Annotated in this window: 179 protein-coding genes and 1 pseudogene (1 of these 180 cut by a window edge); 113 read left to right on the top strand and 67 right to left on the bottom strand. The window is 64.8% G+C overall.

Annotation, left to right across the window (positions count from 1 at the left end; genetic code table 11):
* The 10 genes from gyrB to ABB29_RS00860 form a co-directional block, all read left to right on the top strand.
* Positions 1–252: the 3' end of a DNA topoisomerase (ATP-hydrolyzing) subunit B gene (gene gyrB, locus ABB29_RS00905; protein WP_057656720.1), read on the top strand. The gene continues 2,187 nt to the left of window position 1, outside the view; the window shows 252 of its 2,439 coding nt (coding positions 2,188–2,439); the start codon falls outside the window, past its left edge; the stop codon is at positions 250–252.
* 13 nt (positions 253–265) lie between these two features.
* Positions 266–577 carry a cupin domain-containing protein gene (locus ABB29_RS00900; protein WP_057656719.1) on the top strand — a complete coding sequence of 104 codons (312 nt, stop codon included), beginning with the start codon at positions 266–268 and terminating at the stop codon, positions 575–577.
* Between the two features lie 107 nt (positions 578–684).
* A complete protein-coding gene (locus ABB29_RS00895) occupies positions 685–1,512 on the top strand; it encodes a CPBP family intramembrane glutamic endopeptidase (RefSeq protein WP_057656718.1) in 828 nt (275 codons plus the stop codon).
* Positions 1,513–1,588: 76 nt separating this feature from the next.
* Positions 1,589–2,398 (top strand): M48 family metallopeptidase, encoded by an 810-nt coding sequence (locus ABB29_RS00890; protein WP_057656717.1) that lies wholly within the window; start codon positions 1,589–1,591, stop codon positions 2,396–2,398.
* A gap of 128 nt (positions 2,399–2,526) precedes the next feature.
* Positions 2,527–3,717: a tetratricopeptide repeat protein gene (locus ABB29_RS00885; protein ID WP_057656716.1), complete on the top strand. Its 1,191-nt coding sequence runs from the start codon at positions 2,527–2,529 to the stop codon at positions 3,715–3,717.
* Between the two features lie 153 nt (positions 3,718–3,870).
* Positions 3,871–4,545 (top strand): energy transducer TonB, encoded by a 675-nt coding sequence (locus tag ABB29_RS00880; RefSeq protein WP_057656715.1) that lies wholly within the window; start codon positions 3,871–3,873, stop codon positions 4,543–4,545.
* 88 nt (positions 4,546–4,633) lie between these two features.
* Complete coding sequence (gene exbB / locus ABB29_RS00875; protein ID WP_057656714.1) at positions 4,634–5,398, top strand: TonB-system energizer ExbB; 765 nt, start codon at positions 4,634–4,636, stop codon at positions 5,396–5,398.
* A gap of 47 nt (positions 5,399–5,445) precedes the next feature.
* Entirely contained in the window at positions 5,446–5,874 is a 429-nt protein-coding gene (locus tag ABB29_RS00870; protein ID WP_057656713.1) for an ExbD/TolR family protein, read from the top strand.
* Positions 5,875–5,877: 3 nt separating this feature from the next.
* On the top strand, positions 5,878–6,288 hold the full coding sequence (locus ABB29_RS00865) for an ExbD/TolR family protein (RefSeq protein ID WP_057656712.1): 411 nt from the start codon (positions 5,878–5,880) through the stop codon (positions 6,286–6,288).
* Between the two features lie 168 nt (positions 6,289–6,456).
* The gene (locus ABB29_RS00860; protein ID WP_057656711.1) at positions 6,457–6,855 is read left to right on the top strand and encodes an ExbD/TolR family protein; all 399 of its coding nucleotides are present in this window, start codon (positions 6,457–6,459) and stop codon (positions 6,853–6,855) included.
* 153 nt (positions 6,856–7,008) lie between these two features.
* On the opposite strand, the gene ABB29_RS00855 is transcribed toward ABB29_RS00860, so the two are convergent.
* The 3 genes from ABB29_RS00855 to cls form a co-directional block, all read right to left on the bottom strand.
* Positions 7,009–7,761, bottom strand: coding sequence for a pyridoxine 5'-phosphate synthase (locus tag ABB29_RS00855; RefSeq protein WP_057656710.1), 753 nt, complete (start codon positions 7,759–7,761; stop codon positions 7,009–7,011).
* A gap of 15 nt (positions 7,762–7,776) precedes the next feature.
* Positions 7,777–8,034, bottom strand: coding sequence for a hypothetical protein (locus tag ABB29_RS00850; protein WP_057656709.1), 258 nt, complete (start codon positions 8,032–8,034; stop codon positions 7,777–7,779).
* Positions 8,035–8,103: 69 nt separating this feature from the next.
* A complete protein-coding gene (cls, locus tag ABB29_RS00845; protein ID WP_057656708.1) occupies positions 8,104–9,555 on the bottom strand; it encodes a cardiolipin synthase in 1,452 nt (483 codons plus the stop codon).
* A gap of 58 nt (positions 9,556–9,613) precedes the next feature.
* On the opposite strand from cls, the gene ABB29_RS00840 reads away from it, so the two are divergent.
* Positions 9,614–10,690, top strand: a complete 1,077-nt coding sequence (locus tag ABB29_RS00840; RefSeq protein ID WP_057656801.1) for a PA0069 family radical SAM protein — start codon at positions 9,614–9,616, stop codon at positions 10,688–10,690.
* Positions 10,691–10,719: 29 nt separating this feature from the next.
* Here ABB29_RS00840 and ABB29_RS00835 read toward each other — a convergent pair whose 3' ends face one another.
* The 5 genes from ABB29_RS00835 to phhA all read right to left on the bottom strand — a co-directional run bounded on the left by ABB29_RS00835 (position 10,720) and on the right by phhA (position 15,674).
* The gene (locus tag ABB29_RS00835) at positions 10,720–11,172 is read right to left on the bottom strand and encodes a hypothetical protein (protein ID WP_157062427.1); all 453 of its coding nucleotides are present in this window, start codon (positions 11,170–11,172) and stop codon (positions 10,720–10,722) included.
* A 64-nt stretch (positions 11,173–11,236) separates the two neighbouring features.
* Positions 11,237–11,938 carry a 2OG-Fe(II) oxygenase gene (locus tag ABB29_RS00830; protein ID WP_211260657.1) on the bottom strand — a complete coding sequence of 234 codons (702 nt, stop codon included), beginning with the start codon at positions 11,936–11,938 and terminating at the stop codon, positions 11,237–11,239.
* Positions 11,938–12,972, bottom strand: a complete 1,035-nt coding sequence (locus ABB29_RS00825) for a class 1 fructose-bisphosphatase (RefSeq protein ID WP_057656705.1) — start codon at positions 12,970–12,972, stop codon at positions 11,938–11,940. Before ABB29_RS00825 ends, ABB29_RS00830 begins: the two co-directional genes overlap by 1 nt.
* A 91-nt stretch (positions 12,973–13,063) precedes the next feature.
* Positions 13,064–14,647: a TIGR00341 family protein gene (locus ABB29_RS00820; RefSeq protein ID WP_057656704.1), complete on the bottom strand. Its 1,584-nt coding sequence runs from the start codon at positions 14,645–14,647 to the stop codon at positions 13,064–13,066.
* Positions 14,648–14,786: 139 nt separating this feature from the next.
* On the bottom strand, positions 14,787–15,674 hold the full coding sequence (gene phhA, locus ABB29_RS00815) for a phenylalanine 4-monooxygenase (protein ID WP_057656703.1): 888 nt from the start codon (positions 15,672–15,674) through the stop codon (positions 14,787–14,789).
* Between the two features lie 131 nt (positions 15,675–15,805).
* Here phhA and ABB29_RS00810 point away from each other — a divergent pair, with 131 nt between their 5' ends.
* Positions 15,806–16,282, top strand: coding sequence for an Lrp/AsnC family transcriptional regulator (locus ABB29_RS00810; protein WP_057656702.1), 477 nt, complete (start codon positions 15,806–15,808; stop codon positions 16,280–16,282).
* 106 nt (positions 16,283–16,388) lie between these two features.
* A complete protein-coding gene (locus tag ABB29_RS00805; RefSeq protein ID WP_057656701.1) occupies positions 16,389–17,000 on the top strand; it encodes an HD domain-containing protein in 612 nt (203 codons plus the stop codon).
* A 27-nt stretch (positions 17,001–17,027) separates the two neighbouring features.
* Here ABB29_RS00805 and ABB29_RS00800 read toward each other — a convergent pair whose 3' ends face one another.
* The 7 genes from ABB29_RS00800 to ABB29_RS00770 form a co-directional block, all read right to left on the bottom strand.
* A complete protein-coding gene (locus ABB29_RS00800; RefSeq protein ID WP_057656700.1) occupies positions 17,028–17,483 on the bottom strand; it encodes an MgtC/SapB family protein in 456 nt (151 codons plus the stop codon).
* Positions 17,483–18,484 (bottom strand): L-histidine N(alpha)-methyltransferase, encoded by a 1,002-nt coding sequence (egtD, locus tag ABB29_RS00795; protein WP_425414710.1) that lies wholly within the window; start codon positions 18,482–18,484, stop codon positions 17,483–17,485. Before egtD ends, ABB29_RS00800 begins: the two co-directional genes overlap by 1 nt.
* Positions 18,485–18,489: 5 nt before the next feature.
* A complete protein-coding gene (gene egtB / locus ABB29_RS00790; protein ID WP_083487319.1) occupies positions 18,490–19,782 on the bottom strand; it encodes an ergothioneine biosynthesis protein EgtB in 1,293 nt (430 codons plus the stop codon).
* A gap of 55 nt (positions 19,783–19,837) precedes the next feature.
* Entirely contained in the window at positions 19,838–21,286 is a 1,449-nt protein-coding gene (locus tag ABB29_RS00785) for an ABC transporter permease/substrate-binding protein (protein WP_425414709.1), read from the bottom strand.
* A 68-nt stretch (positions 21,287–21,354) separates the two neighbouring features.
* The gene (locus ABB29_RS00780) at positions 21,355–22,092 is read right to left on the bottom strand and encodes an ATP-binding cassette domain-containing protein (protein ID WP_057656698.1); all 738 of its coding nucleotides are present in this window, start codon (positions 22,090–22,092) and stop codon (positions 21,355–21,357) included.
* A gap of 66 nt (positions 22,093–22,158) precedes the next feature.
* Positions 22,159–22,764: a DUF938 domain-containing protein gene (locus ABB29_RS00775; protein ID WP_057656697.1), complete on the bottom strand. Its 606-nt coding sequence runs from the start codon at positions 22,762–22,764 to the stop codon at positions 22,159–22,161.
* Entirely contained in the window at positions 22,764–23,630 is an 867-nt protein-coding gene (locus ABB29_RS00770) for an NYN domain-containing protein (RefSeq protein WP_057656696.1), read from the bottom strand. The genes ABB29_RS00775 and ABB29_RS00770 overlap by 1 nt, the downstream gene beginning before the upstream one ends.
* A gap of 166 nt (positions 23,631–23,796) precedes the next feature.
* Between ABB29_RS00770 and ABB29_RS00765 the strand changes: the two genes are divergently transcribed.
* From ABB29_RS00765 to ABB29_RS00725, 9 genes are all read left to right on the top strand, one after another.
* Positions 23,797–25,425: a TldD/PmbA family protein gene (locus tag ABB29_RS00765; protein ID WP_057656695.1), complete on the top strand. Its 1,629-nt coding sequence runs from the start codon at positions 23,797–23,799 to the stop codon at positions 25,423–25,425.
* Positions 25,426–25,633: 208 nt separating this feature from the next.
* Complete coding sequence (locus ABB29_RS00760) at positions 25,634–27,268, top strand: TldD/PmbA family protein (protein ID WP_057656694.1); 1,635 nt, start codon at positions 25,634–25,636, stop codon at positions 27,266–27,268.
* A gap of 91 nt (positions 27,269–27,359) precedes the next feature.
* Entirely contained in the window at positions 27,360–28,694 is a 1,335-nt protein-coding gene (locus ABB29_RS00755) for a TldD/PmbA family protein (protein ID WP_057656693.1), read from the top strand.
* Between the two features lie 172 nt (positions 28,695–28,866).
* Positions 28,867–29,577, top strand: coding sequence for a DUF4159 domain-containing protein (locus tag ABB29_RS00750; protein ID WP_057656692.1), 711 nt, complete (start codon positions 28,867–28,869; stop codon positions 29,575–29,577).
* A gap of 40 nt (positions 29,578–29,617) precedes the next feature.
* Positions 29,618–30,607, top strand: coding sequence for an AAA family ATPase (locus ABB29_RS00745; protein WP_057656691.1), 990 nt, complete (start codon positions 29,618–29,620; stop codon positions 30,605–30,607).
* Positions 30,608–30,615: 8 nt separating this feature from the next.
* Positions 30,616–31,509, top strand: a complete 894-nt coding sequence (locus tag ABB29_RS00740; RefSeq protein WP_057656690.1) for a DUF58 domain-containing protein — start codon at positions 30,616–30,618, stop codon at positions 31,507–31,509.
* Positions 31,506–32,747, top strand: a complete 1,242-nt coding sequence (locus ABB29_RS00735) for a BatA domain-containing protein (RefSeq protein ID WP_083487318.1) — start codon at positions 31,506–31,508, stop codon at positions 32,745–32,747. The genes ABB29_RS00740 and ABB29_RS00735 overlap by 4 nt, the downstream gene beginning before the upstream one ends.
* Positions 32,744–35,014, top strand: coding sequence for a hypothetical protein (locus ABB29_RS00730; RefSeq protein WP_245622498.1), 2,271 nt, complete (start codon positions 32,744–32,746; stop codon positions 35,012–35,014). The genes ABB29_RS00735 and ABB29_RS00730 overlap by 4 nt, the downstream gene beginning before the upstream one ends.
* Positions 35,011–36,834: a hypothetical protein gene (locus ABB29_RS00725; protein ID WP_057656688.1), complete on the top strand. Its 1,824-nt coding sequence runs from the start codon at positions 35,011–35,013 to the stop codon at positions 36,832–36,834. Before ABB29_RS00730 ends, ABB29_RS00725 begins: the two co-directional genes overlap by 4 nt.
* Positions 36,835–36,919: 85 nt before the next feature.
* On the opposite strand, the gene ABB29_RS00720 is transcribed toward ABB29_RS00725, so the two are convergent.
* Positions 36,920–39,550, bottom strand: coding sequence for a hypothetical protein (locus ABB29_RS00720; RefSeq protein ID WP_057656687.1), 2,631 nt, complete (start codon positions 39,548–39,550; stop codon positions 36,920–36,922).
* A gap of 435 nt (positions 39,551–39,985) precedes the next feature.
* On the opposite strand from ABB29_RS00720, the gene ABB29_RS00715 reads away from it, so the two are divergent.
* From ABB29_RS00715 to ABB29_RS00700, 4 genes are all read left to right on the top strand, one after another.
* Positions 39,986–43,189: a YadA-like family protein gene (locus ABB29_RS00715; RefSeq protein ID WP_170185830.1), complete on the top strand. Its 3,204-nt coding sequence runs from the start codon at positions 39,986–39,988 to the stop codon at positions 43,187–43,189.
* 72 nt (positions 43,190–43,261) lie between these two features.
* Positions 43,262–45,037, top strand: coding sequence for a S8 family peptidase (locus ABB29_RS00710; RefSeq protein ID WP_057656685.1), 1,776 nt, complete (start codon positions 43,262–43,264; stop codon positions 45,035–45,037).
* 114 nt (positions 45,038–45,151) lie between these two features.
* Positions 45,152–45,568 (top strand): protease inhibitor I42 family protein, encoded by a 417-nt coding sequence (locus tag ABB29_RS00705; RefSeq protein WP_170185829.1) that lies wholly within the window; start codon positions 45,152–45,154, stop codon positions 45,566–45,568.
* Positions 45,569–45,682: 114 nt separating this feature from the next.
* Entirely contained in the window at positions 45,683–48,097 is a 2,415-nt protein-coding gene (locus ABB29_RS00700) for a winged helix-turn-helix domain-containing protein (protein ID WP_057656683.1), read from the top strand.
* 221 nt (positions 48,098–48,318) lie between these two features.
* Here ABB29_RS00700 and ABB29_RS00695 read toward each other — a convergent pair whose 3' ends face one another.
* Positions 48,319–48,798 (bottom strand): winged helix-turn-helix transcriptional regulator, encoded by a 480-nt coding sequence (locus ABB29_RS00695; RefSeq protein WP_057656682.1) that lies wholly within the window; start codon positions 48,796–48,798, stop codon positions 48,319–48,321.
* 146 nt (positions 48,799–48,944) lie between these two features.
* Here ABB29_RS00695 and ABB29_RS00690 point away from each other — a divergent pair, with 146 nt between their 5' ends.
* From ABB29_RS00690 to ABB29_RS00680, 3 genes are all read left to right on the top strand, one after another.
* A complete protein-coding gene (locus ABB29_RS00690) occupies positions 48,945–50,255 on the top strand; it encodes a D-amino acid dehydrogenase (protein ID WP_057656797.1) in 1,311 nt (436 codons plus the stop codon).
* The gene (alr, locus tag ABB29_RS00685) at positions 50,234–51,337 is read left to right on the top strand and encodes an alanine racemase (protein WP_057656681.1); all 1,104 of its coding nucleotides are present in this window, start codon (positions 50,234–50,236) and stop codon (positions 51,335–51,337) included. The genes ABB29_RS00690 and alr overlap by 22 nt, the downstream gene beginning before the upstream one ends.
* A 328-nt stretch (positions 51,338–51,665) precedes the next feature.
* Positions 51,666–52,007 carry an I78 family peptidase inhibitor gene (locus tag ABB29_RS00680; protein WP_057656680.1) on the top strand — a complete coding sequence of 114 codons (342 nt, stop codon included), beginning with the start codon at positions 51,666–51,668 and terminating at the stop codon, positions 52,005–52,007.
* A 114-nt stretch (positions 52,008–52,121) separates the two neighbouring features.
* On the opposite strand, the gene ABB29_RS00675 is transcribed toward ABB29_RS00680, so the two are convergent.
* A complete protein-coding gene (locus tag ABB29_RS00675; protein WP_245622497.1) occupies positions 52,122–53,222 on the bottom strand; it encodes a DNA topoisomerase IB in 1,101 nt (366 codons plus the stop codon).
* Positions 53,223–53,313: 91 nt separating this feature from the next.
* Here ABB29_RS00675 and ABB29_RS00670 point away from each other — a divergent pair, with 91 nt between their 5' ends.
* The 7 genes from ABB29_RS00670 (at position 53,314) to ABB29_RS00640 (ending at position 63,286) form a co-directional block, all read left to right on the top strand.
* Positions 53,314–53,679: an I78 family peptidase inhibitor gene (locus ABB29_RS00670; RefSeq protein ID WP_057656678.1), complete on the top strand. Its 366-nt coding sequence runs from the start codon at positions 53,314–53,316 to the stop codon at positions 53,677–53,679.
* Between the two features lie 67 nt (positions 53,680–53,746).
* On the top strand, positions 53,747–54,082 hold the full coding sequence (locus ABB29_RS00665) for a hypothetical protein (protein ID WP_057656677.1): 336 nt from the start codon (positions 53,747–53,749) through the stop codon (positions 54,080–54,082).
* A gap of 350 nt (positions 54,083–54,432) precedes the next feature.
* The gene (gene gltB, locus ABB29_RS00660; protein ID WP_057656676.1) at positions 54,433–58,914 is read left to right on the top strand and encodes a glutamate synthase large subunit; all 4,482 of its coding nucleotides are present in this window, start codon (positions 54,433–54,435) and stop codon (positions 58,912–58,914) included.
* Positions 58,915–59,176: 262 nt separating this feature from the next.
* Positions 59,177–60,637: an FAD-dependent oxidoreductase gene (locus tag ABB29_RS00655; protein ID WP_057656675.1), complete on the top strand. Its 1,461-nt coding sequence runs from the start codon at positions 59,177–59,179 to the stop codon at positions 60,635–60,637.
* 100 nt (positions 60,638–60,737) lie between these two features.
* Positions 60,738–61,619, top strand: coding sequence for a methylglyoxal synthase (locus tag ABB29_RS00650; protein WP_057656674.1), 882 nt, complete (start codon positions 60,738–60,740; stop codon positions 61,617–61,619).
* 86 nt (positions 61,620–61,705) lie between these two features.
* Positions 61,706–62,059: a hypothetical protein gene (locus ABB29_RS00645; protein WP_157062424.1), complete on the top strand. Its 354-nt coding sequence runs from the start codon at positions 61,706–61,708 to the stop codon at positions 62,057–62,059.
* Between the two features lie 36 nt (positions 62,060–62,095).
* On the top strand, positions 62,096–63,286 hold the full coding sequence (locus tag ABB29_RS00640) for a benzoate/H(+) symporter BenE family transporter (RefSeq protein WP_057656672.1): 1,191 nt from the start codon (positions 62,096–62,098) through the stop codon (positions 63,284–63,286).
* Positions 63,287–63,357: 71 nt separating this feature from the next.
* Here ABB29_RS00640 and ABB29_RS00635 read toward each other — a convergent pair whose 3' ends face one another.
* Positions 63,358–64,860, bottom strand: coding sequence for an AAA family ATPase (locus ABB29_RS00635; RefSeq protein WP_057656671.1), 1,503 nt, complete (start codon positions 64,858–64,860; stop codon positions 63,358–63,360).
* Between the two features lie 172 nt (positions 64,861–65,032).
* Between ABB29_RS00635 and ABB29_RS00630 the strand changes: the two genes are divergently transcribed.
* The 15 genes from ABB29_RS00630 (at position 65,033) to ABB29_RS00560 (ending at position 83,896) form a co-directional block, all read left to right on the top strand.
* Entirely contained in the window at positions 65,033–66,397 is a 1,365-nt protein-coding gene (locus tag ABB29_RS00630) for a Plug domain-containing protein (protein WP_157062423.1), read from the top strand.
* A 99-nt stretch (positions 66,398–66,496) separates the two neighbouring features.
* On the top strand, positions 66,497–67,129 hold the full coding sequence (locus ABB29_RS00625; RefSeq protein WP_057656669.1) for a ParA family protein: 633 nt from the start codon (positions 66,497–66,499) through the stop codon (positions 67,127–67,129).
* Between the two features lie 21 nt (positions 67,130–67,150).
* Positions 67,151–67,627, top strand: coding sequence for a SixA phosphatase family protein (locus tag ABB29_RS00620; RefSeq protein ID WP_057656668.1), 477 nt, complete (start codon positions 67,151–67,153; stop codon positions 67,625–67,627).
* Between the two features lie 4 nt (positions 67,628–67,631).
* On the top strand, positions 67,632–68,222 hold the full coding sequence (locus ABB29_RS00615; RefSeq protein ID WP_057656667.1) for a YceI family protein: 591 nt from the start codon (positions 67,632–67,634) through the stop codon (positions 68,220–68,222).
* Positions 68,222–70,243 (top strand): phospholipase D family protein, encoded by a 2,022-nt coding sequence (locus ABB29_RS00610; RefSeq protein WP_057656666.1) that lies wholly within the window; start codon positions 68,222–68,224, stop codon positions 70,241–70,243. The genes ABB29_RS00615 and ABB29_RS00610 overlap by 1 nt, the downstream gene beginning before the upstream one ends.
* 66 nt (positions 70,244–70,309) lie before the next feature.
* Positions 70,310–70,738, top strand: coding sequence for a hotdog fold thioesterase (locus ABB29_RS00605; protein ID WP_057656665.1), 429 nt, complete (start codon positions 70,310–70,312; stop codon positions 70,736–70,738).
* 82 nt (positions 70,739–70,820) lie between these two features.
* Positions 70,821–71,618, top strand: coding sequence for a lysophospholipid acyltransferase family protein (locus ABB29_RS00600; protein ID WP_157062422.1), 798 nt, complete (start codon positions 70,821–70,823; stop codon positions 71,616–71,618).
* A gap of 127 nt (positions 71,619–71,745) precedes the next feature.
* A complete protein-coding gene (locus ABB29_RS00595; RefSeq protein WP_057656663.1) occupies positions 71,746–72,747 on the top strand; it encodes a YheT family hydrolase in 1,002 nt (333 codons plus the stop codon).
* Positions 72,748–72,798: 51 nt separating this feature from the next.
* Positions 72,799–74,874, top strand: a complete 2,076-nt coding sequence (locus ABB29_RS00590; RefSeq protein ID WP_057656662.1) for a tetratricopeptide repeat protein — start codon at positions 72,799–72,801, stop codon at positions 74,872–74,874.
* A gap of 304 nt (positions 74,875–75,178) precedes the next feature.
* Positions 75,179–75,793, top strand: a complete 615-nt coding sequence (locus ABB29_RS00585; protein ID WP_057656796.1) for a YbhB/YbcL family Raf kinase inhibitor-like protein — start codon at positions 75,179–75,181, stop codon at positions 75,791–75,793.
* Positions 75,794–76,116: 323 nt separating this feature from the next.
* Positions 76,117–77,823, top strand: coding sequence for a potassium-transporting ATPase subunit KdpA (gene kdpA, locus ABB29_RS00580; protein ID WP_057656661.1), 1,707 nt, complete (start codon positions 76,117–76,119; stop codon positions 77,821–77,823).
* Positions 77,824–77,831: 8 nt separating this feature from the next.
* Positions 77,832–79,886, top strand: a complete 2,055-nt coding sequence (kdpB, locus tag ABB29_RS00575) for a potassium-transporting ATPase subunit KdpB (protein ID WP_057656660.1) — start codon at positions 77,832–77,834, stop codon at positions 79,884–79,886.
* Between the two features lie 9 nt (positions 79,887–79,895).
* The gene (gene kdpC, locus ABB29_RS00570) at positions 79,896–80,528 is read left to right on the top strand and encodes a potassium-transporting ATPase subunit KdpC (protein WP_057656659.1); all 633 of its coding nucleotides are present in this window, start codon (positions 79,896–79,898) and stop codon (positions 80,526–80,528) included.
* 4 nt (positions 80,529–80,532) lie between these two features.
* Positions 80,533–83,190 carry a sensor histidine kinase gene (locus tag ABB29_RS00565; protein WP_057656658.1) on the top strand — a complete coding sequence of 886 codons (2,658 nt, stop codon included), beginning with the start codon at positions 80,533–80,535 and terminating at the stop codon, positions 83,188–83,190.
* Positions 83,180–83,896 carry a response regulator transcription factor gene (locus ABB29_RS00560; protein ID WP_057656657.1) on the top strand — a complete coding sequence of 239 codons (717 nt, stop codon included), beginning with the start codon at positions 83,180–83,182 and terminating at the stop codon, positions 83,894–83,896. Before ABB29_RS00565 ends, ABB29_RS00560 begins: the two co-directional genes overlap by 11 nt.
* Here the strand turns inward: ABB29_RS00560 and ABB29_RS00555 are convergent.
* Complete coding sequence (locus ABB29_RS00555; RefSeq protein WP_083487315.1) at positions 83,874–84,785, bottom strand: META and DUF4377 domain-containing protein; 912 nt, start codon at positions 84,783–84,785, stop codon at positions 83,874–83,876. The two genes, ABB29_RS00560 and ABB29_RS00555, sit on opposite strands and share 23 nt — an antisense overlap.
* A gap of 73 nt (positions 84,786–84,858) precedes the next feature.
* Positions 84,859–85,701 carry an undecaprenyl-diphosphate phosphatase gene (locus tag ABB29_RS00550; RefSeq protein ID WP_057656656.1) on the bottom strand — a complete coding sequence of 281 codons (843 nt, stop codon included), beginning with the start codon at positions 85,699–85,701 and terminating at the stop codon, positions 84,859–84,861.
* Between the two features lie 208 nt (positions 85,702–85,909).
* Between ABB29_RS00550 and glnA the strand changes: the two genes are divergently transcribed.
* The 6 genes from glnA (at position 85,910) to ABB29_RS00520 (ending at position 92,696) form a co-directional block, all read left to right on the top strand.
* A complete protein-coding gene (gene glnA, locus ABB29_RS00545) occupies positions 85,910–87,319 on the top strand; it encodes a type I glutamate--ammonia ligase (RefSeq protein ID WP_057656655.1) in 1,410 nt (469 codons plus the stop codon).
* Between the two features lie 373 nt (positions 87,320–87,692).
* Entirely contained in the window at positions 87,693–88,031 is a 339-nt protein-coding gene (locus ABB29_RS00540) for a P-II family nitrogen regulator (protein WP_057656795.1), read from the top strand.
* A gap of 19 nt (positions 88,032–88,050) precedes the next feature.
* Positions 88,051–89,496, top strand: coding sequence for an ammonium transporter (locus ABB29_RS00535; protein ID WP_057656794.1), 1,446 nt, complete (start codon positions 88,051–88,053; stop codon positions 89,494–89,496).
* Positions 89,497–89,556: 60 nt separating this feature from the next.
* Positions 89,557–90,609, top strand: a complete 1,053-nt coding sequence (locus ABB29_RS00530) for a two-component system sensor histidine kinase NtrB (RefSeq protein ID WP_057656654.1) — start codon at positions 89,557–89,559, stop codon at positions 90,607–90,609.
* The gene (gene ntrC / locus ABB29_RS00525; RefSeq protein WP_425414705.1) at positions 90,575–92,044 is read left to right on the top strand and encodes a nitrogen regulation protein NR(I); all 1,470 of its coding nucleotides are present in this window, start codon (positions 90,575–90,577) and stop codon (positions 92,042–92,044) included. Before ABB29_RS00530 ends, ntrC begins: the two co-directional genes overlap by 35 nt.
* Positions 92,045–92,135: 91 nt before the next feature.
* Positions 92,136–92,696: a superoxide dismutase family protein gene (locus tag ABB29_RS00520; RefSeq protein WP_057656652.1), complete on the top strand. Its 561-nt coding sequence runs from the start codon at positions 92,136–92,138 to the stop codon at positions 92,694–92,696.
* 287 nt (positions 92,697–92,983) lie between these two features.
* Here the strand turns inward: ABB29_RS00520 and ABB29_RS00515 are convergent, their stop codons facing one another.
* Positions 92,984–93,871 (bottom strand): hypothetical protein, encoded by an 888-nt coding sequence (locus ABB29_RS00515; protein ID WP_057656651.1) that lies wholly within the window; start codon positions 93,869–93,871, stop codon positions 92,984–92,986.
* A gap of 114 nt (positions 93,872–93,985) precedes the next feature.
* Here ABB29_RS00515 and ABB29_RS00510 point away from each other — a divergent pair, with 114 nt between their 5' ends.
* Complete coding sequence (locus tag ABB29_RS00510; protein WP_057656650.1) at positions 93,986–95,266, top strand: acetyl-CoA C-acetyltransferase; 1,281 nt, start codon at positions 93,986–93,988, stop codon at positions 95,264–95,266.
* A gap of 88 nt (positions 95,267–95,354) precedes the next feature.
* Here ABB29_RS00510 and ABB29_RS00505 read toward each other — a convergent pair whose 3' ends face one another.
* Genes ABB29_RS00505 through ABB29_RS00495 form a run of 3 tightly spaced genes read right to left on the bottom strand, consistent with a single transcriptional unit; the run spans position 95,355 to position 98,474 of the window.
* A complete protein-coding gene (locus tag ABB29_RS00505) occupies positions 95,355–96,617 on the bottom strand; it encodes a heme biosynthesis HemY N-terminal domain-containing protein (RefSeq protein ID WP_057656649.1) in 1,263 nt (420 codons plus the stop codon).
* The gene (locus ABB29_RS00500) at positions 96,614–97,660 is read right to left on the bottom strand and encodes a uroporphyrinogen-III C-methyltransferase (RefSeq protein WP_083487314.1); all 1,047 of its coding nucleotides are present in this window, start codon (positions 97,658–97,660) and stop codon (positions 96,614–96,616) included. The genes ABB29_RS00505 and ABB29_RS00500 overlap by 4 nt, the downstream gene beginning before the upstream one ends.
* A 46-nt stretch (positions 97,661–97,706) precedes the next feature.
* On the bottom strand, positions 97,707–98,474 hold the full coding sequence (locus tag ABB29_RS00495; protein WP_057656648.1) for a uroporphyrinogen-III synthase: 768 nt from the start codon (positions 98,472–98,474) through the stop codon (positions 97,707–97,709).
* Between ABB29_RS00495 and ABB29_RS00490 the strand changes: the two genes are divergently transcribed.
* From ABB29_RS00490 to ABB29_RS00470, 5 genes are all read left to right on the top strand, one after another.
* A complete protein-coding gene (locus tag ABB29_RS00490; protein WP_057656647.1) occupies positions 98,473–98,949 on the top strand; it encodes a YiiD C-terminal domain-containing protein in 477 nt (158 codons plus the stop codon). The two genes, ABB29_RS00495 and ABB29_RS00490, sit on opposite strands and share 2 nt — an antisense overlap.
* A gap of 27 nt (positions 98,950–98,976) precedes the next feature.
* On the top strand, positions 98,977–99,402 hold the full coding sequence (locus ABB29_RS00485) for a hypothetical protein (protein WP_057656646.1): 426 nt from the start codon (positions 98,977–98,979) through the stop codon (positions 99,400–99,402).
* 76 nt (positions 99,403–99,478) lie between these two features.
* Positions 99,479–99,913 (top strand): rhodanese-like domain-containing protein, encoded by a 435-nt coding sequence (locus ABB29_RS00480; RefSeq protein ID WP_057656645.1) that lies wholly within the window; start codon positions 99,479–99,481, stop codon positions 99,911–99,913.
* Positions 99,914–100,031: 118 nt separating this feature from the next.
* Complete coding sequence (gene secB, locus ABB29_RS00475) at positions 100,032–100,550, top strand: protein-export chaperone SecB (RefSeq protein WP_057656644.1); 519 nt, start codon at positions 100,032–100,034, stop codon at positions 100,548–100,550.
* Between the two features lie 50 nt (positions 100,551–100,600).
* Positions 100,601–101,623 (top strand): NAD(P)H-dependent glycerol-3-phosphate dehydrogenase, encoded by a 1,023-nt coding sequence (locus ABB29_RS00470; protein WP_057656643.1) that lies wholly within the window; start codon positions 100,601–100,603, stop codon positions 101,621–101,623.
* 115 nt (positions 101,624–101,738) lie between these two features.
* On the opposite strand, the gene ABB29_RS00465 is transcribed toward ABB29_RS00470, so the two are convergent.
* Positions 101,739–102,413 carry an outer membrane beta-barrel protein gene (locus tag ABB29_RS00465; protein WP_170185828.1) on the bottom strand — a complete coding sequence of 225 codons (675 nt, stop codon included), beginning with the start codon at positions 102,411–102,413 and terminating at the stop codon, positions 101,739–101,741.
* A gap of 255 nt (positions 102,414–102,668) precedes the next feature.
* Positions 102,669–103,220: an OmpO family porin gene (locus ABB29_RS00460; protein ID WP_057656641.1), complete on the bottom strand. Its 552-nt coding sequence runs from the start codon at positions 103,218–103,220 to the stop codon at positions 102,669–102,671.
* A gap of 600 nt (positions 103,221–103,820) precedes the next feature.
* On the opposite strand from ABB29_RS00460, the gene ABB29_RS00455 reads away from it, so the two are divergent.
* A complete protein-coding gene (locus ABB29_RS00455) occupies positions 103,821–104,237 on the top strand; it encodes a transposase (RefSeq protein WP_057656640.1) in 417 nt (138 codons plus the stop codon).
* A 143-nt stretch (positions 104,238–104,380) separates the two neighbouring features.
* Here the strand turns inward: ABB29_RS00455 and ABB29_RS00450 are convergent, their stop codons facing one another.
* Together ABB29_RS00450 and ABB29_RS00445 are read right to left on the bottom strand one after the other, a co-directional pair.
* Complete coding sequence (locus ABB29_RS00450; protein ID WP_057656639.1) at positions 104,381–107,266, bottom strand: serine/threonine-protein kinase; 2,886 nt, start codon at positions 107,264–107,266, stop codon at positions 104,381–104,383.
* A complete protein-coding gene (locus ABB29_RS00445) occupies positions 107,253–107,921 on the bottom strand; it encodes an ECF-type sigma factor (RefSeq protein ID WP_083487311.1) in 669 nt (222 codons plus the stop codon). The genes ABB29_RS00450 and ABB29_RS00445 overlap by 14 nt, the downstream gene beginning before the upstream one ends.
* An 821-nt stretch (positions 107,922–108,742) precedes the next feature.
* On the opposite strand from ABB29_RS00445, the gene ABB29_RS16225 reads away from it, so the two are divergent.
* Both ABB29_RS16225 and ABB29_RS00435 read left to right on the top strand, forming a co-directional pair.
* Positions 108,743–120,208, top strand: coding sequence for a DUF7507 domain-containing protein (locus ABB29_RS16225; protein WP_057656637.1), 11,466 nt, complete (start codon positions 108,743–108,745; stop codon positions 120,206–120,208).
* A 3-nt stretch (positions 120,209–120,211) separates the two neighbouring features.
* Entirely contained in the window at positions 120,212–124,054 is a 3,843-nt protein-coding gene (locus tag ABB29_RS00435; protein ID WP_083487310.1) for a hypothetical protein, read from the top strand.
* Positions 124,055–124,175: 121 nt separating this feature from the next.
* On the opposite strand, the gene ABB29_RS00430 is transcribed toward ABB29_RS00435, so the two are convergent.
* The 5 genes from ABB29_RS00430 to ABB29_RS00410 form a co-directional block, all read right to left on the bottom strand.
* Positions 124,176–125,480 carry an APC family permease gene (locus ABB29_RS00430; protein WP_057656636.1) on the bottom strand — a complete coding sequence of 435 codons (1,305 nt, stop codon included), beginning with the start codon at positions 125,478–125,480 and terminating at the stop codon, positions 124,176–124,178.
* The gene (locus tag ABB29_RS00425) at positions 125,477–126,229 is read right to left on the bottom strand and encodes a L,D-transpeptidase family protein (RefSeq protein WP_057656793.1); all 753 of its coding nucleotides are present in this window, start codon (positions 126,227–126,229) and stop codon (positions 125,477–125,479) included. The genes ABB29_RS00430 and ABB29_RS00425 overlap by 4 nt, the downstream gene beginning before the upstream one ends.
* A 97-nt stretch (positions 126,230–126,326) precedes the next feature.
* Positions 126,327–127,175 (bottom strand): MurR/RpiR family transcriptional regulator, encoded by an 849-nt coding sequence (locus ABB29_RS00420; protein WP_057656635.1) that lies wholly within the window; start codon positions 127,173–127,175, stop codon positions 126,327–126,329.
* Positions 127,176–127,213: 38 nt separating this feature from the next.
* On the bottom strand, positions 127,214–128,317 hold the full coding sequence (locus tag ABB29_RS00415) for a dipeptide epimerase (RefSeq protein ID WP_057656634.1): 1,104 nt from the start codon (positions 128,315–128,317) through the stop codon (positions 127,214–127,216).
* 8 nt (positions 128,318–128,325) lie between these two features.
* A complete protein-coding gene (locus ABB29_RS00410) occupies positions 128,326–129,726 on the bottom strand; it encodes a C40 family peptidase (RefSeq protein ID WP_057656633.1) in 1,401 nt (466 codons plus the stop codon).
* Positions 129,727–130,036: 310 nt separating this feature from the next.
* On the opposite strand from ABB29_RS00410, the gene ABB29_RS00405 reads away from it, so the two are divergent.
* From ABB29_RS00405 to ABB29_RS00390, 4 genes are all read left to right on the top strand, one after another.
* Positions 130,037–131,521 (top strand): transglutaminase-like domain-containing protein, encoded by a 1,485-nt coding sequence (locus tag ABB29_RS00405; RefSeq protein WP_057656632.1) that lies wholly within the window; start codon positions 130,037–130,039, stop codon positions 131,519–131,521.
* A 69-nt stretch (positions 131,522–131,590) separates the two neighbouring features.
* Complete coding sequence (locus ABB29_RS00400; RefSeq protein ID WP_057656631.1) at positions 131,591–134,578, top strand: TonB-dependent receptor; 2,988 nt, start codon at positions 131,591–131,593, stop codon at positions 134,576–134,578.
* A 66-nt stretch (positions 134,579–134,644) separates the two neighbouring features.
* A complete protein-coding gene (locus ABB29_RS00395; protein ID WP_057656630.1) occupies positions 134,645–136,237 on the top strand; it encodes a serine hydrolase in 1,593 nt (530 codons plus the stop codon).
* Positions 136,222–136,974: a M15 family metallopeptidase gene (locus ABB29_RS00390; RefSeq protein ID WP_083487309.1), complete on the top strand. Its 753-nt coding sequence runs from the start codon at positions 136,222–136,224 to the stop codon at positions 136,972–136,974. The genes ABB29_RS00395 and ABB29_RS00390 overlap by 16 nt, the downstream gene beginning before the upstream one ends.
* A gap of 11 nt (positions 136,975–136,985) precedes the next feature.
* Here the strand turns inward: ABB29_RS00390 and trmL are convergent, their stop codons facing one another.
* The 3 genes from trmL to ABB29_RS00375 form a co-directional block, all read right to left on the bottom strand.
* Positions 136,986–137,480, bottom strand: a complete 495-nt coding sequence (gene trmL / locus ABB29_RS00385; protein WP_057656628.1) for a tRNA (uridine(34)/cytosine(34)/5-carboxymethylaminomethyluridine(34)-2'-O)-methyltransferase TrmL — start codon at positions 137,478–137,480, stop codon at positions 136,986–136,988.
* A 78-nt stretch (positions 137,481–137,558) separates the two neighbouring features.
* Positions 137,559–137,948, bottom strand: a complete 390-nt coding sequence (locus ABB29_RS00380; RefSeq protein ID WP_057656627.1) for a hypothetical protein — start codon at positions 137,946–137,948, stop codon at positions 137,559–137,561.
* Positions 137,949–138,516: 568 nt separating this feature from the next.
* Complete coding sequence (locus ABB29_RS00375) at positions 138,517–139,221, bottom strand: SDR family oxidoreductase (RefSeq protein WP_057656626.1); 705 nt, start codon at positions 139,219–139,221, stop codon at positions 138,517–138,519.
* Positions 139,222–139,330: 109 nt separating this feature from the next.
* Between ABB29_RS00375 and ABB29_RS00370 the strand changes: the two genes are divergently transcribed.
* From ABB29_RS00370 to ABB29_RS00355, 4 genes are all read left to right on the top strand, one after another.
* Complete coding sequence (locus ABB29_RS00370; protein WP_057656625.1) at positions 139,331–142,186, top strand: M16 family metallopeptidase; 2,856 nt, start codon at positions 139,331–139,333, stop codon at positions 142,184–142,186.
* 154 nt (positions 142,187–142,340) lie between these two features.
* On the top strand, positions 142,341–142,661 hold the full coding sequence (locus tag ABB29_RS00365; protein ID WP_057656624.1) for a DUF4156 domain-containing protein: 321 nt from the start codon (positions 142,341–142,343) through the stop codon (positions 142,659–142,661).
* Between the two features lie 140 nt (positions 142,662–142,801).
* Positions 142,802–143,818: a 3-oxoacyl-ACP synthase III gene (locus ABB29_RS00360; protein ID WP_057656623.1), complete on the top strand. Its 1,017-nt coding sequence runs from the start codon at positions 142,802–142,804 to the stop codon at positions 143,816–143,818.
* A 61-nt stretch (positions 143,819–143,879) separates the two neighbouring features.
* Positions 143,880–144,815 carry an alpha/beta fold hydrolase gene (locus tag ABB29_RS00355; protein ID WP_057656792.1) on the top strand — a complete coding sequence of 312 codons (936 nt, stop codon included), beginning with the start codon at positions 143,880–143,882 and terminating at the stop codon, positions 144,813–144,815.
* A gap of 94 nt (positions 144,816–144,909) precedes the next feature.
* On the opposite strand, the pseudogene ABB29_RS16615 reads toward ABB29_RS00355, so the two are convergent.
* Positions 144,910–145,332, bottom strand: a pseudogene (locus ABB29_RS16615) (YkgJ family cysteine cluster protein); the annotation flags it as partial.
* 194 nt (positions 145,333–145,526) lie between these two features.
* On the opposite strand from ABB29_RS16615, the gene ABB29_RS00340 reads away from it, so the two are divergent.
* The 7 genes from ABB29_RS00340 (at position 145,527) to ABB29_RS00310 (ending at position 154,185) form a co-directional block, all read left to right on the top strand.
* Positions 145,527–147,959 (top strand): arylsulfatase, encoded by a 2,433-nt coding sequence (locus ABB29_RS00340; protein WP_083487307.1) that lies wholly within the window; start codon positions 145,527–145,529, stop codon positions 147,957–147,959.
* Between the two features lie 153 nt (positions 147,960–148,112).
* Positions 148,113–149,780: an olefin beta-lactone synthetase gene (gene oleC / locus ABB29_RS00335; protein WP_057656620.1), complete on the top strand. Its 1,668-nt coding sequence runs from the start codon at positions 148,113–148,115 to the stop codon at positions 149,778–149,780.
* Positions 149,777–150,784, top strand: coding sequence for a 2-alkyl-3-oxoalkanoate reductase (oleD, locus tag ABB29_RS00330; protein WP_057656619.1), 1,008 nt, complete (start codon positions 149,777–149,779; stop codon positions 150,782–150,784). Before oleC ends, oleD begins: the two co-directional genes overlap by 4 nt.
* A 65-nt stretch (positions 150,785–150,849) precedes the next feature.
* Positions 150,850–151,008, top strand: a complete 159-nt coding sequence (locus ABB29_RS00325; RefSeq protein ID WP_083487329.1) for a DUF1328 domain-containing protein — start codon at positions 150,850–150,852, stop codon at positions 151,006–151,008.
* Positions 151,009–151,117: 109 nt separating this feature from the next.
* Positions 151,118–151,762 carry a ubiquinone biosynthesis accessory factor UbiJ gene (locus ABB29_RS00320; protein WP_057656617.1) on the top strand — a complete coding sequence of 215 codons (645 nt, stop codon included), beginning with the start codon at positions 151,118–151,120 and terminating at the stop codon, positions 151,760–151,762.
* Positions 151,759–153,417 carry a ubiquinone biosynthesis regulatory protein kinase UbiB gene (gene ubiB, locus ABB29_RS00315; protein ID WP_057656616.1) on the top strand — a complete coding sequence of 553 codons (1,659 nt, stop codon included), beginning with the start codon at positions 151,759–151,761 and terminating at the stop codon, positions 153,415–153,417. The genes ABB29_RS00320 and ubiB overlap by 4 nt, the downstream gene beginning before the upstream one ends.
* A 30-nt stretch (positions 153,418–153,447) precedes the next feature.
* Positions 153,448–154,185, top strand: coding sequence for an N-acetylmuramoyl-L-alanine amidase (locus tag ABB29_RS00310; RefSeq protein WP_245622508.1), 738 nt, complete (start codon positions 153,448–153,450; stop codon positions 154,183–154,185).
* 70 nt (positions 154,186–154,255) lie between these two features.
* On the opposite strand, the gene ABB29_RS00305 is transcribed toward ABB29_RS00310, so the two are convergent.
* Both ABB29_RS00305 and ABB29_RS00300 read right to left on the bottom strand, forming a co-directional pair.
* Positions 154,256–156,322 (bottom strand): TonB-dependent copper receptor, encoded by a 2,067-nt coding sequence (locus ABB29_RS00305; RefSeq protein WP_057656614.1) that lies wholly within the window; start codon positions 156,320–156,322, stop codon positions 154,256–154,258.
* Between the two features lie 173 nt (positions 156,323–156,495).
* On the bottom strand, positions 156,496–159,258 hold the full coding sequence (locus ABB29_RS00300; protein WP_057656613.1) for a M16 family metallopeptidase: 2,763 nt from the start codon (positions 159,256–159,258) through the stop codon (positions 156,496–156,498).
* Between the two features lie 85 nt (positions 159,259–159,343).
* Between ABB29_RS00300 and ABB29_RS00295 the strand changes: the two genes are divergently transcribed.
* On the top strand, positions 159,344–160,066 hold the full coding sequence (locus tag ABB29_RS00295; RefSeq protein ID WP_057656612.1) for a pseudouridine synthase: 723 nt from the start codon (positions 159,344–159,346) through the stop codon (positions 160,064–160,066).
* Positions 160,067–160,170: 104 nt separating this feature from the next.
* On the opposite strand, the gene ABB29_RS00290 is transcribed toward ABB29_RS00295, so the two are convergent.
* Both ABB29_RS00290 and ABB29_RS00285 read right to left on the bottom strand, forming a co-directional pair.
* Entirely contained in the window at positions 160,171–162,426 is a 2,256-nt protein-coding gene (locus tag ABB29_RS00290; protein ID WP_083487306.1) for a S9 family peptidase, read from the bottom strand.
* Positions 162,423–163,151 (bottom strand): glutathione binding-like protein, encoded by a 729-nt coding sequence (locus ABB29_RS00285; protein WP_057656611.1) that lies wholly within the window; start codon positions 163,149–163,151, stop codon positions 162,423–162,425. Before ABB29_RS00285 ends, ABB29_RS00290 begins: the two co-directional genes overlap by 4 nt.
* A gap of 177 nt (positions 163,152–163,328) precedes the next feature.
* Here ABB29_RS00285 and ABB29_RS00280 point away from each other — a divergent pair, with 177 nt between their 5' ends.
* Both ABB29_RS00280 and uvrD read left to right on the top strand, forming a co-directional pair.
* Positions 163,329–163,883 carry a TIGR00645 family protein gene (locus tag ABB29_RS00280; protein ID WP_057656789.1) on the top strand — a complete coding sequence of 185 codons (555 nt, stop codon included), beginning with the start codon at positions 163,329–163,331 and terminating at the stop codon, positions 163,881–163,883.
* Positions 163,884–163,933: 50 nt separating this feature from the next.
* Complete coding sequence (uvrD, locus tag ABB29_RS00275; RefSeq protein WP_057656610.1) at positions 163,934–166,129, top strand: DNA helicase II; 2,196 nt, start codon at positions 163,934–163,936, stop codon at positions 166,127–166,129.
* 27 nt (positions 166,130–166,156) lie between these two features.
* Here the strand turns inward: uvrD and ABB29_RS00270 are convergent, their stop codons facing one another.
* Positions 166,157–166,459, bottom strand: coding sequence for a DUF2782 domain-containing protein (locus tag ABB29_RS00270; RefSeq protein WP_057656609.1), 303 nt, complete (start codon positions 166,457–166,459; stop codon positions 166,157–166,159).
* 93 nt (positions 166,460–166,552) lie between these two features.
* Here ABB29_RS00270 and polA point away from each other — a divergent pair, with 93 nt between their 5' ends.
* The 3 genes from polA to ABB29_RS00255 all read left to right on the top strand — a co-directional run bounded on the left by polA (position 166,553) and on the right by ABB29_RS00255 (position 172,546).
* On the top strand, positions 166,553–169,282 hold the full coding sequence (gene polA / locus ABB29_RS00265; RefSeq protein WP_057656608.1) for a DNA polymerase I: 2,730 nt from the start codon (positions 166,553–166,555) through the stop codon (positions 169,280–169,282).
* Positions 169,283–169,815: 533 nt separating this feature from the next.
* The gene (locus ABB29_RS00260; protein WP_057656607.1) at positions 169,816–171,561 is read left to right on the top strand and encodes a DUF3300 domain-containing protein; all 1,746 of its coding nucleotides are present in this window, start codon (positions 169,816–169,818) and stop codon (positions 171,559–171,561) included.
* Positions 171,562–171,637: 76 nt separating this feature from the next.
* Positions 171,638–172,546, top strand: coding sequence for a DUF2950 domain-containing protein (locus ABB29_RS00255; RefSeq protein WP_057656606.1), 909 nt, complete (start codon positions 171,638–171,640; stop codon positions 172,544–172,546).
* A gap of 209 nt (positions 172,547–172,755) precedes the next feature.
* Here ABB29_RS00255 and hemF read toward each other — a convergent pair whose 3' ends face one another.
* The 3 genes from hemF to ABB29_RS00240 form a co-directional block, all read right to left on the bottom strand.
* Positions 172,756–173,661 carry an oxygen-dependent coproporphyrinogen oxidase gene (hemF, locus tag ABB29_RS00250; RefSeq protein ID WP_057656605.1) on the bottom strand — a complete coding sequence of 302 codons (906 nt, stop codon included), beginning with the start codon at positions 173,659–173,661 and terminating at the stop codon, positions 172,756–172,758.
* Between the two features lie 133 nt (positions 173,662–173,794).
* Positions 173,795–174,355 (bottom strand): hypothetical protein, encoded by a 561-nt coding sequence (locus tag ABB29_RS00245; protein ID WP_057656604.1) that lies wholly within the window; start codon positions 174,353–174,355, stop codon positions 173,795–173,797.
* A 5-nt stretch (positions 174,356–174,360) separates the two neighbouring features.
* The gene (locus ABB29_RS00240) at positions 174,361–176,721 is read right to left on the bottom strand and encodes an alpha/beta hydrolase family protein (protein ID WP_425414708.1); all 2,361 of its coding nucleotides are present in this window, start codon (positions 176,719–176,721) and stop codon (positions 174,361–174,363) included.
* Positions 176,722–176,923: 202 nt separating this feature from the next.
* Between ABB29_RS00240 and ABB29_RS00235 the strand changes: the two genes are divergently transcribed.
* Both ABB29_RS00235 and ABB29_RS00230 read left to right on the top strand, forming a co-directional pair.
* A complete protein-coding gene (locus ABB29_RS00235; RefSeq protein ID WP_057656602.1) occupies positions 176,924–177,181 on the top strand; it encodes a YcgL domain-containing protein in 258 nt (85 codons plus the stop codon).
* Positions 177,174–180,482, top strand: coding sequence for an ankyrin repeat domain-containing protein (locus ABB29_RS00230; protein WP_057656601.1), 3,309 nt, complete (start codon positions 177,174–177,176; stop codon positions 180,480–180,482). The genes ABB29_RS00235 and ABB29_RS00230 overlap by 8 nt, the downstream gene beginning before the upstream one ends.
* Before the next feature lie 102 nt (positions 180,483–180,584).
* Here ABB29_RS00230 and ABB29_RS00225 read toward each other — a convergent pair whose 3' ends face one another.
* Complete coding sequence (locus tag ABB29_RS00225) at positions 180,585–182,411, bottom strand: monovalent cation:proton antiporter-2 (CPA2) family protein (RefSeq protein WP_057656600.1); 1,827 nt, start codon at positions 182,409–182,411, stop codon at positions 180,585–180,587.
* Positions 182,412–182,580: 169 nt separating this feature from the next.
* Between ABB29_RS00225 and ABB29_RS00220 the strand changes: the two genes are divergently transcribed.
* Positions 182,581–183,411, top strand: a complete 831-nt coding sequence (locus ABB29_RS00220; protein ID WP_157062420.1) for an energy transducer TonB — start codon at positions 182,581–182,583, stop codon at positions 183,409–183,411.
* 501 nt (positions 183,412–183,912) lie between these two features.
* Complete coding sequence (locus ABB29_RS00215) at positions 183,913–184,794, top strand: energy transducer TonB (protein ID WP_057656598.1); 882 nt, start codon at positions 183,913–183,915, stop codon at positions 184,792–184,794.
* A 219-nt stretch (positions 184,795–185,013) separates the two neighbouring features.
* Here ABB29_RS00215 and ABB29_RS00210 read toward each other — a convergent pair whose 3' ends face one another.
* Entirely contained in the window at positions 185,014–185,880 is an 867-nt protein-coding gene (locus tag ABB29_RS00210; protein WP_057656597.1) for a DUF2306 domain-containing protein, read from the bottom strand.
* A 195-nt stretch (positions 185,881–186,075) separates the two neighbouring features.
* Between ABB29_RS00210 and ABB29_RS00205 the strand changes: the two genes are divergently transcribed.
* Positions 186,076–188,094 (top strand): winged helix-turn-helix domain-containing protein, encoded by a 2,019-nt coding sequence (locus ABB29_RS00205; protein ID WP_170185827.1) that lies wholly within the window; start codon positions 186,076–186,078, stop codon positions 188,092–188,094.
* Between the two features lie 91 nt (positions 188,095–188,185).
* On the opposite strand, the gene rho is transcribed toward ABB29_RS00205, so the two are convergent.
* Together rho and trxA are read right to left on the bottom strand one after the other, a co-directional pair.
* Positions 188,186–189,952 (bottom strand): transcription termination factor Rho, encoded by a 1,767-nt coding sequence (gene rho / locus ABB29_RS00200; RefSeq protein WP_057656595.1) that lies wholly within the window; start codon positions 189,950–189,952, stop codon positions 188,186–188,188.
* Positions 189,953–190,146: 194 nt separating this feature from the next.
* Positions 190,147–190,488, bottom strand: coding sequence for a thioredoxin TrxA (gene trxA, locus ABB29_RS00195; RefSeq protein WP_057656788.1), 342 nt, complete (start codon positions 190,486–190,488; stop codon positions 190,147–190,149).
* Between the two features lie 219 nt (positions 190,489–190,707).
* On the opposite strand from trxA, the gene rhlB reads away from it, so the two are divergent.
* From rhlB to ung, 6 genes are all read left to right on the top strand, one after another.
* Positions 190,708–192,420 carry an ATP-dependent RNA helicase RhlB gene (gene rhlB, locus ABB29_RS00190; protein WP_057656787.1) on the top strand — a complete coding sequence of 571 codons (1,713 nt, stop codon included), beginning with the start codon at positions 190,708–190,710 and terminating at the stop codon, positions 192,418–192,420.
* 132 nt (positions 192,421–192,552) lie between these two features.
* The gene (gene ftsE, locus ABB29_RS00185) at positions 192,553–193,239 is read left to right on the top strand and encodes a cell division ATP-binding protein FtsE (protein ID WP_057656594.1); all 687 of its coding nucleotides are present in this window, start codon (positions 192,553–192,555) and stop codon (positions 193,237–193,239) included.
* On the top strand, positions 193,236–194,183 hold the full coding sequence (gene ftsX / locus ABB29_RS00180; RefSeq protein WP_057656593.1) for a permease-like cell division protein FtsX: 948 nt from the start codon (positions 193,236–193,238) through the stop codon (positions 194,181–194,183). The genes ftsE and ftsX overlap by 4 nt, the downstream gene beginning before the upstream one ends.
* Before the next feature lie 23 nt (positions 194,184–194,206).
* Complete coding sequence (locus tag ABB29_RS00175; protein ID WP_057656592.1) at positions 194,207–195,097, top strand: response regulator; 891 nt, start codon at positions 194,207–194,209, stop codon at positions 195,095–195,097.
* Between the two features lie 8 nt (positions 195,098–195,105).
* Positions 195,106–195,528 carry a VOC family protein gene (locus ABB29_RS00170; RefSeq protein ID WP_057656786.1) on the top strand — a complete coding sequence of 141 codons (423 nt, stop codon included), beginning with the start codon at positions 195,106–195,108 and terminating at the stop codon, positions 195,526–195,528.
* An 83-nt stretch (positions 195,529–195,611) separates the two neighbouring features.
* Entirely contained in the window at positions 195,612–196,307 is a 696-nt protein-coding gene (ung, locus tag ABB29_RS00165; RefSeq protein ID WP_057656591.1) for a uracil-DNA glycosylase, read from the top strand.
* Between the two features lie 78 nt (positions 196,308–196,385).
* On the opposite strand, the gene ABB29_RS00160 is transcribed toward ung, so the two are convergent.
* Positions 196,386–196,934: a DUF2059 domain-containing protein gene (locus ABB29_RS00160; protein ID WP_057656785.1), complete on the bottom strand. Its 549-nt coding sequence runs from the start codon at positions 196,932–196,934 to the stop codon at positions 196,386–196,388.
* 122 nt (positions 196,935–197,056) lie between these two features.
* Between ABB29_RS00160 and arfB the strand changes: the two genes are divergently transcribed.
* From arfB to dcp, 4 genes are all read left to right on the top strand, one after another.
* Positions 197,057–197,491, top strand: a complete 435-nt coding sequence (gene arfB / locus ABB29_RS00155) for an alternative ribosome rescue aminoacyl-tRNA hydrolase ArfB (RefSeq protein ID WP_057656590.1) — start codon at positions 197,057–197,059, stop codon at positions 197,489–197,491.
* Between the two features lie 2 nt (positions 197,492–197,493).
* On the top strand, positions 197,494–198,096 hold the full coding sequence (locus ABB29_RS00150) for a lysophospholipid acyltransferase family protein (protein ID WP_057656589.1): 603 nt from the start codon (positions 197,494–197,496) through the stop codon (positions 198,094–198,096).
* Between the two features lie 24 nt (positions 198,097–198,120).
* Positions 198,121–199,140 carry an isoaspartyl peptidase/L-asparaginase family protein gene (locus tag ABB29_RS00145; RefSeq protein WP_057656588.1) on the top strand — a complete coding sequence of 340 codons (1,020 nt, stop codon included), beginning with the start codon at positions 198,121–198,123 and terminating at the stop codon, positions 199,138–199,140.
* Positions 199,141–199,216: 76 nt separating this feature from the next.
* A complete protein-coding gene (dcp, locus tag ABB29_RS00140) occupies positions 199,217–201,388 on the top strand; it encodes a peptidyl-dipeptidase Dcp (RefSeq protein ID WP_057656587.1) in 2,172 nt (723 codons plus the stop codon).
* A gap of 102 nt (positions 201,389–201,490) precedes the next feature.
* On the opposite strand, the gene ABB29_RS00135 is transcribed toward dcp, so the two are convergent.
* Complete coding sequence (locus ABB29_RS00135; RefSeq protein WP_057656586.1) at positions 201,491–202,459, bottom strand: LysR family transcriptional regulator; 969 nt, start codon at positions 202,457–202,459, stop codon at positions 201,491–201,493.
* 107 nt (positions 202,460–202,566) lie between these two features.
* Between ABB29_RS00135 and aceB the strand changes: the two genes are divergently transcribed.
* Together aceB and aceA are read left to right on the top strand one after the other, a co-directional pair.
* Positions 202,567–204,207 (top strand): malate synthase A, encoded by a 1,641-nt coding sequence (gene aceB / locus ABB29_RS00130; protein WP_057656585.1) that lies wholly within the window; start codon positions 202,567–202,569, stop codon positions 204,205–204,207.
* A gap of 45 nt (positions 204,208–204,252) precedes the next feature.
* Positions 204,253–205,542, top strand: coding sequence for an isocitrate lyase (aceA, locus tag ABB29_RS00125; RefSeq protein ID WP_057656584.1), 1,290 nt, complete (start codon positions 204,253–204,255; stop codon positions 205,540–205,542).
* Positions 205,543–205,893: 351 nt separating this feature from the next.
* On the opposite strand, the gene ABB29_RS00120 is transcribed toward aceA, so the two are convergent.
* Positions 205,894–207,396: a YifB family Mg chelatase-like AAA ATPase gene (locus ABB29_RS00120; RefSeq protein WP_057656583.1), complete on the bottom strand. Its 1,503-nt coding sequence runs from the start codon at positions 207,394–207,396 to the stop codon at positions 205,894–205,896.
* A 12-nt stretch (positions 207,397–207,408) separates the two neighbouring features.
* Entirely contained in the window at positions 207,409–207,675 is a 267-nt protein-coding gene (gene ubiK, locus ABB29_RS00115) for a ubiquinone biosynthesis accessory factor UbiK (protein WP_057656582.1), read from the bottom strand.
* Positions 207,676–207,850: 175 nt separating this feature from the next.
* Between ubiK and ABB29_RS00110 the strand changes: the two genes are divergently transcribed.
* On the top strand, positions 207,851–208,189 hold the full coding sequence (locus ABB29_RS00110; RefSeq protein ID WP_057656581.1) for a P-II family nitrogen regulator: 339 nt from the start codon (positions 207,851–207,853) through the stop codon (positions 208,187–208,189).
* A 3-nt stretch (positions 208,190–208,192) separates the two neighbouring features.
* Here the strand turns inward: ABB29_RS00110 and ABB29_RS00105 are convergent, their stop codons facing one another.
* Together ABB29_RS00105 and speE are read right to left on the bottom strand one after the other, a co-directional pair.
* Positions 208,193–208,852 carry a kinase gene (locus ABB29_RS00105; RefSeq protein ID WP_057656580.1) on the bottom strand — a complete coding sequence of 220 codons (660 nt, stop codon included), beginning with the start codon at positions 208,850–208,852 and terminating at the stop codon, positions 208,193–208,195.
* Positions 208,853–209,098: 246 nt separating this feature from the next.
* A complete protein-coding gene (gene speE, locus ABB29_RS00100) occupies positions 209,099–209,962 on the bottom strand; it encodes a polyamine aminopropyltransferase (RefSeq protein WP_057656579.1) in 864 nt (287 codons plus the stop codon).
* Between the two features lie 168 nt (positions 209,963–210,130).
* Between speE and speA the strand changes: the two genes are divergently transcribed.
* Together speA and ABB29_RS00090 are read left to right on the top strand one after the other, a co-directional pair.
* Complete coding sequence (speA, locus tag ABB29_RS00095; protein WP_057656578.1) at positions 210,131–212,020, top strand: arginine decarboxylase; 1,890 nt, start codon at positions 210,131–210,133, stop codon at positions 212,018–212,020.
* A gap of 152 nt (positions 212,021–212,172) precedes the next feature.
* Positions 212,173–213,306: an acyltransferase family protein gene (locus ABB29_RS00090; protein WP_057656577.1), complete on the top strand. Its 1,134-nt coding sequence runs from the start codon at positions 212,173–212,175 to the stop codon at positions 213,304–213,306.
* Positions 213,307–213,334: 28 nt separating this feature from the next.
* Here ABB29_RS00090 and ABB29_RS00085 read toward each other — a convergent pair whose 3' ends face one another.
* From ABB29_RS00085 to radC, 5 genes are all read right to left on the bottom strand, one after another.
* Positions 213,335–214,081, bottom strand: a complete 747-nt coding sequence (locus ABB29_RS00085; protein WP_057656576.1) for an SDR family NAD(P)-dependent oxidoreductase — start codon at positions 214,079–214,081, stop codon at positions 213,335–213,337.
* Positions 214,082–214,115: 34 nt separating this feature from the next.
* Positions 214,116–214,544: a hypothetical protein gene (locus tag ABB29_RS00080; RefSeq protein ID WP_057656575.1), complete on the bottom strand. Its 429-nt coding sequence runs from the start codon at positions 214,542–214,544 to the stop codon at positions 214,116–214,118.
* Between the two features lie 33 nt (positions 214,545–214,577).
* Complete coding sequence (locus ABB29_RS00075) at positions 214,578–215,363, bottom strand: SPOR domain-containing protein (protein WP_057656574.1); 786 nt, start codon at positions 215,361–215,363, stop codon at positions 214,578–214,580.
* 15 nt (positions 215,364–215,378) lie between these two features.
* Entirely contained in the window at positions 215,379–217,067 is a 1,689-nt protein-coding gene (argS, locus tag ABB29_RS00070; protein ID WP_057656573.1) for an arginine--tRNA ligase, read from the bottom strand.
* A gap of 117 nt (positions 217,068–217,184) precedes the next feature.
* On the bottom strand, positions 217,185–217,859 hold the full coding sequence (gene radC / locus ABB29_RS00065; RefSeq protein ID WP_057656572.1) for a RadC family protein: 675 nt from the start codon (positions 217,857–217,859) through the stop codon (positions 217,185–217,187).
* Positions 217,860–218,150: 291 nt separating this feature from the next.
* Here radC and coaBC point away from each other — a divergent pair, with 291 nt between their 5' ends.
* The 3 genes from coaBC to ABB29_RS00050 are packed head-to-tail and all read left to right on the top strand — an operon-like array spanning position 218,151 to position 222,189.
* On the top strand, positions 218,151–219,386 hold the full coding sequence (gene coaBC / locus ABB29_RS00060) for a bifunctional phosphopantothenoylcysteine decarboxylase/phosphopantothenate--cysteine ligase CoaBC (protein WP_057656571.1): 1,236 nt from the start codon (positions 218,151–218,153) through the stop codon (positions 219,384–219,386).
* Positions 219,383–219,850: a dUTP diphosphatase gene (dut, locus tag ABB29_RS00055; RefSeq protein ID WP_057656570.1), complete on the top strand. Its 468-nt coding sequence runs from the start codon at positions 219,383–219,385 to the stop codon at positions 219,848–219,850. The genes coaBC and dut overlap by 4 nt, the downstream gene beginning before the upstream one ends.
* A gap of 56 nt (positions 219,851–219,906) precedes the next feature.
* Positions 219,907–222,189, top strand: a complete 2,283-nt coding sequence (locus ABB29_RS00050) for a phosphomannomutase/phosphoglucomutase (RefSeq protein ID WP_057656784.1) — start codon at positions 219,907–219,909, stop codon at positions 222,187–222,189.
* A gap of 105 nt (positions 222,190–222,294) precedes the next feature.
* Here the strand turns inward: ABB29_RS00050 and ABB29_RS00045 are convergent, their stop codons facing one another.
* Positions 222,295–222,942 carry a hypothetical protein gene (locus ABB29_RS00045; RefSeq protein ID WP_157062418.1) on the bottom strand — a complete coding sequence of 216 codons (648 nt, stop codon included), beginning with the start codon at positions 222,940–222,942 and terminating at the stop codon, positions 222,295–222,297.
* A gap of 44 nt (positions 222,943–222,986) precedes the next feature.
* On the bottom strand, positions 222,987–223,673 hold the full coding sequence (pyrE, locus tag ABB29_RS00040; RefSeq protein ID WP_057656568.1) for an orotate phosphoribosyltransferase: 687 nt from the start codon (positions 223,671–223,673) through the stop codon (positions 222,987–222,989).
* 145 nt (positions 223,674–223,818) lie between these two features.
* Between pyrE and ABB29_RS00035 the strand changes: the two genes are divergently transcribed.
* Complete coding sequence (locus tag ABB29_RS00035; RefSeq protein WP_057656567.1) at positions 223,819–224,607, top strand: exodeoxyribonuclease III; 789 nt, start codon at positions 223,819–223,821, stop codon at positions 224,605–224,607.
* A gap of 24 nt (positions 224,608–224,631) precedes the next feature.
* On the opposite strand, the gene ABB29_RS00030 is transcribed toward ABB29_RS00035, so the two are convergent.
* Positions 224,632–225,954, bottom strand: a complete 1,323-nt coding sequence (locus tag ABB29_RS00030; protein ID WP_057656566.1) for an AmpG family muropeptide MFS transporter — start codon at positions 225,952–225,954, stop codon at positions 224,632–224,634.
* Positions 225,955–226,046: 92 nt separating this feature from the next.
* On the opposite strand from ABB29_RS00030, the gene ABB29_RS00025 reads away from it, so the two are divergent.
* Positions 226,047–226,277 (top strand): hypothetical protein, encoded by a 231-nt coding sequence (locus ABB29_RS00025; RefSeq protein ID WP_057656565.1) that lies wholly within the window; start codon positions 226,047–226,049, stop codon positions 226,275–226,277.
* A gap of 45 nt (positions 226,278–226,322) precedes the next feature.
* Here ABB29_RS00025 and ABB29_RS00020 read toward each other — a convergent pair whose 3' ends face one another.
* Complete coding sequence (locus tag ABB29_RS00020; RefSeq protein WP_057656564.1) at positions 226,323–227,456, bottom strand: anhydro-N-acetylmuramic acid kinase; 1,134 nt, start codon at positions 227,454–227,456, stop codon at positions 226,323–226,325.
* A gap of 99 nt (positions 227,457–227,555) precedes the next feature.
* Positions 227,556–229,007: a M23 family metallopeptidase gene (locus ABB29_RS00015; protein WP_057656563.1), complete on the bottom strand. Its 1,452-nt coding sequence runs from the start codon at positions 229,005–229,007 to the stop codon at positions 227,556–227,558.
* 185 nt (positions 229,008–229,192) lie between these two features.
* Between ABB29_RS00015 and tyrS the strand changes: the two genes are divergently transcribed.
* Positions 229,193–230,401, top strand: a complete 1,209-nt coding sequence (gene tyrS / locus ABB29_RS00010; RefSeq protein ID WP_057656562.1) for a tyrosine--tRNA ligase — start codon at positions 229,193–229,195, stop codon at positions 230,399–230,401.
* A 100-nt stretch (positions 230,402–230,501) separates the two neighbouring features.
* On the opposite strand, the gene ABB29_RS16525 is transcribed toward tyrS, so the two are convergent.
* On the bottom strand, positions 230,502–230,686 hold a 185-nt coding region (locus ABB29_RS16525), incomplete at its 5' end, for a hypothetical protein (protein ID WP_057656561.1).

Below are 230,686 nucleotides of genomic sequence, written 5' to 3'. Positions count from 1 at the left end.
GCCCAGGCCTGGTTGCTGGATGAAGCCAAGAAGGGTCGCCAGATCCAGCGCTTCAAAGGCCTGGGTGAAATGAATCCGGAACAGTTGTGGGACACCACCGTCAATCCCGATACCCGGCGCCTGTTGCAGGTCCGGATCGAGGACGCAGTGGCTGCCGACCAGATCTTCAGCACGCTGATGGGCGATGTGGTGGAACCACGCCGTGACTTCATCGAAAGCAACGCGCTGAAGGTATCCAACCTCGATATCTGAGCGTCGACCGGGCATGGACATATTCCGCGGCAGTACGTTCATCGCCGATCGCGCCTGGGGTGCGGTGGAGATTGCCAACATGGATGGCATCACCACCCGCCTGCATTGGACCGATCAGCCCTACCATTGGCACGTCAACGATGGCGAGGAAGTCTTCGCGGTACTGGCCGGCCGGGTCGAGATGCGCTATCGCCAGGCCGGTATTGAACACAGCACCGTGCTTGAAACAGGCGATGTGTTCCATGCCACCGTCGGTACCGAACATGTTGCCCATCCGATCGGCGAAGCCAGGATCCTGGTCATCGAGCGCGAAGGAAGCCTCTGACATGAGCCGTGCGAGGTCGCGTTTCGACGCGATTGCGGCAAGACCGGGCCAGTGCGGCCCGATACCGTCGCCATTGGCGTAACCGCTCCTCCTTCCCGGTCACCCGCATGGATCACGCATCGCCTCCCCCGTTACCGCAGGCCACGCCAACCACGGCCGCGAGCAAGCCGGTCGCCGGCTTCCTGTTCGATTGGCTGATGGGCGTGCTGATAGCCTTTGCCTTGATGCTGGTCGGCGGGGTGGTCTGGGGCTTTGTCCGTGCCTTCCAGCTCGGCCTGCAGCAGGCGCAGCGCGGGGCCAGCGCTGATCCGCAGGCCATCGCGCAGGCGCTAGGGACGCCCAGCGGCACCGCGCTGCTGGCGATGACACTCTTCAGCATGGCCCCGGCGGCGGTGCTGATGTACTACTGGCGCCGCCGCGCCAGCGCGGCCGAACGTGCTGCCTCGCGCACCGCCGCTGGCCGCGCCTCGACCTGGGCATGGACGCTGCCGGTGGCGGTCGCGGTGGCTGTTTCGACGACCCTGCTGCTGCATCTGGCCGACTACCTGGGCATTGGCGCCGATCCCAGCAACGAGGGCATGATCCGCCAGCTGTGGGGGCATAATCGTGGCCTGCTGGTGGTGTTCGTGGTGGTGCTGGCACCGCTGTACGAAGAGCTGTTCTTCCGCCGGGTGCTGTTTGGACGCCTGTGGCAGGCCGGCCGGCCATGGCTGGGAATGGCACTGAGCGGTCTCGCCTTCGCCCTCGCCCACGAAGTCCCCGGCACCGGCAACAACAGTTGGCAGGCGACCCTGTTCCTGCTGCTGGTCTACGCCGGCATGGGCGCGACGTTTGCCTGGCTGTACCGCCGTACCGGCACGCTGTGGGCGCCGATAGCTGCCCATGCCATCAACAACGGCCTGGCCATCGCGCTGTTGGCGCTGTCGGCGCAATAGCGCCGGAAAATGTGATTGACGAAAAGTTAAGACCCTATTTCAGACACTAACGGCCACCTTCAGGGGAACCCACTGCATGAAGTCCTGGATACTGGCAGCTACCATCACCGCGTTTTTCGCCAGCGGCTGCGCGACCACCACCTCGCCGACCGGGCGCACCCAGATCGTCGGTGGCGTTTCCCAGCAGGAGTTGAACCAGCTGGGCGCGCAGGCGTTTGCCGAGACCAAGGCCAAGGAGCCTGCCAGCAAGGACGCCAAACAGAACGCCTACGTCAACTGCGTGGTCAACGCGCTGGTCCAGCAGTTGCCGCCTGACTGGCGCAGCATCGGCTGGGAAACCCAGGTATTCGTCGATCCCGAGCCCAATGCCTTTGCCCTGCCCGGCGGCAAGGTCGGCGTCTACACCGGCATCTTCACCGTGGCCAAGAACCAGGATCAGCTGGCCGCCGTCCTCGGCCACGAGATCGGCCACGTCATCGCCCGTCACCACGAAGAACGCATCACCCGCCAGCTCGGCACCCAGCAATTGCTGGGCCTGGGCGCCGCGGTCGCCGGCGCCAAGTACGGCCAGACCGGATCTGACCTGGTTGGCCAGCTCGGCGGGCTGACCGCGCAGGGCCTGTTCCTGTTGCCCGGCTCACGGACCCAGGAAACCGAAGCGGACGTAGTCGGCCAGCGCTTGATGGCCGATGCCGGCTTCGACCCGCGCCAGGCGGTGGATCTGTGGCAGAACATGCTTGCCGCCAGCAGTTCGCGGCCGCCGGAATGGTTGTCGACCCACCCCGATCCGCAGGCGCGGATCAGCGAACTTAAGCGAAGTTCACCCGGACTTGTGCCCACTTACGAGGCGGCGCGCAAGGCTGGCCACGTTCCCAAGTGCGGTTGATGCGGCAATCTGCTGCAATGCAGCATCAAAAACGGTATCCGTCAATACACAAACTCTGCTAGTTTTGCCGCCCCCGGAAGGATCCGACGTCCCGCCCTCTGTCCTGCCGTAAGTTTCGAGGTGACTCCATGCTGTATCGCAATTCCAAACATGCCCTGCTCTCCCTGGCCATCACGGTTGCACTGGGTGCGGGCGTCGTCGCTACAGCTGCCGCGGCCGGTGTCGGCCAGCGTGCCGAGCGCCAGAGCAAGAAGTCGCAGAAGGAAGAGGTCAAGTACCCGCAGGCGACCCGCGAGGAGCCCAAGGTCAAGGCCTCGACCAAGATGCAGAAGCAGCTGAACAAGCTGTTCTCTGATTACCAGGAAGAAGGCAAGGAAGATCAGAGCCTGGCCCTGGTGGACGAGATCATCGCCGACCCCAAGGCCAACGAATACGACAAGTCGGTGGCCGCGCAGATTGGCGCGCAGCTGGCCTATGGCAAGGACGACAGCGCCAAGGCCAAGACCTACCTGGGCCAGGTGCTGGAGTTCAACGGCCTGGACAACAACGGCCACTATCAGTCGATGTTCTTCCTGGCGCAGTTGCAGCTGCAGGACGACGAGAACGAAAAATCGCTGGCCACGCTGGACCGGTTCTTCAACGAAACCAAGTCGCAGAACCCCGACGAGCTGGTGGTCAAGGGCCAGCTGCTCTACAACATGGAGCGCTACAGCGACGCCATTCCGGTGCTGAAGCAGGCCGTCGACGCCTCGCCCGAACCCAAGGACAGCTGGGTCCAGCTGCTGATGGCCTCGTACGCCGAAGCCGGCCAGAGCCAGCAGGCGATTACCCTGGCCGAACAGATGGCGGCCAAGAACCCGAACGACAAGAAAGTGCAGATGAATCTGGCCTCGGTCTACCTGCAGGCCGATCAGGTCGACAAGGCCGCTGCCACCCTGGAAAAACTGCGTGCGTCCGGGCAGATGACCGATGAGCGTGAGTATCGCCAGCTGTACACCACCTACGCCAACATGGACGGCAAGGAAAAGCAGGTCATCGACGTCATCAACGAAGGCCTGCAGAAGGGCGTGCTGAAAGACGACTACCAGACCAATCTGGCGCTGGCCCAGTCGTATTACTACTCCGAACAGATCCCGCAGGCCATCGACGCCTGGAAAAAGGCCGCCCCGCTTTCCGAAAACGGCGAGACCTACCTCAACCTGGCGCGCGTGCTGTGGCAGGAAGACCGGATTCCCGAAGCCAAGCAGGCCGCCCAGTCGGCATTGGACAAAGGTCTAAAGAACCCTGCCGACGCCAAGAAAATCCTGGCGTTGCCGTAAGACAATCGCCAGCAAACAGGCCAAAACCCAGTCAAAACAATGGTATTGGCCTGCGAAAATGGTATAAGCTGGGAGTTCCCCTCGGTGAAACGCCGGGTGGCCCCATAACAACGTGCGGCTTCGGCACACGGTCCTCAAAGAGTTAATTGGCGCATGGCTGAACAACTGGTCATTAATAGGTATCGGGAACAGGAAGAGGAAACAGGCCTCAACTGGGCCCGTATCATCGGTATCGCCTTCGTAATCGCGTTGCACGTGGCTGCGTTGCTGGCTTTGCTGATTCCGGCGGTTGCTCCGCCCGCAGAAAAAGAAGAAGTGCAGCGTACTTCGGTCGTGATCGTGGATGCGCCACCGCCGCCGCCACCGCCGCCGCCGCCGCCGCCGAAGCAGGAAACGCCGCCGCCGCCGGTCAAGAACCTGGCGCCGCCGAAGCCGACCCCGCTGCCGCCGCCGCCGGAAGCACCGCCGGTTGAAGTCGCCGAGCCGCGTCCGACCGACGTCTACCAGCCGCCGGCCCCGCCCGCGCCGCCGGCCCCGGTCGCCGACATCGGCGCCAGCGTGGACATTTCCTCCAAGAACATGAACCCGCCGAAGTACCCGCCCGCCGCCGCGCGCGCTGGTATCGAAGGCCAGGTCATCCTGATCATCGACGTTGACGCAAACGGTAATGTGACCAATGTGTCGGTCGAGAAATCCAGCCGCAACCGCGATCTTGATCGCGCTGCCATGGCGGCTGCGAAGAAATGGCGCTTCAACCCATCCGTTGTCAACGGGCAGAAGGCTGCAGGTCGCGTACGCGTACCGGTGGACTTCAGCATGGGTGGCTGATCCAAACGCAACCCACGTTGCACACGTCTGGTTTTATCTCTAAGTAATCCGTTCTACTCTCAATCAACATTCAATAAAGGTAAGCGTCATGCTGCAGGAAACTCTCATCGCCGCCGCAGCGGGGGGCAACAACGCCGCTAATGCCCTTCAGCAGATGGGCTTCGAGCACTTGATCCATGAAATGACCACCCAGCCGGGTAGCTTCGTCGTTTCCTGGGTGGTGTTGGCCACGCTGGTGCTCATGTCCGCCATGTCCTGGTACTGGACCGTCATCAACGCCATCAAGAATGCCCGCCTCAAGGGCCAGGCCGAGCGCGTCACCTCCGCTTTCTGGGAAACCCCGAACGCGCAGGACGCCATCCGCCTGATGGAAGAACAGCCCAAGAGCGAACCCTTCTCAAAGATCGCCCTGGACGCAGCGCAGGCCGCCGCCCACCACCAGCGCGCTGGTGCCGGTGATGGCAGCAGCCTGGGTGAAAACCTGAGCCGCTCGGAATTCGTTGATCGCGCCCTGCGTCAGGCCGTGACCCGCGAAAGCGCCAAGCTGCAGACCGGCATGACCCTGCTCGCCACCGTCGGTGCAACCGCGCCGTTCGTGGGTCTGCTGGGTACCGTGTGGGGCATCTACGGCGCGCTGATCAAGATCGGTGCTACCGGCCAGGCCTCCATCGACGCCGTCGCCGGCCCGGTGGGTGAAGCCCTGATCATGACCGCCATCGGTCTGTTCGTGGCCATCCCGGCGGTGTTCGCGTACAACTTCTTCAGCAAGATCAACAGCTCGACGATCTCGAAGTTCGATACCTTCGCGCACGATCTGCATGACTTCTTCGCCACCGGCTCACGCGTAGGCTGAGCTGGCGGTTCCCGGTAGTCATACTCAAGAATTGACGGAGCCCGCAAATGGCTTTCAGTAGTGGTAATAGCAGCGGCCCGATGGCCGAAATCAACGTCACGCCCCTCGTGGACGTGATGTTGGTGCTGCTGATCATCTTCATCATCACCGCACCGCTGATGTCGCACAAAGTCAAAATCGAACTGCCCGAGGCCAATCTCGTGCAGAGCGAGGAAGACAAGAAGGCGCCCCCGGTGCCGCCGATCACCATCTCCGTCAAGGAAGATGGCTCGCTGTACTGGGGTGATGAAGCGGTGAGCAAGGAAGTCCTGGAATCGCGTCTGTCGACCTCGGCGCAGTTGCAGCCCCAGCCGAAGTTGAACCTGCGCGGTGACAAGACCACCAAGATGCGCACGATCAATGAAGTGACCAAACTTGCCCAAGGCCAGGGCATGCTGGATATCGGCTACGTCGCAACCAAAGACAAGGGGGGCTGAGCCATGGCATTCAGTAGTGGTGGAAGCAAGGGCCCCATGGCCGACATCAACGTGACGCCGCTGGTCGACGTGATGCTGGTGTTGCTGATCATCTTCATCGTGACCGCGCCGATCATGACCTATCCGATCGACGTGGCGCTGCCGCAGCGGGTCATCAACCCGCCGCCGCAGTTGCGCGAGCCGCCGCCGCCGATCGATCTGCGTATCGATGCGGATGGTTCTGTGTACTGGAACAACAGTCCTATCAACGTCCGCGACCTGCAGCCGCGGATGGTGGAAGAGGTGCAGCGTGATCCGGGCAACCAGCCCGAGTTGCGCATCGACGCCAATGACGATGCCCAGTACCAGGTCATGGCCAAGGTTTTGGCCGCGGCCAAGAACGCGCAGATGTTGAAAATCGGATTCGTGCAGTAGATCGCCGCGTCCGCGCGGGCCTTCAATCCGCGAATTGAAAACGCCACCTCCGGGTGGCGTTTTTTTTGCCCTGGCCGCTGTCGGCACGGCTGGAGCGGGTATTGCCGCCAGCCACCCACAGGCGTAACTTGGCCACACAACATCGTCGAAACCATCAGGAGGTGTGCCATGGCGTTCTCCGTTGCTTCGTCCGCTGCGCCCCAGTCGCAGATCAACATCACCCCGCTGGTCGACGTGATGCTGGTATTGCTGGTCATCTTCATGGTGACCGCACCGATGTTGTCACGGCCGCTCGAGGTCCAGCTGCCCCAGCAGGCCTTGCGCCATAACCCCGATACGCCGACGCAGCTGCGGCTTCGCGTCGTTGGCAGTGACAGTTACCAACTCGAAGGCAATCCGGTTTCCGGCCGCCAGCTGCAACAACAACTGAGCCGGGCGCGCATGCAATCGCCTGCCGTACAGTTGCGGTTGAGTGCCGCCGGACAAGCGGACTACCAGCAACTGGTGGATGCGATTGCGATTGCCCGGCGCGCTGGTCTGCAGCAAATCAGCATGAGTGCCGACTAGCCGGCGTGGGACAGCCAACACCTGCCGCAGGCGGCGACTGCGCATTCGTGGCAGGACGGCAGGCCTTAGCTTCTGGCAACGGACCCTGGGCCGGGACTGCTCACAGCTTCAGCGGGCGGCTGACGGCTTGGCCGGCCAGCCGACCCGAGCTGGTCAAGCGGCCCGCACGATATCCAGATAGCGACCGACGGTGGTGGCCAGGCCGTCGTAGATGGCTTCGCTGATGAGCGCGTGGCCGATCGACACTTCCAGCACATCGGGTGTTCCGCGCAGAAAATCAGCGAGGTTGGCCTGGCTCAGGTCGTGGCCGGCATTGACCCCCAATCCCAGTGCCTGGGCCTGGCGCGCGGTGCCGGCACAGGCAAGCAGGGATGCGCTGGCCTCGCCAGTGGCATGGGCGTCGGCAAACGGACCGGTGTACAACTCGATGCGGTCGGCGCCCAGAGCCGATGCCTCCTGCAGCCGAGTTACGCCGGCATCGACGAACAGGCTGACCCGGCAGTCCAACGCCTTGAACTGGGCAATCCACCCCGCCAGCTCATGGTTGTCGCCCTCGAAGTCAAAACCATGGTCCGAGGTAATCTGGCCGTCACTGTCGGGGACCAGGGTGACCTGTGCCGGCCGGACCGCGCGGCACAGCGCCAGCAGGCCCGGATAATCGCCGCGTGACGGGGCAAAGGGATTGCCTTCGACGTTCAACTCGACGCCGCGCTGGCGGGTCAGCTCGCCCAGAGCCAGTACGTCGTCCGGGCGGATATGCCGCTGGTCAGGCCGCGGATGCACGGTGATGCCGTGGGCACCGGCGTCCAGACAGGTTCTGGCAGCATGCAGCACATCCGGCAGCGCGCCACCACGTGAGTTGCGCAGCACTGCAATCTTGTTGACGTTGACACTAAGCAGAGTCATTGCGAAGTCGGGTAGTCAGAGCGGCGGCGGCTCGCCGGAAGAGGAGGCCTGTTTACGCGCCTGGGCCAGTTCGCGCAGCCGGTGCAGCTCGACCGGGTCAATCAACTGCGCGGTATCGCCGCGCTCGCCGACGCGGGCGCTGTACCAGCCCATGACCCAGGCGATCAGCAGGCCCAGCGAACCGAGCAGGCAGACCGCCATCAATGCCACCGAGGTGGTGCGGATGGCGACCGCCAGCAAACCGATGGAAAAAACCAGGAAAAGCCAATGCATTGTCCGTCCTCCCGCCCCGATGATGGCAAAAGTGTACCCGCTTCGGGCGTCGCCGGACTGCAGCCGCGATCACAGCAATGGCGACATCAGGCGGGCCATCGCCTCGGGTAGCCGGTGCCGCCAGAGCGAACGTTCGCGGAGGTTCTGTACCGGCTGCGCGCGCTCGAACTCGCCCCGCATCCAGTCGCCCAGCACGCTACTCACGCCGTTGTCGCGGAACAGCACGCAGACCTCGAAGTTGAGGCGGAAGCTGCGGTGGTCGAAATTGGCGCTGCCGAGCAGACTGACATCGTCATCGCACAGCATCGCCTTGCTGTGCATCAGGCGTGGGCCGTATTCGTAGACCTTGACGCCGGCCGCCAGCAGCTCGTCGAAGTAGGAGCGGGCCGCATACGTCACCAACCGTGAATCACTGAGCTTGGGCACCAGCAGGCGCACGTCGACGCCACCCAGTGCGGCCGAGGTCAGTGCCATCCGCGCCGCTTCGCCGGGTACGAAGTAGGGCGTCACCAGCCAGACCCGGCGGGTGGCCTCGTGGATCGCGGCCACGTGCATGCGATGGATCGGCTCCCATGGCGTATCGGGGCCGGAGGTCAGCACCTGCGCCGATATGCCGCCCTGCTCGGCCTCGGTGGCCTCGGGCCACAAGGTGGTGCCTTCGAAATCGGCGCGGCCATGGCCACTGGCGTATACCCAGTCCTCGACGAATACCTGCTGCAGGCAGGCCACCACCGGACCGTGCAACTGCATGTGCAGATCCCGGTAGGCGTCATCGCGCAGCGACTCGTCTTCCTCGTCGGTGATGTTGATGCCGCCGGTAAACGCGACTTGGCCGTCGATGACGATGATCTTGCGGTGGGTGCGCAGGTTCAGCCAGGGGCGGGTGAACAGCTTGAAGCGGGTAGGGTGGAACCAGCAGAACTGGCCGCCGGCATCCACCAATGGCTGCAGGAAGTGGCGGCGCAGACCGGTGCAACCGACCGCATCCAGCAGCAGGCGCACCTTGACCCCGGCCGCGGCCCGTTCCGCCAGCGCGTCACGCAGACGGGTACCGGTCGTGTCGGCGGTGAAGATGTAGTACTCCAGATGGATGTGGTCGCGTGCCTGTGCGACTGCCTCGAGGATGGCGCGATAGGTCTCGGCGCCATCGACCAGCAGTTGCATGGCGGTGGCGCTCGACGGCGGCTGGCCACTGGTGGCCTGGGCCAGCGTCGCCAGTTCGGTCGCCGAACTGCCGCGGCGATGCAACATGTCGTCGGCATCCAGGCCGCGGCGTGCGCGATGTCGCTGCAGGGTCCGCCGTTTGATGCGTTGCGGTCCGAACAGGAAATAGATCAGGTAGCCGAGGTAAGGCAGCATCGCCAGCGACATCAGCCAGCTGAGGGTGGCCACCGGCTCGCGCTTCTGCAGCATGATCCATGCACACAGCGGAATGATGTAGAGCAGCCAGGCCGCTGTCAGCCACGCTTTTATGTGCGGGATCGCCCAGAAGGCGTCCCACAGGTCGGCAATGATTTCCATGAACCGATTCTATGCGGTGTCGCCACCAATGAGACAGTGGGGCGCTAGCATGGATGCCATGGGCAAGTGGATCAAAGGGCGTGGCGCCACCGGCAATCTGGCCGGCCGCTTCGCCGTGACCCAGGCCGACGCCATCGACGATGGCTGGCACCAGCCGGACAGCGAAGGCGAGGTGGATTCCGCCGCCCGCACCCAGCTGCGCGAGGAAAACGCGCGCAGCATCATCACCCGCAACCAGTCGCCGGATGTCGGATTTTCACAGTCAATCAATCCGTACCGCGGCTGCGAGCACGGCTGCAGCTATTGCTTCGCGCGACCATCGCACGCCTATCTGGATCTCTCCCCGGGCCTGGATTTCGAAACCCGTATCTTTGCCAAGACCAATGCGCCGGAACTGCTGCGCAGGGAACTGTCGCGGCGCGGCTACCAGCCTTCGCCGATCGCGCTGGGGATCAACACCGATGCCTACCAGCCGAGCGAACGCAAGCTGCAGCTGACCCGCCGCATCATCGAGGTGCTGCATGAAACCCGCCATCCGTTTTCGCTGATTACCAAGAACGCGCTGGTCGAGCGGGACCTTGATTATCTTGCACCGATGGCCGCGCAGGGCCTGGTGGAAGTGTATTTTTCCATTACCAGTCTCGACAACCGGCTATCGGCACGGCTGGAACCGCGTGCTTCGGCACCGCATGCGCGACTGCGGGCGATGAAAACCCTGAGCGGGGCCGGGGTGCCGGTGGGAGTGATGTTCGCGCCGGCGATCCCGTGGGTCAACGACAGCGAGCTGGAAGCGGTGTTGCAGGCCGCGCGCGAGGCGGGGGCCCGCAGCGCCGGCTACGTGCTGTTGCGCCTGCCGCATGAAGTGGCGCCGCTGTTCCGTGACTGGTTGCAGACCCACGTGCCCGAGCGCGCCGCGCACGTGATGAGTACCATCCAGCAGCTGCGTGGTGGCAGGGATTACCAGTCGGCCTTCGGCAAGCGCATGCGCGGCGAGGGCGTCTACGCGGACCTGCTGGCCAATCGTTTCGCCCTGGCCCGCAAGCGCCTGGGCTTCGATCGCCATCGCCATGCGGCGTTGGACTGCAGCCGCTTCATCGCCCCGCGACCACCATCGGCGCAGGGCGAGTTGTTCTGAACCAGGCCGCCGCGCGGATTGGTGCCCGGCTAGTCTTCAGTCGCGCACGAGGTCCTGCTGTAGTGGTAGGACTCGAGGACCCAACTGCCATCGGAAGCACTACCGGCCCATTGGTAGCGCCACGACTGCTGCTCAAGCTTGTCGCTGCCACATGAGGAGATACTGATCCTGTCGCCACTGGCACCTGACGCAGGCAACGCGAGTGGCAGGTCATCATCCGGTGTCGCGGGATCACTTTGCTGCGCCTGCCAGGTCACGGTGAGGGTGCCGAGCTTGTCCAGCTCACCGATCATGTTGCCATTCAAATAGTGGGCGTGATCCTGCAACCACTGGCGTATATCCGTTGCCTCTGCCGACCCTGCCGGAAACTCGCTGGTGCGGGTGCGATCCATCCGGGTCTGCGCCAGACCCGCGTTGGCCAGCAAGCCTGTTGAGCAGAGGCCGAGCAGGGCGAGACCCAGCGTTCGTGGCAAGCGATTCATCCCGTGCCCCATTGCAATACGAAATGAAAATATATCTGCCAAGCGCCAGCAGCATGCAACCGACTCAAGTCGCGTACAGTTTGTCCGCGCTCTGGAACAGGATCCAACTGGTGGCGATGAACTTGTCGCCGCCCTGTGGCCGATTGCCGCGATGGGTATGGGTGAAGGCGGTCGGCGCGATCAGCAGGCTGCCGGTACGCGGTGTGATCTTGCGCTGCTGGAACAGGAACTCGGTTTCGCCCTCGGCGAAATCATCGTTGAGGTACAAGGTCCACAGCAGGTGGCGATGCAGGGTCTCGGCACTGCCGTCGCGCGGATACAGTTCGCAGTGCCAGTACGGATAGCCGCCTTCGCCGGCGCGGTACCACTGCAGGTTGGCGGCGCCCGGGCGCAGGCAGGTACGGGCCAGATCCGCGAGCCGCGCGTCGTCCATGTCGGCGAAGTCTTCGGCCTGCAGCCGGCGCAGATTGCCCTGCGCATCGGGCTGTTGCAGCATCAGCGGTGAAATAAGCGCCTGCGGATAGGCGCGCAGGTAGCCCAGCAGGCCCTTGAATACTGCCTGCTGCATCTGCTGGTCTTCTGCCCGCCAGGCAGGGTCGCCGCTGACCCGCAGGTCGCGGCTGTGCTTGAGCTCGGGAAACACGCCGCCACCGACCCGGCCCGGCGCCAGGCCTGGAGCGGCGCGCATGCGCCGGACCATGTCGGCGCAGATGGCCGGGTCCAGTGCCTCGTCGATGACGTGGATGAAATCGGCGTTGGCGTCCATCAGCCGGCCTTCGCCAGTGCCTGATCGGCATTGCGGTGATAGGCCACCGCTTGCGCGACTTCGTTGCGCGAACCAAGGAATACCGGCACCCGCTGGTGCAGCTGGTCCGGTTGCAGGCCGAGGATGTCCTCGCGTCCGGTGCTGGCGGCGCCGCCGGCCTGTTCAATCAGCATGCCCATCGGGTTGGCTTCATACATCAGCCGCAGCTTGCCGGGCTTGCCCGGTTCCTTGCGGTCCCACGGATAGATGAAGATACCGCCGCGGGTCAGGATGCGGTGCACGTCGGCGACCATGCTGGCTATCCAGCGCATGTTGAAGTTCTTGCCACGCGGGCCATCCTTGCCGGCTAGCAGATCGGCGACGTAGGCCTGCATCGCCGGCTCCCAGTGCCGCTGGTTGGACATGTTGATGGCGAACTCGGCGGTCTCTTCCGGCACCCGCATGTCACGCTGGGTCAGGATGAAGGCCCCGTGTTCGCGATCCAGGGTGAAGGCGTGGGTACCGTGGCCGGTGCTCAGCACCAGCATCGTGCTCGGACCATAGATGCAGTAGCCGGCGGCGACCTGCTGCCGGCCGGGTTGCAGGAAGTGCTGGTCGCCGGGCTGGCTGACGCCTTCGGGGCTGCGCAGCACCGAGAAAATCGTACCCACCGAGACGTTGACGTCGATGTTGGAACTGCCGTCCAGCGGGTCGAACAGCAACAGGAAGCCGCCTTTCGGAAATGCGTCGGGAATCGGCTGGCTGTGTTCCATCTCCTCCGACGCGCAGGCGGCCAGGTGGCCGCCCCAGGCGTTGGCTTCGAGCAGGATGTCGTTGCTCAGCACGTCCAGTTTCTTCTGCGCTTCGCCCTGCACGTTGCCGGTGCCGGCATCGCCCAGCACACCGCCCAGGGCCCCCTTGCTGACCGCGATTGAAATGCTGGTGCAGGCGCGCGCGACCACCGCAATCAACTGCCGCAATTCGGCATCGATGCGACCGGCGCGCTGTTCTTCAATCAGGTAACGGGTGAGCGAAACGGAAACCGCAGCAGACATGTCGGGCCATCAAGGAGTCAAGACAGAGGCCGCTATTGTCGCCGATGAGCCTGCGTATTTCAGGCGACTGGCCGATGCCGGTCGCCATCGGTCATGGCGTGGCCGGGCTAATCACCACCACCCGTGTCGCTGCCTGGCCCTGTTCGGCAATCATCCTGCGCGAGTCCTCACGGCTGGCGGCATCGACGTTGTCGACCTGCAGGCCCTGCTGTCGCAGCCAGTTGGCGACGGCTTCGGCGCGTGCCTGTGCCAATGGCTGCTGGCCGCCAGCGTGACCGGTCACCTCGACCCGGGTCAGCTGCCAACGTGACAAGGCCCACGCCACATCCTGCAGGGCAGCCTCGGCACGGGCATCGAGCACCGCGCTGTCGTCGGCAAATGTGATCCACGGCAGCGGCTGCTGCGCTGGCTCGACGTCAATCTGCGGACCCTTGCCGGTGGTGGCCATCGCCGACTCCAGGCGATGCGCCGCGGCCAGGTCCAGCCCGGCGCTCTGCCGCAGCCGCCAGCGTGCGTGTTGGCCATCCTGCAGGACTTCGAAACTACCAAGTGAAGCCAGCGCCCGTTGCCGCAGTTCGTCGCTGGCGCGCTGGTCCAGGCTGCGTTGCTGGGCGTGGCGCTGGGCATCGACCTGCAGCCGGTCGACGCTTTCACGCAGCAGCGCCAGCGACGCTTTCTCGGAGGCGATGCTCTGATCATCGGCGGTCAGTACTTCGCGCAGCTCCAGCTGCACCGGGCGGCCGAGTTCACGACTGAGTTCTTTCTGCAGGCGCGGTTGCAGCTGGCTGTGGTGTTCGGGGGTCAGCATCACCGCATCGACGATGTAGCGTTGCTCGGTGCGGTTGACCCGCAGCGTGGTCAGCTGGCCGTTGCCGGCGCTGGCGGCTTTCTCCAGGGCGACCTTGATCGAACGCTCGGCCAGGCCGCGTTCGGCGATATCGTGCAGGGCCAGGCCCAGTGGAACCGACAGCAGCACGAACGCGCCGATGATCAGGATGGCCTGCCACACCGTCTGCTTCGGCGAATCGTGATGGCCGAAGTGATACCAGCGGGCCATGATCGTCACCGACAATGCGATGGCGAGAAGATTGGTCATGAACAGGAACGCGGCGCCGCCGGCAATGGTGGCGTTGCCGATCGCGATGCCAAACCCGACCACCGCCAGCGGTGGCATCAAGGCGGTGGCGATGGCGACACCGACGATGGTTTCGCCCTTGCGGGTGATGGTGGCATAGGCGCCGGCCAGGCCGGAGAAGATCGCCACCAGCAGATCGAACAGGGTCGGTTCGGTGCGTGCCAGGATTTCCGGGGTCGGGTCCTGCAGCGGTGACACCAGCACGATCAGGAACGAGATCAACAAGGCCAGGCAGATGCCGACCAGCAGGGTCCGCAATGCATCGCGCATGCTGCGGAAGTCGAACGTCGCCAGCGACATCCCGAGTTCGACGATCGGTCCCATCAACGGGGAAATCAGCATCGCGCCGATGATCACCGCGACCGAATTCTGCAGCAGGCCGAGCATGGCGATGCCGCAGGACATCAGCACCATGAAGGCGTAACGCGGCCCCAGCCGTCCGCCTTCGTCGACGTGCACCAGCACCGCGGATCGGTCGACCTGCAGGTTCTCCCGCCGCCACTGTCGGAACCAGCGCCACAGCGCCCGCGATGAAGCCATCGTCGTCACTTCCCAGAATCAGCCGGCGCGCAGCTTAGCCGCTGTTCGATGAACCGTTGGCCGCAGAGGATATAACAAGTAACGTAAATAACATTTACTGCGGACTGCGGCGTCGCCAGCCCTGTCCGGCGACGCTGGCTCAGACGTCGCCGTCGTTCAACCAGCCCTCGCCGGTGCCGCGATGATAGACCCGGTCATCAGCGCGCACGTCGCCCGCGGCGATCGCGTCCTGCTGCTGCAGCTGCTGGTACAGCGGGGTGAAATCCGGCGCGGTGGCATCGATCAGCTGCTGGAAGCCATCGATGACGAAATAGGTCTTCTGGAAGGTATCGATGCGATAGCGGGTACGCATGACCCGCTGCAGATCGAAGCCGAGCCGATTGGGCGAATCCGATTCCAGCGAATACAGCGATTCGCCTTTCGAGGAGACGATACCGGCACCGTAGATGCGCAGCCCGCCGGGCGTGTTGATCAGGCCGAATTCGACCGTGTACCAGTACAGCCGGGTCAGGTGCACCAGCGCTTCGGGATCGATGGCGTGGGCCTTGACCCCGCCCTTGCCGTAGGCCTCCATGTAATCGGCGAACAGCGGATTCATCAGCAACGGCACGTGGCCGAACAGATCGTGGAACAGGTCGGGTTCCTCGATGTAATCGATCTGGTCCGGGCGGCGGATCCACCAGGTCACCGGGAAGCGGCGGTTGGCCAGATGATCGAAGAAATCCAGCTCCGGCAGCAAGCCTTCGACCCCGATCAGCTGCCAGCCGGTGGTCTTGCCGAGCACCACATTGAGCTCGTCGAAGCGCGGAATCTTGTCCGGGCTCATGCCCATCGCGTCCTGGGCCTGCAGGAATTCGTCGCAGGCGCGGCCGACCAGCAGCTCACGCTGGCGCTGGTACAGCTGGCCCCAGGTGGCATGGTCTTCGTCGCGATAGCTGTCCCATGGCTGCTCGACGATGGCAGTGGTATAGACCGGCACATAGCCTTTGTCGGTCTGCTGGCGTTCGACCCGGCGTGGCTCATTCATGGGGGTAATTTCCGCGGCAACTGGACATCCCCTGATGGTAGCGGCGGGCGCGCGCAATAGGTGTGCAAAAATGGCGTTGGAATGGCAATATCCGCAACATCGTTGCGTCATTCACTGTTGCGGAGCAACAAATGGCTGAATCCCTGCACCTGGATCGTACCGACTTGCGCCTGCTGGCATTGCTGCAGCAGCAAGGCCGTGCCACCAACGCCGACATCGCCGCGCAGGTGAACCTGTCGCCATCGGCCTGCCTGCGCCGTACCCAGCGGCTGGAAGCGGCCGGCGTCATCGATGGCTATGCGGCGCTGGTGCAGCCGAAATCGGTCGGCATGGGTCTGCAGGCGTTCGTGCGGGTACAGCTGGAAAAACACGGCCATCCGGACATCGACCAGTTCGCCGACAAGGTCCAGGGCTGGGATGAGGTGGTGGCCTGCCACGCCTTGACCGGCGACATGGACTATCTGTTGCACGTGATGGTCGAGGACCTGGAACATTTCTCGCAGTTCCTGCTGGATCGCCTGCTCAACGCCAGTGGCGTGGCCGATGTCAATTCCAGCTTCGTGCTGCGCACGGTCAAGGCATTCCGCGGGGTGCCGCTGCCGCGTTGAGCCGGCGCCGGCTTGAACCCCGACCCGGGCGTGTCCAGAATCCAGTCACCACCGCCGCGGGCATCGATCACATGACAGCATCGGCATCACCAGTGGCCAGCGCGGCATGATCGGGCGGGCTGACAGCTGGCAGCGCGCATGGCGCGGCATTGGTGCCGACGGCGACGGCGACGAGGTGCTGGCGGGTCTGCTGGCGGCGTACGCGCAGCCGCATCGGCATTACCACACGCTGCAGCACCTGGACGAATGCCTGCAGGGATTCGAACAGGGCAGGGTGCTGGCCCTGCATCCGCACGAAGTCGAACTGGCGTTGTGGTTCCATGACGCCGTCTACGAGGTCAAGGCTGCTGACAACGAGCAACGCAGCGCGGACTGGGCCGCCCAGGCGCTGCAGCAGGCGAACGTCGCCGACGCCTGCATCGCTCGCGTGCACGCACTGATCATGGCCACTTGCCACCGTGCGCTGCCGGTATCGGCGGACGCGCAGTTGCTGGTCGATATCGATCTTTCGATCCTGGGTGCGGCGCCAGCGCGGTTCGCCGAATACGAGCGTCAGATCCGCCAGGAATATGCCTATGTGCCGGGCTTCCTGTTCAAGCGCAAGCGAGGCGAAATCCTGCGTGGTTTCCTCGATCGCCCCCGCATCTACAGCACCGCGTTGTTCCACGATCGGCTGGAAGCCGCGGCGCGGGCCAATCTGGCCGGCGCGGTTGCTTGATGGCGGGCATTAACGTCGCAATGCCCGCTACCGCGATTTGACCAGCCGCCGTTCGACCCAGCGAAACACGCCGAGCACGATCACGCACAGCAGCGATGCGCCGAAGGCCAGCACATAGTTGCCGAGCCCGGTGGCGATGCCGATGGCCGCGGCCATCAACAGCGAGCTGGCGGTGGTCAGGCCACGGACCTGATCGCTACGGCTGGAACGCAGGATCGCGCCGGCGCCAACAAAGCCGACCGCCGCCACCACCGCTTCGATCAGGCGTACCGGATCGACCCGCAGCAGTTCTCGATAGGGCTCGTTGACGAAATGGCTGGCGATCACGTCGCCCAGCCCGACAATCAAGGACGCGGCGCCACTGATCAGCATATGGGTGCGCAAGCCGGCGGTGTGCCGTCCCATTTCGCGTTCGATGCCGAGCACACCGCCCAGCAGCATCGCTGCCGCGACTCGCAGCAGGATCCATAGATCCTGCTCCATCAGCCAGCGGCCTCCAGCCGTTGGCCGGGCGCGATCGGCCGCAGCAGCCGCAAGCCGAACCAGTCACGCGCATCATTCCAGTGCTGGGCCACTTCCAGGCCGGCCTCGGCCGCCAGAGCGGAGAAACCGGGATCGGTGTACTTGTGGCTGTACTCGACCTGCATGGCTTCATCGCGATCGAAGTGGAACAGCTGGCCGCCGACGCGCACATCCTGATCGATCAGACTGACCAGGAAAGTTTCGATGCGGCCGCGCTCGCGCACATAACTGGCGCGATGCTGGAACTGGTCGAGGTTGAAGTTGCTGCCGATCTCGCGGTTGAGCCGGGCCAGCAGGTTGAGGGTGAAGCGTGCGGTGACGCCGGCACTGTCGTTGTAGGCAGCGTCGATCAGCGCTGGATCCTTGTCCAGATCAATCCCGATCAAGGCCCTTCCGTCGTTGCCCATGGTCTGATGCATCGCCCGCAGGATCGCCACCGCATGCGGGCGGGTGAAGTTGCCCAGGGTCGAACCCGGGAAGAACATCAGCGTACGCCGCGCGCTGCGGCTGGGTGGCGGCAGTGCGATGGCCTGGGTGAAATCCGCGCATACCGGCAGCATTTCGACAGCGGGCAATTCCCCGGCCATCCGCTGGGTGCTGGCCAGCAGCACGCTGCGCGATATCTCGACCGGTGTATAGGCTACCGGCTGCTGAAGCCCCTGCAGCAGCAACTCGGTCTTGCGGCCACTGCCGCTGCCATATTCGACCACGTGCGCGTTGGCGCCGACCGCCGCGGCAATATCGGGCATGCGCTGTTCCAGCAATGCCAGCTCGGTGCGTGTCAGGTAGTACTCGGGCAGTTGGGTTATGGCTTCGAACAGGCTGGACCCATGTGCGTCATAAAAGTATTTGGATGGCAACTGCTTGGGCGTGCGCGCCAGCCCGTCCAGCACATCGGCAAGGATGTCGGCCGGTTGTGGGCGCAGATCGGTCAGTGACATGGCAGCGGCGGCCGTTTCGATGTTCATCACAGGTCCTTTGCGAGGCGGATGCCGGTAAACTGCCAGCGCGCCGAAGGCGGGAAAAAATTGCGGTAACTGGCGCGTACGTGGTCGCCGGGCGTGACGCAGCTACCACCGCGCAACACTTGTTGCCCGCTCATGAATTTGCCGTTGTACTCGCCCAGGGTGCCGGGCAGGGTGCGGAAGCCTGGATAGGCGCCGTAGGCGCTGCTGGTCCATTCCCAGACATCGCCGAACAGTTGCTGCACTGGCGCTAGTCCGCTGCAGGCCTGCGGATGAAGGGCATCGCCTTCGACGAAATTGCCAGCCACCGGTTGCGCCTGCGCGGCCACTTCCCACTCGGCCTCGCTCGGCAGGCGGGCGCCGGCCCAGCGCGCGAACGCATCGGCTTCGAAGCCGCTGACATGACACACCGGTGCATGCGGATCGCGCGGTCGCCAACCGGCCAGGGTGAACTCAAGCGGTTCCTGCGTGTGCCAGTACAAAGGCGCTTGCCATCCCTGTTCCTGGACCAGCTGCCAACCGTCGCTCATCCACAGCTGCGGACGCCGGTAGCCGCCGTCCTCGATGAAGCTGGCGTACTCCTGGTTGCTGACCGGACGGCAGGCCAGTGCATGCGCCGGCACCAGCACCCGGTGCCGCGGTGATTCGTTGTCGTAGGCAAATGCATCGTTGCCCGGCCAAGCGTGCGCGCCGATCTCGGCCAGCGCTTCGTCGTGCCGCTGCCAGCCCAGTGCCGTGGCCGCGCCGCTGGCGTAGCGCAGATCCTGGCGATACGCCGGTTGTAGCGGATTGCTGAAAAACGCGTGCTTGATGTCGGTCAGCAGCAGTTCCTGATGCTGCTGCTCGTGCTGCAAACCCAGGGCGAGCACTTGCTGCAATGCCGGCGCCAACCGGCCGTCGCTCAAGCGCTGCGCCAGTCGCTGCTCCACTTCGCCGCGGTAATCGAGCACCTCGCTCAGGCCGGGCCGTGACAGCAGACCGCGCTGCGCTCGCGCATGCATCGGGCCTGCCCCCTGGTAGTAACTGTTGAACAGGTAGTCCCAGTGCGGATGCAGGGCCCGGTAGCCATCCTCGGCGGCCAGCACGAAGCGTTCGAAAAACCAGGTGGTGTGGGCCAGATGCCATTTCGCCGGGCTGGCATCGGCCATGCTCTGCACCATCGCGTCCTCGGCGCTCAAGGGTGCGGCCAGCTCGCGGCTGCGCGCACGTACCCGCAGCAGCGCGGCCAACAGCGGCATGGTTGGCGCGGGATTGGTGGCGGAAGGCGTTGTGGCCAGGGCGGTAATACTGGTCATGGCTGGAAGCTTAGGGTGAATGCGTTAACAACACGTAATGAGCCGGCATCGAGGATCAATCGCGCGCCGGCAAGCGCAGGCCTCGCGGGGTCAGCCAGCGTTCCAGCAGCTCGAAGCCGGCCTGCACCAGCAACGCCAGCCCGGCGGCCGGAATCGCGCCTTCCAGGATCAGCGGAATATCATCGAGGCGGATACCGGTCAGGATCGGTTGGCCATAGCCACCGGCGCCGATCAGCGCGCCCAGCGTCGCAGTGCCGACGTTGATGACGGCGGCAATCTTGATCCCGGCCAGGATGGTGCGCAGGGCCAACGGCAGCTCTACTTTCCACAAGCGGGTGCGTGGTGGCAGGCCGATGGCGGCGGCGGTTTCACGCAGATCACGCGGGATCCCGGTCAGGCCGGCATGGGTGTTGCGGACGATCGGCAGCAGGCTGTACAGGAACAGCGCGGCGATCGCCGGCTTCGCACCAATGCCGAACAACGGAATCATGAACACGAACACCGCCAGCGACGGCAGCGTCTGCAGCAGGCCGGTGATGGACAGGATCCACTGGCCCCAGCGCGGATGGCGTGCGGCGAACACACCCAACGGCAGCGCCACCAGCAATGCCAGTCCCAATGACACCGCGACCAGCGCCATGTGCTCGATCGTCCGCTGCCAGATGCGCGAAGCGCGGCTGCGCGGTGCCGGCGCTGCCACGCCCGACCACTGCGCGGCGACCTCGGATTCACTGCGGCTATCGATCTTCACCTGCTGGTTGAGACGCTGCATCGTCGCCGCGTCGATGCGCCCGGCCAGGCCCTGCAGTGCGGACAGCCACTGCGGTGCACGCTGCTGCAGATCCAGCCGATACAGGAACACCGCCTGGTAATCGGGGAAATACTGCAGATCGTCCTGCAGCACCTGCAACTGGTAGTACGGGATCTCGGCGTCGGTGCTGTACAGATCGATGACGTCGATGGCGCCGCTCTGCAGGCCACGATAGGCGAGGTCATGGTCCAGTCCGTTCGGCCGTTGCCGCAACCGGTACCGCTCGCGCAGGCCGGGCCAGCCATCGGCGCGCGACAGGAACTCGTTGCTCAGGCCAATCTTCAACTGCGGATGCGCGGCCAGATCGGAGATCCGGCGTATCCCCAGCTCGCGCGCACGCGCCTGCATCATGCCCAGCGCGTAGGTGTTGTTGAAGCCGAGCGAGTCGGTCATGCCCAGACCGCGCTGTCGCAGCGCCTCGCGCAACTGGGGGATGTCGGCATCGGGCATCTGCAGCAGCTCCTGCGCCAGGGTGCCGGTGTACTCGGCATAGGCGTCGATCGAGCCGTTCTCCAGCGCCCGCCACAGGATGCGGGTGCCGCCCAGCTGGCGCCGATGTTCGATGACCAGGCCTTGCCGGCGTCCGGCGTTGGCCCCGATCTCGCCGAGGATCACCGCTTCGGTGAAGTTCTTCGAACCGATGTGCAATGTCGCCGGCGGCGTTGCATTCGCCATCATCGCCAGGCCCATCATCAGCACCAGCGCAAGGGCCCACCTTGCGTGTATTGCACGCTTCATCGCCGCGACAACGGGCCGCCGTTTCACGCACCCACCCGCAGGCTGCGCTGGGCGGTCATGAACTGCTGCACGAATGGCTCGACTGGTTGCTCCAGCAATGCCTGCGCACTGCCCTGCTGAACGATTCTGCCCTTGCGCAGCAACACCAGCTGATCACCGAGATAGGCCGCTTCGGCCACGTCGTGGGTGACCAGCACCACGGTCTTGCCGAGCGCGGCGAACAGCGCCTGCATCTCGGTCTGCAAATCGTGGCGCACGATCGGATCCAGCGCGCCCAGTGGCTCGTCCAGCAGTAATGCCGGAGGATCCAGCATCAATGCCCGCACCAGCCCGACCCGTTGCCGCTGGCCACCGGAGAGTTCCGCTGGAAAGCGCGCCAGCAGTTCGAACCGCAGCTGGCACAGATCCGCCAGCTCGCGCAGCCGCGCCTGTACCCGATCCGCTGACCAGCCGAGCGTGCGTGCCAGCAGGCTGGCGTTGTCGGCCGCGCTCAGGTGCGGAAACAGACCGCCTTCCTGGATCACGTAACCGATGCGTTGCCGGCGTTGCAGCAGGGTGTCACGCGACAGCGGCTGGTCCTGGTACAGCACCCAGCCCTGATCCGGCCAGTCCAGGCCCAGCAGCAAACGCAGGATGGTCGACTTGCCCGCCCCGCTGGGACCAATCAGGGCGGTGGTGCTGCCAGCTTCAATCTGCAGGTTGATCCCGTCCAGCACACGCACGGCGCCGTGGGCCTTGCTGACGTTTTCGAGTTTGAACATCCGCGCAGGATATACGAAGCGCCTGCACGAGACCGCGAAAAGCGGGAGGCGGAAGGCAAGTTTGAGTCAGCTCACGCGCCGCCACAGCAGGCAGCGATTATTGGCCGGCATGGCGAGGTCTTCGACCAGCTGCAGCCCATGGCCGCGGGCCAGCGCGTCGACCGCCTCGAAGTCGCGGATGCCCGATTGCGGATCGCGCGCCTTCAGCCAGGCATCGAACTCGCGATTGCTCGGTGAGCTGAACTCGCCGTGGTAATTGAACGGCCCGTAGACAACCAGCAAGCCACCGCTGGCAAGTACCCGGCCGACACCGGCAAAAAACAACTGCACCGCCGGCCACGCCATGATGTGCAGCGTGTTGGCGCTGAACACCGCTTCGTAACCGGTTTCTGGCCAGTCACCGGTGACGTCCAGCGCCAACGGTGGCGGCGTGTTGCCCAGCGCCGCTTCATCCAGCCATTGGCTGATGCCGGCCAGCTGTTGCTGGCAATCCGAGCACTGCCAACGCCAGCGCGGCAGCGCCTGGGCGAAATACACCGCGTGCTGGCCGGTGCCGCTACCAATCTCCAGCAGTCGCCCGCCTTGCGCTGGCAGGTGCTGTTGCAGCACCGCCAGGATTGGTTCCCGGTTGCGTTCGCACGAAGGTGCGTGCGGTTTATCGGCGCCTGCCATCACGCGTCACGGCTGCGGACGTAGAAGTGCTTGGTGTTGCTACCGTCGCGACTGCGTTCCTGCAGTTCGAAATACCTGGGCTGGTACTTGAACAGATCGCTCAGTTTCTTGTGCCCGTACAGGCGCGGGTCGAAATCCGGCCGGACCTTGTTGAGATAACTGCCGACCGCGCCAAGGAAGGCCCAGTCCTGATCATCGGATGCGTCTTCGATGGCCTGGCGCAGCAATTCCAGCGGCAGCGGCTCCGCCGACTTGCCGTTGCGCGCGTTGCCATCGTCAGTGCCGGCTTCCTGCTTGCCGCGGCCGGTTCCACCGCTGGTGGCTTTCTTCGCCGGCGACTTCTTCACCGGCTTGGCCTTGCCGCCAGCCTCGGTCTCGCCGTCGCTGTCCTGCGCGCCGCTGCGCAGCACCTCGGTATAGATGAACTTGTCGCAGGCCTGGACAAAGGCGTCGGGCGTCTTGCGTTCGCCAAAGCCGTACACGGTCTGGCCTTCCTCGCGCAGCCGTTGTGCCAGCCGGGTGAAATCGCTGTCACTGCTGACCAGGCAGAAGCCATCAAAACGATGGGTGTACAGCAGATCCATCGCATCGATGATCAGCGAACTGTCGGTGGCATTCTTGCCGCTGGTGTAGGCGAACTGCTGGACCGGCTGGATCGAATGCTTCAGCAGCACCTTTTTCCATTGCGTCATGCGGGTGCTGGTGAAGTCGCCGTAGATGCGCTTGACGCTGGCGACGCCGTACTTGGCGACTTCCGCCAGCAGTCCTTCGATCGCCGATGGCTGGGCGTTGTCGGCATCGATCAGCACCGCCAGCCTTTGCTGGTCGTCTTCGCCGTCGTTCTTGCCACTGCTGCGCGATTTCATTGCTGCTCCTGTGTTCGCGGGGTGCCCGCGCGGGGATGGCGCGGACATTGTGCACCAGGCGCCGGTCGAGATGGTGTCGCGCTCGTGACCAGCCGCACTTGACGCTGGCGTTGGCAACGACCAGTGTCGCCGGCAGCAATGACACACATGCAAAAGGCGGACAGCAATGCAGCGACGTGAGTTCCTCGGTTCCTCGATGATCGGCCTGACCGGCCTGTTGTTGCCCGGCAGCCGCCTGATCGCCGCCGAGGCGCTGCTGGCGCCGGCCGATACCCGCCAGCGCAAGGCATTGGCCGATGCCGCGCTGGAGGCCTCGCGTGCGGCCGGCGCCAGCTATTGCGATGTGCGCGTGGGCCGTTATCTGCGGCAGTCGATCATCACCCGCGAAGACCGCGTGCAGAACGTGGTCAACAGCGAGTCGGCCGGGGTCGGCGTGCGGGTGTTGCTGGACGGCGCCTGGGGCTTTGCCGCGACCCACCAGCAGAGCATTGACGCGGTTGCCGCTGCCGCCCGCCAGGCTGCCGCCATCGCCCGCGCCAATGCGCGCAGCCAGACCCGGCCGGTGCAGCTGGCGGCGACTGCGGGCGTGGGCGAGCAGCGCTGGGCCACGCCTTTGCAGGTCAACGCGATGGCGGTGCCGCTGCAGGACAAGGTCGATCTGCTGCTGGGAGTGAATGCCGCCGCGCTCGCGGCCGGTGCCGACTACATCAATTCGCAGCTGTTCCTGGTCAACGAACAGAAGTATTTCGCCAGCACCGATGGTAGTTACATCGACCAGGACGTGCACCGGATCTGGGCGCCGTTCACGGTCACCGCCATCGACAAGGCCAGTGGCAAGTTCCGCAGCCGCATCGGACTGTCGGCGCCGATGGGCATGGGCTTCGAATACCTGAACGCGGATCCGGCCGAAAAGTTCGCGCTGCCCGGTGGCGTCATCGCCTATCGCAACGCCTATGACATGCGCGAGGACGCGGTCGAAGCCGCGCGCCAGGCACGAGCCAAACTCAGTGCAGCGTCGGCCAAGCCGGGCAAATATGATCTGGTCCTGGATCCCAGCCATCTGGCCTTGACCATCCACGAGAGTGTCGGCCATCCGCTGGAGCTGGACCGGGTGCTGGGCTACGAAGCCAATTACGCCGGCACCAGCTTCGCCACCCTCGACAAGCGCGAGGCCGGTTTCCAGTACGGCAGCCCCATCGTCAACTTCAGCGCTGACAAGACCGAGCCGCACAGCCTGGGCGCGGTCGGCTACGACGACGAAGGGGTCAAGAGCAAACGCTGGGACCTGATCCGCGATGGCGTACTGGTCGACTACCAGGCCACCCGCGACGAGGCGCACATCATCGGCCACGCCCAGTCACACGGTTGCAGTTATGCCGATTCATGGTCGAGCGTGCAGTTCCAGCGCATGGCCAACGTGTCGCTGGCGCCGGGCAGGACACCGTTGAGCGTGCAACAGCTGATCGCCGATGTCGAAGACGGCATCTACATCCACGGCCGGGGTTCCTATTCGATTGACCAGCAGCGTTACAACGCGCAGTTTGGCGGCGCGTTGTTCTTCGAAATCAAGCAGGGCCAGGTTGGCCGCCAGATCGAGGACGTGGCCTATCAGATCCGGACCCCGGAATTCTGGAATGCCTGCACCGCGATCTGCGATCAGCGCGATCTGCGCATGAACGGCTCGTTCTTCGACGGCAAGGGCCAGCCGGGGCAGGTGTCGGCGGTGTCGCATGCCTCGGCAACGGCGCGCTTCGATGGCATCAATGTGATCAATACCGCGCGCAGCCTGGGTTGAACGCCTTCCTTGTTCATGACGGGGAGGCCATTGAACAGCCCCGGCGCGGCCCGCCACCTGTCGGCCGCTGCGCAACCGTGTCGTCCTCTATGCCAAAAGTCATTTGACGCACCGATCAAACCGCCGTGAGAATCAAACGGGGTGCGGCAACCGCGGCACATCATTCGACACGGCCGTGTAAGCGCGGCCACAGACGGGAGTAGCAACCTTGCACAGACGAGATTTCCTGACCCTGGGCGGGCTCAGCGTAGGCGGGCTGATGGTGCCGTCATTCTTCGGCAAGGCCATTGCCGCCGAACAACTGGTCTCGAGCCTGGACGTGGCGGTCAAGAAGCAGTTGGCCGATGCCGCGCTCGCCGCGGCCACTGGCGCCGGCGCCAGCTACTGCGACGTACGCGTGGGCCGCTACCTGCGCCAGTTCGTGATCACCCGCGAAGACAAGGTGCAGAACGTGGTCAACACCGAGTCCACCGGTGCCGGCATCCGCGTGATCGTCAATGGCGCCTGGGGCTTTGCCGCCACCAATGAACTGACCAGCGAAGGCGTGGCCAAGGCCGCGCGCCAGGCAACCGCCATCGCCAAGGCCAACGCCAGGACCCAGACCAGCCCGGTGCAACTGGCACCGGTGGCCGGCGTCGGCGAGGTCGCCTGGCGCACGCCAATCCGCAAGAACGCGATGGAAGTGCCATTGAAGGAGAAAGTGGACCTGCTGCTCGGAGTCAACGCCGACGCACTCAACGCCGGGGCGGACTTCGTCAACTCGATGTTGTTCCTGGTCAACGAACAGAAGTATTTCGCCAGCACCGATGGCAGCTACATCGATCAGGACGTGCACCGGATCTGGGCACCGATGACGGTCACCGCCATCGACAAGGCCAGCGGCAAGTTCCGGACCCGCGACGGCCTGTCGGCGCCGATGGGAATGGGCTTCGAATATCTCGATGGTGCCGCGTCGGGCAAGTTCGTCACCCCCAACGGGGTCACCAACTACGGCCTGTCCTACGACATGCGTGAAGACGCGATTGCCGCGGCCAAACAGGCGCGGGCCAAGCTCAAGGCGCCATCGGTCAAGCCCGGCAAGTACGACCTGGTGCTGGATCCGTCGCATACCTGGCTGACCATCCATGAAAGCGTCGGCCATCCGCTGGAGCTTGATCGTGTGCTCGGTTACGAGGCCAATTACGCCGGCACCAGCTTCGCCACCCTGGACAAGCGCGAGGCGCATTTCCAGTACGGCAGCGAGCAGGTGACGATCTTCGCCGACAAGACCCAGCCGGGCAGCCTCGGCGCGGTCGCTTACGACGACGAAGGGGTCAAGACCAAGCGCTGGGATCTGATCAGCGACGGCAAGCTGGTCGACTACCAGGCCATTCGCGACCAGGCCCACATCCTCGGCAAGACGGCCTCCGATGGCTGCTGCTACGCAGACTCCTGGTCCAGCGTGCAGTTCCAGCGCATGGCCAATGTGTCGCTGGCGCCGGGCAAGACGCCGATGAGCGTGGAGCAGATGATCAGCGGGGTCGAGGACGGCATCTACATCATCGGCGACGGCTCGTTCTCGATCGACCAGCAGCGCTACAACGCGCAGTTCGGCGGCCAGCTGTTCTACGAAATCAAGAACGGCAAGATCGGCCAGCAGATCGAGGACGTGGCCTACCAGATCCGCACGCCGGAATTCTGGAACGCCTGCGTCGGCGTCTGCGACGACAGCGACTACCGGCTGGGCGGCTCGTTCTTCGACGGCAAGGGCCAGCCGGGCCAGGTCTCGGCGGTGTCGCATGGTTCGTCGACGGCCCGTTTCAACGGCATCAACGTGATCAACACGGCGCGTTCGCTGGGCTGATTCCGCCACGCGCGGCGGCAGCCCCGCCGCGCCTGTTCCGCAACCCTTTCAGGAAGCAGCGGCACTCATTCCGCGCTACCAGGAGATTCACATGAGCATCTTCACCGAAGAACAGGCCAAGGCCATCCTCGACAAGGTCATCGCCCTGTCCAAGGCCGACGAATGCACCGCCACCCTGACCGGGTCGGTCGACGGCAACATCCGCTTCGCCCTCAACAATATTTCCACCAGCGGCATCGTCAGTGATGCCGACCTGGCGGTGCAGGTTGCGTTTGGCAAGCGCACCGGCGTGGCCACCATCAACGAATTCGACGACGCCGCGCTGGAACGGGTGGTCCGCCGGGCCGAGGATCTGGCCCGGCTGGCGCCGGAAAACCCCGAGTTCATGCCGGCCATCGACAAGCAGGCCTATACCGCCAGCCCGACCTTCAGCGATTCCACGGCCGCCATCACCCCGGAATTCAGGGCCAAGGTCGCCGCCGATTCGATTGCCCCGTGCAAGGCCGAGCAGCTGATCGCCGCCGGCTTCCTGGAAGACGGCCAGAGCTTTGTCGCGTTCGCCAACAGCAAGGGCAATTTCGGTTACCAGAAAGCCACCCGCTTCGACTACACCTGCACCGTGCGCACCGAAGACGGCCGCGGCTCCGGCTGGGTCGGCCGCAACCTCAAGGACGCCAGCGATTTCAGCGCCGACAGCGACATCCGCACCGCGATGCGCAAGGCCAGTGCCTCGGCCGATGCCAAGGCGCTGGAGCCGGGCAAGTACACCGTCATCCTGGAACCGGCCGCTGCCGCCGGGCTGGTCTCGTTCATGATGAATTTCTTCGACGCCCGCCAGGCCGACGAAGGCCGCAGCTTCCTGTCCAAGAAGGGTGGCGGCAACAAACTGGGCGAGCAGGTCTACGACCCGCAGGTCAACATCAGCGCCGACCCCTGGCACCCGGAAGCGCCGGTGCTGCCGTGGGACGGCGAGGGCATGGCCCGCACCCGCATGGACATCGTCAAGAACGGCAAGGTCACCGCGCTGGACTATTCGCGTTTCTGGGCGCAGAAGCAGGGCAAGCAGGCGGTCGGCAGTCCCGGCAATCTGCTGATGTCCGGTGGCAGCAAATCCACCTCCGAACTGGTTCGCAGCACCGAGCGTGGCGTGCTGGTGACCCGCACCTGGTACATCCGCATGGTCGATCCGCAGACCGTGCTGCTGACTGGCCTGACCCGCGACGGCACCTTCTACATCGAGAACGGTGAGATCAAGTATCCGGTTAAGAACTTCCGCTTCAACGAATCGCCGGTGATCATGCTCAACAACATCGAAGAACTGGGCAAGCCAATCCGCGTGGCCGGCGACGAGTCCAGCTTCGTGATGATGATTCCGCCGATGAAGCTGCGCGATTTCACCTTCACCTCGTTGTCGGATGCGGTGTGAGTTGACTCGTTTGCCCCCATCCCGGCCTTCCCCCGCAAGCGGGGGAAGGAGTGGAACACTGCGCTAGTGAAGAAGACCCGCAATTGATTCCCAGCAGCTACGAAACAGCAACCGCATTGGCTTTGCTCCCTCCCCCGCTTGCGGGGGAGGGCCGGGGTGGGGGCAAGTAGAGATGACCCGCGCCGAATTCCTGCGTTTGCTCGCTGGCGGATTGGGTGGTGCGCTGCTGGCGGGATTGCCGCGTGGCGTGGATGCGGCGACGGCCGACTACGATTTCTGGTTCACCCGCCTGAAGTACGACTCCGGTGACTGGGATGTTGATCAGCGGATGCCATCGAATGTCATCACCGCGCTGATCGATTACACCAACCTGCGCGTGGATCCGAAGGAACATGTCGTGGCGCTGGCCGATCCGGCAATGCTGAGCGCGCCGTTCTGCTACTTGGCCGGGCACAAGCTGGTCGAGTTCAACCCGGCCGAGCGGCGCAATTTCGAAAACTACGTGCGCAATGGCGGTTTCGTCCTGGTCGACGATTGCAACCACGATATCGATGGCCTGTTCGCCAAGTCATTCGAGCAGCAGATGGCGACGATTTTCGGCAACACGGCGTTGAAGAAACTATCAAACCAGCATCCGCTCTATCGCAGTTTCTTCAAGTTCGCCGACGGGCCACCGGCGACCGGGATGGAGCTCAACGGCTGGGGCGATGACCTGGTCCACGACTATCTGAAGGGCATCGACATCGACGGCCGGCTCGGCGTGTTGTACAGCAACAAGGATTACGGCTGCGAGTGGGACTATGACTGGCGCAACAAGCGCTTCCTGGCCGAGGACAACACCCGCTTCGCGGTCAACATCGTCATGTATGCATTGAACGCCTGAACCGGGTGGCGAACTCCGGTACCACAGAATCTGGAATCCCATGAACACCATCAGCGAAACCGACATCCAGCAGCACCTTGAACAACTGGGCCAACTGCGCCGCGCCATCGGCCAGGCCATCGTCGGCCAGAACGAGGTGGTCGAACAACTGCTGATTGGCTTGTTGGCTGGCGGTCACTGCCTGCTGGAAGGTGTCCCCGGACTGGGCAAGACCTTGCTGGTGCGATCGCTGGGACAGGCGTTGGAACTGCAATTCCGGCGCGTGCAGTTCACCCCGGATTTGATGCCCAGCGACATCCTTGGCACCGAATTGCTGGAAGAAGATCATGGCACCGGTCATCGCCATTTCCGTTTCCAGCCCGGTCCGGTATTCACCCATCTGCTGCTGGCCGACGAGCTCAACCGCACGCCGCCGAAAACCCAGGCGGCATTGCTGGAAGCGATGCAGGAGCGCACCGTCAGCTACGCCGGCACCACCCATCAGCTGCCGACGCCGTTCTTCGTGCTGGCGACCCAGAATCCTCTGGAGCAGGCTGGGACCTATCCATTGCCGGAAGCACAGCTGGATCGCTTCCTGCTGCACATCCGGGTCGACTATCCCAGCGAGCAGGAAGAGCACGACATCCTGCTGCAGACCACCGGCAGTACCCATGCCGCGGTGCCGCAGGTGATGCATGCCGATGATGTGATCGCGTTGCAGGCATACGTACGCGACGTGCACTTTGGCGAAGATCTGCTGGCCTGGGTGACCCGGCTGGTGCGCGCCAGTCGTCCAGGCGAATCCGCGCCGCAGGCGGTTCGCAGCTATGTGCGCTGGGGCGCTGGCCCGCGGGCCGGCCAATCGCTGGTGCTGGCGGCCAAGGCGCGCGCGCTGTTGCAGGGCCGGCTGGCCGCTACCCGCGAGGACATCGCTGCATTGGCCGCACCGGTGATGCGTCATCGCCTGCTGCTGTCATTCGCCGCCGAGGCCGAACAGATCGATGCCGATCATGTGATCGCCGAGTTGTTGCGGGCTGTGCCGCTGGACTGATCGCGCCAATGCAGCCGCCGTTGATTCCTGCCGATGTCCGTAGTCGCCTCAAGGACCTGCGCCTGCTGGCGCGGCGTGCTTCCGGCCAGCGCGGGGTCGGCCTGCACCACAGTCGCAGCCGTGGTGCGGGACTGGAATTCGCCCAGTACCGCGGTTACGAACCCGGCGATGAGCTGCGCCAGATCGACTGGAAACTGTATGCGCGTTCGGACCGCTTTTTCGTCCGTGAAGCCGAGCGCGAGAGCCCGCTGACGGTATGGCTGCTGATCGATGGCAGCGCGTCGATGCAACAGATCGAAAGCGGCGACGGTCGCAGCCGTTTGCAGGCGGCGCAGATATTGGCCGCCTGCATTGCCGAGCTGGCGCTGCGCCAGGGCGACCGGTTCGGGTTCATTGGCCTGTGCAGCGACGGCCTGCAGTTGCTCGGCCCTGGTCAGGGTAGCCGCCATCGGGACCGATTGTGGCTGGCATTGCAGCGCATGCGCGCCCACGGCGGTCTGGTCGAAGGCGATCAGTTGTTGCCGGTGTGGCAGCGGATTGCGGCCAATGATCTGGTGATCGCGCTCGGCGACTTCTTCGACGACGCCAGCATCGCATTGTGTGAGCGATTGGCCGCCGCAGGCCGCGAAGTGATCGCGTTGCCGATCCTGAGCAGCGACGAACGCGATTTTCCGTTTCGTGGTGGCCATCTGTTTGTTGATCCGGAAACTGGCGAACAGCTGCCGGGCGATGCCGCCAGCATGCGCGAGGACTACCTGCGCCGGTTCGGCCAAGCGCGACAGGGGTTGCAGGCGCGCTTGCAGGCTGCCGGTATTCGGCATGCCACCTGCTATATGGATCAACCGCTTGATCAACCACTGCGGCAGCTGTTTGCAGGTCGCGCCGGGACCGGGCCCGCATGAGCCTGGCTCTGTTATTACCGGCCGGGTTGGCCGCACTGGCTGCGCTGCTGTTGCCGCTGCTGCTGCATCTGGCGCGACGCAGCCAACAGACGCCGCTGCCGTTTGCGGCGCTGCGCTGGCTGCGACGCAAACCCAGGCCGCGTCGGCAGATACGGTTCGACGAATGGCTGCTGCTGGTCTTGCGCCTGCTGTTGCTGGCACTGCTGGCACTTTGGCTGGCGCGGCCGGTGTTGTCGGGCGCACCGGATCGGCGGCCGTGGGTGGCGGTGGCGCCCGGGGTCGATGCCGGGCAATTGTCGGCGTTGCCGCTGCCGCTGGACGCCCGATTGCATTGGCTCGCGCCACAATGGCCGGCGCTGGCGGATGTACCAACGTTACCGGCGCCCGCCGACGCTGCTTCGATCAGCAGCCTGTTGCGGCAACTGGATCAGGAGCTGCCAGCGGCGACCCCGCTGACCGTGATCGTGCCGTCGGTATTGCAGGGCGTCGATGCGCAAAGGCCACGACTGTCACGCGGGATTGACTGGCGGGTGCTGCCGGGGCAGATGCCTGCTCCAGCCGCAGCGCGTACACGGACGCTGGCGGTGGATCTGCGAGTGGCGCAGGACTGTGGCGACAACTGCGTGCCGGGTGGACGCTATCTGCGTGCGGCGCTGAACGCCTGGCAGACACCTGCAACCCGGCAGAGCGGGTATGCGGCTGGTCACCGTGATGAGCACGCAGCGATCGCGACATCAGCAGGCAAGGAGGTGCCGGCGGACGGCAAGATGGTGTTGTTCTGGTGGTTACCGGATCCGGTGCCGGCTGCTGTGTGGCGCTGGGTCAGTGACGGTGGCAGTCTGGTGTTGCCTTCGACTGTCCAGCTGCCGGTCGCGGCCGCCAAGGGGAAGCAACCGGTGCTTGCGCCAGCCGCGAGCAATGCCGGCGATGGCCAGCCGCTGCTGCAGGCCACCCGCTGGCAACGTGGTCGTGTGCTGCGTTTCAGCCAGCCGCTGCGGCCCTCGTCGATGCCGCAGCTGCTGCAGGCGGAATTTCCAGCGACACTGCGGCAGGCGTTGCAGCCAGAGACCACGGCGCCGTCACGCGTGGCCGCCGACACTTTCAGGCCATTGACCGGTGCCGAGCCGGGGCGGGCGGTTCCACGCGATCTGCGTGACTGGTTGCTGCCGATCATCCTGCTGCTGTTTGCCGCCGAACGGTGGCTGGCAACCCGCCGCTCGCGAGGCGCGGCGCCGTGACGACGCTGCTTCCCAATCCTGTCGATGGCATTGCCCGACGCGTGCGATGGCAGCACGTGGGCATGCTGCTGGGGTTCGCCTTGCCGTGGTGGATTGCCCTGCTGCTGCTTGCACAGCGGTGGGCATCCGTTGCCGTGGTGGCGGTGACCGCCATCGTGCTGTCGCTGATGCTGTTGGCATTGGCAGCATGGCGCTGGCGTTCGCTCGACAGCGGTTGGTTGCGCCAGCAACTCAACCAGCGCTACCCGGCACTGGAGGACAGCGCCGACCTGTTGTTTACGGGCAGCGACACCCTCAATCCGTTGCAACGGCTGCAGCAGCAGCGCCTGCAACAGCGCCTGCGCCAGCAACGTCCGGACCTGCGGCAACGCTGGCCGTTGAAAGCGCTGGCGGTGTCCACGGCATTGGCCGCGGCGGTTGCGGTGGCGGCCTGCTGGCCAGCCACGCCCTCGCTGACGGGCTCGTCATCGTCACCAACCCCGACCCGTCAGCACAGCGCGGCCAAGGAACCGGTCCAGCTGCAGGCTGCGCAGCTGCGGATACAGCCACCGGCCTATACCCATGCCAGGCCGAGCGTGCAGTCGGCGCTGGACGTCAAAGCGGTGAGCGGCACGCAACTGCAATGGCAGCTGCGGTTCTCGCCGCAACCCAGGGTGGCGGCGTTGCAGTGGATGGATGGCAGCCAGCTGCCGTTGCAACGCGACGGTGATCTGTGGCGGGCGCAGACCACATTGAAGCAATCAACGCTGTATCGGGTGATGATTGGCAACGGCGTCAAAGCCGATGGCGTAGTGGCGGGCGGCAAGCGTCAGCGACTGGAAGTGGTGCCGGATCATCCGCCGCGGATCAAGGTACTGCAGCCGGAGCAGAGCCTGAGCCTGGTCAGCCAGGGCCAGCAACAATGGCAGTTGCTGTTCGAAGCTGAAGACGATTATGGCGTGTCCGGCAGCGGACACCTGCGCATCATCCTGGCCCAGGGCAGCGGCGAGAACGTCCGCTTCAGCGAACGCCAGCAGACCATTGCCGGTAGCGGTGATCAGCGCCGCAAGCGTTATTCGCAACAGTTGTCATTCGCCGATCTGGGGTTGAGCGCTGGTGACGAGGTGATCGTGCAGTTGTCGGTCAGCGACAACCGCCAGCCTTCGCCACAGACCGTGCGCAGCCAGAGCCTGATCCTGCGCTGGCCAGCGGATCTGGGGCAGCAGGCCAGCGGCCTGGAAGGCATCGTCAAGCAGGTGTTGCCCGCCTACTTCCGCAGCCAGCGCCAGATCATCATCGATGCCGAAGCGCTACTGAAACAGAAGCCTTCACTGGCGGCGGACAGATTCGTCGAGCGCTCGGACGCAATCGGTGTCGATCAACGGATCCTGCGCCTGCGCTATGGACAATTCCTCGGCGAAGAGTCGGAAGGCAAGCCGATGCTGCCGACCAATGATGCCGACAGTGTTGCTGACGACGAACACGATCACGCGCATGATCACGAGCACGAAACCCACAGCGATGACGCCGATCATGATCCGCACGTCGAGCAGCACGCCACCGCGGGGCATGACGGTCATGATCATGCGGCCAGCGCGGAGGCGCCGGGGCGTGCTGCGTTCGGCAGCGAAACCGACGTGCTGAGTGAGTATGGCCATACCCATGATCACGCCGAAGCCGCGACCTTGCTGGATCCGGAAACGCGGGCGACGCTCAAGCAGGCGCTGGATCAGATGTGGCAGTCGGAGCTGCACCTGCGCCAGGGCGATCCGAAGCAGGCGTTGCCTTATGCCTACAAAGCACTTGGCTTGATCAAGCAGGTCCAGCAGGCCAGTCGCATCTACCTGGCCCGGGTCGGTCCGGAACTGCCACCGATTGATCCGGGCCGTCGCCTCAGCGGCGAGCGCAAGGGGATTGTCCGCCCCAGCCTGCAGTTGACCGCGGTACCCGCCACCGATGAGGCCGTGGTTGCGCTGTGGCAGGCATTGGCGCAGTCGCCGTCAACCGCTAACCAGGCAGATCTGCAACAACAACTGGATGCGCTGCAGCGCTGGCTGCGTCAACCGCAAACCGCTGTCGCCGATCCGTTGTCGGTGCACGCCGCGCTGGAGCGGGTGCGCGAGCAGCCGGGCTGCGCTGCCTGCCGACAGCAATTGCGTGCGCAGTTGTGGTCGTTGCTGGCGCTGCCGGCGGCGCAGGTCAGTCGCCGCGCCGCCGCGGACGCACAAGGCCGCGCTTACCTGCGGGCATTGCAGGAAGGTCCTGCAGCAAAGGATGGCCAGCCATGAACATGCCAATGCCGGCCAGCGCGGCGATTGCCATGGCCGCCCTGCTGCTGCTCAGTGTTCTGTCCTGCGTGCGGATCGGTTACTGGCAATGGCGCGCCGGGCCCACGCAACGCGCGCGCCACTGGCGAGTGGCATTGCTGTTGCTGCTGCAGCCATTGCTGGCCGGCCTGCTGTACCTGGCCTTGTTTCCGCCGGACATCGCGACCCGCGCCGGACATATGCGGGTATCGACCGCACATGCTGACGCAGTGCAGTCATCGAGCCGCGACACTGGCGCTGGAGAAGTGCGGGTGGCGTTGCCAGAGGCCGGACCGGACAGCGCGGCAAAACGTTTCCCGGATCTGGCCAGTGCGTTGCGCGCGTATCCGGGCACCTCCAGCATCAGCGTCGTCGGTGACGGACTGATCGCTCGCGACCGTGATGGCTGGCAACCGCTGTCATTGCAGTTGCAGGTGCCGCCATTGCCGAATGGCATCGATGCGCTGCAACTGCCGCCCGCGTTGGCGGCGGGCGGACGGTTCGTGGTCAGCGGCCATGCCAGCACGCGCGCAGCGGCAGTGTTGCAGCTGCGCGATCCCGGCGGACACCTGGTCGACCGGCAAACGCTGCCGCGCAGCGGTCATTTCCAGTTACATGGGGTGGCCCGCAGCACCGGTCGCATGTTGTTCGAGCTGCGCCTGCTCGACGACAAAGGCCAGCGCATCGAACAGCTGCCGGTTCCGCTGCAGGTGCTGCCATACCGGCAACCGCGGGTGCTGCTGCTGGCCGGCGCCGCCAATCCGGAATTGAAATACCTGCGGCGCTGGGCCAGTGATGCCGGCATTGACCTGCAGGTTCGGATCGATGCCGGCGGCGGTGCGCAACTTGGCGATGCGACGGTGCGGGTCGATCGCGAGGGTTTGAAGGCCTTCGATCTGCTGATCATCGACGACCGCGCCTGGTCGCAGCTCGGTGCTGGCGCGCGTGCCGCGATCAACCAGGCCGTATCCGAAGGCATGGGCTTGTTGCTGCGGGCGACCGCGGCGCTCACCGCAGCGCAGCGACAGCAATGGCAAGCGCTGGGATTGCCGGTCACCGGCAATGGCGCCGTCATCGACCGCGTCCGTCTGGCGCCGGATGCGGACATGGCGACGACCGACGACGCGGCAAACTCGGCCGCTCAAGCCTCATCGTTGAGCGTGCGCCGGCTGCGCCTGCCAAGTGATGACAGCGTGCCGTTGCTGGCTGGCGACAAGGGCCAGGTGCTGGCAGCCTGGCGCGCGCACGGCCAGGGCAGGGTTGCGCTGTGGCCATTGAGCGATACCTTCACCCTGGTGCTGGCGGGGCATGGTGATCGCCATGCACGCCTGTGGAGCGAAGCGCTGTCCACGCTGGCGCGGGTCGACAAGTCGCAAGCGTCAGCGGCGGCGAACGAGCCGATCTGGCAGGGCGATCGCATCGCCCTGTGCCAGCTCGGCGACGATGCCCGGATCACCGACCCCACCGGTGCGGCCACACGGTTGCTGATCGATCCCGTCACCGGCACTCGTCGTTGCGCCGGCTATTGGCCGCAACAGGCCGGTTGGCATGTGTTGCGTCAGGGCAAGGATGAGCAGGCTTTGTTTGTCTATCCAGCCGACAGCGGCACCACCTTGCAGCGCGCGCGGGTGCAACAGGCCAGCGCGCAACTGGCATCATTGCCTGCCGCCGCAGCCACTGCCGGCGCAGGCAAACCGCAGCCGGGCAATCCCTGGCCGTGGTGGCTGGCCTGGCTGTTGCTGGCCGCGCTGGGCTGGTGGTTCGAGCGCAGCCGGTTTGGCCGGCGCTTGCCGCAGTCATAGCGCTTGGATTATCGAGTGCCACCACCGCAGAACAAAAAAAGACCCCGCTTCAGGCGGGGTCTCTTGTTTCATGCAGGCTCGGCCATCAACGGCGGAAGCCACCACCCCTGAAGCCGCCACCGCGGAAACCACCGCCGCCATGGAAGCCACCGGCCGGACGTGCGCCGAGGTTGCCGCGATAGCCGCCCACCGGACGTGATTGTGGCCGCTGGTATTGCTGCTGGCGCTGGTAGGGTGACGGCCGCGCCAGTTCACCCTGCAGCCGCTGTTCGCCACGATCACGGGCGATGCGGTCACGATCCAGATTGCCGGCCTGTGCCGGCAGGGTGGCCGAACCGTTGCGGTCCGGACGCGTCACCTGCTGCCAGTTGCCATCATTGTAGCGGTAGACGTTGCCATCCTTGCCGGCAAACACGTTGTCGTTGATCTTGACCGCGCCGCCGCTATTCAGGGTGCCGCTGTCGGCGTTGTAGTGGAAACCACCGGCGCCGGCGGCATCGACCCGCGCGCCATCGCTGTTGAAGGCACCGGCGCCGGCGGCACCGGCCGGGCCGGAGACAGCGGCGCCGCGCTCATTGGTGATGCGTCCGGTATTGGTGTTGACCACGCTGCGATTGCCCGCTGCGCCGGCGCGCCCGGTATAGGCATTGCTGGCCGCAACCGCGCCACCGGACACCACCCGCCCGGTCTGCGGGTTGTAGCGGATGCCCTGCGCGCCGGCCCGGGTGGTGCCGGTGTAGACGTTGGTATTGATGCCGGCCCTGCCGATGCCTTGGCCGCCGGTGCGTTCGTTGTAGAAGCCACCGCGTGCCGCGCGGCCGTAGTTGCCGGTCCACGGATTGGCCCAGGCGGCGGCGGTGCCGCGCACGGCGGCATTGCCCCAGTGACCGTAGACATTCCAGGCCGCGGCGCCGCCGCCCCACCAGCCCCACGGATAGGCCGGTCCGTACCACGGACCCCACCACGGGCTGTACGGTCCGTACCAGCCGGCGTAGAAGCCCCAGCCCCAGCCGAAGGTCCAGCCGACCCAGGGATTCCAGCCGAAGTACACGCCCATGCCGTAAGTTGCCGGGCAGCCGTACCAGTACGCGCCCAGCCACGGGTCGCAGCCATAGCCGGTGCCGTAGACGACCACGTCGTTGTTGACCACGGTGCCGTAATAACCCGGCGTGTAACCGACGTAGACCACATCGTCGGTGCTGCCGTAGACACGCACGTAGGTGACGTAATGCAGCGGCGAACTGGTCGGGATGGTGTAGATCACCTGCGGCACGCTGTCGGCCACCGACCACGGGCCGGTCGCGGCGGCGGCGGCGAACCATACGCCTTTGTCGACCGCGTAGAAGTGCTGGCCATCGACCCGGATCACCGGCACCGGCGTGTTCCAGGCGTATTGCAGCGCGGTGCCGGCAATCGGCTTGAACTCCGGCTTGCCGTCGTAGGGCACATCGAGTTTCGGACCATTGCGGTCGACGCTGGCGGTCTGCGGAATGCTGTTGGCGATCAGCGCCTCGCGTGATTCCGGGGTGCCGGGAATCGACGCCAGCACGCCACTCTTCTCGCTGTCGGCGGGAATCTTGCTGAAGTCGGCCGGCAGCGCACTGGCGGCCACGTGTTGCCATGGCCCCTGGCTGCTGGCGGCGGAGAACCAGCGCCCGGAGACCAGCGCGTACCAGCTGTAGTCCTGGGCGGCATCGACAAAGACATCGGCGCCGGTGTTGTCGACATAGCTGAGGCGGGTGCCGGCGATCTCGCTGAAGCTGGGTTCGCCCTGGGTGGTGATCAACTCGGCCGGATGGCTGCGCACGCTGATGTCGGGCAGTTGCCCGCTGGCGAAGGCCTGCTTGAGGTCATCCGGGGCCTGTTCCAGGGTATCGACCTGCTGCGCAGCGACTGCCTGCTGCATCGCCTTCTGCAAGGCGGCATCGACGTTGCCGGCGGCGCTCCATGGTCCCTGCAACGCGGCGGCGCTGGCCCAATGGCCGGCCAGGTACAGGTAATAGCGGTTGTCCTGCTTGAGCAGCAGTGAGCGGCTGTTGATGATCCGTTCGACCCCGCCGCCGGCCGCGCGCAGGGTCGGCGTGCCATCAATCTGCACCAGCACCGCCGGTGCCTGGCGGAAGATGATCTCCGGCGGCTGGTTGCTGACCGGCAGTGAGGTCTGCCGGCTGTCGATGGCCGACAGAGCCAGTGACGACTCCAGCTGATCCAGTGACACCGTCAGCGTCTTGCCCGGCTGCAAAGTGCTCTTGACCAGTTGCAGATAGCTGGCTTCCTTGTCCTTGGCGGTCGGGAAGCTGACCGGGCCCAGCTGCAGATCGCTGAGCACCACCGCGCGCGCCTCCTTGTCTATCTGGGTGCGGGCGCTGAACTGCACCACCCCGTAATCAAATGCGTCCTGCTGCTTGCCCTGGGCATCGGCGTGGCTGCCGGTGGCGACCGACAGCACGAAACGGCCCTTCAGCTGATCGTCCTGCCACTGGTCGTACTGCGGCTGGTGGATGCTGAAATCACTGCCGCCCTGCTGGAACTGGCGCGGGAACGGGCGGGCATCGATATGGACGTCGGCGTTGTCGGCAGTAGCCGCAGTCGCCGTGGCGGGCGTGGCGCTGCTGGCATTGGCGACACTGGCGGTGGCTGGGGCCGGATCAGTCGCGCAGGCCGACAGCCACAGGCTGGCACCCAGCAGGCTGACGACAAGGGGATGGAACTTCATGGCAACACTCCTTTTGCGGGGAAGCCGGCCGGCGCCCGCTGGCGCCCGACCTTGGTGGCCCGGCCATCATAACCATCGGCAGGTGAGCGGCAAGGTGATGGCCGGCAGCAGCGTGGGCGGATTCGTGCGGCGTCTGTCGCGGCGACCTGGCGGGCAGATCCGCTGGTCGACGGCCCGCGGACGCGGTCGGTTGCGCGGCCGGGCAGAGGCCGCCGGAAACGACTTTCTCACAGCCCTGTTCAGCAAGCGGTTAATCAAAATTCCAAGCAATTCATGACTTTGTCGCGGTTCTGTCATCACTCTGTGATGGAGCTGGCATGCGTTGTCATCAAGTTTTCAAGCCGGTCGAGGCAGACGGAGCGACGTTGGAGGGGAGAGGTGCGGCATCGGACGGCCGCCAGTGACCACCCCCCATTCATCCAACCGAGAGCCAACATGCCCCGTAAGCCAACTGCCCAACACCTGCGCCGCCGCGTGCTGACCGCCGCCCTGCTGTCCGCCATGTCACTGCCATTGTACGCCGGCACCAGCTGCCAGCTGGTGGACGAGAACGGTAATCCCGTCGCCGTCGACAGCACCGCCGCCGGCGCCGATGCGCTGGCCTGCGGTCCGGGCGCCCAGGCCAACGGCGACGCATCCATCGCCACCGGTGCCGAGGCCAAGGCCGATGGCAAGAACGCGACCGCGGTCGGTTCGTGGGTGGACCTGGACGGCGACGGCCTGGTTGACGCCAATGAGATCACCTGGGCCGCCGGCGCCGGTTCGACCGCGCTGGGCGCCGCCGCCCAGGCCGTCGGTGCCAACGCCACCGCCATCGGCGTGAATTCGGTGGCAGGCCAGGACAACAGCATGGCCATCGGCAACCAGAGCAAGACCCAGGCAGTGAAGACGACCACGGTCAAGACCACCGTCTTCAACAACCCGACCCAGCCGGACCCGGCGACGACCACCACCGACACCGTGGCGGCCACCGGTAACAACGGTGGCAGCGTGGCATTGGGCAATGGCGCTCGTACCAACGGCGCCAACAACCTTGCCTTCGGCTCCGGGGCATCGGTTGAACAGTCGACGATGACGACCACGTCGACCACCGCCGCCGGTGTCACCACGCTGGTGACCACCACCGTCACCGGCGCCAACCAGAATGGCATTGCCATGGGCAATGGCGCCCGCGCCAACGGTAACGGCACCATCGTCATTGGTACCGGCGCCAAGGCTGAAGCCAAAGTAGGCAACTGGCTCTACCAGTACGGCGACAACAATATCACCTACGACTATCGCCCAGCGACCAACTCGGTTGTGGTCGGCAATGCCGCATCCTCTCAAGGCACCGGCAACGTGGTTATCGGTGCGAGTGCTACGACACTGGGCGATCGTGTCCTCGGGCTTTATGACGAACGCGGCGTCCCGATTCTGGATGCGGACGGACATAAGCAGCTCGGTGTGATTTACAAGGACCAGAACAACACGGTGGTCGGTAACAGCGCGGCAGCCGTCAGCGGGACCGGCTCGGCATTTGGCTACAGTGCCACCGCCTATGGCCCTGGCAGCACCGCGATTGGTAATTTCACCTACTCGGTCGGAACCAATTCAACGGCAGTGGGCGGTTTCCTTGATATCGATCTCGCCAGGGGCAATGCTCCCAAAGCACCCCGTCTGAGCAGCTCCTATGGCCGTGCGGCTTCTTTGGGTTATGGCTCGCAGGTGTTCGGTGGTGGCGCCAGCGGCTGGGGCAACTATGACACCGCAATTGGCCCGGCGGCACGAACCGCGGGCGGTGACAGCGCGATCACTGACCCGTATTGGAACACCTACAACGATACCGATCCGACCGTGGTCAACGGCAACGTTGCAGTTGGCTTCCGCTCGTATGCAGCGGGCCACGCCAGCATCGCAATTGGCCTGGACAGCCTGACCCACGATGCATTCTCGGTGGCCATCGGCAACGCCAGCATCGCTTATGGCCGTTACGGGATGGCCTTCGGGGACAACTCGCTGGCCACCTACGATGATGACATCGCCTTTGGCCATGGCGCTGAGGTCTGGGGTGGGTGGGGCACTGGCAATACGGCCATCGGTACCGGAGCCAAGATTGGCGAGGACCGGGGCGATACCTTCAGCAATGCGTTGGCCATCGGTACCCAGTCGTACGTCAATGGTGAGCAGGCCATTGCCATCGGATCCGGAGCCCAGGCCACCGCTGCGAATGCAATCGCCAGCGGTTCCAGTTCCATCGCATGGGCAGACGGCGCGGCCGCCTATGGCAATGCCGCTCAGGCAATGGCTGATTCGGCCTCTGCGTATGGCAACGGCAGCGTGGCTGACATGAGCAATGCCACCGCATTGGGTGCTTACGCCTATGCGGGTGGTGAAGCCAGCCTGGCCGCCGGTACCAGTGCGTTCGCTCTCGGTGCCAACAGCGTGTCCCTGGGTTACAACAGCATCGCCCTGGAAGACGATTCGGTGGCGCTGGGTGCGTACTCGGTCGCTGACCGGGCCAACACGGTGTCGGTGGGTTCGGTGGGTTACGAACGCCAGATCACCAATGTGGCGGCCGGTACCGACGACACCGATGCGGTGAACCTGGCGCAATTGAACAACGCACTGGTCGCGGTCGGCGCCGATGGCGTGGCCCAGCTCAATGGCGTGGCCTCCGCATTCGGTGGTGGCGCTACCCTGGACGTGAACGGCATGCTGTCAGCGCCAAGCTACATGTTGGGCGGAGCCACCTACGGCAACGTGGGTGATGCATTCGCAGGCGTGGACAGCCTGATTGGCAAGATCAACTCGACGTACGACGGTCTGGCCGCACGGGTGACCACGCTGGAAAACGCACCGTCGGGTAATCCGGCAAGTGGTGGCGTGCCACGCGGTGGCGGCAAGGGCCTGGCGATGGGTGACGGCAGCATGGCAACCGACGGACGGGACACCGCCATCGGCAATGGTGCGGTCATCGGCGCCGACGGCAGCACCGCCGTCGGTGACAACGCCAGCATCAGCGCCGCCGGCACCAACTCGGTTGCAGTAGGCGCCGACAGCAGCGTCACCGCCGCCAGCGGTACCGCGGTGGGCCAGGGCGCGTCGGTCACCGCCGCCAATGCAGTGGCCATCGGCCAGGGCTCGGTTGCCAGCGAAGCCAACACCGTGTCGATGGGTTCGACCGGCCACGAACGCCGGGTGACCAATGTCGCCGCCGGCACCGCCGCCACCGATGCCGCCAACGTCGAACAGATGCAGGCAGGCGATGCCGAGACCCTGACCGCGGCCAACAGCTACACCGACAGCACCGCCACCCAGACCCTGACCAGCGCGAATGCCTACACCGATTCCAAACTGCAATCGTGGGATGACAGCTTCAGCCAGCTCAACCAGTCGATCGATCATCGCCTGGCCGAGCAGGACCAGCGCATCGACCGTCAGGGCGCGATGAGCTCGGCGATGATGAACATGGCGATCAACGCCGCCAATGGCCGCAGCGCACGTGGCCGCGTGGCCGTCGGTGCCGGTTGGCAGAACGGCGAAAGCGCATTGTCGGTGGGCTACGGCAAGCAGATTGGCGAGCGCGCCAGCATCAGCATCGGCGGCGCGTTCTCCGGCGATGACACCTCCGCCGGCGTCGGTTTCGGCATCGATCTGTAACACCCATCAAGACCTGAACCGGGGTGCCGCAACGGTGCCCCGGCACTTCACACCTTTCTTAGGAATCACGACATGGTTATCCGCAAAACCGCCCTCAGCCTGATCCTGGCCGGCATCTGCGCCCCGGCGATGGCCGCCGGCGCCCGCATCGATTACAGCGCACTGGACGATGCCACCCTCAGCAACACTCCGCGCTTCATCGTCAAGTACAAGGACGGCAGCAGCGCCAGGACCCAGGCTGTCGCCCGCCAGAAATCACTGGACGCGGTGGCGACCCGCGCGCTGCCAATCTTCGGTACCCAGAGCACTGCCAAGGGCAAGGCCGCCGGCCTCAGCCTGACCAGCCTGCGCAGCACCGGCCGGGGCATGAACGTGGTTCGCGCATCACGCAAGATGACCCGCGCCCAGGCGCAGAGCCTGATGCAGACGCTGGCCGCGGACCCGAATGTCGAATACGTCGCCGTCGATGGCCGCGTGCACGCCGATGCCCTGCCCAACGATCCGTATCTGACCCAGTACCAGCAGTGGCATTACGGCACCGGTGCCGGTGGCGCACGGGTGACCGAAGCCTGGAAGCAGAGCACCGGCGAAGGCGTGGTGGTGGCGGTGATCGACACCGGCGCAACCCATCATCCGGATCTGGTGGCCAACCTGCTGCCCGGTTACGACTTCATCACCGACAGCTTTGTTTCCCGCCGCGAAAACGATGAGCGTGTGGCCGGTGGTTGGGATCTGGGTGACTGGAACGTGGCCAACGAGTGCTACTCGGGCCAGGCCGCCAAGGACAGCAGCTGGCACGGTACCCACGTCTCCGGCACCATCGCCGAAGTCACCAACAACAACGCTGGCGGCGCCGGCATCGCCTACAACGCCAAAGTGGTGCCGGTGCGTGTGCTCGGTCGCTGCGGTGGTTACGATTCGGACGTCGCCGATGCGATCATCTGGGCCGCCGGCGGCAGCGTTGCCGGCGTGCCGGCCAACCCCAATCCGGCCGAAGTGCTGAACCTCAGCCTGGGTTCGGACCAGTTGTGCCCGCAGGTCATGCAGGACGCCATCAACACCGCGGTATCGCTGGGTGCGACGGTCGTGGTTGCGGCCGGCAACGACAATGGCGATGCCGCGCAGCATTCGCCGGCCAGCTGCAGCAACGTAGTGACCATTGGTGCGACCAGCAAGACTGGCCAGCGCGCCGGCTACTCCAACTACGGTGCCACCGTCGATCTGTCGGCACCGGGTGGCGGTGGCGGCGGCGCTGACGACGTGGTCTGGTCGACCGTCAACGCCAGCACCACCAGCGAAGGCGACCCCGCTTTCGGCGGCATGGCCGGCACCTCGATGGCGACCCCGCACGTGGTCGGCGTGGTCGCGCTGATGCAGTCGGTGGCGCCCAAGCCGTTGAGCCCGTCGCAGGTCGAAGGCCTGCTCAAGGCCACCGCGCGTCCGTTCCCGGTCAAGGTCGACAAGGTCATCGGTTCGGGCATCCTCAATGCCGAACTGGCGGTGCAGAAGGCGGCGACCTTCGGCCAGCCGATCAGCGCCAATCCGCTGGCCAGCGGCATTGCCACGGCGGTGCCGCCGCTGGCTGCCGGTGAAAGCCAGATCTTCGGCATCAAGGTGCCCGAAGGCGCGACCCGCCTGGATCTGCTGACCTACAGCGGCCGCGGCACGGTGACCCTGTACAGCCAGTACGAAAGCGAACCGTACCCGACCTCCAACGTCGGTTCCTCGGTCCGCCCGGGCACCAACCAGACCATCACCATCAACAGCCCCGCCGCCGGTACCTATTACGTCAAGGTCACCGCCACCGCTGCTGCCGCTGGTGTGCTGATCCGCGCGACCGTGCGCTGATCGGCGATGAAGCAACGCAGTACCGATCGGGGGCCATGGCCCCCGATCGCCTTCACTCGGAGTCGTGTCATCAAGTCGCAGATTCGCATTCCAGCCAGCTTGCTGCTGGCGGCCGTGGCTGCCAGCTGCCAACGCGGTACCGATACCCCTGCCACGGCTTCGCCCACTCATCCGGCCGCGAGCGCGGTCCAGCAGGCGGTACGGCTGCGCGCCGCCGACGCCGGCGCGGCGGTCCAGTTGATGGTCGGCCAGACGCTGCGGGTGGAACTGGATACCAGCCCGGCCAGTGGCTATGCCTGGGAACTGGACGGCGACCTGCCACCCGGCCTGAGCATCGAAACCGATCCCGGTGCCGGTCCGCTGCAATCGAAGATGCCCGGCCCCGCCGCCGGCACCCATCAGATCTGGAATTTCCGCGCCACCCGTCCGGGACGGGTACGCCTGCGTTTTCTCTATCGCCGTGCCTGGGAGCGCGCCGACCAGGCCGCCCGCAGCGCCGCCTTCGAAGTCGGAGTGCGGCCACAATCGTGACCGCCAGCGCATGCAATGCGGGGTCTGCCGCACATGCCGGGCAAATCGCTTAAGATGGATTGGCAGCCTGATGCATGGTGATGTCAGGGCGGAAATGAAAGGCAGATTTTGCGCATGCGCCTACCGCGGTACCGGTTTGGCGAGTTTGAACTGGACCCCGCTTCACGCGAACTCTCGCGCAATGGCGAACGGGTGGCGCTGCCGCCCAAGTCGTTCGAATGCCTGACCTACCTGCTGGCCAATCGCGAGCGGGCGGTGGGTCGCGATGAACTGATTGCCGCGGTCTGGGGCCGGGTCGAAGTCAACGACACCGTAGTCGCGCAGACGCTGTTGCGCGCACGCAAGGTGCTGGATGATTCCGGCGAACGCCAGGGCATGATCCGGACCGTGCCGCGCTTCGGCTACCGCTGGGTCGCGCCCGTCGAGGAAATCCAGCAAAGCGATGCCACCGATAGCGCCGAGGCGGACGAAGCCGCGCCGGACAGTGGGGCCGATGGCACCCAGGTGGCAGTTGCCGTGCCGGTATCCACGCTCGAGGTCGCCAGGCAGGCGCCAGCGGCAGCCACTGATGCCACCATCGGCAGCCCCCGGCGTGACGCGCCACCACGCACGCGGTTGTCGCGTTGGTGGTGGCTGCTGCCGGTGATGGTACTGGTGCTGGCCGTTGGCGGCTGGTGGTGGTGGGCCAGCCATCGTGCCGAAGCACCGATGGCCGGATCGGCTACCGAAGATCTGGTGGTGGTGCTGCCAGTAACGGTGACGCCGGCCAATGGCGAGAACGCCTGGGTAAGATTGGGGGCGATGGACTACATCGCCAGCCGCCTGCGTCGCGCCGGCCTCAAGGTGCTGCCCAGCGACCAGACCCTGCACCTGAGCACCCGCTTCGGCGACACCGCCAACTTCAGCGATGACGATTGGCAGCAACTGCAGCAGGACACTGGCGCACGCTGGATCCTGACCCCGCAGGCCGAGCACATGCGTGGCGGTTGGACGCTGCGCCTGGAAACCCGCAGCAACGACGGTATCCATGCAATCAAGGCCGAGGCGGCGACGCCTCTGATGGCCGCCGCCCAGGCCACCGATTCATGGTTGCGACGGCTGGACCGGGCCACGCCGGCCGGCGAACGCCTGCCCAGCCCGTTGACCGAGCGGGTCCAGCAGGTCGATGCCGAACTGCTGGCCGGGCAGGTCAACGCCGCGCGCGAACTGATCGAGCGCGCGCCAGCCGCGCAACGCCGGGATCCACGCCTGCGCGTACGCGAAGGCCAGCTCGAATACCGCGCCGGCCACCTCGGCCAGGCCGAGGACATTTTCCAGCGCCTGTTGAGCATGCAGCCGGACATCGCGCCTGACATCCGTGCCCGCGCGCTGATGGGCCAGGGCGCCATTGCCATTCGCAACCGCGATTTCGCCAGCGCTGAAGCCGGCTACACCGCCGCCCTGCAGATTCTGGAACAGGACAGCGGCCAGGAAGCGCCGGCGATGCTCGGCAACGCCTACAACGGCCGCGGCGTGGCCCGGGTCAACCAGGGCAAGATGGCCGAAGCGGTCAGCGACATGGGCCGTGCCCGTATCGCGATGCAGCGTTCCGGTGATTTTGTCGAAGCGGCGATGGTGGGCAGCAACCTGGGCAGCATCGAGGTCATGCGCGGCCATTATCCGCAGGCGCTGCAGGAGTTTGATCGCGCCATTGCGGTGTTTGATCGGTTCGACGTGCACGACTATCTGGCCGCCACGTTGACCGCCAAGGCCGAGAGCCAGTTGAACCTGGTCCAGCCGGAGGAGGCTCTGGCCACCATCGATCGCACCGATGCGCTGATCGGCAGCCTGGAAGATCCGTATCTGGCCAACCGCATCCGCGTGGTCAAGACGCGGGTGCAGCTGGCCAACGGCCGGCTGGAGGATGCGGCCAACGGCATCGCCCGCCTGCAGGGCAGTGACGGCAACCTGGACCCCAGCGTGCTGCAGGAACTGCGCCTGCGCCTGTTGTCAGCCAGGGGCGATGGCAACGCCGCCGCCGCGTTGATGCGGCAACTGCCGGCGGCCGACACCTCATTGACGGCCGGGCTGGCGCTGGCGGCAATCCAGATAGCCCTGCGTGAAGGCGATGCCGGCAACGCCCGCGCCTGGCAGCAGCGTTGGCTGGCCGGCAGCGATCACGGCGATCCGGAGAGCGCCACCGAGAGCGCGATCATTGCCGCGATGCTGGCCCAGGCCGGCGGCGACAACGCCAGCGCGCTGCGCCAGGCACGTGCCGCTGCCGCCACGGCCGACAGCATCGCCAGCCCGGAACTGCGCGTGCAGCTGGGATTGCTGCAGGTGGACTTGTTGATGCGCAGCGGCAATGCCGACGGCGCCGCCGCGATCCTCGGCGACCTGGATTCCTTCGCCTCGCGGGACTACCGGGTGGCCTGGGCGATGCTGGCGCTGTACCGCAGCATCGACGACCCCGGCATGATCGACAGCGCCCAACGCCGCCTGCAGAGCCTGCGCGGCGAACGCGACATCAACGTGCAGCCGTTGTTGTGACGCAAGCAGCCAGCAGCCACTGATTCTGTGTGTCCAGCAAGCGGCAGTAAAGCATCGGCCTGCATGGATCACTCCCTCCTCCGCTTGCGGGGGAGAGCCTGCCCCGTACTCGATACGGGGGCTGGGGTGGGGGCATCAACAGCCAACACGGCTACTGAGCGCCGGATCAGCGACCAACATGCCGATTTTGCATGGCACCAAGGTCTGCAATCCAATCTGCATCAATCGGCAATCGGCAAGGCCAGGGTTTCCTTGACCTCTTCCATGACGATGTAGCTCTTCGATTCGCGCACGTTGGGCAGGGTCAGCAGGGTGCTGCCAAGCAGCTTGCGGTAGCTGGCCATTTCCGAGATGCGGGCTTTGATCAGATAGTCGAAGTCGCCGGAGACCAGATGGCATTCCAGCACGTTGGGCAGCCTCAGCGCGGCGCGGCGGAATTCCTCGAAGATGTCGCCGGACTTGTAGGTCAGGCTGATCTCGACGAACACCAGCATCGTCGCCTTGACGTGTTGCGGGTTGAGCCGCGCGTAGTAGCCGGTGATGACGCCGTCGCGTTCCAGCCGCCGCACCCGCTCGGTGCAGGGCGTGGTCGACAGGCCCACCCGTTCGCCCAGTTCGGTGAACGAAATCCGCCCTTCCTGCTGCAGTACCCGCAGGATGTTGCGGTCGATCTTGTCCAGCTCGCGGCGTCGCTCGTTCATGGCCTCTCCGGCAAACACGGATGTGACAGGCAAATTCACCTGAACATCCAGAAACTTCAGAAAATATAACTGCAATCACATCCATATACTGCGCGCTTCTTCCAATGCCTGCCAGCAAAAGCAGGCAAATCTCTGGCGAGGCGGTCATGAAGGTGATGGTGTTGGGCGCAGGGGTCATCGGCACCTGCAGCGCGTGGTATCTGGCCCAGGCCGGATTCGAGGTGACCGTGGTCGATCGCCAGTCCGGCGCGGCGGCCGAAACCAGCTATGGCAACGCCGGCCAGATTTCGCCCGGCTATGCCTCGCCGTGGGCCGCGCCCGGGGTACCGTTGAAAGCGCTGAAGTGGCTGTTCTCCAGGCATGCGCCGCTGGCGATCAAGCCCGGCCTGGACCCGCAGCAGTACCTGTGGCTGGCGCAGATGCTGCGCAACTGCACTGCCGACCGCTACGCCATCAACAAGGCGCGGATGGTGCGCCTGTCCGAATACAGCCGCGACAGCCTCAATCAACTGGCTGCCGAGACCGGCATCGACTATGAAGGCCGCCAGCTTGGCACCATCCAGCTGTTCCGCACCCAGGCGCAGCTGGACGATGCGGCCAAGGACATCGCCGTGCTGCGCCAGTACGGCGTGCCGTTCGAACTGCTGGATCGCGCCGGCGTGGTTGCCCATGAGCCTGCGCTGGCCAATGCCTCGGCCGCGCTGGTCGGCGGCCTGCGCCTGCCCAATGATCAGACCGGCGACTGCAACCTGTTCACCCAGCGGCTGGCGGCGCTGGCGCAGCAGGCAGGCGTGGAGTTCCGTTTCAACCAGGACATCGAATCGATCCATGGCGATGGCGGCCGCATCACCGGCGTGCGCATCAACGGCCGGCTGGAAACCGCTGATCGCTACGTGCTGGCGCTGGGCAGCTATTCGCCGCGGCTGCTGGCGCCGCTGGGTATCCGCCTGCCGGTCTATCCGCTGAAGGGGTACTCGCTGACAGTGCCGATCACCGATGCCGCCGCCGCGCCCACGTCGACCATCCTGGATGAAAGCTACAAGGTCGCGATCACCCGTTTCGACAACCGCATCCGGGTTGGCGGCATGGCCGAAGTATCCGGTTTCGACACCTCGCTGCAGCCGCGCCGCCGCGCGACCCTGGAGAAAGTGGTCAACAATCTGTATCCGCAGGGTGGCGACCTGGCCCAGGCCAGCTTCTGGACCGGGCTGCGCCCGGCAACGCCGGACGGCACCCCGGTGGTCGGCGGCACTTCGTTGCCGAACCTGTTCATCAACACCGGCCATGGCACGCTTGGCTGGACCATGGCCTGCGGTTCCGGCCGCTACCTGGCCGATCTGATGGCGCAGCGGCAGCCGCAGATCAGCAGCGAAGGCCTGGACATCTCCCGCTACCATAGCCATCGCGGCAACACGCCGAGCCAAACGCCAGAACCATGCGCCCAGCCCGCGCGCTGATCGATCTTTCCGCGCTTCGCCACAACTACCGTCTGGCCCGCCGCCTGGGTGGCGGCAAGGCACTGGCCGTGGTCAAGGCCGACGCCTATGGCCACGGCGCGGTGCGCTGCGCGCAGGCGTTGCAGGGCGAAGCGGACGGCTTCGCGGTGGCCTGCATCGAAGAGGCACTGGCCCTGCGCGAAGCGGGTATCAGCGCTCCGATCCTGTTGCTGGAAGGGTTCTTCGAAGCCAGCGAATTGCCACTGCTGATCCAGCACGAGCTGTGGTGCGTGCTGCATTCGCAGTGGCAGATCGATGCGCTGGAAGCCGCGGCGACAAGCGCATACATGAGCGGCAAGCGCTTGAAAGTCTGGCTGAAGATGGACACCGGCATGCATCGTCTGGGCCTGTCGCCTGGCGAATACGCCACCGTTTGGCAGCGTCTGGCCGCCATGGCGCATGTGCAACTGATGGTGGCGATGAGCCACTTCGCCCGCGCTGACGAACCCGATTGCCCGCGCACCGCCGAGCAGGCCGCCAGCTTTGTCGACAGCGTGCAGCTACTGGCCGGCGCTGCCGGCCCGGCGCTGAGCCTGTCCAATTCCCCCGCTTTGCTGGCCTGGCCGCAGCTGCGCAATGACTGGGCACGACCGGGCCTGATGTTGTACGGCGCCAGTCCGTTGGCTGGCGACGACGTGCGCGCGTCGCAACTGCAGCCGGTGATGACACTGGAATCGCGGGTCATCGCCGTGCGCACCCTGGATGCCGGCGAACCGATCGGCTACGGCGGTCGCTTCGTCACCGATCAACCGACCCGGGTCGGCGTGGTGGCGATGGGCTATGCCGATGGCTATCCGCAGTTCGCACCCAATGGCACGCCGGTGTCGATTGATGGCCGCAATGGTTGCGTGATCGGGCGGGTGTCGATGGATATGCTGACCGTCGACCTGAGCGACCATCCGCAAGCCGGTGTTGGCAGCGTAGTCAGGCTATGGGGCGAGGGCGCGCCCACGGCGGCGCAACTGGCCGCCCAGTGCGGCACCAGCGCCTACCAGCTGCTGTGCGGACTGAAACGGGTGCCACGGGTTTACCTGGGCGGTTAACGCGGTGTGCCGGCTTTTGAATGCTTTAGCTTGCCGCCAGCCCCCACCCCAGCCCTCCCCCGCAAGCGGAGGAGGGAGCAGTTCAAGCGCGGAATTTATGCCCATGTTCTGTGCCTTCACTGCATGCGAGGGTGAGATCACTTCCCATCCATATCAGTTTTCTGCTCCCTCCTCCGCTTGCGGGGGAGGGCTGGGGTGGGGGCAAAACCAAGCCAGTCACCATCAACCAGGTACCGCTGTGGCAGCGCAAACCCACCCGCAGCCAGGCAACGCTTGAGCCCCGCCGACGGCTTGCCGCACACTGGAGCCCCGCAAAGGAGTCGCGCCCATGCCCATCCATCCCATCATCCACGTCCTGCGTGTCGCCGGCCTCGGTCTCATGCTGGGTTTGACGGCCTGTGCCTCCAGCGCGCCCGAGCCTGCCCGCGTCACCGGTGGTCCGGCGCCGGCGTTCCCGGTTCCAGCCGGTGCCTGTCATGCCGACAAGGTGCAATGGGCGATCGGCAAGACCGGCGATCAGGACACCCTGCGCCGGGTCTGGCAGGAAAGTGGCGCAGGCCTGATCCGGCCGTTGGCACCCAACCAGCCGGTCACCCGGGAATACAAGCCGGACCGGGTCAACGTCAGCCTCGACGCCAGCAACGTGATCACCGCGATCACCTGCGGCTGAGTTTTGCCGCCGGTTCGTTCGCCGACGCCGATATCCGCATCCTTGAATCCCCCCCCTGGGGGGGCGCGGAAGATGCCGATCAATAGCGATGACGACGGCGGAGCGAGTGGCGCGCTATGACCGTCGGGTTGCTGATCGGCTGGGTCGCGTGGATCGATGCGCCGCCTTGAGGAACCTGAGCGCCGCCTGCTCCCATTGCCGCTCGCCGCGCGCTGACGCGGCGTAACGCTGCACCCGGCCGTCGCGCCAGCCTTCCAGCACCACCGGGTCGACATAGGCCTTGCGGCAGACACTGACGGTGTTGCCCAGGCGCCCGGCGACGATGGTGATGGCGTCCTTCTCGCAGCCTGCCAGTGCGCGCTCACTCGCCGGTTCCGGCAACGGGGTGGCGGCCAGTTGCTGGAACGCGGCCAGGGTCGCACCCCAGGTGCGGAAATCCTTGGCGCTGAAGTCGGTGCCCATCACCTCGCCCAGATAGGCGTTGATCTGGCCCGAATCCACCGGCTGCAGCTGGCCATCGTCATCGCGATACTGGAACAACGCGTGCCCCGGCAATTGATGGCAACGGCGCACCAGCCGCGCCAAGCGCGGATCATCGATCTGCACCGTCTGCGGCTTGCCGCTCTTGCCACGGAACTGCAGGCGGGCGCCGCCGCGAGCGAACTCGACGTGGCGATTGCGCAACGTGGTCAGTCCGAACGAATGATTGTCGCGGGTGTAGTTGGCGTTGCCGACCCGGATCAGGGTCTCGGCCATCACCGCCACCACCAGCGCCAGCACCTTGCGTTGCGGCAGTCCCGGCAGCCGCAGATCCGTCCGCAACCGCCGCCGCAGTCGCGGCAATGCCTGTCCGAAAGCGATGATGCGATCGAACTTGCCGCCGTCGCGTATCGCGGTCCATTGCGGGTGGTAGCGGTACTGCTTGCGTCCGCGCGCGTCGCGGCCGGTGGCCTGCAGGTGCCCGCGCGGGTTGCTGCAGATCCAGACATCGACATAGGCCGGCGGAATCGCCAGTTGCCGGATGCGCTGCAGGGTACTGGCATCGCGTAGCGGCCTGCCGTCCGGCAGCCGGTAGCTGAAGCCCTTGCCCTGGCGGCGCCGGCTGATCCCGCCATCGCTGTCGCTGACATAGCGCAGTCCCGCCTGGCGGGCATGTTCAAGCGCAGCCGGGTCGGGCTGGTCGAGGGGTGTATCGGAGGCGGGGACGGCGGACATGCAGCGATTCTGTCGTGGCGCGGTTAACGACATGCGAATGTTGGATGCGTGATGATTTGGTTATCCCTTCTCTTCACCCACAGGAGACCTCATGCCACGTATCGCGCTGATCAGCCTGCCGCTTCTGCTGGCGTTGACCGCTTGCGGTTCGCCGCATCCGGACGAGCAGGCCGCCGCCGTCGCCCGCTCGCAGGCGGCGGCCGAAGCTGCCGCCGAGCCAGCCGATCCCGCGCTGGCAGCACCGGCGGTGGATGGCAGCTGCGATGAGACCCAGGCCCAATGGGTCATCGGCAAGACCATGGACGACGCACAGCTGGAACAGGCCCGCGGCGATGCCGGTGCCGAAACCGTGCGCAGCCTGAAACCCAACCAGGTCATCACCATGGAATACAACGGCAACCGTTTGAATATCGATGTCGACGCCAAGGGCGTGGCCACCGCCGCACGTTGCGGTTGAGTGGCGCCGGCGCCGCGGTTGATCGACACTTTGTCGACACGACCGACCCGCCAGGAGGCAATACGCCATGGAAATTTTCTGCCGTAACGGCAGCCGCTTCACCGCTGCGGTGGCAACGACCCTGCTGGTCGCGGCCTGTGCGTCCAACCCGCCGGCGCGGGCACCGGCCGTCGCAACACGTAGCAGCTTGCCGCCCGCACCACCGTGCAACGCCGGGGCGGCCCAGTTCGCCATCGGTCAATCGCCCAGCCCGCAACTGATGGAGTCGGCACGCGCCGCTGCCCACGCCGGCATGGTCCGGGTCATCCGCAACGAGCAGCCGTTCGGCAGCCAGCAGCGCGCCGATCGGCTCAACCTGCAACTGGACCGCAACTACCGCATCACCAGCGCCCGTTGCGGCTAGCACGCTTGAATCTGCAGATTGCAGCGACGCCCCCGTAGAGCGCAGCTCGCTGCGCTATTCATCGTGCAACATCCATACATGGTCGAACGATGGATTGTTCAGCGCAGCGAGCTGCGCTCTACGGGCAATGCAAACTTGGACCTGTGTCGAGATCACGACCGTGGTCATCGCTGGCTGAAAACAAGCACTTCCAGACCAAAACAAGGCCACCGCGACAGTTGCAGATGCAACCGTGGCAAGCGTCTTGCGGCACCGCAGCAACTATGCTTTTATCGAGTTTCCGGTGACATTTTGAAGTGCCGCTGCGGGGGCAGGGCACGGTGTCGTCGTCACTACAGGTTTTGGATCAGATGGGCCCTAGCAGTCGCCAAGGCAACTGTCAGCCGGGGTTGTACGACCCGAACGACGAACGTGATGCATGCGGTTTCGGCATGGTCGCGCAGCTCGATGATCAACCGTCGCGCGCGCTGGTCGATACCGCGATTTCCGCGTTGTCGCGGATGACCCATCGCGGCGGTGTCGCCGCCGATGGGCTGACTGGCGATGGCTGTGGCCTGCTGATTCGCAAACCAACTGCATTCCTGCAGGCGCTGGCCGCCGATTCCAACATCCGGCTGGACCCGGTGTTCGCTTCGGGCCTGGTGTTCATGCCAGCCGATCCGGCGCTGGCCGCGCAGTGTCGCGATCTGCTGGAAGCGGAGCTGTTCAAGGTTGGCGCCAGTGTCGCCGGTTGGCGCACCCCGGCCACCGATGACAGCGTCTGCGGGCAACTGGCCAAGGACACCTTGCCGGTGATCCAGCAGATTTTCGTCAACGCCGGTCAGGATCCGGCGCTGGCCAATGACGATGCATTCTCGCAGGCTTTGTTCCTGGCCCGACGTCGTGCCGAACAACAGCTGCGCGATGTTAGCGCCGACTTCTATGTGGTCAGCCTGTCGCCGTATGCGATTGGCTACAAAGGCATGGTGCTGCCGGACAAATTGTCGCGCTTCTATGTCGATCTGCAGCGCACCGATCTGAGCTCCAGCGCGATTGTGTTCCACCAGCGCTTCTCCACCAACACCCTGCCGCGCTGGCCGTTGGCGCATCCGTTCCGGTTGCTGGCACACAACGGCGAAATCAACACGATTGAAGGCAATCGTCGCTGGGCGCAGGCGCGCAGCAAGGTCTGGAAGACGCCGAAGTTCGAGATCGGCGAGTTCGACCCGGTGATTTCGATGCAGGGTTCGGACTCGCAGAGCCTGGACAACATGCTGGAAATCCTGGTCGCTGGCGGCATGGATCTGCTGCAGGCCCTGCGCATCCTGGTGCCACCGGCGACCCAGTCGCTGGAGTTCAAGGATCCGGATCTGGCCGCGTTCTACGAGTTCTACGGCCTGAATACCGAGCCGTGGGACGGCCCGGCCGGCATCGTCGCCTGCGATGGCCGTTACGCGGCGTGCATGCTGGATCGCAATGGCCTGCGGCCGGCGCGCTGGATGCTGACCAGCGACCGCCACTTCCTGGTCGCATCCGAAGCCGGGGTCTGGGAACTGCCAGCCGAGCGCATCACCCGCAAGGGCAAGCTTGGCCCGGGCGAAATGATGGCGATTGATCTCAAACGCGGCGACCTGCTCGACAGCGACGCGATTGATCGCATCAACCGCGGCCGTGCGCCGTACAAGCAATGGCTGCAGCAGGGCGTGACCTATCTGCAGACCGAGTTGATTGATCCATCGCTGACCGACGTGCCGTTTGATGGCAAGACCCTGGGCGGCTACCAGAAACTGTTCCAGCTCAGCACCGAAGAAATCGAGATGGTGCTGCGGCCTTTGGCCGAAACTGGCCAGGAAGCGACTGGATCGATGGGCGATGACACCCCGATGGCGGTGCTGAGCCAGCAGACCCGGCCGTTGTACGACTACTTCCGCCAGGCCTTCGCCCAGGTCACCAATCCACCGATCGATCCACTGCGCGAAGACTGCGTGATGTCGCTGGTGACCCAGCTCGGCAAGGAGACCAACATCTTCCACGCCGGCCCGGAGACGGTGAACCACGTCATCCTCAATTCGCCGGTGCTGTCGCAACGCAAGCTGCGGCAGATACTGAAAATGGCGCCCTACGATCAGAAGCATCGCCTGATCGATCTGTCGTACGACCCGGCCGAAGGACTGAAGGCCGGCATCGAACGCATCTGCGCCGAAGCCGAAGCGGCGACCCGCGAAGGCATGGTCATGCTGGTGCTGAGCGACCGCTATCCGACCCCGGATCGACCGATGGTGCATGCGCTGATGGCGACCGGCGCGGTCCATCATCATCTCAGCCGGGTCGGCCTGCGCTGTGATTCCAACCTGCTGATCGAAACCGGCACCGCCCGCGACCCGCACCATATCGCCTGCCTGCTCGGTTTCGGCGCGACCGCGGTGTATCCGTACCTGGCCTACCAGACTCTGTTTGACCTGGGCACGCGCGGCATCCTCAAGCTCAAGGCCGGCGGCGAACAGGCGCAGATTGGCCGCAGCTACCGCAAGGGCATCTACAAGGGCCTGTCCAAGATCATTTCCAAGATGGGCATCTGCACCGTCAGCAGCTATCGCGGTGCGCAATTGTTCGAGATCGTCGGTCTTGATCCGGATGTGGTCGAGCTGTGCTTCGCCGAGACACCATCGCGGATTGGCGGGGTCGGCTTCGAGCGACTGGACAGCGAAGCGCGCCAGCTCAGCGCGCGCGCCTGGAATGACCTGCAACCGCCGGAAGTCGGCGGCCTGCTCAAGTACGTGCACGGCGGCGAGTACCACATGTACAACCCCGACGTGGTGCTGACCCTGCAGAAAGCCGCGCGCAGCGGCGACATGCGCGATTGGCAGGCCTATGCCGACGTGGTCAATTCGCGACCGCCGTCGGCGCTGCGCGATCTGCTGCAGCTGAAGCCGGCGGCGACGCCGACGCCGCTGGATCAGGTCTGCGATGCCGGCGACATCCTCAGCCGTTTCGACACCGCCGCGATCAGCCTGGGCGCGTTGTCGCCGGAAGCGCACGAAGCACTGGCGATTGCGATGAATCGTCTCGGCGGGCGCAGCAATTCCGGTGAAGGTGGCGAAGACCCGGCCCGCTACGGGACCGACAAGCGCAGCAAGATCAAACAGGTCGCCTCCGGCCGCTTCGGGGTCACCCCGGAATATCTGGTCAACGCCGAAGTGCTGCAGATCAAGGTCGCGCAAGGCGCCAAGCCGGGCGAAGGCGGCCAGCTGCCCGGGCACAAGGTCAACGAGATGATCGCGCGGCTGCGTTACGCCAAGCCCGGCATCGGCCTGATCTCGCCGCCACCGCACCACGACATCTATTCGATCGAAGATCTGGCGCAGCTGATCTACGACCTCAAGCAGGTCAATCCGCAGGCACTGGTGTCGGTGAAGCTGGTGTCGCATGCCGGCGTCGGCACGATTGCCGCCGGCGTGGTCAAGGCCGGTGCGGATCTGATCACCATTTCCGGCCATGACGGCGGTACCGGCGCCAGCCCGGTCAGTTCGATCCGTTATGCCGGGGTGCCGTGGGAACTGGGCGTGGCCGAATCGCACCAGGCATTGGTCGGCAACCAGTTGCGGGATCGCACGGTGCTGCAGACCGACGGTGGCCTGAAGACCGGCCTGGACGTGGTCAAGGCGGCGTTGCTGGGCGCCGACAGTTTCGGCTTCGGCACCGGCCCGATGATCGTGCTGGGCTGCAAATACCTGCGCATCTGCCACCTCAACAACTGCGCCACCGGCGTCGCCACCCAGGACGAACGCCTGCGCGCCGACTACTTCACCGGTCTGCCGGAGCGGGTCGAGAACTACTTCCGCCTGCTCAGCGAGGAAGTGCGGCAGTGGTTGTCGTATCTGGGCGTGCGTTCGCTGGATGAGATCATCGGCCGCACCGATCTGCTGCAACAGCTGGACGTTTCACCGCGTCCCGGCGTGCATGTCGATCTGTCGCGGCTGCTGCATCCGACGCCGGATAATGGCGATCGCTGTGCTGCCCAGCGCATGTACGAATCGCCGGACAGCCTGGCCATCCAGCTCGATGGCCTGCTCGCCGATGCGATCGCCGACAAGCGCGGCGGTGAACATCGTTTCCTGATCCACAACACCGACCGTTCGATCGGCACTCGCCTGTCGGGCGCCATCGCTCGCGCGCATGGCAATCGCGGCATGGAAGACGCGCCGTTGACGCTGCGTTTCCGTGGCACTGCCGGGCAGAGCTTCGGCGCCTTCAATGCCGGCGGCCTGAACATGGAACTGGAAGGCGAAGCCAACGATTACGTCGGTAAGGGCATGGCCGCTGGCCGGCTGGTGATACGACCGCCGCGCGGCGCCCGCTTCGAAGCACGCAATACCGCCATTCTCGGCAACACCTGCCTGTACGGCGCCACCGGTGGCGAGCTGTTCGCCGCTGGTCGTGCCGGTGAGCGTTTCGCGGTGCGCAACTCCGGCGCCCTGGCGGTGATCGAAGGCGCCGGTGATCACTGCTGCGAATACATGACCGACGGCGTAGTGATGGTGCTGGGTCGCACCGGCCTGAACTTCGGCGCCGGCTTCACCGGTGGCCTGGCCTATGTGCTGGACATGGAGCGCGACTTTGTCGATCGCTACAACCATGAGCTGATCGACATCCACCGGATTTCACCAGAGGGTTTCGAAAACTACCGGCAGCACATCCACGCCCTGATCCAGCGCCACCGCGAACTGACCGGCAGCATCTGGGCGCAGCAGATCCTGGACGAGTTCCGCGACTACATCGGCAAGTTCTGGCTGGTCAAACCGAAGGCCGCCAGCATCGAATCACTGACCGAATCCCTGCGGCGGGCCGCATGATGATTTCCCATCGCACGCCAAACCACCGCCTCACTCTCTCCCCCGTTAACGGGGGAGGGCCGGGGTGGGGGCAAAACGTTCTCGCAATCGTCAATCGTAAGCAGCGTAACCGGCCCGGCAACCCTTCCCTAGCAGTAACCGCCCAGCCGCATCACAGCTACCGCTTCGCTCCCTCTCCCGTTCACGGGGGAGGGTTGGGGTGGGGGCCAACCACCAACACCACCCTCACCAGCCCCGCGATCAACAACCAAGGTCTCGCCGCATGAGCAGGAAACAAGCCTTCCAGTTCCTGGAACTGCCACGGCAGATGCCGCACCGGATCCCGGTCGAGCTGCGTACCTCCGGCGACTGGGGCGAGCTGTATGGCAAGTTCGGCAAGGACGATGCGCAATACCAGGCGGGCCGCTGCCTCGACTGCGGCAATCCGTATTGCAGCTGGAAATGCCCGGTCCACAACGCCATCCCGCAATGGCTGCAACTGGTCCAGGAAAACCGCATCGAAGAAGCCGCCGCGCTGTGCCATTCGACCAATCCGCTGCCGGAAGTCTGCGGCCGCGTATGCCCGCAGGATCGCCTGTGCGAAGGCAGCTGCACGCTGGAGGAATTCGGCGCGGTGACCATTGGCGCGGTCGAGAAATACATCGTCGATACCGCGCTGGAAAAAGGCTGGCGGCCGGACATGAGCCACGTCCAGGCCACCGGCAGGCGGGTGGCGGTGATCGGTGCCGGCCCGGCGGGCATCGGCTGCGCGGATCGACTGGCCCGCAACGGCATCCATGCGGTGGTGTTTGATCGCTACGAACAGATCGGTGGCCTGCTGCAGTTCGGCATTCCCAGTTTCAAGCTCGACAAGAGCGTGATCGCCCGCCGCCGCGAGGTGCTGGAAGGCATGGGCGTGGAGTTCCGGCTTGGCGTGGAAGTCGGCAAGGACGTCAGCGTGGACGAACTGCTGGCCGAGTTCGATGCGGTCTTTGTCGGTACCGGCGCCTATCGCTATACCGATGGCGGCCTGCCCGGACAGGATCTCGACAACGTGCTGCCGGCATTGCCGTTTCTGGTCCAGAACGGGCGCATCGTCGGCGGCAGGAATCCACTGGGACGGCCGATTGCCGGCTGGGAAGATCAACTGTCGCTGCCCGACCTCAATGGCAAACGGGTAGTGGTGCTGGGCGGCGGCGACACCGGCATGGATTGCGTGCGCAGCGCGATACGTCTGGGCGCGGCCAAGGTGACCTGCGCCTACCGCCGCGACGAAGCCAACATGCCCGGTTCGGCCCGCGAGGTCGCCAACGCACGCGAGGAAGGCGTGCGCTTCCTGTTCAACCGGCAACCGTTGTCGATACAGGACGATGGCACCGGCAAGGTGGTCGGTGTGCAGGTGGTCGAAACCCGGCTCGGTGCGCCGGATGCGCGTGGCCGCCAGCAGGCCGAGCCGATCGCCGGCAGCGAGTCGCTGCTCGAAGCCGACATCGTGATCATCGCCTTCGGCTTCTCGCCGAGCCTGCCGGCGTGGTTGGCGGCACAGGGCGTGGAAGCCGGCCCCAATGGTCGCATCGTCGCCGGTGGCACCGACATTGATGGACGCGAACGACTGCCGTACCAGACTACCCACCCGAAGCTGTTTGCCGGCGGCGATGCCGTGCGTGGCGCCGACCTGGTGGTCACCGCCGTGGCTGAAGGTCGCGACGCTGGCGACAGCATCGCGCGGATGCTGCTGGTTTGATCGCCGCGGTCTGCCGGCGAAGCGCTGCGGATGGGCACCACCATCGCCGCAACCGTGATCGCGCCGGGCACATGCCGGCGAGCCTGTCAGGGCGCTGCTGATGCGGCTGGGCCTTGCCGCCAACCGCCTGCACCATCGCGATCATGATGCCGCGCTGTTCCGTTGGCTGCGCACCTGTGAAACCGGCATCCGTGAACTGCAGCTAGGCCTGCATGTGGTCGGCCGCACTTTCGATGCGATCCAGGCATCGGCGCTGCTAGCGGATCATGCAGGCATGCGGCGCTATCCGTATGGACGCGACGGCGGTTTGATGAAGCTGGTGGCGGAAGTGGTTGGCATGCCAGGTGACGAACGGACGCTGGATGGCGCGATCTATCTCATAGATCCGGTCGATCCGTCATCGATATTTCCCGAAGCAGCCGCGCTCAAGCGCCAGTGCGTGATCCAGCACAAGCCATTCATTTCCACCGTCGCCTCGGCCCGCGACTGGATCGAAAGCGAACGCATTCACGCCGGTCTGGCGCCGGATCCGGGCGCCGATGATCTGCATGCCCATGATCAGCAGACACTGGCCCTGATCGCCCACGATGCAATGAAACCGACCATGCTGGACTTTGCCGATGCCCATTTCGAGGTGCTGTCGGCATTCGCCGGCCGGGTTGCTACCGGCACCACCGGCCAGCGTTTGAACGAGTTGGCCTGGAGCCGGGGCTGGCCGGCAGGACAGGCATGGGTGCAGCGTTACCAGAGCGGGCCACTGGGTGGAGATGCGCAGATCGCCGACCTGGTGTTGCAAGGGCGCTGCCAGCGCGCGATTTTCTTCGAGGATCCGCACGTGGCGCGCCAGCACGAAGCGGACATCCAACTGCTTGAACGCGCGGTCACCACCGTGACCGACAGCGCGGTCTGCATGACATCGCCGGCGGTGGCCGGTCGCTGGGCGCAGGCCGTGGTCCGGCGCCGCCGCCAGCGCCCCGGCTGACCCCACGCTGCACGCCGGGCCGGGCTGGCCGGGGATGGCCGGCAGCGCGCGCTAGAATGCGGGACGTTGCCGCCAAGGAGTTCGCCATGCGTCGTTGTTTCCTGATGATCGTCCTGCTCAGCAGCATGGGCGCCGCCTACGCGCAGAAAGCACCGGCGGCCAACCAGGCCAGCCCGTCACTGTATTCGCTCAATTCCGCCGGCCTGGCCAGCGCGATGACCTGGTGCATTGCCCGCCACGGCCAGATGACCAATGGTTCGCCGGCCGAAGCCTGCTTCAAGAAAACCCGCCAGGTGCTGGCCGATGCCGGCCTCAAGCAGCGCGCCGATCAGGTCGATGCCAAGTGCCGGGCGACGACCAATTTCAACACCTGCCTGACGCCGGAAATCGGCCGGCTGGTGTTCGATCTGAATGCCGAGTTTGCCAAGCAGAAGCCATGACCCTGATGGCGTGCGTGCGCTGACGGCGTACTGCTGATGTCGATATCGGCCGCGCCGGGCGCACGCTGGCGGGATCTGTCGTTCTCGGCGGTGGCGGCGGGATTCGTCACCGTTCTGGTCGGATTCGCCAGCTCGGCCGCCATCGTCTTCCAGGCCGCGCAGACACTCGGTGCGTCAGCGGCCGAGATCAGCTCCTGGATGTGGGCACTGGGGCTGGGCATGGGCATGACCTGTCTGGGACTGTCCTGGTACTACCGGATGCCGGTGGTCACTGCCTGGTCGACCCCGGGCGCGGCGATGCTGATCAGCAGTGTCGCCGGCTTGCCGCTGTCCGATGCCATCGGTGCGTTCGTGTTGTCGGCGGCATTGATTGCGATATCCGGTTTTTCACGCCTGTTCGAGCGCCTGCTCAACCGCATCCCGTTGTCGCTGGCGTCGGCGATGCTGGCCGGAGTGCTGCTTCGCTTTGGCCTGGATGTATTCGTCGCCATGCAGACGCGGCTGTTGCTGGCATTGTCGATGCTGGTCGCCTATCTGCTGGCACGGCGCTGGTGGCCGCGCTACGCCGTCATCCTGACCCTGCTGGCCGGCATGGCGATCGCCGCCGCGCAGGGCTTGTTGCCGTTGCAGGGACTGGCACTGCAATGGGCCAGGCCGATCTTCATCATGCCGACGTTTTCGCTGGCGGCCGTCTTCGGCATCGCCATTCCATTGTTCATGGTCACCATGGCCTCGCAGAACCTGCCGGGTGTCGCGGTGATCCGCGCCTCCGGCTATCCGATACCGATTTCGCCGGTCATTGGGTGGACCGGCGTGGCCAACCTGCTGCTGGCACCATTCGGTGCATTCGCACTCAATCTGGCCGCGATCACCGCCGCCATCTGCATGGGCCGCGAAGCGCACGAAGACATGCAGCGTCGCTACGTGGCGTCGATGGCCGCCGGAGTTTTCTACATCCTGCTGGGTCTGTTCGGTGCGACCGTGGTGGCGGTATTCGCCGCCTTCCCGAAAGAACTGATCATGGCCATCGCCGGCATCGCCCTGCTCGGCACCCTCGGCGGCAGCCTGACCGCGGCGCTGCGTGATGAACAGGATCGCGAAGCGGCCTTGATCACCTTCCTGGTCACCGCCTCCGGGCTGTCGCTGGCGGGTATCGGCTCGGCCTTCTGGGGCCTGCTGGCCGGCGTCGCCGCGCTGTTGATGTTGCGTCGTTCGCGCGGCGGCTAGTCCGTCTCGCTACTGAAGTGCCAGCGGCACACTTTGTTTCCGCGAGAAGATCAACCGTGGTTCGCCGGCCATCAATCCGCGGGCACGGTCCGCTCGCCGGCCCATTCGCGCAGGGCATCCACCTGTTCCTTCATGATCACCGACAGCGGTCGGGTGGCGCGGATTTCGGTCATCAGCAGGTCGGTGTCCAGGCTGCGCGATTCGGCATGGGCCACGTATAGCGCTGCCACGATGGCCTGTTCGATCTCGGCACCGGAAAATCCCTCGCAGGCGGCCGCCAGGGCCGACAGGTTGAACGTGTCGAGGGCCAGACGGCGTTTGCGCAGATGCACCTGCAGGATCTCCGCGCGCGCTTGCGGGCCAGGCAGATCGACGAAGAAAATCTCGTCGAAGCGGCCTTTGCGCAGCAGCTCGGCGGGCAGTTCCTGGACCTGGTTGGCGGTGGCGACCAGGAACACCGGTCCCTTGCCAGCGCGGGCGCCGGCCTGGCGCTCGGCCATCCAGGTCAGCAGATAGCCCAGCACGCGCCGGGAGACGCCGCCGTCCTCGCCACCACTGGCCAGGCCTTTTTCAATTTCATCAATCCACAGCACACACGGCGCCAGTTGCTCGGCCGAGGCCAGCGCGGCGCGCAGGTTCTTTTCGGTTTCGCCGTGGAACTTGTCATACAAGGTGCCGAAGTCCAGCCGCAGCAGCGGCACCCCGAAGCCGGCGGCGATGGCCTTGGCCAGCATCGATTTGCCGCAGCCCTGCACGCCCAGCAGCAGTACCCCCTTGGGCAGGTCCAGCCCGGGTGGCGGGTTGCCGGAGACGAAGATGTCGCGGCGCAGCTCGATCCAGCGCTTCAGCTTGCTGGCGCCGGCGACGTCGGCGAATTGCGCGGCATCGTATTCGTAGTGCAGATGACCGCTGCGGTTGAGCAGTTCGAACTTCAGCCTGGCCAGCTGTGGCAGATCGTTGGCGCCCAGCGCGCCATCGGCATAGATCAGCTGGCGGGCGATGCGGCGGGCGTCGGTCAGGCTGAGGCCCTGCAGGTTGCGCAGGATCTGCTGGACCACCTGATCGTCGACCTCGACCCGTTTGCCGCCGTGCTCCTGGGCGTACGCCTGGGCTTCTTCGCGGACCATTTTCAGCAGCGCGTGGGCATCGGGCAGGCGCGGGTTGAAGCGTACCGCCAGCGCTTCCAGTTCCTCCGGCAATTCAATCCTGGCCCCGACCAGCACCACCACGTGCGGCAGGCAATGGCGGCGCTGGGCGATATCGCGCAGCGCCCGCTGGCTGCTGGCATAGCCGAGGTAGGGATGGAAATCCAGCAGCAGGTAGATGCCACGCTGGTCGGCCATCTTCATCGCCTGCAATGCGGCGCTGGCATCGGGCGGGCCGAACGGCTCGTCCTCGCGGTCCATGTCGATGCGGCGCAGGCCTTCGGTAATCGTCCAGCGATACAGCGCCCGCCACACCTGCGACAGCGCCTGCCGGAACAGACCCACCACCTGGGCCTCGTCCTGGGTCTCGATGACAATCAACGGGGTGTTGGCGCGGATCAGCGCGCTGAGGTCCTGGAGCTCGCTCATGCGGGTCACATTCCTTGGGGACGCCACCATAGCAAAGCCGCCACGGCCACGGCCACGGCTGCACCGGCGCCGGCACCCGCAGCAACCATTGGTCGTTCTGCAATTTGTTGCAAATCAATCCAGCCGCGCCGGCGCTACTGTGGCCGGATCTATTCCCAACCCACTGTCGATGATGAATATCTTTCCCAAGCCGCGGTTGATGGCCTGGCTGGCCGCAGGCTGGCTGGCATTGGCATCGTTTGGTGCAAGCGCCGGGCCGGTGCCACTGGATCTGCTGAGCCAGCAGCAACTGGACGAACTGCCGGAAAGCGTCCGCAACATGACCCTGCGGCAGATTGCCGATCTGGTTGCATCGTCGCCGGCCGATGGCGGCAATTCAATCCCGGCGCTGCGGGGGCTGGACGTGTCGCGGGTGAATGGACTGCCGGCATCGATGATGGATCTGACGCTGGCGCAACTGGCCGATTTGCAACGGATCATCGATGACCCGGCTGTCGAAGAGCGCTTGTCCGCCTGGATGGAGGCTTATCTGCAGGAATTAAAAGCGCTGGGACCGCGTATTGCCGAGCGCGGTGGTGCGAGGAACCTGCTGCTGGCCCAGCTGTGGTGTGACATGTTCGAGGACCAGGGTGGCAGCGATGGCCGGCCGGTCACCAGGCAGCACTGTGAGACCAATGGCTGGCTGGACAAGGCTGAAGCGATGCGCCCGTGGGATCCCTGGGTGGCCTGGTATGCCGCTGGCAGTTGTGATGCCGCTGATGCCGAATGCCCATCCAATCCGCAAGCGATGCTGGAACTGGAGCGCCAGCAGCCTGACAACGCCGCGGTCGCGTTACTGGCGATGGCCCATGCGGACGACAGGGCGCGCCGCAAGTGGCTGCATCAGGCAGCCAGGGCCGACCGCTACCATAACTTCAACCAGGACATCGTCGCCGCGCTTTATGGATTGAGCCGCGAGCTGACGTTGCCGGACATGGATGCGGACATGGCGACGTATCTGCAGTACAGCATGCTGGGAACGGATGTCGCCGAGGTGCCGCGGGCCTTGAACATCAGCATGATGATGATGGCGACCGTCGAGTTGCAGGCTGCCGAGCACGACATCCTGTGGCAGCCGGTCAAGCAGGCCTGTGAGCCGCTGGCTGACGCGTCAGGGCAGAATCGGCTACGGCGTGACTGCATCCAGGTGGCATCATTGCTGGCCGACAGCGGGCAATCGTTCATCGTGAAGAAGGAAGCGGCACAGCTGCGGGTTGGTCTGGAAACCGACCGCCAACGGCGCCAGCAGTGGCAGCAGCAACTGCGCCAGTTCCTGTGGTACGAAGCGCAGATGCAGGCGAACCCGACCGCTGCTGGCAAGTCGCGCTTCTGCGACATGGTGCTGAGCCGTGGCCTTGGCGCGGCCACCGATGACTGGCGGGCATCCAACGCAATAGCTGACACGGCGCCAGCGGACTGGCAGCCGGCCGATAAGACCGAGCAGGCCATGCTGGGCGATGACTGGCCGTATCCGGGCGCCAGCCAGAGCGCACCTTGACGGCTGCGACCGGACTCGTCGACACATTTCCGCCAGCGCATTCACCCTGCCACGCCTGTCGGTGTACCCTGCGGGTTCCCCGGGCAACGAGGTGAGCGCATGAAGACGATTCTGGTCGCCAGCTCCAAGGGCGGTGCAGGCAAGACGACGCTGGCAACCAATCTGGCGGCGAATTTCGCCCTGGATGGCAAGCGCACGGTATTGGTGGACGCCGACCCGCAGGGGTCATCGATGCGCTGGGCCGAGCGCCGTGCCGACATGGACAGCGCGGTCCTGCCGATTGCGGTCAGTCGCGCGCGTGGCTGGCACAAGCAGCTGCCGCCTGACGTGGAGCGGGTGGTCATCGACGTCGCCGCCGGGACCATGGGCGACAGCCTGGGACCATTTCTGGAAGAAGCCGATGCCGTGGTGGTGCCGGTGCTGCCGTCAGGCCTGGACATCGATGCGACGTCCGGCTTCCTCAGCAGCCTGGCCAGCGTGCCGCGGGTACACAGCCGCGAACTTCCGGTCGGTCTGGTGGTCAATCGCAGCAAGCCTTGGACCAATGCGTCGCAACAGGCGGTCGAGATGCTGAACAGCTGGCCGTATCCGGTAGTGGCGCAGCTGCGCGACACCCAGGCTTACGTATTGATGGCCGGGCTGGGTCGCAGCCTGTTTGATTACAGATCCCAGCAGGTCCGCGATCATCAGGCCGACTGGGAACCCTTGTTCAAGTGGCTCAAGAAGGCGTAACGCCGAAGGAAACACACCGAGATGCGAGAACTCATCCTGCTGCGCCATGCCCATGCCGAGCCGCCGATCACCGGCCAGTCGGACATGGATCGGCCATTGTCGGCGCAAGGGCTGGCCGAGGCCGAGGCAGCGGGCCGCTGGTTGAAGGAACATGGCTGGGTGCCCGACTGCGTGCTGTGCTCGCCGGCGCGGCGTACCCGTGAAACCCTGGAAGCGGTGCTGGCCGCCATCGGCTACGTCGAACAGCGCCTGGAACCGGCGATCTACGAAGCCACGCCTGGCACCCTGGCCGGGCTGGTGGACGGCCAGCGCGACGCCGAGCGGCTGATGATGGTGGGCCACAACCCCGGTTTCGAACGGCTGGTGGCGCTGATGCACAGCGGCCAGACCAGCGACTACCGCGGCATGCCCACCGCTGGCGTGGCGGTGCTGAGCCTGCCCGCCGACGCCATCATCGAACCCGGAGTGGCCACCCTAAGCGCCTTCTGGTGGCCCTGAACACATGGGCAAATCGCCTGTCCTGACAGCGGGTCTACTGGCCCTGCTGGGCATCTTTGACGCCTGTGCCGGGCCGTTGCCGGAGGCCCCGCACAAGATGGAGTTCGACAACAACCATACCCAGCTGGGCTTCGAGCTGAGCACGCGCTGGGGGCAACAGCTGCTGGGCCGTTTCAACCGCTACGAGGGCACCGTGCAGGTGCTGCCTGATGGTCGCCAGCAGGTCAGCCTGCGGATGTACACCGACAGCGTCGAGATCATCGGCTATCCGCGCTACAGCGAATGGGCGCGCGGCGGCAAGTTCTTCGAAGCCGATCGCTACCCGGTGGTGGTGTTTGTCTCCGAACCGCATTCACCCGAGCTGGCCCGGACCGGCGGCGAGCTGAAAGGCACCCTGACCATCCGTGGCATCGCCCGGCCGCGCAGCCTGGAGCTGTTGCCGGCCGAGTGCGATCGCCCGGGCCTGGATTGCGACGTGGTCGCCAGCGGCGCGGTACGCCGCAGCGATTACGACATGGACGACTGGAAACTGGCGATCAATGATCGCGTGGTGTTCATCCTGCGAACCCGCCTGCAGGCAGAGACCGGCAAGTAATGGGCCACGCTTATTTCCACTTCGCGCGCGTCGCGACGCTGTGCCTGTTGTCGTTGCTGGCCGGCGGTTGCGCCAGCCTGACCCATGCCCAGCATGATCGCGCCGCCAGCATCGCGGTGCAGGCGCGCTCGCAGATCATCGACTGCCGGCAGGCCAATGCCTGCGCGCTCGATTCGCCGTTGTATGCGCTGGGCCAGAGCGCCCTGGCCCAGTCCACGCCGCAGTCGCCGCGCCACTACGCGATCATCCTGGAAAGCGGCCACGACTCGCTGCTGGCACGGCTGAACCTGATCCGCAGCGCGCGTCGTGAAATCGATCTGCAGACCTATATCTTCGACAAGGACGACAGCGCCCGGCTGGTGCTGGATGAACTGCTGGCCGCGGCCCGACGTGGCGTGCGGGTACGGGTGTTGATTGACCAGCTGTCGGCGATTGCCGATCTCGACATCATCGCCGCCTTGTCCGGCGCGCACGAGAACTTCTCGATGCGCATCTACAACCCGACCTTCGGCAAGGTCAAGCTGAACTATTTCGACTATGCCGGCAGCGTGCTGTGCTGTTTCCGCCGCTTCAACCAGCGCATGCATACCAAGCTGCTGGTGGTCGATGGCGAACTTGGCATCACCGGCGGCCGCAATTATCAGGACGACTATTACGACTGGGATGGTGAATACAACTTCCGTGATCGCGACGTGCTGATCGCCGGGCCCGAGGCCGCCGGGATGGTGGGCAACTTCGAGGCCTTCTGGCAGGCACCGCGCAGCGTGCCCGCCGAGCGTCTGGATGACGTGGGTCGCTACCTGCTCAGGAACGGTGTGCCGAGCTTGCCGGACCCTGCATTCAGGCGCCCGCAGCGGGTACGGGAAACCTCACGCCAGGCCAGCGACAGCGGCGTCATCGAAGCGCGCTTGTTGCCGCATGCCTACGCGGTGCGCGATGTCGAGTACGTTGCCGATTTGCCGCAGAAGCATGAAAAAGAAGGCGAAATGGAGATGCTTGGCGCCTCCACGCTGGAAGCGCTGGTCAGCGATGCGCAGCAGGAAGTGTTGTTGCAGACGCCGTACCTGGTGATGTCGGATCGTGCCCAAGAGATGTTCCGCGGCCTGCGCGAGCGTGCGCAACCACCGACGGTGCTGGTATCAACCAACAGCCTGGCCGCCACCGACAATCCGGTGGTGTATTCGATGTCGTTCAAGTACAAGCGCCGCTATCTGCGCGAATTCGGCTTCCATATCTACGAGTACAAGCCGTTCCCGGCCGATGCGCCGATTGACTACGCCGCGCTGGTGGCCGCCGAGGATTTGCCGGCCGTCGATGACACAGACGATGACGACAGTCAGCTGGCGCGCAGCGAACTGGCCTCGCCACCGGTGCCTGGCAGCCGCGGCGGCAATGGCAATGGCCAAAGTGAAAGCTACCACGCGTCTGCCATCAGCGGTGACGGCAGCGACGATGCGCGTTCGGTGGTGCCCAAGCAGCGTGCCGAAACCCGGCCTTCGTTCCTCAGCAGTGGCGCGCAGACACGGATGCTGCCACTCAAGCGCGCCGGCATCCGCATGGGCCTGCATGCCAAGTCGATGGTCATCGATGGTCGCATCGGCGTTATCGGTACCCACAACTTTGATCCACGTTCGGAGACCTACAACACCGAAAGCGCGGTGATCATCCGTGACCCGGCCTTCGCCCATGCGCTGGAAGCCAGCATCCGCCGCGACATGTCGCCAGCCAACGCCTGGGTGATCGCCCCGCGCGAAAAGCCGCCGGTATTCTCCGGACTGGACTACAGCATGGCCAAGGTCTCCGAGGCGCTGCCGATATTCGATGTCTGGCCGTGGCGCTACGCCACCAGTTATGAGTTCCAGCCCGGCCCCGACTGCCCGGCGCCGCTGTCGGCCAAGGATCCGGACTTCCATCGCTGCTACCAGGCCGTCGGTGATTTCCCCGAGGTCAATGTCGGCCCGAAGTGGCTGTACACCCGTATCCTGACCGCCTTCGGCGCCGGTCTGGTCCCCATCCTGTAACGCCGCGTCGCCGCGATGCCATGCGGGTCGTACACTGGCACTCTTTTTTGCACAAGGAACATCGCCATGGCTTTCCTGGCTCCCGTCGATCTGGACGCCGCCAACCAGTTGTCACGCAACAGTCTGGTCGGCCATCTCGGCATCGTCCTGACCGAGGCCGGCGATGACTGGCTGCGCGGGACAATGCCGGTCGATGCGCGCACCCATCAACCATTCGGCATCCTCCATGGCGGTGCTTCGGTGGCGTTGGCCGAAACCCTCGGCAGCATGGCCGGCAACCTGTGCGTGGACAACCGCAGCCAGATGGTGGTCGGGCTGGAGATCAATGCAAACCATTTGCGTGCCAAACGCGACGGCGTGGTCACCGGCACCGCGCGCGCGTTGCACGTTGGCCGCAGCACCCAGGTCTGGGAAATCCGCATCGAGGACGAAGCCGGCAAGCTGGTCTGCGTATCGCGGTTGACGCTGGCGGTGGTACCGGTGCCCAAGCCATGACGCCGACGGTCGTGGTGGCCGGCAAACGCCGATTACAGGCAAACGCTTTCCGCTGGTGGCGGCCATCGGTTATCTTGCGCGCATGAGTCACGCCCCCATGCCTGCCCCACCAGGCAGTCCGGTCGCACGCGCCTGCCGCTATCTGTACCGCGTCCCCTTGCTGCTGGTCCACGTCCTGGTGCTGTTGCCACTGTTGCTTGTCAGCATGCTGCCGCCGTGGGCGGGCATCATGCTGCATGGTCAGCGGCTGGAACATCGCACCGTCAACGCCTGGTCCAGCGGGCTGATGCGGATCTTCGGTTTCCGCGTGCGCCGCCAGGGTCGGCCATTGCCCGGCCCGACCCTGTTTGTCGCCAACCATGTCAGCTGGATCGACATCACCGCCCTGCACAGCCAGCGGATGATGAGCTTCGTCGCCAAGCAGGAGATCCGTGGCTGGCCGCTGGTCGGCTGGCTGGCGGCGCGCGGGCAGACCATTTTCCACAAGCGTGGCAGCCAGGAATCGCTGGGCGGGGTGCTGCATGAAATGCTGCGCCGGCTGCGCAGCGGCCATTCGGTCGGGGTGTTTCCCGAAGGACGCACCCGTGACGGCTACGAGATCGGCCCGTTCCATGCGCGCATCTTCCAGGCCGCAGTCGAGGCGCAGGTACCGGTGCAGCCGGTGGCGCTGCGCTACGGCAGCCATGGCAGCGCGCAACCGGTGGTGGCCTTCGGAGCCAACGAGAGCTTTTTCGCCAATTTCCTGCGCCTGCTCGGCGAGCCCGGCCGCAGCGCGGATATCTGCTTCCTGGAACCGATCAGCAACCAGGATGTCGAAGGCCGCCGCCGCATCGCCGACCTGTCGCGTGAACGCATCATCACCGCGATGAAGACAAGCTAGTGTCCGGTCTGGTGCGCCCGGCGCGGGGCTGCAAGCTGGAGCAGGCATCCAGTACCCGCGGATTCTGGAGCATGCACTCGACACGTTGCTGGCAAGCTGAGTCCCTGTCATCCGCCATGCCCCCGCCATGCTGACCGCCGCCGACTATCAACCGCCGCGCTGGCTGCGCAATCCGCACGTGCAGTCGGTACTGGGTTCCAGCCCGCTCCGCCGCCGGCGCGGCCTGCGCGCGCTGGCCAGCACCCAGGCGGTTACCCGCGAACACATCCTCGATGGCGGCAACGGGGTGCGCCTGCAGGGCTGGCACAGCGTGGTGCCCGGGGTGCAGCCGCATGCGCTGGCGGTATTGCTGCACGGCTGGGAAGGCAGCGCCGAATCCAGCTACATGCGGATGAGTGCGGCGCAACTGCTGTCGCGCGGCTTCGCGGTGTTCCGGCTCAATTTCCGCGACCACGGCGATACCCATCATCTCAACGAAGAACTGTTCCATTCCAACCTGCTCGACGAAGTAGTCAACGCGGTCGCCGATGTCTCCTCGCGTTTCCCCGCACTGCCGATGGGCCTGGCCGGCTACTCGCTGGGCGGCAACTTCGCCCTGCGGGTGGGCCTGCGTGCGCCGCAGGCGCGACTGCCACTGCGCCACGTCGCCGCGATCTGCCCGGTGCTCAACCCGGCGCTGACCATGGACAACCTGGAAAGCGGTCTGGCCCTGTACGACTGGTACTTCACCCGCAAATGGCGCAGCTCGTTGCTGCGCAAGCGCGAACTGTTCCCCGAGCGGCACAATTTCGACGAAGCCACGCTGTCACTGGACATGCGCGCGCTGACGGACTGGATGGTCAAGCGCCACACCACGTTCCAGTCGCTGGAAGAGTATTTCAACGGCTATTCGATTGCCGGCGACCGGCTCAGCCAGCTGGCGATACCGGCCGACATCCTGATGGCCGAGGATGACCCGGTGATTCCCTTCGATACCTTCCGCGACTGGCAGCTGCCGGCCCATGCACGGCTGGATATCGCCGCCTGGGGTGGCCACTGCGGTTTCATCGAAAACGTCGCCTGTGACGGTTTTGCCGAACGCTGGCTGGGCGAACGGATGGCGCTGGCCGTGCCTGCGGGCGAGGACTGATCAGGCTGACCGGACCGGTACAATGGCGGTTTACCGCTGATTGGCCGTCCCATGTACCAACCCATTATCGAAGCCCTGCGCCGCCAGGACGGTGAGCAGGCGCTGGCCGCTGCCACCGCGCTGGTCGCCCAGCACCCGCACGATGCCCATGCCCATCGCTGGCTGTCCGCCGCCCAGCAGATGACAGGTGATCGCGACGCCGCGCTGGCCAGCATCGAGCAGGCGATTTCCCTGGCGCCGGAAGACGCCGACCTGTACGTGGCCCGCGCCGGCCTGCTGATTGGCGCCCGCCAGCACGCCTCGGCGCAGGCTTCGCTTGCGCAGGCCAGCCAGCTCGACCCCAACCAGTTCCAGGCCTACCTGCTGCAGGCGCAACTGGCGTTGGGCCAGGGCCGGGTCGAAGATGCCCAGCGCCAGATCACGCTGGCCGGCAAGGTCCATCCCGAGCACCCGCAGTTGGCCAGCGTGCAGGCGATGGTGCTGTTGCGCCAGGGTCGCAAGGACGAGGCGCTGAAGGTCATCACCCAGGCCATCCAGCGCCTGCCCGAGGATCTGCAGCTGCGGCACACGCTGGGCTTCGTTTACATGGAAAGCGGCCATCTGGCGTTCGCCGAGCAGGCCTTCCGCGGCATCGTCGAGCAGCACCCGACCAACCATTCGCTGCGCGGCCTGATCGCCGAGCTGGTCCGCCGCCAGGGCCGCCCGCAGGAAGCCGCGCAGATACTGGCGCCGCTGCTGCAGGATGAGGCCACCGCCACCCCGGGCATCCGCAGTTTCGCCGGCCAGCTGCATCTGGCTGCCGGCGATGTCGAACAGGCGCTGCCGCTGTTGACCTCGGTACTGGCGGTCGCCCCTGGCCACCGGCCGACGCTGACCGCGCTGGTATTTGCCTGGCAGCGCAGCGGCCAGCAGGAAACCGGGCGCAACACGCTGGAAGCCGCACTGGCCACCCATCCGCATGACCCGAGCCTGTGGCTGGCGCGGTTGGCGCTGGAAGAGGTCGGCAGCGAACAGGCGCTGGCGGTCGCCAGCCGCTGGGTACAGGCCGATCCGCAGTCTTTGCCGGCGCTGGAAGCGCAGATGGCCGCCCACGGTTACAAGGGCGACGTCGCAGCAGCCGAAACCGTAGCCCGCGAGCTGATTGCACGCGAACCGGCACACAAGGCCGCGCATATCCGCATCTTCAACAACCTGCTGGCGCGCGACCCCGGCGAAGCCGCGGCTTACGTGCAGGTGTTGCTGCAACAGGCACCGGATGAGCAGTCGCGGCCGATGCTGCTGGACTGGCTGGCGACCGCGCAATACCGCGCGGGCGAACATGTGCAGGCGGTCGAACAATGGAGCGAACGGGCACGGATCATGGCTCCTCGCAGCCTGCCGATGCATCCGCTCAGCCGCACCCCGGCGCAATGGCCGGCGCTGGCCGAGGTCGATGCCGGCAATGGCAGCCATCCGATTCTGCTGTGGGGCGCACCGGGTTCGGGGGTCGAGCGTATCGCCACCTTGCTGGCGCATACCGGTGGCGCCTTCCGTAGTGATCGCTTCAGCGACAAGACGCCGCAGGATGGCTTCCAGACCTATGACAGCATCGCCCAACTGGCCGCAGGCAACGCCGATCCGGCGGCGCTGATCGAAAGCTGGCGCGCCGAACTGCTACGCCGGGGGATCAAGGACGGCAACGTCATCGACTGGCTGGTGTGGTGGGACCAGGCCTTGTTGCAGGCACTGCGTCCGCATGTGCCCGAGGGCCTGCTACTGGTCGTGCTGCGGGATCCGCGCGACATGCTGCTGGAATGGCTGGCATTCGGCGCACCCTCGTACATGGCGATGCCGTCGCCGCTGCAATCGGCGCAGTGGCTGGCGGCGGTGCTCGGCCAGATCGCCGATCTGGACGAAGCCAATCTGTATCCGCATGTGTTGTTGCGACTGGACGGCATCGAGAACAATCCGCAGGCCATCGCCGCCTCGATCGGTGGCGCCCTCGGCGGCTTGACCCTGCCGGCCCCGGCGTCGGTGGGACCGGCGTATTTCCCGGCCGGACACTGGCGCGAATATACGACCGCATTGGCCGAACCGTTCGCGGTGCTGGCGCCGGTGGCGGCGCGTCTGGGTTATCCGCTGGAATAGCGTCGTAGCGCTGGATTGTGTCCACAGGATCGCCAAACGATTGCAGGAAGATTCGCAACGATGCCGTCATCCCGGCGAACGCCGGGATCCCGCCTTTGCTGGTTAACGGTTGTCCGTACTGGTAGCCGCCGCAATGACGAAAGATGGTCGACAGGTCCGCAGCTCGCGGGTGCATGCGCCCAGATCACCGATGTTGCGGCGACGCGGCTCTTGTTTCAGGCGATTCGGAACAGCACAGCGCTGCGCGCTACGGAATGGCTGGCGACCGGTAGAATCGGGCTACGTCTTTTCCTTGGAGCAGGTCATGCGCATCCGCAGCAACAGTTTTGAAAACGGTCAGCCGATTGCCGCCGAATTCGCCGCCGGCCAGGCCGATGGTTTCGCGCCCAACCGCAATCCGCACCTGGCCTGGGACGATGTCCCACCGGGGACGCAATCCTTCGCCCTGTTGTGTATCGACCCCGACGCGCCGACCGTGCCGGAAACCGTCGGTCGCGATGACATGCAGATTCCCGCAGACCAGCCACGTACCGATTTCGTCCACTGGACGATGATCGACATCCCCGCCGACCTGCGCGAGATCGCTGCCGGCAGCTGCAGCGACGGTTTCGTCCAGAAGGGCAAGACGCAGCCGGCCGGCCCGGCCGGCGCACGCCAGGGCAGCAATGACTACACCGGCTGGTTTGCCGGCAATCCGGAGATGGCCGGTCAATACCTGGGCTACGACGGCCCGTATCCGCCGTTCAACGACAGTCGTGCGCACCGCTACTTCTTCCGCCTGTTCGCCCTCGACGTGGCCAAGCTCGACCTGGCAGACGGCTTCACTGCCGCGCAGGTGTTCCGGGCCATGCACCAGCACGTCCTGGCCGAAGCCATCGTCCATGGCAGCTACAGCCTGAATCCGGCGCTGAAGCAATAAGCTGACGCCAGCCAACCCGGCCTGTCGCCGCGCACAGGCAACACTTTCGCCACTCACCGCAGTGTTGCCAGCTGCGACAGGTGGCGGCCGGGTTTACGATCAATTTACGCAGCGGAGCAGGTAGCGGAATAGAGAATTTACGCAGCGGCTGGCGAAAATTCCGCGGTGGCCAGACCGGCCTCGTCGCCTTCCGATCTGCATGTATTCTCTGTCGTCGTCCGTTATCCCGCGTTCGCGTGTTGCCGTTGCCGGCTTCCGCGCAGGCAGGCATGGCGCTGTTGCCAGCGTGACCACTCCGGTCGCGCCAGGCGGAGGCCAAACCAATGCCTGAGTTTTTCATTGTCTTCGCCCTGGCGATTGCGCTGGGCTGGCCATTGGGCCGATATCTGGCAGCGGTGATGCGCGGCACAGCGATGCGTGGCGATCGCCTGTTCACGCCAATCGAACGCACGCTGTATCGCGTGCTGGGCATCAACCCGCAACAAGACATGGGTTGGCAGGCTTACGCCGCCGCGTTCCTGTGCAGCAATCTGCTGCTGGCATTGCTGGTATTTGCCATTTTCATGAGCCAGGCGTGGCTGCCGCTGAATCCCAACCAGGCGCCGAACATGCGCTGGGATCTGGCCCTGCATACGATGGTGTCGTTTCTTACCAACACCAACCAGCAGCATTATTCCGGCCAGGCGCAGCTGTCATTCTTTGCTCATATGACCGGCGTGGTCGGTCTCCAGGTCATCACTCCGATGATGGGTCTGGCGGTGGTGGTGGCGACCTTGCGCGGTCTGTTTGGCGGTCGCGGCAGCGCGCCCGAGCACGTCGATGGCGTCCGCGCGCAGGTGGATCTGGGCAATTTCTGGGTCGATGTCATTCGCCCGACGCTGCGCTTCATGCTGCCGTTGTGCCTGTTGTGGTCACTGCTGCTGACCAGCCAGGGCGTGCCGGCGACGCTGCAGGGCGGGCCGGTGGTGACCCCGGTCGATGCCAGCGCCAACATGGTCGAACAGAAGATCCCGCTGGGACCGGTGGCGCCGATGGTGGCGGCCAAGCAACTGGGCACCAATGGCGGTGGCTGGTACGGACCCAACAGCAGCGTGCCGCTGGAAAACCCGACACCGGTGTCCAATGTGCTGCAGATGCTGGCCATCGTGCTGATTCCTGTATCGGTGATCTTCATGCTGGCGCCGCTGACCGGGCGCAGGAAGTTCGGCGGCCTGGTGTTCGCGGTGATGCTGGGGATGTCGTTGCTGTCGGCCGGACTGGCGATGTGGTCGGAGGCGCACTCCGCCAGCAGCACCAGCCTGGCCTTGATGGAAGGCAAGGAAGTGCGCCTGGGCGCCGATACCTCGGCGTTGTGGGCAGCGTTGACCACCCAGACCTCGAACGGCTCGGTCAACGCCATGCATGATTCGCTGGCACCGCTGACCGGATTGGTGACAATCGGCAACATGCTGATCAATGCGATCTGGGGTGGGGTCGGCTGCGGCCTGCAGCAATTCCTGGTGTATCTGCTGTTGAGCGTGTTCCTGGCCGGGCTGATGACCGGGCGTACCCCGGAATTGTTTGGCCGCAAGATCGAGGCTGCCGAGGTCAGGCTGCTGGCGGTGCTGGTGCTGCTGCAACCACTGTTGCTGCTGGGACTGACTGCGCTGACGCTGGCGGTACCGGGCCTGTCCGGGATCAGCAATCCCGGCTATCACGGCATCAGCCAGGTGCTGTACGAGTTCACTTCGGCGTTCGCCAACAATGGTTCCGGGTTTGAAGGCCTGGCCGATGCCAGTTACTGGTGGAACCTGAGCTGCAGCCTGGTGCTGGCGCTGGGTCGCTATCCGGCATTGCTGATTCCGCTGGTCATCGCGGCGCTGCTGGCCGGCAAGCGGGCGACTCCGGACAGCGGCGCGGCGCTGCAGATCGAAACCCCCACCTTTGCACTGACCCTGGTCGCGGTGGTGCTGATCCTGACCCTGTTGCAATTCATGCCGGTGCTGGTCCTGGGGCCGGTGGCAGAACATCTGTCGATGCTGGCGCCATGAGAACTTCGATGACTACCCACACCCACACCCTGTCCAACCGGGCCGGCGCCCATCCGGCACTGCTGGATGCCAGCGGCCTGCGTTCGGCAATTGTTTCCTCCTTCGTCAAACTCTCGCCACGCCAGGCGTTGGCCAATCCGGTGATGGCGGTGGTCTGGCTGGGTACCTGGCTGACCGCCGTCCTCACCGTCACCGGCAAGACCAGTCCGGCCCTTGGCTGGAGCGTGACCGGGCTGCTGTTGCTGACGGTGCTGTTCGCCAACTTCGCCGAAGCCGTCGCCGAAGCGCGCGGGCGTGGCCAGGCAGCATCACTGCGGCGGGCGCGCAAGGATCTAATGGCACGGCGGCTGGCCGAGGTCGACGCGCTCGATCACGCCGTCACCGTGGCCGCGACCGAACTGCGCCCCGGCGATCTGGTGGTGGTGTCGGCCGGCGAGGTCATTCCGGCCGATGGTGAAATCCTCCACGGCCTGGCCACCATCAACGAGGCCGCGGTCACTGGCGAATCGGCGCCGGTGCTGCGTGAAGCTGGAACCGACCGTTCCGGGGTGATTGGTGGCACCCAGGTGCTGTCCGATCAGATCGTGGTGCGGATCACCGCGCAACCCGGGCACAGCTTCCTGGACCGGATGATTGCGCTGGTCGAAGGCGCCAATCGACAGAAGACCCCGAACGAAGTCGCGCTCGGCCTGTTGCTGGTGACCATGACCCTGACCTTCCTGATCGTGGTACTGACGCTGCCGGTGATAGCCGCGCATGTCGGCGTCAGCATCAATCCACTGCTGCTGGTCGCATTGCTGGTATGCCTGATTCCGACCACCATTGGCGGCTTGTTGCCGGCCATCGGTATTGCCGGCATGAACCGGGCGCTGGCCGCCAATGTGCTGGCCAAGTCGGGCAAGGCGGTGGAAGTGGCTGGCGACGTCGACGTGCTGTTGCTGGACAAGACCGGCACCATCACCCACGGCGATCGCCAGGCCACCGACATGTACCCGTTGGCGGGCGTCGATCCGGCGCGCCTGCGTGAAGCCGCGCTGCTGTCGTCACTGGCCGACCCGACGCCGGAAGGCAAATCGATCACCAAGCTGGCGCGGCAGCAGGGCGCGTCGGCCGATGATCCGGTGGATGCGTGCTTCATCGCCTTCAGCGCGCAGACCCGTATGTCCGGGGTCGACCTGCAGGGTCGCCGCATACGCAAGGGCGCGGCCGACGCGATCATGGCCCATGTGGCCTCGCTGGGCGGGCAGCCGGGCGCGGAGTTGCTCAGCCGGGTCGAACAGATCGCGCGCAAAGGAGCGACCCCGCTGGTGGTGGCCGAAGGCCAGCACGTGCTCGGCGTCATTGCCCTGTCGGACGTGGTCAAGCACGGCATCAGGGAGAAGTTCGCTCGCCTGCGTGCGATGGGCATACGCACGGTGATGATCACCGGCGACAACCCGTTGACCGCCGCGGCGATCGCCGCCGAGGCCGGTGTCGATGACTACATCGCCGAGGCCAGGCCGGAAGACAAACTGGCGCGTATCCGCAGCGAACAGGCCGCCGGACGTCTGGTGGCGATGGTCGGTGACGGCACCAATGACGCACCGGCACTGGCCCAGGCCGATGTCGGCCTGGCGATGAACTCCGGCACCCAGGCGGCCAAGGAAGCCGGCAACATGGTCGACCTGGATTCGGACCCGGCCAAACTGCTGGCGGTGGTCGAGGTCGGCAAACAGCAGTTGATCACCCGTGGCGCGTTGACTACTTTTTCGCTGGCCAATGATGTGTCGAAGTATTTCGCCATCCTGCCGGCATTGTTCGCCACCGCGATCCCGTCGATGGCGGCATTGAACGTGATGCAGCTGTCCAGCCCCACCCACGCGGTGCTGGCGGCGCTGATCTTCAACGCCATCATTATCCCGCTGCTGATTCCGCTGGCACTGCGCGGGGTCCGCTTCCGTCCGGCCACGGCCACCGCGCTGCTGCGCCGGAACATGCTGGTCTACGGTCTCGGCGGCGTGCTGTTGCCGTTTGCCGCCATCAAACTGATCGACATGCTGCTGGCCGCTGTGCTCGGCAGCTGAGGAACCGATATGTCTGTTGAAACATCACTCGCCAATCCCGCCGTAACCACGGCCCGCATCGATGGCGGCCTGCTGCGGGCCTCGCTTGGGCTGGCCTTGATCGGTCTGCTGCTGTTCGGACTGGGCTACTCGCTGCTGGCGATGGGCCTGGGACGGCTGCTGTTCCCGCACGTCGCCGATGGCAGCCTGATCCGGCAGGACGGTCGCGTCGTCGGTTCGGCGCTGGTGGCCCAGCCCTTTGCCGCCGATCGCTACTTCCAGCCACGGCCCTCGGCAGCCGCTTACGACCCGATGGCGTTGTCAGCCAGCAACCAGGCACGCAGCAATCCGGCGCTGATCGAGCGCATCGAGGCTGCGCGCTCGGCGGCCGCCGAGCGCGAAGGGATTGCCGCTGATCAGGTGCCGGGTGATCTGTTTACACAATCGGGCAGTGGCATCGATCCTGACATCACGCCGGCGGCGGCGCGGATCCAGATTGCACGGGTTGCCGCTGCCCGCGGGCTGTCCAGGGAAGCGGTTGCCGCACTGCTGGAACGGCACATCGAGCCGGCGCAATGGGGGCTGTTCGGTGCACCGCGGGTCAACGTGCTGGAACTGAACCTGGCTCTGGATGCATTGGACAGGCACGCCGCCGCACAATAGCACCATGAACACGCGCCGTGATGCCAAAGCCGATGCCCTGGTCGATACGCTTAGACGCCAGAGCGCCGGCAGGCTGACCGTGTTCCTGGGCGCTGCGCCCGGGGTCGGCAAGACCTACGCAATGCTGTCGCGGGCGCGGGAATTGCACCGGCAGGATGTCGATATCGTCGTCGGCGTGGTCGAGACCCATGGACGCAGCGAAACGGCGGCGCTGTTGGAGGGCCTGCAGCGGATTGCGCCGCGGCAGGTCAATTACCGCGGCAGGACATTTGACGAACTGGACATCGATGCGGTCCTGGCCCGCCGCCCCGGCATCGCCCTGATCGACGAGCTCGCCCATCGCAACGTCCCCGGCAGCCGTCATGAACGCCGCTGGCAGGATGTGCTGGAACTGCTGGATGCGGGCATCGACGTTTACACGACGGTCAATATCCAGCATCTGGAAAGCCTCAACGACATTGTTCACCGGATCACCGGCGTGCGGGTCAGTGAAACCGTGCCTGACGCGGTGTTTGACCGGCTGCGAGACATCCGTCTGGTCGATTTGCCAGCGCGCGAGCTGATCGAACGTCTGCAACAGGGCAAGGTATACATGCCCGAGCAGGCGGAACATGCACTGCAGGCATTCTTCTCGCCCTCCAACCTGGCGGCGCTGCGTGAACTTGCGATGCAGACCGCCGCCGATCGCATCGATGAAGACCTGCGCGAGTCGCAGACCGCACGCGGACAAGCCGGCATGGCCCTGCGCCGTCGCGTATTGATCGCCATCGATGGCATGGGCAACTCCGAATACCTGGTGCGTGCCGGTCGCCGTATCGCCGAGCGTCGCGATGCACCGTGGAGCGTGGTGAGCGTGCAGTCTGGCAAACCGGCAGCATCCAGTCGGCAGCTTGAGCTGGATCATGCGTTCGCACTGGCGCGCAGCCTTGGCGCCGATACCGAGGTAGTGCACGGAGGCCGGATTGCCGATGCGCTGCTGGACCATGCCGAACGCATCGGTGCTTCGACCCTGGTGCTTGGCCGCACCCGTGAGCGGCCGTTCGCCAGGATGATCAATCGCACCCTGACCCAGCAACTGCTGCAACACGGTGCGCATTACGAGCTGGTCATCATCAGCGCGCCACGTGCGCGCGCGCAGTCGCGCAAAGGCCGGGAACAATCGCTGCCAGGCTTGCGGGGCCAGGATATGGGCTGGGTCGCGGCGGCCACCCTGTCGGCGATTGCACTGGCCTGGGCTGCGCAACAGTGGATCCAGCTCGATGATCTGTCGATGGTTTTCATCGTGGCGGTGGTGTTGGTGGCCGCGCGCACGCGGACAGCGGCAGCGGTGCTGGCGGCAATATTGTGTTTTCTTGCCTACAACTTTTTCTTCATCGAACCCCGTTTCACCCTGTTCATCGGTGCGCGACAAGGGCTGACCACGGTGCTGTTGTTCCTGCTTGCCGCATTGCTGGCCGGTCGGCTGGCGTCGCGGTTGCGGATGCAGGTGCTGGCCCTGCGTGCTGCCAATGCACACGTCACGGTCATGCAGGGACTGGCACGACAGCTCAGCGCCGCGGCTGATCTTGGCCAGGTGCTGCAAAGTGGACGCACGGCCCTGGAGCGACATTTTGATGCCAGCGTCTGGCTGTGCGTGGATGAAACCGAAACAGCCTCCAACGGCGTGCAATTGCAGGACATCGATCGCGCTGCGGTCGAATGGGTACGTGGGCACGGGCAGCCGGCCGGGCGCTTTACCGACACCCTTGCCGGCTCGAGCTGGTGGTTGCTGCCGATGCGCAATGAACAGATCGCCCTGGGAGTGGTCGGTCTGCGATTTGCCGAGGGCAGGCGGCTACCGTTCGAGCAGCGGCGACTGGCCGAAGCGATGGTCGAAGACATCGGCCAGGCAGCACTGCGTACCCGACTGGTGGCGGATCTTGAAGCCGCGCGCATCGGCAACGAGACTGAACGCCTGCGTTCGGCGCTGCTGTCATCGGTATCGCATGATCTGCGTTCACCGCTTTCGGCGATGGTCGGATCCGCTGGCAGCCTGATCGGTTATGCCGAGGTCATGAGTTCCGAAGAACGCCGGCAGCTGCTGGATACGATTGTGCTGGAGGGCGAGCGGCTGGATCGTTACATCCAGAACCTGCTCGACATGACCCGGCTCGGACACGCCGGCTTGAGCTTGAACCGCGACTGGATCGGGGTGGATGAACTGATTGGGTCGGCGGCCGGGCGCTTGCGCCGTTACCAACCGGATCTGAAATTGCAGATCACCCTCGCCCCGCGCCTGCCGCCGATCTGGGTGCATCCGGCATTGGTCGAGCAGGCGCTGTTCAACGTGCTGGAAAACGCGGCCCGGTTTTCACCGCTGGATGCCAGCGTCGATGTCTCCGCGCAGCTGATCGAGGGCCAATTGCGGATTGAGGTGCGTGATCGCGGTCCGGGCATTCCCGAGGATGAGCGCAGTCGCATCTTCGACATGTTCTACAGCGTCGAGCGCGGCGACAGCGGACGCCAGGGCACCGGCCTGGGCTTGACCATCTCGCAAGGCATGATCGGCGCGCATGGTGGTCAGGTAGCCGCCTTGCCGCCCGCCGATGGGCGCGGCACACTGATTCGCATCACCCTGCCGCTGCTGCAACCGCCTGCGATGCCGTCTCCGGATGCCAACTGACCCGCCCCTGACCGTTTCCAGCCTCGCCCGCATCCTGGTGGTCGAAGACGAGCCACAGATCCGCCGCTTCCTCGACATCAGTCTGCGCGCCCAGGGCTATCAGGTGCTGCTGGCGGCCAGTGGCCAACAGGGATTGGAAATGCTGGCCGGGCACGGCGCCGATCTGATTGTGCTCGACATCGGGCTACCGGATATCGACGGCCATCACGTGCTTGCCGAACTGCGCCAGTGGTCGCAGGTGCCGGTGATCATGTTGACCGTGCGCTCGGACGAGGCCGGCAAGGTCGCGGCGCTGGATGCCGGTGCCAATGACTATGTCACCAAACCGTTTGGCACCCAGGAGCTGATGGCCAGGATTCGCGCCTTGTTGCGCCAGCACGCGGGCGTGGCGGAAGAGCCGCCGGTGTTCGATGACGGCCATCTTCATATCGATCTGGGCCGGCGCGAAGTGCGCTTGGATGGTGAGCTGTTGAGTCTTGGTCGCAAGGAATACGCGTTGCTGGCGCTGTTGTTCAAACACGCCGGACGGGTGGTCACCCATCCGCAGATCCTGCGCGAGCTATGGGGTGCCAGCCATGCCGATGACACCCACTACGTGCGCATCCTGGTCGGCAAGCTCCGCCACAAGCTCGGCGACGATGCGGTCGCGCCGCGTTATCTGGCGACCGAACCAGGGATCGGACTCAGGTTCCTGATGGCGGGTTGATGTCATCGCCCGGCGCTGGTGATGGCGGGGCCGCCTCAGGCTCCACCACTTCCGACTGCACCACCATGTCCAGGATGTCGACCTGCGAGTTGGCATCGGCCGGGACGTTGCGGCGGTTGTAGCGCTTGACCCGCACCACTTCGCGCACGCCGTCCGCATGCTCGTAGCCCTGGATGCCGTCATAGGAGTGGTGCCACTGCTCGTCGACGACGGTCATCCTGCCGGCATCGTCGAAGCGGACTTCGCGCACCTGCAGGCAGTGCTTATCCTTCATCAGCGGGTGCGGACACGGTTTGCTGTGTGCATCGACCTGCAGGAATACCGTGCTGCCGGGACCGCCGTATTCGGTCTCCGGAGTCGGGTGGCCGCTGAAGGTCAGCACGTCGCCACCAGCGGTGGTCAACACCAGTTTCGGAATACCCGCATCCAGCTGGTAGCCAAGCCTGCCCTGCAGGCGATCACCGACTTCGCGATCCAGTGCCATTACCTGCGGGTCGATACAGGCGCGCTGGGTCGCCGCCAGCGCTGCGACCTCCAGTTCGCTGGCGGTGATGCGGTAACCGCCGCTCATCGCGTTGCAGGTATTGCTGACCTGCAGGCGGCCGTCGGCGAAGGCCAACTGCACCGGTTTGTCGCGGTTGACCAGCAAAGGCTTGATCTGGTCCCCTGCGGCATTGACGGCATTGCCCAGCCGCCAGAAGTACTTGCCCAGCGTCTGCACGGTCCTGGCCGGCGCCGGCTGTTCGGCCGCGGCCGGGGCTGCAGCCGGGTCGCTGGCGCTCGCCGCTGCCTGCGGGTTGGAGGGTGGAGGCGCATCCGGCGAACACGATGTCAGCGCGAGCGCGAGCGCGAGCGCGAGCGGAAGGATCAGCAGACGTAGCTTGGCCATGTGACTCTCCTGTGCTGGCAATGGTCGGAAAAGCGCCCGCGTCCGCATCCGCTGCTCGCGACCGTGGTCTGGCCTATACGAATATCAGCAATGCGGCGCCCAGGACAACACGATAAACCGCAAACACGGTAAAGCGGTGGCTCTGGATGTAGGTCAGCAGCCATTTGACCGCGATGAAGGCGGTGATGGCGCTGGCGATGAACGCGACCAGGAACGCACTCCAGTCCTCGTTGGCCGCTTCGCCGGACTGGATGACGTCGATCAGTTCGTAGCCGGTGGCTGCGAACATGGTCGGGATGCCGACCAGGAATGCGAATTCGGTGGCCGCGCTGCGCTGGGTGGTACCGGCCAGCAAGGCAACGAAAATCGTCGCCGCCGAACGCGAGGTGCCAGGAAACACGCCGGCCACGACCTGGGCGATGCCGACCAGGATGGCGACGGTCCAGGTAATCGTGTTGCGCTCACCCAGCGCCAGTGCGCGACGGCTGGCGAAATACTCGGCCACCACCATCCAGATGCCACCCAGGATCAAGGCCCAGGCAATCGGCTGGACCCGGTCCGGCAGCTCCCAGCCCAGCCGCTTGACCAGCAGTCCGCAGACCGCGGTGACCGCGAACGCCAGCATCAGCTTGTAGGCGTAGGTGCGTGATTGGGCCGGGGTCGAGGCGATGCCCAGCGGGTCGTACTTGGCCGGGGCGTCGTGGCCGGCGAACGCCGACAACAGTCCCCACAGCCGGCGCCGGTAAATCAGCACCACCGCCAGGATCGCGCCGGCCTGGATGCCGATGTTGAACAGGTCGCTGCGATGGCCCAGCCAGCGTTCGGCAATCAGCAGATGGCCAGTGCTGGAAATCGGCAGGAACTCGGTAATGCCTTCGATGATGCCAAGCAGCAAGGCGGCGAGCAGGTCGTTCATGGGTGCGATGGCTGGAAAACGGCCGTCAAGAATAGTGGATCTGCCGCATCCCCGTAATGGTGCGCTGCACTGCACAAATCCCCAAACAAGTGCTTTCAGTGCAAGTCAGGGCCACTGGTGCTCAATAAAATCAATGGTTTGCGCGCGGGCAAAAGTTGGCACGGCACTTGCTCGTACCCAAGCACGTTTCCATCACCCGAGGTTTGAGATGTCTGTGGACAATGTTGAAAAGCTGATCAAGGACAACAAGGTCGAATTCGTCGACCTGCGCTTTGCCGACGTGCGTGGCGTGCAGCATCACGTCACCTTCCCGGCCAGCATCGTCGATGCCTCGCTGTTCGAAGACGGCCGCATGTTTGACGGCAGCTCGATTTCCGGCTGGAAGGGCATCAACGAGTCGGACATGGTGTTGCTGCCCGACGCCAGCACCGCCTACCTGGACCCGTTCACCGCCGATCCGACCCTGGTCCTGACCTGCGACATCATGGACCCGGCCTCGATGCAGCCCTACTCGCGCTGCCCGCGCGGCGTGGCCAAGCGCGCCGAAGCCTACCTCAAGTCCAGCGGCATCGCCGAACAGGCATTTTTCGGCCCGGAACCGGAATTCTTCATCTTCGATTCGGTCCGCTATTCCAATGAAATGGGCAACACCTTCTACAAGATCGAATCCGAAGAAGCGGCCTGGAACAGTGGCACCAAGTACGAAGGCGGCAACACCGGCTATCGTCCTGGCGTAAAGGGCGGTTACTTCCCGGTAGCGCCGTCGGACACCCTGCACGACATCCGTTCGGAGATGTGCAAGGTGCTGCAGGAAGTGGGCATTGAAGTCGAAGTGCACCACCACGAAGTGGCGACCGCCGGCCAGTGCGAAATCGGCACCAAGTTCAACTCGCTGGTGAAGAAGGCCGACGAACTGCTGACGATGAAGTACATCGTCAAGAACGTCGCCTTCCGCAATGGCAAGACCGCGACCTTCATGCCCAAGCCGATCGTCGGCGACAACGGCAGCGGCATGCACGTGCACCAGTCGCTGGCCAAAGACGGCACCAACCTGTTCAGCGGTGACGGCTACGGCGGCCTCAGCCAGATGGCGCTGTGGTACATCGGCGGCATCTTCAAGCATGCGCGCGCGATCAATGCATTCGCCAACTCCGGCACCAACAGTTACAAGCGCCTGGTCCCCGGCTTCGAAGCACCGGTGATGCTGGCCTACTCGGCCAGCAACCGTTCGGCCAGCTGCCGGATTCCGTGGGTGTCCAACCCGAAGGCCCGTCGCATCGAGATGCGTTTCCCGGATCCGATCCAGACCGGCTACCTGACCTTCACCGCGCTGATGATGGCCGGCCTGGACGGCATCAAGAACCAGATCGACCCGGGCGCGCCCAGCGACAAGGATCTGTACGACCTGCCGCCGGAAGAGGAAAAGAACATTCCGCAGGTCTGCTCCAGCCTGGATCAGGCGCTGGAAGCGCTGGACAAGGATCGCGACTTCCTCAAGGCCGGTGGCGTGTTCTCCGACGACTTCATCGATGGTTACATCGCGCTGAAGATGCAGGAAGTCACCAAGTTCCGCGCCGCCACCCATCCGCTGGAATACCAGCTGTACTACGCCGTCTGAGTTTGGGGATGCGGTGATGGCGGCGGTTCACCCCTCCCACCCGTCGCCATCACCGCAAGCCTTCGGCTGGGGAGCCGGAGGCGACCCATGTTCCACCCGCCGTGGCATTCCGCGGCGAGCCGCAGCAAGCGGCGGCAGATCGATGCCGCCGTATCGGGGAAACCAGAACCGGAGAGCCATGAACCGTTGCTCCCTCCCACGTCACCTGCCTGCATCGCGGCTACCCGCCGCGCCGTTGGCATGTGCGGTTCATGGGCTTCGTGCCGAGGAGACAAAGCGCGTACACGCGACGCTTGCCGAGGTGTTTTGAAAACACCGGCCGGCGCGCTGCCGGCTGGTTCCATCCACGCCGGTTACACAAGGGGTTATGCGCATGAAATTGATCACTGCCATCATCCGGCCATTCAAGCTTGACGAGGTGCGCGAGTCGCTCTCCCAGGCGGGTGTGTCGGGGATTACCGTTACCGAAGTCAAAGGCTTCGGACGCCAGAAGGGCCACACGGAGCTGTATCGCGGTGCCGAATACGTGGTCGACTTCCTGCCCAAGATAAAGATTGAAACCGTGGTCACCGACGAACGTCTGGACGCGGTGATCGAGGCAATCCAGCAAGCCGCGGGGACCGGCAAGATTGGTGACGGCAAGATCTTCGTCACCAGCATTGACCAGGTGATCCGCATCCGCACTGGTGAAGTCGGCGCTGACGCGCTCTAACGCTTGGGGACCCCACATGATGAAGACGCGACTTTTTGCCGGGTTCAAGACCCGTGTCCAGGCCCTGTCACTGCTGGCGCTGTGCGCGCTGGCCGCAGGCGTTTCAATCACCGCGGTGGCGCAGGAAACCGCGCCCGCGCCGACCGCTGAGGCTACCGCCGCCGCGGCACCGGTGGCCGAACCGATGGCCGCGGCGGCCAGCGAAGCCGCACCCGCCGAAGCCGAACCGGCACCGGTGGTCGACAAGGGCGACGTGGCGTGGATGCTGACATCGACCCTGCTGGTGCTGCTGATGACCGTACCCGGACTGGCACTGTTCTATGGCGGCCTGGTCCGCTCCAAAAACGTGCTGTCGGTGCTGATCCAGGTCATCACCGTGTTCTCGCTGCTGGTCATCCTGTGGGTGATCTACGGCTACAGCTATGCCTTCGTCGGAGGCAACGCCTGGATCGGCACCGCCGACAAGCTGTTCCTCAAGGGCGTCACCCCGGACACGCTGGCTGACACGTTTTCGGCCGGCTTCAAGCTGCCCGAATACGTGTTCATCGCCTTCCAGGCGACGTTTGCCGGCATCACTGGTGCGCTGATCGTCGGTGCCTTCGCCGAACGGGTGAAGTACGCCGCGGTGATCCTGTTCGCCGTGATCTGGTTCACCTTCGGCTACCTGCCGATCGCGCACATGGTCTGGGGCGCCGGTGGTTACCTGCTGGACAAGGGCGCGCTGGATTTTGCCGGCGGTACCGTCGTCCACATCAACGCCGGCATCGCCGGTCTGGTCGGCTCGTACTTCGTCGGCAAGCGCGTCGGTTTCGGCCGCGAGGCACTGAAACCGCACAACGTGACCTTCACCTTCGTCGGCGCCTCGCTGCTGTGGGTCGGCTGGTTCGGCTTCAATGCCGGCTCGGCGCTGGAAGCCAACGGCACCGCCGCGCTGGCCTTCATCAACACCTTGCTGGCGACCGCCGCCGGCATCCTCGCCTGGGCCGTGGTGGAAAAAATCAGCAAGGGCAAGTCGTCGGCACTGGGCGTGGCTTCCGGCGCGGTCGCCGGCCTGGTCGGGGTGACCCCGGCCGCCGGCAGCGTCGGTCCGTTCGGCGCCATCGCCATTGGCCTGGTCGCCGGCGCACTGTGTGTGTGGGGCGTGACCGGGCTCAAGCGCCTGCTCGGTGCCGATGACAGCCTGGATGTGTTTGGCGTCCACGGACTGGGCGGCATCATCGGCGCGCTGCTGACCGGTGTGTTCACCGCGCCGTCGTTGGGTGGCACCGGTGGCGAGGACTACAGCATTGGCGGCCAGGTGGCGATCCAGGCATTGGGCGTGGGCATCACCGTGGTCTGGATCGGCGTGGTCTCGGTGGTCGGCTTCCTGATTGCCAAAATGGTGTTCGGCCTGCGGGTGGCCGAAGAAGCCGAGCGCGAGGGCCTGGACATCACCTCGCATGGCGAATCGGCCTACGAGGCCTGAGTATCGGCGCGGGCGGCGTTGCACTAAACTGGTGCAATGCCGCCCAAACCCTTGCCATACATGACCCTCCTCCCGGCCATCGATGCCCTGAGTACACCGGTGGCATGGGCCGGGCCCGACGGAGACATCCTTGGCGCCAACCTCGCGTTCGCGCGCTGGCTGGGTGTCAGTGCCCGTCGTTTGCTGGGGCAACCCCTGGCCGCACTGGAAATAGAGGGCAACGCCATGGCGCGATTTCTGGACAATCACCAGCAGGAGACCCTGCGCCTGGATCGCATCGCCTTGGGCATGCCCGGCGAACCGCCACGGTTTGCCGAAGGCTGGCTGTCGCGCACCGAAGCCGGCGGCTGGCTGCTGGAAGCGCATCCGCAGGACGAATTCCCGCTGCTCGACCCGACCCAGGCGCTGCCCAGCGCGCTGAGTGCCGCACTCAAGGGCCTGGCCCATGAGTTGCGCAACCCGCTGGCCGGGCTGAAGGGTGCCGCGCAATTGCTGGCGCGGCGCGCCAATCATCGCAACGACAATCAGGACGAGCGCGAACTGATCGAACTGATGGAATCGGAAATCGGCCGCCTCAACGGCCTGCTTGAACAACTGCTGTCACCTTCGCCGCAACGCCCGCACGCCGCGCTCAACATCCATGCCGTGCTGGAACGGGTGCTGCGCCTGGCCGAAACCGAAGGCGGCTGGTCGCTGCGCATGCAACGCGATTACGACCCCAGCCTGCCGGAGCTGTCAGGCGACAGTGATCGCCTGACCCAGGCAGTCTGGAACCTGGTCCGCAACGCGATCCAGGCCGGTGCCAGCACCGTCACCCTGCGCACCCGGGTCGAACACGGTGCGCGCATCCACGACCGCCTGCATGCGATGGCGCTGCGGGTGGAAATCATCGATGACGGACGCGGCGTGCCCGAGGAACTGGCCGAGCACCTGTTCCTGCCGCTGGTCAGCGGTCGCGCCGAAGGCAGCGGGCTGGGCCTGGCGCTGGCGCAACAGGTGGTGCGCGAACATGCCGGCTCGCTCAACTACCGCTCGCGTCCCGGGCATACCGTATTCACCCTGATGCTGCCGCCAGCGCATGGCAACGGCGAGGAGGCCAGCCATGTCCATTGAAGCCACGACCGCTGCCCGTCATGAACCCTGCATCTGGGTGGTCGATGACGACCGCTCGGTGCGCTTCGTGCTGGCCACCGCCTTGCGTGATGCCGGTTATGAAGTCGATGGCTTCGACAGCGCCGCAGCCGCCCTGCAGGCGCTGCGTCAGCGTGGCGCACCGGACCTGCTGTTCACCGACGTGCGCATGCCCGGCGACGATGGGCTGGTGCTGCTGGACAAACTGAAAACCAGCCATCCGCAGTTGCCGGTCATCGTGATGTCGGCCTATACCGACGTCGCCAGTACCGCCGGTGCATTCCGCGGCGGCGCCCATGAATTCCTGTCCAAGCCGTTCGACCTGGACGACGCGGTGGCACTGGCCAGTCGCACCTTGCCGGCGGCAGGCCAGGCGGTCGCCGAAGTCGAGGCCGAAGCGCAACCGGGCAGTGATGGCAGTACCCAGCTGATTGGCGATACCCCCGCGATGCGCGCGCTGTTCCGTGCCATTGGCCGGCTGGCGCAGGCCCCGTTGTCGGTGCTGGTCACCGGCGAAACCGGTACCGGCAAGGAACTGGTGGCGCGCGCGCTGCATAGCGAATCGCCGCGTTCGCGCAAACCATTCGTCGCATTGAACACCGCCGCGATTCCAGCCGAACTGCTGGAAAGCGAACTGTTCGGACATGAAGCCGGTGCCTTCACCGGCGCCCAGAAGCGGCACGTCGGGCGGTTTGAACAGGCCGATGGCGGCACCTTGTTCCTCGATGAAATCGGCGACATGCCGCTGCCGTTGCAGACCCGGTTGTTGCGGGTGCTGGCCGAAGGCGAGTTCTTCCGGGTCGGTGGCCGTGAATTGATCCAGGTCGACGTGCGGGTGATCGCCGCCACCCACCAGGATCTGGAGGCGCGGGTGCAGCAGGGCTTGTTCCGCGCCGATCTGCTGCATCGGCTGGACGTGGTCCGGCTGCAGTTGCCGCCGCTGCGCGAGCGTGCCGCCGATGTACCCCAGCTGGCGGAGAACTTCCTGGCCATGGCCACCCGCAAGCTCGACGTGGCACCAAAGCGGTTCTCGGCGCCGGCGCTGGATGCGCTGCGCGCCTATCCGTGGCCGGGCAACGTGCGCGAGCTGGAAAACGTGTGCTGGCGGCTGGCCGCGCTGGCCCCGGGCGACAGCATCAGCGCCCAGGACCTGCAGGAGGTGCTGTCACGGCCACGACCGCAGCCGGCGACTGCCACGGTCGGTTGGCAGCAGGCACTGGCTGGCTGGGCGCGTGAGCAACTGGCGATGGGAACCGAGGATCTGCACGCCATTGCCCGCGAACAGTTCGACCGCACCCTGCTGGAAGCGGCACTGGAGATCACCCACGGCCACCGCGCCGAGGCCGCCGCGCGGCTGGGAGTTGGCCGCAACACCGTCACCCGCAAGCTCGGCTCGCGGCGCAGGAAAAACGGCTGAGCCGGCGAGCGTTCGCTGGATTGGCCAATCTTCATTCATTGTGAAGCCTTGTTTGGGTAGGGTGGACGCCCGACATGACAAGGAGAGAACCATGCGCATCGCCTTGATGGCCACTGCCACCACGTTGTTCCTGTCCGCCTGCGGCAGCAGTCCACCGCCAGCACCGGCAACGCCTGCCGTGCCCACCACCAGCAGCGCCCAGCAGGCGGTGGCCAATCTCGCCTCGGCCTCCGGCAGCCTGGTCAGCGGCAAGCTGACGCTGGTGCCGATGACCGACGGCGTGCATGTGACCGGCACCATCGGTGGCCTGGCGCCAAACAGCTCGCATGGTTTTCACGTACACGAAAAAGGCGACTGCAGCGCCGCCGACGCCACCAGTGCCGGTGGCCACTTCAATCCGTTCGCCAATCCGCACGGCAAGGCCGAGGCCGGCAAGCACCATGCCGGTGACATCGACAACATCACCGCCAACAGCGACGGCGTGGCCCAGGTCAACGCGCACCTGAGCGGGGTCACCCTGGGCGGCGGCGCGGCCAACGACATCGCCGGCAAGGCGTTCATCGTCCACGCGGCGCCGGACGACTACACCAGCCAGCCGTCCGGCAATGCGGGTGCACGTCTGGCCTGCGGCGTGATTACCGTGACCCGGTAGGGCGGAGCCTGCTCCGCTTTCCCAGGCGCAATGGGTCATCTACCAATGCACGTAGAGCGGAGCTTGCTCCGCTGTTCCAGGTGCAATGGGTCATCTACCAAAGCACGTAGAGCGGAGCTTGCTCCGCTGCTCCTGATCCAGCGTCCGTGTCCATCTCCTGTCACATGCTGGATGCTTCAGCGCAGCAAGCTGCGCTCTACGTTCAGATTCTATGGCGCGCTGTCCGTCGATGACGGTCACACCGCGGATTGACCACGGCATAGGCATCGCTAACGGGATGCGTGCCGTCAGCTCGCCAGCATCTCGCGCGGGTTGCACTGGTCGTCGCAATAGACGAATGTCACTGGAATCCCATGCGCCTCCAGCACTGCCGCCAGCTGCCGCTGGCGGGCCTGGAAATACTCGAACCCACGCGCCAGGGTTTCGGCGTCGTTGCCGAACGAGGCACCATGGCGCTTGCGCCAGGCTTGCGCGCCCAACAACGCCATCCGCGCCTGTCCATCGCGATAGAGCAGCAACGGTTCCGGATCCAGATCCAGCCATTCCTCGCCGTCCGCTGCCAGCAACGCGGTTTCAATCAGCGGCCACAGGTTGCCCAGGTTCTGGTGCTGGTACTGCAACGACATCATCGCGGCCAGATCCAGATGGGTCAGGAAGCGCACATGCTCGACCCGCGCGCCGAATGCCTGCTGGATCAGCAGCGCGGTGTCGGCAGCGGCCATGCCGCGTTCCAGCAATGCTTCTTCCAGCGCGTTGGCCACGCGCTCGACGTTCCCTGCATCACCACTGATCAGCACCGGCAATACCCGCAGCGCGCCACCCTGCAGGTCGGGCTGCGCCTGCAACGGCAGCGGAATTTCGCCGCCGGCATCGGCGCCAAATGCGATCAGCCGCGGACCCTGGTTGCGCTGTGGTGCACGGCGCAGCAGCTCGTCCAGCCGCTGGTGGACCGGCCAGCCCGGGCGCAGGATTTCCGCCGGATCGAAATGCGCCGCCGCCAGCACCAGATCGAGCCCGGGCAGATCACTGGCGAAGGTGGCGAGATCGCGACCTACCAGTTCGACCAGACGGCCGGCATCGTCGGCGGTCAGCGCTGCCTGCGCGGGCTGGCTGCCGGATGACAGCTCCAGTGCGACGACGAGCATGCAGCGCGAATCGGCGTGTTCAACGGTCATATGAATATTTGGCGGCGGCGGAGGGGGGCATTACACTGGCATTATGCCTGCGCAGGTCGTGACAACCGATACTGCATCTTCCACCCACCGCCCACATTTCCGATGAGGAATCCCATGTCCACAGCTCGCCCCGTCGCCATCCTCGGCGGCGTCCGCATTCCTTTTTGCCGCCAGAACACGGCCTATGCCGACGTCGGCAACCTGGGCATGTCGGTGCGCACGCTGGGCGCACTGGTCGAACGTTTCGGCCTGCATGGCCAGGCCTTGGGCGAGGTGGCGATGGGCGCGGTGATCAAGCATCCCAGCGACTGGAACCTGGGTCGCGAGGCGGCGTTGTCGTCGGGGCTGTCGCCGCTGACCCCGGGCATCACCCTGCAGCGTGCCTGTGGGACCAGCCTGGATTCGATCATCACCGTCGGCAACAAGATCGCGCTGGGACAGATTGAATCCGGCATCGGCGGCGGTTCCGACACCACCTCCGACGTGCCGATCGTGTATGGCAAGAAGCTGCGCTCGCGGCTGCTGGCGGCCAACCGGGCCAAGAGCACCGGCGACAAGATCAAGGCGATGGTGCAGGGCTTCAAGTTCAGTGAGCTCAAGCCCGAGTTCCCCGGCGTGGCCGAACCACGCACCGGCAAGAGCATGGGCGATCACTGCGAGGACATGGCCAAGGAATGGAACATCAGCCGCGACTCGCAGGACGAGTGGGCGGTGTCATCGCACAAGAAGCTGGCTGCGGCGTACGAGCGCGGCTTTTTCGATGATTTGATCGCGCCGTTCCGTGGCCAGAGCCGCGACAACATCCTGCGCCCGGACACCTCGCTGGAAAAGCTGGCGACGCTGAAGCCGGCATTTGACCGCGTCTCCGGTCGCGGCACCCTGACCGCGGCCAATTCCACCCCGCTGACCGATGGCGCCGCGGCGGTGTTGCTGGCCAGCGACGAATGGGCCCAGGCCCACGGCCACGAGCCACTGGCCTACCTGCGCGATTCGCAGGTGGCGGCCGTGGATTTCGTGCATGGCGAGGGCCTGCTGATGGCGCCAACCGTGGCGGTGCCGGAAATGCTCAAGCGCCATGGCCTGAGCCTGCAGGATTTCGACATCTACGAAATCCACGAAGCCTTCGCCGCCCAGGTGCTGTGCACGTTACGGGCCTGGGAGAGCGAGGAGTACTGCAAGAACCGCCTGGGTCTGGACGCACCGATGGGCCGCATCGATCCGGCCAGAATCAATCCCAATGGTTCCTCGCTGGCAACCGGTCATCCGTTTGCCGCGACCGGCGCGCGTATCGTCGCCACCGTGGCCAAGGAGCTGAAGCAGCGCGGCGGCGGCCGTGCGCTGGTATCGATCTGCACCGCCGGCGGCATGGGCGTGGTGGCGATCATCGAACGCTGATCGCGACGGCGCGCGCTGGTTTGCCCCGCTTCAAATAAAAAGGCCCGGATTGCTCCGGGCCTTTTTTTAGTGAAAGCAACCTGCGGCGTCAGCTGCGCAGGCGCGGCATGCCATGTTCATCACGTTCCTCGGTGACGGCCTGATCGAAAATCTTCTGCCGCAGATCGCGGCCGGGCAGTTCGCGGGCAGCTTCGCCACGCGCCACCCGCAACGCGTTGGCATAGCTGAGCTGGGCCAGATCCGCTTCGCCAGCGGCAGCGAAGCCATGGCCCATCTCCTCCCAGGCCTCGGCATCGGCACCCTGTGCCAGGGCGCGATGCAGGAACTCCTGTGCCTGTGCCAGCTGGCCCTGGCCACGTGCCAGCCGGGCCAGAGTCACCAGCAATGCCGGGCTGGCCGGGTGTGCCTGCAACCAGCGCTGGGCACTGGCCCGGCGCGAATCCATCTTTTCCAGCGGCAGGCGCCCGTACAACCCGGCCAGCGACTCATCCCATTGGCTGTCCAGCGCATGCTCCAGGCTATGGGTGGCGGCATCGTCCCAGCGCATGCTGGCGGCGCGTTCGGCATAGGCCGACACGACCTGCGGGTGGGTGCGCAGCAGCTTCGGCATCTGCTCCCAGCGTTCGGCCAGCGCATTGGCATCAGCGGCTTCCCGCAATGCCTGGGCGGCCCACTGCGCTTCCAGCTTGTCCAGGGTCGGCTTCGGCAGCGCATTCTGTTGCTTCAATGGGCCCAGCAGGCCGTAGGCATCACTGCCGCGCGCGCTGGCGGCCAGCGCCTTGGCACGCAGCGCCAGACCGCGCGGCGGCAAAGGCTGGGCAGCCGGTGCATCCAGTGCGGCCAGCGCATCGGCCGGGCGTTGCTGGGCCAGTGCACGGTCTGCGACCGTGAGCGCATAAGCGGTGGCATTGGTTTGCGCCAGGGCCGACAGGTGGCGTTCGGCGGCGGCCGCGTCCAGCCGTGCGTCGGCGGCGCGAACCGCGGCGACGCGGGCGATGGTTCCCACTTCCTTGTCGGCGGCTGCGCGATCCAACAGCTTTTCCGCCCGCTGCCAGTGTCCGCGGTGGACCGCCTCCAGGCCTTCGAGCAATCGTGCCCGGTATTGCTTGCGGCGATAACGCGCCCATACCCGGAACGGCATCGACAACAGCGACCAGACCAGCCACAGCACGCCCACCGCCAAGGCCAGGGCAATGATGGCACGTGGCACGTTGGTGGTGATTTCATAACCACCCATGGTGATGAAGACTTCGCCCAGATCACGCGTGCCGTCCTGCATCAGCCATTGCGAGACGACCACGCCGACCAGCAGCAACAGCAGCAGGATGATGACGCTACGGAACAGTTTCATGGCTGGTTCTCCGTCGTGGGCGCGGGCGGTACGGCGGGCGTGATGGGGGCGGTCAAGTCAGTCCGTGGCGAACCCCGGCGCAGATCCTGAAGTTGTAGCAGGGTGCTGCCCAGAACCGGCGATTGCGCACTGAGTGGCGCCTTGCGCATCTGCTGCAGTTGTTGCTGGCACTGTGCCAGATCGGCCGATGCCGGCCACAGCCGTGGCAACCAGGCCTGGACCCGACCCAGCGCGGCATCGAAACCGGCCTCATCGCCACGCTGCAGCGCCGCCCGGGCCAGGCTCAATTCGATCTGCAGTGCCGCCTCGCCGGAATTGCGCGCAGTCGGGGCGACGATCGCATCCTTGCGTACCGGCCGCACGTCGACCAGCGGCGCCAGCAGGCGTTGCCAGGCCGGGCGCGGGGTCGTGCTGTCGCTGGCCAGATTGCGCGGCAATGCCTGCAGGCGCTGCGACAGCAGATCCAGCTGCAGCATCAGTTCCGCCTGCGGGCCTTTGCCCAGCGCATCGAGTGCACTGCGCTCCTGTGCCAGCGATTGCCGCAGATTGAGCAGTTGCGGATCCTGCAGGCTTTCCAGTACCTCGGCCGCGAGGGCGTAGGTATGGCGCGCGCCCAGCAGATCCTGGGCAACGACGATGCGCTGGTTGGCCAGGGTCAGCAGCAGTTCCAGTTCGTCCAGTCGCATCGCGCGCTGGCCATGGGCGGTGCTGGCCGACAGTTTGGCGACGCTTTCTTCCAGCAGCGCGCCACGCTGGCTCAGGCCCAGCACCTCGTCGCGCAGCACCCGGTTGGTGGCAGCGGCATCCTGCAGGCGCTGGTTCTGCGCGCGCTGTTCACTGCGCAATGAATCCAGTCGCGATTGCAGCGCCAGCATCCGCTGCTCGGTGCCATCGATCTTGGCGATCTCAGCGGCCTGGCGCGCCTGCCACCATTCCCAGCCGCGCCAGCCAGCAAAGGCCAGCACCAGCAGGACGATCAGCCACGTCAGCGCCTTGATGCCCAGCCGCTTGCGCGGCGTAGGCGTGGTGTCTTCGATTTCCATGCGTTCTTCCCGTTACTGTCTGCAGCGTCCGCTGCAGGCCACCATGCTAGCGGATGCGTGCGCCCATAACGTGTACGGCGGTACTTAACAATTGCGCCGGTCGTGGCCCGGCGGCCGTCGCCACCGCGGCGAAACCCTGCTCGACGGCCAGTTGTCGCAGGCGCTCGCTGGCAACGACCGCGGTTGCCTGCAACAGCCGCTCGCGCCTGTCGTGATCCAGTTGCGACAGCACCTGCTGCAGTGCCTTGGCGCTGCTGACCATCAGCATGCCGGCCCCGCGCGCATCATCGAGTTGACGCAGCGCGGGTGCTGACAGCGGCAGTTCGCAGCGGCGATAGACGTCGGCCCGGCGCAGCTGCGCACCGCGCTGGATCAACCCGGCCGCCAGCAGCGACCGTCCGTCCGGGGCCGTGACCAGACCCACACTCCGGCCGTGCAGATCGTGCAGCACCGGCAGCGCCAACAGACCTTCGCTGTCCATCCGTTGCGGTGCCAGCACCGCGTTGATACCGGCTCGCCGTAACGCAGCCGCGGTCGCACTGCCGACCGCCAGCCATTGCTGGCCGTCGGCCCGCAAAGGTTGCAACGCCGCCGCCGCCCGCACCGCGGGTGGGCTGGTGAATACGATGACGTCACTGGCCAGCGCCTGCTCCAGTGCGCGCCGCGCCGGTGGATCATCCAGCGCCTGCAGCGACCATGGTGACAGCGCCACGAAACCAGCGCCCAGCCGTGCGGCACCTCGTCGCAACGGCTGGTGGCTGCCACGGGGGCGCAGCGAGATCACGTACCATGAGGGCAACAGATGCGGTTCCATGCAGGGATTATGTTCGATGTACGTTGAAGCGGCGATGGATGCATTGCGCCACGCCTATCAGGCCATGCCGCCGGTGCGCGCCATGCAGGTTGAAGTCGAGGGTTACCAGGCACCGTGGTTGAAACTGCGCGCGCCGCTGGCCGCCAACGTCAATGACAAGGGCACTGCGTTTGGCGGCAGCCTGTGTTCACTGATGACCATTGCCGGCTGGGGACTGCTGCAGATGCGGTTGTCGCTGGAAGACCTGCGCGCGGAGATCTATGTCGCCGACAGCCAGGTACGCTACCTGACCCCGTTGCGCAGCCAGTTGCAGGCACGCGCCCGCTTGCGCGACGACGGCGAGTGGGCCGAATTCATGCTTACCCTGCGGCGCCGCGGCCGCGCCCGCACCCAGGTGCTGGCCCAGGTGGATCTGGATGACGGCCAGGCCGCCTGCACCCTGGAAGGGCGCTTTGTCGCCATCGCGGTGGGTTAGCATGGGCATCCTGAGGGGGGAACCAACATGCGTGGATTGATAACTGCCGGCGTGCTGTGGGCTTTGCTGCTGGTCATGGGCACGGCCGATGCGCAGACTTCGCGCCGCCAGCGCAACAAGCTGGAACAGAGCCAGATTGCCTTGACCGCCGCGATCCGCTGGGGCGATTTCGAAGCGGCCTGGCAGATGGTCGACCCGGCCTACAGGCAGGCCCATCCGCTGAGCGACGTTGAACTGTCGCGCTACGAACAGGTGCAGATTTCCGGTTACCGCGACCTGAGCAGCCAGCTCGAGGCCGACGATACCGTGACCCGTAATATCGAGCTGCGCGTCATCAACAAGCACACCATGGCCGAGCGCACCCTGCGCTATCAGGAACACTGGCGCTGGGACGCCGAAAACAAAGGCTGGTGGCTGGTTACGGGGCTGCCGGACCTGTGGAACGGGCAGTGAGCCGGACGGCGGCGGGGCGGGCAACGCCGTGGCCCCTGTGCGACAATCGCGGCCCATCCCGTAACCTGCGCCATCCGTGAATTTCGAGACCCTGCAGAGCTTTGCCGCCCAGTCCCCGCTGTTGTCGCTGGCGTTCGCCGGACTGACCGTGGCCATCATCGTGAACGAGATCGCGCGCCTGTTCCGCGGCTACAAGCCGTTGAACCCGGCCGGGCTGACCCACCTGATCAACACTGAAAACGCACTGGTGGTCGATCTGTCGGCGGCCGGCGATTTCGAAAAAGGCCATATCGCCGGCAGCAAGAACGTCGCGCCGAGCCAGTTCGACCCGGAAAACAAGCTGCTGGCCTCGGCCAGACAACTGCCGGTAGTGCTGGTATGCCGCAATGGCCAGGCCTCGGGCACGGCTGCCAAGCGGCTGAAGAAGGCCGGTTTCGAACAGGTCTATTGGCTCGATGGTGGCATCGGCTCGTGGCAGGCCGCCGATCTGCCGCTGGTCAAGGGCCGCTGATGGCGGTTTGAGCTGAACTTTCATTCAGCTCGCTGTACAGCCCTTGAACCGGGCCGGGCCCGCCACCATGCTGGGCCTTACACCTCAATCTTCCGCTCAACGAATACTGGAGTAAGAAATGTCTGACGAAACCACCAATGGCGCCGCCGCGCCGGCCGCCGCCAATGGTCCCGCTTTCACTGTCGAAAAGATCTACGTCAAGGACGTTTCGTTTGAAGTGCCTGGCGCACCGGCAATCTTCGCCGAGAACGTGCAGCCGGAACTGCAGCTCAATCTGAACCAGAAAGTGCAGCGCCTGAACGAAAACGCATTCGAAGTGGTGCTGGGCGTGACCCTGACCTGCAAGGCCGGCGAAAAGACTGCATACGTTGCCGAAGTGCAGCAGGCTGGCGTGTTCGGTCTGGTCGGCCTGGAGCCGCAGGCGATCGATGCGCTGCTGGGCACCCAGTGCCCGAACATCCTGTTCCCTTACATCCGTCAGCTGGTCAGCGACCTGGTCCAGGCCGGTGGCTTCCCGCCGTTCTTCCTGCAGCCGATCAACTTTGAAGCGCTGTACGGTGAAACCCTGCGCCAGCGCGCCGCGCAGAACAACGCCGACGGCGAGCTGGCTGCCGCCGAGCCCGCAGGCAACGCTTGATCCGGTGCCGGCACGCCCGTAGGCGGTGCACTGCGAGCCGGGGTTGATGCATGGCTGACTCGTTGAAAATCGCCGTGCTGGGTGCCGGCTCATGGGGCACCGCGCTGGCGGCCCTGATGGCGCGCCATGGACACGCCGTCACCCTGTGGGGGCGTGACCCGGTCGTCATCCAGGCCATTGACCAGCAGCATCAGAATCCACGTTATCTGCCGGGCATCGATCTGCCCGGCAACCTGCGTGCCACGACCGACATGGCCGCGGCCATGCAGGACGTGGATTTCGTGCTGGTGGTGGTGCCCTCGCACGCGTTCACCGCGACCGTGCGACAGATGGCGGCGTTGCGCCCTGCCACGGCCGGCGTGGCGTGGGCGACCAAGGGATTCGAACCGGGCTCCGGGCGCTTCCTGCATGAGGTCGCCGAAGACATCCTCGGCAGCGACGTGCCGCTGGCGGTGGTCACCGGGCCTTCATTCGCCAAGGAAGTGACGCTGGGCCTGCCGACCGCGGTCACGGTTCACGGCAATGCCAGCGAGTTCACCGCACGTGTCGCCAATGTCATGCACGGGCCGGCGTTCCGCGCCTATACCGGCGACGACATGGTCGGTGCCGAACTCGGCGGGGCGATGAAGAATGTGCTGGCGGTTGCTACCGGTGTTGCCGACGGCATGCAGCTCGGTTTGAACGCACGCGCGGGCCTGATCACCCGTGGCCTCAACGAGATGCTGCGCCTGGCCGCGGCCATCGGTGGTCGTCCGGAAACCCTGATGGGGCTGGCCGGCCTAGGCGATCTGGTGCTGACCGCCACCGGCGATCTGTCACGCAACCGGCGGCTGGGACTGGCGCTGGGCAAGGGGCAGTCGCTGGACGATGCGGTGCGTGAAATCGGCCAGGTGGTCGAGTCGTTGCAGACCGCCGATGAAGTCATGCGCCAGGCCAACCGGCATGGCATCGACCTGCCGATCTCCAGCGCGGTGCAGGCAGTGCTGCATGGCGAACTCAGTCCGAGCGACGGCCTCAAGCAATTGATGGCGCGCGAGCAGAAGCCAGAGTATCCGGAGACGTTGTTCAAGTAGGACGACGCTGCGCCTGCTGATGCAGCAAAAAAAGACCGGCCAGGTGGCCGGTCTTTTTCATGCCTTCGCCGGAGAGAGCGGCGAGGGCCAGGGCTTGCTGGATCAGCGCGCCGGATCAGAACGTGAAGCGCGGACCGACGAACCACTCGATGTCGCTGCCGTCGTAGATCTTGGCGTCGGCAACAATGCTCCAGTTCGGGTTGAATACGCCTTCCAGACCGACGCGGCCATAGCCGATGCCGTTGTTCTCGTTGCGGTAGTTGCTGCCGCTGATCTCGCTGGTGCCGTCCTGGTAGCCCATGAAGGCGCTGGCGTTCAGGCGGTTCTTGACCAGGGCGGCATTGACGCCCATCTCGAAGCTGTAGCCACGCAGATAGGAGGTCGGCAGCCCGACGACGTCACCGTTGGCCAGCTTGGTCTTGTCGTGCTCGAGCTTGTTCCACTCGTAGGCGCCACGCGCCACCATGTCTAACCGTGAGCTCAGTTCGAAGTTCACGCCCAGACCGACGCGGGCGCCGTCGAGCTGTGCATCGGTGTTGTACAGCAGGCCATCGCCGAGGCTGTCAACGTCCATCTGGCTGTAGCCGCCGAACACGTGCAGGTTGTCGGTCAACGCGTACGAGCCACGCAGCGCCCAGCCATCGGCATCATTGCCGTTGCCGTCACCGGGTTCGTCGATATCAAAGGCCTGGTAACCGCCTTCGACGTAGGAATAGGAAATGCCTTCGGCTGCAGAAGCAGCAAACGGCGCGGTCAGCAGGAGGGAGGCAAGCAAAAGGGACTTCTTCATGTGTTTCATCCTTGTTGTCGTTTTTTTAGGCGGATATCAAGCCAGGGAGCTGGAAATCCGGCGCCAGTATCCGCAAGGTGGTGCAATGTGAAATGAATGACCCCACCCAAATGTCAGCCAATGCACATGCGAGAGGCGCCACCGATCAGCGGCACACGTGCAGGCTCATGCGGAAAAGAACAACCCGGCCAGTGGCCGGGTTGCAGATGCGACGCAGGGGAGAGAGCGCGGCGCCGCGGACAGCGACTGGGTCGGTTACCAGCTGAAGCGCGGACCGACGAACCACTGGGTATCGCCGTCGACCATCTTGACGTCGGCCGAGGCACTCCAGTTGGGGCTGAACTTGACCTGTGCACCGAGGCGGCCATAGAACTCGCCGTCGTAGTCGTCACCATCTTCGTAGCCGGCCAGTGCATAGCCGACCAGGTTGTTGGTCAGCAGGCTGTTGACGCCGACTTCGACGCTGTAACCATCGGAATCCACGAAGTCGCCATCGTACTTCTCATAGGCAACCCGGGTCAGCAAATCAGTACGGGCGCTCAGCTCATGGTTGTAGCCCAGGCCAACACGCCACTGGTCGAAATCGACGTTGAAGTCGTCGACATCCTGGCCGCTGTACTCGCCAAACAGGTGGAAATTGGGGGCAATGGCGGCCGAACCCTTGATCGCCCAGCCGTCGGAATCGGGGCCGTCGACGTTGGTGGCGATATAGCCGCCTTCGACATAGTTGTAGGAAATACCATCGGCGGCGGACGCGGCAAACGGTGCGGCGGCCAGCAAGGTCAGGGCAAGCAGGGACTTCTTCATTCAGGGGCTCTCTTTAATTGTTGTAGGTATTCCGGCGCTGAGATCAGCATGAGATCGTTCGCAGCCAGCGACGGGCAGTATGCCGACAGGCATGAAACTTGCCCTGAATAACAATCTTGACCGCAACTGAATCCATCGCGGTTGCAGGCCGGGTTTCACTCGCCGTGCACGGAGTGTTGTGGTTGCGACGTTCCGGGGATCAGAGCGCTGACGGAGACGGCAATCAGGCTGTGGGTTGGGTGTGCGTGTGTGAACCATATTGCTGCACGTTGGCGATGGCCTGGCTGAGCTGATCGCGGATGCGGAGCAGCTGATGGCTGGGGTCAGCGGCGGCCTCGCAGATGCCGGAACGATGGACCGCCAGCACCCCACTGCATCACTCGATGTTCCCACTTCTTATAAATGTGACTAACTCACAGTTGCTAAAGATGGAACGAAAGTCGGCTGCTATTTGTCCGTTGCGGAAAAATTCGGACATCGGATGTCCGCTTTGTCGCGTTCTTGGCGAAAGGTGAGGTGGGGCAAGTCACACAGCACAGATTTGCTCCGTTTCTTACCTTGAACAAAAGTGGAGCGGATTGAATGGAAACAAGACCATTTATGGCGAACATCCTCGGCAACGCCCGTCCCGAGGAACCGTTGGAAGTCGCCTTTGAACGCAACAGCAGCCAGCGCCAGCGCCTGAGCAATGAGCAATGGCTGAAGATCACCAATACGCTGCCGCCGCTGGTCGGCGCACGCGCACGCAACAGCCCGCGCACCCGCTCCTTCGTTGAAGCCGTGCTGTGGGTGTCGCACACCGGTGCTCACTGGAACCAGTTGCCGCGTGAATTCGGCATGTGGCACAGCAACTACGTGCGTTTTACCCGTTGGGCCCACGACGGTATATGGAAGCTGGTCGTGGAAGCATTGAAAGATACGCCGGCGACGGCTGAACCCTTGAACGGTCTGGTCAACCGTTACCTGGCGTCGCGCCACGCGCATCTGGTTCGCAATTACATTCTGCAGAAGAAGTAACCCGGCTCCATCCAAGGTAGGCGGACGGATGGCGGAGGCCATCCGTCTTCTACCATGGACATCGACAGCCGGGCAGTACACGTTCCCGATGTCGCTCATGCGCAATGGCGTGCCACCAGCGCATTGCCATCACGGGCCGTACGTCAGGGTTGCTCGTCGATGGCTTCTTCCATCTGCAGGGTCGCCTGCCCACCATTGATATAGCCCTGCAAGCGGGCCACGCGCGCGCTCTCCGCGTCGGCATGGCTGATGGCCTTGCGCCAGCTTTCCCTGGCCTGTTCGTGGGCACCACGATGAGCCGCCAGCGTTCCATGCAGTTCATACGCCTCCACCAGCATCTGCCGGTTGTAGCGGTTGGCGGGCAGCTTCTCAATATCGGCGATGATCGTTCCCAGCGCGGTATAGGCCATCGCGTACTGACGCCTGGCGACCATGACATTGACCCGCACCAGCCGCAGGTACTGCCACAGGCTGTGACCGTTGCCGTAGTAGTTGCGGATCATCGGTTCGGCCAGATCAATCTGCTGCTCGGATTCATCCACGCGTCCGCTGTTGAGCAGGGCAACCGCATAGATGAGCCGATCCGACGGGGTAGGCACGTTGTTGGCCTGGGCGCGCTGGAAAATGTCCTTGAACAGTTTTTCAGCTTCAAGCAGATGCTTGCTCCGGTCCGCATCCCCGCCCCGGCTGTTGAAGGTCAACTTCACCGCCAGGTTGCTCTCTGCCCGGATTGTCGTCAGGTGCGCCGGTCCATGAGCCTTCCTGGCGAGGAAGGCGGCCTGGCGCGCCTGGCTGACGGCCAACTCGCGGTCGTTGTAGAGAACCACCGACTCGGTGGACCGGGCCATCAACACCCCGACCAGTTCCGGACTGTGACTACCCAGGCTGGCCCGCAGGATCCGTTCGGCATTGTCCAGTGATTGCGTGGCGTCCTGCCAATCGCCCTGCACCTGCTGGATGTGGGCCAGCTCCAGCCAGGCGCGGCCGGTTTCCGGATGGTTCATGCCGAGGAAGCTGGAGCGTTGCTCGACCAGGATCCGCGCAATGCGGTCGGCATCATCCACGCGCAACATGGTGCGATACAGGTTGGCCAGTTCTTCGCAGGCCGAATAATACGTTTCCGGATATTGACCCTGGCTCAGCGCCACCGCCTGCTGCAGATCCTTTTCGGCGGTATGTAACTGCAACAGTGCCGCGTTCCACGAACCCCGCAGGATCAGCAGTTGCGCCTGGGCGTCGGGACCGACGTGGCGCGCCTGGCCCAGCGCCTGGTTGATGATGTCGAAGGCGGTCTGCTTGTCGCCCTGGCCCCAGCGCGCGCTGGCGATGCTGGACTGCAGCGCGACCTGTTCGGCCTGGCTCTGCATCGAGGCGTTGTCCTGCAACTCTTTCAGCGCCGACCTGGCCATGGTCTCCGCCTGTGCATAGTTGCCTTGCAGATTGAGCAGGGTGGCCAGGGTGCCGGCGTTGCGTGCGTACTGCAGCGGATCATCATTGCCCAGTTCGCGTGCTTCACTGGCCAGCACCGTCGCATGCGCGTACTCGCCGATGGCGGCGTAGCCCTTGGCCAGGGCCACCAGACCGCGCTGCAGGATCACCGCGCTGTCTGCTTCATCGGCTGGCAGCGCGCGCAGGCGTTGTTCGGTTTCATCCAGCAGACTGCGCGAGTTGACCTGGTTGGCGCCAACCCCGGCAAGTGCGGCCGAGCCCAGCGTTTCCTCGAACAGCCGGTTGATGACCTGGGCCGAATGAGCCTCGCGCTCGGCCCGTTGTGATTGCCACAGGGTCAATCCGAGGCCGGCGATGGCCGACACCAGCACGGCTCCACTCAATGTCAGCAGCTGTGCGTTGCGACGCAGCGCGCGGCCAAGCCGATAGCGGGTACCGCCGCGGATGCTGATTGGCTGGAAAGCCAGATAGGCGCGCAGATCGAACTGCAGATCGCGCACCGAGGCGTAGCGTTCCTCGGGATTGGTCGCCACGCATTTCAGGCAGATGGCATCGAGATCACCGGCCAACGCCTTGCTCAGCGCTTCCGGGCTGCGCCGTTGCCTGGCCCGGGCGACTTCGACACTGGCCTTCAACGCACGTTCGCTGGGTGAGAGTGCCCGTTCCTGCCGGGCCATTGGCACCAGCATGTCGGACGCACGCATCCGCCGCGGCCAATCGGCGCACAGCAGCTGATACAGCACCACGCCCAGCGAATAGATGTCCATCGCCGCGCTGGGGGGCGAGCCGTCGAGGATTTCCGGGGCCGAGTAGCCACTGGAAAAGGCAATACGCCGGTTCTCGTCGCTGCTTTCGCTGAGCAGCGCCGACAGGCCGAAATCCAGCAGCTTGGGGCGGCCGCGGACGTTGACCATCAGATTGGATGGCTTGATGTCCTGGTGCACGATCATCTGGCTGTGGGCATAACTGATCGCGTCACAGGCCTGGATGAACAATTCGATACGCTGGCTGATCGAGAGCTTCTGCTGGTCGCACCATTCGGTAATCGGCAGCCCTTCGACCTGCTGCATGGCGAACCACGGGCTGCCGTGCTCATCCACGCCACCGTCGAGCATCGGCACGATGAACGAGTGATTGAGCCGTGCCAGCAGGTTGCGTTCGTTGCGGAAGGCCGACACCAGCGCCGGCGAGGCCAGGTCGCGGCGCAGGCATTTCACCGCGGCCACCTGATCGTAATGGCCGTCCGCGCGCTGGGCCAGATAGACCGCGCCCATGCCGCCGACGCCCAGAATCTCGTGCAGGTCCCAGGCGCCTACCCGGGTCCCGACCCGTGCCTGATGCTCCTGCATCTGCTGGGCGACATCGTCGGCGTCGGGCTCCAGCGTGGCCCGCGCCAGGCTGTCCAGTGGCAGCTCGTCGAGGACGTGGGATTCTTCGTCGGCCGCCAGCAGCACCACCAGCAACTCGTGGACCCGCGGATTTTCCTGCCGCAGTTTTTCCAGCGCTTTGCCGCGGGCCTTGGGTGACAGATCAACGAAGTCATCGAACAGCGCGAGCGCAAGCTGTTCAGGGCTCTGCATTCAGGTCCTCCAGCGCCCCGCCGTCATCGCTACCCAGTTGCGAATAAAGGAACGCACGTGCCTTGCGCCAGTCGCGTCGCACGGTGCGCTCGGTGACCTTGAGCACGTCGGCTATTTCCTTCACGTCCAGACCGCCGAAATAACGCAGCTCGACCATCTTGGCGAGCCTTTCGTCGACACCGGCCAGCGCATCCAGCGCCTTGTCCAGCGCCAGCAGCTGCTCCAGCTGCGGATCGTTGACCGGGTCGTGGTGTTCTTCCAGTGAGACGAACTGCAGGTCGCCGCCGCGCTTGCTGCGCAACAACCGTCGGGTTTCGTCAATCAATACGTAGCGCATGGCCCGGGCGATCAGCGACACCAGATGCGCGCGGCTTTCAGCGGCGACTTCAGTGCGGGCCAGGCGCAGCCAGGTCTCGCTGACCAGTGAGGTTGGCGAGATGGCGCTTTTGCGTTGCTGGCGGACGTGGGAGCGGGCAATCCGATGCAGGTCCTGGTACAGCAACCCGTAAATCTTTCCCCACACATCCTTGTCGCCGGCATCCGCGTCGACCAGCAGGCGGGTGACCGTACCCAGGACGGCGTCATTGCCTGTCGCGTCAAACGCCGAGCTGTCCGATGCGCCCATGGTCTCCTTCGGAAAATCCTGTCTGGCCATTGATGCCTCCTCTGACGTTACGCTAATCACATTATTAATCCGCTAATGGATGAATAGCGTTGATATCGCCAAAGGCGTTTGGTGTGGGCAAAGCTAGCACGCCCGTCCACAAATGTCCGGTCGTGACGACCCTGCGGCCGGCGCTTCATTAACATGACGCGCGCTGTCTGTTCGTGGTGTGTCGACTGGCGAATGCCGTTGTTTGCCAGGCTGCGGGACAGGGCCATCAGGTGCCGCGCCGAGGCACGCCGCGCTGTTTGCCGGTCGATGCTGACGGCCGTGGGCCCGGCTTGAAAATCACCATTCAAGTGTTATGCTCGGTTTAACGTAATCATATCAACTCCGTTCAGGTAGCAAGGACGCGCTGCGAGATAATTCACAATTCTTACCAGGTCGCATCAGGACTGAATGCAGCCGGAGTGCTGTCAGCTGCAGTTGGACACACGTAACGTTGGCAACAGGAAAGTTTGTTTTCTTTTGGGGGATGGAATCTGGCCAATCCGTTGTTGTTGTTCGCACCGCGGTCTTCACGTAACCGCTCGACGCAGGTAGTTCACACTTCCGGAACCAATCCGGCAGGCGTGAATGGCAATGGCGTCAATCCTCCGCGGACGCACGCCGGGATGAACGGAAAACCCTCCCACAAGCTGCTGTCGGCCAGAACCTGATATCGGGTTGCTGCCGGAATTGATGGCGGTCATGTACAGATCGGGGCAGGTCAGCGCCACGATAAAAAAACCAGAAAGGGTCCAAGGATGATGTTGAACCTGCATAAACTGACGTCGGTATCCCGTAGGATTTCACGTCTGGCGGTTCTATTGATGGCCACTTCGGTGGTCCTGCCCATGGCGTGGGCGCAGGAACAGGTCGACAACACCGCCGTGGTCGCGTTGCCGGCGGGCATCGTCGATGCCGATACCAGCAACAACAGCTCGACCGCGACTGTCCAGGTCGAGCCGCTGGCGGATCTGGCGGTCAGCAAGGATGACGGCGCCGATTCCTATGTGCCCGGTTCGACCACCAGTTACACGATTGTGGTCACCAACAATGGCCCGGCGGCAGCCACCGACGTGGTCATCGCCGATCCCGAGCCGACCACCCCGGTGGCGGCGACCTTCACTGGCTGGACCTGTACCGCATCGGGCGGTGCGACCTGTCCGGCGGCCAGTGGCACTGGCAGTATCAACCAGACCGTACCGACGCTGCCCAGTGGCGGCGTGCTGACCTACGTGGTGACCGCATCCATTGCCGCCGGCGCGACCGGTGACCTGACCAATACGGTCACGGTGAGCGCGGCCACCGCCGACAACAACACCGCCGACAACACCGCCACCGATGTCGACGTGGTGGCCTCGACCAGCAGCATCGCAAAGAGCGCCAGCCCGGCCAGCGGCACCGCCGTGGCGATCGGCGACGCCATTACCTATACGCTGACGGCGACCATCGCCAATACCGCGACCACCGAACCGATTGTATTGACCGATACCATCGACGCCGGCTTGACCGTCGGCACCCTGCCGGCCGAATGCAGCCAGGCTGGCCAGGTGGTTACCTGTACCGTGCCGACCGGTACCGCGGTGGGTGATTACGTCATCAGCTATGACGCGACCGTTAATGCCAACGCAGGCGCCTCGGTGGGCAACAATGTCACCGGTGGCGATGCCTGCCCGGTTTCGTGCAGCACCAGCAATCCGGTGGCGCGCGCGGTATCGCTGGACAAGACCTGGACCGATGCCGCCGCCGGTGACACGGTATCGCTGGCGATCGCCGGTGACGCGGCGGAGGTTATCGACATCACGGCGGGTACGTCCACCGCGCCGGCGACCACCACCGTGGCCACCGCCAACGCGGTCGGCGGCAGCACGGTCACCGTAACGGAAGCCTTCGGCACCGGCGCGGCGGCCAACTACGACACCACGCTGAGCTGTACGCGCGATCTGGATGGGGTGGCGGTCACCGTGAGCGGCACCGGTCCGTCCGGCAGCTTTACGATGCCCAGCGACAGTGGCGTCAGCTGTACCTTCCTCAACGTCCGCAGCCAGGCCAACCTGACCCTGATCAAGCAATGGGTGGACGCGCTGCCGGGTGACAGCACCACCGTCACCAGCACCGGTTTCGGCAACAATGCCAGCAGCGGCGTATCGACTGCCGATGCCAGCGGCGACAACGCCACCACCGGCACCCCGGTCGTGGTGTTTGCCGGCGAATCGGGCCAGATCGTGGAAACCCTGGCCAACCAGGCCGACTACACCTCGACCCTGGCCTGTACCGGCAATACCACGCCGCTCAGCGGCAATACGCTGACCATCAATCCGGCCGATACCGACATTGTCTGTACGTATACCAATCAGCGCATTTCGGCCAACCTGACCCTGCAGAAGACCTGGGTCAATGCCGCCGTGGGTGAAACCGTTGCGATCAGTGCCAGCGGCAGCACCAGTGGTGTGATCAACCTGGATTCAACCGCCGACAGCGCCAACGAAACCGATGCGTCGGCAGCGCCGACTGTCGTCTACGCCGGTGAAACAATCTCGCTGGCTGAAGCGTTTGCCACGCCCGGCAACGAGGCCAACTATTCCAGCGCGCTGGCGTGTTCCGGCACCAGCGGCCTGTCCGGCGATACCCTGACCGTGGCCCCGGGTGACAGCAACATCGTCTGTACCTTCACCAATACCCGCCAGTCGGCAACCCTGCAGCTGGCCAAGGCATGGGACGGCAGCAGCGCCACCGGTGACCAGGCGCAGATCGGCGCCACCACCGGCCTGGTCAACAACACGCCTGCATTCACCACCACCGCTCCGGTCGGCGACAACAGCGGCCCGGCGGTCACCGTGTTTGCCGGCGAGCAGGCCACGCTGCCGGCTGAAACCATGTCCGGCGGCGCGCTGGCCAACTATACGGTCGGCCTGACCTGCAGCGGCGGCGCCCTGGCCGGCACCGATGGCAAAGCCAGCAATGTGCTGACCATCGAGCCGGCCGACGTCGGCAGCAACATCGTCTGTACCTACACCAACAGCCGCGACACGACCACGCTGACAATACAGAAGACCTGGTTGAATGCGATTCCCGGCGATTCCATCGCCATCGCAGCGGATCGACCGGCTGGCGGGCTGACATCGCTGACGTCGATTGCCGACGGTAGTGCCACCCAAACCGTCACCGGACCGGCGCAGACCGTCTTCATCGGTGACCAGATCAGCATGCTGGAGTCGTTCAACAACGGCACCTCCAACAACTACGATGTCGACATCAGCTGTACCAATACCAGTGGCTTTGTCGTTGGTGGCGGCGGGGTCGGAGGCACCCTGACGGTCGGGCCGGATGACGGCCCCATCACCTGCACCTGGACCAACGATCGCAAGAGCGCGCAGCTGGTCGTGCAGAAGGTCTGGGGTGGTCCCAGCCCCGGTGCCAGCGTCGACATCCCGGCTACGACCGGGTTCATCAACAACGCGCCTGCGTTCTCCTCCACCTTCCCGACCACCACGTCGGTAGGCCCGGTGGAAGTGTTCATTGAAGAATCCGGCAGCCTGGGTGGAGAGAGCTTCAGCAGCGGTTCGGCTGGCGACTTCGATACCACGCTGACCTGCGATGGCAGCGACACCGACCCCAGCAATGGTCTGGTGATAAGTGCGGCGGACATCGGCAACATCATCACCTGTACCTACAGCAATACCTTTGTCATCCGTCCGGAACTGACCCTGGACAAGAGCACCACCACCACCAGCGTGACCACGGCGGGCGAGCAGATTCCCTACACCGTGACCGCGCAGAACACCGGTAACGTGCCGCTCAACAACGTGACCGTCAACGACCCGTTGCTGGCCGGCAACTTCACCTGTACCCCGGCCGTGCCGGTGGCCACGCTGGCGGTGGGGGCCAGCATCAGCTGCTCCGGCACCTACACGGTGACCCAGGCTGACATCGACCGTAACGGCAGTGGTGACGGCACCGACGACGGTGTGATCCACAACGACGCGACCGCCGACGGCACCACCGACGACGGCACCCCGGTCACCGATACCGACTCGACCGACGTCAACTTGCCCAGCCAGACGTTTTCGGCGAGCTTCACCAAGACGCCGACGCTGAGCGACAGCAATGGCAATGGCACCGGCAGCGTCGGCGAGACGATCAACTACAGCTTCACGGTGACCAATACCGGCAACAGCTCCATCGACACCGTCACCATCACCGACCCGTTATTGCCGGGGCTCAGCTGTGCAAGCACCGCGCCGATCCCGCCGGGGGCGACCGTGGCGTTCGGTCCCGTCGCGCCACCGGCCGACGTGGTCTGCACCGGCACCGGTTACGTCATCACCCAGGAAGACATCGACAACCAGGGTGGCGGCGACATCGACATCGACAACACCGCTACCATGGACGCCACCGGCAGCAATGGCGGCAGTGCATCCGAGGACGCCACCGGCAGCCAGCCGATCGATGTGGCGCAGCCGCTGATCAATCTGGACAAGTCGGTGTCACCCGGCACGGTGACCACGGCCGGCGAGGTGGTCACCTACACCTTCGTCATCACCAATCCAGGCAACGTCACCCTCACCGGCGTCAATCTGACCGATCCGCTGCCGGGTCTGGGGTCGATCACCTGTGGCGCCGACACGTTGCCGGTCGACATGCCGCCTGGCGATACCGTCACCTGTACCGCGCAGCTGACCGTCAGCCAGGCGCAGATCAATGCCGGTACCGACATCGTCAATACCGCCACCGCCGCCGGTGACTACGACGGCGACACCATCGACGATGATGATTCGGCAGCGGTGGACGTGAACCCGGGCCCTGGCTCGGCGGAACTGGTGAAAACAGCCGACAAGACCTTCGTCACCGGCGTCGGTGAAGTCGTCACCTACACCTTCACCATCAACAACCCCTCCAGCCGGACCCTGAGCAACCTGCAGATCACCAACGACACGCTGCTGGGCGCGGGCCTGTCCTGCGAGCCGATCGCAAGCCTGGCGCCGGGGGCTTCAGCCACGTTCAGCTGTACCGGCAATACCTACGCCGTACAGCAGGGTGATATCGATAACCAGGGCAATCCGACCGACGAAAGCACCGAGCTGGTCAATACCGTGACCGGCACTGCCGAGTACGACGACAACGGTACCCTGGTGACCGTAACCGACAGCGACAGCTGGTCAGTCGATCTGCCGGCGCGCGCGCCGCAGATGGTATTGACCAAGACCTCCAACGTCGGCTCGGTCAATGCCGCTGGCGACACCATCGTCTACTCGTTCCAGATCCAGAATCTGGGCAACGTCACCCTGAATGACTTGCAGGTCAGCGACCCGTTGCTGCCAGCTTTGGTATGCACGCCGATTGCCTCGCTGGCCCCCGGCGCGACCGCGACCTTTACCTGCACCGCGGGCAATACCTATACCGTCACCCAGAACGATATCGACACCGGCAGCAGCGACGCGCAGCCGGGCGACGGCCAGATCGACAACGTGGCCACGGTCACCGCCGAAGTGCCGGGTGACGGCACCATCGCGCCGGTCAGTGACGAGAACGAGGTCAACCTGCCGGTGCGGCTGCCGGCGATGGCGTTGGAAAAGACCGCTGATGTCACCCAGGTGACCGCGCCGGGGACGATCAATTACACCTTTACGGTCACCAATAACGGCAACGTCAGCATCACCGACCTGAGCCTGTCGGATCCGACCCTGGGCCTGTCCTGCCCGACCGTGGCGACGCTGCAACCGCAGGCCAGCGTGAGCTTTGGCGGTGCCGGTTCCGGCGCCGACCAGATCTGCACCGGCACCTCGCGGGTGGTCACCCAGGCGCAGGTCGACGCCGGCGGCACGCTGGACAACACCGCCAGCGCCACCGGCCAGGCAACCGACACCAACGGCAGCGTGACCCTCAACGCCACCGATATCCTGCAGATTCCGATCAACCAGAACCCGGTGCTGGGCTTCGACAAGGTCGCCGACGTCAGCCAGGTCGACAACCCCGGTGATCCGATCAACTACACCATCACCGGCGTCAACAATGGCAACGTCACACTGCAGAATGTCAACGTCACCGACAGCCTGCTGGCGACGCTGACCTGTACCCCGGCCATGCCGATTGCGGCATTGGCGCCGGGCGATGATTTCGAATGTACGGGTACCTACACCGCGACCCAGGAGGACTTCGACACGCGTGGCGGTGGCGATGGCTTGATCGAGAACACCGCGCAGGCGACCTGGACCGGCGGCAACACCAGCGACAGCGTCGATGTGACGGTCGCGCCGCAGTCGCAGTCATTGACCATCGACAAGACCGCCGGCACACCCTCGGTCAACCTCGGCCTGGATGCGACCATCACCGATGCCGGTGACACCATTCCCTATACCTTCCTGGTCACCAATACCGGCAATGTCACCCTGACCGCGATCGGCATCACCGATCCGATCCTGGACGCGCCCGCAACCTGCGACAAGGCGGATATCCCGGCGACATCGCCGCCGGATTCGCAGACCACCTGTACCGGCGTGCATACCATCACCGCGGCGGAAATGAACGCTGGTACGGTCACCAACAGTGCGACCGCGCAGGGTACCCCGCCGGGCAGCTCACGCATCAGCTCCGATCCCGACACCGCCGTGGTCACCCTTGATCGCCAGCCGTCGCTGCAGCTGACCAAGACCGCCGATCCGCCGACTACCGCCCAGGGCGCATTGCCGTCGGTCACCGATGCCGGCGACACCATCACCTATTCTTTCTCGGTACAGAACACGGGCAACGTCACCCTGCGCACCATCACCGTGGCCGAGACCCTGCCGCTGTCGAGCGGGCTGACCTGTACCCCCAATACGCTGGAGCCCGGCCAGACCGCCAACTGCGGCAGTGCCAGCTACACCCTGACCCAGGCCGATATCGACAACGGCGTGGTGACCAACAATGCGACCGCCCAAGGCCTGGATCCGACCGATGCCACGGTGACCGATGACGATTCGGTGGAAACCGATATCGCCCCGGTATCGACCCTGATCCTGGACAAGACGGTCAGCCCGGCCACCGTCACCGCCGCCGGCCAGCAGGTCACCTACTCGTTCGCGGTGACCAACGGCGGCAACGTTACGGTCAGCGCACTGACCATCAACGAAGTTTCGTTCTCCGGTACCGGCGGCGCACTGGCGATCACTTGCCCGGCCACGACCCTGGCACCGCAGGCCAGCACCACCTGCACCGCGACCTATACCGTCACCCAGGCCGACATTGATGCAGGCAGCGTGACCAACAGCGCCAATGCCAGCGGCCAGGAGCCCGATGGTGATGGCGTCACCAGCGCCGATGACGACGCCGTTGTCACCGTCACCCAGACTAGTGGCCTGACCCTGGACAAGCAGACCACTTCGACCAGCTATGCGGCGGTCGGCGACACGCTGGATTACCAGTACGTGGTGACCAACAGCGGCAACATCACCATCACCGTGCCGATCACGGTCAGCGATGACCGGATTGCCGCGGTCAGCTGCCCGGCATTGCCAGCCGGTGGGCTGGCGCCGAATGCCTCGATTACCTGCACCGGCTCCTACACGGTGACCCAGGCCGACATCGATGCCGGCAGCGTGGTCAACATCGCCACTGCCACCGATGGCACCACCACCTCCAACCAGGATACTGAAACCGTTACTGGCGACCAGACGCCGGGCCAGACCCTGGCCAAGGCGGTAACCGGCAATGCCGATGAAGACGGCAGCGGGACCGTCAGCCTGGATGACACGCTGACCTACACCGTCACCATGACCAACACCGGCAACACCACGCTGGACCCGGTCACCGTGGGCGACGTCCTGCTGACCCCCAACACCATCACCTGCAACAACGTGGCGCCGGGCGGCAGTTGCGTACTGACCGGCACCTACGTGGTCCAGCAGGCGGATGTGGATGCCGGCCAGATATTGAACACCGGCACCAGCACCAGCCCGATTTGCGCCGCCGGTGATACCACCGAAGGCCAGTGCCGCGCTCCCAACGTGACGCCGGTACCGCAGGCGCGTGCGTTGACGCTGGACAAGCAGACCACTTCGACCAGCTACGCGGCGGTCGGCGACACGCTGGATTACCAGTACGTGGTCACCAACAGCGGCAACGTCACCGTCACCTCGCCGATCACGGTCAGCGATGACCGGATTGCCACGGTCAGCTGCCCGGCATTGCCGGCCGGCGGCCTGGCCCCGAACGCCTCGATCACCTGTACCGCCTCGTACACCGTGACCCAGGCGGATCTGGATGCCGGCAGCGTGACCAACATCGCCACTGCCAGCGATGGCACCACCACGTCCAACGATGACAGCGAAACCATCGATGGTACCCAGGCTCCGGATCAGACCCTGGTCAAGGCGCTGGCCTCCAATGCCGACCAGGATGGCAGCGGCACTGTCAGCGTAGGCGATACGCTGACCTACACCGTTACCGTCACCAACACCGGCAACATCACCCTGGACCCGGTGGTGGTCAGCGATGACCGCATCACTCCGGCGACCACCACCTGCAACGATCTGGCCTTGGGCGCGAGCTGCGTGCTGACCGGTACCTACACGGTCACCCAGGACGACGTGAACGCCGGGCAGATATTGAACACCGGTACCAGCACCAGCCCGGCCTGTCCGCCTGGCGACAGCACCGATGGCAAGTGCTCGACCCCGAATGTCGTGCCGGTGCCGCAGACCGCCTCGCTGACGCTGGACAAGACGGCCACCGTGGCCGATACCAATGGCGATGGCATCACCGGCGATGCCGGCGACACCATCACCTATGCGTTCTCGATGCAGAACACCGGCAACGTGGTGCTGTCGCCGGTCACCGTGGCCGATCCGCTGCTACCCAGCCTGGTCTGCCGCGTGCAGACGCTGGCCCCGGGCCAGACTGCCAGCTGCGTCGCGGTCGCCCATACCTACGTCATCACCAATGACGATGAGCTGGCCGGCAACGTCACCAACACCGCGACCGCCACCGGCGATGCACCGGGCACGATCACCGATCCGACCGCCGACGACAGCGAGGTCACCCCGACCGCGTTGACACCGTCATCGATCAGCGTCGCCAAGCGTTCGGATCCGGCCAGTGGCGAGCAGGTCGCACCGGGCGACACGCTGACGTTCACCGTCACCACCACCATCGAAGATGCCGCCCTGCACGAAGAGCTGACGCTGACCGACACCCTGGGCGACGGCCTGACCCTGGGCACGGTCACCGCCGGCAGCTACACCTGCAATGCCACCAATCCGCTGGTGTGCACGTTGCCGGTCGGCACCGTGCCAGGCAGCTACGACCTGGTCTACACCGCCACCGTCGATGCCGATGCCACCGGCTCGGTTGGCAACAGCGTGGTGCCGAGCAAGGATCCGGGTACCGATCCGGACCCGGTCTGCACCGTCTGCGATACCGATCATCCGGTCATCGATTCGACCTCGGTGGTCAACAAGATCTCGGACCCGGCCAGTGGCAACGTGGTCTACGCCGGTGAGACGGTCAACTTCACCATCACCACCGTGGTGTCCGGTTCGATCACCACCCAGGACATCACCCTGACCGACACCCTGACCCCGGGCCTGACCTTCGGCAGCGTGACCTCGGCCGGTGATTACGACTGCACCGGCAGTCTGGTCTGCGTGCTGCCGGCGGGTACCCTGCCGGGCAGCTATCCGCTGACCTACACCGCCACCGTCGATGCCGACGCCAGCGGCTCGGTCGGCAACAGCGTGACCGCGCGCAACCCACCAGGCGGTGATCCGGAGCCGGTCTGCGAAACCTGCGCGACCGATCACCCGATCAGCAAACCGTCGGTTGAAACCGTGAAGGACATGACCGCCAACGACGACGCCGATGGCAATGGCGAAGTCAGCACCGGCGACACCCTGACCTTCACCATCACCACCACCAACACCGGCAACATTCCGCTGGCCAACGTGACCATCAGCGACACGATGATCACGCCGGACACCAAGGTCTGCGCGTTGCTGGCGCCGGGCGAGGACTGCGTGCTGGAAGGCACCTACACCGTCACCCAGGCCGACGCCGATGCCGGACAGGTGCTCAATACCGCGGTGGTGACCACCGAGACGCCACCGGACGGCCCACCGCTGCCGCCCGAGGCGTGCCCGGCCGGTTCCACTGATGAGCGCTGCACGCCGTCCGACATCGTGCCGGTCATCCAGCGTCCGGCCATTGCCACCACCAAGACCGCGGTGCTGAGCGTGGACAACGCCACGCCGGGCAAGGGCAACGTCGGCGATGTGGTGACCTATTCGGTCGATGCCACCAACACCGGCAACGTGACCCTGCATGACGTCACCGTCAACGACACCTTCCAGGGCGGCAGCGCGACCGTGCTGACCTGTGCGCCGACCTCGCTGGCGCCGGGCCAGACCGCGACCTGCGACAGTTACGACCATGTGATCACCGAGCAGGAAGCGGGGTCCGATTCCGGCACCCTGGTCAATACCGTGCTGGCCCAGGGTTCGAGCACGGTGGCCAGCGAACCGGTCACGGTCAACGCGCAGGCGGAGGTCGCGATTGAAGTACAGAACGAACCGGCGCTGCTGCGGGTCACCAAGACCGCCGGCGTGCGCGAGGTCAACATCGGTGACCTGGTCCGCTACACGGTGACGGTCGAGAACGTCGGCGACATCGATCTGGTCGATGGCTACCTGATCGACACCCCGGCGCTGGGCTTCACTTACGTCGATGGTTCGCTGCAGGGCGATGACGATGACGACTCGGTCACCGCGGTGGGCTCGTCGCCGCTGCGGGTCGAACATCTGGACATCGCCGCCGGCAATACCGCGACCCTGGTCTACCTGATGCGGGTAGGCGCGGGCGTGCGCCCGGGCGTGCAGGTCAACCAGGCGCAGGCCTTCGACCCCAGCTTCGACGTGCCGGCCTCGAACGTGGCCACCGCTGAAGTGCTGCTGGCCAACGACCCGTTGCTGGATGAAAGCCTGATTTCCGGTACCACCTACAACGATCGCGACGGCGATGGCTGGCAGGACAGTGCGGCGCTGACCGGGGTCAAGGTGCAAGGTGGCTTCGCCGCCTCGGCCTACGTGCCGGGGTCCACCACCATGGACGCCGGCGACGGCCCGCAACCGGTGGCCGACGCCAGTTCGCCGCTGCTGCACGGGCTTGCCGTCGGCAATATCAGTGGCCGCCAGTCGCTGGCCGATCCGGCACAGGCTCACCAAGTCGTCATCCGCCAGCGCCTGCGCGAGCCGGCCTTCAGCGATGACTTCGTCCTGACCAGCGATCAGGGTGTCAGCCTCTACATGGCCGCCGATGGCAGCACCCGCATCGAAACCCGGGGTGATGCCGCCAAGGGCCTGACCGCCGCCGCACCGACGGTGGAACGGCAGGTCGCGCAGACCGCCGATGGTTACGTGGTCGATTACCGGATCCGCAACGAAGGCATCGACGAACGCGGGATCCCGGGCGTACGCATCGCCTCGGTCGAAGGCTTGTTGATGGAAACCGATCAGTACGGTCGCTATCACCTGGTCGGCATCGACGCCGGTGATTCGGCACGGGGTCGCAATTTCATCCTCAAGGTGGATCCGGTGACGCTGCCGGCCGGTGCCGAGTTCACCACCGACAATCCGCTGGTCCGGCGTATCACCGGCGGTGTGCCGACCCGCTTCGACTTCGGTATCCGCCTGCCCGAGGCACTGATGGATGGCGGCACCGAGCAGGTCGAACTGGAACTGGGCGAGGTGTTGTTCACCCCGGGCAGCGCGGCGCTGAGGCAGGAATACCTGCCGATTGTCGAAAAGGTCGCCGAACAGGTGCGCGGCTATCGCGGTGGCGAAGTCATCATCACCGCCACCGGCGAGTCCGAAGCATTGGCGTTCGAACGCGCCTCGGCGGTCAGGACCGCGCTGGATGGCATCGTCGAGCCGGAGATCGCACAGGCGTTGACGGTCAGCGTGCGTACCCAGGCCGATGACGCCGGCACCCTGGTCGCAGGCGTGGCCGAAGGTGGACCTTTGCTGGGCACGCTGCTGTTCGAAACCGACCAGGCCACCATCAAGCCGCGCTACAACGCGCTGCTCGACAGCATCGCCGCGGCACTGGAAGCCAGCAATGGTGGCTCCATCGCCATCATCGGCCATGCCGACCGCCGTGCTTCGCGTGAGTACAACGCGGCCCTGGGCATGCGTCGCGCCAAGGCCGTGTACGAAGCCATCGCCCAACGATTGAGTCCCGAGTTACGTGCAAAAGTCAGCGTCCAGGCCAGCGATGATCCCGCTGCTCCAGTCGACCCCGTCGCACCGCAAGGGGAGGACTGAGCCATGAAGATCAAGATGAAACTGCTGGACTACACCCTGATCAGCCTGCTGGCCGGACTCAGCCCGCTGGCGGTGGCCCAGGACGTAACCGGTGAGCGCGAGCCGGAGCGCGAAAGCGGCCAGTCACCGACCGGCTCGACACCCGCGCAACCGCAACCGGTCGCCGCCAGCGTGGAGCCGGCGGCGACCGTGGACGCGCGCGAGCCAGCGCTGCAGGAAGGCTCAGTAGCCTCGCCGGCCACCCTGCCCGATGCGGTGGACGCCAATCCGGCACCGGTTGCCGACTGCACCAGCAATGGCTGCAGCAACGAAGAAGGCCTGCTGTTCCGGCTGCGTACCCGCAGCGAGGACCAGCCGGTAACCGCGCCGGGTACGCCCACCAGCTCGCAGGCGCTGGCGCCCGATCGCCGGGTTACCGTCGGCCGCGAAGGCCCGGGCAAGGCCACCGTGCTGGGCAAGTTCTCGGTCGATCTGCCGGATGGCGGTGTCATCTGGGCGACCGAAGATCCCAACCTGGGCCAGCCGGAGCTGTCTATCTCGGCGACTTCGCTGGTGCCCTTCGATGGCAACGTCATCACCAAGCCCGTGCAGTTCTACGCACGTGGCAACTACAGCAAGTTTGTCGATCGCTACGAGATCAGCATCTATCGCGCCAGCGACGGCGACTTGATCGAACCGATCGCGCAGCTGCCGCTGGACGTGGCCGCGGTCAGCGAAGGCGAATGGGATGGGCAACTGCCAACACGCTATCGCTTCCGTGCCGGTGACGAACTGGTCTATGTGCTGCGTGCCTACAGTGCCGATGGCAGTTTCGACGAAACCTGGCCGCAGACATTGCAGCTGGTGCTGCCGGAGGAGGCGCAGAGCGGCAACCAGCGTCTGCGCGATGCCACCGAGAAGAGCTTTGGCAGCGCCCTGACCGCCGACCAGGCCGACCAGCAGCGATTGCTCGACAACGTTTTTGCCGGCAATGGCCTGCGCCAGCAGAACATCCCGATTTACGGCTCGCGCATCCGTATCCAGGGTCGCAACCTGCCGGTCAATTCGGCGCTGACCATCGATGGCGACAGTTATCCGGTGGATCTCGAACGCAAGTTCGTCGCCGAGTACATGGTGCCGGTCGGCGTGCATGACTTCGATATCGGCATCAAGGGCCAGGGTGGTGGCGAGGCCCACCACGACCTCAGCGTGGATGTCACCGGCAAGTACTTCTTCGGCGTCGCCATTGCCGACGTGACCATCGCCCAGAACGAGGTCAGCGGTTCGGTGGATCCCTCCGACGTTGACCCGCGCTATGCCGACGACGTCATCAGCGATGGCCGGCTGGCGTTCTACGGCAAGGCCAAGTTCGGTGGCAAGTATCTGGTCACCGCCCAGGCCGATACCACCGAACGCGATCTCGAACACCTGTTCGACGGTTTCGGCAGCGCCTATCCGACCGACATTTTCCGTCACCTGGATCCGGATCTGTACTACCCGGTGTATGGCGATGACTCGACCACCTATCGCGATGTCGACACGATGGGCCGCTTCTACGTGCGCGTCGACTGGGACAAGAACCAGGCCTTGTGGGGCAATTACGAGACCGGCCTGACCGGTACCGAGTACTCGCAGTACGTGCGCTCGCTGTACGGCGCGGCACTGAACTGGCGCTCGCGGGCGACCAATGCCTGGGGTGACCCGGGCAGTGAACTGCGTGCGTTTGGATCGCAGGCGCAGACCGCCCCCGGCCATGATGAGTTCATCGGTACCGGCGGCAGCCTGTATTACCTGCGCAAGACCGACGTGTTGCCGGGCTCGGACCAAGTGGTGCTGGAGATCCGCGATACCACCACCGGTCGGGTCGAGAATCGGGTCAACCTGTTGCGTGGCGCCGACTACGAGATCGACGAACTGCAGGGCCGGATCATCCTGACCCGGCCGCTGCTGCAGATCACCCGCGAGAACATTCCCACGCTGACCCGTGACACTCCGCTCGATGGTTTCGAGCAGCGACTGCTGGTCGACTACGAATGGGTGCCGACTGATTTCGACGACGATGAAATCACCGCTGGCTTACGCGGCAAGCACTGGTTTGGCGACCACCTCGGCGTTGGCGTGACCTATGTCGATGAAAACCGCGCTGGCGAGGACTACACTCTGGCTGGCGGCGACGTCACCCTGCAGGCCGGCAAGGGCACCTATGTCAAAGCCGAGTATGCGCAGACCGAGTCGACCAGTGCGCCGGTGTTCTTCTCCGACAACGGCGGCCTCAGTTTCACCCAGCTCAACCCGCAGGGACCGCGCGAAGGCGAGGCCAAGTCGATTGAAGCGCGTGCCAACTTCAAGGAACTGGGCTGGACCGAACAGGACTGGGCAGCCGGCGCCTGGTGGCGCGACAGCAGCGCCGGATATTCGATTGCCCGCTACGACAGCGGCCAGGACATCACCGAAACCGGTGCCGAGGTACTTGGTTATTTCACTCCCAACCTGAAACTCTACAGCCGCTACAGCCAGGCCGAGCGTGGCAACGACGAGCTGACCCAGGCGCAGGCGACAATGGAGTGGCGGATCAATGATGACGGCACCTTCAGTGCCGAAGTCCGGCGGGTGGAAGAAAGCCGCGATGGCTTCGACGCCGCCGGCTTGCTGGGTGCGCTGAAGTACAACCACCGTTTCGGCACCTCGCTGGAACTGTATGGCCTGGTCCAGGCGACGCTGGATGATGATGGCGGCGCCTACGAAGACAACAACGCGGTCGCCGTCGGCGGTAAATACCTGTTTGGTGACCAGTCCTCGATTGGTGGTGAAGTCAGCACCGGTGACCGCGGTGATGCGGCGACCCTGAGCGCCGAATACCGGTTGCAGCCGGACCACACTCTGTACGGCAGCTACACCTTCTCCACCGACACCACCGCCTACGATTCGCTGTTCAATCCCAACCGCCAGAACGGCTGGACGCTGGGCCAGCGCTGGCGCCTGTCGCAGCAGGTCAACCTGTTCAACGAAAGCCAGTACCTGAAAGATCCCAACGGTCAGTCCGGCCTGGCCAACACCTTCGGCATGGACTTCTATCCGGGCCTGGGCTGGAACCTGGGCTTCACCCTGCAGGATGGCGAGTTGACCACGGTCACCGGCGGTCAGGTCGATCGCAGCGCGGTCAGCCTCAACGGCGGCCGCACCTCAGCCGACACTGATTGGCAGAGCAAGCTCGAATACCGGCGTGACCGCGGTGCCGAGGATCGCGACCAGTGGGTCAGCACCAATCGCCTGGTGCACAAGCTCAGCGAGAGCTTCCGCATTGCCGCGCGCCTGAATTACGCCGACACCGAAGACAACATTGATGGTCAGGCCAGCGCCCGTTTCATCGAAGGCAATGCAGGTTTCGCCTGGCGCCCGTGGAACAGCCTGCGCTGGCAGTGGTTCGGGCGTTATACCTATCTGTATGACCTGTCCACGCTGGGTCAGGAAGGTGGCAACGACTACGACCAGAAAACCCAGGTGCTGTCGATGGAAGGCACTTACAAGCGTGACCAGCACTGGGAATTTTCGGGCAAGGTCGCGCGGCGCGAAGGCGAAGTGCGCTTTGGCCGCGGGACCGGCGCGTGGTTCGATTCGGCCACCACCTTCGCCGCCGCCCAGCTCCGTTACGAACTGCGCCAGCAATGGCATGCGCTGGCCGAGTACCGCTGGCTGGATGTCGATGATGGTGGCACCACCGACGGTTGGCTGGTGGGCCTGGATCGCGACATCGGCCAGAACTTCCGGCTCGGCGTGGGTTACAACTTCACCCAGTTCAGTGACGATCTGACCGACTTCGATTACGACCACAAGGGCTGGTTCCTCAACGTGGTCGGCAGCTACTGAGCCGCCGACCGCATCGCCTTGCGATGCGATCACCATGTCCGCCAATGGCCGGGCTGGACGGGGTCGGCTTCGAGTCCTGGCGGTAGTCGAGGCAGCGCTCAGCTGCCGCCGCCACTGCGGATCAATGCTGGTCGGTGCGCTCGTCCGGCCGGCGCCGGAACATGTAGATCACCGCACCAAACATCAACGCCGCCGCCGCCGCCATCAGGTTGCCCAGGGTGGCACTGGCCAGCAGGGCAATCGACAGCAGCAGTGCGGCGACCGGAATCAACCAGCCGCCCGGTAACTGCAAGGCGCCAGGACGATCAGCATAGCGCCGCTGCAGCACCAGCAACGACGCCGCGGTGCCGATGTAGGCGCACAGGCGTGCAACCACCGACAACAACGCCAGTCCGACGAACGAGCCATACAGCGCCAGTGCCAGCGCCAGTAGGCCCTGCACGATGATGGCCGCGGCGGGCGTGCGGAAGCGCGGATGAACCTGGCCCAGCATGCGTGGACCATAGCCGTCCTGTGCCAGCGCGAACAGCACACGTGGACCGAACAGCATGGTGTTGCTGTTGGTGCCGAGAATCGAGATGGTCGCGCCGACGGTGAGGATCAACGCCAGCCCCTCACCACTGAAGCGCGCCGCGGCATCGGCCAGCGGCGTGGCCGATTGCGCCAGGCCAGGCAGCGTGCCCTGCGCCACCAGCTGGACCACCGCATAGATCAGCGTCACCAGCGCGATCATCATGATCAACGCGAATGGCACGTCGCGCTTGGGATTCTTGAACTCGCCGGCAGCGGTTGGAATGTTCTCGAAACCGGCATAGGCAAACAGCAACAACAATGCCGCTTCGCCCAGGTTGCGCAGATCCGGCGGCGCCCCGGTCAACGCGAATGACCAGTCGATGTGGAAGAAACCAATCAGCATGAACAGTGCCAGCGGCAGCAGCTTGCCGATCACCAGCACTACCCCGGTCCGCGCCGCCGAGCGCACGCCAATGACATTGACGATGGTCAGAAAGCCGAGCGAACCGACCACCACCGCCAGCCGTCCCAGGCCACCGCCGGCCGCCGGCCAGAAACGCGCCACCGCATCGGCCAGGCCATTGCTGAGCGCGGCTGCCGAGGCAATGCGGGTCAGCCATACCATCCAGCCAATCTCGAAACCGACGAACGGACCGAAGGCTTCGCGTGCATACAGATAGCTGCCGCCGGGTTCATCGAAATAGCTCGCTGCCTGCGCGTAGCACAGCACCAGCAACGTCACCGCCAGCCCGGCCAGCAACACCGCCCAGACGCTGGAAGGCCCCAGAAGCAGAAAGGTCGCAGCCGGCAACAGATAGATGCCGCTGCCGATCACATCGTTGACCGACAGGCCAACGATCTGCCAACGACTGACCGCGCGAACCAGGCTGGCCTGGTTGTCGGCGCCGCTCATGGCTGCACCGTCATCGTTGGCAGGTTCCAGGCGGCTTGCAGACGCTGGTACTCGGCCTGCGGCAACAGGACGAACACCGGCCTGCGCTGCGGCTGCAACCAGCCCAGCAGCCGATCCATGACCGCTGCCGGCATCGCCGTGCAGCCGGCGGTCGGCTCGCCCGGTGCTTTCCACAAGTGGGCAAAGATGCAACTGCCCTGGCCATCCAGATTGTCCGGATTGTGGCGGATCACGAAGCCCTCGCGATAACGCTGGTCACCGTCGGCGTGCAGGTCACGGCGCATCGGCTCGGTGGAATCCTTCACGGCGGCGGCTCCGGTGACGCGGCTGTCGACAATCTGGTTGTACAGCGGCGAGCCGACCACGTCCACACAATAATGGCTGTCGGCCATCGGCTGGTAATCGAGTGCGGTGGCCACGGTCGATGCGTAGCCGAAGGCGGGGCCCAGTTCGAACACACCCGCCGGCGCCCGCCCATCACCTTCCTGCTTGCGTGGGCCGTCCGCCTGTTGCGGATGCAGGCCGATGCCCCAGGCCGCGCCGTTGCGGCCGATGGTTATCGCGGTGCTGTCGGCGGTAGCGCGCCAGCCATCGGCGGACCGTTCGAACGTCTGCAGCCGGCCCTGGTTGTCATCCCAACCGGCGGTCAGCACCAGCACCAGCTGCCCGGCATCGGCCCACGGCAGTGCGGCAGCAGCCGATGTATCGGAGCTGGCAGACGGCGCATGGCTGCAACCGGCCAGACCCATGCTGCCCAGAATCCCGGCCAGCAATATGGCGTGGCGACGGGCGCACACGCGGCGAAACACGGAAAACAGCATCGGCTTGGGTCCTCGGCGCGGCGGATCAGGAATGAATCATGTGGTGCATGCGTTCCAGGTTGATATCCAGCTGCCCTCGGCGCTCCGGATAGGCATGGCAAAGCAGTGCGAATACCACATCCAGCAAATACTGCACCGAAGCACGGTACAACATCTGCTCGATGTGTGGCATGGCGTGATGGGCCGACACCGCCAGCGAAGCATCCGCGTGCGCGCGCAATGGATTGGCGGTATGGCGGGTGACCGACACCACACGGCCGCCGTCATCCTGGAACAGCCGGCTGATCTGCGATAACTGCGGCAGCTCGCCATGTTCGGAAAACAACAGCAACACATCGCGTGGGCCCACCGTGGCCAGGTTGGCCATCATCAACACCGGGTCGGCATGCTGCACCGTCAACAGGCCGAGCAGCGACAGCTTGAGTGCGAACTCGCGCGCCACCAGTCCGTCCTCGCCCAGCCCGCACACGAATATCCGCTCAGCGGTGGCGAGCGTTGCGGCAATATGCTCCAGCACCGGAGTGGGATTGAGTAGGCCGGTTTCTTCTTCCGATTCCAGCTTGGCCCGGCGCAGGGTCTCGATGACATGCAGCGCGTCATCATCCTCGACGGAGGCCGGCTGCTGTTCTTCGTCGCCGCCGCCATTGCGGGCAACCGCCGCGCCGATCGAGTACTTCAGGTCCGGGTAGCCCTTGAAGCCGCATTTCTGGGCGAACTTGACCACGCTGGACTGGCTGATGCCGAGCGCGCTGGCCAGTTGCTGCGAGGAGTAGTCGCGCAGCAGATGCGCATTGTCGAGGATGAAGTCGGCGATGCGGCGCTCGATCGCCGACATCTGGTCGCGTTCGGATCGGATTTTGACCAGTGGCGGCATCGTGTTTGGCTTGCGTCCCTGTACGGTGGTGGCGGTGTTCAGGCCTGGGCTGGCAGCAGTTCCAGCCCGCGGATATCGCGGATGCCAAGCCCCGGCGCATCGGTGATGGAAATCTCCGATTCGTTGAAGATAACCCCACCATCGACCGGATTGAACTGGCACAGCGACGGCCCGTCCAGATCGACCTTGGTGATGACGCTGGACTTGGCCACCGCCACGTGCACGGCCGCGGCGACGCTGATGCTGGTTTCGATCATGCAGCCAATCATGCATTCAACGCCATACAGCGCGGCAATGTCGGCGATGCGGATGGCATTGGAGATGCCACCGGTCTTCATCAGCTTGATGTTGATGATATCGGCCGCGCGCATCTTGATCAGGTCGATCACCTCGGTCGGCCCGAATACGCTTTCATCGGCCATTACCGGCGTATGCACGCGATCGGTCACATATTTGAGCCCGTCGATGTCGCGTGCCTTGACCGGCTGCTCCAGCAGTTCCAGCACCACTCCGGACTCTTCCAGGTTGCGCATCGCGAACACCGCCTGCTTGGCGGTCCAGCCCTGGTTGGCATCCAGCCGCAGTAGGGCACGGCCCTCGACCGCGGAATAGATTGCCTTGACCCGCTCGATATCCAGGCCGATGTCCTTGCCGACCTTGATCTTCAGCGACTCGAAACCGCGATCCACCGCGCTGATCGAGTCGGCCACCATCTTGTCGATGTAATCCACGCTAATGGTGATGTCGGTGGTGATGACCGGGTCGCCGCCGCCCAGGATCTTGTACAGCGGTGCCTGGTAGAGCTGGCCGAACAAATCGTAGACGGCAATCTCCAGCGCTGCCTTGGCGCTGTAGTTGCGCTCCATCGACGATTGGATCAACTGGGTGATGTGGTTGAGGTTGGCCACGTCCTGGCCGATCAGGCGCGGGCCGATGATGCGGGTGATGGCCTCGATGATCGAGCCATGGGTGTCACCGGTGATGACCGCGGTGGCGGGGGCCTCGCCATAGCCGACATGGCCACTGTCGGTATGCACGATGACCACGATGTCCTCGACCATGTCGACCGTGCGCAAAGCGGTCTTGAACGGCGTTTTCAGCGGCACGCGCAACATGCCCAACTTTATGTCTGTGATCTTCATGCGGGCCTTTAACGACGGATTCGCTGGATGCTGTAGATGTGGTCGATGAAGGAGTCCTTGCTGTTGTAGAGCAGCGGCTCCAGTGGGGTTACCGACACCGCGTTCAGCGGACGGCGGACGACGTTGCCGTCGTTGTCGCGGAAACTGATGCCGGTGGTGTCATGGATGAGATAGGTCATGCCGTTTTCCTTGCCGATCACCATCATCACATGGCCGGGGATGTAAATCAGATCGCCCACCTGCAAGTCGGCAATGGCCTGCATCCGTTGCGCATGGCTGGTGTTCTCATCGAACGCAATACGGTTGAGCGCCGGGCTGACGCCTTGATCACTGGTATTGCGCGGCAGTGTCACCCCGAAGCTGCGATAGACCTCGGAGACAAAACCACTGCAGTCGCGGGTGTTGTACGAATGTCCCCAGCCATAGCGTTCGCCGAGGAACTTGAAGCCCTGGCTGATCAGGTTGGCCTGGGTCAGCGGCAGGTAGTGGGTGGACACGTCGGCGGTACGCGGCAGCAAGGCCGGCACCAGCTGCAGGCGGCCGTCGGCGTCGCGGATGGGCAGCCTGATCACGTACGAGGTGTAGGCCAGCTGGCCATTGACCGGATTCTCGGCCGGCCAGTCGTCGATCAGCGGCACCCGCACGCCCATGTCCAGTTGCAGTTCGGACACGCCCGGTTGCTCCGGCGTATGCACCGTATGTACGGTCGCACCGGTCACCACCACAGCCGGCGATTGGCGGGGATAGGCGAGCACCTGCTCACGCTCGCCACGGGCGATGTACTCGCTGCGCATCCATGCCGCGTACAGCGGACTGATGACGAACGACCATTGCCGGTCACGGCTTTCGTGCAGCACCACCACCGGCGTGCCGGGGAACAATGCGCTTTCCTGGAAGCGGTCGATGTCGGTGCCATCCGGCGAACTGAATACCCGTTGCGCAGTGGGGAAGGCACGCAGATCGGCACGCTTGACCACCAGGCCATAGATAGCGTCGGTCTGTGCAGGAATGGCATCCAGCGCGGCGTTGGCCAGGATTGCATCCAGTTGCGACCTGGCCAGTGGCTGGCCGTGTTCGTCGAACAGCTCGCGCTTGGGCGGCTTGGAAATCCTGTCGATCCAGTCGTGCACATCGGCCTGGCTGAAGTGCGCCGGCAGGCCTTCGAGATCGTGGACCGAGCCATCCATGCGTGCCAGCCGGCCATTCTGCTCGGCAATCGCGTCGGCCGAGAGCACCTGCTGTTGCGCCTGCGGCAGGCGATCTATCCAGTACTGCGGGGTCAGTTGCAGCTGGCGTACGCCGACCACGCTGGTGGCGTCGGCAGCGGGCGGGGTTTGCCGTGCCTGCAGACTGCCAGTCGCCAGCAGCAGCACGGCCAACAGTGATAGGGAAACGGAGCGCGGACGCATGCAACCTCCTGTCGGTGTGGAAGGACATCGTCGCCACGGCGACGGCAGGCAGGCCAGGCCTGCGAACGTTGGTGCCGGCGAGCTGGACGTTGGTTCCCAGGTCCCGTTGCGCTGGCACGCCCCCGGCGGCAGGCTGGAGCCGGCCGCTGCTGTTGGAATATTTACTTCTTTTATCTGGTTTGGCAAGAATAAATTATTGACGCGCTATCGCGACCGTGCTACATCAATGTGACCAGGGTCGGCATGGGGGTGTGGACGGGTGGAGCGCGGGGATAACCGGAATGCAATCGGAGCACGGCCAGTGGCCGCCATGCAATGGCGCCGCGGACGGCTGACCATCGGTTGCGCGCTGCTGTTGCTGTGCGCGGCGGTGCAGGCGCAGGACCCGGCTGCATCCAGCCAGGCCGCGCCGCTGCCGGCGGTTATTGCGGCCATTGATGATGGACACTTCCAGCAGGCGAGCGCGCGCATCGACGCTGCCCTGCAGCAAGACGATCTGTCGGCCAGCACGAGACAGGCATTGCAATTCCAACGCGAACGGATGCGCCGGATGCGTATCGACTTTGCCCTCGACCGCAACCAGGTGATGGCCCGCATCCGCCAGCAGATTCCGGATTTGAGCGATGCCGAATTCGATCGCTGGGATGCCGCCGGCACGATCGAGCATCTGGATATCGACGGCTCGCGTTTCTACTTCAACCGCTCGGCCTCCAATCTCTACCGGGTCAACCCCGAAGCCGCCGCGCGCCGCGCGCCGCCGGTCAAGCCCAATAGCGACGGACCGTTCGAACACCTGCATCCGCATCATTCCGAAGCGCTGCAACAGGCATTGCAGACCGGCGCCACCAGCGTAGCGCCACGGCGCCTGCAGGTGACCCAGTCGTTGACCGTCGACGCTGACGCCGTCCCCGCGGGCGAAACCATCCGTGCCTGGATTCCATATCCCCGCGCCATCCCCGGCCAGCAGGAAGACATCCAACTGGTTGCCAGCCAGCCGGACAATGCCCGCATCGCCCCCGAGACCACGCTGCAACGCACCGCCTATCTGGAAAAGAAAGCGCAGGCCGGGCAGCCGACCGAGTTCTCGGTGACCTACGAGCTGACCATCCATGCCCGTTACTTCGATATCGATCCAGAAAAGGTGGTCGCCGCACCGCTGACCGACGAGCTGACGCCCTACGTGCAGGAGCGGCCGCCGCATATCGTGTTCACCGATGCAATCAAGGCCTACTCACTGAAGGTCGTCGGCGCCGAAACCAATCCCTACCGCATCGTCCAGAAGCTGTTCGCCGCGGTCGACAAGACACCGTGGGCCGGTGCACGCGAATACTCGACGATCAGCAACATCAGCGATTACGCCCTGCATGCCGGGCACGCCGATTGCGGCCAGCAGACGCTGCTGCTGATGACCCTGCTGCGCTACAACGGCATTCCGACGCGCTGGCAATCCGGCTGGACCTACTCTGACGAATCGGTCGGCTACGACAACATGCATGACTGGGGCTGGGTCTACCTGGCGCCGTACGGATGGGTGCCGATGGACGTGACCACCGGCCAGCTGGATTCGGACAATCCGAAACTTCGCTGGTTCTACCTGGGCGGACTGGACGCCTACCGGATCACCTTCAACGATGATTTTTCGCGTGAGCTGGTGCCGGCCAAGCAGCATTTCCGCTCCGAGACCGTGGACTCGCAGCGCGGCGAGGCCGAATGGCGCGGTGGCAACCTGTACTTCGATCAGTGGGACTACGACTTCAAGTGGAAGATGCTGCCGGTCAAGAGCAGCAGCGAATAACGGCCGCGCTCGACAGGGCGCGTTCAAGCGGGCGGGACAACTCAACAACCTTTGCAGGAGAGAGCGGGGATGAACGGCAAGCATTTTCGGAAAGCAGCGCTTGGTGTCGCGCTGGGCGCGTGCATCGCGTCAATGGCGCCGATGGCAATGGCACAGAGCGTCACCGGCTCGGTGGTCGGACGCGCCAATCCGGGCGAAGTCATCACCATCAACAATACCCAGACCGGACTGACCCGTCAGGTCACCGTCGGCGCGGATGGTAACTATCGTTTGGCGCAATTGCCGGTGGGCAGCTACACGGTGCAGGCGCAGGGCGGCAACCCGATCCCTGTGACGGTCGCCGTCGGCAGCGCCACCACCGTCAACCTCGCCGCGGGCGACGCCACCACCATGGCGGCGGTGCAGGTGGTCGGCACCACGGTATCCAACCTGGTCGATGTGACCTCGACCGAAACCTCACTGAACATCAGCACTGAAGAACTGGCGCGGTTGCCGGTGGATCGTGACCTGGCTTCGGTGGCGTTGCTGGCGCCAGGCGTGACCAAGGGCAATTCGGCATTCGGCGGCCTGTCTTTCAGCGGCTCGTCAGTGGCCGAGAACGCGTTCTATATCAACGGCCTCAACGTTACCGACTTCTACAACCGCAACGGCTTTTCGCAGGCACCGTTCGCCTTCTACCAGGAATTCCAGGTCAAGACCGGCGGTTACTCGGTGGAGTTTGGCCGCACCACCGGCGGCGTGGTCAACGCCATCGCCAAGTCCGGTGGCAATGAATTCAAGGCCGGTGCCGAGCTGACGTTGGAGCCGCGTGGCTGGCAGGCCAATGGTGATGACCACTATTTCGACGGCGAGCGCTATCTGACCACCAGCCGCGACAACTACCAGACCAACAAGCTCGACGTCTGGGCCTCCGGTCCCTTGATCAAGGACCGTCTGTTCTTCTTCGCCTTGTACGAAACGCGTGATTACTCACCGACCAACACCGACGACGAAGGCGCCTCGATCACCCGTACCGAATCCGACGACGGTTTCTGGGGTGGCACCCTGGACTGGTACGTCACCGACAACAACATCCTCAGCCTGATGGCGTTTTCGGACAAGAATTCCGCAGTCGGGCGCGAATACTCCTACGACTACGAGACCTCCCGCACCGGCGCTTTCAGTAACGAGATCTACAGCGATACCGGTGGCGACAACTGGGCGCTGAGCTGGACCTCGAACTTCACCAGCAATCTGTCGATGAAGCTGATGTACGGTGAGAACGAGCGTAATTCGTTCAATCGCTCGCAGCTGGACCTGGAATGCAATCGTGTTGTCGCCGCCAACGGCGTGCCAACGCCGGCAGGCTATCGCCTGGGTTGCAGCACCAACTCCACCGTGTTCGACCGCAATGATCTGCGTGAACAGGGGCGTGCCGATTTCGAATGGAGCCTGGGTGATCACCTGCTGCGCTTCGGCTACGACCACGAAGTCAATACGTCCGAACACAACCAGTACTACGCAGGTCCGGGCGCCCTGTACTACAACGTTTACCTGGGCTCCTCCATCCCGAACCCACCGGGGGGCACGGTGCCGGCTGGCTACAGCGGCTATGTACGTGCCCGCCGCAACGAAATCTCCGGTAATTTCGAAAGCACCAACGCCGCCTATTACCTGGAAGACAACTGGTCGGTCACCGACAATCTGGTGCTGAACCTGGGCATTCGCAACGAGTCCTTCGACAACAAGGACGCGGCCGGCAACAGCTATATCAAAATGGACGACATGTGGGCACCGCGCTTCGGCTTCGCCTGGGACATGCGCGGGGATGGCAGCACCAAACTGTTTGGTAATGTCGGCCGCTACTTCCTGCCGGTGGCCAACGTCATCAACATCAAGCAAGCCGGTGGTCTGCTCGACGAGCGTACCTATTACGCCTTCGACGGCTGGGAAGTGCGTGAGCTCAACGGCAACCAGTACCTGTTCCCGCGCCTGGGGCCGCAGGTAGGCACCGTCGATGTGTCGCAGGGTGATGGCACGGTCGGCGATCTGCGTTCGGAAGTTGATCGCGATATGGATCCGGTCTATCAGGACGAGGCCATCCTCGGCTTCCAGAGCATGCTCAATGAAGTCTGGTCATGGGGCGTGCGCGGTATCTACCGCCGTCTCAACAACGCCATCGATGACATGGAAATCAGCGCCACCGGAAAGTGCGGCGAAGCCGGTTATGTCGGCTGGGTGATGGCCAATCCGGGCGAACAGGTCACCGTGTGGGGCGATACCGATTGCGATGGCACCATGGGTTGGGTCAACGTTGATACGTCGAAGGAAGGCTGGGCGTTGTACGACGAAGATGGCAACTATCTCGGCCAGCGCGGCTGGGAGAAGCCCAAGCGCACCTACAAAGCCGTTGAGTTGCAACTGGATCGCGCCTGGGATCAGAAGTGGGCCTTCAATGCGTCCTATACCTGGTCCAAGAGCGAGGGCAACGCGGAAGGCCCGGTCAACTCGGACACCAACTTCGGTGATACCGGCCGTACCGAGAACTTTGATGATCCGTGGGTGAATCTCAACGGTTATGGGCCGCTGGCCAATGATCGCGAGCACCAGCTGAAACTGCGTGGCACCTACGCGATCACCGACAGCTGGCAGGTCGCGGCGACGCTGGACGCGCAATCCGGTGGCCCGATCACCGGCTTTGGCGTCGGCAACCCCTACGACGCGCAGAGCTATCACAGCTACTACATCTGCGTGCAGGGCTGCGATTCGGGCGACATCTCCGAGCGCGTCTACGAGCTGTCCGAGCGCGGTGGTTATGGTCGCCTGCCATGGACCTACAACGTCGGCACCAGCGTGACCTGGCTGCATTCGTTCGGCGATACCGATCTCAGCGTCAAGTTCGCGGTCTACAACCTGCTCAACCAGCAGAAGAAGATCCGCGTCGATCAGGATCTGCAGACCAGCATCGGCATGGACCCGGACGATGCCAGCCAGCCGGATTTGAACGAGTTCTTCAACGTCGGTACTTCGTTCCAGGCGCCACGCTATGCGCAGCTGGTGGTGTCGCTGAAGTTCTGAGTACGGCACGGCGGGTGGCTGCGTCCACCCGCCGTTGATTCACATATGCACCCAGTAGGCCCGGTCATGTCACTGCCTCATTGCTGCCGCAAGCTCCTGTTGCCCTGCCTGCTGGCGGGGCTTTTCTTTTCATTCGACAGCGCCGCGCAGGCGGCAGCGGATGCGAGCCGGCACGACTTCGATCAGGCCTTCGAGCAGACGTTCGAACGCTACCAGCTGCCGGGACTGGCGGTCGCGGTCATCCAGGATGATCAGGTCATCTACCAGCGCACCGCCGGCGAACGGGTTGCCGGCAGTGGCGAAAAAATCGATGCCGATACCTTGTTCAAGATCGCTTCCAACAGCAAGGCGATGACCACCGGGGTGCTGGCACGGCTGGTCGATGCGGGCAAATTGCGCTGGGACGATCCGGTCACCCGATACCTGCCGCAGTTCCGCATGCATGATCCGTGGGTCACCCGCAACATGCAGGTCCGCGATCTGCTGCTGCACAACAGCGGGCTGGGACTGGGCGCAGGCGACCTGATGCTGTGGCCGGAACCGAACGACTTCAGCCGCGCCGACATCATCGCCGGGCTGGCGCATCTGCGGCCGACCCACAGCTTCCGCTCGCACTACGCCTACGACAACCTGTTGTACGTGGTCGCCGGCGAAGTTGCTGCCGCTGCGGCCGGCAAGCCCTACGATCAGCTGGTTCGCGAGCAGCTGTTCGAACCACTGGCCATGGATCGCTGCCAGGTAGGCCGCTGGAACCAGCGCCAGGTCGGCAACGTGGCCCAGCCACATGCGCGCACCGCGACCGGCAACCGGGTCGTGCGCGAGGATGAGGAGACTGTGCCGGATACCACCTCGATGGCAGCCGGTGGCATCCGCTGCAGCCTCAACGACATGGTCAAGTGGCTGCGGATGTGGCTGGATCCGCAACGGCAACCGGCCTGGATCAGCGACGAGCAACGTCGCGCGGTGTGGACCGCGCATATGCCGATGCCGGTATCAGCACGCATGCGGGAGTGGGATAACAGCCATTTCTCGGCCTACGGTTACGGCTGGCGCCTGTCGGATATGGACGGGGTCTGGAAGGTCGCCCATACCGGCACGCTGTCCGGGATGTATTCATCGGTGATCCTGTTGCCGGACAAGCAGGTAGGCATCGTGATCCTGATCAACGGCGAGGGTGAAGCCGCACGCACGGCATTGGGCGAAGTGCTGGCCAAGCATTTCACCGCGCCGCAGGATGCCCGCGGCGTGGACGACTACGCGCAGCTTTTGGATGTCGAGGCGCAGCAGGATGCCCAGCACGCGCCGCTGCCCGACACATCGGCGCGACAAACGGCCAGCGCCACCGACATGCAGTCGCGTTTGGGTGTGTACCGGGATCCGTGGTTCGGCCAGGTCAGCGTCTGCGGTGACAATGGACAGGTGTATTGGAGTGCGCAACGTTCACCACGCCTGCGCGGACGGATCATGCAGGTCGGCCAGCGCCAGCGGATCGACTGGGATGACGACAGCGTCGACGCCGAAGCCTGGCTGGTGTTCGAGGATGCCGCAGCAGATGGCGTGCCGCGGATGCGGATGTCGGCGGTGGATCCGGACGCGGATTTCAGTTACGACTACCAGGACCTGGATTTCAAACGCGTCGACGCATGTCCACCTCGATGAAAAGCTGGCTGACCAACCGCCATTCCATCCTCATCATGCTGCTGTCGGCGCTGTCGTCGCCGGCGCTGGCCCAGTCGCCCGCTACCAAGCCTGATCAGATCAGCGTCTCCACCGCCAGCACGCCCGGGCAGGCCAACCTGATCGACGTGGCCACGCTGATCGCCGACGCGCAACTGGAAATCCGCTATGCCGGCCAGCACAACTTCGTCGGCCGTCCTGTCGATGGCTACCAGGCGGCCAAGTGCTATCTGCTGGCACCGGCGGCGACGGCGCTTGCAGGTGCCGCCAATGAGCTGCGCGGCCAGCAACTGCGTCTACGCCTGTTCGACTGCTATCGACCGGTGCGCGCGGTAAAGGACTTCGTCAGCTGGGCGCACGACCTGTCGGATCAGAAAACCAAGCCGGAGTTCTATCCGCGCCTGCGCAAATCGCAACTACTGGATGGCTACATCGCTGAAAGCTCTGGCCACAGCCGCGGCGCCACCGTCGATCTGAGCCTGGATGATTGCAGCACAGGCCAATGCATTCCCTTGGACATGGGAACCGGTTTCGACCTGTTCGACACCCTCGCCAATACCGATGACCCACGCATTACCGCGCAGCAGCGCGAAAACCGCCAGCGCCTGCTGCAGGCAATGCAGAAGCATGGCTTCGCCAACTATCCGCTGGAGTGGTGGCATTACACCTTGAAACCGGAACCGACCCCGGATACGGCCTACGACGTTCCCGTGCGCTAGTCGGGTATCGGCTACTGCCCGCCGACAAACCCGAGCTGGCGCCATGCTTCGAACACCAATACGGCGACCGTGTTGGAGAGGTTGAGGCTACGGTTGTTGGGCTGCATCGGCAGGCGCAGGCGCTGTTCGGCGGGCAAGGCGTCCAGGACGTCCTGTGGCAGGCCGCGGGTTTCCGGGCCGAACAGGAAGGCATCGCCGGCGGCGTAGCTGACTTGATCGTAGCGCTGGCGGCCACGGGTGCTCAGCGCGAACAGGCGTCCGGGCTGGATGCTGGCCAGTGCGTCCGCCAGCGAAGCGTGCACCTGCAGCCGGGTGTACTCGTGGTAATCCAGGCCGGCGCGGCGGAGCTGCTTGTCGTCCAGCTCGAAACCCAGAGGCTGGATCAGATGCAGCCGCGCGCCGGTATTCGCGCAAAGGCGGATGACATTGCCGGTGTTCGGGGGAATCTCCGGCTGGTACAGCAGCACATCAATGGACAGGGCGTCGTCGGCGGAGGGCTGATTCATCCGCGGATCTTACGCGGCGCGCATGTCCTGGGGTAACGATGGAGCAGTTGAATCGGATACGTCTGCGGAAGCGGGGTTTCAGCGGGTGGCCAGTTGTTCGGCGACCAGCGCGGCCTGCAACGCGTACTCACGCATCTGCGCGGCCGACGGGGTCACCGTCACGGCGGCCAGTTCAACCACCTTGGCTTTGCCGTAAGTCTGGTAGTAGGCCAGGTCTTCGGCGGCCGGGCGTACGCTGATCGCGGCCAGTTCGACGATGTTGGCTTTGCCGTAGGTCTGGTAATAGGCCAGGTCTTCGGCGGCCGGGCTCACCGACAAGGTCGGCATGTTGACGATGTCAGCGGCGTGAGCGGCTTCAACGCTGGCCAGGGTGGCCGAATCCTGATGCGTGGCGGTGGCGAACATGGCGCCTGCGCAGACAGCAAATACGGCGGCGGCGGACAGGGGGAGCAGGGTCTTGGCGTTCATGGCAGGGTCTCTTGGTGTTGTTGAGCAGTGGTGTGGTAGTAAGGTAGTACACCTAAGCAGATGGATCAAGCAGAAGTTGCATTTGTGCGTCTTCTTTTCAGCTTTTGTTCAGTAATTGGATGGTTGACCGATGGTCAGCTCAATGCTTTATCGGTCTTGCCGGTAACGCTCGCATATCGCGTGCCAAACTCAAGTTATTGATTTATCAAGCCAAAATGCGCTGGGCGGAGTGTCCGCTGTCCGGTCAATGTCCGTTTTCCCGGCTCGCGGTCCCTGTGGTTTCGTGGTCCCGCCGTTATCGGCAAACCAACAGCGTCCTCGTTCTTGCTGCACTGGGATGCCTGGAATGGGCAAACGGTTGCAACCGCGCCAGCCTGGTGGGCGAACGGTATTGCCACCGGCGCCTGCGGTGGTTCGACGCCTGCTCAATGAAAGAGGTGGCAATGCAACGCGTCCGCTGTCGCGGTAGCCGATGAAGGTTGCAGCGGGCGGTCGGCGGGTGCTCTGCGGACAGCTTCGACGTGTCGGGCTTAGCGGCAGCAGGCGGTGCGGCGCAGCCGACGCATCATCACCAGGGCAATGGTTGGTTTTGCCAGTCGAAGAAGCCGCCGCTGTCATCCAGTCCGCGCTGGCTGATGACCTGCAGCAGGCCACTGGCCGATTGCGCCGGAGTCAACGCGGCCTGTTCGCCGCCCATGTCGGTGCGTACCCAGCCCGGGTGCAGCGCCAGCACTTTTATCCGTCGTGATCGCAGCGCCGATGCCAGCAATACCGTGGCCATGTTCTGCGCGGCCTTGCCAATGGCGTAGCTGGGCGTACGGAACTCGTCGCGCAGGGCTATCGAACCAAGCTCCGAAGAGATGTTGGCGACGCAGCCGCCATCGCCAATCCGCGCAGCCAGTGTCTGGGTCAGCAACAGCGGACCGCGGGCATTGGTCTGGAAACTGGCATCGAGATCTTTTTCATCGACGCTGCCAAAGCGCTCGCCGCCACGCAGCACGCCGGCGTTGTTGATCAGCAGGTGCAGTGGACCCCCGTCGCTGACCAGCGCCAGTTCGCGTGCCAGTTCGCGATGGCTGCGTGTATCCGTGACATCCAGTGGCAGCACGTGCAGCCGGCCCGGATGCTCGCCAACCAGCTGGTTGAGGGCGTTGGCCTTGCCAGGGTGCCGGCAGGTGGCGATGACGTGGTCACCGCGTTGCAGCAACTGCTGTACCAGCGCCAGGCCGAGCCCGCGGTTGGCGCCGGTGACCAGGCTGTGTCGACGTTCCATGCGGCTGACCCTCGTGGACCATGGCTTGCGGCCTAGTGTAATGAGTTGCCGCTGCGGTTAGCATCAAAGGTCACGCCTGATGGCATACCTGCACAACATGGAGAGATAGATGGGCCATTTCCGCCGACCGCGCGCCGCGCTGCTTGCCGTTGCCTTGACCACTGCGCTGGGGGCCCTGTCGGGCATGCCGGACACCGCCATTGCCAAGCCGGCAGCCGGCGCCAGCGTGGATATTCCGTACCAGGAATTCACCCTGCCCAACGGGCTGCGGGTGATCGTGCATACCGACCGCAAGGCGCCGATCGTGGCGGTCAACATCTGGTACCACGTCGGCAGCAAGGACGAACCCGCCGGTCGCACCGGTTTCGCCCACCTGTTCGAACACCTGATGTTCAACGGTTCGGAAAATCACCGTGGTGAATACTTCGAACCGTTCGAACTGGTCGGTGCCACCGACATGAACGGCACCACCAACTCCGACCGTACCAACTACTTCGAGAACGTGCCGACCACCGCGCTGGACCTGGCGCTGTGGATGGAGTCCGACCGCATGGGCCACCTGCTCGGTGCCATCGACCAGAAGACCCTCGACGAACAACGCGGCGTGGTCCAGAACGAAAAGCGCCAGGGCGAGAACCAGCCGTATGGCCAGGTCTGGGAAAAACTGGGCAAGGCGCTGTATCCGGTGGGCCATCCGTACCACCACACCACCATCGGTTCGATGAACGATCTCAACGCCGCTTCGCTGGCCGACGTACAGAACTGGTTCAAGGCCTGGTATGGCCCCAACAATGCAGTGCTGGTGTTGGCCGGTGATATCGATCTGGCAACGGCCAAGGAAAAAGTCAGCAAGTATTTCGGCGACATCCCGGCCGGCCCGAGCATGGCGCAACCGGCGGTCAACGTGGCGCAGCGCCCGGCCGACACCCGCGAGGTGATGGAAGACAAGGTTCCGCAGACGCGTATCTACCGCGCCTGGAACGTGGCCGAAGTGGGCACCCGCGACATCGATCAGCTGGATGTGCTTTCACAGATCCTGGGTGGCAGCGCCACGTCGCGGCTGGAAAAGCGCCTGGTCCACGGCGACAAGCTGGCCGACAGCGTCAGCACCGGTGCCTACGCTTCGCAGCTGGGCTCCAATTTCATGATTATGGTCAGCGTCAAGGAAGGCGTCGACGTGGCCAAGGTCGAGGCGGTGCTGGATGAGGAACTGGCCAAGCTGATCCAGCAGGGCCCGAGTGCCGAAGAGCTGGCCCAGGCCAAGACCGTCTATCGCGCCGGCTTCATCCGCGGCATCGAGCGCATCGGTGGCTTCGGCGGCAAGGCCGATGCCTTGGCCGAATGCGCCATCTATGAAGGCGACGCCGGTTGCTTCCGCACCTCGCTGGCCAATGTCAACAACACCACCGCCGCCGATGTGCAGGCGATGGGCCGCAAGTGGCTGGGCAAGGGCTCGCATACGCTCATCGTCGAACCGGGCGAGCGCAAGCCGCTGGCCGAAGAACCCGCCGTCACCCCGCAACCGTTCAACGTGCCGGCCGTCGATCCCAAATTCACCACCACCGCCAGCACCGTGGATCGCAGCAACGGCGTGCCGATGCCGAGCCAGTTCCCGGCGCTCAAATTCCCCTCACTGCAGCGGGCCAGGCTGGACAATGGCACCGAAGTCATCCTGGCCGAGCGCCATGACATCCCGGTGGTCAACTTCAGCTATGAGTTCAACGGCGGCTACCAGGCCGACGCGCCAGCCAAGCTGGGTACCTCCAGCTTCACCATGTCGATGCTCGACGAAGGTGCCGGCCCGTACGACGCGCTGGGCTTCCGCGCCCGCGCCGAGGAACTGGGCGCGGTGCTGAGTGCGGATGCCGAACTCGATGGCACCAGCGCGACGCTGTCGGCGCTGAAGGAGAACCTGGACCCGTCGCTGGATCTGTTTGCCGACATGCTGCGCGAACCACGCTTCGAGCAGTCCGAGATGGACCGCGTCAAGAGCAGCTGGATTGCCGGCATCAAGCAGGAAAAAGCACGCCCCAACACCGCGGCGCTGCGGGTGCTGCCGCCGCTGCTTTACGGTGAAGGTCATCCGTATGCGGCACCGTTCACCGGCAGCGGTACCGAAGCGAGCATCACCGCGCTCGGCCGCGATGACCTGACCGCTTACCACAATGCCTGGCTGCGGCCGCAGGGTGCGACCCTGATCGTGGTCGGCGACACCACCCTGAAGGACATCGTGCCGGCGCTCAACCGCCACTTCGGTGACTGGAAGGGCACTGGCGAAGCCGCCGCCAGCATCGACATCGGCAAGGTCGAGCGGCCGTCCGCGGCCAGGGTCTACCTGATCGATCAGCCCGGTGCGGTGCAGGCCAACCTGTTTGCCGGCGAATTGATGCCCGGTAATGGCAGCGATGGCGAAACCCTGCTGCAGATGGCCAATGAAGTCATCGGCGGTTCCTTCGTCGCCCGCCTCAACATGAACCTGCGCGAGGACAAGCACTGGTCATATGGTGCCCGCACCCTGCTGACCAACGCCAAGGGCCAGCGCCCGTGGCTGGCGATCGCCCCGGTCCAGATCGACAAGACCGCCGACGCCCTGGCCGAGATGCAGCGCGAACTGCAGCAATACGCCAGCGGCAAGGCGCCGGCGACCCAGGCCGAGATCGATCGCATCAAGGCCAACGAAAGCCGCAGCCTGCCGGGTGCCTACGAAACCTCCAGCGCGGTGATGAACACCATCGGTGGCATCGTCCGTTACGGCCGTCCGGATGACTACGTCGTCCAGCGTAACGCCGAGATCCAGGCGATGACCCCGGCCCAGGTGCAGCAGGCCGCCCAGGCCCTGGACCCGTCCAAGCTGGTGTGGGTGGTGGTCGGTGACCTCAAGCAGATCGAGGCGCCGATCAAGGCGCTCAAGCTGGGCGAGGTGACCGTGCTGGACGCCGACGGCAAGCCGGTCGCCGGTCACTGACGCGGCAAGGCGGTGAGCGGGCAGCCGGTTATGCGGCCCGCTCACCGTCGTCCCGGTCGTGCCAGGCACCCGTGCTTGGCACGCCATTCATCCGTTTCACCGCGCACAAGGCAGAATCAGTCTGCTCCCACCGTCATCTTCCGCGAGAACCTCCATGCGTGTTGTCCTGATTGCCGCCGCCACCGTCCTCATCAGCAGCTGCACCTGGGTCAGTCTGACCCCGCAGGCCGAGCAGGTACGGGTGATCGCCGCCGGTCCGGCGCCCGCCGACTGCGTCAAGCAGGGCGAAGTCAGTGTCTCGGTCAAGGACAACGTGTCGCTGTACGAGCGCAATGCGCTCAAGGTTCGCGACGAACTGGAAACCCTGGCCCGCAACGAGGCGCCGGGAATCCCCGCCAACACCATCCAGCCGCTGGGCGACCCGGCCGATGGCAGCCAGCGGTTCGTCGCCTATCAGTGTGGCGGCCAGCGCTGATCCGCTACGGTTCAGCCCTTTAAGTGATGTAAGTCACTGTTTTATGGCGCTTTGCCATAGCGCAGGAGACCTAAAGATGCAGTGAAGAACGGAAGTGGGTAATCTAGTCGGCCCTCTCGCCTGAACTTTGGCGCATCCCGATGCTTTTCAAGAATGTCTCCATCGCGGGGCTCGCGCATATTGATGCGCCGCATATCCTGACCTCGCTGGAAATCAACCAGCGGCTCAAGCCCACCATGGACCGCCTGGGCATCCGCACCGACGTCCTGGGTGACGTCGTCGGCGTGCATGCGCGGCGCCTGTGGGACAACGACGTGCAGGCCTCCGATGCGGCCACGCTGGCCGCGCGCAAGGCGCTGCTGGATGCCGGCATCGGGGTCGAGAAGATCGGCCTGCTGGTCAACACCTCGGTCAGCCGCGACTACCTGGAACCGTCCACCGCCAGCATCGTCTGCGGCAACCTGGGCGTGAGCGAGGAGTGCCAGACCTTCGACGTCGCCAACGCCTGCCTGGCCTTCATCAATGGCATGGACATCGCCGGCCGCATGCTGGAACGCGGCGAGATCGATTACGCGCTGGTGGTTGATGGCGAAACCGCCAACCTGGTCTACGAAAAAACCATCGAGCGGATGTGCTCGCCGGATGTGACCGAACAGGAGTTCCGCGACGAACTGGCCGCACTGACCCTGGGTTGCGGTGCCGCCGCGATGGTGATGGCACGCAGTGAGCTGGTGCCTGACGCGCCGACCTACCGCGGTGGCGTCACCCGCTCGGCGACCGAATGGAACAAGCTGTGCCGCGGCAATCTTGATCGCATGGTCACCGATACCCGCATGCTGCTGATCGAAGGCCTCAAGCTGGCCCAGAAGACCTTTGCCGCCGCCAGGCTGGCGCTGGGCTGGGCGGTCGACGAGCTCGACCAGTTCGTCATCCACCAGGTCAGCAAGCCGCACACCGCCGCCTTCGTCAAATCCTTTGGCATCGACCCGGCCAAGGTCATGACCATTTTTGGCGAACACGGCAACATCGGTCCGGCCAGCGTGCCGATCGTGCTGAGCAAGCTCAAGGAACTGGGCCGGCTGAAGAAAGGCGATCGCATCGCCCTGCTGGGCATCGGTTCGGGCCTGAACTGCTCGATGGCCGAGGTGGTCTGGTAAGCCAGCCGCGATGAATGATGCAAAGGGCCGGTTTGTCCGGCCCTTTTTGCAGGTGCCCAAGATGTCCAAGTTGCCTGATTACCCGTTTACCCCGCAGCGTTTCGAAGTCCGACCGGGCATCCAGATGTCGTACCTGGACGAAGGTCCGCGCGATGCCGAAGTAGTGGTGATGCTGCACGGCAATCCGTCCTGGAGTTATTACTGGCGCAAGCTGGTCGGGGCACTGGCGCATCCGGCCTCGGGCAAGCGTTACCGCTGCATCGTCCCCGATCATGTCGGCATGGGTCTGAGCGACAAGCCTGATGACGCGCCGGGTGTCCGCCCGGGTTATGTATACACATTGCAGTCGCGGGTCGATGACCTGCAGGCGCTGCTGCGTCACGCCGGCATTGACGATGAGACGCCAGTGACGCTGGCAGTGCATGACTGGGGCGGCATGATCGGATTCGGCTGGGCGCTGTCGCATGCCTCGCAGGTCAAGCGGCTGGTGCTGCTCAATACCGGCGCCTTTCCGCTGCCGGCCAGCAAGCCGATGCCATGGGAGATCGCGCTCGGCCGCGACAGCCGACTGGGTGCTTTCATCATCCGTGCGTTCAACGCGTTTTCCAGCGGCGCCTCGTACATCGGTGTGCGCCGCAGGATGCCGGCCGCTGTCCGCCGCGCCTATGTCGCGCCCTACGACAACTGGGCCAACCGCATCAGCACGCTGCGCTTCATGCAGGACATCCCGCTGGCGCCGGGCGATCCGGCCTGGTCACTGGTCGAAGCCGCCGGCAAGCGACTGCACGAATACGCCGACCGGCCGGTATTCGTCGGCTGGGGCATGCGAGATTTCGTCTTCGACCACCACTTCCTGGCCGGTTTCGAAGCGGCATTGCCAAAGGCCGAGGTCACCCGTTATCCGGATGCGGGCCACTATGTGCTGGAGGATGAAGCAGCGGATCTGCTGCCGAAGATCCGTCAGTTCCTGGACCGCCATCCATTGCAGCAGGGCTGACTGCTTCCAGGCGGACTGGCGCCGCGGAAGCAAGGTCGACATTGGCGTCCACCGTGATCGGACTGGCGCTGGCCAGCAGGACATGCGGAATCCGGGCACGCGTCGGCAGGTCGGGCGGGTTGTCATGCCCACGATCGGCATCGGCATCGGCATCGGCGCCAGGGGCGATCTTCAGGTAATCCCAGCTCTGCGGCGTGAGTACCGGCAAACCGTGGGCGATCCGCCCCTTGTCGCACTGCGCGCTGGCGATGCCGAACTCCCAGCTGGCCGGGACATCGCGACAGACGCTGGGCCGCTGTGGATGGATGGAGCAGCGCGAATACACCCCGATCTCGGCATCCAGCGCCACGCAGCGTGGCTGCCGCGCCCAGGTGCCCTTCATCACCAGCCGGTGCCCGTCGAGAATTTCGGTCAGTTCCGACGGCACCCCGTCAGCGGCATGCTGGTCTGATTCGGACCAATGGAAACCGACGCGGAAATGCGCGCAGCAGGCGCCGCAGGTAAGGCAGGGATGCATGGGAACCGTCGGGCCGGGCGCGACAAAATGGATGCGGTGCGGCATTTTCATCATTTTGGTGTTCCAGGCAAGTGTCAGGTTTGTCGTGCTCGACCTGAGCCTGAAAATTGTCATCCAGAATTCACATTCACATAACGAGAGCGGCTATAGTTTTGGTTTCGTTCATAAATGTATTCACATTTAAGGGGCGACAAATGAAGCGCTACAAAGCCTTGCTGGCTACGGCTTGCTTGACCCTTTTTTCCGCTCTGGCCGGCGCACAGCAGCATCCGCAAGGGGGTGGCAACGCGTCTCCGGAAGTGCCCGGATTCAAGGGCAAGACCGAACTTGACGTCCGCGATTCGACCCCGGACTGGACGCCCTTCACGCCCAAACGGGCCAAGGAAGGCGCACCGAACGTGCTGTTCATCCTGTACGACGACACCGGCCTCGGTGCCTGGTCACCGTACGGCGGCCGCATCAACATGCCGACGCTGGACAAGCTGGCGGCCAACGGCCTGACCTACACGCAGTGGCACACCACCGCGTTGTGCTCGCCGACGCGTTCAACTTTGCTGACCGGTCGCAACCATCATCTCAATGGCATGGCCTCCATCACCGAGACCGCCGACGGTTATCCCGGGGCCAACGGACGCCTGCCTGACCAGGTGACGACCATTGCCGAAGTGCTGCGCAACAACGGCTACAGCACCTACTGGATCGGCAAGAACCACAACGTGCCCGAGCAGGACATTGCTGCCGGTGCCAGCCGCAAGATGTGGCCGACCCAGCAGGGCTTCGACCGCTTCTACGGTTTCCTCGGTGGCGAAACCAACCAGTGGTATCCCGACTTGGTCGAGGACAACCGTTTTATCGAAGCGCCCTATAGCCCGGAAGAGGGCTATCACCTGTCCAGGGATCTGGTCGACCAGGCCATCACGATGCTGCGCGACCAGAAGGCGACCAACCCTTCCAAGCCGTGGTACATGTGGCTGAATCCGGGTGCCAACCATGCCCCGCACCATGCGCCGCAGGAATACATCGACAAGTACAAGGGCAAGTTCGACGACGGCTACGATGCCTACCGCGAATGGGTGGTCAAGCGCATGATCGATCGAGGCGTGCTGCCCGAGGGCACCGTCGACACGCCGATGAATCCGCTGTCCACCGACATCATCAACGATGCTGACTTGGTGCGGCCGTGGGACAGCTTGAATGCTGATGAAAAGCGCCTGTTCGCGCGCATGGCCGAGGTATATGCCGGTTTCTCCGAGTACACCGACGCGCAGGTCGGTCGTTTGATCGATTACCTGCAGAAGACCGGCCAGCTCGACAACACCATCGTCATCTATGCCGCAGACAACGGTGCGTCCGGCGAGGGTTCGCCGAACGGCTCGGTCAACGAGAACAAGTTCTTCAATGGCTATCCCGACGAACTGGCCGAGAACATGAAATACCTCGACCAGCTCGGTGGCCCGGAGACCTACGAGCACTATCCGACGGGTTGGGCTTCGGCCTTCTCGGCACCCTTCAAGATGTTCAAGCGCTACTCCAACTACTCCGGAGGCACCGCCGATCCGTTGGTGATCTCGTGGCCCAAGGGCATCAAGGCCCATGGCGAACTGCGGCATCAGTACCATCATTCGGTGGACATCGTGCCGACCATTCTGGAGCTGACCGGTAACAAGATGCCGGCGGTCAACCACGGCGTGGAACAGTACCCGCTGTCCGGCGTATCGATGGCCTATACCTTCAACGCCAAGCCTGACGGCCCCACCCAGAAGCACATCCAGTACTACACCATGCTGGGCACCCGGGCGATCTGGAAGGACGGCTGGAAGGCAGTGGCCGTGCATGCGCCATTGACCAGCAAGGGCCACTTTGACCAGGACAAGTGGGAGCTGTACCACGTGGACGTGGACCGTTCCGAATCCAAGGATCTGGCGGCCGAGTATCCGGACAAGCTGAAGGAACTGCAGGACGCATGGTTCGCCGAGGCCAAGAAGAACAACGTCCTTCCGCTGGACGATCGTGGACCGGCCGAGTTGCTGACGATCGAGCGTCCCGTCGAGGAAAAGGTGCGTGACACGTACGTCTACTACCCGAATACCGCGCCGGTGCCAGAGGGCGTGGCGGCCAACGTGCGTGGCCGTTCCTACAAGATCCTGGCCAATGTGGAAATCACCGATCCCAATGCTTCCGGGGTGCTCTTCGCCCATGGTTCGCGCTTCGGTGGCCACGCGCTGTTCATCAAGGATCGCAAGCTGCACTACGTGTACAACTTCCTTGGCATCAAGCCAGAACAGGTCTTCGTTTCCCCGACCGAGCTCAAGCCGGGCAAGTACACCCTGGGCATGGAGTTCGAGCGTACCGGTGCCGGCGAGCACGGTGAGTCGCTCGGAAAGACCAAGTTGTATGTCGACGACAAAGTGGTGGCTTCTGGCGACATGAAGACCCAGCCCGCCAAGTTCACCCTGTCCGGAGACGGATTGTGCGTGGGCTACGACAGTGGCGACGCGGTGAGCGAGTTGTACCAGACGCCGGGCAAGTTCACGGGAGGCGAAATCCAGGCCGTGGGTGTGACGGTGTCGGGCAAGCCATACGTGAACATGGAAGCCGAAGCCAAGCGGATCCAGATGAGCCATTAGGCGCTGCACCGCCCTCTGGAAAGAAGCGGCCGCCTCGTGCGGCCGCTTTTTTTTACGTCCATGCGGGAGTGATCGAGGTCAAGAAACCGGGCCTTGGCCGATTGAATCGACGGTTCAGGCTGACGCAAGCGCCGTGAAAGGTGACAATGGGGCATGACCGACATTTGCAATATCGCGGCGGTGCTGCCGGATCTGGCCGCCGAGCGCCCCGGCCAGATCGCCATCCACTGCCCTGACGACAAAGGACGCTACACCCCCGGCCTGAGTTACGCCGAACTGGAACGCCGCAGCAACGCCATCGCCGCCGGGCTTGCGTTGCAGGGCGTGGCGCGCGGTACCCGCACGGTGGTGATGGTGCGGCCGTCGCCGGAGTTCTTCCTGTTGATGTTCGCCCTGTTCAAGGCCGGCGCGGTGCCGGTGCTGGTTGACCCGGGCATCGACAAACGGGCACTGAAACAATGCCTGGACGAGGCCCAGCCGGAAGCGTTCATCGGTATTCCGCTGGCGCATGCGGCGCGCAAGCTGCTGGGCTGGGCGCCGAGCGCAGGCATCCTGATCACCGTTGGCCGGCGGTTGGGTTGGGGCGGCAGCACCCTGGTCCAGGTCGAACAGGCCGGTGAACAGGCCGGCGCGACGCAGCCCGCCAGCGGCACCCAACTGGCCGCGACCGCAGCCGAGGACATCGCCGCCATCCTGTTCACCAGTGGATCGACCGGCGTACCCAAGGGCGTGGTCTACCGGCATCGGCATTTCGTCGCCCAGATCGCGCTGCTGCGCGAAGCCTTCGACATGCAGCCCGGTGGCGTCGATCTGCCGACCTTCCCGCCGTTTGCGTTGTTCGATCCGGCGCTGGGGCTGACCTCGGTGATTCCGGACATGGATCCGACCCGGCCGGCGCAGGCCGACCCGCGCAAGCTGCACGCGGCGATCGCCCGTTTCGGGGTCACCCAGTTGTTCGGCTCACCGGCACTGATGCGGGTGCTGGCCGAGCATGGCCAACCGCTTGAAGGCATCCGCCAGGTGACCTCGGCCGGGGCGCCGGTGCCGCCGGAGGTGGTCGAGGGAATTCGCGCGCTGCTGCCGGCCGGGGCCAGGTTCTGGACCCCGTACGGGGCGACCGAATGCCTGCCGGTGGCGGTGATCGAAGGCAATGAACTGCAGGGCACGCGCGCGGCTACCGAAGCCGGGGCGGGTACCTGCGTCGGCCATCCGGTGCCGGCCAACGAGGTGCGCATCATCGCCATCGACGACCAGCCGATCAGCGACTGGTCTCAGGCGCTGCCGTTGCCAGCCGGCGAAGTCGGCGAGATCACCGTGGCTGGACCAACCGCCACCGACTGCTACTTCAACCGGGATGAAGCCACCCGCGCCGCCAAGATCAGCGAACGTCTGGCCGATGGCAGCCAGCGGGTGGTGCATCGGATGGGCGATGTCGGTTATTTCGATGAGCACGGCCGGCTCTGGTTCTGCGGGCGCAAGACCCAGCGTCTGGAAACCCGCCATGGGCCGATGTACACCGAGCGCATCGAACCGGTGTTCAATGCCCATCCGCTGATCCGGCGCAGCGCGCTGGTCGGGGTCGGGCCGTGGGGCCAGCAGGTGCCGGTGCTGTGCTACGAACTGCAGCCGGGCGTGGCACGCGCGCAGCACGCACAGGCGCTGGCCGCGGTGCGCGGGATCGCTGCCGGGCATGCGCCGGCCGCGCATATCCAGCACTTCCTGCGCCATCCCGGGTTCCCGGTCGATATCCGCCACAACGCCAAGATTGGCCGTGAGAAACTGGCCGTGTGGGCGGCCGCGCAACTGGGCAGGAACGCATGAAGATACTGGTCACCGGCGGTGGCGGTTTCCTCGGCCAGGCCTTGTGCCGGGGCCTGTTGCAGCGCGGGCACCAGGTCATCAGCTTCAATCGCGGCCACTATCCGGCACTGGCGCGGCTTGGCGTGGGCCAGGTGCAGGGCGATCTGGCCGACGAACATGCGGTGGTACATGCCGCCAGCGGCGTCGACGCGATCTTCCACAACGCCGCCAAGGCCGGTGCCTGGGGCAGCTACAAGAGCTACTACCTGGCCAACGTGGTTGGCACCCAGAACGTATTGTCGGCGTGTCGACTGCAACGCGTACCAAGCCTGGTCTACACCTCAACGCCCAGCGTGACCCATCGCGCCACCCATCCGGTCGAAGGCGGCCGCGCCGACAGCGTGCCGTATGGCGAAGGCTTCAAAGCGCCATACGCAACCACCAAGATGCTTGCCGAACAAGCGGTGTTGGCGGCCAACGACAACGAGCTGGCGACGATCGCCCTGCGTCCACGATTGATCTGGGGCCCGGGCGACCAGCAGATCCTGCCGCGGCTGGTCGCGCGTGCACGTGCCGGCCGCCTGCGCATCGTCGGTGACGGCAGCAACCTGGTCGACACCACCTATATCGACAACGCCGCACAGGCGCACTTCGATGCGCTGACCCATCTGCGGGTCGGCGCTGCCTGCGCCGGCAAGGCGTACTTCATATCCAATGGCGAGCCCAAGCGCATGGATGAGCTGCTGAATGCGTTGCTGGCCGCTGCCGGTGCACCGGCGGTCGACAAGCACCTGTCGTTCAAGACCGCCTACCGGATTGGCGCCGTCTGCGAAACGCTGTGGAAATGGCTGCCGCTGAAGGGCGAACCACCGATGACGCGGTTCCTCGCCGAACAGCTCAGTACCTCCCACTGGTACGACATGACGCCTGCAACGCGTGATTTCGGCTACCAGCCCAGGGTCTCGTTTGACGCCGGCATCACCAAGCTGAAGGAATCGCTGGCGCAAACGCCTGTCATCACCTGAACTCAACTTGCGATTTCCGACAGTGGTCGCCACGCCATCCCGGCATGACCAATGGAGAAGTCGCCATGCTGCATTACGCCATCGTTTTTTTCGTCATCGCACTGATTGCTGCCGTCCTCGGCTTCAGTGGTATTGCTGGCGCCGCCACCAATATCGCCTGGATCCTGTTTGTCGTATTCCTGATCTTGGCCATCGTGTCGATGCTGCGCGGTCGCCGGGTCTGACCCGAGCGTGCGCCTGACAGGCGCGCGCAGGTACGACCGTGACAAGGCCCGGGCCCGCTCCGGGCCTTGTCATGTCAACCACCTGCGAACGGGCGGGTAGAATGGCGGCATGCCCACGTCCCCCTTTGATGTCCTCAAACCCATTGCCGGCCGCGCGCTGGAAACCGCACTCAACCGTGCCCTGGCACTGGACCCGGATACCGGCGCGGCGCTGCGCTCGCTGGAAGGCCGGCGGATCCAGCTGGTAGTCGAATCGCCGCCGCTGGCGATGGAGATCAGCGTCGGCGAAGGCCGCCTGCAGGTCGGTCCGGCCAGCGAAATCAACGAAGCCGACCTGTCGGTCAAGAGCACGCTCGGCGGCCTGCTCGGGCAGTTGCCGTTGTTCCGCCGCGACAACGCCGCACCGGTGGGCAAGGTGCGGGTCGCCGGCGATGCCGAACTGGCGCGTCGCCTGCAGACCCTGGCCCAGCGTTTCGATCCCGACTGGCAGCTGCCCTTTACCGGCGTGTTCGGTGATGTGCTGGGAGTACAGATTGCCAACGCCGTGCGTGACGGATTCGGGCAACTGCGCAGTGGTGCCGGCAATCTGGCCCAGACCACCGCCGAATACCTGACCGAAGAGTCACGCGACGTGGTCGGTCGTGCCGAGCTCAATGCCTTCCACGACGATGTCGACGTGCTGCGCGACGATGTCGAGCGGCTGCAGGCGCGGGTGCGCCGATTGTCGCAGCGCAACGCGGGCGGTGGCGCATGAAGGCCGCGTTTCGCGCCAGCAAGATTGGCCGCGTGCTGCTGCGCTATCGACTGGACGATCTGCTCGATGGCACCCCCGCCGAACGCTGGCTGAAACTGGCGCGGCCGTTCGTTCCCAGCGCGTCGCCGGAAATCGCCGCGCAGTCGCGCGGTGCACGGCTGCGCCTGGCGCTGCAGGAACTGGGCCCGATCTTCGTCAAGTTCGGGCAGATCCTGTCGACCCGGCGTGATCTGATACCGGCTGACGTGGCCGAAGAACTGGCCCAGCTGCAGGACCGGGTCAAGCCGTTCGACGGCGACCGCGCGCAGGCGATCGTCGAAGAAGCACTGGCGCTGCCGATCCAGCAGGCCTTCGCCAGCTTCGACACCACGCCGCTGGCGTCGGCATCGATCGCGCAGGTGCATGCGGCGACCCTGCACGATGGCCGCGAGGTGGTGGTCAAGGTGTTGCGCCCGCATATCGAAGAGCAGATTGCCGGCGACATTTCGCTGCTGGGATCGGTGGCGGCACTGGTTGATCGTGCCCATCCCAATGCCGACAAGATCCGCCCGCGCGAAATCGTCGCCGAGATCAAATCGACCCTGGCCGCGGAACTGGATCTGCAGCGCGAGGGCGCCAACGCCAGCGTGATGCGGCGTTTCTGGCAGGATTCGGACGACCTCTACGTGCCGGAAATCATCTGGTCGCACAGCGCCGAACGCGCGCTGACGATGGAGCGCGTGCACGGCATTCCTTCCGACGACGTCGCCGCACTGGACGCCGCCGGAATCGATCGCCGTGCGCTGGCGGCCAAGGGCGTGCGGGTGTTCTACACCCAGGTATTCCGCGACAACTTCTTCCATGCCGATGCCCACGCCGGCAACATCTGGGTCGACACCGATCCGGCGCGCAAGCGCAATCCGCGCTTCATCGCCCTGGACTTCGGCATCACCGGCCAGTTGTCGCGCGAGGATCAGTACTACCTGGCCGAGAATTTCATGGCCATCTTCAACAAGGACTACCGCCGCATCGCCGAGCTGCACGTGGAAGCGGGCTGGATGCCGGCCAACGTGCGCATCGATGAGCTGGAGGCCGCGGCGCGGTCGGTCTGCGAGCCGTACTTCACCCGGCCGCTGTCGGAGATTTCGCTGGCCGAAGTACTGCTGAAACTGTTCCGGGTCGCCCAGCGCTACCAGCTGACCCTGCAACCGCAATTGATCCTGCTGCAGAAGACCCTGCTCAACATCGAAGGGGTCGGTCGCCAGCTGGATCCGCAGTTGGATATCTGGGCGGTGGCACGGCCGGTGCTGGAGCGGATCCTGGCCGAGCGCTACAGCCCGCAGCGCGCGCTGCATGAAATCGGCAAACGCCTGCCGGAAATCATGACCCACGCGCCGGACATGCCCCGGCTGGTCCACGCCTGGCTCAAGCAACAGGTCGACGGCAAGCACGAACTGGGCATGCGATCACGGGATCTGGCCGAGCTCAGCAACACCATGAAAGGCATGCAGCGGCGGGTGGTGGCGGCGATCCTGGGCGTCGGCCTGCTGCTGGTGGCGGCAGTGCTGTACGGACTGGACGCTGGCGGGCCGCGCATCGTCACCGTGCCGGCATCGGCGTGGATTGCCGGCATCGGTGGCCTGTGGGCATTGCTGGCGGCATGGCCGCGGCGCTGAGGCCGCGCCGGAAATGAGGGAGACAAGATGATGCGAAGGGTTCGATTGGCAAGCACCGTGTTGATGACCTGCCTGCTGGCGGCCTGCGCGCCCGCGGTCAAACACAATCCGCTGGCGACCTGGGTACCTTCCGACAACTACAACGCGCGGCAGCCGATCATCATCGTCATCCACGCCACCGAACAGGACGGCGTGCAACAGAGCCTGGACACCTTGCGTACCCGCAACAGCGGTGGTCAGGTCAGCGCTCATTATCTGATCGGTCGTGACGGCCAGCGCTATCAGCTGGTCGATGACCTGCAACGCGCCTGGCACGCCGGATCCGGACGCTGGGGCAGCATCACCGATCTCAACTCGGCTTCGATCGGCATCGAACTGGACAACAACGGTGAAGCCGCATTCCCACCGGCGCAGATCCAGTCACTGCTGCTATTGCTACGCGACCTGTGCGACCGCTACAACATCCCGCCAACCCAGATCGTCGCCCATGCCGACTTCGCGCCGACCCGCAAACAGGACCCCGGCCCGCGGTTTCCCTGGCAGCAACTGGCTGCGGCCGGTTTCGGCATCTGGCCGGCCGCCGATGCGCCGTCGGCACCGGCGGGGTTTGACCCGTGGAATGCGCTGCGCGTGATCGGCTATCCGCTGGATGACCGCGCCGCGACGGTGCGTGCCTTCCATCGCCATTTTCGCGGCAGCGAAACCGACATGCTGGATGACGAGGATCTGCGCATCCTGCACTCGCTGCTGCAGCAACAAGGCTACTAGCGCGGAACTGCGCCGGTGAATCCAAGCCGGCACCGGTGCAGGCGTAGCGGACAGGGCGGCAGGTGTGCGGTTACTGATAGCTGAAGTTGAGTTTCAGCCAGCCGGTGCGTCCCGGTTCGTTGATGCGTACCGCATCGGCGGGGTAGCCGAAGTCGGTGTTGCCGGCCAGATTGAGATGCTCGCTGTAGTTGCGATCAAACAGATTGTCGATGCCCGCGCTGATCCACCAGTGGTCGTTGAAGCGATAACCGCCGTTGATGGCGAGGGTGGCAAACCCTGGGCTCGGGCCCAGATCGCTGCCGACCACGTTGCCTTCACCGACGGCCACCCGTGACTGGCCGGCGACCACCCGCAACAGCGCGCCCGCATTCCAGCGTTGATTGTCGTAGGCCAGGCTGATGCGTGATTCCAGCGGCGGCATCTGCGGCAACGGCCTGCCCTCGTCACGGTTCTCACCCCAGGCCTGGGACATGCTCGCCTCCAGCTTCCAGTTCTGTGCTGGCCGGTACTGCAGGCCGGCTTCGCCGCCATGGATGCGTGCATCGATGTTGTCGTCGCTGCTCATGCGTCCCATCATGCCGCCAGGCATGTAGCGGAACAGGATGAAGTCCTGCACCCGGCCAGCGTAAGCCGAGACCCACGCGTCAAGTTTCGGGCTGTGGTACTGCGCACCCACATCCAGCTGGGTGGTCTTTTCCGGTTGCAGCGCCGAGAAGGCATTGACCGAATCCGCAGGTCCCTGGTCGGGCGAAAACAATTCCCAGTAGTCGGGCATGCGTTCGCTGTGACCAACGCCGATGAAACCACTGATGGCACCATCCGTGGAATCCTGTTCCAGGCGGACGAAGCCACTGGGCAGCGTTTCTTCGCGCGTCTGCCCGGCACTGGGGTTGGCCATCGGCATGCCCATCCCCATGCCCGCGATGGTCTGGCGTTTGTCGGTGACGCGCGCGCGATCCACCCGCGCACCGGTGACCAGTCGTCGCAGCGGATTGAATGCCCAGGTGGCTTCCGAGAACAGGCCGACATTGTCGAACTCGGCATCGGTGCTCCACGGCATCTGCCGATAGCTGCCGCGCTCGCTGGCACTGCGTTGGCGATGGCGGCTGTTCTGACCGTCGATGCCGGCATCGATGGACAACTGCGTCCACTGCCATTGCGCGGCCAGGCGGCCGCCCTGGGTGCGCCGGTCGACGTTGGCGGCCATCGGCATTGGCATCATGCTCATCGGATTGGGATCACGCAGGCTGTAGTTGTCCATCACATGATCGGCGTCGTTGTAATACACGTTGGCCTGCAGCGCCTTCAGCACCGGTCCGATGTTGCCCTTCTCGAAACGCAGCCCGTAGCTGCTGCGCTTGAACTGCGAGCCGTCCATGCCGCGGCCGGCATAGCGGGCCTCACCGTCGCCGGCACCGGCGGTGACCTCGAGCAGGGTATCGGCGTCGGGAGTCCAGCCCAGCGCGGCATCGGTATTCCACTTGTCCCACGCCGACGGCACCCGGTTGCCGTCACCGTCGCGGTAGTCGTCGGCACGCGAGTGATTGCCATCGAAGCGCAGATAGCCGTGCTGGTTGCCGGCAGTCGCCCCCAGGACCTGGTCACTGCGTCCATGCGAACCGCCCAGCAGGCTGCCCTGCGTCTGCACATCCGCTTGATCGAAATGCGGCGTGTCGCGCCGGAAGCGCACCGTGCCCGCCGATGCGCCGGGACCCCACAACACGGTCTGCGGGCCCTTGATGACGATCAACTGATCGTAGGTTTCCGGTGATACGTACGACAGTGGATTGTCCATGCGCGCCGGACAGGCGCCAGGCATGGCACCGTCGTTGCTCAGCAGGTTGAGGCGGGAACCGAACATCCCGCGCAGTACCGGATCGCCATTGGTACCGCCATTGCGCACGGCGCTGAAGCCGGGAATGGTCTTCAGGTAATCGGCGCCGTCACTGGCGGGGACCGGCTGCCGCGGTTGCCGCGGATCCAGTTCGAAGGTCAGCGGCGACACCGGCGCGGCGGTGACCACCACCGTGTCCAGCGTAGCGGCTTGCCCTGTTGGCGCTGCCCTGGCCGGGATCACCGGCAGGATGGCAATGGAAATGGCGATGGCCAGACGACAGGATGACGGCGGAAATGACATGGTGACTGCTCCAGAATGACCTGATGCCGGGCTCCAGCCGTCATCAGGCCGTCTATTGCAGCACCGCGGGGTGCAACGGCCGCAGTGACCGATCGTCGCACCCGTGCGGAAACCTGATCCAGATCAGGAAAACAGCCGGTAGCAGGCCGCCGGGGCTTGCAATCCGCGGTCGATCACTGCTGTGCGCCAACCTTGCCGAAATCACCGGCAACGTACACGCTCAGCTGCTCTGGATGCAGGTACTTGCGGATGGCGGCGTTGACCTGTTCCACCGTCAATGCCTTGAAGCGCGCATCCATGTCGCTGGTGAACTGCATGCTGCGATCGTAGAACAGGTGATCACCCAGGATGGCGGCGATGCTGGCGTCATCGGCGCGCGCCTGTTCGCGTTCGGTCAGGGTGCCGGATACCGCGTCGCGCAGCTCGTCGGCGGTGATGCCATCCTTGACGAAGCGGGCCAGTTCTTCGCGCAGTGCGGCTTCGAGTTTGGCCATGTTCTGCGGCGCGGCGATTGCCTGCACATTGAAGCTGCCGTTGTCATCGACACCGGACAGACTGTCATCGGCACTGATGCCGCTGACCACGCCGTAGCTGAGGCCTTCCTGCTGGCGGATGCGATCACCCAGCCGCGATTTCAATGGACTGCCGCCGAGGATGCGATTGGCGATCATCAGTGCCGGATAGTCGGGGCTGGTGACATTGAGCGGCAGGTTATGCCGGGCCAGCAGTACCGCATTGGGTTTGTCCGGGGTCTGCAGTTGCTGCTGGCTCGCTGCCACCTCGCTGTAACGGGTGTCGATCGGCGCATAGGCGACCGGTGCCTTCCAGTCGGCGAACAGCACCTGCAGCTGCGCCTTGACCGCCTCGGGATCGAAATCGCCGACAATCGAGATCTCGCCCTGTGCGGTGCCGTAGAAATCGTGATGGAAGCGACGTAGATCCTCCACGCTCAGTGCCTTCACCGCCGCCAATGACTCGTCCAGGGTCTGGATGTGCAACGGATGACCGACTGGCCACGGATCGAAATGACGGGCCAGCGCATTGGCGGCCACCGCCGACGGATCCTGGCGCTGCGCTTCGAGTCCGGTCAGCGCTTGCAGCTTGAGCTGCTCGAATTCGTCCTGCGGAAACGCGGGATGGCGCAGGATGTCGGCGGCCAGTGCCAACGCCTCGGCCAGTTGCCCGCGGCGGGTCTGCAGGCCGATGCCCGCGCCCTGCAGATTGCCGCTGATGCTGGCCTGGGTCTTCAGCGCTTCGAAACGCTGGTCGATCTGTTGCCGGTTCATCGAGCTGCTGCCGCGCATCAGCATCGCACCGGCGAGGCCAGCGGCATCCTCGCGGCCACGCAGGGTCTGAGCGTTGCCAAAGCGGAAGTTGGCGTTGACCAGCACCGTGTTGCCGCGGGTCTGCTTGGGTAACAGGGCCACCTTCAGTCCGTCGCCGATCTGCAGCGTCTGCGTGCGCGCCTGGATGTTGTCTGGGCTGGGATCGAATGCCTCGCCGGCACTGACTACCGAGCCGCCGACATAACCGTCGACCAGGGTGCTGATGTCCGGTCGTTCGCCGACCTGCACCCGGTCGCTGCCATCGCTCGGCACGAAGCGCCCGAGAGTACGGTTGCTGGGCTTGAGATACAGGGCCGCGACGCGGTTGACGTCATCGGCGGTGACCTTGGCGATGGCATCGCGGCTGACGAACAACAGCCGCCAGTCACCGGCGGCCAGATTCTCCGACAAGCCCATGCCGACCGCGTTGACGTCGGTGAAGTACAACTCGTAGGCATTGGCGATGCGCTGCTTGGCTTCGTCCACTTCCTGCGCGGTCACCGGTCGGGCCGCCACATCCTCGACCTGGGCCAGCAGCACCGACTCGGCCTTGCCGGCATCGGCATCCTTCGGCATCACCGCCAGTACCGTCATCAGCCCCGGGTCATGCATGGCCTCGTCGCCGGCGCCGGCGCCGGCCGCCATCCGCGTTTCAACCAGCGCCTTGTGCAGGCGTCCGCCGGGCGAATGGCCAATGACATCGGCCAGCACGCTCAGTGCCGCGCTATCCGGGTGACCGGCGGCGGGCACGTGATAGGCCGCCGCCACCACCTGCAGATCACCGGCACGGCGCACGGTGACCTCGCGCTCACCGTCCTGCGCCGGTTCGCGGGTGTGGAACACCGGCAGCTTGCGGGCGGGCTTGCGGATCGGCCCGAAGCGGGCAGCTACCTGCTGCAGGGTGCTGGCCGGGTCAATCCGACCGGCGATGATCAAGGTGGCATTGTCGGGCTGGTACCAGCGGCGATAGAACGCCTGCAGGTTTTCGATCGGCACGCCTTCGACATCGCTGCGCGCGCCAATGGTGCTGTTGCCATAGTTGTGCCACAGATAGGCCGAAGAGCGGATTCGCTGCAGCAGCACGCCGACCGGATTGTTCTCGCCGCTTTCCAGTTCGTTGCGGACCACGGTCATCTCACTGTCGAGATCCTTGCGGGCGATGTTGGAATGGACCATGCGATCGGCTTCCATGCCCAGCACCCATTGCAGGGTGTCGGCGTTGGCCGGGAACGAGGAGAAATAATTGGTCCGGTCCATCGAGGTGGTGGCATTGAAATCGATGCCACGCTTCTTCATCTCACCGCTGATGTCCGGCTGGCTGGGCGTGCCCTTGAACATCAGGTGTTCCAGCAGATGCGCCATGCCGGTTTCGCCGTAGTTCTCATCCACCGAACCAACACCGTACACAAGATTGACGGTGACCGTCGGCTTGCTGGCGTCGGCAAACAGCAAGACCCGCAGGCCATTGTCCAGCCGATATTCGCTGATGCCTTCGATGCTGGGGCCGGCCAGCATGCCTTTCGGCAGGTTGACCTCGGCAAGGGCGAGACAGGGACAGCCCAGGCTCAACGCCACGGCAACGGAAAGTGCGAAAATACGGGGTGATTTCATCCAGTCCTCTTGTTTCGGTCGCCATCGCGCGCGTTTCGCGCGGGGGGCGGGCCGTCGAGTGTGGCAACAAACCGGTTTCCTGCCAATGAACGAGCAAGACCTCGCCGCCGAACGGGCGCTGCAACTGCTGTATCTCGATGATCGGATCGCGGTGGTCAACAAACCGGCCGGGCTGATGGTGCACGACAGTCAACTGGCCGGTGGCGAGAACGATTTCGTCGCCGAACGCCTGCGCCTGCAACTGCAGCGGCCGATCTTCCTGATTCACCGGCTTGACCGCGCCACCAGCGGCTGCCTGCTGGTGGCCTTCGACCGCGACAGCGCCAGTGAACTGGGCAAGCACCTGATGTCGCAGTCGATGCGCAAGGAGTACCTGGCGGTTTGCCGTGGCTGGCCGGAGCCGGAATTCGTCATCGATCATCCGCTCGACGGCGGTCCCGGCAAGCGTTTGAAGAAACCGGCATTGACCGCGTTCACCCGGCTGGCCACCGGCGAGCTGCCGATCCCGGCCGGGCAGTTCCCGACCTCACGCTACGCCCTGCTGCGCTGCGTGCCGCAGACCGGCCGCTTCAGGCAGATACGCCGGCATCTCAAGCATTGCTTCCATCACCTGATCGGCGATACCAGCCATGGCGATGGCCGCCACAACCGCAATTTCCGCATGCATGGCGTGCACCGCATGTTGCTGCATGCCTCGCGGCTGGAGTTCCTGCATCCAGCCAGTGGCCAGCGGATCACGGTCAACGCACCGCTGGATGCCGAGTTCGACAAGGCCATGGCCCTGTTCGGCTGGGACACCCACCCGTAGAGCGGAGCTTGCTCCGCTGCGGTCCTGCAAAACGCCGGCGAAGTTGTCGAATGATGTCGGTTGTCCAGCGGAGCAAGCTCCGCTCTACGGGGTGTTGAGGTTGCCTACGGTTGCGGTTGCAGGCAGCGGTTGAAGAAATCCGCGGTCAACTTGTAGCGATGCAATGCATCCTTGCCACGCAGGCCGTGCTTGGCGCCGGGATAGGTCATCAGTTCGAACGGCTGCGCGCGTTTCTGCAATGCGCTCATGACCGCGGTCGAATTGGTGAACAGCACGTTGTCATCGGCCATTCCGTGCAGCAGCAGCAAGCGCGATGTCAGGCCGTCGATATGGCTCAGGATGCGTGCTTCCTGGTAACCGGCGACGTTGTCCTTCGGCAGGTCCATGTAGCGCTCGGTGTAATGAGTGTCGTACAAGGCCCAGTCGCTGACCGGCGCGCCGGCCACGCCACAGGCGTAGCTGGCGGAGGCCTTCGACAACAGCATCAGGGTCATGTAGCCGCCGTTGGACCAGCCGTAGACGCCGATGTGCTGGCCATCGACCCACGGTTGCGACTTCAGGAACTGCACGCCTTTCAGCTGATCTTCTACTTCCACCGTACCCTGCTTGCGGAACAGGGCATGGCCGAATCTGGCGCCGCGGCGCGGGGTGCCGCGATTGTCGAGCGAAAACACCAGGTAACCGTGCTGGGCCAGGTACTGGTCGAAGTTGGGCGCCCAGCTCTGGGTCACGGTCTGGCTGGCCGGACCGCCGTAGACGTTGACCACCACCGGGTACTTTTTCGATGGATCAAAATCGCTCGGTTTGATCAGGCTGTAATGCAGCACCTGTCCGTCACTGGCTTTCAGTTCGCCGAACTCAATCGGCCGGTGTGCGGCCTTGAAGCGTGCATACGGATGATCCGGTTGCGACAGATCGTTTTCGATCAGCGCGGTAATCAGACTGCCATCGGCGCGATGCAGCTCGACCTGCGGCGGCGTGCTCGGATTCGACCAGCTGTCGATATAGACCTGCGCGTTCTTGCTGAAGGCGATGTTGTGCATGCCTGCTTCGCGGGTCAGCTGCACTGGTTCGCCGCCGGCCAGCGGCACCGCGTACAGCTGCCGCTGCAACGGCGAAGCCCTGGTCGCAGTGAAATAGACCATGGCGTTGTCTTCATCGACGCCGGCCACGTCTTCAACGGTCCAGTCGCCGGAGGTCAACTGGGCCAGTTGTTTGCCATCGCCGTCGTACAGGTACAGATGCTCGAAGCCGGATTTTTCCGAGCTCCAGAGGATGCGGCCATCATCGAGGAAGCGCAGGTTGTTGTTCAGCGGTACCCAGGCCTTGCTGGTTTCGGTGATCAAGGTGCGCTGTTTGCCGCTGTCGAGGTCGGCCTCGATCAGTTCCAGCGTGCGCTGGTTGCGGCTCTGCCGCTGGAAGGTCGGATGCCGCGGGTCGCGCCAGTCGACACGGGCCAGGTAGATGTCCGGGTTGTCGCCCAGATCCAGCCAGCGGGTCGTGCCGCCGGCAGGCGACACCACGCCCAGCTTGACCAGCACATTGGCATCACCGGCCGCCGGGTAGCGCTGCTCGACGATTTCGGTGCGATCCGGATAAACCTCGAAGCGCTTCTGCACCGGCACCGGGGTTTCGTCGATGCGGGCGAAGGCGATGGCCGAATCGTCCGGCGCCCACCAGTAGCCGGTGTGGCGATCCATTTCCTCGTCGGCGACGAACTCGGCCACGCCGTTGCCGATCGGGCCGTCATCGGAACCATCCGCGGTCAGCTGCGTCTGCTTGCCATTGGCAAGATTGATCACCCACAGGTTGCGGTTGCGGATGAAGCTGACGAAGCCGCCTTTCGGCGAGACCTTGGGATCGGTGGCGAAACCTTCGCCATCGGTCAGCTTGCGCACGGCGCTGGCGCCGCTTCTGGCCAGGTCATACAGGTACAGCTCGCCGCCCAGCGGGAACAGCAACTGCTGGCCATCGGGCGAGAACTGGTAATCGACGATGCCGGACAGGGCCGAGATGCGCTGGCGTTCGCGACGCGCCTTTTCCTCGTCACTCAGGGTTTCGACACCCGGCAGCACGACCTTGGAATCGACCAGCATCCGGGTCTGGCCGCTGGCGATGTCGTACTCCCAAAGATCCAGCTGGAAGCGGTTGTCGTCCTTGCCGCGCAGGAAGGTCACCCGCTTGCCATCCGGCGAGGTCTTGGGCTTCATCAGCGACGGGCCCGACAGCGGCGCATCGCCGGTCAGCGCTTCCAGGGTCAGTTTTTGCGGAGTGGCAGCGGTCATCGGGGAATTTTTGGCAATGACGGGAACACTGGCCGCCAGGCAGGCGCCCAGCAACAACAACGGAAGTGATTTCATGCGGTTTTCGGCCCCTGGTTGGAGGTCTGGTTGAACAGTTGCCGGCGCTCTTCCTCGCTCAGTGGCTGGCCGGCTTTCGGATTGACCTTGGGGCCCCATTCGTAAGCTCGAATGGTGGCCGGTCGCGCTGCGATCAGTGCATGCCAGCGCTTGATGTTGGGGTACTTGTCCAGGTCTGGCATGCGCTTCTCGTAGACCTTGATCCACGGATAGATCGCCATGTCGGCGATGCTGTAGTCCTCGCCGGCGACAAACCGGCTCTTGCCCAGTTGCTGGTCGAGCACGCCATGCAGGCGGTCGACTTCATTGTTGTAGCGTTCGATGGCGTAGGGCACCGGTTCCGGCGCGTAGACGTTGAAATGGCCCATCTGCCCGGTCATCGGCCCCAGCCCGCCCATCTGCCAGAACAGCCATTCCATGGTCCGCACCCAGCCGCGCATGTCCGCCGGCAGGAACTGACCGGTTTTCTCGGCCAGATACAGCAGGATCGCACCGGATTCGAACACGCTGACCGGCTCGCCGCCCTTGGCCGGCGCATGGTCGACGATTGCCGGCATCTTGTTGTTGGGCGAAATGGCAAGGAATTCCGGCTTGAACTGATCACCGGCGCCGATATTGACCGGCTTGATGGTGAAATCCAGGCCATGGCCGACCTCATCCAGTTCTTCCAGCAACAGGGTGACTTTGTGGCCGTTGGGAGTAGGCCAGTAATACAGGTCAATCATGGGTCGGCTCCGGATTAACAAACAAAGAGTGTAGAACGTGCCACGCTTTCTTGCCGAGCCGCCAGGCCCGATCGCCATGCCTGGCAAGGCGAGTGCCACGCCGGGCTGGATGGGCGCTTGGCAGCGGCCGGCGCGGCCGGTACCCTGCCGCATCCCGCATTTTGTGATGACGACCACATGTCCGACACGCCGCAGCCCCGTCTTGGCTATCTGCCGACCCTGATCTTCGCCTCGCGCTGGCTGCAGCTGCCGTTGTACCTGGGCTTGATCGTGGCCCAGGGCGTGTACGTGGTGCTGTTCATGAAGGAGCTCTGGCACCTCATCAGCCATGCCGCCGAATGGGGCGAGCAGCAGATCATGCTGATGGTGCTGGGCCTGATCGACGTGGTGATGATTTCCAACCTGCTGGTGATGGTCATCGTCGGCGGCTACGAAACCTTCGTCTCGCGCCTCAACCTGAAAGGCCATCCCGACCAGCCGGAGTGGCTGAGCCACGTCAACGCCAGCGTGCTCAAGGTCAAGCTGGCGATGGCGATCATCGGCATTTCCTCGATTCACCTGCTCAAGACCTTCATCGCCATCAATGCGCTGGGCACCGATGGCTCGGACTACACCACCGCCGGAGTGATGTGGCAGACCATCATCCACTGCGTGTTCATCCTGTCGGCGATCGGCATCGCCTATACCGACAAGCTGATGTCGCAGGTCGCGGCCAGGCCCAAGGCCCATTGAACGCGGTGCCGTCTCAGCGGCTGAGGCGGCGGACAGGGTAAAATGGCGCGGTGGATGTCTCTCACTTACTCGATGATCTGAACCCCGCGCAGCGCGAAGCCGTGTCCGCCCCGCCCGGCCACTATCTGGTCCTGGCCGGCGCCGGCTCCGGCAAGACCCGGGTACTGACCCACCGCATCGCCTGGCTCAACGAGGTCCATGGCGTGCCCAGCCACGGCATCCTGGCGGTGACCTTCACCAACAAGGCCGCCGGCGAAATGCGCGCGCGCACCGACGCGCAGCTGCGCAATGGCAGCCGTGGCATGTGGATCGGCACCTTCCACGGCCTGGCCCATCGGCTGCTGCGCCTGCACTGGCACGAAGCCCGGCTGCCGGAAGCCTTCCAGGTGCTCGACAGCGATGACCAGATCCGCCTGGTCAAGCGGGTGGTGCAGCAACTGGAACTGGACGAGGCACGCTTCCCGCCACGGCAGATTGCCTGGTGGATCAACGCGCAGAAGGACGAAGGCCGGCGCGCCGAGAACATCCAACCCGGCGACGATGCCTGGATGGAAACCCTGCGTAGGGCCTATGTGCTGTACCAGGAGCGTTGTGATCGGGCCGGCCTGGTCGACTTCGCCGAACTGCTGCTGCGCGCGCACGAGCTGCTGCGCGACAACAGTGCGCTGCTGGCGCACTACCGCGCCCGTTTCCAGGAACTGCTGATCGATGAGTTCCAGGACACCAACGCCATCCAGTACGCCTTCGTGCGGGTGCTGGCCGGCGATAGCGGGCGGGTGTTCGTGGTCGGCGACGATGACCAGGCGATTTATGGCTGGCGCGGCGCCAAGGTCGAGAACGTGCAGCGTTTCCTCAAGGATTTCCCCGGCGCCAGGACCATCCGCCTGGAGCAGAACTACCGTTCCAGCGCCAACATCCTCAACGCCGCCAACGGCGTGATCGCCCACAACCCCGGCCGCATCGGCAAACAGTTGTGGACCGATACCGGCGACGGCGACCCGATCGACCTGTACGCGGCCTATAACGAAATCGACGAGGCGCGCTTCGTCGTCGAACGCATCCGCCAATGGGTACGCGATGGCGGCAGCATCAGCGATGCGGCCATCCTCTACCGCAGCAACGCCCAGTCGCGGGCGTTTGAAGAAGCGCTGCTGTCCGAACAAGTGCCGTACCGCGTCTACGGTGGCATGCGCTTCTTCGAGCGGGCTGAAATCAAGGACACCCTGGCCTATCTGCGGCTGATTGCCAACCGCAACGATGACGCGGCATTCGAGCGCGCGGTCAACACGCCGACCCGCGGCATTGGCGATCGGACCATGGACGAAGTGCGCCGCCGCGCCCGCCAGGACGCGATATCGCTATGGGACGCGGCGCGCCTGCTCAGCAACGGCGGCGAACTCGCCGGGCGCGCGCGCAACGCGCTGGCTGGCTTCCTTACCCTGATCGATACCTTGGGCGAAGAAACCCTCGAGCTGGATCTGAAGGACAAGATCGACCACGCGCTGATGCGCTCGGGCCTGCGTGATCACTACGACAAGGAAAGCAAGGGCCAGCTGGATTCGCGCACCGACAACCTCGACGAACTGGTCTCGGTGGCATCGCGCTTCGTCCGTCGCATCGAAGACGAGCTGAACCAGGACGACGAGCAGGAAATGAGCGAGCTGGTCGCGTTCCTCGCTTACGCCGCGCTGGAGGCTGGTGAAGGCCAGGCCCAGGCCGGTGAGGAGGGCGTGCAGTTGATGACCCTGCATTCGGCCAAGGGGCTGGAATTCCCGCTGGTGTTCCTGGCCGGGCTGGAAGAAGGGCTGTTTCCCAGCAACAAGTCGCTGGACGAGAGCGGGCGGCTGGAAGAAGAGCGCCGGCTGGCCTATGTCGGCATCACCCGCGCGCGGCAGAAGCTGGTGATCAGCTATGCCGAAGCACGCCGCCTGCATGGCCAGGACATGTACGGGATTCCGTCGCGGTTCCTGCGCGAGGTGCCATCGGGCCTGTTGCACGAAGTGCGGCCCAAGGTCCAGGTATCACGGGTGGCCAGCTACAGCCCGCGGCCGCGCCAGGACCTGGGCCACGCCAGCATCGAAGTGCCGGCGATCAAGCTCGGCCAGAGCGTCACCCACGCCAAGTTCGGCAGTGGCGTGGTCACTGATTACGAGGGCAGCGGCGCCCACGCCCGCGTGCAGATCAATTTCGACAACGATGGCAGCAAGTGGCTGGTGCTGGCCTATGCCAACCTGCAGCTGGGCTGAGTCCGGCACTGGCCGCGCGACAACGCGTTACCAGCCGTAGATCTTCCAGTACACCGGCGACACGTCGCCATCCTTGCTCTTGTCCAGGCGGCCGTCGCCGTTTTCGTCATACAGGTAATAGGCAGCGCCGATGGCCGGGGTCACCTTGACCATCCGCAACTGGCCGCCGACCCGGTATTCCTCGATCACGTCACCATTCTTCTCGGTCTTCACCGCCACCTGGGCATCGGCCAGGTCGATGTCGGGGGCGACCGCCTGATCGGTACTGGCGCAGGCGCTCAGCAGCAGGGCGAGGGCGATTGCCGATGCGCGCGGGGATGGGAGCCACATGGGCATTCTCCAGATAGGCCGGTGGCTGATTATGCGGCATGCGCGGGCAATCTGCCGTGACGGCGACCGTCGTGGCCGGCGTAGAATTGGGGCATGAAACGACTTGTCCTGATTGACGGTTCCAGCTATCTGTTCCGCGCATTCCATGCGTTGCCGCCGCTGACCAATGCCGATGGCGAGCCGACCGGCGCGCTGTTCGGCGTGGTCAACATGCTGCGGGCGACGCTGAAGGAGCAGCCCGATTGCGTGGCCTTCGTGCTCGACGCCAGCGGCCCTACCTTCCGCGACGAGCTGTATCCGGAATACAAGGCCAACCGGCCACCGATGCCCGAGGACCTGCGTGCCCAGATCGATCCGATGATCGCGATTGTGCAGGCGCTGGGCTTCCCGCTGCTGCGGGTGCCCGGGGTCGAGGCTGATGACGTGATCGGCACGCTGGCACTGCAGGCCGCCGAGGCTGGCATGGAGGTCACCATTTCCACCAGCGACAAGGATTTCGCCCAGCTGGTGCGGCCCGGCATCGCGCTGGTCAATACCATGAGCGGCAGCCGGCTGGACTCGGACGAGGCGGTCATCGCCAAGTTCGGCGTGCGCCCGGACCAGATCATTGATTACCTGGCGATCATGGGCGACAGCGTCGACAACGTGCCCGGAGTCGAGAAGTGGGGCCCCAAGACCACCGCCAAGTGGCTGGTCGAACACGACAGCCTGGATGGCATCTGCGCCAACGCCGACGCCATCAAGGGCAAGGCCGGCGAACATTTCCGCGCGGCGATGTCGCGGCTGCCGCTGAACCGGCAGCTGGTGACCATCAAGACCGACGTGGCCCTGGACGCTGGCCCCGACACGCTGGCCCTGCGCGAGCGCGATGCCGACAGCCTGCGCGGTCTGTATGCGCGCTACGGCTTCAACCAGGCATTGAAGGAGCTGGACGCCGTCACTGGCGAGCCGGCCGCGGCGGCGGCAGGCAAGTCCGCCGTCAGCACCCCGGCGCCGGATTCGGCGCTGGCTTCGCCTGGCCAGTACAAGGCCGTGCTGACATCGTCGCAACTGCAGGCCTTGCTGGATGAATTGCAGGGCGCCGGGCAGTTCGCCTTCGATACCGAAACCGATTCGCTGGACCCGCTGCAGGCCAATCTGGTCGGCCTGAGCTTCTGCGTGCATCCGGGCGAAGCGGTGTACATCCCGTTGGCGCACGACTATCCGGGCGCGCCGCCACAGCTGGAGATGGCCGCGACCCTGGCCGCGCTCAAGCCGGTGCTGGAGGATCCGCAGCGCCGCAAGCTGGGCCAGCATGGCAAGTACGATCTGCATGTGCTCGGTCGCCACGGCATCGACGTGCAGGGATACGACGACGACACCATGCTGCAGAGCTTCGTCCTCAATTCCACCGCCAGCCGCCATGACATGGACTCGCTGGCCAAGCGCTACCTGGGCTACGACACCATCAAGTACGCCGATGTCGCCGGCAAGGGTGCCAAGCAGATACCGTTCTCGCACGTGGCGCTGGATGACGCCACCCGCTATGCCGCCGAGGATGCTGATATCACCCTGCGCCTGTACCGGGTGCTGTCGGCGCAGCTGGCCTCGCAACCGGCGCTGGAGAATGTGTACCGCAGCATCGAAATGCCGCTGGTGCAGGTACTGCGGCGGATCGAAGGCAATGGCGTGCGCATCGACATGGATGAACTGCGTCGGCAGAGCGCCGATCTGTCCAAGCGCATGCTGGCCGCGCAGCAGAAAGCGACCGAGCTGGCCGGGCGCAGCTTCAACCTGGATTCGCTCAAGCAGCTGCAGGCGCTGCTGTTCGACGAGCTCGGCCTGCCGGCCCTGGTCAAGACCCCGAAGGGCCAGCCTTCGACCAACGAAGAAGCACTGGAAGCGATCGCCGACCAGCACGAGCTGCCACGGGTGATCCTGGAATACCGCGGCCTGGCCAAGCTGCGCAGCACCTATACCGACAAGCTGCCGGAAATGATCAATCCGGACACCGGCCGCGTCCACACCAGCTACCACCAGGCCGGCGCGGCGACCGGACGGCTGTCTTCATCGGACCCCAACCTGCAGAACATCCCGATCCGCACCGACGACGGCCGTCGCATCCGCCAGGCCTTCGTGGCGCCGCCCGGCCGCAAGCTGATCGCCTGCGACTATTCGCAGATCGAATTGCGGATCATGGCCCACCTGTCCGACGACCCCGGGCTGGTGCGCGCGTTCGAGTCCGGCGCCGACGTGCACAAGGCGACCGCGGCCGAGGTGTTCGGCAAGTCCATCGACCAGGTCAGCGGCAACGAACGGCGCGCAGCCAAGGCGATCAATTTCGGCCTGATGTACGGCATGAGCGCCTTCGGCCTGGCCCGCCAGCTCGGCATCGGCCGGGGCGAGGCGCAGGACTACATCGCCCTGTACTTCAGCCGCTATCCGGGGGTACGCGATTTCATGGAGCGGACCCGCCAGCAGGCGCGCGAGCAGGGCTATGTGGAAACCGTGTTCGGCCGCCGCCTGTATCTGGAATACATCCACAAGGGCACTGCCGGCCAGAAGGCCGGCGCCGAGCGTGCGGCGATCAACGCGCCGATGCAGGGCACCGCCGCCGACATCATCAAGCGGGCGATGATCGATGTTGACGGCTGGCTGGCCGCTCACCGCGACCGTGCGTTGATGATCATGCAGGTACACGACGAACTGGTGTTCGAGGCGGATCAGGATTTCGTCGATGTACTGGTCGCCGAAGTGGTGCAACGCATGTCTTCGGCTGCGCAACTCAACGTTCCGCTGGTGGTGGATACCGGCGTTGGTGACAACTGGGATCAGGCACACTGACGCTGTCGTCGCGAAAAAAATGATGTGGAACAGCGAGTTGAAAAAAGTGAATTAGACTTGCGTATATATCCGTCAAAAAGCCGACGATTAATACAGGTGAATCGTCAATAAATATTACGGATTCTTAACCATAATCTTCACGAACCATCCATGTGGAAAGTGGTCATATAGGTCGCGACAGATGCAAGGTCTGTCGCTGGATCTCTCCCATCCCCTGGAGTGATCTCTGGAACGGCAACCCCTCCCCAGGTTCCGTTCCTCTGGCCCCGCCGACCTCCCCCTGGTCTGCGGGGCTTTTTATTGGCCGTTTTCCCATTCATGGGGGGCAGCGTGCGACCCATTTCCGCCCTCATCGCCAGCCCCGCGGCGGTCACTGGCCGAAAACATGACTCGGCGTATACTCACATCGCCCGGTGCACTGAAGGTGACCGAACAGGGCATCACCGGATGTGATCAAGGAACACCGGACGTCAGCCAGCCGCCATCGAAACTGGCTGCCACGACCCTGGTCCATTTCGTAGGAGACGAAGCAGATGCGCCATCCCCGTCGCTACGCCCTCGCCACGGCCCTGGTGCTGCTGGTGGGATGCTCGCGTGATGAATCGACGACGCCGGCCGCCACGCCGGCGCCTGCCACGCCCGCCACCACAGCTGCCGACACCGCGCAGCCGCCGGCCAACGCACCCGACCGCGTATTCAGCCAGGAAGAGCTCGACCAGATGGTCGCGCCCATCGCGCTGTATCCGGACCCGTTGCTGGCCCAGGTATTGATGGCATCAACCTATCCGGGCGATGTCGCCGACGCCGCCAAATGGTCGGCGGCACATCCTGATGCCACCGGCGACGCGGCGGTCAAGCAGGTTGCCGAGCAGCCCTGGGATCCCAGCGTGCAGTCGCTGGTGGCGTTCCCGCAGGCTTTGGCCACCCTCGAGCAGGACCCGGCCTGGGTGACCCGCCTGGGTGATGCCTTCCTGGCCCAGCCCGATGAAGTGATGGACGCGGTCCAGCGTCTGCGCCGGCAGGCGCAGTCAGCCGGCACCCTGAGTTCCAACGAATACCAGAACGTCAGCGAGCAGACGGTGGCAACCGATCCGCCCCCTGCCGCCACCAGCGGCACCCAGACCACCGTGGTCGAACAGGCGCCGGCCAGTGAACAGGTCATCGTGATCCAGCCCAGCGATCCACAGACCGTCTACGTGCCCAGCTACAACCCGACCACCGCTTATGGCAGCTGGCCCTATCCGTCCTATCCACCAGCGTATTACCCGCCACCGCCGCGCTACTACCCGGTTGGCGACGCGCTGCTGACCGGGATGGCGTTCGGTGTCGGCGTGGCGGTGGTTGATTCGCTGTGGGGCGAGCCGCACTGGGGCTATCACGACTACGGATACGGCGGCCACAACTACGTCGACATTGACGTCAACCGCTACAACAACATCAACGTCAACAATCGCCGCGACATCAACCAGTCCAACTGGAGCCACAACGCGGTCAACCGTGATGGCGTGCCCTACCGTGATCGCAACAGCCGCCAGCAGTATGGCCGCAACCTGGAGGGTGAGCGCGGTCGTGAAGCCTTCCGTGGCGACGATCCGCAGCGCGCCGAAGCCCGGGCCAAGGCGCGCAGTTCGATGGACAGCCGTGGGCTCAATGCCGCCACCAGCAATCGCGATGCACTCAACAGCGCCCGCGAAGCCAACCGCAGCGGTGGCGTACCCGCCGGTGACGCCCGTGACCGCGCCCGCGATGCCGCCGCCGGTCGTACCGCTGCCGGTGGCGGTGATGCCCGCGAACATGCACGCGAGGTGGCCGCCAACCGCACCGCTGGCAGCGGCGATGCCCGTGACCACGCCCGTGACGTAGCCGCCAACCGCACCGGCGGTGGCAACAATGACGCGCGCCAGCGGGCCCAGTCGGCGGCCCAGAAAGCCTCCAGCAACCCGCAGGCACGCCAGAAAGCCCAGACTGCGGCGAGCAAGGCCAGGACCAGTCCCAAGGCTTCGCAGGCGGCAAACCGGGCCAAGAGCAACCGCAGCAGCCAAGCCAACAGCCAGGCCCGCAGCCAGGTGCGCAAGCAGGCGGCGCCGCAACACACCGCGCCCAAGAACAATGCCTTCCAGGGTGCCAGTCGACCGAATGCCACCCATGCGCAGGCCAGTCGCGGGCATGCCAGCCAGGCCGCCGCGCGCAAGCCGCCGGCTTCGCGTCCGCCGGCCAGGCAGGTCAGTCGCCCGGCCCATCCGCCGCAGCGTTCCGGTGGCGGTGGACGCCGTCGTTGAACCTGCAGCCCGCCAGCGCGCTGGTCGCCAGCGCGCCTATTTGAGCAGCCATGGCAAACAAACAAGGAGTTGCACGATGAAACCACGCTTGCATTCACTGGCGCGCGCGCTGTTGATGACTTCCACGCTGCTGGCCTCGCCCTGGCTGTTGGCCCAGCAGGCCTACCCGACCCCCGAGGAAGCCGGCCAGGCACTGGTCACCGCGCTGGGCACCGACAAGGCCGATGCCGCGCAGATGAAGGCCCTGCTTGGCCCGCAATGGGCTGACTACGTGCCGACCGAGGGCATCGCCCGCAAGGATGTTGATTATTTCCTCAGCGCCTATCGCACCCGCCACAGCATCCAGATGGATGGCGATCAGGCGCACCTGGTGGTCGGCGAGGGCAACTGGACCCTGCCGGTGCCGCTGTCGAAGAGCGCCGATGGCTGGCATTTCGACCCCAAGGCCGGGGCCGATGAAATCCGCGCCCGCCGGATTGGCGACAACGAACTGCTGACCCTGCAGTCGGTGCTGGCTTACCACGATGCGCAGATGGAATATGCCGAGCGCGATCACGACGATGACGGCGTGCTCGAATACGCCCAGCACATCCTCAGCAGCGATGGCACCCATGATGGTTTGTACTGGCCGGATCAGGGCGACGACATCAGCCCGCTCGGACCGCTGTACGCCGATGCCACGCCGGGGGCCGACTGGCATGGCTACCGCTTCCATATCCTCGATGGCCAGGGCCCGTCGGCACCGGGCGGCGCCTACAGCTATCTGCTGGGCGAGGACATGAGCCGCGGCTTTGCCCTGGTCGCCTGGCCGGCACAGTACGGCGACAGCGGCATCATGAGTTTCATGATCAGCCACGATGGCCAGGTGTTCCAGAAGGATCTGGGTGCCGACAGCGAGAAAATCGCCAAGGCGATGACCACCTTCGATCCGGACAGCAGCTGGGAAGAAGTCGCACAGCCGCAACTGGCACCGGTTTCACCCTGATCCGCGACCACCCGCGAAGCGCAAACCGGGCGACGACATAAAAAAACGCTGGAATCCATCCGATGGATTCCAGCGCTTTCAGCACATCCCTGTGCGACGTCCATGTCAGGTTTTTCGCCGCTCCCGGCGGCTAGCCCCCTTGCGGGGGCGGGAGCGACAAAACGCATCGCCTTGGCCGCGACATCCTTGCCGCTGGCCAGCGTGTCAGGTCAAGCCGTCAACCAGTCACGCGGTTTCAGGTAATCGGCCAGCGCCTGCTCGGCGCTGCCGGGTTCGGGGACGAAGCCATATTCCCAGCGCACCAGCGGTGGCAGGCTCATCAGGATCGATTCGGCGCGGCCACCACTCTGCAGTCCAAACAGGGTGCCACGGTCGTAGACCAGATTGAATTCGACATAACGACCACGGCGGTACAGCTGGAAATCGCGTTCGCGCTGGCCGTGCGGCGTCTGCTTGCGGCGCTCGACCAGCGGCAGATAGGCATCCAGGAAGCCGTCGCCAACGGCGCGCATATAGGCAAAATCCTGGTCGAAGTCATTACCCAGATCATCAAAGAACAGACCGCCGACGCCGCGGGTTTCATTGCGGTGCTTGAGGAAAAAATACTCGTCGCACCAGCGCTTGTGCGCGTCGTAGCGGACCTGGCCGCCAAACGGTTCGCATAGATCACGGGCGACCTGGTGCCAGTGGCGCACGTCTTCGTCGAACGGATAGAACGGGGTCAGATCGAAACCGCCGCCAAACCACCATGCCACCGGCTGACCATCGCGCTCGGCGCGGAAGTGGCGGACGTTGGCATGTGTCGTCGGCAGATACGGATTGCGTGGATGGAACACCAGCGAGACGCCCATCGCCCGCCACTGCGCGCCGGCCAGTTCGGGCCGATGCACCGACGCCGATGGCGGCAGCTGGGTGCCGCGCACGTCGGAAAAGCCAATCCCGGCCTGTTCGAACACCGCGCCCTCGCGCAGCACCCGGGTCCGGCCACCACCACCTTCGGCGCGCTGCCAGACGTCTTCACTGAAGCGGGCGCTGCCGTCGGCGTGTTCGATGGCCTCGCAGATACGGTCCTGCAGGCCGGTCAGATAGTCGCGGACGTGACTGATCTCTCTCATATCGCTAGTCTACCCCTGCCCCTTGATGGTGCATTGATTGTGATCAATCGGGCATTATCGGTGGCCGGCGGTAGTCGCGGCCAGCCTGGGGCGCGCACCCGCACGCGCTGGCAAGGCAATCAGCGCTGGGCGATCAGCGCTCGAACTCGGCACGGATCGCCGGCGTGCACAGCTTCCAGCACAGATACAGGTGCAGCACGCAGATCATCGCGACGCCGGCATAGAGGGTGATGCTCAGGGCTGACTGCAGGGTTGCGATGGCCGGATCGATGCTGGCCGGATCCAGCCCCGACAACTGCCTGGCCCAGGCCATCATGCCGGCGAAGGCGACCGCACCGGCGACGGCCATCGCCGCGCCGGCCAGCAGCAGGGCGATGAACGCCCGCCGCGCCCAGTCCCGCCGCTGCAGCAGCCGCCACGAAACCCAGGCCGTGATCACGCTGGACAGCAACGAGGCCAGCAGCAATGCCTGGCTGTGGCGCAGGCTCCACTCCAGCAGCGGCGGCAACTGGATCTGCGGCGCCATGCCCTGCAGCAACGCCATCGGCGTCGGCCCGGACGGCGTCACCAGCCACGCCAGCGCCTGCAGCAGGCCACTGGCGATGCCAAGCACGGCCATCGCCAGCGACAGCCACGCCAGCACCGTCACGAATTGCGAACGCGGTGCGGCGGGCAGTGGCGGCGGTAGCGGCATCAGGCTTACTTCAGATTGCTTTCGAACAGCTTGAGGATGCGCTTGTACTCGTCCAGCCAGGAATCGGCGCGGGTGAAGCCATGCGGTTCCAGCGGATAGGGGGCGATTTCCCAATTGTCCTTGTGCAACTCGATCAGCTTCTGGGTCAGCACCACCGAGTCCTTGAAGAACACATTGTCATCGACCATGCCGTGCGCGATCAGCAGGTGATCCTGCAGGCCGCCGGCATATTCGATGGGCGAGGAGACGCGATAGGCCTCCGGATCGATGTCGGGGGTGTTGAGGATGTTGCTGGTGTACTCGTGGTTGTACTGGGTCCAGTCGGTGACCGGACGCAGCGCGGCACCGGCCTTGAACACGCCCGGCTCGCGGAACAGCGCCATGAAGGTCATGAAGCCGCCGTAGCTGCCGCCATAGATGCCGGCGTGGTCGCGGTCGCCCTGCTTGTTGGCGACCAGCCAGTCCAGCCCGTCCAGGTAATCCTCAAGTTCCGGATGACCCATGTTGCGATAGATCGCCGTGCGCCAGTCGCGACCGTAGCCTTCGCTGCCGCGGTAATCCATGTCCAGCACGATGTAGCCCTTTTGCACCAGCAGGTTGTGGAACATCTGCTCACGGAAATAAGCCGGATAGCGCATGTGCACGTTCTGCAGGTAACCGGCACCATGCACGAACATCACGATCGGATACTGCTTGCCCGGCTGCAATTGCGCCGGGCCGTAATACTTGGCCCAGACATGGCCGGCACCGTGCGAGGACGGCACCTGCACGATCTGCGGCTGGATCCAGTCGCGCGACTTGAACGCGGCGGTACGGGTATCGGTCAACTGGCGCGCACCGCTGCCGTCGATGCCGACCACGCTGATCTGGGTGGGCAGATAGGCGCGTGAATGGCGCACCAGCAACTGCCGGCCGTCGGGCGACAGGCTGAAGCTTTCAACGCCGTCCAGGGCGGTGACTTCACGCACCTGGTCGCTGCCCAGGTCGAGCTGGCAGACTTCGTAATCGGCCGGACGCTCACGGTTGCACAGGAAATACGCGCTGCGGCCGTCACTGCTGATATCCGGCGCCGACACTTCCCAGTTGCCCGAGGTGTGCTGGCGGGCCTTGCCGCTGCCCTGCTGGGTATAGAAGTGCGAATGGCCATCCTGTTCCGACAGCAGCCACAGCGTGCGGTTGTCGGGCAACCAGCCGAACTCGTTGAAGCCCCAGTTGATCCAGGCCGCATCGGTCAGCCGGTGGCGTGGCTGCAGGCGTGCCTTGTCGAAATCGACGCTGGCAATCCAGCGATCCTTGTTGTCGATGGAATGGATCTGCACCGCCACCTGCTGGCCGTCGTCGGACCAGATCATCGCCTGGCCGGTGCTGTCGTTCTCGATCCGCACCGGGCGGTTGCCCTTCAGCGCCTCCTGGCCAGCCTGCTTGCGCAGCTTGGCCAGCGGATCCTGGTCGATGCCCGGCAGACTGGAAAAATCCAGTGCCCTGACCGTGCCGCTGGCAACATCGACCAGCCACAGCGACTGCGCGACCGGTGCATTGTGGCCGACGCGGGTGCGGACTTCCTTGAATTCCTCATAGCCGGATTCGGTGACGTACTGCGGCATCTTGCCGGCCTTGCCCGCATCGGCGTCCTTTTCCTGGGTGACCACCAGCAAATGGCGGCCATCCGGCGACAGCGAGCTGTCGACGATTTCAACCTTGTCGCCCAGATAGGCCGGCAAGGGCGCCCGGGTCGGGTCGGCCTTGCGCCAGGCTTCGGCCTGCTGCTTGGCCGCCTCGCGCAGAGACTTGTCTTTTTCCAGGGTGGACAGCATCCGCAGTTGCTGCGCGCGCAGGCCATCGGGCTTGTCGGCATCGGCTGGGTCCTTTTCCGCCTTCAGGTCACTGGCCTCGCTGACGCCGCTGCCCTGCGACCACTGGTACCACTGGTTGTCGACCCGCCAGATGGCGCCGCCATTGCTGCTGAAGCGCGGCTCGGCTTCGGTTTCATTGCTGCGGCTGAGCTGGGTCAGGCTGCCGCTGCGCAGGTCGCGCAGGAACACATCGCCGTTGCGCACGAACAGCATCCGCTGGCGGTCATGGTCATAGACCGGGTGGGACGCATCCAGCTGGCTGCGCTGGGCGGCATCGACCAGGGTCGGGGCGCCGCCGCCGACCGGCTGCCGGTAGGTATCGCGGACCAGGCTGGCATCGCGCTTGATTTCGTACTGCACCTGCTGGCCATCCCATGCCCACCAGGCGTCCTCCACTGGCGGCCCGATCCAGTCCGGATCGGCCATCACCTGCTCGATGGTCAGCGGCGTGGTGTCCTGGGCGAGGCTGGGCACAGCGGCCAACAGCGTCAATGGCAGCAGCAATGCAGGCAAAACGTGGCGCATCGGAAGTCCGGTCGGTTGCATGAACCGGCAAGCGTAGCAGCCGCCGGCCGGCCCTGGCCTGCGCCGTTGGTCACGGCAAGCGTGACTCTACTCAACACTTCACACACATCACTGAATCAGCGCGGGTTTCACGAGGCGGTCATTTACTCCACAATTCCATGTCCCCCTAAACCCTGGTGCTGCCGGCCAAATGCAAGCCTACGTCTACAAGAGCCAGCGAAAAGCCGACACCTATGTTTACCTGGCCTGCCGTGATGATTTCGAATCACTGCCCGACGCGCTGCGAGATTCGCTGGGCCGGCTCGAATTCGTGCTGGACGTGGCCCTGACCCCGGAGCGCAAGCTGGCCCGGGTCGATGCAGCGGTGGTCCGCGACAATCTGGCGCAGCAGGGCTATCACCTGCAATTTCCACCGGTGCACGAAGGCAGCGATCTCGCCGATGCCTGACAACCGCGTCGTTTCCCTGCGCAAGGCAAGCGCGATTGCATTGGCCACGGCGAGCGTGCTGTGGCTGCTGGCCGGTTTCGGCGGCATCGTCGCCGCGGTGATGGTGTGCCTAGCGCAGCCGGCCTGGGCGCTGGCGGTGTCGTGGCAGCGTGACACCCGCCGCGCACCGTCGCGGTTGCGCCTGCAACAGGACATTCCCGGTCTGCTGCTGGCCTGGACTGCTGCCTTTGCCATTGCCGGCGCCCTGCTGGCGTGGCCGCTGGCTGCGGTGCGCGACAGCGGCAGCCTGCCGGCGACGATGGCACTGAGCGCGGTGATCGGCCTGCTGCTGATTGGACTGTGGCGGACCTGGCCTTTGTGGCAGGAACTGGAACGCGAAGGCGGGGCCCTGGCATCGCGCTGGCGGCTGCTGGCCGAACGTGACTTCCATGCGTGGCGAGGCCTGGGGGTGGCGGCGCTGGTCGCAACCCAGCTCGGCATCGGTCTGCTGCTGGCATGGCCGGGGCTGCTGGCCGAAAGCAACCGCTGGACACTGGCGGTGGCCGGTGTACTGCTGTCGCCGGCATTGCACTGGGGCCTGCAGCGGGTGGTAGCCGCGCGTGGCCTGCCGGTGGTGCAGATGCCGGCTCCAGTCGCCAGCGCGGATACGGCTGCGCCGGTTGAAGAACATCCCAATCTCGACCACGCCCTGTTCGAGGCCGCCCGCGGCGGCCGTGTCGAACGCGCGCTGGAACTGCTCGATGCCGGCGCTGATGCCCATGCATTGCCGGCGCCGGGCTCGCGTGATCAGCGCAGCCTGGGGGTGTTGGCGGCGGTATTGCCGGATCTGCGCCTGCTGCGTGCGCTGATTGCGCATGGTGTCGACCTCAACCACAGCCATGCCGGGCTGACACCTTTGCTGGCCGCTACCCGCGACAGCTGGCATGGCCGCCCGGATGCGGTGACCACGCTGCTGGCCAACGGCGCCGACCCGCGGGTCGCCGACAACGAAGGCAACACCCCGCTGCACCATGCCGCACGCAGCTCCGATCCCGGTGTAGCGGCGCTGCTGCGCGATGCCGCCGCCGACATCGACGCACTCAATCATGAGGGCCAGTCGCCGTTGGCGATTGCCTGCATCGCCGGCAACTGGCGCTTGGCCAGGTTCCTGCTGGAGCGCGGCGCCAAGCCCGAACCCGCTGCCGGCCAGCCGGCATTGCTGGCTGCGGCGGCCACCGACGAGGACGACCCGGCAGGCGTGTTGCTGCTGCTCAAGCACAAGGCCAGGGTCGCCACCCGCGATACTCGCCAGCGCACTGCGCTGCATCAGGCCGCGCAGGCCGGCAACGTCGAAGTGGTCGATGCCCTGCTGGCGGCCGGTGCAGAGGTCAACGTGGCCGATGCCGAAGGTCGCACGCCATGGCTGGAAGCGGCCCGTGCCGGGCGCATCGCGGTGCTGGAAAAACTGGCCGAGGCGAATGCCGACGTCGCCGCGGTCGATGCCGAACAGCGCAACGCTGCATGGCTGGCCTGCAGCGGCGAGCTGGTCTCGCCGGCGCTGTTGCGGCGACTGCTGGAATGGGGCGTCGATGCCGACCAGGCCGACAGCCACGGCAAGCGCGCGGTGGATATTGCCGCCGCCGCCGGCCGCTGGAGCATTGTCAGCGCCCTGGACCCGACCTATCCGCTGCCCAGCGCGGTGACCGCGCAGGACGAACAGGTATTGCCTGACCGGGCGCCGATCGCGGTGGTGCGCGAAGCGCTCAAGGCCGGCAATGCCGATGCCTCGCTGGCGTCGGTGCTGGCCCTGTGCAGCGCACGTGACCTGGGCAATCTGCTGCACGCACCGGACCTGGCGCTGGTACCCGGCCATGTCGAGTGGCTGCTGCGGCATGGGGCAGCAGCCGAAACCACCGATGCGGTCGGCGACACGCCCTTGTTCGCATTGCTGTCGCGTGGCGCCGAAGCGGTGCCGGCGGTACAGGTTTACCTGCGCCATGCGGTATCGCCGGCCGGCGCCGGTGGCCTGGCGCGATTCCTCAGTGCCTGTGCCCAGGCCGACGTCGGCCATCGCGGGCTCGAGCAGTTCGCACTGGAACTGCTCGAGCGCGGTGCCGATCCGTTCGCCGCCGCTGGCGTGCACGGCGATCCAAACCTGTCGCTGGCGGTACGGCTGGGCTGGTCACGGTTGCTGGACCGGTTGCTGGACATCGGCGTCGATCGCGAAGCCCGCGACAGCCACGGCATGACCGCCCTGCATCTGGCCGCCGCGCTGGAACGCGAACCGGCACTGAAACAACTGATCGCCAAGGGCGCCAGCCCGACCGCGCGCGCTGCTGACGGGCAGACCCCGCTCGGGGTGGCGCTGGCCAGTGGCCGGCGGGATCTGGCCGATTGGCTGGATTGGCGTGGCTGGCCGCTGCCCAGGCGCGCGCTGCGCGAGGCGGATCTGCCGGCCGCGGCGATGCAGGGCGATGCCGATGCGGTTCGCCGGCTGCTGGATCTGGGCTTTGCGGTGGACGCACCCGACGCGCAGGGCTGCACCGCCCTGTTACGCGCGGCCGGTGGCGGCCATCGGCAAGTGGTCGATCTGTTGATCGAACGCGGCGCCAATCCGCAACACGCCGCCGGCACCGGCGCCACGCCGTTGTCGGCGGCAGTCAGCATGCGCCAGGCCGACATCGTCGATGCCCTGTTGCAGGCCGGTGCCGACATCGAGCATCGGTTGCCCGGCGGGGTCACCGTGCTGATGCTGGCCGCCGCCCTTGGCCTGCCGGATATCGCCTCGCGCCTGCTCACCGCCGGTGCCGATGTCCACGCCGGTGATGCACAAGGATTGAGCCCGCTGCATTGCGCGGCGCTGTATGGCTTCACCGCACGCGATCGTGCGCGCCTGCTGGCGCTGTTCGATACCTTGCTGCTGTCCGGCGCGGCGCCGGACCCGGCGGGCTCAAGTCTGGCCATGCCCGGTTCGGTGACACCGCTGTTGCTGCTGCTGGGTGCGCGTGCCGAACCGGGCACGGCCTGCAACGAAGAAGTGGTGCTGGCCGGCCTGGAGCACCTGCTGGACGAAGACGTGTCGCTGGAAAGCCAGGATCCGCGTGGCTTCGGCCCGCTGCATCTGGCCGCATTGCATGGCCTGGTGAAGGTGGTGCAGCGGCTGTTGCGTGCAGGCGCTGATCCCGACCTGCGTGATGCGCTGAACCGCACCCCGCGCGAAATCGCGATCATGCGCGGCTTCGTCGACGTGGCTGCCGAGTTCATGCCGATGACACCCGGTGCCGGCGCATCGATGGCACGCTTCCTGCGCGATCAGCCCTGAGCCAGCGGTCCGCCGGCAGCAATGGCAGACCGCCGCTTCAACCCGACGGGTGCCGCGTCGCCAAGCGCGTGCCGATGCACGCCCGATCGCATCAGCGCCGTTTCAACTGGCCGATTCCTCGCCGGGCTGGCGTGACGAGGCAATCGTCGCCAACTGGCCTTCGCCGGCATCGGCATTGAGCAATTCTTCCAGTTCCTGACGCGCACTGACCGCGCTTTGCCGCAGGGCGTCCTCGTCATCGCGCACGGCATGCTGCGCGATCAGCAGGCGCTCGTCGTGGCTGGCAAACTGCTTGGCCATCCGATGCGCGGCTTCTTCGTTGACGCCAAGCGCCCGCAGCACTTTCTCGCCCGTGCGCAGGCTGGAATAGAACACTTCGCGGATCGGCTTGGCGCCCAGATCCATCAGCTCCCACGCCACCCGGCGGTCACGCGCCTGTACAAAGGTGGTTGCCTGCGGATACAGATGACGGATGACCTCGCTGACCCGCAGTGACTCGGCCGGGTCGTCGATCGCGATCACGAAGACCTCGACATACGCCGCGCCCGCCGAGCGCAGCAGGTCCGGTTTTGCCGGATCGCCGTAGTAGATGGTGTTGCCGAACCGGCGCGAGAAATCCAGCTGCTCGATGTCATGCTCGATGACGATGAACGGCAGCTTCTGGCTGGCCAGCAGGCGCGCGACCACCTGGCCGAAGCGGCCAAAGCCGGCAATCAGCACTTTCGGCTGACCATCCTCGGGCAAGGGGTCATATTCGCGCGTCTCGCGGCTCTTCGGTCCCGCACTGGCCCAGCGGGCAATGACGATCACCAGCAGTGGGGTCAGCGCCATCGACAGACCGACCGCGGCCACCAGCCGGTCGCGCGCCACCATGTCGATCACGCCGACCCGACTGGCTTCGGAAAACACCACGAAGGCGAATTCGCCGCCCAGCGCCAGCACCGCGCCCAGCCGCAATGATTCGCGGATGTCCAGACCGCCCGGACGGCGGCCGACCAGGTACAGGATCGCGAACTTGACGATCATCAGCATCGCCACCAGACCGGCGATGGTCATCGGCTCGGACAACACCCGCTGCAGATCGATGCTCATGCCCACGGCCATGAAGAACAGGCCCAGCAACAGCCCCTTGAATGGCTCGATCTGCGATTCCAGTTCGTGCCGGTATTCCGAGTCGGCCAGCAGCACCCCGGCCAGGAACGCGCCAAGACCGGCCGACAATCCCGCCACCTGCATGATCCACGCCGACCCCAGCACCGTCAGCAAGGCCGCACCGGTGAACACCTCCGGCATCTGCGAACGGGCGACAATACGGAATACCTGGCGCAGCAGCAGCCGGCCACCGATGGTCAGCGCGGCGATCGCGATCACCGCTTTGAGCACCAGCTCCCATAGCGGCGGGCCACCCTCGGTGGCGCCAGCGAGCAGGGGGATGGCAGCCAGCAAGGGAATCGCCGCCACGTCCTGGAACAACAGGATGGCGAATGCCAGCCGCCCATGCGGCGCGGTCAGCGATTTGCGTTCTGACAGCAGCTGCAGACCGACCGCGGTCGAAGACAAGGCCAGTCCCAGTCCGATCACCAGCGCCGCCTTCCACGACATCCCCGCCAGCAGGGTCAGCGCGGCCAGTGCCAGCCCGCTCAACAACACCTGCAGGCCACCGGCGCCGAACACCGGCTTGCGCATCACCCGCAACCGCGACGGCGACAACTCCAGGCCGATGACGAACAGCATCATCACCACGCCGATTTCGGCCGCGCCCAGGACCCGGTCGGCATCGGTGACCAGGCGCGCACCGTAGGGACCCAGCATCACCCCGACCACCAGATACGCCAGCACCGCGCCCAGGCCAAAGCGCTTGAACACCGGCACCGCGACCACCGCTGCCAGCAGGAATATCAATGTGATTTCTAGACCGCCGCTATGCATGATTCACCTCGCTGGCCATTATGGCCGAAGCCGGCGATGACGGCAGACCACGGCGATATTGGCACCACGACAGGAAAGAGGGGGCCCGGCCCAAAGTGGATTCACTCTCATTCAGCGGGGTAGGATGGGACAGGCCGCGACCAGCGGCGTGACCCTACAGGGAGGATCGATGCGCAGGATTATTCGGTTTGCATGCGTGTTGTTGTTTGCATGGGCGGGCGTCGTGCAGGCGCAGGCACCGGCCGTGGACACCGAAGCCGCGATGGTGGTTTCGGGTTCGATTACCGTCAACCCCGACGGCAGTCTGGTTGACTATCAACTGGACAAGGCCGACAAGATTTCACCCGGCGTCAAGGGCTTTCTGGATGAGAACATCCGCCAGTGGAAGTTCCAGCCTGTCCCCGGAGTGCCGGCCAATGCCATCGTCGTCAACGACATGAGCCTGCGACTGGTGGCCAAGCCGGCCGCCAATGGTGCGGTGCAGATAGCACTGACCGGATTCAACTTCTATCCGGTCAAGCAAAAGCAGCGTAAACGGACCAGAATGACTGCGCCGAGTTATCCAGTCGAGGCAGCACGTGCCGGTGTTTCGGCGGACGTCTATCTGGTCATGAAGGTCGATGGCGACGGACGGGTGCTCGATGTCATCGCCGAGCAGGTCAACCTGCAGGTGAAGGGTAGTGATGAGCAGATGCGCAAGTGGCGGAAGATGTTTGCCGACGCCAGCATCGACGCCGCCCGCCGCTGGAAAATCACCGCCGACGAAGACAAGCAGGCTGGCAGCTACCAAGTCCTGCGCGTGCCGGTCAGTTACTCGATGGGCCTCTCGCGGGCATACGGCCAGTGGATCGGTTACGTGCCTGGACCACGCGAAAGTACCGAATGGTCGATCGAAGGTCTCTCACCCGGCTTCTCGCCTGATGCGCTGGTTGACGGACTGGTCTACCAGGACGGACCGGGTACACTCAAGTTGCAGAGCGCGGCGATCGACAACGGCTGAGGCGATGACCGCTCACGCATAATGCAAAAAGGCCCCGCAATCGCGGGGCTTTTTTTACGGCATTGGGTTTCGTGCCAGACACACGTCGCCGGGTGACTCAGCGCGCGGTGCACGCAGCGCCGTCCAGTGCCGGCAGGCGGCACTGGATCAGCCGGCAAACAACGACAGCAGATGTCTGCCGTACTTGTCGCCCTGGGTGGCACTGACCACGATGATTGCGTAGGCGAATACGAGCGCGGTGGCGGCAAGCAGCATCAATGACCACTGGCAACACCGGTACACACGCAAGACAAAACGCTCGAAAGCCGGCACCTCGCTCACCGCTGCGACCAGGAATAACAATGTGAATTCTAGGCTGCCGCTATGCAGCGTGACCCGCTGGTCGCCATGGTCGAAGCGGGGGAGCCTCCATGTACTGCAATGGCAAGGCAAAAGTGTGAGGACTGCCGGTCATGTTGCTGCTATAACGCTGGTCCTCGGACGAACTTATGGATGAATGTGATGATCAAGGCATGGACTGGTTTGCTCTTGATGATGTGGGTTCTGTGTGGATCCGCTGATGCCTCCGCTGCAGGCAAGTCTGATCTGATCAAGCAGATTGAAGCCAGTATTCTGCTTACAGGCACTATTGATGTGGACTTGTTGGGAGAGGTGAAAAGCTATCACTTGAACTCCTTGGATAAAGTTCCGCAAAGCGTCCAGGGCTTTCTCGATAAGAGTATCAGAGCCTGGAAGTTCGATGTTACGGCGTTGCCTAATGCAATCGTCGGGCCCAACACAGTCCTGCGCAACCAGATGTCCTTGCGTGTCGTTGCGAAAGCTGACGATAAGAACAACTATGAAGTCCGTATCGCTGGCGCCAGTTTTCCGCCAGTTCTTGAAGAAAAGGAAGATATTCGTGCGGATGGAAAGCTCAAGCCCCCAGTCTATCCAGGGCAAATGGCAATGGCAGGAGCAAGAGCCACTACTTATCTGCTCCTCAAGATTGGCAAAGACGGTCAGGTCCAGGATGTGATTGCGGAGCAGGTCAACTTGAGGGCATTGGCGAACAGTGAGAAGCAGATGCAGCAATGGCGCGAGCTCTTTGCCCGCAATGCAATCGCTGCCGCGAGGAAATGGCGGTTTCTCATGCCTGCCGACATGGACGATTCCGAGATGGATTATCGTGTGGCCAGAGTCCCTATTGAATTCGCAATGTGGGGGGATGATGAAGATGCGGACGGCTGGGTTTCCTATGTTCCGGGTCCGCGCGCCGAAAATCCATGGCCAGAGCAGCATCGTCATGAGGGCTTTTCACCGGATGCGTTGGCATCAAATGGTATTTACATGCAAGATCAAGGCGGCCTGCGCCTGCTGAGTGAATTGCAGCCTGGTGACCAGTAGTTTATGTCGCGTCATGATCAAGACGGACGGGGACGCTCAAGTTGCGGAGGGCGGCGGTCGACAACGGCTGAGGCGATGACCGCTCACGCATAATGCAAAAAGGCCCCGCAATCGCGGGGCTTTTTTTAACTGCATCGTGTCCCGTGCCAGACACACGTCGCCGGGTGACTCATCGGGCGGTGCATGCAGCGCCGTCCAGTGCCGGCAGGCGGCACTGGATCAGCCGGCAAACAACGACAGCAGATGTTTGCCGTATTTGCCGCCCTGGGTGGCACTGACCACGATGATTGCGTAGGCGAATACGAGCGCGGCGGCGGCAAGCAGCAGCCGGGCCGGCCATCTGAAGGCCGCTGGCCAACGGCTGGGCCGGTGCAGGTTGCGGATGCAGCATTCGGCGACCAGCAGATTGGGGACGAAGAACAGATACAGGATGGCATGGTCGAACGGCCCCATCGTGTCGCCGCTGCCAATCCCGACCCCGCCGGCAAGATCCTTCCAGGCCCTGAACTCCAGATCGAACAGCCACGAGCCCAGCACCAGCGCGAACAGGCGGATGGCCCAGGCCCGGTGCTGGCTGAAACGTCTAGCGCGCGCGTGCACGAATGCCATCACCGCACTCGACATCATCAGCGCGCCCCAGATGCCGAAGGCAACCGATGCGGCCGGGACATAGGCGCCATGGCCAAGGATGAACGACAGGCCGCCACCGCCGGCCAGCAGCGCCGCGCTGACATAGACGCGACCGGTCCAGCGGTGGACGAGCCGATGCTCGGCGCGGATGCGGGCTGAGAACAGGATCGGCCAGGCCAGTACCAGGATCATGCCCGCCAGGAAATGGACGCCGATGCCGATGTTGGCGATCCACTCCGATGCGGTATGCATCGGCAGCCGCTCGATCAGTGCACGCCATTGACTGAAATTGGCAGGCGTCCGGCCAGTGGCGCGCAAGGCGATGTACAGGCCGAAGCCAGCCAGTCCAAGCCAGGTCGCCAGACGCAGGAAACGCCCCAGCCAATGAATAACCACATCTTCGAATACCGGCGCCCCGGTCGCTGCTGGCAGGCGCGCTTTTTGCTGCTTGGACATGGCACTGCTCCGTAGGGCTGGCGACCGGCAGCCTGGCACCGCCGCAGTGGCAAGTCCTCAGGCCAGTCGCAGGAAAGTCGCAGGGATGCCCATGGCCGGGCAGTGACATCCAACAGCAGTCGCGTCCGGCGAAGCGCGGCGTCGCGGCGCGCTTTGTGCCTATACTTTTGCCGGCCCCGTTGCGCCGGAGGAGAGGTGTCGCCACCTGCTGCGTCCAGACTCGCCTTCGACGATGTGGTCATCGACTTTGCTGGCCAGCGCTTGCTGCGTGATGGTGCGGTGCAGGCGTTGGAGCCGAAGGCGTTCGCGGTGCTGGCGTTGCTGGCCGGCTCGCCCGGGCAGGTGTTCACCCGCGAGCAGATCCTGGACCGGATCTGGGGCCATCGGCATGTCACCCAGAGCGTCTTGAACCGGATCATGAGCCTGCTCCGGCAGGCGCTGGGCGAAGACGCAACGCACCCGCGCCTGCTGCGGACAATCTATGGGGTCGGTTATCGCTTCGATTTGCCCGCGACCGAAGTGACTGCCCCGGATCCGGACATCGCAGCGGATACCGGCGCGGCTGAGTACAGCGACCCGCGAGCGGTGACGGCTTTGCCGGATACAGGACCACGCTGGCGCTGGCTGGCTGCGCTGGCAGCCATTCTGCTGCTGGCAGTGGCCGGCCTCTTTACCCGCCAGCCTGGCGCAGACAGCATTGCTTCGCACTCGTCGAACGTCCCGGCAGCCGTGCCTTCGCTGGCAGTGCTGCCGTTCGCGGACCTTTCGCGCCGCCGCGACCAGGGCTATCTGGCCGACGGACTGGCCGAGGAGATCCTCAACCAGCTGGCGCAGGCGCCGGGCCTGCGGGTGGTCGGGCGTGCCTCCAGCTTTTCCTTCCGCGACCGGCATGAGGATGTGCCCGGCATCGGCCGGAAACTGGGGGTCGCTTACCTGCTCAAAGGCAGCGTACGCCGCGATGGCGGGCACCTGCGGGTCGCTGCGCAGCTCGTCCGTGCTGACGATGGCAGCCAGCTGTGGTCGCAGATCTATGCCCGCGAGCTGCGCGATGTATTCGCGGTCCAGGAAGAGATCTCCCGCCAGGTTGCGCAGGCACTGAGCGTCAAGCTGGACGTGGCCCGCTTCAATCGCCAGCAAGGCGGCAGCACCAACGTCGAAGCGTACGAGCGCTTCCTGCGCTGGCGCGGCATCGGCATGCGCGAACTGTTCGATTTCCAGCACGACCGCGAAAGACTGCAGCTGGCCCGCGAGATGGTGGCATTGGATCCGCATTGCGTGCTGTGCCGTGACGCGCTGGCGGTCTCGCTCAACGCGCTGGCCAATGAACTGGGTGATCCACAGGCGGCGAGCTTGCGTAGCGAAGCCTTGCAGGTGCGCGCCGATATCGCGACGCTGTCCCCGGACAGCTGGATCGCCAAACGTGATCGCGCCAACGCCTTGTGGCGTGCCGGCAAGCGCGCCGAAGCCATCACCCTGGCCAAGCAGGTGGTCGATGGCGGGCCGCCGAGCAAGGAGCGCATCTGGGACTACGCCTACATGATTTATGCGGTCGGCCATCTGCAGGACACCATCAGCCTGGTCGAACAGGCGCGCGCGGTCGAGCCGATGGCGCTGTTCCTGTCACGCGACCTGCAATATGACTACACCGCCGCCCGCCGCTATCAGGATGCCGAAGCGGAGTATCAACGTGGGCGGCAACTTGAAGGCAGCCAGGCCGAGCCGGACTATCTTGCCTTCTTCCGCCAGTTGGCGTCACAACGGCCTGGTGGCGTGGCCGAATTGAGGCAACTGCATCGGCGCCTGATCAAGCAGAACCAGGCATTGGACACCCCCTTTTTCCGCGAACTGGGCAACCTGCTGGACCGGCCCGAGGCCATGCTGGCACGCGTGCGTCATGAGCTGGAACAACCGATTGCCGATGCTGACGCTTATTCGGTCTACGTAGCGTTCAACGTTGCCGACGCACTGGGTGACACAGAGTTGGCGGTTGTCGGTTTACGCCGCTACCTGCAGGCCCAGGACGGGTTCGAAAGCGGCGGCATGGCGCAATATCCCTACGTCGCGTTCTGGAACGCGCCGTATTCCGGGTTGCGGGCGCATCCGGATTTCAAGCGCTTGCTGCGCCAGGCCGGGGTGGTGGATTACTGGCGCCAGAGCGGTCGCTGGGGCGATGGCTGCGCGCCGGTCGGCGTCGACGATTTCCAGTGCCGGTGACGGCGGGTTGATGCAGCGGCGTTGACGTCGTAGTGCGCCAGCATGAAAAAGCCCCGCAATCGCGGGGCTTTCTGTTTGCTGGCGACTGACCTCAGCGTTTCATCGAGCTGAAGAATTCGTCGTTGGACTTGGTGTTCTTCATCTTGTCCAACAGGAACTCCATCGCCGCGATTTCGTCCATCGGGTGCAGCAGCTTGCGCAGGATCCAGATCTTCTGCAGCAGTTCCGGTTCGATCAACAAGTCCTCGCGGCGGGTGCCGGAGCGGTTGATGTCGATGGCCGGGTAGACGCGCTTTTCGGTGATGCGACGGTTCAAATGCACTTCGCTGTTGCCGGTGCCCTTGAACTCTTCGTAGATCACTTCATCCATCTTGCTGCCGGTTTCGACCAGCGCGGTGGCGATGATGGTCAGGCTGCCACCTTCCTCGACGTTGCGAGCGGCGCCGAAAAAGCGCTTCGGGCGATGCAGTGCATTGGCATCGACACCACCGGTCAGGACCTTGCCCGAGCTCGGCACCACGTTGTTATAGGCGCGGGCCAGGCGGGTGATCGAGTCGAGCATGATCACCACGTCCTTCTTGTGCTCGACCAGGCGCTTGGCCCGCTCGATCACCATTTCCGCGACCTGCACGTGGCGCGCGGCCGGTTCGTCGAAGGTCGAGCTGACCACTTCGCCGCGCACCGTGCGCTGCATTTCGGTCACTTCTTCCGGACGCTCGTCGACCAGCAGCACGATCAAGTGTACGTCCGGGTGGTTGGTGGTGATGGCAGTGGCAATCTGCTGCATCATGATGGTCTTGCCGGCCTTCGGCGGGCTGACGATCAAGGCGCGCTGGCCCTTGCCCTGCGGCGCCATCAGGTCGAGGATGCGGCCGGCGATGTCTTCGCTGGAGCCGTTGCCGCGTTCCAGGGTGAAACGACGACGCGGGAACAACGGGGTCAGGTTCTCGAACAGCACCTTGTTCTTGCTGGCTTCCAGCGGTTCGCCATTGATGGTGTCGACCATCGACAGGGCGAAATAGCGCTCGCCGTCCTTCGGCCAGCGGATGCGGCCGGACAGGTGATCGCCGGTGCGCAGGTTGAAGCGGCGGATCTGGCTGGGGCTGATGTAGACATCGTCCGGGCCGGCCAGGTAGCTGGCTTCCAGCGCGCGCAGGAAACCGAAACCGTCTGGCAGGATTTCCAGCACGCCGTCGGCGGCGACGCCTTCGCCATGGCGGGTCAGCACCTTCAGCACCGCAAAGATCACGTCCTGCTTGCGGGCACGGGCGACGCCTTCGTGGATGTTGAGCTGCTCGGAGATTTCCAGCAGCTTGTGCGCCGGCATCTTCTTCAGATCGCTGAGCGAGTACTGCGGAAAGCCTTCCGGCACGCTGGGCGGAGTGCGCGGCGGCTGGTTGTCATTGTTGTCGCTGGGCAGGCCGTCGTTCTGGCCACCACCGCCACCCTGGCGGTCGCGGTTGCGGTCGCGGCGATTGCGGAACCGGTCGCGGCGGTTGTTGTTGTTGCCGTTGAAGCGCTGGCCCTGGCCGTCGCCATCCTGCTGCCTGCCGCCCTGGTCGCCGCCGTTGTCGCCCTGGCCGGAACCGGAGCCGGATTCGGCCGTCGCATTCTGGGCTGGCGCGGCGCTGCTCGCGGGCGCGGACTCGGCTGCCGCCGGCGCCGGCTTGGGCGCGCTGGTCGTGGCAGGGGTGTCGTGGTTGTCGCTGGCGCCGGACTTCGGCGCGGCCGGCGCATCGCTGGCGGCGTCAGTGGCGGTAGTGGTCTTGGCAGCGGTCTTGCTGGTGGCCTTGGTGGCACGTGGCTTGCGCACGCGCTTCTCGGCTGGGGCGCCGGTTTCGTTGGTACTGTCGGACAAGTTGCGATTCCTCGCTAAGGGGCGAGCGCCTGCAAAGCTGCGGGCGATGGCTGGGAGAGTGGGTTCTCAGAAGGGGTGCGGCGCCCTGAATCGCGCCGGATGCAATGACACTATCACTGTCACCGCGACGACGGCAAGCGCCGCGCGGTGGGTGTTGCAGCAGATTCAGCCGGCCCGGCCGGCCGGCCGGCGGCTCAGGCGCTCTGCGCGCCCAGGCCCTTGTCGATCATCTGGGTCAGCTGACCCTTGCCGACGGCACCGATCTGGGTGCCCTGGATCTGGCCGTCCTTGAACAGCAGCAGCATCGGAATCGAGCGCACGTGGTACTTGATGGCGGTGGCGCGGTTGTCGTCCACGTTCAGTTTGACGATCTTGACCTTGCCGTCGTAGGCGTCGGCCAGCTCGTCCAGGACCGGGGCAATCATCTTGCACGGGCCGCACCATTCGGCCCAGAAGTCCACCAGCACGGGCTGATCGGACTGCAAAACGGCGGCGTCGAAATCGGCGTCGCCGACGTGGGTTACTTTATCGCTCACTGGGGTCTCCTGCAGGGTCCGCAGGCACTGCGGACGGATTTGGCCGGGCTGGCCGGCACTATTGCGGTAAACTGGGGCGTTGCGTGGCGAAATCAAGGGCCGCGCGACCCGGCATGTGGGATGCAGTGTGCGACGCCGACCGAAGCGATGCAAGCAGATCCCCCCGCAATTTCACGCGCACAGGTGCACGCCACCTGGCTGCGCCGCAAAGAAGAAAGCATGAGCGATAAACCCTTAACCGACGTAGCATTTTCATCCTTCGACCTGCATCCGGCCCTGCTGTCCGGCCTGGAAGCAGCCGGCTTCACCCGCTGCACGCCGATCCAGGCGTTGACCCTGCCGGTGGCCCTGCCCGGAGGCGATGTGGCCGGCCAGGCCCAGACCGGCACCGGCAAGACCCTGGCGTTTCTGGTCGCGGTCATGAACCGGCTGCTGACCCGTCCGGCGCTGGCCGACCGCAAGCCCGAAGACCCGCGTGCGCTGATCCTGGCGCCGACCCGCGAGCTGGCCATCCAGATTCACAAGGATGCGGTCAAGTTCGGCGCTGAAGTGGGGCTGCGCTTCGCGCTGGTCTACGGCGGCGTTGATTACGACAAGCAGCGGGCGCTGCTGCAGGAAGGCGTCGACGTCATCATCGCCACCCCCGGCCGCCTGATCGATTACGTCAAGCAGCACAAGGTGGTCAGCCTGCACGCCTGCGAGGTGTGCGTGCTGGACGAAGCCGACCGCATGTTCGACCTGGGCTTCATCAAGGACATCCGTTTCCTGTTGCGGCGGATGCCCGAGCGCACCACCCGCCAGACCCTGCTGTTCAGCGCCACCCTCAGCCATCGCGTGCTGGAACTGGCCTACGAACACATGAACGAGCCGGAAAAGCTGGTGGTCGAAACCGATTCGATTACCGCCGACCGTGTCCGCCAGCGGATGTATTTCCCGGCCAACGAAGAAAAGCTGCCATTGCTGCTGGGCCTGCTGTCGCGCAGCGAAGGCGCCCGCACCATGGTCTTCGTCAACACCAAGGCCTGGGTCGAGCGGGTCGCCCGCACCCTGGAGAAGAACGGTTACCGGGTCGGCGTGCTATCCGGCGACGTGCCGCAGAAAAAGCGCGAGAGCCTGCTCAACCGCTTCCAGAAGGGCCAGCTGGAAATCCTGGTCGCCACCGACGTGGCCGCGCGCGGCCTGCATATCGACGGCATCAGCCACGTCTACAATTTCGACCTGCCGTTTGACGCCGAAGACTATGTGCACCGCATTGGCCGCACCGCCCGCTTGGGCGCCGAGGGCGATGCGATCAGCTTTGCCTGCGAAATCTACGCGCAGGGCCTGCCTGACATCGAAGCCTATATCGATCAGAAGATCCCGGTCGAACCGGTGACCGCTGAACTGCTGACGTCGTTGCCGCGCCCGCAACGGGCCGCCGTGGAAGGCGACGAGGAAGAAAGCGTCGGCGCCATCTTCAAGGAAGCCCGCGAGCAGCGCGCCGCCGACGAACAGCGGCGTGGTGGCGGCCGTGGCAAACCCGCCGGTGGCCGCAGCCGCAGTGGTGGCGCAGGTCGCAGCGCTGAAGGCAAGGACGGCAAACCGCGCAAGCCGCGTCCACCACGTAGCGCCAGCACCGACGCCGATGCCAGCGCCGGGCACGCGGTTGCTGCCCAGGCCCAGGCGCCGGCCGCCAGCACCGGTGCGCCGGCCACTGAAGGCGAGCGCGCGCCGCGCAAGCGTCGTCGTCGTCGCCACGGCCGACCGGTCGAAGGCGGTAACGCCAACGCAACCGACAACAACGCCAAAGCAGCAGCGCAACCGGTGCAGACCAAGCACGTGCCGGCGCAGAAGAAGGCCGCTGCCAAGCCAGCCCCCGCCGCCAAGAGCGATGGTTCGGGCTCGTTCCTGGGACGGCTGGGACGTCGACTCAAGTCGCTGGTTGGCGGTTGAGTGCGGCACGGCCCGGATCCGTTCCGGGCCTGTTGGGCAATCGATGACGCCACGCTCGCCGTTGCCATGCAGCGGCAGGGTTGCCGGCGGCGCCCTGTGCTCGCCCGGCAAACACCTGCATAATCGCAGCCCATGAGCGTCCTGCGATTTGAAAACGTCAGCAAGCAATACCCCGGCGGCCACGAAGCCCTCAGCGATGTCAGCTTCGACGTCGCCGAAGGCGAAATGCTGTTCGTCACCGGTCACTCCGGCGCTGGCAAAAGCACGCTGCTGAAACTCATCCACCTCAGCGAACGCCCCAGTCGTGGCGCAGTGGTGTTTGCCGGGCGCAACCTGCTGAAGGTGCGTGGCGGCCGCATTGCCAACCACCGGCGCGATGTCGGCGCGGTCTACCAGGACCACCGCTTGCTGACCGATCGCAGCGTGGCCGAGAACGTCTCGCTGCCATTGATCCTGCGCGGCGATCGCCGTGGCGACATCAACAAGCGGGTGCGCGAAGTGCTGGCCCGGCTGGGACTGGGCCACCGCGAGAACGCACTGCCAACCCAGCTGTCCGCCGGCGAGCAGCAGCGGGTCGGCATCGCACGGGCGATTGTCAGCGAACCGCGCTTGCTGGTCGCCGACGAACCGACCGGCAACCTCGACCCCACCCTGGCGGCGGAAATCATGTCCCTGTTCGCGTCGATGCCCGAACGCGGCACCAGCGTGCTGGTGGTCAGCCATGATCTGCCATTGCTGAAACGGATGAAGAAGCGCGTGCTGATCCTGGACCACGGCAAACTGCTCGACGACATTTCCCCCGCGGATCTGGCCGAATGAACCGCGAAGCCAGCAACGCCGCAGCGCGGCCACGTTCCGGTTCCGGCATCTGGCTGGACCAGCATCTGTACAGTTTTGTTTCCAGCCTTGGCCGCCTGCTGCGCCGACCGTGGGCCACGCTGCTGACCATCGGGGTGATGGCGGTGGCGTTCGTGCTGCCGCTAGGGCTGTGGCTGGTGCTGGCCAATGTCGAACACTTCGCCGGCAACGTCGAGCAGTCGCGCGAGATTTCGCTGTTCCTGAAAACCGACGTCAGCGTCGAACGTGCGCAGGCGATCGGGGCGCAGCTGCAAGGCCGCAACGACGTCGCCGGGGTCGAGCTGCGGACACCGGCGCAGGGCCTGCAGGAGTTCCGTGAACGCAGTGGCCTGGGCGACAGTCTCGATGCGCTGGATCGCAATCCGCTGCCGAGCCTGTTGATCATCCGCCCGCATGGCGATGACCGCAGCCTGCTTGATGCCCTGCAGCGGCTGCCGGAAACCGACCTGCTGCAACACGACGCGCTGTGGCGCAAGCGCCTTGACGGCTGGCTGGGGTTTGGCGAGCGCGTGGTCTGGGTGCTGTCGGCGCTGTTCGGCCTTGGCGCGTTGCTGGTGGTCGGCAACACCGTGCGCCTGGACATCCAGTCGCGGCGCGAGGAAATCGGCGTGCTGCAGCTGTTGGGCGCGCATGACGGCTTCATCCGCCGCCCCTTCATCTATCTGGGCGCGTGGTATGGTCTGGTCGCCGGGGCCGTGGCGCTGGGCCTGCTGGCACTGGCCGGGCTGGCGCTGCAGGCGCCGCTGGCCCGCTTGACCCAGAGCTATGGCAGTGGTTTCGTACTGGCTGGCCTGGACCCGCTGCGGGCGCTGGCGGTGCTGGCGGGGGCCACGGTCATCGGCTGGCTGGGGGCGTGGCTGGTGACCGGCCACTTCTTGCGTCAGACTCGACCCACCCAGACCTGACCCGACTCATTCTTCAGATTCCTATGGCGCAGACCCTCCGGCATCTCATCAGCGACGCACCGCGGGTAATGGTGGTCGATGGATCCAAGCTGGTCCGCAAACTGATTGCCGACGTGCTCAGCAGCGAGGTGCCGGGTATCGAAGTACTCGGCTGCGCCAGCATTGCCGAAGCGCGCGTTGCCCTGCAGAGCGGCGAGGTCCATCTGGTCACCACCGCGCTGGCGCTGCCCGATGGCGACGGTCTGGAAATCGCGCGCGCCGTGCGCGAAAAAGCCGGTCAGGCCTATGTGCCGGTGATCGTGGTGTCCGGCGACGCGCAGCAGCATCTGGAAGAGCGCCGCTTCACCGAGTTCGTCACCGACTACTTCGACAAGTCGCTCGGCCACGATGCGCTCGCCGCATTCATCCGTGGCTACGTGCAGCCCGAGCCGATGGCCGGTGCCACCATCCTCTACGTCGAAGACAGCCGGGTGGTCGCCGAAACCACCAAGCGGATGCTGGAGCGCCAGGATCTCAACGTGATCCATGTACTTCGGGCCGAAGATGCGTTCGCTCTTTTGACCGCTGAATCGCTGGGCCTGTCCACCCATCGCTTCGATCTGGTGCTGACCGACGTCACCCTGAAAGGCGAACTCAGTGGCCGCGACATCGTGCAACGGATCCGCATCGACTTCGCCTACGGCAAGCGGCGCCTGCCGATTCTGGTCATGACCGGCGACAGCAACCGCGACAATCAGTCCGAGCTGTTGCAGGCCGGTGCCAACGATCTGGTGCTGAAACCGATCGAAGAGCGCTTGCTGGTGACCAAGGTGTTGTTCCAGTTGCGGCTGGCGCGGATGGAAGGCGATCGCGACGCGCGCAGGCAACAGATGGAGCCGGCACCGGCAATGCCATCGGCGCTGCCAGCTGCGTGAACGTGCCGGTGACGCGTCCGTTTGCCGTGCAGCGGATTGACCACGTGGTGCTGCGGGTAGCCGATCTGGAACGCAGCCAGGCCTGGTACGCACAGGTGCTCGGCTGTGATGTCGTGCGCCGTCGCGATGACCTGGAACTGCTGCACCTGCGGGCCGGTACCTCGATGATCGACCTCATCAGTGTCGATGGTCCGCTTGGCAGTGCCGGTGGCGCCGCTGCCGGCAGCGAGGCGCGCAATGTCGATCATCTGTGCCTGCGCATCGGGCCGTTCGATGAAGCCTCGTTGCTGCGGCATCTGGATGCCTGCGGGGTGAGCACGCGGGGGCCGGCCAGCGCCAACTTCGGTGCCGAAGGCGACGGCCTGTCGCTGTATTTCAGGGATCCCGATGGCAACACCATCGAGCTGAAGGGACCATCGCTACCAGCCTAGCGCTTGGGTGACGCACGCTGCGGGGTGCCGCTCGAACGCACACGCGTTACCCTTGCCAGCCCGATCCGCGCACGTGCAGGCCAATGACCGAAGCAGACCGCATCAAACTGGAACCGAGCTGGAAAGCCCGCGTCGGCGACTGGCTGCAGCGCCCGGAGATGCAGCAGCTGGGCCAGTTCCTGCGTGAGCGCAAGGCTGCCGGGGCCAGGATCTTCCCACCCGGTCCGCAGATATTCTCCGCCTTCAACGCCACCCCGTTCGATCAGGTCAAGGTGGTGATCCTGGGCCAGGATCCGTACCACGGCGCCGGCCAGGCGCATGGCCTGTGCTTTTCAGTGCAGCCCGGGGTGCCGGTACCGCCGTCGCTGCTCAACATCTACAAGGAAATCGAAAGCGATCTCGGCATTGCCCGCCCCGGCCATGGGCACCTGCAGTCCTGGGCCAGGCAGGGGGTGTTGCTGTTGAACGCGGTATTGACGGTGGAGGAAGGCCGCGCCGGCGCGCACCAGAACAAGGGCTGGGAAGGCTTTACCGACCACGTCGTCGATACCCTCAATCGCGAACGCGAAGGGCTGGTGTTCATGCTCTGGGGCAGCTACGCGCAGGCCAAGGGCAAGGTCATCGACAACCGCCGGCACAAGGTGCTGAAGGCACCGCACCCGTCACCGCTGTCGGCCCATCGCGGGTTCTTCGGCAGTGGCCATTTTTCAGCGGCCAACGCGTACCTGGAACGGCGTGGCCAGACGCCGATTGACTGGTCGCTGCCGCCTTCGGCCTGAATCTGCAGCAATCCAAATCGAGGGCGGCGTGACGCTGCCGCTTGCTTCCACACGCGGCTTTGCCGGCTGGACCAGCGCTCAGCGCTTGCGGCGCTTCTGCGGTGGCGAGACTGGCGGCGCGGGTGCCGGCTGCTCGGAAGCGGCCTGGATTTCAGCCTGCAGTTCTTCCAGCATCGGGCCCATCTTCAGCTGTACCGCCGCCATCAGGTTCTGCATCAACAGCGGGGTCTTGTCGAGCAGGCTCTTGCCGGCGCTGCTTTCATAGAACTTGGTGATCGCACGGACATCGTCGCGGGTGAAGGTCTTCTTGTAGACGTCGATGTACAGCGGGCGCATTTCTTCCCACGACAGCGAGCGGCGGACGATTTCGCTGGTCTTGGCCTGGATGCGTTCGACTTCCTGGCGTTGCTCGGCGGTCAGGTCCTTGCCTGACATGACCTGCTCGAACTGCTGCCGCTGCATCGCCTCCATCTGCGGAATCAACGCGCTGAGCATGCTCTGCGCGCGTGAGGCCGCCAGCAGCTTCTCGATATCTGCATCGCTGGGCTCCCGGGCCGCCGCGTGCATGCACACCAGTGCCAGGGCCAGGGCCAGCCACCAACGGAGAGACGATGCTGCGGGTTTCATGATCGGATCCGGCGTGTTGCACAAATGGTCCCGAATGGTGCCGATTGCCGAGTAAAGCAGACGTTAATTGACATCTGTTCCGGTTCTGTCCTCGCTGCCGGTTCCTGACTACAATCGAGGTCATGGGGAGCGATGTACTGGAAATTTCAGCCAAACTTTCGATACCGGCCGATGAGCTGGTCGAACGTTTCGTGCGCGCCAGTGGTGCCGGTGGCCAGAACGTCAACAAGGTCTCGACCGCGGTTGAATTGCGCTTTGACCTGGCCCATTCGCCCTCGCTGAGCGAGCCGGTGCGCGCGCGCCTGCTGGCCAAGCGTGACCGTCGGATCACCGACGATGGCGTGCTGGTCATCGACGCCCAGCGTTTCCGTACCCAGGACCGTAATCGCCAGGACGCCCGCGAACGATTGGCCGATTTCATCGCCAGCGGCCTCAGCGTGCCCAAGCGGCGTATCGCGACCAAGCCCTCGCGCGCGGCCAAGGCGCGGCGGGTTGATGCCAAGAAGCAACGCGGCCAGATCAAAAGTGGCCGTTCATCCAGAAAGGACTGGGATTAGACATGTCCGACGAACGTCGCATCGTTCCACCCGGCCCGCCCAACATGCCGCGGGTCAAACCCAATCGTTTCACCCGCTGGGCCGCCCAGCAGGTGCTGAAGCGGGCGGGCTGGCGCATTGTCGGCGAGCTGCCCAACGTGCCCAAGCTGGTGATGATCGTCGCCCCGCACTCGTCCAACTGGGACGGGTTCTGGGGCATGGCGGTGAAAATCGCCATCGGCTTCGAAGTGCGGGTGCTGGGCAAGGCGCAGTTGTTCTGGTGGCCGTTGTCGCCGCTGCTGCGGAGGCTGGGCGTGGTGCCGGTTGATCGCAGTTCGCCCAAGGGCGTGGTCGAGCAGGCCATCGAGCGGATCCGCCAGGCCGACAAGATGTGGTTCGCGGTGACCCCGGAAGGCACCCGCAAGGCGGTCAAGCAATGGAAAACCGGGTTCTGGAAGATCGCCAAGGGCGCCGATGTGCCCATTCTGATGGCCTACTTCCACTATCCGGAAAAGACCGTCGGCATCGGCGAGCTGTTCTACCCCAGTGATGACATGGCCGCTGACATGGCCAGCATCCGCGAGTGGTACCGGCCCTGGCAGGGCAAGAACCGCGGCACCGTCTGATTCCACCCCTGGCGAGGAGATCGCATGAACGTCCCACGATTGGCGGCACGGATACTGCTCGGTTGCCTGGGCATCGCCGGCGTTACCAGCGCCAGCGCCGCCGAGCCGGTGCTGGTCATCCACGGCGGCGCCGGGGTCATCCGCAAAGGCATGGACGCGCAGGACGAAAGCGACGCGCGCGAAGCGATGGCGGCGGCGTTGAAGGCCGGCCATGCGCAACTGATGCAGGGCAAGCCGGCGCTGGACGCGGTGACCGCCGCCATCACCGTGCTCGAGGACTCGCCGCAGTTCAACGCCGGCAAGGGCGCGGTGTTCACCCATGAAGGACGCAACGAACTGGATGCGGCGGTGATGGATGGCGCGACCCTGCAGGCCGGTGCGGTCGCCGGCGTGCAGACGGTCCGCAATCCGATCCTGCTGGCGCGGACGGTGATGGAGAAGTCGCCGCACGTGATGATGGCGCGCGAAGGCGCCGAGGCCTTCGCCGCCGACAACGGCATCACACTGGTGGAGCCAGCCTACTTCCGCACCGAAAAGCGCTGGCAGCAACTGCAGAAGGCGCTGAAGGAAGAAGCCGGCGGCCAGGCCCACAGCGATGTCGAGACCGCCAAGCACTTCGGTACCGTCGGCGCGGTCGCGCTGGACCGCGATGGCCATCTGGCCGCGGGCACTTCGACCGGCGGCATGACCAACAAGCGCTGGGGCCGGATTGGCGACTCGCCGATCATCGGTGCCGGCACCTATGCCGATGCGGGCTGCGCGGTGTCCGGCACCGGCTGGGGCGAGTACTACATCCGCGCGGTCGCCGCCCATGACATCTGCGCCCGCATCAAGTACGCCGGGCAGAGCGTGGACGAGGCCGCCTATGCGGTGATCAACCGTGAAATCCCGCTGGCCGGGGGCAATGGCGGGGCGATCGTGCTGGCCGCCGACGGCCACTTTGCAATGCCGTTCAATACCGACGGCATGTACCGTGGCTGGATTGGCGCCGACGGCGTGCCGCATGTGGCCATCTTCGCCGGGGAACCTTTGCCCTCAAGGTGAGGTCACATCCCGGATGTGCGCGCGCCATCCGGACCAGGGGCGCCGCGCTGCCCAATTCATGAACACAGGATTTCCCATGTCACGTACCGTCGTACTCGCCGCCGCCATCAGCCTGGCGCTGGCCGCCTGCTCAGGAAAGGATGCTCCCACCGTGAATACCACCGGACAGACCACTGCTGACGCCGACCAGGCCAGCAGCACCAATCCGTTGCTGGTTGCCAGCACCCTGCCTTATGGCGCACCGGATTTCAGCAAGATCAAGGACAGTGACTTCGCCCCGGCGCTGGAAGAGGGCATGAAGCAGCACCTGGCCGAAATTGATGCCATTGCCAACCAGGCCGAGGCACCGACTTTCGACAACACCCTGGTGGCGATGGAGAAAGCCGGCCGTCCGCTGCATCGGGTCATCAACATTTTCTTCGCCCTGACTGGCGCCAACACCAACGACACCCTGCAGAAGGTGGAAGAGGAGATGGCGCCCAAGCTGGCCGCGCACAGCGACGCCATCTACCTCAACAGCAAGCTGTTCCAGCGCATCCAGACTCTGCACGAGCAGCGTGACAGCCTCAATCTGGATGCCGAATCGGCACGCCTGCTGGACTACACCTACAACGACTTCGTCCACGCCGGGGCCAAGCTGTCCGATGCCGACAAGGCGCAGCTGAAGGAACTCAACAAGGAAGAATCCACCCTCAGCACCCAGTTCACCAACACCTTGCTGGCAGCGACCAAGGACGGCGCGCTGGTGGTCGGCGACAAGGCCAGGCTGGCCGGGCTGTCCGACGCCGAGATGGCCGCCGCGCAGGCCGCCGCCAAGGAACGCAAGCTGGATGGCAAGTACGTCATCGCCTTGCAGAACACCACCCAGCAGCCGGATCTGCAGAACCTGACCGACCGCGATACCCGCGAGCAGTTGTTCAAGGCCTCCTGGGATCGTGCCGAACAGGGCAACGACGACGACACCCGCAAGACCGTCGCCCGCCTGGCCCAGCTGCGCGCCCAGCGCGCCAAGCTGCTTGGTTTCCCGAGCTACGCCGCCTGGAAGCTCGACGACCAGATGGCCAAGACCCCGGAAACCGCCGAGCAGTTCATGGAGAAGCTGGTCCCCGCCGCGGTCGCCCGTGCCGGCGCCGAGGCCAAGGACATCCAGGACGTGATCGACAAGGAACAGGCTGCCGCCGGCAAGCCCGGCTTCAAGCTGCAGGCCTGGGACTGGAACCTGTACGCCGAGAAGGTGCGCAAGGCCAAGTACGATCTGGATGAGTCGCAGATCCGTCCGTACTTCGAGCTCGACAACGTGCTGCAGAACGGCGTCTTCTATGCCGCCAACCAGCTGTACGGGCTGACCTTCAAGGAACGCAAGGACATCCCGGTATACCAGCCGGACGTGCGCGTGTTCGAAGTGTTCGACAAGGACGGCACCTCGATGGCGCTGTTCTACACCGATTACTTCAAGCGCGACAACAAGGGTGGTGGCGCCTGGATGAGCAACTTCGTTGATCAGTCCAAGCTGCTGGGCACCAAGCCGGTGATCTACAACGTCGCCAATTTCACCAAGCCGGCCGAAGGCCAACCGGCGCTGCTCTCGTTCGATGACGTGACCACCATGTTCCATGAGTTCGGCCACGCCCTGCACGGCATCTTCGCCGACCAGCAGTACCCGACCCTGTCTGGTACCGCGACCGCGCGCGATTTCGTCGAATTCCCGTCGCAGTTCAACGAGCACTGGGCGTCGGATCCGAAGGTGTTCGCCCACTACGCCAAGCACTACCAGACCGGCGAAGCGATGCCGGCCGAACTGGTCGAGAAGATCAAGAAGGCCGCCAGCTTCAACCAGGGCTACGCGATGAGCGAGCTGATTTCAGCCGCTTTGCTGGACATGCAATGGCACATGCTGCCGGCCGACGCGCCGTTGCAGGATGTCGACGGCTTTGAAAGCGAAGCCTTGAAGAAGGCCGGCTTCAACATGGCCGCGGTGCCGCCGCGCTACCGGACCAGCTATTTCCAGCACATCTGGGGCAATGGTTACGCCGCTGGTTACTACGCCTACCTGTGGACGCAGATGCTGGACGCCGACGCTTACCAGTGGTTTGTCGAGCACGGCGGACTGACCCGCGAGAACGGCCAGATCTTCCGCGACAAGATCCTTTCGCGCGGCAACACCGTCGAACTGGCCAAGCTGTACCGCGATTTCCGCGGCAAGGACCCGAGCATCGAGCCGATGCTCAAGGACCGTGGCTTGAAGTAAGCCGGACCGTCACCGGCATGCATTGCATTGCCGGCCACAAAAAGCCACTGCGTCACGCAGTGGCTTTTTTTTTCTCCAACGGACTGTTTGCAGCCGCCAGCTTCAACGCTCCGAAGGGCCGCTGTCGTCGTAGCCACCGCGGGTGAACAGGTCCGGCTGGATCAACTCGACGAAAGCCCGCGCCTGCGGCGACAGCACCTTGCCCTTGCGTACCACCACGCCATAGCTGCGCGAGGGAAACCATTGGCTCAGTGGACGCGTCGCCAGCCGGCTGCGGTCGCCCTCGGTCAGGCAGATTGACGGCACGATCGAAATTCCCATGCCCATCGCCACGTACTGCTTGATCACTTCCCAGCCACCGACTTCCAGGGCAACGGTGTAGGGCACCCGATGCTGGTGGAACACCAGATCCACCAGCCGATAGGTGATCTGTCGTCGCGGTGGCAGGATCAGCCCATGCCCGGAGATGTCGTGCAGTGACAGCTCGCGCTGGCGGATCAGTGCGTGGCCGGTCGGCGCAATCAGCAATGGCTCGAAACGATAGACCGGCGCGTAGCTGAGGTCCGGTGGTACTTCCATCATTGAACCCACCGCCAGATCGACCGAATCCGAGCGCAGCAGATCGGTGCCGTCGGCGGTGATCGCGTTGTGCAGGGTCAGGCGTACCTCGGGATGGGCCTGGCGGAAGTTCTCGACGATGCGCGGCAGCAGGTAAAGGATGGTCGAGCTGTTGGCGGCGATGTTGAGTTCGCCCGCATCCATGCCGCCGAGCTTGTCGCGGAACTGGCTCTCCAGCGCATCGATGCCCTCGACCAGCGGCTGGGCCATTTCATACAGCAACTCGCCCTCGCGGCTGGGCGACAGGCGCCGGCCGCTGCGCACGAACAAGGCCACCCCCAGGTCACGTTCCAGCGCCTGCAATTGCACGGTAATCGCCGGCTGGGTCACGAACAGCGCGTCGGCCGCCCGCGAAACCGAGCCCAGCCGCACCGTCTGGCAGAAGGCGCGCAGAGGCTTGAGCCGGTCGGATTTGTAGGGAAATCGGATACTTGGCGGCTTGTTGTCGCTCATGGCGGCACAAGTATAAGCCTGACTTATACAAAGTATTGATAAAACTGTTTTGCCAAATAGTTTGTTGCAGCGCACCTTGGTCGCAAGCGTTTATCAAGGAGCCTGCCATGTCCGCTGTCCCGCACAGCCGCCCCGATCCGAGCCTCATCCGGGCCACGCCGGGTATTGCCATCACCAGAAGCTCGCCCGGCCAGGCGCAACTGCTGCCGCCGGCGCTGATGGCGCTGCTGGTCTCACTGCACCGTGAGCTGGAGCCGGGCCGGCAGGCGCAGTTGCAGGCGCGTCGGCAGCGGCAGGAGTTCTTCGACGCCGGTGGCTTACCGGATTTCCGTGAAGACACCCGCGCCATCCGCGAAGGCGACTGGCAGGTGGCGCCGACGCCCGCCGCGCTGCAGGACCGGCGGGTCGAAATCACCGGCCCGGTGGATCCGAAGATGGTGATCAACGCACTCAATTCCGGCGCCAAGGTGTTCATGGCCGATTTCGAGGACTCGACTTCGCCCACCTGGCACAACCTGCTGGTTGGCCAGCGCGCGTTGATTGATGCGGTGGCCGGGCATCTGCAGTTCACCGCCGCTGCACAGGCCGGCAAGCCAGCCAAGCACTATGCATTAAAGCCTTTCGAGCAACAGGCGGTGTTGCTGGTGCGCCCGCGCGGCTGGCATCTGGATGAAAAGCATGTGCTGATCGACGGCACTCCAATGGCCGGTGGCCTGTTCGACGTTGCGGTGTTCGCCTTCCACAATGCACGCGCACTGATGGACAAGGATCGGGGTCCGTACTTCTACCTGCCCAAGTTGCAGAGTATGGAAGAAGCGGCGTTGTGGGAAACCGCGCTGGCCCATATCGAAGCCGCGCTCGGTCTGCCGCAGGGGCAGATGAAGGTCACCGTGCTGATCGAAACCCTGCCCGCCGCATTCGAAATGCACGAAATCCTGCATGCATTGCGCGATCGCGTGGTCGGTCTCAACTGTGGTCGTTGGGATTACATCTTTTCCTATCTGAAGACGTTCCGGCGCCATGCTGACAAGATCCTGCCCGAGCGTGGTCAGGTGACCATGACCCAGCCGTTCCTGAAGGCCTATTCGGAACTGCTGATCCAGACCTGTCACCAGCGCGGTGCGCACGCGATGGGCGGGATGGCCGCACAGATCCCGATCAGCCATGACGAAAGCGGCAACGAGCAGGCGATGGCGCGAGTACGTGCCGACAAATTGCGTGAAGTTACTGCTGGCCATGACGGCACCTGGGTCGCGCACCCGGCACTGATTCCGATTGCCCGCGAGATTTTCGACGAGCGCATGCGCCGACCGAATCAGAAAGACGTGCTGCGTGAAGATGTGCTGGTCACCGGCGAGGACCTGATTCGTCCCTCCACCGGCACCATTACCCGCGCCGGCTTCGAGGGCAATGTCGAAGTCTGCGTGCGTTACCTGGCCGCCTGGCTGGATGGCAACGGCTGCGTGCCGATCCACTGGCTGATGGAAGACGCGGCTACCGCCGAGATTTCTCGTACCCAACTGTGGCAGTGGCTGCATGCACGCGACATTCATCTGGCCGACGGCACTGCCATCGATTTCAAGCTGCTGGCCAGCACCCTGCAGGCACTACCGGGCAAGCTCGGCGATCCCGGTCAACTGCCCGGTGGTGGAAAAATCGACGAAGCCATCGCCCTGCTCGACGAGCTCAGCCGCAGCGATGAACTGACCGAATTCCTGACCCTGCCGGCCTATCAGCGCATTGACTGAAACAAACCAACCCCATTCCCGCATCCACTCAAACGGACATACCCCATGACCAAGCTAGCTACCGCCGAACAAATCCAGAAAGACTGGGACAGCAATCCACGCTGGAAAGGCATCACCCGCAACTACACCGCCGCTGACGTGGTTCGTCTGCGTGGCACTGTCGTGGTCGAACATTCGATTGCCCGCCTTGGTGCGGAAAAATTGTGGGATTACCTGCAGAACGAAGACTTCGTCAACGCCTTGGGCGCGCTGACCGGCAACCAGGCCATGCAGCAGGTCAAGGCCGGTTTGAAGGCGATCTATCTGTCCGGTTGGCAGGTGGCTGCTGATGCCAATCTGGCCGGTCAGATGTATCCGGACCAATCACTGTATCCAGCCGATTCGGTGCCGGCAGTGGTCAAACGCATCAACAACTCGCTGCTGCGCGCCGACCAACTGCATCATGCCGAAGGCAATGACGACATCGACTTCCTGCAACCGATCGTCGCCGATGCCGAAGCCGGTTTTGGCGGTGTGTTGAATGCCTTCGAGCTGATGAAAGCGATGATCGAAGCCGGTGCTGCCGGCGTCCATTTTGAAGACCAGCTGGCAGCAGTGAAAAAGTGCGGCCATATGGGTGGCAAGGTGCTGGTACCGACCCGCGAGGCAGTCGAAAAGCTCAACGCCGCGCGCCTGGCGGCCGATATCAGTGGCGTGCCGACGCTGTTGATCGCACGTACCGACGCCGAAGCCGCCGATCTGCTGACCAGCGATGTCGACGACAACGACAAGCCATTCACCACCGGCGAGCGCACCGTGGAAGGCTTCTACAAGACTCATAACGGATTGGATCAGGCGATCAGTCGTGGCCTGGCCTACGCACCGTATGCGGATCTTATCTGGTGTGAAACCGGCAAGCCGGATCTGGAATTCGCGCGCAAGTTCGCCGAAGCCATCCACGCCAAATTCCCCGGCAAACTGCTGGCCTACAACTGCTCGCCGAGCTTCAACTGGAAGAAGAACCTGGATGACGCGACGATTGCCAGGTTCCAGAAGGAAATCGCCAGCTACGGTTACAAGTTCCAATTCATCACTCTGGCCGGTTTCCATGCACTGAACTATTCGATGTTCAACCTCGCCCACGGCTATGCCCGCCGGCAGATGAGCGCTTTCGTCGAATTGCAGGAAGCCGAATTCGCTGCTGCCGACAAGGGCTTCACTGCGGTCAAGCATCAGCGCGAGGTCGGCACCGGTTATTTCGACAACGTTACCCAGGCGATCCAGCAAGGCCAGTCCTCGACGACTGCGCTGACCGGCTCGACCGAAGAAGAGCAGTTCCAGGCCAAGGTCGCCTGATAAGCACCCGATGTAGAGCGGAGCTGGCTCCGCTGCGTTTCACCCGGTCGGATAAATTGCACAAGGTGAAACAGCATCAAAGCGGGCGTTGGTGGCAAACCGACGCCCGCGTCATTTGTTGATAACCCAGTGGTCAGTCCGTGTCAGCTCTGGCGATAGAAGGCAACGTGCTCTGCATTGGCCAGACCGGCGGTCGGTGACAGTATCGATCGGTCGAACCCGGCCAATGCCTTGTGCATTGCATCCCAAGCTGTTGCAGCAATCCGCTTCCGTAGAGCGCAGCTCGCTGCGCTGCTCCTCGCTATCCCGGTCAAATCGTGATGACGCCGGGCTATCAGACTCCATGTGGTCTTAAACCGACGCCCGATCCAGTTGCCGGTAGCCCAGCGCTTCGGTCAGATGCCGGGTCTGGATGCCAGCGGCCTGATCCAGATCCGCAATCGTCCGCGCCACCCGCAGGATCCGGTGCATGGAGCGCGCTGATAGCTGCAGGGTATCGATCGCGCGTTCCAGCAACGACTGGTCTGCCGCCGTCAGTAGGCAATGGCTCGCCAGCTCCGATTGGCTCATCTGCGCGTTGGCATGGCCCACGCGGTCATGCTGCAGCGCGCGTGCGCGGATGACGCGTTCGCGGATCGGCGCACTGGCTTCGCCGCCGGGGGCGTCGGTGCGCAGTTGCTCCGGCGGCAACCGCGGCACTTCCACATGCAGATCGATACGATCCAGCAGCGGGCCGGAAATCCGCCCGCGATAGCGACGGATGTTGTCCGGGGTGCAACGGCAGCGGCTGCTGGCATCGCCGGCCCAGCCGCATGGACAGGGGTTCATCGCCGCAATCAACTGGAAGCGCGCCGGGAAATCGGCACTGCGCGCGGCGCGGGAGACGGTAACTACGCCGGATTCGAGCGGCTCGCGCAGCACTTCCAGCGCCCGCCGGTCCCATTCCGGCAATTCGTCGAGGAACAGCACGCCGTGATGGGCCAGCGATATTTCACCCGGACGTGGCTGCGCGCCACCGCCGACCAGCGCCACCGCGCTGGCGGTGTGATGCGGTGAGCGATACGGGCGTTGACGCCAACGTGCCGGGTCCAGGCCGCGGCCGCTGACCGAGGCAATGGCCGCGGTTTCCAGTGCCTGTTCCAGGCTGGCCTGCGGCAAAAGACTGGGCAATCGCGAAGCGAGCAGCGTCTTGCCGCAGCCGGGTGGGCCGATCAGCAGCAGATGATGGTTGCCAGCGGCGGCCACTTCCAGCGCCCGCCGCGCGCGGTGCTGGCCGCGTACATCGCCCATGTCAGGCAATGGTTCGGGAAGGGCAGCAGGCGCCTGCGCCAGTGGCAGCGTCTTGTTGCCGGTCAGCGCCGCGCAGACTTCCAGCAGGGTGCGCGCGGTATAGGCTTCGACATGCCCGGCCAACGCCGCTTCGGCACCGCTGCCCGCCGGTACGATCAGTTTGCGACCGGCGCTGGCCGCGGCCAGTGCCGCCGGCAGCACACCATCGACCGCACGTAGCTCGCCGGTCAGGCCGAGCTCGCCGAGGAACTCATATTCGGCCAGCGCTTCGCGCGGAATCTGGCCATTGGCGGCGACGATGCCCAGCGCAATCGGCAAATCAAAGCGCCCGCCGTCCTTGGGCAGATCTGCCGGCGCCAGGTTGACGGTGATGCGGCGGGAGGGGAACTCGAACTGCGAACACAGAATCGCCGCACGCACGCGGTCGCGTGATTCGCGCACCGCCGCTTCCGGGAGACCGACGATGTGGGTCGAAGGCAAGCCACCGGACAGGTGCACTTCCACCCGTACCTGTGGCGCGCGCACGCCGGCGCGTGCACGGCTGTGCACCAGGGCCAGACTCATGGCCGGTGCTGCTTAAGTGCGGTCGGCGGTGCCGGCGTCCGCCTGGGACTCCAGCGCAAGCACGGTGCGTTCGAGGGCTTCGAGCTTTTCGCGGGTGCGCAGCAGCACCTCGCGCTGGACTTCGAACTCCTCGCGGGTCACCAGGTCCAGTTTCGACAGACCGCCCTGCAACGCGGTCTTGAAGGTCTGTTGCAGTTCTTCGCCTGACTCGCGCATGCCTGGCGGCACCAGGTTGCTGAGGCGACGGGCCAGCTCATCAATGGGATTCAAATCAATCATGTGGTTTCCTTGCAGCCGAGCACTGAGCATGCGCCTGCGGTGGCCGCGCCACCATCGGCGAAACAGACGGCCGGCTTCGGAAAAGTCCTAACGCAACGAAGTGCCATTGAACCTGAGCCCCGGCCTCACTGCAACCGAGTTATCCTGATGGCCTGGATTTCAGGAGATCTGATTCATGAAGATGATCATGGCCATCATCAAGCCATTCAAACTCGACGATGTCCGCGAAGCCTTGGCCGACGTCGGCGTGGCTGGCATCACCGCCACCGAAGTGAAAGGTTTCGGTCGCCAGAAAGGCCATACCGAGCTTTACCGGGGCGCCGAATACGTGGTCGATTTCCTGCCCAAGGTCAAACTGGAGGTCGCGGTCACCGACGACCGTGTCGATCACGTGGTCGAAGCCATCGTCAAGGCCGCCGGCACCGGCAAGATCGGTGACGGCAAGGTGTTCGTTTATGGGCTTGACCGGGTGGTGCGGATCCGCACCGGTGAGCTCGACGCCGACGCGCTGTAAGGCTCAGCGCTTGAAGCGACGATAGAAGCGCTTCCAGCCGGCGCGGGCGCCGCTGACCCAGGCTGGTTCGGACAAGGTGGCATGCCAGCGCATCGGCATCGCCTGGCCGGCTGCCCGTGACTGCATTTTCAGCGTGTTGGCCAGGTCACTGCGGCGCAACTGGCGCACTATCGGCAAGCGTCGCATCCAGCGCGGCACGCGGATCGCCGAGGTGTAATCGATCAGCACCAGCGAGCCGGCACCGACCATGACGTTGGCGCCGTGCAGATCGTTGTGCAGGATGCCCACCGCATGCAGGTGGGCAACCGCGGCACGCAGCTGGCGGAAGATTTCCTCGCCCACTTCCATGCCGGCGCTGCCCAGCGGTTGTCCCGGCACCAGTTCGATGCCCAGTACCAGCCCGCCCAGCGTGCCCAGCAGCGCAGGCGCGTGCCGCCAACCGGCGAGGCGGCGCAGCACGCTGGCTTCGCGACGGACCAGCCAGCGGGCAACCAGTGACAGTGGGGTCCAGCGATAGCGCGAGTAGTCCTTGACCACTGCCGGCTGGTCGTCCAGGCAGGTGACATAGACGTCGGGCTCTAGCAGCCGTTCACCGCGCTTGAGCAGTTGCACCCGCGGCAATGCGGGCAGGTCGCGTCTGATGACGCGGGCAAGAGTATTCATCGGTTCTACCTTGCGACGACCGGCGGCGAGTGAAGCAGGGGGGAAGCAGCCGATGTCGGAGAAATGTCGTTGACCATATTTTAACGCCGGGTCAGGGCGGAAGCGGGCAGCCGATAGCACTGTTCAGCTGAAAGCATCGTTCCAGTGGTGCGGGTATTGACCGTGCAAATCCCGCCAAGCGGCTGATCTCAGGCAAAAAAAAGCCCCGCATGGAGCGGGGCCTGATAGCCGGGAGCCGGGACGCTGTTATTCGCCCAGCGCCTTGGCCATGAACGGCGGCGCCACCAGCACGCCGGTGTGCAACGGCGCGGTGTAGTACAAGGTCTCGAAGCCCTTGTTGGCGGCGTCCTGCTCGCGGAACTGGAAGTCGCCGCCCTTGCGGGCCATGGTCACGCTCCACCAGCCGGTCGGATAGCACGGCTGCGGGAACGGCAGGGTCTTGAAGGTGGTGAAGCCGGCCTTGCCCATCTCGGCACGCATTTCCTTGATCAGCTCCAGCAGCGCCAGCGGTGACTCGGACTGCTGGACCAGCACGCCGTCATCCTTCAGGGCGCGGAAACAGCTTTCGTAGAACGCCTTGTTGAACAGGCCTTTGGCCGGCCCGACTGGATCGGTGGAGTCGACGATGACCACGTCGACGCTGCCGGCCGGGCAATTGGCCATGTAGGCCACGCCGTCATCGAACAGCAGTTCGGCGCGCGGGTCGTCATTGGCGTCGCACAGCTCGGGGAAGTACTTCTCCGACATCCGGGTGACCTGCTCGTCGATGTCGCACTGGGTGGCGCTTTCGACGCCGGGGTGCTTGAGCACTTCACGCAGGCTGCCGCAGTCGCCGCCGCCGATGATGACCACGCGCCTGGGCGCCGGGTGGGTGAACAGCGCCGGGTGGCTGATCATCTCGTGATAGAAGAAATTGTCGCGGCTGGTCAGCATCACCGCGCCATCGATCAGCATCAGCTTGCCCCAGTCGGTGGTCTGGTAGATCTCGATCTTCTGGAACGGCGACTGCACCTCATCCAGCTTGCCGCTGACGCGGTAGCCGATGGCTGAGCCTGTGGGCTGGAAATGCTCGATGTACCAGTCGGCGGAGGTGGTGTCTGGATTGCTCATGCGGTGGATCCTGGAAGGGGGACGGCCCCGAGGCGGGCCGGAAAGCGCGAATTGTAGCAACCGCGCGCGCAGCAGGCCGTGGACGGCATGGCCAGCGGGCGCCGGTAACGGGCCGACCACGCCACAGGCGTTAGAATGCACGCCGCTTTCCCCCTCGAGATGACTGCAATGACCGACTGGTCCGTCGACCACGCCCGCAAGACCTATTCCGTCCCGCATTGGTCGGAGGGCTATTTTGACGTCGATGCGGCCGGGCACGTGGTGGTGGCGCCCAAGGGTGAACACGGCCCCCGGATTTCGCTGCCAGCGGTGGTCGCCGCCGCCCGCGACAATGGCGCCAAGCTGCCGCTGCTGGTGCGCTTCCCGGACATCCTCGGCGATCGCCTCGGCAAGCTGCAGTCGGCCTTTGCCCAGGCCCAGGCCGACTGGGACTACGCCGGTGGCTATACCGCGGTGTACCCGATCAAGGTCAACCAGCACCGTGGCGTGGCCGGCACCCTGGCCTCGCACGAGGGTGAAGGCTTTGGCCTGGAAGCGGGCAGCAAGCCGGAACTGATGGCGGTGCTGGCGCTATCGCGACCGGGCGGGCTGATCGTCTGCAATGGCTACAAGGACCGCGAATACATCCGGCTGGCGCTGATTGGACGCAAACTGGGGCTGCAGACCTTCATCGTGGTCGAGAAACCCTCCGAACTGAAACTGGTGATGGAAGAAGCGCGGGCGCTGGCGGTCAAGCCCGGGCTGGGCGTGCGCATGCGCCTGGCCAGCCTCGGTGCCGGCAAGTGGCAGAACAGCGGCGGCGACAAGGCCAAGTTCGGACTGTCGCCGCGGCAGGTGCTGGACATGTGGAAAACCCTGCGCGACGCTGGCATGGAGGATGCGCTGGGGCTGCTGCATTTCCATATGGGTTCGCAGATTTCCAACGTCCGCGACATCGCCAACGGCATGCGCGAAGCCACCCGTTATTTCGTCGAGCTGTCCAAACTGGGCGCACGCATCAGCCACGTCGATGTCGGCGGTGGTCTTGGCATCGACTACGAGGGCACCCGTTCGCGCAGCTACTGCTCGATCAATTACGGCATCCAGCAGTACGCCTCCAACATCGTGCAGCCGCTGGCCGAAGCCTGCGAGCAGAACGGCCTGCCGCCGCCGCGCATCGTCACCGAGTGTGGCCGCGCGATGACCGCGCACCATGCGGTGTTGGTGGCCAACGTCTCGGAAGTGGAACAGGCCCCCGAAGGCCGGGTACCACCAGCGCATGATGACGAGCCGGCGGTGATCCGCCACCTGCGCGAAATCCATGCTGAACTGGACACCCGGCCGGCGGTCGAGTTGTTCCACGAAGCCCAGCATCACCACGGCGAAGGCTTGTCGCTGTACGCCCTGGGGCAGATGGACCTGGTCCACCGTGCGCGCATCGATGATCTGTTCTACGCCATCGCCCATGCGGTGCGCGAACGCCTGGACAGCACCGAGCGCAGCCATCGGGATCTGCTGGACGAGCTCAATGAACGGCTGGTCGACAAGTATTTCGTCAACTTCAGCGTGTTCGAATCGATTCCCGACGTTTGGGCGATCGACCAGGTGTTCCCGATCCTGCCGATCGAACACCTGGACCGGGCCCCGGATCGGCGCGGCATCATCGCCGACATGACCTGCGATTCCGACGGCATGGTCAAGACCTATGTCGAGAACGAAGGACTGGACAGCTCGTTGCCGCTGCATTCGCTGGAGTCGGGCGACAGCTACCATCTCGGTATCTTCCTGGTCGGCGCCTACCAGGAAATCCTCGGCGACATCCACAACCTGTTTGGTGACACCGATGCGGTGGAAGTCAGCGTCTCCGGCCAGGACTACGCGATCAGCCAGCAGCGTCGCGGCGACACCACCGACGTGATGCTGGATTACGTTGGCTACCGGCTGGATGAGTTGCGCGCTACCTATGCGCAACGGGTGCAGGCCGCGGGACTGGACGACGGCGAATCGAAACAGCTGGCCGATGCGCTGGAAGCCGGCCTCACCGGCTATACCTATCTGGCCGATGGACCGATGCCGTAACCGCTTGTATCTGCGCCGAGGCCTCTGTCGCATCAAAAACTTCAGCGGCCGTTGTCCCTGCCCGCAATGTGCGCTGCGGCGACGAATCGTCCGGTGACTTGTCGCGGAGGCTACGCTAGATTGGACGTCTGTCAGCCAAGGACGACGTCATCGTGAGAATGCCCGGACTGGATCTGTTGCGTGCCATCGCCATCGTCTGGGTGATGCTGTTCCACTCCTACATCATCGGCGGTCTGGCGCCGGGCTTCGAATGGCTGTCGCGCTATGGCTGGATGGGCGTCGATCTGTTCTTCGTGCTCAGCGGCTTCCTGATCGGCAGCCAGCTGCTGGCGCCATTGGCCGACGGCAAGCCGCTGGCGTTGAAGGCCTTCTACCTGAAGCGTGCATTCCGGATCCTGCCGGCGTTCGCCGTGGTGCTGGCGTTGTACCTGGCAGTGCCGTGGCTGCGCGAATCCGACGGCATGGAACCATGGTGGAAATTCGCCACCTTCAGCGTCAACCTGTGGATCGACTATCCGGCCAAGGCGGCGTTCTCGCATGCGTGGTCACTGTGCGTGGAAGAGCATTTCTACCTGCTGTTTCCGTGGGCGGCCTGGCTGCTGACACGCAAACCGTCGGTGCTGGCGTTCGCCAGCCTGTGCAGCGTCATCGTGGTCGGCGGCATCGCGCTGCGCAGTGGGATCTGGTTGCACAACACGGCCTTGGTCGACGCCGGCACCCCACCGCAGCGCAACTGGTTTGTCGAGGACATCTATTACCCCACCTGGTGCCGGCTCGACGGCATCCTGGCCGGTGTCATCATCGCCAGCATCCGCGTCTATCGGCCGCGCGCCTGGGCGTGGATGCAGGCACGCGGGAATCTGTTCCTGTGGCTCGGCCTGGCAGTGATGGCAATGGCGTTGTGGCTGTTCCGCCAGCGCACCGGACTACTCGGCAACGCGGTTGGCTGGCCGGTGCTGTCCGCCGGGCTGGCATTGCTGGTCGTCGCCGGTGCCAGTGCACGCAGCTGGATCGGGCGCTGGTCGTTGCCGGGGATGGGTTGGCTGGCGGCGGCTTCCTACAGCCTGTACCTGACCCATAAATCGGTCTACCACGTGGTCGATACGCTGTGGGGTGAAGCTTTGCAGGGCAGGCCGCTGGCAAGCTTCATCGCTTATGCCTCGGCCATTCTTGTCGCCGGCGCGGTGTTGCACTATGCCGTCGAGCGACCGGGCCTGGCGTTGCGCGGGCTCTACCTGCGTCGCCCGCGCGCCGCGATTGAAAGGTTGGCCGAAGAGCGCGTCTGACGCGTCTCCGCGCCAGTGGACGTCGCCGTCAGCCGCGATGGATCTGGAAACCGGCGAACGACTGCGTCACCGGCATGATTTCAAGGCGGTTGATGTTGAGGTGCGGCGGCAGCGTGGCGACGTAGTGGATCTGATCGGCGATATCCTCGGCGGTCATCGGGTTGGCGCCGCCGTATAGATTGTCCGAGGCCTGCTGGTTGCCATGGGTACGGACCAGGGTGAACTCGGTTTCGGCCATGCCTGGCTCGATGCTGGTCACGCGCACGCCGGTGCCGTGCAGATCGCTGCGCAGGCCCAGCGAGAACTGGGTGACGAAGGCCTTGGTGCCGCCGTAAGTGTTGCCGCCCGGATAAGGGTAGCTGCCGGCAATCGAACTGATGTTGATGATCACGCCCTTGCGTTCTATCAGGGTTGGCAGCAGGCGCCGGGTCAGGATGACCAGACTGGTGATGTTGGTATCGATCATGGTGCGCCAGTCATCCAGGCTGGCCTGTTGCGCCGGCGCGGTGCCCAAGGCCAACCCGGCGTTGTTGACCAGTACGTCGATGTTGGCGAAGTCCGCCGGCAATGCATCGATCGCCGCATTCATCGCCGCTTCGTCGCGGACGTCGAAGGCCTCAACGTGGAGCTGCGATCCAAGTTCATCGGCTAGTGCATGCAAGCGTTCGAGGCGGCGGCCGGTGGCGACCACGCGCCAGCCATCGGCAACAAAACGGCGCGCGGCGGCGGCACCAAAACCGGAGGTGGCGCCGGTGATCAGGACGGTACGGGTCATGCGTGCTCCAGGAAAACCGATAAGCGGAAAACAGTCAGGCCGGATCCGGCGCCGCCGCTGCCGGGGCGCGCTGCAGGCGGCTGCCCAGCCATGCGCCCAGCGCCGCGGCGACCAGCGAGCAGAGCAGACCCAGCTGATTGAACTTGAAAATGGCGGTGAGATTGTCGGCGGTGCTGGCATGCACCTGCGAGGCCGAGCTGGTCGCCATGACGGTGAGGATCGCCAGCCACAGCAGCAGCGTCATCAGCACCGCCACCGGGACGAAGCGCTTGCCGGCCCACCAGCCGCCGACGGCCATCGCGCAGGCGGCAAGCAGATAGTTGAGCGGGTCGAGCAATCCCAGCGGCGTCATTCGCGTGGTCAGCGCAACCTGCGGAATGAAGCCCATCAGCCATGACAGCAGCCACTGGCTGCCCATTGCCAGGGTGGCCGCCACGATCAATCGCTTGCTGGCTTCGGTCATGTCGGCTGCTCTCCGCGGCGGGGTGTGGTCAGGTTACTGGGCTTTGATGGCCATCGCCGGCAGGCCGCTGGCGGATAGTTTCTGCTTGGCTTCGGCCAGATCGGTCGCGCTGGAATACGGCCCCATCCGCACCCGGTATACGGTCTTGCCATTGATTTCGGCCGATTCGACCCGCGCGTTCAAGCCGGCCAGTGCAATCTTGGCTTTGGTCGCTTCGGCATCGCTGGAGGCACCAAAAGCGCCAGCCTGCAGGATGTAGCGACCGCTCGGCGCAGCACTGGCCACGGTGGCGGCCGGGGCGGCGGGAGTGGCCGGCTGGCTGGCCGTCGTCGCTGCCGGTTTGCTGGTCGGCTCCGGCTTGGCCAGGCTGGCGGCATCTTCGTCGATCGGCTTGGGCTGGCTGCTCGCGGCCGCGGTCGGGTCGGGCTTGTTCTCCAGTGCCGCGCGTGCTTTGCGTGCGTCTTCCTCGCGCGCGCTGGCGGCGACTTCGGCATCGGTCATCTGCACTTCCTTGCCGGGCAGCAAGGTGTAGAAATCGTATTGCTGCTCCTTACCCTTGTCTTCTTTGGCGCTCGCCGCCGGCTGCTCGTCGGCATCGGCATCGGGTGCTACCGGCTCATCGTCGGCACTGCTGGCGCTGGCCGGACGTGCCTGCGGATTGGGCTGTGGCCGATAAGGATTGAAGTCATTGCCGTCCTTGTTGAAGAAGATGAAAAACACCCCTGCCCCGATCAGAAGGCCGAGGATCAGCCATACCCAGCCCGGCGTCGCCTGCGAGGAATTCCTTTTTGCCTGACTTTTACCGCGTCGTGCCGCCATCTACTACTTCTCCGGTTACATCTTTTCAGGGGCGCTGACGCCCAGCAAATCCAGTCCGTTGGCCAACGCCTGGCGTGTCGCCAATGCCAATGCCAGGCGCGCATCGCGGGTATTGGCATCGTCAATCAGCACCGGCGTGGCGCCGTACCACGTGTGGAAAGCATAGGCCAACTCCCGCAGGTATTGCGCGATGGCGTGCGGTTCCAGCGATTCGCCGGCCATTTCGACGATTTCCGGGTAGCGCGACAGTTCCATCATCAGTGACAGCGACGCCTCGTCCGCCAGCAATGACAGATGCGCCAGGCCGTTGTCCTGATCATAGGCATAGCCCTTCTCACCAGCCTGACGCAGCAGACTGCAGACCCGCGCGTGCGCGTACTGCACGTAGAACACCGGATTGTCGTTGCTCTGCTGGCGCGCCAGGTCGATGTCGAAAGTCAGCTGCGAATCCGGCTTGCGGGCGATCAGGAACCAGCGGGTGGCATCGCGCCCGGCTTCTTCGACCAGATCCCGCAGGGTGAAATAGCTGCCGGCGCGCTTGGACAGTTTGACCTCTTCGCCACCGCGCATCACCGTGACCATCTGGTGCAGCACGTATTCCGGCCAGCCCTGCGGGATGCCCACGTCCAGTGCCTGCAAGCCGGCCAGTACCCGGGCCAGGGTGCCGTGGTGATCGGCGCCGAGTTCGGTGATGGCGCGCTGGTAACCGCGTTGCCATTTCGACAGGTGATAGGCCACGTCCGGCACGAAATAGGTGTAAGTACCGTCGGATTTGCGCATGACCCGGTCCTTGTCATCACCAAAGTCGGTCGAGCGCAGCCACAGCGCGCCGCCTTCTTCGTAGGTGTGGCCGGAGGCGACCAGGGTGCTGACGGTTTCCTCGACCTTGTTGTCCCGGTACAGCGAGCTTTCCAGGAAATAGGTATCGAAGGTCACGCCGAACGCGGCCAGATCCAGGTTCTGCTCGCAGCGCAGCGCGACCACCGCGAAGCGGCGGATCGCATCCAGATCAGTGGCATCGCCGGAGCCGGTGACGGTGAAGCCCTCGCACTGCACGGTTTCGCCGGCCAGATAGGCATTGGCGACATCCTGGATGTAATCACCGCGATAGCCGTTTTCCGGCCAGTCCGGGCTGTCCGGGGTCTTGCCCTGGGCGCGGGCCTGTACCGACAGCGCCAGGTTGTCGATCTGAACGCCGGCGTCGTTGTAATAGAACTCGCGCCGTGCGTCCCAGCCGTTGGCTTCCAGTACCCGCGCGATGCAATCGCCGATGGCACCGGCGCGACCATGGCCGACATGCAGCGGGCCGGTCGGATTGGCCGACACATATTCGACCCCGACCATCTTGCCGGCGCCGCTGTCGTTGCGGCCGTACGCAGTACCCAGGCGCAGCGCGCTGGCCACTTCACGCTGGTAGGCGGCCGGACTGAGATGGAAATTGATGAAGCCCGGTCCGGCGATTTCGACCTTCGCCACGTCCTCATTGGCCGGCAGCGCGGCGACCAGCGCGGTGGCGATGGCGCGCGGATTGCTGCGTGCGGCCTTGGCCAGCAGCATCGCCGCATTGGTGGCGAAATCACCGTGCTCGCGGGTTTTGGGGCGTTCCACCACGAAATCCGGGGTGGTCGCGTCAGCGGGCAGGGTGCCGGCTTGGCGCAGGGCATCGATGCCTTGGCTGATCAGGGCGCGCAGGGAAGCTTTCACTAAGGTCTCGGTCAGGCGTCAGAAACAATGACGGAAACGCGCATTTTAGCTGACTGCGGCGCGCAAGTCCTTGTTTTGAGGGCCCGCCGTGGTTGATCGCCTGCTTGGCGGCCAGACTCACATCCAGCCGCGGCTGGCCAGTGACACCGGCGGCCCGTCGCCGACGACGAAATGATCCAGCAGGCGCACGTCGACCAGTTCCAGCGCCTGCTTCAGGCGAACGGTGATGGCGCGGTCGGCGGCCGAGGGTTCGCTGCAGCCGGAAGGGTGATTGTGGCCGATGATCAGGGCGGCGGCGTTATGGGTCATCGCCCGCCGCACCACTTCGCGCGGGTGGACCTCGGCCGCATCCACCGTGCCCTGGAACAACTCCTCGAAGGCCAGCGCCCGATGCCGGTTGTCCAGGAACAGCGCGGCGAAAACCTCGTGCGGTCGGTGCCGCAGGCGCTGGCAGAAGTAACGCCCGGCACTGAGTGGATCACTCAGGGCGGCACCGCGCTCCAGATCCGCAGCCAGATGGCGATGGCCCAATTCCAGCGCGGCCAGCAGCTGGCAGGCACGTGCCGGACCCAGGCCGGGCAGGCGCATCAACTCCGCCGCCGACCGGTCCAGCAGCCGGCGCAGCGGTCCATGCGCAGCCAGCAGGTTGCGGGCGGTGGCGACCGCGTCCTGGCCGGCCAATCCCGAGCCCAGAAAGATGGCCAGCAACTCGGCATCGGACAGGCGCGCGGCGCCACGCTGCAGCAGCTTCTCACGGGGGCGTTCGGCGGCGGGCCATTCCTGGATGCGCATGACAACAGCTTGCCGCCAGCATGCCGCCGCTGGATATCGGAAACCGGCGTGTCAGAACGTAGGAGAGCAGGCCGGCAATCTCACCACGCCCCGCTCAGGCTGCATTGACCGCGACTGGTCCATGCCGTGGTAGCCGGCACCGACATGGTGGCCGCTGGCGTAGCTGTTCTGGCAGGTGCAGACGCAGGTGACAGATGCAGCGGTTCGCGATCAGTGGCCGGACTGCTTTACGCGGACAATACCGGCGCATCGGGTAAGCTAGGCACCTGTTTGGCGATAGGAAAACCCGACGTGACGGCAGCAGATCAGCCAGGCAGGCTGCACGGCCAGCGCATCCTGTTATGCGTGGGCGGCGGTATTGCGGTTTACAAGTCGCTGGATCTGGTCCGGCGCCTGCGTGATGCCGGTGCACGGGTGCAGGTGGCGATGACCGCCGGTGCCCAGCAATTCGTGACACCGTTGAGCTTCCAGGCGCTGTCCGGTCATCCGGTGCGGACCAGCTTGTGGGACAGCGCGGCCGAGGCGTCGATGGGCCACATCGAACTGGCGCGCTGGGCCGACCGCATCGTCATTGCCCCGGCCACCGCCGATCTGCTGGCGCGACTGGCCCAGGGCGCGGCCGATGATCTGGTGACCACCCTGTGCCTGGCCACCACCGCGCCGCTGACCGTATGCCCGGCGATGAACCATCACATGTGGCTGCATCCGGCGACCCAGGCCAACATCGCCATCTTGCGCGAACGCGGCGTGCAGGTGATCGGTCCGGAAGACGGTCCGCTGGCCGAAGGCGAGTCCGGCCCGGGCCGGCTCAGCGAGCCGCTGGATATCGTCATCCAGTTGCCCGCCGGTGCGGACGCGGACAGCGGCAATCCGGCGCCTGGCCCGTTGCAGGGAAAGAAGGTGCTGGTCAGTGCCGGACCGACCTATGAGGATCTGGACCCGGTCCGCTTCCTGGGCAACCGCAGCAGCGGCAAGATGGGCTTTGCGATCGCCGCCGCTGCCGCCGGCATGGGCGCCGAAGTCACGCTGGTGGCCGGCCCGGTGCATCTGGCAACACCCGCCGGCGTCCAGCGCGTCGATGTGCGCTCGGCAGCGCAGATGCACCAGGCGGTATTCGCCGCGCTGCCGGCTGACATCTATATCGGCGCCGCCGCGGTTGCCGACTACACGCCACGGCAGCCGGCCGTCAACAAGATCAAGAAATCCAGTGAAAGCCTGGCCCTGGACCTGATGCGCACGCCGGACATCCTGGCCGAGGTCGCCGCCCAGACCCAGGCACTGCAACTGGTGGTCGGCTTTGCCGCCGAAACCGAAAACGTCGCCGGCTATGCACGCGGGAAACTGGAAGCCAAGCGGCTGGACATGATTGTCGCCAACCGCGTCGGCATTGCCGATGGCGGTTTCGAAAGCGACAGCAACGCCATGACCGCCTACTGGAAAGATGGCGAGCGCGCATTCGCCTCCGCACCCAAGACCGAGCTGGCCAGGCAATTGATGCAACTCATCGTGGAGCGACTACAGGCATGACCGCAGCAGGCACGAGCGTGCAAGTGAAACTGCTTGATCCCCGGTTCGGCGACCAGTGGCCATTGCCGAACTACGCGACCGAATCCAGCGCCGGCATGGATCTGCGCGCCGCGCTGGATGCGCCGTTGACGCTTGAGCCCGGCGACGCGGCACTGGTGCCCAGCGGCATTTCGATATACATGCACGACCCGCAGCTGTGCGCCATCGTGCTGCCGCGATCCGGCCTGGGCCATCGCCATGGCATCGTGCTGGGCAACGGCACCGGGCTGATCGATGCCGATTACCAGGGGCCGTTGCTGATCAGCGCCTGGAACCGTGGCCAGGAAGCGTTCGTGATCCAGCCCGGTGACCGTATCGCGCAGTTGGTGGTGTTGCCCATCGTGCGGGTAAGCTTGCAGGTGGTCGACACATTCACTGATTCCGCGCGCGGTGCGGGGGGATTCGGCCACACGGGCATACGCTGAAGGGGGCGGTGATGACCAACAAGGTTCAATCGGTTTTTCTGCAGATGCCGGGTGGCATGGGGCGCACGCTGCCGCTGTTGGCGGTGTTGTTTGCATTGCTGGCGCTTTGGCTGGGCTATACCGGCGCCATGCAGTGGCGCGACACGCAGCTGGCCAACGGCATCGAGAGTGCGCGCGACAACGCGACCCGGCTGGTGCAAACGGCATTCAGCGGCCAGACCATACAGATGAAGCAGCGGCTGGCCAGCGAAAGCGTCCAGTCGGCGATGGCCAGTGGCGATGCCGACGCGGTCAGCAAACGTGTCCAGCACGGTTGGGCCGGCGTCGATAACGTGCAGGTGTACCCGGCGACGCTTGACGCCGCCTACGCCGATCCCGGCGCATTCGGCTACAGCAAGCTGGCGCTGCTGGAAGCAGGCCTCAAGCAGAGCGAACCGGTCGCGCGTGTGGTCAAGGATGGCAAGCAGACCCGCTTCGGCGTGGCCGCATCCTCGGCGCTGGGCGTGGTCTATGCCAGCCTGCCGCTGGAACAGTTGACCGGCGGTTTCGATTCAGTGGTGGTGCCCAGCCGCGCCTACCTGGCCCTGCGCCAGGGCAACTTCAACGTGCGTGAACGTGGCAACACGGCCTTGTCCGACGGCGCCGAGGTACTGGCCCACGCGGTTGGCGACACCGGTCTGCGGGTGGCTGCCGCGCTGCCTGAAAGCACCGCTGCGGTCATGGGTCTGGGCGCCGTCGCCAGCCTGGTGGCGGCGGTGGTATTCGCCCTGCTGGCGATAGTGTCGCTGCTGATCGCGCGTGGCGGGCTGCGCTTGCCGGCACTGCGTCGCGGTACGGCCGACCCGGCCGATGAGGAATCACCGACCCTGAGTGAATCGCTGCAACGCGAACCGCTGCCCGTGGTGGCGACGGAAAAGAAATCCCCCGGCAACACCGAAGCCCCCTCGGAAAGGAAACAAGTGAACGTTGATCCAGGTATTTTCCGCGCCTATGACATCCGCGGCATTGTCGGCACCACGCTGGACGTGGACGTGGCTGAATTGATTGGCCAGGCCATCGGCACCGTCATGCAGCAGCAGGATCTGACCGACATCGTGGTTGGCCGCGATGGCCGCCTGTCCGGCCCGGACCTGGTCGGCGGGCTGATCCAGGGCCTGCGCAAGGCTGGCCGCAACGTCATCGACATCGGCATGGCGCCCACCCCGGTGGCCTATTTCGCTGCCTACCACCTGCGTACCGGCAGCAGCGTGGCCGTTACCGGCAGCCACAATCCACCTGATTACAACGGCTTCAAGATCGTGATCGGCGGCGAAACCCTGTCCGGCGATGCCATCACCGATCTGTACCGGCGCATCGAGCAGCGCGAGCTGCACCAGGCCCGCGAACCCGGCAGCCTGCAACACCGTGACATCGGCGCCGACTACGTGCAGCGCATCGCCGATGACGTACAACTGGAGCGACCGCTGAAAGTGGTCGTCGATGCCGGCAACGGCGTGGCCGGCGACCTGGCCCCGCAACTGCTGGAAGCGATCGGGGCCGAAGTGATCCCGCTGTACTGCGAGGTCGACGGCACCTTCCCCAATCATCATCCGGATCCAAGCGAGCCACACAACCTGGAGGACCTGATCCAGACCGTCAAGCGTTTCGACGCCGATCTCGGCCTGGCCTTCGACGGCGATGGCGATCGGCTGGGCGTGGTGACCCGCGACGGCGAAATCATCTTCCCGGACCGGCTGCTGATGCTGTTCGCCGCCGACGTGCTGGAGCGCAACCCCGGCGCACTGGTGATCTTCGACGTCAAGTGCACCGGCAAGCTGCAGGGCTGGATCCTGCGCCACGGTGGCACCCCGATGATGTGGAAAACCGGCCACTCGCTGATCAAGAGCAAGATGCGCGAGACCGGCGCCGAACTGGCCGGCGAGATGAGCGGCCACTTCTTCTTCCAGGAGCGCTGGTACGGATTTGACGACGGTCTGTATTCGGCCGCCCGGCTGCTGGAAATCCTGGCTGCCCGCAGTGAGACGCCGAGCCAGGTGCTCGAGGCGCTGCCGAACGGCATCTCCACCCCGGAAATCAAGGTGCCGGTCAACGAGGGCACCCCGCATGCGGTGGTCGAACGGTTTGTCGAAAGCGCGCAGTTCGAAGGCGCCCGCATCTCCACCATCGACGGCCTGCGGGCGGACTGGGATGACGGCTGGGGCCTGCTGCGCGCCAGCAACACCACACCAATCCTGGTGCTGCGTTTCGAGGCTGACAGCCAGCAGGCGCTGGAACGCATCCAGGACGACTTCCGTGCCCATCTGAAAACCGTAGCCCCGGATCTGGTCGCTACCTTCTAGGCCAGCCGAGCGGTCTTGCCGGAGCGCAGCGCGCTGCGACCCGGCTTGTCGGTGGCAGTAATTTTGGCCGCAAGGCCGCGTTTGGCTGCGCTGCCGGCTTCCGGATCAGGATGCCGGCGTGGCCGTCGCGTCAGCCTCGCCGTCGCCTTTCATCGCCCGGTAGCGCTGCAGCGTTTCGGCCACTTCGTCGTCCAGCTCCACGCGCTGGCGTTCGAAATTGGCCTGCAACTGCAACTGGCGCATCAACTCCAGGTGGCGGCGGCGGATGTTGTTGGCCATGTCCTCCGAGACCGGCTTGCCATCCAGTTCGCGATCGCCGGCGACCTGCAACAGACTGACCAGACCATCGCGCAGACTGCCGACGTTGTACTGGGCCGTGCGCACGTTGTTGTCAACAATCGTGGTCCGCTCGCTGAACACCCGCATCAGCTCTTCTTCCGAGCGGTACGAGGTGAGCATCGCCTGCTCGGTACGCCGCCGGGTTTCGACCTTGGCTTCATCCAGAAGCCGCTGGGCGGCTTCGGCGGCGGCCACCGCGCGTTCCTCGTCGGTGAGTGCACGGTCGATTTCAGCGGTCTTCAGGCCGCTTCTGGCGCTGATTTCCTCGCGCGCGCGATTGACCGCCTCGGCCGGCAACGCGTCGCTGCAGACGCGCTGGCCATTTTCATCCCAGCAATACAGCTTCTTGTTGCTTCCGGCATCCTTGTTCTGGGCCAGCGCCGCGACGGGAGCCAGCAGCAGCAAGGACAACATCAATAGTGGGTTATGACGCATTGTTGTGCAGCCCCCTGCTGCCATCAATCCGTGGTGGAGCTACCGTAGCGTGCGCGGTAGGCGAGCAACTGGTCGCGGTGGCTGACCAGCTCGGCGTTTTCGCCGGCGAACGCCAGCAGATCATGCAGGTTGGCCACCGCCACCACCGGCACCCCGGTTTCGCGGGCGACCGATTGCGCGGCCGACTGCCGGATGGCGTCGCCATGATCGCCATCCTGCGCCGGAGCGGCGAGCATTTCCTGGCGATCCAGCGCCACCACTATACCGCTGACGCTGCCGCCACCCTCGGCGATCAGGCCCAGCGCTTCGCGGATCGCGGTGCCGGCAGTGATGACATCGTCGACGATCAGCACGCGCCGTTCGTGCAGCGGTGCGCCAATCAACATGCCGCCTTCACCGTGCGCCTTGGCTTCCTTGCGATTGAACGCCAGCGGCACGTCGCGGCCACGGCGGGCCAGCTCGCAGCCCAGCGCGGTTGCCAACGGGATGCCCTTGTAGGCGGGGCCGAACAGCAGATCGAATTCGAGCCGGGCTTCCTCGATGGCATCGGCGTAACAGCTGGCCAGATCGGCCAGTTTGCCGCCGCTGTCAAAACGACCGGCATTGAAGAAATAGGGACTCAGGCGCCCGGACTTGAGGGTGAACTCGCCAAACCGCAGCGCTTGCGCCTGCAGGGCCAAGGTCAGGAAACGGGAGCGATGGTCGTGCACGGCGGTCCGTCGAAGGCTGGATATGGGCAAATCCTAGCGCAAACCGGCGCCTGCCGGGTGGCCACCGCCGTCCAGGCCGGTCGCCTATGCTGCGATTGGCGCGGGTTATCCTTGCAGGCCTGTCAATCGAGGACGCGATTTGCGCATGCGTATCATCAGCTTCAACGCCAACGGTCTGCGCTCGGCAGCCAAGAAAGGGTTCTTCGACTGGTTCGTCGAGCAGGACGCGGACATCCTGTGCGTACAGGAAACCAAGGCCCAGGAACATCAACTCAGCGGCAGCGAGTTCCTGCCGCCGGGCTATCACGTGCGGTTTCGCGATGCGACCACCAAGAAAGGCTACAGCGGCGTGGCGATCTACAGCAGGCGCGAGCCCGATGAAGTGCGCACCGCGCTGGGCCGTGAGGATTTCGACGAGGAAGGCCGCTACATCGAAGCCCGCTTCGGCAACCTCAGCGTGGTGTCGTTCTACATCCCGTCGGGCTCATCCGGCGAACTGCGGCAAGGATACAAGTTCGCGATCATGGACTGGCTGGCACCGATCCTGGAAGAGTGGCGCACCAGCGGCCGCGACTATGTGCTGTGTGGCGACTGGAACATCGTGCGCAGCGCCCTGGACATCAAGAACTGGAAGGGCAACCAGAAGAACTCGGGTTGCCTGCCGGAAGAGCGCGACTGGTTCAACGGCCTGTGCGTGGAGCCCCATCCGGCCGGTGGTTGTGGCTGGGTCGACGCCTACCGCGCGCTGCATCCTCAGGGCCAGGATTACACCTGGTGGAGCAACCGTGGCAACGCCCGCGCCAATGATGTCGGCTGGCGCATCGACTACCAATTGGTGACGCCATCGCTGCGGGACCGGTTACGGGCGACATCGGTATATCGCGACAGCTGGTTTTCCGACCACGCGCCGTTTACCGTCGATTACGCCGATTGAATCCGACCCCAGGGCGGCGGACGCTCAGCCGTCCGCTGCCCTGCGCACATCGGTTTCGACAATCGCCTGATCGATCAGCCCCGAGCGGATCATCCAGGCGAACAGCAGTACGCCTGGCAACGCCAGTACCGTGGTCAGCAGATAGAAGTTTTCGTAGCCCATGCTTTCAATCAGGCCACCAGCGGTCGTGCCGGTGACGAAGCGGCCGACGATGGACGCGGCCGCCGACAGCAGCGCGAACTGGGTGGCGGTGAAGGACAGGTTGCACAGCGCCGACAGATACGCCACCACCGCAACCCCGCCGATGCCGCTGGCGAAATTCTCGAAGCAGATGGTGAAAGCCAGCATCGCGTTGTTGTGGCCGATGTGGGCCAGCGCGGCGAAGGACAGGTTGGATACCGCCATCAGTACCAGACTGATCATCACCGCCCGTTTCATCCCCAACCGCGCGTAGAGGATGCCGCCGACGAAGATGCCGACCAGATAGGCGATGAAACCGAAGCCGACGTCATAGGTGGCGATTTCTTCGTTGCTGAAGTGCAGGTCGTTCAACAGCAAGCGCACGGTCAGGTTGGCCAGGGTGTCGCCAATCTTGTGCAGCAGCACGAACAGCAGAACCAGCCAGGCACCGTGGCGCTTGAAGAATTCCATCAGCGGGTCAAGCACCGCGGCGAGCGCGGCCGCCATGCCCTTGCGCTTGATCGGCTCGCGGTGGCGTTCGGGTTCCCCCAGCCACAGCCCGGCAATCACCGCCGGTACCGCGAACATCGCGCACAACGCGTAGGCCGTGCTCCAGCCGGACTTGGCCGCCACCAGCAAGGCCAACGCGCCGGCGCTGACCGAACCGATGCGCCAGCCGTACTGCGACATGCCCGAGCCGACCCCCAGTTGTCGCGGTTCGAGCAGCTCGATGCGGTAGGCGTCGATCACGATGTCGAAGGTGGACCCGGCGATACCGACCAGCACCGCGGCGGTGGCCACCCGCATCAGGCTGTCGTTGGGATCGGCCAGGCCCAGCCATGTCACTGAAGCGGCCACCGCGGCAGCCGACAGGAACAGCCAGGAGCGGCGCTGGCCCAGGCGTCCCAGCAACGGCAGGCGCAGGCTGTCGATCAACGGCGCCCACAGGAATTTGAAGTTGTAGACCAGGAAGGCCAGCGAAAACGCGGTGACGCTCTTCTTGTCGATGCCATCCTGGGCCAGCCGCGTGGTCAGCGTCGCGCCGATCATCGCGTACGGAAAGCCGGATGAAATCCCCAGCAGCAATGCCCCCAGCGGGGCAGGTTCCAGGTAAGGCCGCAGCCAGGCCAGCGGGTCGCGCGGCTTAATCGAGTGGGGTTGGGTCATGCAAGGTATGCTACCCGAACACCCGCCGCCAACGTGGCCGGTGTCGACGGGCCTGGCACGCCGTGCCAACATCGCCCGGTGCAGGGGGACAGATGAACGAAATCGTGTTGCGTGACATCGACGCAGTGCTCGAGCAGCGCATCCAGCGCATCGCCAAGGCGCGTGGCTGGAGCGCGCAGGAAACCCTGCTGCACCTGCTGGAGCAGGGCTTGTTCGTCTGCGAGAACGAAGTCCGCGGCGGCTTCCAGGACGAAGAGGTGGACGTATTGTCCGAGGCCATCCTCGTGCTCAAGCAACTACCGGCCGGCAAAAGTTTCGCCTGAAGCGGCTACGCATTGGCCGGGCACGGCGCACGGCGGATAGACCGCTCAGGCCGGGTGAATCACGCCCAGCACGCGCTCGCCACGCGCACCGCTGACGGAGGGCAGATTGCCCGGCCGTCCGGCCAGAGTTTCCCGCGCCAGCCAGGCAAATCCCATCGCTTCCACGTAGTCCGGGTCCAGGCCATGGCCGGCAGTGGATTCGACCGCGCTGTCCGGCAACGCCGCCGCCAACGCCGCCATCAGCGCCCGGTTGTGGACCCCGCCGCCGCATACCAGTACCCGGCGGGTATGTGGCTGCTGCTGGCGCAGGGCGTCGGCAATCGTGCGCACGGTCAACTGCAGCAAGGTGGCCTGTACATCCGCCGGGCCGAGGTCCAGCCCCTGCAGTGCCTCGCCCAGCCAGGCCAGGTGGAACTGTTCGCGACCGGTGCTCTTGGGCGGTGGCAGCGCGAACCAGGCATCGTCCAGCAGGCGCTGGAGCAGGGTCGCATCGGCCTGGCCCTGCGCGGCAAACGTGCCGGCAGCATCGAATGGCTTGCCGGTATGGCGTTCGCACCAGCCATCCATCAATGCATTGGCCGGACCGGTATCGAATCCGCGCACCGGCCCGTGTGCCGGCAGCAAGGTGAAGTTGCCGATTCCGCCCAGGTTGAGCACCGCCCGGTCCTCATCTGGCGAATGCAGCAACGCGGCATGGAAGGCCGGCATCAATGGCGCTCCATGGCCGCCGGCGGCGACATCGCGACGGCGGAAATCGGCGACGGTGGTGATGCCGGTGCGCTCGGCAATGAGGTTGCCATCGCCGATCTGCCAGGTGAAAGGCGGATCGGCCAGCGGCCGGTGGCGGATGGTCTGGCCGTGCGAGCCCAACGCCGCGACCGCGCTGCGCGAGACGTTGGCGTCGCTCAGCAGGCGCTGGGTGGCCTGCGCGAAGGCCAGCCCCACCTGCGCGTCCAGGCGACCGATCTGGTCGAGGGTCACCGCATCGCTGCCCTGGCCCAGCGTGATCAACTGCGCGCGGATGACGTCTTCCCACTCAAAGGTACGCCCCAGCACCAGTTCGCATTGCAGTGCAGTGCCGTTGGCGGCGAAACGAACCAGTGCCGCATCGATGCCGTCGGCGCTGGTGCCTGACATCAGGCCCACATAGAGGGCGGAATCGGTAGTCGACACGGACATGGCACATCCAGCAATGGGCAGGCCAGCGATGATACTGAAACCAGAACGCCCCCGCGGGGCGGGGGCGTTCCGGGTCAAGCGCTGATGAAACCTGCGGGATCAGCCTTTCTTGTTCTTGCTGGCCGGCTGCCCGGTGCTGGCGACCTGCGGCTGGGCCGGTGCGTCGTCCAGATCGGCGTAGATGATGTCCTCGACCGTCCTGATCCGGGCCAGTGCGCTGGAGGTGTAGTCCTTGAACGCGACCATGTCGCTGCCTGCCAGCGGCTGCGGTGGCGGCATGGTGACGTTGAGCGGGTTGCGGTGCACGCCGTTGACCCGGAATTCGTAATGCAGGTGCGGGCCGGTCGCCAGCCCGGTCGAGCCAACGTAGCCAATGACCGTGCCTTGGGCGATGCGCTGGCCCTTCTTCAGGTTGGCGGTACGCGACATGTGCCCGTACAGCGTGGTGGTGCCCTGGCCATGATCCAGCACCACGGTGCGGCCATAGCCACGCTGCCAGCCGATGAACTGCACCTTGGCATCACCGGCGGCCATGATCGGGGTACCGGTCGAGGCCGCGTAGTCGACACCTTTGTGCATGCGCATCCTGCCCAGTACCGGGTGTTTGCGGGCACCAAAGCGCGAGCTCAGGCGCGCGTACGGAATAGGCATGCGGATGAAGCTCTTCTTCAACGGCCGGCCAGCAGCGGTGTAGTACTCCGGCTTGTGGCCGGGCCGGGCGAAGCGGAAGCCGGAATGCAGCTTGCCATCGACGGTGAAGGTGGCAGCCTCGACCGGACCGGTGCTGACCAGCTCGCCTTCGCGCCAGGTCTGCTCGACCACCACGCTGAAGCGATCGTCGGCATCCAGATCCGAGTTGAAGTCGATGTCGTATTTGAAGATGTCATCGGTCAGCGAGCGGATGTTGGCGCTGGTCAGACCGGCCTTGCGTGCCGAACGGTTCAACGAACGACCGACTTTGCCACTCAGCACCACCGTGCGGGTGGTGCTTTCGCGCTCGACGACGTTTTCCTTGATGGCATCGCCATCCAGCGTCAGTTCGACCCGGTGCGAGGCGTCGGCGTCGAAGCGCAGGCCCTGCAGCTTGCCCGGTTCGGGTACCTTGAGTGCGATCTCGACGCCAGGGCGCAGGTTGCGCAACGAGGCCTTGGCACTGGGTTGCTTCATCACCTCCAGCATCACCGAGGCCGGGATGTCCATGTCGGAGAAGATCGAACTCAGGGTCTGTCCCGACTTGATCCGCACCACTTCCCAGCCATCGTCGCCCATCTCGGTCGCGGTGCCAGTGCTGGCCTGGTGCGGCAGGGGCAGATGCAGGGTGGTGGTGCTTTCAACGATGGACGGCGCCGGGATATGCGAGAAGCCCGGGACAATCGTCGCCACCAGGATGCCAATCGTGGTGAACAGACTGGCGTGGATCCAATGCCGTCGCGTCCATCGTCCTGTTGGTAGGTGTTGCTTGACCCGCTGGTGGAGTGAGGTGTCGTGTAATACGTCCAAACGCTCGCGGAAGCGCTGTTTGCGGCGGCTGCCGTCCCCAGTAGGCTGCATCTATAGTATTCCGGTCCCGGCCCAAGGTCGGGCCCAATCGCGTTACCATAAACACACGAATACTTCGCGTCAAACCATTGAGTACAAAAGAGTTTTCCTGAATAGGCCTTGCTTATCAGCGATTTAGCTTCGTATTCGAACTGTTAGCGTGAAGCCTGTCACAGCCCTGATTCTGGAAGACCGCCTTGTCCATCGAGCATGCCCTTGAACTGATCGGCCGCGGCGCCGATGAAATCCTCAAGCCCGAAGAGCTGGCCGCCCGCCTCAAGCTGGGCCGGCCGCTGCGGGTCAAGGCCGGTTTCGACCCGACCGCGCCCGACCTGCACATCGGCCACACGGTACTGCTCAACAAGATGCGCCACTTCCAGGACCTGGGGCACCAGGTGATCTTCCTGATTGGCGACTTCACCGGGATGATCGGCGACCCGACCGGCAAGAACGTCACCCGCAAGCCACTGACCCGCGAGGATGTCCTGGCCAATGCCCAGACCTACGCTGACCAGGTGTTCAAGGTCCTGGACCGCGAAAAGACCGAACTGCGCTTCAATTCCGAATGGTTCGGGCAGATGGGCGCGGCCGACATGATCAAGCTGGCCGCCCAGCACACCGTGGCACGGATGCTGGAGCGCGACGACTTCGCCAAGCGCTATGCGGCCCAGCAGCCGATTGCCATCCATGAGTTCCTGTACCCGCTGGTCCAGGGCTATGACTCGGTGGCGCTGAAGGCCGACGTCGAACTGGGGGGTACCGACCAGCGCTTCAACCTGCTGATGGGGCGTGGCTTGCAGGAGCATCACGGCCAGGCCCCACAGATTGTGCTGACCATGCCGTTGCTGGAGGGCCTGGACGGAGTCAACAAGATGTCCAAGTCGCTTGGCAACTATATAGGTATCAATGAACCGGCCATCGACATCGTCACCAAGACGTTGAAGATCGGCGATGAGCTGATGTGGCGCTGGATCGAGCTGCTCAGCTTCGACATCGGTGCCGGCGAAGCGGCCACGCTGAAGGCGGAGGTTGCCGCCGGCCAGATCAACCCGCGTGACATCAAGCTGCGGCTGGCACGTGAGCTGGCGGCGCGCTTCCATGATCAGGCCCAGGCCGAACAGGCCATCGCCGGCTGGCACGCGGTTGTCCGCGGACAGGGCGACACCAGCTTGCTGCCGCTGCAGGATGTGGTGGTTGCGGCCGAAGGCCTGCGGATTGGCGCGCTGCTGACCGCCGCCGGCATCACTCCCAGCAATTCCGAGGCATCGCGCAAGCTCAAGGAGCGGGCGGTGCGCATCGACGGAGTCGTGGTCGAGGACGCAGGACTGGTGCTGCAGCCAGGGTTCGAAGGCGTGTTGCAGGTCGGCAAGCGCAATTTCGCCAGGATCAGGTTGCTTGCCGGCTGAATTGAGGCCTTGAAACAAGCGGTTTGGCGATCCATGCGATTGCCCGGGGCGTCGCAGACAGCGGAAAAACAGCGGTGTTGCGGCAACCTGATCGGCCTGTTCAGCTGGAATCCACTGTGAAACAAGGCACTGGCACGAACTCGATGAAGAGTACGTAAAAAAAGTGCCTCACCCCCTTCCCAAAACTGAAATATCGGGCCATACTTTCCCTCCTCCCCGCCACGGGGTTTGCAGCCAGAAGGCGCAGACGAAGTGGCAAGGGAAGCAAGTCAAAAAACTTCTCAC

Origin of the sequence: Pseudoxanthomonas dokdonensis (assembly GCF_001431405.1) — a bacterium.
Taxonomy (GTDB): Bacteria; Pseudomonadota; Gammaproteobacteria; order Xanthomonadales; family Xanthomonadaceae; genus Pseudoxanthomonas_A; species Pseudoxanthomonas_A dokdonensis.
This window is presented reverse-complemented; position numbering and strand designations above follow the sequence as displayed.

What these genes read in the sequence shown, in the direction of transcription:
- ABB29_RS00300 (WP_057656613.1), bottom strand. Translation starts at nt 159,258, where the DNA reads ATGAAATCACCCCGTATTTTCGCACTTTCCGTTGCCGTGGCGTTGAGC.
- ung (WP_057656591.1), top strand. Translation starts at nt 195,612, where the DNA reads ATGACCGAAGCAGACCGCATCAAACTGGAACCGAGCTGGAAAGCCCGC.
- ABB29_RS00665 (WP_057656677.1), top strand. Translation starts at nt 53,747, where the DNA reads ATGGAAATTTTCTGCCGTAACGGCAGCCGCTTCACCGCTGCGGTGGCA.
- ABB29_RS00050 (WP_057656784.1), top strand. Translation starts at nt 219,907, where the DNA reads ATGGGGCGCACGCTGCCGCTGTTGGCGGTGTTGTTTGCATTGCTGGCG.
- ABB29_RS00560 (WP_057656657.1), top strand. Translation starts at nt 83,180, where the DNA reads ATGCCAACTGACCCGCCCCTGACCGTTTCCAGCCTCGCCCGCATCCTG.
- ABB29_RS00880 (WP_057656715.1), top strand. Translation starts at nt 3,871, where the DNA reads ATGGCTGAACAACTGGTCATTAATAGGTATCGGGAACAGGAAGAGGAA.
- ABB29_RS00800 (WP_057656700.1), bottom strand. Translation starts at nt 17,483, where the DNA reads ATGGAGCAGGATCTATGGATCCTGCTGCGAGTCGCGGCAGCGATGCTG.
- ABB29_RS00785 (WP_425414709.1), bottom strand. Translation starts at nt 21,286, where the DNA reads ATGATGGGCCTGGCGATGATGGCGAATGCAACGCCGCCGGCGACATTG.
- ABB29_RS00720 (WP_057656687.1), bottom strand. Translation starts at nt 39,550, where the DNA reads ATGAAGTTCCATCCCCTTGTCGTCAGCCTGCTGGGTGCCAGCCTGTGG.
- ABB29_RS00900 (WP_057656719.1), top strand. Translation starts at nt 266, where the DNA reads ATGGACATATTCCGCGGCAGTACGTTCATCGCCGATCGCGCCTGGGGT.
- ABB29_RS00740 (WP_057656690.1), top strand. Translation starts at nt 30,616, where the DNA reads ATGCAGCCGCCGTTGATTCCTGCCGATGTCCGTAGTCGCCTCAAGGAC.
- ABB29_RS00175 (WP_057656592.1), top strand. Translation starts at nt 194,207, where the DNA reads ATGGCGCAGACCCTCCGGCATCTCATCAGCGACGCACCGCGGGTAATG.
- ABB29_RS00485 (WP_057656646.1), top strand. Translation starts at nt 98,977, where the DNA reads ATGCGTGGATTGATAACTGCCGGCGTGCTGTGGGCTTTGCTGCTGGTC.
- ABB29_RS00075 (WP_057656574.1), bottom strand. Translation starts at nt 215,363, where the DNA reads ATGGCGGCACGACGCGGTAAAAGTCAGGCAAAAAGGAATTCCTCGCAG.
- ABB29_RS00355 (WP_057656792.1), top strand. Translation starts at nt 143,880, where the DNA reads ATGTCCAAGTTGCCTGATTACCCGTTTACCCCGCAGCGTTTCGAAGTC.
- ABB29_RS00290 (WP_083487306.1), bottom strand. Translation starts at nt 162,426, where the DNA reads ATGAAATCACTTCCGTTGTTGTTGCTGGGCGCCTGCCTGGCGGCCAGT.
- ABB29_RS00725 (WP_057656688.1), top strand. Translation starts at nt 35,011, where the DNA reads ATGAACATGCCAATGCCGGCCAGCGCGGCGATTGCCATGGCCGCCCTG.
- ABB29_RS00325 (WP_083487329.1), top strand. Translation starts at nt 150,850, where the DNA reads ATGCTGCATTACGCCATCGTTTTTTTCGTCATCGCACTGATTGCTGCC.
- ABB29_RS00535 (WP_057656794.1), top strand. Translation starts at nt 88,051, where the DNA reads ATGAAGACGCGACTTTTTGCCGGGTTCAAGACCCGTGTCCAGGCCCTG.
- ABB29_RS00895 (WP_057656718.1), top strand. Translation starts at nt 685, where the DNA reads ATGGATCACGCATCGCCTCCCCCGTTACCGCAGGCCACGCCAACCACG.
- ABB29_RS00495 (WP_057656648.1), bottom strand. Translation starts at nt 98,474, where the DNA reads ATGGAACCGCATCTGTTGCCCTCATGGTACGTGATCTCGCTGCGCCCC.
- ABB29_RS00540 (WP_057656795.1), top strand. Translation starts at nt 87,693, where the DNA reads ATGAAATTGATCACTGCCATCATCCGGCCATTCAAGCTTGACGAGGTG.
- ABB29_RS00745 (WP_057656691.1), top strand. Translation starts at nt 29,618, where the DNA reads ATGAACACCATCAGCGAAACCGACATCCAGCAGCACCTTGAACAACTG.
- secB (WP_057656644.1), top strand. Translation starts at nt 100,032, where the DNA reads ATGTCTGACGAAACCACCAATGGCGCCGCCGCGCCGGCCGCCGCCAAT.
- ABB29_RS00625 (WP_057656669.1), top strand. Translation starts at nt 66,497, where the DNA reads ATGAAGACGATTCTGGTCGCCAGCTCCAAGGGCGGTGCAGGCAAGACG.
- ABB29_RS00295 (WP_057656612.1), top strand. Translation starts at nt 159,344, where the DNA reads ATGAACGAGCAAGACCTCGCCGCCGAACGGGCGCTGCAACTGCTGTAT.
- ABB29_RS00435 (WP_083487310.1), top strand. Translation starts at nt 120,212, where the DNA reads ATGAAGATCAAGATGAAACTGCTGGACTACACCCTGATCAGCCTGCTG.
- ABB29_RS00105 (WP_057656580.1), bottom strand. Translation starts at nt 208,852, where the DNA reads ATGAATACTCTTGCCCGCGTCATCAGACGCGACCTGCCCGCATTGCCG.
- ABB29_RS00260 (WP_057656607.1), top strand. Translation starts at nt 169,816, where the DNA reads ATGCGCCATCCCCGTCGCTACGCCCTCGCCACGGCCCTGGTGCTGCTG.
- ABB29_RS00675 (WP_245622497.1), bottom strand. Translation starts at nt 53,222, where the DNA reads ATGTCCGCCGTCCCCGCCTCCGATACACCCCTCGACCAGCCCGACCCG.
- ABB29_RS00235 (WP_057656602.1), top strand. Translation starts at nt 176,924, where the DNA reads ATGCAAGCCTACGTCTACAAGAGCCAGCGAAAAGCCGACACCTATGTT.
- aceB (WP_057656585.1), top strand. Translation starts at nt 202,567, where the DNA reads ATGTCCGCTGTCCCGCACAGCCGCCCCGATCCGAGCCTCATCCGGGCC.
- polA (WP_057656608.1), top strand. Translation starts at nt 166,553, where the DNA reads ATGAAACGACTTGTCCTGATTGACGGTTCCAGCTATCTGTTCCGCGCA.
- ABB29_RS00520 (WP_057656652.1), top strand. Translation starts at nt 92,136, where the DNA reads ATGCGCATCGCCTTGATGGCCACTGCCACCACGTTGTTCCTGTCCGCC.
- ABB29_RS00655 (WP_057656675.1), top strand. Translation starts at nt 59,177, where the DNA reads ATGAGCAGGAAACAAGCCTTCCAGTTCCTGGAACTGCCACGGCAGATG.
- ABB29_RS00825 (WP_057656705.1), bottom strand. Translation starts at nt 12,972, where the DNA reads ATGTCTGCTGCGGTTTCCGTTTCGCTCACCCGTTACCTGATTGAAGAA.
- ABB29_RS00460 (WP_057656641.1), bottom strand. Translation starts at nt 103,220, where the DNA reads ATGAAGAAGTCCCTGCTTGCCCTGACCTTGCTGGCCGCCGCACCGTTT.
- ABB29_RS00320 (WP_057656617.1), top strand. Translation starts at nt 151,118, where the DNA reads ATGCCCACGTCCCCCTTTGATGTCCTCAAACCCATTGCCGGCCGCGCG.
- ABB29_RS00850 (WP_057656709.1), bottom strand. Translation starts at nt 8,034, where the DNA reads ATGCATTGGCTTTTCCTGGTTTTTTCCATCGGTTTGCTGGCGGTCGCC.
- ABB29_RS00620 (WP_057656668.1), top strand. Translation starts at nt 67,151, where the DNA reads ATGCGAGAACTCATCCTGCTGCGCCATGCCCATGCCGAGCCGCCGATC.
- ABB29_RS00340 (WP_083487307.1), top strand. Translation starts at nt 145,527, where the DNA reads ATGAAGCGCTACAAAGCCTTGCTGGCTACGGCTTGCTTGACCCTTTTT.
- ABB29_RS00410 (WP_057656633.1), bottom strand. Translation starts at nt 129,726, where the DNA reads ATGCGTCCGCGCTCCGTTTCCCTATCACTGTTGGCCGTGCTGCTGCTG.
- ABB29_RS00835 (WP_157062427.1), bottom strand. Translation starts at nt 11,172, where the DNA reads ATGAATCGCTTGCCACGAACGCTGGGTCTCGCCCTGCTCGGCCTCTGC.
- ABB29_RS00160 (WP_057656785.1), bottom strand. Translation starts at nt 196,934, where the DNA reads ATGAAACCCGCAGCATCGTCTCTCCGTTGGTGGCTGGCCCTGGCCCTG.
- ABB29_RS00650 (WP_057656674.1), top strand. Translation starts at nt 60,738, where the DNA reads ATGCGGCTGGGCCTTGCCGCCAACCGCCTGCACCATCGCGATCATGAT.
- ABB29_RS00045 (WP_157062418.1), bottom strand. Translation starts at nt 222,942, where the DNA reads ATGTTGTCCTTGCTGCTGCTGGCTCCCGTCGCGGCGCTGGCCCAGAAC.
- ABB29_RS00150 (WP_057656589.1), top strand. Translation starts at nt 197,494, where the DNA reads ATGTCCGACGAACGTCGCATCGTTCCACCCGGCCCGCCCAACATGCCG.
- ABB29_RS00225 (WP_057656600.1), bottom strand. Translation starts at nt 182,411, where the DNA reads ATGCATAGCGGCGGTCTAGAAATCACATTGATATTCCTGCTGGCAGCG.
- ABB29_RS00375 (WP_057656626.1), bottom strand. Translation starts at nt 139,221, where the DNA reads ATGGAACGTCGACACAGCCTGGTCACCGGCGCCAACCGCGGGCTCGGC.
- ntrC (WP_425414705.1), top strand. Translation starts at nt 90,575, where the DNA reads ATGGCAACGGCGAGGAGGCCAGCCATGTCCATTGAAGCCACGACCGCT.
- ABB29_RS00550 (WP_057656656.1), bottom strand. Translation starts at nt 85,701, where the DNA reads ATGAACGACCTGCTCGCCGCCTTGCTGCTTGGCATCATCGAAGGCATT.
- gltB (WP_057656676.1), top strand. Translation starts at nt 54,433, where the DNA reads ATGGGCCCTAGCAGTCGCCAAGGCAACTGTCAGCCGGGGTTGTACGAC.
- ABB29_RS00530 (WP_057656654.1), top strand. Translation starts at nt 89,557, where the DNA reads ATGACCCTCCTCCCGGCCATCGATGCCCTGAGTACACCGGTGGCATGG.
- ABB29_RS00015 (WP_057656563.1), bottom strand. Translation starts at nt 229,007, where the DNA reads ATGCAGCCTACTGGGGACGGCAGCCGCCGCAAACAGCGCTTCCGCGAG.
- ABB29_RS00890 (WP_057656717.1), top strand. Translation starts at nt 1,589, where the DNA reads ATGAAGTCCTGGATACTGGCAGCTACCATCACCGCGTTTTTCGCCAGC.
- ABB29_RS00490 (WP_057656647.1), top strand. Translation starts at nt 98,473, where the DNA reads ATGCAGGGATTATGTTCGATGTACGTTGAAGCGGCGATGGATGCATTG.
- ABB29_RS00425 (WP_057656793.1), bottom strand. Translation starts at nt 126,229, where the DNA reads ATGGGTCTGGCCGGTTGCAGCCATGCGCCGTCTGCCAGCTCCGATACA.
- ABB29_RS00830 (WP_211260657.1), bottom strand. Translation starts at nt 11,938, where the DNA reads ATGGACGCCAACGCCGATTTCATCCACGTCATCGACGAGGCACTGGAC.
- ABB29_RS00360 (WP_057656623.1), top strand. Translation starts at nt 142,802, where the DNA reads ATGCTTTTCAAGAATGTCTCCATCGCGGGGCTCGCGCATATTGATGCG.
- ABB29_RS00555 (WP_083487315.1), bottom strand. Translation starts at nt 84,785, where the DNA reads ATGGCCAAGCTACGTCTGCTGATCCTTCCGCTCGCGCTCGCGCTCGCG.
- ABB29_RS00585 (WP_057656796.1), top strand. Translation starts at nt 75,179, where the DNA reads ATGCGCATCCGCAGCAACAGTTTTGAAAACGGTCAGCCGATTGCCGCC.
- kdpC (WP_057656659.1), top strand. Translation starts at nt 79,896, where the DNA reads ATGTCTGTTGAAACATCACTCGCCAATCCCGCCGTAACCACGGCCCGC.
- ABB29_RS00145 (WP_057656588.1), top strand. Translation starts at nt 198,121, where the DNA reads ATGAACGTCCCACGATTGGCGGCACGGATACTGCTCGGTTGCCTGGGC.
- ubiK (WP_057656582.1), bottom strand. Translation starts at nt 207,675, where the DNA reads ATGATTGATTTGAATCCCATTGATGAGCTGGCCCGTCGCCTCAGCAAC.
- radC (WP_057656572.1), bottom strand. Translation starts at nt 217,859, where the DNA reads ATGCGCATCCAGGAATGGCCCGCCGCCGAACGCCCCCGTGAGAAGCTG.
- ABB29_RS00305 (WP_057656614.1), bottom strand. Translation starts at nt 156,322, where the DNA reads ATGTCATTTCCGCCGTCATCCTGTCGTCTGGCCATCGCCATTTCCATT.
- ABB29_RS00870 (WP_057656713.1), top strand. Translation starts at nt 5,446, where the DNA reads ATGGCTTTCAGTAGTGGTAATAGCAGCGGCCCGATGGCCGAAATCAAC.
- ABB29_RS00865 (WP_057656712.1), top strand. Translation starts at nt 5,878, where the DNA reads ATGGCATTCAGTAGTGGTGGAAGCAAGGGCCCCATGGCCGACATCAAC.
- ABB29_RS00270 (WP_057656609.1), bottom strand. Translation starts at nt 166,459, where the DNA reads ATGTGGCTCCCATCCCCGCGCGCATCGGCAATCGCCCTCGCCCTGCTG.
- ABB29_RS00860 (WP_057656711.1), top strand. Translation starts at nt 6,457, where the DNA reads ATGGCGTTCTCCGTTGCTTCGTCCGCTGCGCCCCAGTCGCAGATCAAC.
- ABB29_RS00395 (WP_057656630.1), top strand. Translation starts at nt 134,645, where the DNA reads ATGTCACTGCCTCATTGCTGCCGCAAGCTCCTGTTGCCCTGCCTGCTG.
- speA (WP_057656578.1), top strand. Translation starts at nt 210,131, where the DNA reads ATGACCGACTGGTCCGTCGACCACGCCCGCAAGACCTATTCCGTCCCG.
- ABB29_RS00210 (WP_057656597.1), bottom strand. Translation starts at nt 185,880, where the DNA reads ATGTCCAAGCAGCAAAAAGCGCGCCTGCCAGCAGCGACCGGGGCGCCG.
- ABB29_RS00690 (WP_057656797.1), top strand. Translation starts at nt 48,945, where the DNA reads ATGAAGGTGATGGTGTTGGGCGCAGGGGTCATCGGCACCTGCAGCGCG.
- ABB29_RS00680 (WP_057656680.1), top strand. Translation starts at nt 51,666, where the DNA reads ATGCCCATCCATCCCATCATCCACGTCCTGCGTGTCGCCGGCCTCGGT.
- ABB29_RS00465 (WP_170185828.1), bottom strand. Translation starts at nt 102,413, where the DNA reads ATGAAGAAGTCCCTTTTGCTTGCCTCCCTCCTGCTGACCGCGCCGTTT.
- ABB29_RS00750 (WP_057656692.1), top strand. Translation starts at nt 28,867, where the DNA reads ATGACCCGCGCCGAATTCCTGCGTTTGCTCGCTGGCGGATTGGGTGGT.
- oleD (WP_057656619.1), top strand. Translation starts at nt 149,777, where the DNA reads ATGAAGATACTGGTCACCGGCGGTGGCGGTTTCCTCGGCCAGGCCTTG.
- ABB29_RS00595 (WP_057656663.1), top strand. Translation starts at nt 71,746, where the DNA reads ATGCTGACCGCCGCCGACTATCAACCGCCGCGCTGGCTGCGCAATCCG.
- kdpA (WP_057656661.1), top strand. Translation starts at nt 76,117, where the DNA reads ATGCCTGAGTTTTTCATTGTCTTCGCCCTGGCGATTGCGCTGGGCTGG.
- dcp (WP_057656587.1), top strand. Translation starts at nt 199,217, where the DNA reads ATGTCACGTACCGTCGTACTCGCCGCCGCCATCAGCCTGGCGCTGGCC.
- speE (WP_057656579.1), bottom strand. Translation starts at nt 209,962, where the DNA reads ATGAGCAATCCAGACACCACCTCCGCCGACTGGTACATCGAGCATTTC.
- ABB29_RS00400 (WP_057656631.1), top strand. Translation starts at nt 131,591, where the DNA reads ATGAACGGCAAGCATTTTCGGAAAGCAGCGCTTGGTGTCGCGCTGGGC.
- ABB29_RS00515 (WP_057656651.1), bottom strand. Translation starts at nt 93,871, where the DNA reads ATGACCGTTGAACACGCCGATTCGCGCTGCATGCTCGTCGTCGCACTG.
- ABB29_RS00640 (WP_057656672.1), top strand. Translation starts at nt 62,096, where the DNA reads ATGTCGATATCGGCCGCGCCGGGCGCACGCTGGCGGGATCTGTCGTTC.
- ABB29_RS00695 (WP_057656682.1), bottom strand. Translation starts at nt 48,798, where the DNA reads ATGAACGAGCGACGCCGCGAGCTGGACAAGATCGACCGCAACATCCTG.
- oleC (WP_057656620.1), top strand. Translation starts at nt 148,113, where the DNA reads ATGACCGACATTTGCAATATCGCGGCGGTGCTGCCGGATCTGGCCGCC.
- ABB29_RS00445 (WP_083487311.1), bottom strand. Translation starts at nt 107,921, where the DNA reads ATGGCCAGACAGGATTTTCCGAAGGAGACCATGGGCGCATCGGACAGC.
- alr (WP_057656681.1), top strand. Translation starts at nt 50,234, where the DNA reads ATGCGCCCAGCCCGCGCGCTGATCGATCTTTCCGCGCTTCGCCACAAC.
- ABB29_RS00455 (WP_057656640.1), top strand. Translation starts at nt 103,821, where the DNA reads ATGGCGAACATCCTCGGCAACGCCCGTCCCGAGGAACCGTTGGAAGTC.
- ABB29_RS00820 (WP_057656704.1), bottom strand. Translation starts at nt 14,647, where the DNA reads ATGGCTTCATCGCGGGCGCTGTGGCGCTGGTTCCGACAGTGGCGGCGG.
- ABB29_RS00035 (WP_057656567.1), top strand. Translation starts at nt 223,819, where the DNA reads ATGCGTATCATCAGCTTCAACGCCAACGGTCTGCGCTCGGCAGCCAAG.
- ABB29_RS00855 (WP_057656710.1), bottom strand. Translation starts at nt 7,761, where the DNA reads ATGACTCTGCTTAGTGTCAACGTCAACAAGATTGCAGTGCTGCGCAAC.
- egtB (WP_083487319.1), bottom strand. Translation starts at nt 19,782, where the DNA reads ATGACCAGTATTACCGCCCTGGCCACAACGCCTTCCGCCACCAATCCC.
- ABB29_RS00245 (WP_057656604.1), bottom strand. Translation starts at nt 174,355, where the DNA reads ATGCCGCTACCGCCGCCACTGCCCGCCGCACCGCGTTCGCAATTCGTG.
- ABB29_RS00285 (WP_057656611.1), bottom strand. Translation starts at nt 163,151, where the DNA reads ATGATTGACCTGTATTACTGGCCTACTCCCAACGGCCACAAAGTCACC.
- ABB29_RS00120 (WP_057656583.1), bottom strand. Translation starts at nt 207,396, where the DNA reads ATGAGTCTGGCCCTGGTGCACAGCCGTGCACGCGCCGGCGTGCGCGCG.
- ABB29_RS00365 (WP_057656624.1), top strand. Translation starts at nt 142,341, where the DNA reads ATGCGTGTTGTCCTGATTGCCGCCGCCACCGTCCTCATCAGCAGCTGC.
- ABB29_RS00370 (WP_057656625.1), top strand. Translation starts at nt 139,331, where the DNA reads ATGGGCCATTTCCGCCGACCGCGCGCCGCGCTGCTTGCCGTTGCCTTG.
- ABB29_RS00645 (WP_157062424.1), top strand. Translation starts at nt 61,706, where the DNA reads ATGCGTCGTTGTTTCCTGATGATCGTCCTGCTCAGCAGCATGGGCGCC.
- ABB29_RS00615 (WP_057656667.1), top strand. Translation starts at nt 67,632, where the DNA reads ATGGGCAAATCGCCTGTCCTGACAGCGGGTCTACTGGCCCTGCTGGGC.
- ABB29_RS00775 (WP_057656697.1), bottom strand. Translation starts at nt 22,764, where the DNA reads ATGGCAGGCGCCGATAAACCGCACGCACCTTCGTGCGAACGCAACCGG.
- ABB29_RS00025 (WP_057656565.1), top strand. Translation starts at nt 226,047, where the DNA reads ATGAACGAAATCGTGTTGCGTGACATCGACGCAGTGCTCGAGCAGCGC.
- ABB29_RS00280 (WP_057656789.1), top strand. Translation starts at nt 163,329, where the DNA reads ATGTCCGACACGCCGCAGCCCCGTCTTGGCTATCTGCCGACCCTGATC.
- ftsE (WP_057656594.1), top strand. Translation starts at nt 192,553, where the DNA reads ATGAGCGTCCTGCGATTTGAAAACGTCAGCAAGCAATACCCCGGCGGC.
- ABB29_RS00765 (WP_057656695.1), top strand. Translation starts at nt 23,797, where the DNA reads ATGCAGCGACGTGAGTTCCTCGGTTCCTCGATGATCGGCCTGACCGGC.
- hemF (WP_057656605.1), bottom strand. Translation starts at nt 173,661, where the DNA reads ATGAGAGAGATCAGTCACGTCCGCGACTATCTGACCGGCCTGCAGGAC.
- ABB29_RS00700 (WP_057656683.1), top strand. Translation starts at nt 45,683, where the DNA reads ATGCGCCTACCGCGGTACCGGTTTGGCGAGTTTGAACTGGACCCCGCT.
- ABB29_RS00635 (WP_057656671.1), bottom strand. Translation starts at nt 64,860, where the DNA reads ATGAGCGAGCTCCAGGACCTCAGCGCGCTGATCCGCGCCAACACCCCG.
- ABB29_RS00380 (WP_057656627.1), bottom strand. Translation starts at nt 137,948, where the DNA reads ATGAACGCCAAGACCCTGCTCCCCCTGTCCGCCGCCGCCGTATTTGCT.
- glnA (WP_057656655.1), top strand. Translation starts at nt 85,910, where the DNA reads ATGTCTGTGGACAATGTTGAAAAGCTGATCAAGGACAACAAGGTCGAA.
- ABB29_RS00715 (WP_170185830.1), top strand. Translation starts at nt 39,986, where the DNA reads ATGCCCCGTAAGCCAACTGCCCAACACCTGCGCCGCCGCGTGCTGACC.
- ABB29_RS00215 (WP_057656598.1), top strand. Translation starts at nt 183,913, where the DNA reads ATGATCAAGGCATGGACTGGTTTGCTCTTGATGATGTGGGTTCTGTGT.
- ABB29_RS00885 (WP_057656716.1), top strand. Translation starts at nt 2,527, where the DNA reads ATGCTGTATCGCAATTCCAAACATGCCCTGCTCTCCCTGGCCATCACG.
- phhA (WP_057656703.1), bottom strand. Translation starts at nt 15,674, where the DNA reads ATGAATGAGCCACGCCGGGTCGAACGCCAGCAGACCGACAAAGGCTAT.
- ABB29_RS00670 (WP_057656678.1), top strand. Translation starts at nt 53,314, where the DNA reads ATGCCACGTATCGCGCTGATCAGCCTGCCGCTTCTGCTGGCGTTGACC.
- trmL (WP_057656628.1), bottom strand. Translation starts at nt 137,480, where the DNA reads ATGAATCAGCCCTCCGCCGACGACGCCCTGTCCATTGATGTGCTGCTG.
- arfB (WP_057656590.1), top strand. Translation starts at nt 197,057, where the DNA reads ATGGGGAGCGATGTACTGGAAATTTCAGCCAAACTTTCGATACCGGCC.
- ABB29_RS00080 (WP_057656575.1), bottom strand. Translation starts at nt 214,544, where the DNA reads ATGACCGAAGCCAGCAAGCGATTGATCGTGGCGGCCACCCTGGCAATG.
- ABB29_RS00605 (WP_057656665.1), top strand. Translation starts at nt 70,310, where the DNA reads ATGGCTTTCCTGGCTCCCGTCGATCTGGACGCCGCCAACCAGTTGTCA.
- ABB29_RS00755 (WP_057656693.1), top strand. Translation starts at nt 27,360, where the DNA reads ATGAGCATCTTCACCGAAGAACAGGCCAAGGCCATCCTCGACAAGGTC.
- ABB29_RS00135 (WP_057656586.1), bottom strand. Translation starts at nt 202,459, where the DNA reads ATGAGCGACAACAAGCCGCCAAGTATCCGATTTCCCTACAAATCCGAC.
- ABB29_RS00770 (WP_057656696.1), bottom strand. Translation starts at nt 23,630, where the DNA reads ATGAAATCGCGCAGCAGTGGCAAGAACGACGGCGAAGACGACCAGCAA.
- ABB29_RS00415 (WP_057656634.1), bottom strand. Translation starts at nt 128,317, where the DNA reads ATGAAGATCACAGACATAAAGTTGGGCATGTTGCGCGTGCCGCTGAAA.
- ABB29_RS00450 (WP_057656639.1), bottom strand. Translation starts at nt 107,266, where the DNA reads ATGCAGAGCCCTGAACAGCTTGCGCTCGCGCTGTTCGATGACTTCGTT.
- ubiB (WP_057656616.1), top strand. Translation starts at nt 151,759, where the DNA reads ATGAAGGCCGCGTTTCGCGCCAGCAAGATTGGCCGCGTGCTGCTGCGC.
- ABB29_RS00110 (WP_057656581.1), top strand. Translation starts at nt 207,851, where the DNA reads ATGAAGATGATCATGGCCATCATCAAGCCATTCAAACTCGACGATGTC.
- ABB29_RS00735 (WP_083487318.1), top strand. Translation starts at nt 31,506, where the DNA reads ATGAGCCTGGCTCTGTTATTACCGGCCGGGTTGGCCGCACTGGCTGCG.
- ABB29_RS00565 (WP_057656658.1), top strand. Translation starts at nt 80,533, where the DNA reads ATGAACACGCGCCGTGATGCCAAAGCCGATGCCCTGGTCGATACGCTT.
- ABB29_RS00470 (WP_057656643.1), top strand. Translation starts at nt 100,601, where the DNA reads ATGGCTGACTCGTTGAAAATCGCCGTGCTGGGTGCCGGCTCATGGGGC.
- ABB29_RS00430 (WP_057656636.1), bottom strand. Translation starts at nt 125,480, where the DNA reads ATGAGCGGCGCCGACAACCAGGCCAGCCTGGTTCGCGCGGTCAGTCGT.
- ABB29_RS00255 (WP_057656606.1), top strand. Translation starts at nt 171,638, where the DNA reads ATGAAACCACGCTTGCATTCACTGGCGCGCGCGCTGTTGATGACTTCC.
- aceA (WP_057656584.1), top strand. Translation starts at nt 204,253, where the DNA reads ATGACCAAGCTAGCTACCGCCGAACAAATCCAGAAAGACTGGGACAGC.
- exbB (WP_057656714.1), top strand. Translation starts at nt 4,634, where the DNA reads ATGCTGCAGGAAACTCTCATCGCCGCCGCAGCGGGGGGCAACAACGCC.
- ABB29_RS00420 (WP_057656635.1), bottom strand. Translation starts at nt 127,175, where the DNA reads ATGCCGCCACTGGTCAAAATCCGATCCGAACGCGACCAGATGTCGGCG.
- ABB29_RS00510 (WP_057656650.1), top strand. Translation starts at nt 93,986, where the DNA reads ATGTCCACAGCTCGCCCCGTCGCCATCCTCGGCGGCGTCCGCATTCCT.
- ABB29_RS00310 (WP_245622508.1), top strand. Translation starts at nt 153,448, where the DNA reads ATGCGAAGGGTTCGATTGGCAAGCACCGTGTTGATGACCTGCCTGCTG.
- ABB29_RS00610 (WP_057656666.1), top strand. Translation starts at nt 68,222, where the DNA reads ATGGGCCACGCTTATTTCCACTTCGCGCGCGTCGCGACGCTGTGCCTG.
- ABB29_RS00600 (WP_157062422.1), top strand. Translation starts at nt 70,821, where the DNA reads ATGAGTCACGCCCCCATGCCTGCCCCACCAGGCAGTCCGGTCGCACGC.
- kdpB (WP_057656660.1), top strand. Translation starts at nt 77,832, where the DNA reads ATGACTACCCACACCCACACCCTGTCCAACCGGGCCGGCGCCCATCCG.
- ABB29_RS00590 (WP_057656662.1), top strand. Translation starts at nt 72,799, where the DNA reads ATGTACCAACCCATTATCGAAGCCCTGCGCCGCCAGGACGGTGAGCAG.
- ABB29_RS00630 (WP_157062423.1), top strand. Translation starts at nt 65,033, where the DNA reads ATGAATATCTTTCCCAAGCCGCGGTTGATGGCCTGGCTGGCCGCAGGC.
- ABB29_RS00780 (WP_057656698.1), bottom strand. Translation starts at nt 22,092, where the DNA reads ATGTTCAAACTCGAAAACGTCAGCAAGGCCCACGGCGCCGTGCGTGTG.
- cls (WP_057656708.1), bottom strand. Translation starts at nt 9,555, where the DNA reads ATGGAAATCATTGCCGACCTGTGGGACGCCTTCTGGGCGATCCCGCAC.
- ABB29_RS00805 (WP_057656701.1), top strand. Translation starts at nt 16,389, where the DNA reads ATGATCGGGCGGGCTGACAGCTGGCAGCGCGCATGGCGCGGCATTGGT.
- ABB29_RS00085 (WP_057656576.1), bottom strand. Translation starts at nt 214,081, where the DNA reads ATGACCCGTACCGTCCTGATCACCGGCGCCACCTCCGGTTTTGGTGCC.
- ftsX (WP_057656593.1), top strand. Translation starts at nt 193,236, where the DNA reads ATGAACCGCGAAGCCAGCAACGCCGCAGCGCGGCCACGTTCCGGTTCC.
- ABB29_RS00030 (WP_057656566.1), bottom strand. Translation starts at nt 225,954, where the DNA reads ATGACCCAACCCCACTCGATTAAGCCGCGCGACCCGCTGGCCTGGCTG.
- ABB29_RS16225 (WP_057656637.1), top strand. Translation starts at nt 108,743, where the DNA reads ATGGCCACTTCGGTGGTCCTGCCCATGGCGTGGGCGCAGGAACAGGTC.
- ABB29_RS00710 (WP_057656685.1), top strand. Translation starts at nt 43,262, where the DNA reads ATGGTTATCCGCAAAACCGCCCTCAGCCTGATCCTGGCCGGCATCTGC.
- ABB29_RS00840 (WP_057656801.1), top strand. Translation starts at nt 9,614, where the DNA reads ATGGGCAAGTGGATCAAAGGGCGTGGCGCCACCGGCAATCTGGCCGGC.
- ABB29_RS00230 (WP_057656601.1), top strand. Translation starts at nt 177,174, where the DNA reads ATGCCTGACAACCGCGTCGTTTCCCTGCGCAAGGCAAGCGCGATTGCA.
- ABB29_RS00220 (WP_157062420.1), top strand. Translation starts at nt 182,581, where the DNA reads ATGCGCAGGATTATTCGGTTTGCATGCGTGTTGTTGTTTGCATGGGCG.
- ABB29_RS00810 (WP_057656702.1), top strand. Translation starts at nt 15,806, where the DNA reads ATGGCTGAATCCCTGCACCTGGATCGTACCGACTTGCGCCTGCTGGCA.
- rhlB (WP_057656787.1), top strand. Translation starts at nt 190,708, where the DNA reads ATGAGCGATAAACCCTTAACCGACGTAGCATTTTCATCCTTCGACCTG.
- ABB29_RS00020 (WP_057656564.1), bottom strand. Translation starts at nt 227,456, where the DNA reads ATGTCCGTGTCGACTACCGATTCCGCCCTCTATGTGGGCCTGATGTCA.
- ABB29_RS00505 (WP_057656649.1), bottom strand. Translation starts at nt 96,617, where the DNA reads ATGAAACTGTTCCGTAGCGTCATCATCCTGCTGCTGTTGCTGCTGGTC.
- dut (WP_057656570.1), top strand. Translation starts at nt 219,383, where the DNA reads ATGACCGCAGCAGGCACGAGCGTGCAAGTGAAACTGCTTGATCCCCGG.
- ABB29_RS00500 (WP_083487314.1), bottom strand. Translation starts at nt 97,660, where the DNA reads ATGGAAATCGAAGACACCACGCCTACGCCGCGCAAGCGGCTGGGCATC.
- ABB29_RS00405 (WP_057656632.1), top strand. Translation starts at nt 130,037, where the DNA reads ATGCAATGGCGCCGCGGACGGCTGACCATCGGTTGCGCGCTGCTGTTG.
- ABB29_RS00390 (WP_083487309.1), top strand. Translation starts at nt 136,222, where the DNA reads ATGTCCACCTCGATGAAAAGCTGGCTGACCAACCGCCATTCCATCCTC.